Origin of the sequence: Vibrio sp. PID23_8, from assembly GCF_003584965.1 — a bacterium.
Taxonomy (GTDB): Bacteria; Pseudomonadota; Gammaproteobacteria; order Enterobacterales; family Vibrionaceae; genus Vibrio.
Genome location: NZ_LIXE01000002.1, coordinates 1 through 230,686, shown reverse-complemented (window position 1 = coordinate 230,686; position 230,686 = coordinate 1). Strand labels below are relative to the sequence as shown.

The 230,686-nt window shown below is 44.9% G+C and carries 201 protein-coding genes, 5 tRNA genes, 15 pseudogenes, 1 riboswitch and 1 other annotated feature (1 of these 223 cut by a window edge); of the genes and pseudogenes, 134 read left to right on the top strand and 87 right to left on the bottom strand.

What is annotated here, in order from left to right:
• Positions 1-246: the final stretch of a chemotaxis protein gene (locus AK966_RS04925; RefSeq protein ID WP_099079474.1), read on the top strand. 918 nt of this gene lie to the left of the window's left edge; 246 of the gene's 1,164 nt are visible here — the last part of the coding sequence; its start codon lies off the left edge, out of view; its stop codon occupies positions 244-246.
• A gap of 69 nt (positions 247-315) precedes the next feature.
• Here AK966_RS04925 and nhaC read toward each other — a convergent pair whose 3' ends face one another.
• Positions 316-1,749, bottom strand: coding sequence for a Na+/H+ antiporter NhaC (gene nhaC / locus AK966_RS04920; RefSeq protein WP_099079475.1), 1,434 nt, complete (start codon positions 1,747-1,749; stop codon positions 316-318).
• A gap of 435 nt (positions 1,750-2,184) precedes the next feature.
• Between nhaC and asd the strand changes: the two genes are divergently transcribed.
• A complete protein-coding gene (gene asd, locus AK966_RS04915; protein ID WP_119463646.1) occupies positions 2,185-3,306 on the top strand; it encodes an aspartate-semialdehyde dehydrogenase in 1,122 nt (373 codons plus the stop codon).
• Positions 3,307-3,361: 55 nt separating this feature from the next.
• Here the strand turns inward: asd and AK966_RS04910 are convergent, their stop codons facing one another.
• Positions 3,362-4,219: an ion transporter gene (locus tag AK966_RS04910; protein ID WP_099079477.1), complete on the bottom strand. Its 858-nt coding sequence runs from the start codon at positions 4,217-4,219 to the stop codon at positions 3,362-3,364.
• A gap of 63 nt (positions 4,220-4,282) precedes the next feature.
• Positions 4,283-4,921: a YchE family NAAT transporter gene (locus AK966_RS04905; protein ID WP_099079478.1), complete on the bottom strand. Its 639-nt coding sequence runs from the start codon at positions 4,919-4,921 to the stop codon at positions 4,283-4,285.
• Positions 4,922-5,573: 652 nt separating this feature from the next.
• On the opposite strand from AK966_RS04905, the gene adhE reads away from it, so the two are divergent.
• Complete coding sequence (gene adhE / locus AK966_RS04900; protein WP_099079479.1) at positions 5,574-8,276, top strand: bifunctional acetaldehyde-CoA/alcohol dehydrogenase; 2,703 nt, start codon at positions 5,574-5,576, stop codon at positions 8,274-8,276.
• Positions 8,277-8,407: 131 nt separating this feature from the next.
• On the opposite strand, the gene AK966_RS04895 is transcribed toward adhE, so the two are convergent.
• The 3 genes from AK966_RS04895 to sodB form a co-directional block, all read right to left on the bottom strand.
• On the bottom strand, positions 8,408-9,091 hold the full coding sequence (locus tag AK966_RS04895) for an SDR family oxidoreductase (protein WP_119463645.1): 684 nt from the start codon (positions 9,089-9,091) through the stop codon (positions 8,408-8,410).
• 192 nt (positions 9,092-9,283) lie between these two features.
• Positions 9,284-9,787, bottom strand: a complete 504-nt coding sequence (locus AK966_RS04890) for a VC2046/SO_2500 family protein (RefSeq protein WP_119463644.1) — start codon at positions 9,785-9,787, stop codon at positions 9,284-9,286.
• Positions 9,788-9,931: 144 nt separating this feature from the next.
• On the bottom strand, positions 9,932-10,516 hold the full coding sequence (gene sodB, locus AK966_RS04885) for a superoxide dismutase [Fe] (protein ID WP_099079482.1): 585 nt from the start codon (positions 10,514-10,516) through the stop codon (positions 9,932-9,934).
• Between the two features lie 242 nt (positions 10,517-10,758).
• Between sodB and AK966_RS04880 the strand changes: the two genes are divergently transcribed.
• Positions 10,759-11,094 (top strand): Grx4 family monothiol glutaredoxin, encoded by a 336-nt coding sequence (locus tag AK966_RS04880; RefSeq protein ID WP_099079483.1) that lies wholly within the window; start codon positions 10,759-10,761, stop codon positions 11,092-11,094.
• A gap of 75 nt (positions 11,095-11,169) precedes the next feature.
• Entirely contained in the window at positions 11,170-11,799 is a 630-nt protein-coding gene (locus AK966_RS04875; RefSeq protein WP_119463643.1) for a DsbA family protein, read from the top strand.
• Between the two features lie 82 nt (positions 11,800-11,881).
• On the opposite strand, the gene AK966_RS04870 is transcribed toward AK966_RS04875, so the two are convergent.
• Together AK966_RS04870 and rnt are read right to left on the bottom strand one after the other, a co-directional pair.
• Complete coding sequence (locus AK966_RS04870) at positions 11,882-13,207, bottom strand: Na+/H+ antiporter family protein (RefSeq protein WP_099079485.1); 1,326 nt, start codon at positions 13,205-13,207, stop codon at positions 11,882-11,884.
• A 28-nt stretch (positions 13,208-13,235) separates the two neighbouring features.
• Positions 13,236-13,880, bottom strand: a complete 645-nt coding sequence (rnt, locus tag AK966_RS04865) for a ribonuclease T (RefSeq protein ID WP_099079486.1) — start codon at positions 13,878-13,880, stop codon at positions 13,236-13,238.
• Positions 13,881-14,217: 337 nt separating this feature from the next.
• On the opposite strand from rnt, the gene motY reads away from it, so the two are divergent.
• Positions 14,218-15,099, top strand: a complete 882-nt coding sequence (gene motY, locus AK966_RS04855) for a flagellar protein MotY (protein ID WP_099079487.1) — start codon at positions 14,218-14,220, stop codon at positions 15,097-15,099.
• Between the two features lie 83 nt (positions 15,100-15,182).
• Here the strand turns inward: motY and gloA are convergent, their stop codons facing one another.
• The 9 genes from gloA to AK966_RS04810 form a co-directional block, all read right to left on the bottom strand.
• Positions 15,183-15,599: a lactoylglutathione lyase gene (gene gloA, locus AK966_RS04850; protein ID WP_099079488.1), complete on the bottom strand. Its 417-nt coding sequence runs from the start codon at positions 15,597-15,599 to the stop codon at positions 15,183-15,185.
• 31 nt (positions 15,600-15,630) lie between these two features.
• Complete coding sequence (nth, locus tag AK966_RS04845; protein WP_099079489.1) at positions 15,631-16,272, bottom strand: endonuclease III; 642 nt, start codon at positions 16,270-16,272, stop codon at positions 15,631-15,633.
• Positions 16,273-16,351: 79 nt separating this feature from the next.
• Positions 16,352-17,044 (bottom strand): electron transport complex subunit E, encoded by a 693-nt coding sequence (locus tag AK966_RS04840; protein WP_099079490.1) that lies wholly within the window; start codon positions 17,042-17,044, stop codon positions 16,352-16,354.
• Positions 17,037-17,675, bottom strand: coding sequence for an electron transport complex subunit RsxG (gene rsxG / locus AK966_RS04835; protein WP_119463641.1), 639 nt, complete (start codon positions 17,673-17,675; stop codon positions 17,037-17,039). Before rsxG ends, AK966_RS04840 begins: the two co-directional genes overlap by 8 nt.
• A 7-nt stretch (positions 17,676-17,682) precedes the next feature.
• On the bottom strand, positions 17,683-18,729 hold the full coding sequence (rsxD, locus tag AK966_RS04830; protein ID WP_119463640.1) for an electron transport complex subunit RsxD: 1,047 nt from the start codon (positions 18,727-18,729) through the stop codon (positions 17,683-17,685).
• Positions 18,729-21,254 (bottom strand): electron transport complex subunit RsxC, encoded by a 2,526-nt coding sequence (rsxC, locus tag AK966_RS04825; protein WP_119463639.1) that lies wholly within the window; start codon positions 21,252-21,254, stop codon positions 18,729-18,731. The genes rsxD and rsxC overlap by 1 nt, the downstream gene beginning before the upstream one ends.
• A gap of 8 nt (positions 21,255-21,262) precedes the next feature.
• Positions 21,263-21,856, bottom strand: coding sequence for an electron transport complex subunit RsxB (gene rsxB / locus AK966_RS04820; protein WP_099079494.1), 594 nt, complete (start codon positions 21,854-21,856; stop codon positions 21,263-21,265).
• 3 nt (positions 21,857-21,859) lie between these two features.
• Positions 21,860-22,438, bottom strand: coding sequence for an electron transport complex subunit RsxA (gene rsxA / locus AK966_RS04815; RefSeq protein ID WP_099079495.1), 579 nt, complete (start codon positions 22,436-22,438; stop codon positions 21,860-21,862).
• Between the two features lie 347 nt (positions 22,439-22,785).
• Positions 22,786-22,861, bottom strand: a tRNA-Asn gene (locus AK966_RS04810).
• A gap of 555 nt (positions 22,862-23,416) precedes the next feature.
• Between AK966_RS04810 and uvrB the strand changes: the two genes are divergently transcribed.
• The 3 genes from uvrB (at position 23,417) to luxU (ending at position 27,505) form a co-directional block, all read left to right on the top strand.
• On the top strand, positions 23,417-25,447 hold the full coding sequence (gene uvrB, locus AK966_RS04805; RefSeq protein ID WP_099079496.1) for an excinuclease ABC subunit UvrB: 2,031 nt from the start codon (positions 23,417-23,419) through the stop codon (positions 25,445-25,447).
• A gap of 316 nt (positions 25,448-25,763) precedes the next feature.
• The gene (luxO, locus tag AK966_RS04800) at positions 25,764-27,167 is read left to right on the top strand and encodes a quorum-sensing sigma-54 dependent transcriptional regulator LuxO (protein ID WP_182852581.1); all 1,404 of its coding nucleotides are present in this window, start codon (positions 25,764-25,766) and stop codon (positions 27,165-27,167) included.
• Positions 27,164-27,505 carry a quorum-sensing phosphorelay protein LuxU gene (gene luxU / locus AK966_RS04795; protein ID WP_119463638.1) on the top strand — a complete coding sequence of 114 codons (342 nt, stop codon included), beginning with the start codon at positions 27,164-27,166 and terminating at the stop codon, positions 27,503-27,505. The genes luxO and luxU overlap by 4 nt, the downstream gene beginning before the upstream one ends.
• Positions 27,506-27,579: 74 nt before the next feature.
• Here luxU and AK966_RS04790 read toward each other — a convergent pair whose 3' ends face one another.
• A complete protein-coding gene (locus tag AK966_RS04790; protein WP_119463637.1) occupies positions 27,580-28,473 on the bottom strand; it encodes a YvcK family protein in 894 nt (297 codons plus the stop codon).
• Positions 28,474-28,648: 175 nt separating this feature from the next.
• Positions 28,649-28,782, top strand: a riboswitch (molybdenum cofactor riboswitch).
• Between AK966_RS04790 and moaA the strand changes: the two genes are divergently transcribed.
• From moaA to AK966_RS04730, 12 genes are all read left to right on the top strand, one after another.
• Positions 28,771-29,760: a GTP 3',8-cyclase MoaA gene (gene moaA / locus AK966_RS04785; RefSeq protein ID WP_119463636.1), complete on the top strand. Its 990-nt coding sequence runs from the start codon at positions 28,771-28,773 to the stop codon at positions 29,758-29,760. Its footprint overlaps the riboswitch before it by 12 nt.
• Positions 29,761-29,859: 99 nt before the next feature.
• The gene (moaB, locus tag AK966_RS04780) at positions 29,860-30,372 is read left to right on the top strand and encodes a molybdenum cofactor biosynthesis protein B (RefSeq protein ID WP_099079500.1); all 513 of its coding nucleotides are present in this window, start codon (positions 29,860-29,862) and stop codon (positions 30,370-30,372) included.
• 26 nt (positions 30,373-30,398) lie between these two features.
• On the top strand, positions 30,399-30,875 hold the full coding sequence (moaC, locus tag AK966_RS04775) for a cyclic pyranopterin monophosphate synthase MoaC (protein WP_099079501.1): 477 nt from the start codon (positions 30,399-30,401) through the stop codon (positions 30,873-30,875).
• The gene (moaD, locus tag AK966_RS04770; protein ID WP_099079502.1) at positions 30,875-31,132 is read left to right on the top strand and encodes a molybdopterin synthase sulfur carrier subunit; all 258 of its coding nucleotides are present in this window, start codon (positions 30,875-30,877) and stop codon (positions 31,130-31,132) included. The genes moaC and moaD overlap by 1 nt, the downstream gene beginning before the upstream one ends.
• A gap of 1 nt (position 31,133) precedes the next feature.
• Positions 31,134-31,589 (top strand): molybdopterin synthase catalytic subunit MoaE, encoded by a 456-nt coding sequence (moaE, locus tag AK966_RS04765; protein ID WP_099079503.1) that lies wholly within the window; start codon positions 31,134-31,136, stop codon positions 31,587-31,589.
• Between the two features lie 555 nt (positions 31,590-32,144).
• Positions 32,145-33,776: an ABC transporter substrate-binding protein gene (locus AK966_RS04760; protein WP_099079504.1), complete on the top strand. Its 1,632-nt coding sequence runs from the start codon at positions 32,145-32,147 to the stop codon at positions 33,774-33,776.
• Positions 33,777-33,884: 108 nt separating this feature from the next.
• Entirely contained in the window at positions 33,885-34,805 is a 921-nt protein-coding gene (gene oppB, locus AK966_RS04755) for an oligopeptide ABC transporter permease OppB (protein ID WP_010449365.1), read from the top strand.
• 15 nt (positions 34,806-34,820) lie between these two features.
• Positions 34,821-35,723: an oligopeptide ABC transporter permease OppC gene (gene oppC, locus AK966_RS04750; protein ID WP_119463635.1), complete on the top strand. Its 903-nt coding sequence runs from the start codon at positions 34,821-34,823 to the stop codon at positions 35,721-35,723.
• Positions 35,724-35,754: 31 nt separating this feature from the next.
• The gene (locus AK966_RS04745) at positions 35,755-36,726 is read left to right on the top strand and encodes an ABC transporter ATP-binding protein (RefSeq protein WP_172438122.1); all 972 of its coding nucleotides are present in this window, start codon (positions 35,755-35,757) and stop codon (positions 36,724-36,726) included.
• Positions 36,723-37,715: a murein tripeptide/oligopeptide ABC transporter ATP binding protein OppF gene (gene oppF / locus AK966_RS04740; RefSeq protein WP_310648443.1), complete on the top strand. Its 993-nt coding sequence runs from the start codon at positions 36,723-36,725 to the stop codon at positions 37,713-37,715. The genes AK966_RS04745 and oppF overlap by 4 nt, the downstream gene beginning before the upstream one ends.
• Positions 37,716-37,907: 192 nt before the next feature.
• Complete coding sequence (locus AK966_RS04735; protein WP_119463633.1) at positions 37,908-38,849, top strand: glutathione S-transferase family protein; 942 nt, start codon at positions 37,908-37,910, stop codon at positions 38,847-38,849.
• A gap of 133 nt (positions 38,850-38,982) precedes the next feature.
• Positions 38,983-40,257 (top strand): DUF4010 domain-containing protein, encoded by a 1,275-nt coding sequence (locus AK966_RS04730; RefSeq protein ID WP_119463632.1) that lies wholly within the window; start codon positions 38,983-38,985, stop codon positions 40,255-40,257.
• 63 nt (positions 40,258-40,320) lie between these two features.
• Here the strand turns inward: AK966_RS04730 and pta are convergent, their stop codons facing one another.
• A complete protein-coding gene (gene pta, locus AK966_RS04725) occupies positions 40,321-42,486 on the bottom strand; it encodes a phosphate acetyltransferase (protein WP_099079510.1) in 2,166 nt (721 codons plus the stop codon).
• A gap of 133 nt (positions 42,487-42,619) precedes the next feature.
• The gene (locus AK966_RS04720; RefSeq protein WP_099079511.1) at positions 42,620-43,816 is read right to left on the bottom strand and encodes an acetate kinase; all 1,197 of its coding nucleotides are present in this window, start codon (positions 43,814-43,816) and stop codon (positions 42,620-42,622) included.
• 344 nt (positions 43,817-44,160) lie between these two features.
• Between AK966_RS04720 and yfbV the strand changes: the two genes are divergently transcribed.
• The 5 genes and pseudogenes from yfbV to AK966_RS04695 all read left to right on the top strand — a co-directional run.
• Positions 44,161-44,613, top strand: coding sequence for a terminus macrodomain insulation protein YfbV (yfbV, locus tag AK966_RS04715; RefSeq protein ID WP_099079512.1), 453 nt, complete (start codon positions 44,161-44,163; stop codon positions 44,611-44,613).
• 344 nt (positions 44,614-44,957) lie between these two features.
• Positions 44,958-45,923, top strand: coding sequence for an ABC transporter substrate-binding protein (locus tag AK966_RS04710; protein WP_099079513.1), 966 nt, complete (start codon positions 44,958-44,960; stop codon positions 45,921-45,923).
• A gap of 55 nt (positions 45,924-45,978) precedes the next feature.
• Positions 45,979-46,914, top strand: a complete 936-nt coding sequence (locus tag AK966_RS04705; protein ID WP_119463631.1) for an ABC transporter permease — start codon at positions 45,979-45,981, stop codon at positions 46,912-46,914.
• Positions 46,911-47,705 (top strand): ABC transporter ATP-binding protein, encoded by a 795-nt coding sequence (locus tag AK966_RS04700; RefSeq protein WP_099079515.1) that lies wholly within the window; start codon positions 46,911-46,913, stop codon positions 47,703-47,705. Before AK966_RS04705 ends, AK966_RS04700 begins: the two co-directional genes overlap by 4 nt.
• Before the next feature lie 74 nt (positions 47,706-47,779).
• Positions 47,780-48,056 (top strand): annotated as a pseudogene (locus AK966_RS04695) (diguanylate cyclase); the annotation flags it as partial.
• A gap of 52 nt (positions 48,057-48,108) precedes the next feature.
• On the opposite strand, the gene dusC reads toward AK966_RS04695, so the two are convergent.
• Positions 48,109-49,077 carry a tRNA dihydrouridine(16) synthase DusC gene (dusC, locus tag AK966_RS04690; protein WP_119463630.1) on the bottom strand — a complete coding sequence of 323 codons (969 nt, stop codon included), beginning with the start codon at positions 49,075-49,077 and terminating at the stop codon, positions 48,109-48,111.
• Between the two features lie 151 nt (positions 49,078-49,228).
• Between dusC and AK966_RS04685 the strand changes: the two genes are divergently transcribed.
• Positions 49,229-49,837 (top strand): SEC-C metal-binding domain-containing protein, encoded by a 609-nt coding sequence (locus tag AK966_RS04685; protein WP_099079517.1) that lies wholly within the window; start codon positions 49,229-49,231, stop codon positions 49,835-49,837.
• Positions 49,838-49,915: 78 nt separating this feature from the next.
• Here the strand turns inward: AK966_RS04685 and dsbB are convergent, their stop codons facing one another.
• Together dsbB and nhaB are read right to left on the bottom strand one after the other, a co-directional pair.
• Complete coding sequence (gene dsbB, locus AK966_RS04680; RefSeq protein WP_099079518.1) at positions 49,916-50,452, bottom strand: disulfide bond formation protein DsbB; 537 nt, start codon at positions 50,450-50,452, stop codon at positions 49,916-49,918.
• Positions 50,453-50,536: 84 nt separating this feature from the next.
• Positions 50,537-52,123, bottom strand: coding sequence for a Na(+)/H(+) antiporter NhaB (nhaB, locus tag AK966_RS04675; protein WP_119463629.1), 1,587 nt, complete (start codon positions 52,121-52,123; stop codon positions 50,537-50,539).
• A 640-nt stretch (positions 52,124-52,763) separates the two neighbouring features.
• Between nhaB and fadR the strand changes: the two genes are divergently transcribed.
• A complete protein-coding gene (gene fadR / locus AK966_RS04670) occupies positions 52,764-53,603 on the top strand; it encodes a fatty acid metabolism transcriptional regulator FadR (protein ID WP_099079520.1) in 840 nt (279 codons plus the stop codon).
• A gap of 62 nt (positions 53,604-53,665) precedes the next feature.
• Here fadR and AK966_RS04665 read toward each other — a convergent pair whose 3' ends face one another.
• Entirely contained in the window at positions 53,666-54,472 is an 807-nt protein-coding gene (locus tag AK966_RS04665; RefSeq protein ID WP_099079521.1) for a hypothetical protein, read from the bottom strand.
• 206 nt (positions 54,473-54,678) lie between these two features.
• On the bottom strand, positions 54,679-56,730 hold the full coding sequence (gene metG, locus AK966_RS04660) for a methionine--tRNA ligase (RefSeq protein ID WP_119463628.1): 2,052 nt from the start codon (positions 56,728-56,730) through the stop codon (positions 54,679-54,681).
• A gap of 190 nt (positions 56,731-56,920) precedes the next feature.
• Here metG and apbC point away from each other — a divergent pair, with 190 nt between their 5' ends.
• The 3 genes from apbC to AK966_RS04645 all read left to right on the top strand — a co-directional run bounded on the left by apbC (position 56,921) and on the right by AK966_RS04645 (position 61,091).
• Positions 56,921-57,997 carry an iron-sulfur cluster carrier protein ApbC gene (apbC, locus tag AK966_RS04655; protein WP_099079523.1) on the top strand — a complete coding sequence of 359 codons (1,077 nt, stop codon included), beginning with the start codon at positions 56,921-56,923 and terminating at the stop codon, positions 57,995-57,997.
• Positions 57,998-58,178: 181 nt separating this feature from the next.
• Positions 58,179-58,820 (top strand): uridine kinase, encoded by a 642-nt coding sequence (udk, locus tag AK966_RS04650; RefSeq protein WP_099079524.1) that lies wholly within the window; start codon positions 58,179-58,181, stop codon positions 58,818-58,820.
• A gap of 183 nt (positions 58,821-59,003) precedes the next feature.
• Positions 59,004-61,091 (top strand): AsmA family protein, encoded by a 2,088-nt coding sequence (locus AK966_RS04645; RefSeq protein WP_119463627.1) that lies wholly within the window; start codon positions 59,004-59,006, stop codon positions 61,089-61,091.
• A 99-nt stretch (positions 61,092-61,190) separates the two neighbouring features.
• Here AK966_RS04645 and cobO read toward each other — a convergent pair whose 3' ends face one another.
• On the bottom strand, positions 61,191-61,796 hold the full coding sequence (cobO, locus tag AK966_RS04640) for a cob(I)yrinic acid a,c-diamide adenosyltransferase (protein ID WP_099079526.1): 606 nt from the start codon (positions 61,794-61,796) through the stop codon (positions 61,191-61,193).
• A 115-nt stretch (positions 61,797-61,911) separates the two neighbouring features.
• Here cobO and AK966_RS04635 point away from each other — a divergent pair, with 115 nt between their 5' ends.
• Positions 61,912-62,364, top strand: a complete 453-nt coding sequence (locus tag AK966_RS04635) for a low molecular weight protein-tyrosine-phosphatase (RefSeq protein WP_099079527.1) — start codon at positions 61,912-61,914, stop codon at positions 62,362-62,364.
• A gap of 70 nt (positions 62,365-62,434) precedes the next feature.
• Here the strand turns inward: AK966_RS04635 and AK966_RS04630 are convergent, their stop codons facing one another.
• Both AK966_RS04630 and rne read right to left on the bottom strand, forming a co-directional pair.
• Positions 62,435-63,994, bottom strand: coding sequence for a SulP family inorganic anion transporter (locus AK966_RS04630; RefSeq protein ID WP_099079528.1), 1,560 nt, complete (start codon positions 63,992-63,994; stop codon positions 62,435-62,437).
• A gap of 314 nt (positions 63,995-64,308) precedes the next feature.
• Complete coding sequence (gene rne / locus AK966_RS04625; protein ID WP_119463626.1) at positions 64,309-67,350, bottom strand: ribonuclease E; 3,042 nt, start codon at positions 67,348-67,350, stop codon at positions 64,309-64,311.
• A gap of 634 nt (positions 67,351-67,984) precedes the next feature.
• Between rne and rluC the strand changes: the two genes are divergently transcribed.
• On the top strand, positions 67,985-68,929 hold the full coding sequence (gene rluC / locus AK966_RS04620; RefSeq protein ID WP_119463751.1) for a 23S rRNA pseudouridine(955/2504/2580) synthase RluC: 945 nt from the start codon (positions 67,985-67,987) through the stop codon (positions 68,927-68,929).
• Between the two features lie 152 nt (positions 68,930-69,081).
• On the opposite strand, the gene AK966_RS04615 is transcribed toward rluC, so the two are convergent.
• Positions 69,082-69,663, bottom strand: a complete 582-nt coding sequence (locus tag AK966_RS04615) for a nucleoside triphosphate pyrophosphatase (RefSeq protein WP_099079530.1) — start codon at positions 69,661-69,663, stop codon at positions 69,082-69,084.
• A gap of 149 nt (positions 69,664-69,812) precedes the next feature.
• Here AK966_RS04615 and yceD point away from each other — a divergent pair, with 149 nt between their 5' ends.
• From yceD to AK966_RS04535, 15 genes are all read left to right on the top strand, one after another.
• Positions 69,813-70,337 carry a 23S rRNA accumulation protein YceD gene (gene yceD / locus AK966_RS04610; protein ID WP_099079531.1) on the top strand — a complete coding sequence of 175 codons (525 nt, stop codon included), beginning with the start codon at positions 69,813-69,815 and terminating at the stop codon, positions 70,335-70,337.
• A gap of 58 nt (positions 70,338-70,395) precedes the next feature.
• Positions 70,396-70,566: a 50S ribosomal protein L32 gene (gene rpmF, locus AK966_RS04605; RefSeq protein ID WP_004414666.1), complete on the top strand. Its 171-nt coding sequence runs from the start codon at positions 70,396-70,398 to the stop codon at positions 70,564-70,566.
• 9 nt (positions 70,567-70,575) lie between these two features.
• Positions 70,576-71,601 (top strand): phosphate acyltransferase PlsX, encoded by a 1,026-nt coding sequence (gene plsX, locus AK966_RS04600; RefSeq protein ID WP_099079532.1) that lies wholly within the window; start codon positions 70,576-70,578, stop codon positions 71,599-71,601.
• Between the two features lie 5 nt (positions 71,602-71,606).
• The gene (locus AK966_RS04595) at positions 71,607-72,557 is read left to right on the top strand and encodes a beta-ketoacyl-ACP synthase III (protein ID WP_099079533.1); all 951 of its coding nucleotides are present in this window, start codon (positions 71,607-71,609) and stop codon (positions 72,555-72,557) included.
• A 76-nt stretch (positions 72,558-72,633) separates the two neighbouring features.
• The gene (gene fabD / locus AK966_RS04590; protein WP_119463625.1) at positions 72,634-73,557 is read left to right on the top strand and encodes an ACP S-malonyltransferase; all 924 of its coding nucleotides are present in this window, start codon (positions 72,634-72,636) and stop codon (positions 73,555-73,557) included.
• 34 nt (positions 73,558-73,591) lie between these two features.
• Positions 73,592-74,326, top strand: a complete 735-nt coding sequence (gene fabG, locus AK966_RS04585; protein ID WP_172438126.1) for a 3-oxoacyl-ACP reductase FabG — start codon at positions 73,592-73,594, stop codon at positions 74,324-74,326.
• A gap of 244 nt (positions 74,327-74,570) precedes the next feature.
• Positions 74,571-74,804, top strand: a complete 234-nt coding sequence (gene acpP, locus AK966_RS04580; protein ID WP_004406112.1) for an acyl carrier protein — start codon at positions 74,571-74,573, stop codon at positions 74,802-74,804.
• Positions 74,805-74,897: 93 nt separating this feature from the next.
• Entirely contained in the window at positions 74,898-76,145 is a 1,248-nt protein-coding gene (gene fabF / locus AK966_RS04575; protein WP_119463624.1) for a beta-ketoacyl-ACP synthase II, read from the top strand.
• 108 nt (positions 76,146-76,253) lie between these two features.
• Entirely contained in the window at positions 76,254-77,069 is an 816-nt protein-coding gene (gene pabC / locus AK966_RS04570) for an aminodeoxychorismate lyase (protein WP_119463623.1), read from the top strand.
• Positions 77,066-78,082: an endolytic transglycosylase MltG gene (gene mltG, locus AK966_RS04565; RefSeq protein ID WP_119463622.1), complete on the top strand. Its 1,017-nt coding sequence runs from the start codon at positions 77,066-77,068 to the stop codon at positions 78,080-78,082. The genes pabC and mltG overlap by 4 nt, the downstream gene beginning before the upstream one ends.
• Positions 78,079-78,711 (top strand): dTMP kinase, encoded by a 633-nt coding sequence (gene tmk, locus AK966_RS04560; protein ID WP_099079539.1) that lies wholly within the window; start codon positions 78,079-78,081, stop codon positions 78,709-78,711. Before mltG ends, tmk begins: the two co-directional genes overlap by 4 nt.
• A 24-nt stretch (positions 78,712-78,735) precedes the next feature.
• Complete coding sequence (locus AK966_RS04555) at positions 78,736-79,698, top strand: DNA polymerase III subunit delta' (RefSeq protein WP_119463621.1); 963 nt, start codon at positions 78,736-78,738, stop codon at positions 79,696-79,698.
• Positions 79,689-80,456 carry a TatD family hydrolase gene (locus AK966_RS04550; RefSeq protein ID WP_099079541.1) on the top strand — a complete coding sequence of 256 codons (768 nt, stop codon included), beginning with the start codon at positions 79,689-79,691 and terminating at the stop codon, positions 80,454-80,456. The genes AK966_RS04555 and AK966_RS04550 overlap by 10 nt, the downstream gene beginning before the upstream one ends.
• Before the next feature lie 442 nt (positions 80,457-80,898).
• Positions 80,899-82,329, top strand: coding sequence for a PTS glucose transporter subunit IIBC (ptsG, locus tag AK966_RS04540; protein ID WP_119463619.1), 1,431 nt, complete (start codon positions 80,899-80,901; stop codon positions 82,327-82,329).
• Positions 82,330-82,566: 237 nt separating this feature from the next.
• On the top strand, positions 82,567-82,968 hold the full coding sequence (locus AK966_RS04535) for a hypothetical protein (protein WP_099079544.1): 402 nt from the start codon (positions 82,567-82,569) through the stop codon (positions 82,966-82,968).
• Between the two features lie 105 nt (positions 82,969-83,073).
• Here AK966_RS04535 and AK966_RS04530 read toward each other — a convergent pair whose 3' ends face one another.
• A complete protein-coding gene (locus AK966_RS04530; protein WP_099079545.1) occupies positions 83,074-83,664 on the bottom strand; it encodes an outer membrane beta-barrel protein in 591 nt (196 codons plus the stop codon).
• A gap of 126 nt (positions 83,665-83,790) precedes the next feature.
• Between AK966_RS04530 and AK966_RS04525 the strand changes: the two genes are divergently transcribed.
• Together AK966_RS04525 and AK966_RS04520 are read left to right on the top strand one after the other, a co-directional pair.
• Positions 83,791-83,883 (top strand): YnhF family membrane protein, encoded by a 93-nt coding sequence (locus AK966_RS04525; protein ID WP_099079546.1) that lies wholly within the window; start codon positions 83,791-83,793, stop codon positions 83,881-83,883.
• 18 nt (positions 83,884-83,901) lie between these two features.
• Positions 83,902-85,035, top strand: a complete 1,134-nt coding sequence (locus AK966_RS04520; RefSeq protein WP_099079547.1) for a patatin family protein — start codon at positions 83,902-83,904, stop codon at positions 85,033-85,035.
• Between the two features lie 148 nt (positions 85,036-85,183).
• Here the strand turns inward: AK966_RS04520 and pyk are convergent, their stop codons facing one another.
• The gene (pyk, locus tag AK966_RS04515) at positions 85,184-86,626 is read right to left on the bottom strand and encodes a pyruvate kinase (protein WP_119463618.1); all 1,443 of its coding nucleotides are present in this window, start codon (positions 86,624-86,626) and stop codon (positions 85,184-85,186) included.
• Positions 86,627-86,944: 318 nt separating this feature from the next.
• On the opposite strand from pyk, the gene AK966_RS04510 reads away from it, so the two are divergent.
• Both AK966_RS04510 and AK966_RS04505 read left to right on the top strand, forming a co-directional pair.
• Positions 86,945-88,162, top strand: coding sequence for an ROK family protein (locus AK966_RS04510; RefSeq protein WP_099079549.1), 1,218 nt, complete (start codon positions 86,945-86,947; stop codon positions 88,160-88,162).
• Between the two features lie 255 nt (positions 88,163-88,417).
• Positions 88,418-89,359 carry a chemotaxis protein CheV gene (locus AK966_RS04505; RefSeq protein ID WP_119463617.1) on the top strand — a complete coding sequence of 314 codons (942 nt, stop codon included), beginning with the start codon at positions 88,418-88,420 and terminating at the stop codon, positions 89,357-89,359.
• 231 nt (positions 89,360-89,590) lie between these two features.
• On the opposite strand, the pseudogene AK966_RS20065 reads toward AK966_RS04505, so the two are convergent.
• From AK966_RS20065 to AK966_RS04490, 3 genes and pseudogenes are all read right to left on the bottom strand, one after another.
• A pseudogene (locus AK966_RS20065) lies at positions 89,591-89,780 on the bottom strand (OB-fold nucleic acid binding domain-containing protein); the annotation flags it as partial.
• A gap of 141 nt (positions 89,781-89,921) precedes the next feature.
• Positions 89,922-90,089, bottom strand: a pseudogene (locus AK966_RS04495) (recombinase RecA); the annotation flags it as partial.
• Between the two features lie 131 nt (positions 90,090-90,220).
• Entirely contained in the window at positions 90,221-90,961 is a 741-nt protein-coding gene (locus AK966_RS04490) for a YciK family oxidoreductase (protein WP_099079551.1), read from the bottom strand.
• A gap of 312 nt (positions 90,962-91,273) precedes the next feature.
• On the opposite strand from AK966_RS04490, the gene sohB reads away from it, so the two are divergent.
• From sohB to AK966_RS04450, 8 genes are all read left to right on the top strand, one after another.
• Positions 91,274-92,335 (top strand): protease SohB, encoded by a 1,062-nt coding sequence (gene sohB, locus AK966_RS04485; RefSeq protein WP_099079552.1) that lies wholly within the window; start codon positions 91,274-91,276, stop codon positions 92,333-92,335.
• A 211-nt stretch (positions 92,336-92,546) separates the two neighbouring features.
• The gene (gene cmk, locus AK966_RS04480; protein WP_099079553.1) at positions 92,547-93,227 is read left to right on the top strand and encodes a (d)CMP kinase; all 681 of its coding nucleotides are present in this window, start codon (positions 92,547-92,549) and stop codon (positions 93,225-93,227) included.
• A gap of 110 nt (positions 93,228-93,337) precedes the next feature.
• Positions 93,338-95,008 carry a 30S ribosomal protein S1 gene (rpsA, locus tag AK966_RS04475; protein WP_099079554.1) on the top strand — a complete coding sequence of 557 codons (1,671 nt, stop codon included), beginning with the start codon at positions 93,338-93,340 and terminating at the stop codon, positions 95,006-95,008.
• Between the two features lie 213 nt (positions 95,009-95,221).
• Positions 95,222-95,506, top strand: a complete 285-nt coding sequence (gene ihfB, locus AK966_RS04470; protein ID WP_099079555.1) for an integration host factor subunit beta — start codon at positions 95,222-95,224, stop codon at positions 95,504-95,506.
• A gap of 140 nt (positions 95,507-95,646) precedes the next feature.
• Positions 95,647-95,940 carry a LapA family protein gene (locus AK966_RS04465; RefSeq protein ID WP_099079556.1) on the top strand — a complete coding sequence of 98 codons (294 nt, stop codon included), beginning with the start codon at positions 95,647-95,649 and terminating at the stop codon, positions 95,938-95,940.
• 18 nt (positions 95,941-95,958) lie between these two features.
• Complete coding sequence (lapB, locus tag AK966_RS04460; protein WP_119463616.1) at positions 95,959-97,134, top strand: lipopolysaccharide assembly protein LapB; 1,176 nt, start codon at positions 95,959-95,961, stop codon at positions 97,132-97,134.
• A 73-nt stretch (positions 97,135-97,207) separates the two neighbouring features.
• Positions 97,208-97,909 (top strand): orotidine-5'-phosphate decarboxylase, encoded by a 702-nt coding sequence (pyrF, locus tag AK966_RS04455; RefSeq protein WP_099079558.1) that lies wholly within the window; start codon positions 97,208-97,210, stop codon positions 97,907-97,909.
• Between the two features lie 420 nt (positions 97,910-98,329).
• Positions 98,330-100,168 (top strand): extracellular solute-binding protein, encoded by a 1,839-nt coding sequence (locus tag AK966_RS04450; RefSeq protein ID WP_099079559.1) that lies wholly within the window; start codon positions 98,330-98,332, stop codon positions 100,166-100,168.
• Positions 100,169-100,255: 87 nt separating this feature from the next.
• On the opposite strand, the gene AK966_RS04445 is transcribed toward AK966_RS04450, so the two are convergent.
• The 5 genes from AK966_RS04445 to AK966_RS04430 form a co-directional block, all read right to left on the bottom strand.
• Complete coding sequence (locus AK966_RS04445; RefSeq protein ID WP_119463615.1) at positions 100,256-100,825, bottom strand: membrane integrity-associated transporter subunit PqiC; 570 nt, start codon at positions 100,823-100,825, stop codon at positions 100,256-100,258.
• Positions 100,825-102,471 (bottom strand): intermembrane transport protein PqiB, encoded by a 1,647-nt coding sequence (gene pqiB, locus AK966_RS04440; protein ID WP_099079561.1) that lies wholly within the window; start codon positions 102,469-102,471, stop codon positions 100,825-100,827. The genes AK966_RS04445 and pqiB overlap by 1 nt, the downstream gene beginning before the upstream one ends.
• Entirely contained in the window at positions 102,464-103,795 is a 1,332-nt protein-coding gene (locus AK966_RS04435; protein ID WP_119463614.1) for a paraquat-inducible protein A, read from the bottom strand. Before AK966_RS04435 ends, pqiB begins: the two co-directional genes overlap by 8 nt.
• 169 nt (positions 103,796-103,964) lie before the next feature.
• Complete coding sequence (locus AK966_RS19880) at positions 103,965-104,129, bottom strand: hypothetical protein (protein ID WP_182852606.1); 165 nt, start codon at positions 104,127-104,129, stop codon at positions 103,965-103,967.
• A gap of 152 nt (positions 104,130-104,281) precedes the next feature.
• On the bottom strand, positions 104,282-107,374 hold the full coding sequence (locus AK966_RS04430; protein ID WP_119463613.1) for a beta-galactosidase: 3,093 nt from the start codon (positions 107,372-107,374) through the stop codon (positions 104,282-104,284).
• Positions 107,375-108,436: 1,062 nt separating this feature from the next.
• Between AK966_RS04430 and AK966_RS04425 the strand changes: the two genes are divergently transcribed.
• Both AK966_RS04425 and melB read left to right on the top strand, forming a co-directional pair.
• The gene (locus tag AK966_RS04425; RefSeq protein ID WP_119463612.1) at positions 108,437-110,554 is read left to right on the top strand and encodes an alpha-galactosidase; all 2,118 of its coding nucleotides are present in this window, start codon (positions 108,437-108,439) and stop codon (positions 110,552-110,554) included.
• Positions 110,555-110,927: 373 nt separating this feature from the next.
• The gene (melB, locus tag AK966_RS04420) at positions 110,928-112,301 is read left to right on the top strand and encodes a melibiose:sodium transporter MelB (RefSeq protein ID WP_119463611.1); all 1,374 of its coding nucleotides are present in this window, start codon (positions 110,928-110,930) and stop codon (positions 112,299-112,301) included.
• Positions 112,302-112,345: 44 nt separating this feature from the next.
• On the opposite strand, the pseudogene AK966_RS20415 reads toward melB, so the two are convergent.
• A pseudogene (locus AK966_RS20415) lies at positions 112,346-112,497 on the bottom strand (LysR family transcriptional regulator); the annotation flags it as partial.
• Between the two features lie 130 nt (positions 112,498-112,627).
• Between AK966_RS20415 and AK966_RS04410 the strand changes: the two are divergent.
• The 6 genes and pseudogenes from AK966_RS04410 to AK966_RS04385 all read left to right on the top strand — a co-directional run.
• Positions 112,628-114,736, top strand: coding sequence for a protein-disulfide reductase DsbD (locus AK966_RS04410; protein ID WP_119463610.1), 2,109 nt, complete (start codon positions 112,628-112,630; stop codon positions 114,734-114,736).
• A complete protein-coding gene (locus AK966_RS04405) occupies positions 114,733-115,245 on the top strand; it encodes a protein disulfide oxidoreductase (RefSeq protein WP_119463609.1) in 513 nt (170 codons plus the stop codon). The genes AK966_RS04410 and AK966_RS04405 overlap by 4 nt, the downstream gene beginning before the upstream one ends.
• A 105-nt stretch (positions 115,246-115,350) precedes the next feature.
• Positions 115,351-115,980 carry a class I SAM-dependent methyltransferase gene (locus tag AK966_RS04400; protein WP_119463608.1) on the top strand — a complete coding sequence of 210 codons (630 nt, stop codon included), beginning with the start codon at positions 115,351-115,353 and terminating at the stop codon, positions 115,978-115,980.
• Between the two features lie 21 nt (positions 115,981-116,001).
• Positions 116,002-116,427 (top strand): GNAT family N-acetyltransferase, encoded by a 426-nt coding sequence (locus AK966_RS04395; RefSeq protein WP_119463607.1) that lies wholly within the window; start codon positions 116,002-116,004, stop codon positions 116,425-116,427.
• A gap of 158 nt (positions 116,428-116,585) precedes the next feature.
• Positions 116,586-117,356: a phospholipase A gene (locus AK966_RS04390; RefSeq protein WP_119463606.1), complete on the top strand. Its 771-nt coding sequence runs from the start codon at positions 116,586-116,588 to the stop codon at positions 117,354-117,356.
• Between the two features lie 334 nt (positions 117,357-117,690).
• Positions 117,691-117,897, top strand: a pseudogene (locus tag AK966_RS04385) (IS256 family transposase); the annotation flags it as partial.
• 64 nt (positions 117,898-117,961) lie between these two features.
• On the opposite strand, the gene AK966_RS04380 reads toward AK966_RS04385, so the two are convergent.
• The 3 genes and pseudogenes from AK966_RS04380 to AK966_RS19875 all read right to left on the bottom strand — a co-directional run.
• Positions 117,962-118,936 carry a sugar-binding transcriptional regulator gene (locus tag AK966_RS04380; RefSeq protein WP_099079570.1) on the bottom strand — a complete coding sequence of 325 codons (975 nt, stop codon included), beginning with the start codon at positions 118,934-118,936 and terminating at the stop codon, positions 117,962-117,964.
• Positions 118,937-118,975: 39 nt separating this feature from the next.
• Positions 118,976-119,137, bottom strand: a pseudogene (locus tag AK966_RS20410) (fructose-bisphosphatase class II); the annotation flags it as partial.
• Between the two features lie 3 nt (positions 119,138-119,140).
• A pseudogene (locus tag AK966_RS19875) lies at positions 119,141-119,452 on the bottom strand (fructose-bisphosphatase class II); the annotation flags it as partial.
• A 437-nt stretch (positions 119,453-119,889) separates the two neighbouring features.
• On the opposite strand from AK966_RS19875, the gene rpiB reads away from it, so the two are divergent.
• The 15 genes from rpiB to AK966_RS04295 all read left to right on the top strand — a co-directional run bounded on the left by rpiB (position 119,890) and on the right by AK966_RS04295 (position 135,959).
• Complete coding sequence (gene rpiB, locus AK966_RS04370; RefSeq protein WP_099079571.1) at positions 119,890-120,336, top strand: ribose 5-phosphate isomerase B; 447 nt, start codon at positions 119,890-119,892, stop codon at positions 120,334-120,336.
• A 39-nt stretch (positions 120,337-120,375) separates the two neighbouring features.
• Positions 120,376-121,359, top strand: a complete 984-nt coding sequence (locus tag AK966_RS04365) for a TRAP transporter substrate-binding protein (protein ID WP_099079572.1) — start codon at positions 120,376-120,378, stop codon at positions 121,357-121,359.
• 79 nt (positions 121,360-121,438) lie between these two features.
• On the top strand, positions 121,439-122,011 hold the full coding sequence (locus tag AK966_RS04360; protein WP_099079573.1) for a TRAP transporter small permease: 573 nt from the start codon (positions 121,439-121,441) through the stop codon (positions 122,009-122,011).
• On the top strand, positions 122,008-123,291 hold the full coding sequence (locus tag AK966_RS04355) for a TRAP transporter large permease (RefSeq protein ID WP_119463605.1): 1,284 nt from the start codon (positions 122,008-122,010) through the stop codon (positions 123,289-123,291). The genes AK966_RS04360 and AK966_RS04355 overlap by 4 nt, the downstream gene beginning before the upstream one ends.
• 17 nt (positions 123,292-123,308) lie before the next feature.
• Positions 123,309-124,319, top strand: coding sequence for a 4-hydroxythreonine-4-phosphate dehydrogenase PdxA (locus tag AK966_RS04350; protein ID WP_099079575.1), 1,011 nt, complete (start codon positions 123,309-123,311; stop codon positions 124,317-124,319).
• 16 nt (positions 124,320-124,335) lie between these two features.
• On the top strand, positions 124,336-125,337 hold the full coding sequence (locus tag AK966_RS04345; RefSeq protein ID WP_099079576.1) for a dihydroxyacetone kinase subunit DhaK: 1,002 nt from the start codon (positions 124,336-124,338) through the stop codon (positions 125,335-125,337).
• A 2-nt stretch (positions 125,338-125,339) separates the two neighbouring features.
• Positions 125,340-125,972 (top strand): dihydroxyacetone kinase subunit DhaL, encoded by a 633-nt coding sequence (gene dhaL / locus AK966_RS04340; RefSeq protein ID WP_119463604.1) that lies wholly within the window; start codon positions 125,340-125,342, stop codon positions 125,970-125,972.
• The gene (locus AK966_RS04335) at positions 125,969-126,742 is read left to right on the top strand and encodes a triose-phosphate isomerase (RefSeq protein WP_119463603.1); all 774 of its coding nucleotides are present in this window, start codon (positions 125,969-125,971) and stop codon (positions 126,740-126,742) included. The genes dhaL and AK966_RS04335 overlap by 4 nt, the downstream gene beginning before the upstream one ends.
• 26 nt (positions 126,743-126,768) lie before the next feature.
• Positions 126,769-127,665 (top strand): AEC family transporter, encoded by an 897-nt coding sequence (locus AK966_RS04330; RefSeq protein WP_259343736.1) that lies wholly within the window; start codon positions 126,769-126,771, stop codon positions 127,663-127,665.
• 28 nt (positions 127,666-127,693) lie between these two features.
• Positions 127,694-128,533 carry a sugar phosphate isomerase/epimerase gene (locus AK966_RS04325; RefSeq protein WP_119463601.1) on the top strand — a complete coding sequence of 280 codons (840 nt, stop codon included), beginning with the start codon at positions 127,694-127,696 and terminating at the stop codon, positions 128,531-128,533.
• Positions 128,534-128,545: 12 nt separating this feature from the next.
• The gene (gene ribB / locus AK966_RS04320) at positions 128,546-129,655 is read left to right on the top strand and encodes a 3,4-dihydroxy-2-butanone-4-phosphate synthase (RefSeq protein ID WP_099079581.1); all 1,110 of its coding nucleotides are present in this window, start codon (positions 128,546-128,548) and stop codon (positions 129,653-129,655) included.
• Positions 129,656-130,745: 1,090 nt separating this feature from the next.
• A complete protein-coding gene (locus tag AK966_RS04315) occupies positions 130,746-131,012 on the top strand; it encodes a hypothetical protein (protein ID WP_119463600.1) in 267 nt (88 codons plus the stop codon).
• 545 nt (positions 131,013-131,557) lie between these two features.
• A complete protein-coding gene (locus AK966_RS04310; protein WP_119463599.1) occupies positions 131,558-132,310 on the top strand; it encodes a hypothetical protein in 753 nt (250 codons plus the stop codon).
• A 210-nt stretch (positions 132,311-132,520) separates the two neighbouring features.
• Complete coding sequence (locus AK966_RS04305; protein ID WP_119463598.1) at positions 132,521-133,762, top strand: triacylglycerol lipase; 1,242 nt, start codon at positions 132,521-132,523, stop codon at positions 133,760-133,762.
• 775 nt (positions 133,763-134,537) lie between these two features.
• Positions 134,538-135,959: a heme peroxidase family protein gene (locus AK966_RS04295; RefSeq protein WP_220473341.1), complete on the top strand. Its 1,422-nt coding sequence runs from the start codon at positions 134,538-134,540 to the stop codon at positions 135,957-135,959.
• A gap of 18 nt (positions 135,960-135,977) precedes the next feature.
• Here AK966_RS04295 and AK966_RS04290 read toward each other — a convergent pair.
• Positions 135,978-136,220 (bottom strand): annotated as a pseudogene (locus AK966_RS04290) (IS1595 family transposase); the annotation flags it as partial.
• A 112-nt stretch (positions 136,221-136,332) separates the two neighbouring features.
• Here AK966_RS04290 and AK966_RS04285 point away from each other — a divergent pair.
• Positions 136,333-138,813, top strand: a complete 2,481-nt coding sequence (locus AK966_RS04285; RefSeq protein WP_119463595.1) for a penicillin acylase family protein — start codon at positions 136,333-136,335, stop codon at positions 138,811-138,813.
• 76 nt (positions 138,814-138,889) lie between these two features.
• Here AK966_RS04285 and AK966_RS20060 read toward each other — a convergent pair whose 3' ends face one another.
• The gene (locus tag AK966_RS20060; RefSeq protein ID WP_259343735.1) at positions 138,890-139,042 is read right to left on the bottom strand and encodes a hypothetical protein; all 153 of its coding nucleotides are present in this window, start codon (positions 139,040-139,042) and stop codon (positions 138,890-138,892) included.
• A 284-nt stretch (positions 139,043-139,326) separates the two neighbouring features.
• Here AK966_RS20060 and AK966_RS20405 point away from each other — a divergent pair.
• A pseudogene (locus AK966_RS20405) lies at positions 139,327-139,572 on the top strand (DUF4268 domain-containing protein); the annotation flags it as partial.
• A gap of 416 nt (positions 139,573-139,988) precedes the next feature.
• Here the strand turns inward: AK966_RS20405 and AK966_RS04270 are convergent.
• From AK966_RS04270 to AK966_RS04260, 3 genes and pseudogenes are all read right to left on the bottom strand, one after another.
• A complete protein-coding gene (locus AK966_RS04270) occupies positions 139,989-140,744 on the bottom strand; it encodes an alpha/beta hydrolase (protein WP_119463593.1) in 756 nt (251 codons plus the stop codon).
• Positions 140,745-140,749: 5 nt separating this feature from the next.
• Positions 140,750-141,124 carry a DUF2784 domain-containing protein gene (locus tag AK966_RS04265; RefSeq protein ID WP_119463592.1) on the bottom strand — a complete coding sequence of 125 codons (375 nt, stop codon included), beginning with the start codon at positions 141,122-141,124 and terminating at the stop codon, positions 140,750-140,752.
• Between the two features lie 108 nt (positions 141,125-141,232).
• Positions 141,233-141,439: pseudogene (locus tag AK966_RS04260) on the bottom strand (MFS transporter); the annotation flags it as partial.
• A 13-nt stretch (positions 141,440-141,452) separates the two neighbouring features.
• Here AK966_RS04260 and AK966_RS04255 point away from each other — a divergent pair.
• Both AK966_RS04255 and AK966_RS04250 read left to right on the top strand, forming a co-directional pair.
• A pseudogene (locus tag AK966_RS04255) lies at positions 141,453-141,578 on the top strand (LysR family transcriptional regulator); the annotation flags it as partial.
• A gap of 117 nt (positions 141,579-141,695) precedes the next feature.
• Positions 141,696-142,238 carry an isochorismatase family protein gene (locus tag AK966_RS04250; protein WP_182852579.1) on the top strand — a complete coding sequence of 181 codons (543 nt, stop codon included), beginning with the start codon at positions 141,696-141,698 and terminating at the stop codon, positions 142,236-142,238.
• Between the two features lie 25 nt (positions 142,239-142,263).
• On the opposite strand, the gene AK966_RS04245 is transcribed toward AK966_RS04250, so the two are convergent.
• On the bottom strand, positions 142,264-143,160 hold the full coding sequence (locus tag AK966_RS04245; RefSeq protein ID WP_119463590.1) for a pyridoxal-phosphate dependent enzyme: 897 nt from the start codon (positions 143,158-143,160) through the stop codon (positions 142,264-142,266).
• Between the two features lie 243 nt (positions 143,161-143,403).
• Here AK966_RS04245 and AK966_RS04240 point away from each other — a divergent pair, with 243 nt between their 5' ends.
• The gene (locus tag AK966_RS04240) at positions 143,404-144,642 is read left to right on the top strand and encodes a leucine-rich repeat-containing protein kinase family protein (RefSeq protein ID WP_099080973.1); all 1,239 of its coding nucleotides are present in this window, start codon (positions 143,404-143,406) and stop codon (positions 144,640-144,642) included.
• A 26-nt stretch (positions 144,643-144,668) separates the two neighbouring features.
• On the opposite strand, the pseudogene AK966_RS04235 reads toward AK966_RS04240, so the two are convergent.
• Positions 144,669-145,113: pseudogene (locus AK966_RS04235) on the bottom strand (sensor histidine kinase); the annotation flags it as partial.
• Positions 145,114-145,466: 353 nt separating this feature from the next.
• Here AK966_RS04235 and AK966_RS04230 point away from each other — a divergent pair.
• From AK966_RS04230 to AK966_RS04215, 4 genes are all read left to right on the top strand, one after another.
• A complete protein-coding gene (locus AK966_RS04230) occupies positions 145,467-146,129 on the top strand; it encodes a transcriptional regulator (RefSeq protein ID WP_119463589.1) in 663 nt (220 codons plus the stop codon).
• Positions 146,130-146,152: 23 nt separating this feature from the next.
• On the top strand, positions 146,153-146,536 hold the full coding sequence (locus AK966_RS04225) for a RidA family protein (protein ID WP_099080975.1): 384 nt from the start codon (positions 146,153-146,155) through the stop codon (positions 146,534-146,536).
• 39 nt (positions 146,537-146,575) lie between these two features.
• Positions 146,576-147,982, top strand: coding sequence for a cation:dicarboxylate symporter family transporter (locus tag AK966_RS04220; protein WP_119463588.1), 1,407 nt, complete (start codon positions 146,576-146,578; stop codon positions 147,980-147,982).
• A gap of 78 nt (positions 147,983-148,060) precedes the next feature.
• A complete protein-coding gene (locus tag AK966_RS04215; RefSeq protein WP_099080977.1) occupies positions 148,061-149,383 on the top strand; it encodes a CoA-disulfide reductase in 1,323 nt (440 codons plus the stop codon).
• Between the two features lie 96 nt (positions 149,384-149,479).
• On the opposite strand, the gene AK966_RS04210 is transcribed toward AK966_RS04215, so the two are convergent.
• Complete coding sequence (locus AK966_RS04210) at positions 149,480-151,885, bottom strand: YgiQ family radical SAM protein (protein ID WP_119463587.1); 2,406 nt, start codon at positions 151,883-151,885, stop codon at positions 149,480-149,482.
• Between the two features lie 459 nt (positions 151,886-152,344).
• On the opposite strand from AK966_RS04210, the gene AK966_RS04205 reads away from it, so the two are divergent.
• Together AK966_RS04205 and AK966_RS04200 are read left to right on the top strand one after the other, a co-directional pair.
• On the top strand, positions 152,345-153,055 hold the full coding sequence (locus AK966_RS04205) for a hypothetical protein (protein WP_182852577.1): 711 nt from the start codon (positions 152,345-152,347) through the stop codon (positions 153,053-153,055).
• A gap of 159 nt (positions 153,056-153,214) precedes the next feature.
• On the top strand, positions 153,215-153,415 hold the full coding sequence (locus tag AK966_RS04200) for a DUF4250 domain-containing protein (RefSeq protein ID WP_099080979.1): 201 nt from the start codon (positions 153,215-153,217) through the stop codon (positions 153,413-153,415).
• 22 nt (positions 153,416-153,437) lie between these two features.
• Here the strand turns inward: AK966_RS04200 and AK966_RS04195 are convergent.
• The 7 genes and pseudogenes from AK966_RS04195 to AK966_RS04165 form a co-directional block, all read right to left on the bottom strand.
• Positions 153,438-153,689: pseudogene (locus AK966_RS04195) on the bottom strand (LysR substrate-binding domain-containing protein); the annotation flags it as partial.
• 201 nt (positions 153,690-153,890) lie between these two features.
• Positions 153,891-154,292, bottom strand: a complete 402-nt coding sequence (locus AK966_RS04190; protein WP_099080980.1) for a GspS/AspS pilotin family protein — start codon at positions 154,290-154,292, stop codon at positions 153,891-153,893.
• A gap of 3 nt (positions 154,293-154,295) precedes the next feature.
• Complete coding sequence (locus tag AK966_RS04185; protein WP_099080981.1) at positions 154,296-154,592, bottom strand: YciI family protein; 297 nt, start codon at positions 154,590-154,592, stop codon at positions 154,296-154,298.
• A 77-nt stretch (positions 154,593-154,669) separates the two neighbouring features.
• A complete protein-coding gene (gene yciA, locus AK966_RS04180) occupies positions 154,670-155,107 on the bottom strand; it encodes an acyl-CoA thioester hydrolase YciA (RefSeq protein WP_099080982.1) in 438 nt (145 codons plus the stop codon).
• 140 nt (positions 155,108-155,247) lie between these two features.
• Complete coding sequence (locus tag AK966_RS04175) at positions 155,248-155,811, bottom strand: septation protein A (RefSeq protein ID WP_099080983.1); 564 nt, start codon at positions 155,809-155,811, stop codon at positions 155,248-155,250.
• 130 nt (positions 155,812-155,941) lie between these two features.
• Entirely contained in the window at positions 155,942-156,184 is a 243-nt protein-coding gene (locus AK966_RS04170; protein ID WP_099080984.1) for a hypothetical protein, read from the bottom strand.
• Between the two features lie 194 nt (positions 156,185-156,378).
• Positions 156,379-157,638 carry a dicarboxylate/amino acid:cation symporter gene (locus tag AK966_RS04165; RefSeq protein ID WP_099080985.1) on the bottom strand — a complete coding sequence of 420 codons (1,260 nt, stop codon included), beginning with the start codon at positions 157,636-157,638 and terminating at the stop codon, positions 156,379-156,381.
• 422 nt (positions 157,639-158,060) lie between these two features.
• Here AK966_RS04165 and AK966_RS04160 point away from each other — a divergent pair, with 422 nt between their 5' ends.
• Entirely contained in the window at positions 158,061-158,864 is an 804-nt protein-coding gene (locus AK966_RS04160; protein WP_099080986.1) for an SDR family NAD(P)-dependent oxidoreductase, read from the top strand.
• 108 nt (positions 158,865-158,972) lie between these two features.
• Here the strand turns inward: AK966_RS04160 and trpA are convergent, their stop codons facing one another.
• From trpA to AK966_RS04125, 7 genes are all read right to left on the bottom strand, one after another.
• On the bottom strand, positions 158,973-159,779 hold the full coding sequence (gene trpA, locus AK966_RS04155) for a tryptophan synthase subunit alpha (RefSeq protein WP_119463586.1): 807 nt from the start codon (positions 159,777-159,779) through the stop codon (positions 158,973-158,975).
• The gene (gene trpB, locus AK966_RS04150; protein WP_119463585.1) at positions 159,779-160,969 is read right to left on the bottom strand and encodes a tryptophan synthase subunit beta; all 1,191 of its coding nucleotides are present in this window, start codon (positions 160,967-160,969) and stop codon (positions 159,779-159,781) included. Before trpB ends, trpA begins: the two co-directional genes overlap by 1 nt.
• A gap of 71 nt (positions 160,970-161,040) precedes the next feature.
• Positions 161,041-162,480: a bifunctional indole-3-glycerol-phosphate synthase TrpC/phosphoribosylanthranilate isomerase TrpF gene (gene trpCF / locus AK966_RS04145; RefSeq protein ID WP_182852575.1), complete on the bottom strand. Its 1,440-nt coding sequence runs from the start codon at positions 162,478-162,480 to the stop codon at positions 161,041-161,043.
• Between the two features lie 13 nt (positions 162,481-162,493).
• The gene (gene trpD / locus AK966_RS04140) at positions 162,494-163,504 is read right to left on the bottom strand and encodes an anthranilate phosphoribosyltransferase (RefSeq protein WP_099080990.1); all 1,011 of its coding nucleotides are present in this window, start codon (positions 163,502-163,504) and stop codon (positions 162,494-162,496) included.
• A gap of 38 nt (positions 163,505-163,542) precedes the next feature.
• A complete protein-coding gene (locus tag AK966_RS04135; protein WP_099080991.1) occupies positions 163,543-164,151 on the bottom strand; it encodes an aminodeoxychorismate/anthranilate synthase component II in 609 nt (202 codons plus the stop codon).
• Positions 164,152-164,156: 5 nt separating this feature from the next.
• The gene (locus AK966_RS04130; RefSeq protein ID WP_099080992.1) at positions 164,157-165,734 is read right to left on the bottom strand and encodes an anthranilate synthase component 1; all 1,578 of its coding nucleotides are present in this window, start codon (positions 165,732-165,734) and stop codon (positions 164,157-164,159) included.
• Positions 165,735-165,856: 122 nt separating this feature from the next.
• Positions 165,857-165,960 (bottom strand) — a sequence feature (Trp leader region).
• The gene (locus AK966_RS04125) at positions 165,907-166,032 is read right to left on the bottom strand and encodes a Trp operon leader peptide (protein WP_099080993.1); all 126 of its coding nucleotides are present in this window, start codon (positions 166,030-166,032) and stop codon (positions 165,907-165,909) included. Its footprint overlaps the feature before it by 54 nt.
• 97 nt (positions 166,033-166,129) lie before the next feature.
• Between AK966_RS04125 and rnm the strand changes: the two genes are divergently transcribed.
• The 3 genes from rnm to rluB all read left to right on the top strand — a co-directional run bounded on the left by rnm (position 166,130) and on the right by rluB (position 168,946).
• Positions 166,130-167,008: an RNase RNM gene (rnm, locus tag AK966_RS04120; RefSeq protein ID WP_099080994.1), complete on the top strand. Its 879-nt coding sequence runs from the start codon at positions 166,130-166,132 to the stop codon at positions 167,006-167,008.
• Between the two features lie 35 nt (positions 167,009-167,043).
• The gene (locus AK966_RS04115) at positions 167,044-167,664 is read left to right on the top strand and encodes an L-threonylcarbamoyladenylate synthase (RefSeq protein WP_099080995.1); all 621 of its coding nucleotides are present in this window, start codon (positions 167,044-167,046) and stop codon (positions 167,662-167,664) included.
• Between the two features lie 343 nt (positions 167,665-168,007).
• Positions 168,008-168,946 (top strand): 23S rRNA pseudouridine(2605) synthase RluB, encoded by a 939-nt coding sequence (gene rluB, locus AK966_RS04110; protein ID WP_099080996.1) that lies wholly within the window; start codon positions 168,008-168,010, stop codon positions 168,944-168,946.
• A gap of 159 nt (positions 168,947-169,105) precedes the next feature.
• On the opposite strand, the gene AK966_RS04105 is transcribed toward rluB, so the two are convergent.
• Both AK966_RS04105 and yeiP read right to left on the bottom strand, forming a co-directional pair.
• Positions 169,106-169,426 carry an HI1450 family dsDNA-mimic protein gene (locus tag AK966_RS04105; RefSeq protein ID WP_099080997.1) on the bottom strand — a complete coding sequence of 107 codons (321 nt, stop codon included), beginning with the start codon at positions 169,424-169,426 and terminating at the stop codon, positions 169,106-169,108.
• A 2-nt stretch (positions 169,427-169,428) separates the two neighbouring features.
• Positions 169,429-169,995 carry an elongation factor P-like protein YeiP gene (yeiP, locus tag AK966_RS04100; protein WP_099080998.1) on the bottom strand — a complete coding sequence of 189 codons (567 nt, stop codon included), beginning with the start codon at positions 169,993-169,995 and terminating at the stop codon, positions 169,429-169,431.
• 186 nt (positions 169,996-170,181) lie between these two features.
• On the opposite strand from yeiP, the gene AK966_RS04095 reads away from it, so the two are divergent.
• Positions 170,182-170,949, top strand: a complete 768-nt coding sequence (locus tag AK966_RS04095) for a nucleotidyltransferase (protein WP_099080999.1) — start codon at positions 170,182-170,184, stop codon at positions 170,947-170,949.
• A 50-nt stretch (positions 170,950-170,999) separates the two neighbouring features.
• Here AK966_RS04095 and AK966_RS04090 read toward each other — a convergent pair whose 3' ends face one another.
• Positions 171,000-173,363: a DNA polymerase II gene (locus AK966_RS04090; protein WP_119463583.1), complete on the bottom strand. Its 2,364-nt coding sequence runs from the start codon at positions 173,361-173,363 to the stop codon at positions 171,000-171,002.
• A gap of 431 nt (positions 173,364-173,794) precedes the next feature.
• Here AK966_RS04090 and uvrY point away from each other — a divergent pair, with 431 nt between their 5' ends.
• From uvrY to AK966_RS04055, 7 genes are all read left to right on the top strand, one after another.
• Complete coding sequence (uvrY, locus tag AK966_RS04085) at positions 173,795-174,439, top strand: UvrY/SirA/GacA family response regulator transcription factor (protein WP_099081005.1); 645 nt, start codon at positions 173,795-173,797, stop codon at positions 174,437-174,439.
• A 1-nt stretch (position 174,440) separates the two neighbouring features.
• A complete protein-coding gene (uvrC, locus tag AK966_RS04080; RefSeq protein ID WP_099081001.1) occupies positions 174,441-176,273 on the top strand; it encodes an excinuclease ABC subunit UvrC in 1,833 nt (610 codons plus the stop codon).
• A 46-nt stretch (positions 176,274-176,319) separates the two neighbouring features.
• Positions 176,320-176,877 (top strand): CDP-diacylglycerol--glycerol-3-phosphate 3-phosphatidyltransferase, encoded by a 558-nt coding sequence (pgsA, locus tag AK966_RS04075; RefSeq protein ID WP_099081002.1) that lies wholly within the window; start codon positions 176,320-176,322, stop codon positions 176,875-176,877.
• A gap of 494 nt (positions 176,878-177,371) precedes the next feature.
• Positions 177,372-177,445: transfer RNA gene (locus AK966_RS04070), tRNA-Cys, on the top strand.
• A gap of 4 nt (positions 177,446-177,449) precedes the next feature.
• A tRNA-Gly gene (locus AK966_RS04065) sits at positions 177,450-177,525 on the top strand.
• A 78-nt stretch (positions 177,526-177,603) separates the two neighbouring features.
• Positions 177,604-177,690 (top strand) — tRNA-Leu (locus tag AK966_RS04060).
• Positions 177,691-177,701: 11 nt separating this feature from the next.
• Positions 177,702-177,777: transfer RNA gene (locus AK966_RS04055), tRNA-Gly, on the top strand.
• Between the two features lie 226 nt (positions 177,778-178,003).
• Here AK966_RS04055 and AK966_RS04050 read toward each other — a convergent pair.
• Together AK966_RS04050 and AK966_RS04045 are read right to left on the bottom strand one after the other, a co-directional pair.
• Entirely contained in the window at positions 178,004-178,516 is a 513-nt protein-coding gene (locus AK966_RS04050; RefSeq protein WP_099081003.1) for a glycine cleavage system protein R, read from the bottom strand.
• Between the two features lie 210 nt (positions 178,517-178,726).
• The gene (locus tag AK966_RS04045; RefSeq protein ID WP_099080841.1) at positions 178,727-179,629 is read right to left on the bottom strand and encodes a DUF3943 domain-containing protein; all 903 of its coding nucleotides are present in this window, start codon (positions 179,627-179,629) and stop codon (positions 178,727-178,729) included.
• Between the two features lie 198 nt (positions 179,630-179,827).
• On the opposite strand from AK966_RS04045, the gene AK966_RS04040 reads away from it, so the two are divergent.
• On the top strand, positions 179,828-181,060 hold the full coding sequence (locus AK966_RS04040) for a CinA family nicotinamide mononucleotide deamidase-related protein (RefSeq protein WP_119463582.1): 1,233 nt from the start codon (positions 179,828-179,830) through the stop codon (positions 181,058-181,060).
• Positions 181,061-181,132: 72 nt separating this feature from the next.
• On the opposite strand, the gene yfaE is transcribed toward AK966_RS04040, so the two are convergent.
• From yfaE to ubiG, 4 genes are all read right to left on the bottom strand, one after another.
• Positions 181,133-181,411 (bottom strand): class I ribonucleotide reductase maintenance protein YfaE, encoded by a 279-nt coding sequence (yfaE, locus tag AK966_RS04035; RefSeq protein ID WP_099080843.1) that lies wholly within the window; start codon positions 181,409-181,411, stop codon positions 181,133-181,135.
• Positions 181,411-182,544: a class Ia ribonucleoside-diphosphate reductase subunit beta gene (gene nrdB, locus AK966_RS04030; protein WP_099080844.1), complete on the bottom strand. Its 1,134-nt coding sequence runs from the start codon at positions 182,542-182,544 to the stop codon at positions 181,411-181,413. Before nrdB ends, yfaE begins: the two co-directional genes overlap by 1 nt.
• Positions 182,545-182,623: 79 nt before the next feature.
• On the bottom strand, positions 182,624-184,906 hold the full coding sequence (gene nrdA / locus AK966_RS04025) for a class 1a ribonucleoside-diphosphate reductase subunit alpha (protein WP_119463581.1): 2,283 nt from the start codon (positions 184,904-184,906) through the stop codon (positions 182,624-182,626).
• Positions 184,907-185,390: 484 nt separating this feature from the next.
• Positions 185,391-186,098: a bifunctional 2-polyprenyl-6-hydroxyphenol methylase/3-demethylubiquinol 3-O-methyltransferase UbiG gene (gene ubiG / locus AK966_RS04015; protein ID WP_119463580.1), complete on the bottom strand. Its 708-nt coding sequence runs from the start codon at positions 186,096-186,098 to the stop codon at positions 185,391-185,393.
• Between the two features lie 309 nt (positions 186,099-186,407).
• On the opposite strand from ubiG, the gene gyrA reads away from it, so the two are divergent.
• From gyrA to AK966_RS03980, 6 genes are all read left to right on the top strand, one after another.
• Entirely contained in the window at positions 186,408-189,038 is a 2,631-nt protein-coding gene (gene gyrA / locus AK966_RS04010) for a DNA topoisomerase (ATP-hydrolyzing) subunit A (RefSeq protein WP_119463579.1), read from the top strand.
• A gap of 554 nt (positions 189,039-189,592) precedes the next feature.
• Complete coding sequence (locus tag AK966_RS20400) at positions 189,593-189,892, top strand: cytochrome c-type biogenesis protein CcmH (protein ID WP_119463578.1); 300 nt, start codon at positions 189,593-189,595, stop codon at positions 189,890-189,892.
• Positions 189,893-190,469: 577 nt separating this feature from the next.
• On the top strand, positions 190,470-191,117 hold the full coding sequence (gene ribA / locus AK966_RS03995; RefSeq protein WP_172438186.1) for a GTP cyclohydrolase II: 648 nt from the start codon (positions 190,470-190,472) through the stop codon (positions 191,115-191,117).
• A 426-nt stretch (positions 191,118-191,543) separates the two neighbouring features.
• A complete protein-coding gene (locus AK966_RS03990; RefSeq protein WP_182852600.1) occupies positions 191,544-193,088 on the top strand; it encodes a murein L,D-transpeptidase in 1,545 nt (514 codons plus the stop codon).
• 172 nt (positions 193,089-193,260) lie between these two features.
• Entirely contained in the window at positions 193,261-193,809 is a 549-nt protein-coding gene (locus AK966_RS03985) for a YcbK family protein (protein WP_099080850.1), read from the top strand.
• A 96-nt stretch (positions 193,810-193,905) separates the two neighbouring features.
• Positions 193,906-194,562 carry an MBL fold metallo-hydrolase gene (locus AK966_RS03980; RefSeq protein WP_099080851.1) on the top strand — a complete coding sequence of 219 codons (657 nt, stop codon included), beginning with the start codon at positions 193,906-193,908 and terminating at the stop codon, positions 194,560-194,562.
• A 31-nt stretch (positions 194,563-194,593) separates the two neighbouring features.
• Here AK966_RS03980 and AK966_RS03975 read toward each other — a convergent pair whose 3' ends face one another.
• Positions 194,594-195,259 (bottom strand): DUF2982 domain-containing protein, encoded by a 666-nt coding sequence (locus tag AK966_RS03975; RefSeq protein ID WP_099080852.1) that lies wholly within the window; start codon positions 195,257-195,259, stop codon positions 194,594-194,596.
• A gap of 304 nt (positions 195,260-195,563) precedes the next feature.
• On the opposite strand from AK966_RS03975, the gene AK966_RS03970 reads away from it, so the two are divergent.
• The 6 genes from AK966_RS03970 (at position 195,564) to AK966_RS03945 (ending at position 201,654) form a co-directional block, all read left to right on the top strand.
• Complete coding sequence (locus tag AK966_RS03970; RefSeq protein WP_099080853.1) at positions 195,564-195,965, top strand: MarR family transcriptional regulator; 402 nt, start codon at positions 195,564-195,566, stop codon at positions 195,963-195,965.
• 487 nt (positions 195,966-196,452) lie between these two features.
• The gene (locus AK966_RS03965; RefSeq protein ID WP_099080854.1) at positions 196,453-197,544 is read left to right on the top strand and encodes a TRAP transporter substrate-binding protein; all 1,092 of its coding nucleotides are present in this window, start codon (positions 196,453-196,455) and stop codon (positions 197,542-197,544) included.
• A gap of 145 nt (positions 197,545-197,689) precedes the next feature.
• The gene (locus tag AK966_RS03960; RefSeq protein ID WP_099080855.1) at positions 197,690-198,229 is read left to right on the top strand and encodes a TRAP transporter small permease subunit; all 540 of its coding nucleotides are present in this window, start codon (positions 197,690-197,692) and stop codon (positions 198,227-198,229) included.
• Positions 198,230-198,241: 12 nt separating this feature from the next.
• Complete coding sequence (locus AK966_RS03955; protein ID WP_099080856.1) at positions 198,242-199,525, top strand: TRAP transporter large permease subunit; 1,284 nt, start codon at positions 198,242-198,244, stop codon at positions 199,523-199,525.
• Between the two features lie 142 nt (positions 199,526-199,667).
• On the top strand, positions 199,668-201,023 hold the full coding sequence (locus tag AK966_RS03950; RefSeq protein WP_119463576.1) for a cache domain-containing protein: 1,356 nt from the start codon (positions 199,668-199,670) through the stop codon (positions 201,021-201,023).
• Positions 201,016-201,654: a response regulator transcription factor gene (locus AK966_RS03945; RefSeq protein WP_119463575.1), complete on the top strand. Its 639-nt coding sequence runs from the start codon at positions 201,016-201,018 to the stop codon at positions 201,652-201,654. The genes AK966_RS03950 and AK966_RS03945 overlap by 8 nt, the downstream gene beginning before the upstream one ends.
• A 52-nt stretch (positions 201,655-201,706) precedes the next feature.
• Here AK966_RS03945 and AK966_RS03940 read toward each other — a convergent pair whose 3' ends face one another.
• Positions 201,707-202,183 carry a MarR family winged helix-turn-helix transcriptional regulator gene (locus AK966_RS03940; RefSeq protein ID WP_099080883.1) on the bottom strand — a complete coding sequence of 159 codons (477 nt, stop codon included), beginning with the start codon at positions 202,181-202,183 and terminating at the stop codon, positions 201,707-201,709.
• Between the two features lie 390 nt (positions 202,184-202,573).
• Between AK966_RS03940 and AK966_RS03935 the strand changes: the two genes are divergently transcribed.
• Both AK966_RS03935 and AK966_RS03930 read left to right on the top strand, forming a co-directional pair.
• Positions 202,574-204,160 carry a BCCT family transporter gene (locus AK966_RS03935; RefSeq protein WP_119463574.1) on the top strand — a complete coding sequence of 529 codons (1,587 nt, stop codon included), beginning with the start codon at positions 202,574-202,576 and terminating at the stop codon, positions 204,158-204,160.
• 78 nt (positions 204,161-204,238) lie between these two features.
• Positions 204,239-204,484: pseudogene (locus AK966_RS03930) on the top strand (methyl-accepting chemotaxis protein); the annotation flags it as partial.
• Positions 204,485-204,549: 65 nt separating this feature from the next.
• Here AK966_RS03930 and AK966_RS03925 read toward each other — a convergent pair.
• Both AK966_RS03925 and AK966_RS03920 read right to left on the bottom strand, forming a co-directional pair.
• Positions 204,550-205,269 (bottom strand): 3'-5' exonuclease, encoded by a 720-nt coding sequence (locus AK966_RS03925; protein ID WP_172438187.1) that lies wholly within the window; start codon positions 205,267-205,269, stop codon positions 204,550-204,552.
• An 8-nt stretch (positions 205,270-205,277) separates the two neighbouring features.
• Positions 205,278-207,167, bottom strand: a complete 1,890-nt coding sequence (locus tag AK966_RS03920; protein WP_099080861.1) for a putative nucleotidyltransferase substrate binding domain-containing protein — start codon at positions 207,165-207,167, stop codon at positions 205,278-205,280.
• A 208-nt stretch (positions 207,168-207,375) separates the two neighbouring features.
• Here AK966_RS03920 and AK966_RS03915 point away from each other — a divergent pair, with 208 nt between their 5' ends.
• Positions 207,376-208,017, top strand: coding sequence for an outer membrane beta-barrel protein (locus AK966_RS03915; protein ID WP_119463573.1), 642 nt, complete (start codon positions 207,376-207,378; stop codon positions 208,015-208,017).
• Between the two features lie 67 nt (positions 208,018-208,084).
• Here the strand turns inward: AK966_RS03915 and AK966_RS03910 are convergent, their stop codons facing one another.
• The 4 genes and pseudogenes from AK966_RS03910 to AK966_RS03895 form a co-directional block, all read right to left on the bottom strand.
• Positions 208,085-209,275 carry an amino acid aminotransferase gene (locus AK966_RS03910; RefSeq protein ID WP_119463572.1) on the bottom strand — a complete coding sequence of 397 codons (1,191 nt, stop codon included), beginning with the start codon at positions 209,273-209,275 and terminating at the stop codon, positions 208,085-208,087.
• Between the two features lie 423 nt (positions 209,276-209,698).
• Positions 209,699-209,938 carry a hypothetical protein gene (locus tag AK966_RS03905; RefSeq protein WP_099080864.1) on the bottom strand — a complete coding sequence of 80 codons (240 nt, stop codon included), beginning with the start codon at positions 209,936-209,938 and terminating at the stop codon, positions 209,699-209,701.
• A gap of 166 nt (positions 209,939-210,104) precedes the next feature.
• Entirely contained in the window at positions 210,105-211,505 is a 1,401-nt protein-coding gene (asnS, locus tag AK966_RS03900) for an asparagine--tRNA ligase (RefSeq protein ID WP_099080865.1), read from the bottom strand.
• A 187-nt stretch (positions 211,506-211,692) separates the two neighbouring features.
• A pseudogene (locus AK966_RS03895) lies at positions 211,693-211,859 on the bottom strand (methyl-accepting chemotaxis protein); the annotation flags it as partial.
• Between the two features lie 508 nt (positions 211,860-212,367).
• On the opposite strand from AK966_RS03895, the gene queD reads away from it, so the two are divergent.
• Positions 212,368-212,730: a 6-carboxytetrahydropterin synthase QueD gene (gene queD / locus AK966_RS03890; RefSeq protein WP_099080866.1), complete on the top strand. Its 363-nt coding sequence runs from the start codon at positions 212,368-212,370 to the stop codon at positions 212,728-212,730.
• A 128-nt stretch (positions 212,731-212,858) separates the two neighbouring features.
• Here queD and AK966_RS03885 read toward each other — a convergent pair whose 3' ends face one another.
• The 4 genes from AK966_RS03885 to pabB all read right to left on the bottom strand — a co-directional run bounded on the left by AK966_RS03885 (position 212,859) and on the right by pabB (position 218,046).
• Complete coding sequence (locus tag AK966_RS03885; protein ID WP_099080867.1) at positions 212,859-214,220, bottom strand: L-serine ammonia-lyase; 1,362 nt, start codon at positions 214,218-214,220, stop codon at positions 212,859-212,861.
• A 97-nt stretch (positions 214,221-214,317) separates the two neighbouring features.
• On the bottom strand, positions 214,318-215,571 hold the full coding sequence (locus AK966_RS03880; protein ID WP_119463570.1) for an aromatic amino acid transport family protein: 1,254 nt from the start codon (positions 215,569-215,571) through the stop codon (positions 214,318-214,320).
• Between the two features lie 343 nt (positions 215,572-215,914).
• Positions 215,915-216,514: a CoA pyrophosphatase gene (locus AK966_RS03875; protein WP_099080869.1), complete on the bottom strand. Its 600-nt coding sequence runs from the start codon at positions 216,512-216,514 to the stop codon at positions 215,915-215,917.
• Between the two features lie 170 nt (positions 216,515-216,684).
• Positions 216,685-218,046 (bottom strand): aminodeoxychorismate synthase component I, encoded by a 1,362-nt coding sequence (gene pabB / locus AK966_RS03870; protein ID WP_119463569.1) that lies wholly within the window; start codon positions 218,044-218,046, stop codon positions 216,685-216,687.
• Between the two features lie 290 nt (positions 218,047-218,336).
• On the opposite strand from pabB, the gene AK966_RS03865 reads away from it, so the two are divergent.
• The 8 genes from AK966_RS03865 (at position 218,337) to AK966_RS03830 (ending at position 226,125) form a co-directional block, all read left to right on the top strand.
• Complete coding sequence (locus AK966_RS03865) at positions 218,337-219,854, top strand: fumarate hydratase (RefSeq protein WP_099080872.1); 1,518 nt, start codon at positions 218,337-218,339, stop codon at positions 219,852-219,854.
• Between the two features lie 180 nt (positions 219,855-220,034).
• Positions 220,035-220,220 carry a hypothetical protein gene (locus tag AK966_RS03860; RefSeq protein ID WP_099080873.1) on the top strand — a complete coding sequence of 62 codons (186 nt, stop codon included), beginning with the start codon at positions 220,035-220,037 and terminating at the stop codon, positions 220,218-220,220.
• Between the two features lie 150 nt (positions 220,221-220,370).
• Positions 220,371-221,747, top strand: a complete 1,377-nt coding sequence (locus AK966_RS03855; RefSeq protein WP_099080874.1) for a YcjX family protein — start codon at positions 220,371-220,373, stop codon at positions 221,745-221,747.
• A complete protein-coding gene (locus tag AK966_RS03850; protein WP_099080875.1) occupies positions 221,744-222,784 on the top strand; it encodes a YcjF family protein in 1,041 nt (346 codons plus the stop codon). Before AK966_RS03855 ends, AK966_RS03850 begins: the two co-directional genes overlap by 4 nt.
• Before the next feature lie 100 nt (positions 222,785-222,884).
• Complete coding sequence (tyrR, locus tag AK966_RS03845; protein ID WP_119463568.1) at positions 222,885-224,429, top strand: transcriptional regulator TyrR; 1,545 nt, start codon at positions 222,885-222,887, stop codon at positions 224,427-224,429.
• A 36-nt stretch (positions 224,430-224,465) separates the two neighbouring features.
• A complete protein-coding gene (locus tag AK966_RS03840) occupies positions 224,466-225,050 on the top strand; it encodes a GNAT family N-acetyltransferase (protein ID WP_099080877.1) in 585 nt (194 codons plus the stop codon).
• Entirely contained in the window at positions 225,051-225,638 is a 588-nt protein-coding gene (locus tag AK966_RS03835) for an HD domain-containing protein (RefSeq protein ID WP_099080878.1), read from the top strand.
• Between the two features lie 13 nt (positions 225,639-225,651).
• Positions 225,652-226,125, top strand: a complete 474-nt coding sequence (locus AK966_RS03830) for a DUF2947 domain-containing protein (RefSeq protein ID WP_099080879.1) — start codon at positions 225,652-225,654, stop codon at positions 226,123-226,125.
• Positions 226,126-226,173: 48 nt separating this feature from the next.
• Here AK966_RS03830 and AK966_RS03825 read toward each other — a convergent pair whose 3' ends face one another.
• The gene (locus AK966_RS03825) at positions 226,174-227,136 is read right to left on the bottom strand and encodes an integron integrase (protein ID WP_119463567.1); all 963 of its coding nucleotides are present in this window, start codon (positions 227,134-227,136) and stop codon (positions 226,174-226,176) included.
• Between the two features lie 242 nt (positions 227,137-227,378).
• Between AK966_RS03825 and AK966_RS03820 the strand changes: the two genes are divergently transcribed.
• The 3 genes from AK966_RS03820 (at position 227,379) to AK966_RS03805 (ending at position 230,566) form a co-directional block, all read left to right on the top strand.
• Complete coding sequence (locus AK966_RS03820; protein ID WP_119463566.1) at positions 227,379-228,017, top strand: hypothetical protein; 639 nt, start codon at positions 227,379-227,381, stop codon at positions 228,015-228,017.
• 141 nt (positions 228,018-228,158) lie between these two features.
• On the top strand, positions 228,159-229,532 hold the full coding sequence (locus AK966_RS03815; RefSeq protein ID WP_119463565.1) for a hypothetical protein: 1,374 nt from the start codon (positions 228,159-228,161) through the stop codon (positions 229,530-229,532).
• A gap of 143 nt (positions 229,533-229,675) precedes the next feature.
• On the top strand, positions 229,676-230,566 hold the full coding sequence (locus AK966_RS03805; RefSeq protein ID WP_119463563.1) for a hypothetical protein: 891 nt from the start codon (positions 229,676-229,678) through the stop codon (positions 230,564-230,566).
• Positions 230,567-230,686: the final 120 nt, after the last annotated feature.

The window sequence follows — 230,686 nt, the reverse complement described above, 5'->3', positions numbered from 1 at the left end:
ATGGTGGCGAGAGAGCGTCAAGAGATCGCACAAATCATCTCAAGTGAGCGTGCTCAGTTTGCTAAAAACTTGGACCATGTTTCACAGGAAGTGGTGAGTTTGGCGATGGACAAGCTGATTGAACTGGTGAAGAGCACCATTATCTACTTCATTTTATTCATCTTGGTGATCTTCTTTGCGCCTCTAGCATTAGGCTACATGTTAGGTAAACGCTCTGCGGTGAGAGTGAAACCAACGTCAGTCTAAAGAGAAACATTTAAACGTAAGATCAAAAAAGAGCGCACGAAGCGCTCTTTTTTTGTTTGGCTGACGAGATTAAGCGGTTTGCTGTTTTAGTTCGCTTTCTTCTTGTTCTGCCCTGTCCACAGTTGGTTCACATTTATCAACAAACCAACCCATGTAAGAAGTGAAGATAGTTACGATGATACAAACAAAACTCAGCCACATGAATGGTGCGTAAGATAGGGTGGCCACACCAAGAATGCTTGCCATGTAGATACCGTTATCACTCCATGGCACCATACCTGATGTTAGCGTTCCACCGAATTCAGCGTTGCGTGATAGATTCTTACGTTTGTAGCCCAAGCGGTCATAGTTTTTCGCACAGATTTTTGGTGTCAGGATGAGCGATACGTACATTGCAGAGCCAAAAACGTTACCCATGAATGCTGTACCAATGGTGCTGGTAGCGAGTGAGCCCGCACTTTGGACTCGTTTCTCGCACAGTTTCGCAATGGTGTCCAAAACACCGACTTTATCGAGTAAGCCACCAAAACCCAGACCGAATACGATTACCGCAACCGAGCTAAGCATGGAAGACATCCCGCCACGGTTAAGAATCGAGTCAATGAACTCCACACCAGAAGAGATATCAAATGGAGCCCATGCGGTATTAAATGCGGTTAGGAAGTCGACATCCTGAATCATGACTGCCCAAATGATACCCAGCAGTGAGCCAAAGCTGATGACCGGGAAAGAAGGCATACGCATCGCAAGTAGACCTAACACGATGATGACAGGCACAAATGAATAAGGGGTGATATAAAACTGTTGCTCCATCGCCAGAATGACTGACTCCACTTGGCTCATGTCGAGTTTACCTGCGTAGTGGAATCCGAACGCAGTAAACATAATGCCAGTGATGATGTAGCTGATTAGGGCGATCGGCAGCATGCCTTTGATGTGCTCTACCACTTCAACGTTTGACATTGAAGAAGCGAGGATGACCGAGTCAGAGAGTGGCGACATCTTGTCACCAAAGTAACAACCTGAAAGCACCGCACCTGCAGTAATTGACGCGGGTACACCAAGACCTTGTCCAATCCCCATCATTGCGATACCAGCCGTACCAGCCGCGCCCCAAGACGTACCCGTAGCAAGAGCGGTCAAAGAACAAATGATCATGGTTGCGAGTAAAAAGATCGATGGGTGAATCGCATTTAAACCATAGTAAATAATGCTTGGCACAATGCCACCAGAAATCCATGTCCCCACGAGTGCGCCAACAGCCAAAAGAATAAGTACCGCACCTAAGCCATTAGAAATGCCGTTTAGTGCCGCTTTTTCTAGGTCTTTATACTGGTGACCAAGTTTTAGGCCCAATAGCATAATAATGAACCAACCAATATAGAGTGCGAGCTGAATTGGCAGGTTTAATTTGGCAGTAAATGAAAACGCCAAAAAAAGAAACAAACCTAGTGCGATCAATACCTGTATCAGACTAGGAAGGCGTGGTGTAACTTGCTTCATATGTGCCTCTGTCGTTCTTGGAGCAATAGAGGAAGGCGCTCCCTGTTGTAATCGGGCCTAACATACATTAACAAAAATTATATTTCGAACATTTGGTGATTTATCTTGCCTATCGTCCATATAAACGTTTGCTTGTAAAATATATACACTGTAATTATTAATCAAAATGGACTTAAATGTTTTGTAGTGTAAATGTAGCGTGCTTCATATGTTCATTTTCTCATTTAGTGGTAAGACCATAACCAAACACCCCTCGGCTTTTGTTCGTGAATGGCCGTTTTCATAGAGAACAAAAGAAAGGAATGCCTCTTTGGATGACATTTCTAAGCATAAGTGCCGAAAAGTTGTACTTATTTTCAAATTAGTGCTTGAGATTTTGTGTCGAAAATTGAACTATGGAGAAAGTTTCAAAAATATACATGGAGAGTTAATGCGATGAGAGTAGGTTTAGTTGGTTGGCGCGGCATGGTCGGATCGGTTTTGATGCAGCGTATGGTCGAAGAGAATGACTTCGATTTGATCGAGCCAGTTTTCTATAGCACGTCTCAAGTGGGTATTCCTGCACCGCTATTTGTAAACAGCAAAGATGCGGGCCTACTGCAAGATGCTTTCGATATTGACAGCTTAAAGCGGCTTGATGCCGTGATTACGTGTCAAGGTGGTGGTTACACAGAGAAAGTTTACCCGGCGTTACGTAAAGCGGGTTGGAAAGGCTACTGGATTGATGCCGCTTCTACACTGCGTATGGCAGAAGACTCCATCATCACGCTAGATCCGGTAAACTTAGCACAAATTCAGCAAGGCATTCACGGTGGTACCAATACGTTTGTTGGTGGTAACTGTACAGTGAGCTTGATGCTAATGGGCCTTGGTGGTCTGTTCGAGAAAGGCCTAGTTGAGTGGACAAGTGCAATGACGTATCAAGCGGCGTCTGGCGCAGGTGCACAAAATATGCGTGAGCTGATTTCTCAGATGGGTGTGATCAACGACGCGGTGAGTTCCGAGTTGGCGAATCCTTCTAGCTCTATTCTTGATATCGACAAGAAAGTGGCTGACATCATGCGCAGTTCTTCATTCCCTACTGATCAATTCGGCGTGCCGCTAGCGGGCTCTTTGATCCCTTGGATCGATGTGAAGCGTGATAATGGTCAAAGTAAAGAAGAGTGGAAAGCGGGCGTTGAAGCGAACAAAATTCTTGGTTTCCAAGATACGCCAGTGCCAATTGATGGTACTTGTGTTCGTATTGGTGCAATGCGTTGTCATTCTCAAGCATTGACGATCAAGCTGAAGCAAAACGTGCCAATGGATGAAATCGAAGAGATCATTGCGACGCACAATGACTGGGTGAAAGTAATTCCAAATAATCGTGACATTACCGCTCAAGAGCTAACGCCAGCGAAAGTAACAGGCACGCTATCTATTCCGGTAGGGCGCTTACGTAAGATGGCTATGGGCGATGATTTCCTAAATGCCTTTACGGTCGGTGACCAACTACTATGGGGGGCGGCAGAGCCTCTACGCCGAACTCTACGAATTATCCTTGCTGAAAAGGCTTAATCTATCCCAGTTCTAAGATATCTATTTTGAATGCGCCCAATTGGGCGCTTTTTTATCATGACTGATTTTTAGTCTCTTCATTTCTGACAATGCGTTTATCAGGGTCGGCAAGTTCACTACCACAATGCTTACAGTGCATTGCATCTGAATCATGACCTGAGCGATTGCAGTTCGGACATTTTACTAGTTGTTTGTGAGCGTTCATTTCATTACTTAATTCTGCAGTAATAATACCGGTCGGTACGGCGAGAATTGAATAGCCCAGCAGCATGGTCAGTGCAGCTATCGCTTTACCTAAATCTGTTTGTGGCACCATATCCCCGTAACCAACAGTCGTGATGGTTACAATGGCCCAGTAAATACTCTTCGGAATGCTAGTAAAACCGTTGTGAGGACCTTCAATCACGAAGATCAGTGACCCCAAAATAGTAACGAGGATCCCCACGGTACTAAAGAATATGAGGATCTTGCGGCGCGCCATCAGCAGTGAGCGTAACAGGATATTTGAGTCTTGTAGGTAACGAACCAGTTTTAGAATACGGAAGATGCGCATCACGCGCAGTAAACGCACTACCCCCATAAAGGACGCACCAGGGAAGAAGATGGCCAGATAAGTGGGTAAAATCGCGAGCACGTCTACCACACCATAAAAGCTAGTGGCATATGACTTAGGTTTTGGTGAGCAGTAGAGTCTTAGTAGGTATTCAATGGTAAATAGGGCAGTGAACGTATATTCAATGTACCGAAGCTGTTGAGACCACTCTGTCATCACGCTTGGTAATGACTCAAGAATAAGAACCACAAGTGATGTAATGATGGCGATAATCAGCGCGATATCAAAGGCGCGCCCGGCACGGGTATGTGTACCGAAGATAACGACGTATAAATGATGCTTAATAAACTTGCGAGGCATGATGTTGCACTGTCATTTTTGAAAATGAAATCAATCACAACATCATACCAGAAGTTTATGAACTTACGCTAAGCCAGGGAATAGGTTTCTTAAACCGTTAGCAATGAACTCAATGCCCAGCGCACCAAGGATCAGACCCATGATACGTGTAATGACGTTGATGCCTGTTTGGCCAAGGAAGCGAACGATCAAAGGAGCGGAACGGAATAGCAACCAAGAGCATAAACAGAACAGCATAATAGTGATACTAATGCCGACAGTATCCATCATGCTCGGGTAACGCGCACCGTATACGATGGTTGAGCTGATTGCACCAGGACCAGCCATCAGCGGCATAGCCAGTGGCACAACACCAATCTGCTCACGGCTAACGTACTCGGTTTTTTCCTGCTTGTTCTGTTTATCTTCACCTAATTTACCGCTCATCATTGAGAAAGCGATACTTAAAAGCAGCAAACCGCCAGCCACACGAAATGAGTCTAGGGAAATGCTGAACATGTCTAGCAGTAACTGACCAGCAAAGAGTGAAATGATCAAAATAATCGCAACCGCTATGTTTGCTGTCGTTGCGGTTTTGTTCTTTTCTTCAGGTGTCATATGACCGGTTAATGAAACAAAAACAGGCATGATACCGACTGGGTTAACAGCGGCAACTAAGCCTAGGAAAAACTGCAGGAAAATCGCTAGCTCAAAAGTCTGCATATCGCGTACTCATAAAGGATCACAGTAGTGAAAAAGGGAAGGAGTAATTTAGTCGCTAAATGTAAGGCAAAAGTCTAGTAGGAAGAAATGAAAAAAACTAACGTATCTGGCCTACTATTTGTGAGAAAAACTAATTATTGAAGAAAACGTATGTAATCTGTAAGTGATTTGTTACGTAAAAAGATGGTGAGAGAATGAGCTGTTTTATACAAGCGTTAACATTCGCACACTTTTGATAAAAAAATAGAGGGATTGTAGAGAGATAAGGTAAAGCGGATATACTCTCAGTGGCACATAAACTTGGCACTACATGTAATTTTGTTGGCCGAAAATGAAACTTTTTTACACATTATTGTTGTTTCTTATAGTTTCAAATCTGTATGCTGTTTTTTTGTACTGAAGTTAAATTATTTTAATTTTTATATTTATCAGTTATTTAGCTTGCTTTGTTGTGGTTAACCACTACTTTTGAGGTATTTCGAGAGAGAGAAGTGATCCAAGTCAATTTTTTTCACACTCTGAAATATTATACTCAGTCCTGAAAGCAATTTACTAAGACGGTTGTTTGCTAAATAACTGATGAACAGTAAAAACGAAACACAATAGCCTTACTAAAAAGTTTTTAATATTTGTTAATTTTAGGAGATTCCCTATGCCTGTAACTAATTTGGCTGAACTAGATGCTCTAGTAGCTCGTGTTAAAGCGGCTCAAGAAGAATTCGCTACGTTCTCTCAAGAGAAAGTGGATGCAATTTTCCGTGCAGCATCTCTAGCAGCTAACCACGCTCGTATTCCGCTAGCACAACAAGCGGTTGCTGAGTCTGGTATGGGTATTGTTGAAGATAAAGTAATCAAGAACCACTTCGCGTCTGAGTTTATTTACAACAAATACAAAGACGAAAAAACGTGTGGCATCCTTGAAGAAGATGACAACCTAGGCACGATGACTATCGCTGAGCCTGTAGGTATTATTTGTGGTATCGTACCAACAACAAACCCTACTTCTACCGCGATCTTTAAATCTCTAATCTCTCTTAAGACTCGTAACGGTATCATCTTCTCACCACACCCACGCGCTAAAAACTCTACTAACGACGCAGCTAAACTTGTTCTAGATGCAGCAGTAGCAGCGGGTGCTCCAAAAGACATCATCGGTTGGATTGACCAACCATCTGTAGAGCTTTCTAACGCGCTAATGAAGCACGACGGTATTGCTCTTATCCTTGCAACTGGTGGTCCAGGCATGGTTAAAGCCGCTTACTCTTCTGGTAAGCCAGCAATCGGTGTAGGTGCAGGTAACGTTCCTGTCGTTATCGACGAAACCGCTGATATCAAACGAGCTGTTGCTTCTATCCTGATGTCTAAAACATTCGATAACGGTGTAGTATGTGCCTCTGAGCAAGCTGCAATCGTCGTTAGCGAAGTATACGACGAAGTGAAAGAGCGTTTCGCTTCTCACAAGGCTCACGTTCTATCTAAAGCTGACGCTGACAAAGTACGTAAAGTACTTCTTATCGATGGCGCGCTAAACGCGAAAATCGTAGGTCAACCTGCTCCAGCAATCGCTGAAATGGCTGGCGTTAAAGTTCCTGCTGACACGAAAGTGCTTGTAGGTGAAGGTCTAGGTAAAGTATCGATCGATGATGAGTTCGCTCACGAGAAACTATCTCCAACGCTAGGTCTATTCCGTGCTGACAGCTTCGAAGACGCGGTTGCTCAAGCGGTAACAATGGTTGAAATCGGTGGTATCGGTCACACCTCTGGTCTTTACACTAACCAAGACGTAAACGCTGACCGCATCCGTTACTTCGGTGACAAGATGAAGACTGCACGTATCCTTGTAAACATCCCGACTACTCACGGTGGTATCGGTGACCTTTACAACTTCAATGTAGCACCTTCTCTAACTCTAGGTTGTGGTTCATGGGGTGGTAACTCTATCTCTGAAAACGTTGGTCCTAAGCACCTTATCAACAAGAAAACTGTAGCTAAGCGAGCTGAAAACATGTTGTGGCACAAACTACCTAAGTCTATCTACTTCCGTCGTGGTAGCCTACCAATCGCAATGAGCGACCTAGAAGGTAAGAAACGCGCGTTCCTAGTAACTGACCGTTTCCTATTCAACAACGGTTACGCTGATGAAGTAGTTAAACTGCTTAAAGAGCAAGGCATCGAAGTTCAAACGTTCTTTGACGTAGAAGCGGATCCAACACTATCTGTTGTTGAGAAAGGTGCAGAAGCAATGAAGAGCTTCCAACCTGACGTAATCCTAGCTCTAGGTGGTGGTTCTCCAATGGACGCTGCTAAGATCATGTGGGTAATGTACGAGCACCCAGAAACTCACTTCGCGGAACTAGCAATGCGCTTTATGGACATCCGTAAACGTATCTACAAGTTCCCTAAAATGGGTAAGAAAGCTGAGCTTGTATGTATCACTACAACTTCAGGTACGGGTTCAGAAGTTACGCCATTCGCGGTTGTTACAGACGACAAGACTGGTGCTAAGTACCCACTAGCGGACTACGAAATCACGCCAAACATGGCTATCGTTGATGCTAACCTGGTAATGAACATGCCTAAGTCTCTAACAGCGTTTGGTGGTTACGATGCAGTAACTCACGCTCTAGAAGCTTACGTATCTGTTCTTGCGAACGAGTACTCAGATGGTCAAGCTCTACAAGCACTTAAGATGCTTAAAGAGTACCTACCTTCAAGCTACGCGAACGGTGCAAACGACCCAATCGCTCGTGAGAAAGTACACAACGCGGCAACTATCGCTGGTATCGCGTTTGCGAACGCATTCCTAGGTGTTTGTCACTCTATGGCGCACAAGATTGGTGCTGAGTTCCACCTACCACACGGTTTAGCGAATGCACTACTAATCTCGAACGTTGTTCGTTACAACGCGAACGACAACCCAACTAAGCAAACTGCGTTCTCTCAATACGACCGTCCACAAGCACGTCGTCGTTACGCTGAAGTTGCTGACCACCTAGGCCTAAGCCAAGAAGGTGACCGTACTGCTCAGAAGATTGAACGTCTACTAGCATGGTTGGACGAGCTGAAAGGCAACCTAGACATCCCAATGTCTATCCAAGCAGCAGGTGTTTCTGAAGCTGATTTCGTAGCGAAACTAGATGAACTAGCGGTTGAAGCGTTCGATGACCAGTGTACAGGTGCTAACCCACGTTACCCTCTAATCACTGAGCTAAAAGAAGTGTTACTTGCTTCTTACTACGGTAAAGCGTTCGTTGAAGGTGAAACTTTCGAAGGTACAACGGTTATCAAGAAGAAAGCAGACCAAGAAGCAGCGAAAACTGCGCCAAAAGCAAAAAAAGAAAAAGCTGACGCATAATTAAGCGTTGCTTATGAGATAAGGTTTTCGCTAGCACGAAATCTTAATCGGGAAACTTAAAGCCCCAACCTAAAGGTTGGGGCTTTTTTTTGTTCAGCGAGAATGACCTTGCTTAGCAGAAGAATTTCATATCACACTTCTGTCGTGACCACGCGACCACTAAAGTAATCGTTAGTCACGATATAAGCCGTATTCCTCACCAATTCGTCTTGGACCTCTGCCCAGTGACTTTCTTCCACGTTTTCACTGCTATGGCTCACCGAAGGGATGACACCACCGACCCGGATATTGAAAGGGGTGAGCTCTTTTGCCCAACTATAGGTAAACCCTGATACTAAGGCAGCTATGCTTTCTACACCTGACAGATTTACGTGGTTGTCATGTGAGATAACGTTGACGATGACGCCCTTCTTTTTTCTAGAACGAAAACGTTCTGCACTCACTTGGCCATAGGTATACAGGCATCGTGCCGCGGAGGAGAGATGATCAATGTAGGTGCTCATTGGCTCTGGCGCCATTAAACTGGGCAGCGTGGAGCAGGTCCAACAATTCACGACAACGTCCGGTGTCGTGCCTAGTCGCGATTCTATTTTATCAAACAGTAGGTTGACTGACGTTGTGTTAGCACTACAAACATTTATCTCGTATACCTTGTCAGAAAACACGCTAATTTGATGATAGGTTTCATTTAAGGAACTTAAGTCTTCGTCACACAGAACCACGGTCGCGCCAAGATGGGCGAAATGACTAGAGCAGGTTCGGCCAAGAACGGTTCCTGCAGAGGTAATGAGAATGACTGAGTGTTTAATATCCATAGCATCTTCAGTGTATGTGTATTTGTAAACAATACAAGAAAGGGTCGTGCTAACAGCATGGATGAAATTTATTGATTATGTGTGAATACGTTCAAACTACGCTTAGTCAATGGTAGGTAATGTTTAGGAATTAGTAAGCAGTCACATTTCTTACGTCCTTGAAATGCAATTTTTATGATAAACATTGAATCGCTACGCTTGTACTTGGATCTGATACTGGCGTTGTGCCGCAACCAATTGGTTATAGAGGCCTGCTTCAGGAATCAATTGCTTATTACGTTCACCTAAGCTGCGACGTTCATGACCGGATAAGTTGTGGTAGACCTCTTCTGGTAGGTTAAAGGTATCCTGAGGCATGTAGGTTAGCGCATCTGGCTTTAGGTAGTGACTGAGCTTTGCCGATGGCAGCCCAGCGTGATGAAACTGTTTTGTTTGCTCTGCGGCGATCTCATAACTGCTGCTGTCTGAACGCAATGCTTGTGGGTGAGATAAACCAAATTGATGACGAAGAATATCGTCGCTTGTTTTAATTTCTGGTACTTCTTCGACGGGAACGACATCACGCACGTCATTTGAAAACATCGACATTATTAGCGCAAAATCAGCACGACGACCATCATGTACAGCATGGTTAATCCCATTGCCGAACTGAAGCTCGTTGATGATTGCTGCTTTGTCTAAAGTATGAATTTGCATGATGCTCCCCGTTGATGCTTCTATAACGGCACTAAGAGGGAGAACTTTAGGGGGAATTACACGATAAGAGGGGGAATGAAAAATAAAAAAGCCCGCGAAATCGCGAGCTTTTGCATAAAACTAAATTGAACTTGGGAGAAGAGGTTACTTCGCTAGGTTCTCTGCTACGAAATCCCAGTTTACAAGTGCCCAGAAGCCGTTCATGTAATCAGGACGTACGTTGCGGTAATCGATGTAGTACGCGTGTTCCCATAGGTCAACAGTCAGAAGTGGAGTAGAACCTTCTTCTGTTAGTGGCGTCGCTGCGTTAGAAGTATTCACGATTTCTAGAGAACCGTCAGCTTTCTTAACGAGCCAAGTCCATGAAGAACCGAAGTTGTTGATCGCTGAATCAGTGAACTTTGCTTTAAACTCTTCGAAAGAGCCAAAAGCTGCATTGATTGCTTCCGCAACCGCGCCAGTTGGTTCACCGCCAGCGTTTGGCGCTAGACAGTGCCAGTAGAACGTGTGGTTCCAGATTTGTGCAGCGTTATTGAATACACCACCAGTAGAAGTTTTAACGATCTCTTCTAGTGTTTTGCCTTCGAACTCAGTACCAGGGATAAGGCCGTTTAGCTTAACAACGTAAGTGTTGTGGTGCTTACCGTGGTGGAAATCTAGCGTTTCTGCCGAGATGTGTGGTTCTAGCGCGTCTTTCGCGTAAGGAAGAGCTGGTAGTTCAAATGCCATTGATTGATTCTCCATAGATATGAAAGGATTACCTTTCGATTGCTTCCAATGTTCTTATTGATTTGTAGTCATGGCGACTGACTTGGAAAGTATTTTAGCAAGTTTTTACTTTATTAAAACCCCGATGTGAAAATATTTTGAGGTGGTTAAGTAAAAGGCGTATCAATTATGTGGTTTTTATTCTGCATTTATTGAGTAGAATGTGGCAATAATTAAAGTTCACATCCATGAATGAGGAAGCGATGGAAACTATCGACAAAATCAAACAACAGATTTCAGAAAACTCAATCCTGTTGTACATGAAAGGTTCACCGAAACTGCCTAGCTGTGGTTTCTCTTCTCAGGCAGCGCAAGCGTTGATGGCATGTGGTGAGAAGTTCGCTTACGTAGACATTCTACAAAACCCTGATATCCGCGCAGAGCTACCAAAATACGCGCAATGGCCAACATTCCCACAACTATGGGTTGAAGGCGAGTTGATCGGCGGCTGTGACATCATTTTGGAAATGTTCCAGAAAGGTGAGCTTCAGCCTCTAATCAAAGAAGCGGCAGCACGTGTTGAAGGTGACGCTGAGTAATTCGTCAATACTCACATTTAGCGATAGAATATCAAGGAGCCGAACTGGCTCCTTTTTCTTTTTTAGGTTAGTGGAATGAATATAAAGCTTTACTACGTACATGACCCGATGTGCAGCTGGTGTTGGGGATACAAGCCCACAATAGAAAAACTGAAACAACAACTGCCAGGTGTGATTCAGTTTGAGTATGTGGTGGGCGGCCTTGCGCCAGATACTAATCTGCCAATGCCGCCAGAAATGCAGCAAAAAATTGAACAGGTTTGGAAGCAAATCGAGTGTCAGCTTGGCACGAAATTCAATTATGACTTTTGGACATTGTGCACGCCAGTGAGAAGTACGTACCAATCGTGTCGTGCGGTTATCGCAGCGGGTTTTCAAGACTCTTACGAGCAGATGCTGGAAGCCATTCAGCATGCTTACTATCTGCGAGCAATGCCTCCTCATGAAGAAGCAACCCATCTACAGTTAGCAAAAGAGATTGGTTTGAATGTCCAGCAGTTCAAGAACGATATGGATGGCTCTTTGCTAGAAGGCGTATTCCAAGATCAGCTAAGTTTAGCTAAGAGCTTAGGAGTCAGTTCTTACCCTAGTTTGGTATTGCAGATTAACGATGCTTACTTCCCTATCGATGTTGATTACTTGTCGACGGAGTCAACCCTTAAGTTGATCCGTGAACGTATTATCGACAACATGCCAGCACAATAAGCTGTCATCTAAAGTCAGATAACAAAAAGCCGCTGAATTCAGCGGCTTTTTCGTAACTAAGTGCATCAATGTATAGGCAATACTAAAGCACCATTGCGGCAATCCAACCGAAGATGATCAGTGGAATGTTGTAGTGGATAAAGGTTGGCACAACCGTTTCCCAAATATGCTCGTGTTGGCCATCTGCATTTAGGCCTGATGTTGGGCCTAATGTTGAGTCAGAAGCTGGAGAGCCTGCATCACCCAGTGCCGCAGCAGTACCGACTAGCGAAATCGTTGCCATCGGTGAGAAGCCAAACGCCAATGCAAGTGGGACATAGATAGTGGCTAGGATTGGAATGGTTGAGAACGACGAACCGATACCCATTGTGACCAATAGACCAACGACAAGCATAAGCAGTGCAGCAAGCGGTTTATTGTCACCAATACTAGTTGATAGCGATTGAACGAGCGTTTCTACGCCTCCGGTTTGTTTCATTACTGCAGCAAAACCCGCCGCCGCAATCATGATGAAGCCGATCATCGCCATCATGTGAACACCTTTAGTGAACACGTCATGCGTTTCTTTCCACGCAATCACACCACCAAACGTAAACACCATGAACCCAGCAAGCGCACCGATGATCATCGAGCCAGTGTAAAGCTGAACACTAAGAGCCGCGATAATACCGATCGCCGCAACAATAATGTGTTGCTTGTTAATGGCGTGTTCCGTTTCATGTACAACAGTCAATTCATTTTCTTTGTATTCTCTAGGCTTGCGGTAGCTAAAGAAAATTGCCATGAATAAGCCAAATAGCATACCTAAGCCAGGCAATAACATAGCCGTAGGAACTTGGCTCGCGACCACGCTCTCCAAACCATTTTCATGAAGGTTTTTTAGCAAGATATTGTTCAAAAATATACCGCCAAAGCCGACGGGTAGAACCATATACGGTGTGATCAAACCAAACGTCAGTACACAAGCGATCAGACGACGGTCAAGCTTGAGCTTGGCGAAGACACCAAGAAGAGGCGGGATCAAAATGGGAATAAAGGCGATGTGGACAGGAATTACGTTCTGAGAAGACATGGTGACTAATACCAGCGCCACCAATACTGCGTATTTCAAACCAGTGGTCGATGTCGAACTGTCTTTACCATTTATGCGTTTGATAACGTCCTTAGCCAGTAAGTCGGTGATACCAGATTTGGATATCGCAACGGCAAATGCACCGAGCATTGCGTAGCTTAGTGCAATCGTCGCACCACCACCAAGGCCACTTTCAAATGCAGCAACGGTGTCCCCAAGGCTCATTCCAGCAACAAGGCCACCAATAATGGCACTAAACGTGAGGGCGACCACCACGTTTACGCGCATCAATGCTAATACCAACATGACGCACACAGATATAACGACAGGATTCATACTTTTCCCAATATGTTGTGTTTATTTATTATTTTTCGTCAACAAGCGGCCAACCGCCTAGGGCCTTCCATTTATTGACAATGCCACAGAATAACTCTGCTGTCTTTTGTGTATCGTAAAGTGCTGAGTGCGCTTCACGATTATCGAATTCCATCTCAGCGGTTTTACAAGCTTTAGCGAGAACGGTTTGGCCATAAGCTAGTCCACTTAACGTTGCGGTGTCAAAAGTGGCAAATGGATGGAAAGGGATTCTTTTTAGTTTGCAACGCTCGTTTGCGGCATTAACAAAGCTTAAGTCGAACGCGGCATTATGAGCGACCATGATTGCACGAGAGCAATCTGCCGTTTTTTGCTCTTTACGGATCAACTTATAAATTTCTTTCAGTGCTTCTTGTTCAGAAACGGCACCACGAAGTGGGCTGAATGGGTCACGGATGCCATTGAATTCCAGCGCTTCTTTTTCTAAATTCGCGCCTTCGAAAGGTTCGATATGAAAATGAATGGTGGAGGCCGGATGTAGAACACCGTCTTCATCCATGCGAAGTGTTACTGCGCAGATTTCTAAAAGTGCGTCAGTTTGAGCATTGAAACCTGCGGTCTCAACATCAACTACCACTGGGAAATAACCACGAAAACGTTTTTTCAAGGTTAGAGCTTCATTTTCTATTGTCATGTTGGCTTATTTTAGTGTGACGAAGGCTGCATTATTGCAGATTCTGACGATGAGAAAAACTGCAATGTAGGAGAAAAATTGAATTCTGTATTGCTATTTGCCAATTACTGTTATGACCAAAAGAAGGCAATGGTCTCCTGCTATTCCTGTGATGTTATCTACCATTTTACACGCTTGCCATATCTTTATAACCAAGCATTTCGAGGTTACTTGGGTGTATCTAAGGCTATTAATCATGATGAAATCGGTATGTTGGCGGGTTTTTTGCATCTGTTCGCTTGTTTTTAATTGATTCAGAATAGCGGCAATTGACTGCCGTTTGAGAGATAGTACCTAGATGAATAAATGGCTAATAACCAGCGGTGTCATACTGTCATTACTTAGTGCAAGCAGTTTTGCGACAATGAGTAAGCGTTATGTCGCGATGCCGCAGCAGTCACAATGGGAAATGGTGGTAAACACGCCGCTTGAGTGTCAACTTGTACACCCAATCCCAAGTTTTGGTGACGCGGTATTTTTATCTCGTGCAAATAAGAAGATCAATTTGGATTTTGAGTTGAAAATGCGTCGCCCGATGGGAGAGACCCGTGATGTCAGTTTGGTGTCTATGCCACCACCTTGGCGCCCAGGTGATAATGCTGATCGTATTACTAATCTTAAGTTCTTCAAGCAGTTTGATGGCTACGTTGGCGGTCAAACCGCTTGGGGTATTTTATCTGAATTAGAAAAGGGACGTTACCCAACGTTCAGTTATCAAGATTGGCAGAGTCGCGATCAACGAATAGAAGTGGCACTTTCATCGGTACTGTTTCAGAGTAAGTTCAATGCATTTAGTGACTGCATTGCGAATCTACTGAAATACAGCTTTGAAGATATTGCATTTACGATTCTGCATTATGAACGACAAAGTGATCAATTGACAAAAGCGTCAAAGAAGCGCTTATCCCAAATTGCTGATTACGTTCGCCATAATCAAGACATTGATTTGGTGTTAGTGGCGACTTACACCGATTCCACTGACAGTAAGAGTGCAAGTCAAAGTTTGTCAGAGCGAAGAGCGGAGTCGCTTCGAACTTATTTTGAGTCGTTAGGTTTGCCTGAAGATCGTATTCAAGTGCAAGGATATGGCAAGCGCAGACCAATAGCGGATAATGGTTCACCAATTGGCAAAGATAAGAACCGACGAGTGGTGATTTCGCTTGGGCGCTCTCAGGTTTAATCTGAGAGGATTGATTGATAAACAAAAGGCAGGTATCAGACCTGCCTACAATAAAATGGCCTGTTTCAGAGGAGAGGAAGTACCTAGCCTTCTAGGCCCGAAGAAGCTTGCTTGTTCTGAATTAGCTCAATCATGTAACCATCTGGGTCTTTAACAAAGGCGATGTGAGTTGTCCCGCCTTTGACAGGACCTGGTTCACGAGTTACGTTACCACCTGCCGCTTTGATCGTGTCACAAGTCGAGTAGATGTTATCGACGCCAATCGCAATATGACCAAATGCAGAACCTAGGTCATACGCCGTGGTTCCCCAGTTGTACGTGAGTTCGATCACTGAGCCTTGAGACTCGTCACCGTAGCCAAGAAACGCGAGTGTGTATTTGTACTCTTTGTTTTCGTTAGTACGAAGTAGCTGCATGCCCATGACTTCAGTGTAGAACTTGATGGATTTGTCTAGATCACCCACGCGCAGCATGGTGTGAAGAATTCGACCGTTTGACATTTTTTGCTCCTAGCTATTGTTTCAGAAGAGGTTATTCGTCTGGATACACTTTTTCTTTAAATTCACATAGATCTTCAATAATGCAGCTACCGCAGCGTGGTTTTCTTGCCACACAGGTGTAGCGACCATGAAGGATCAGCCAGTGGTGTACATCAAGCTTAAACTCTTTTGGCACCACTTTAAGAAGTTTTTCTTCAACGTCGTCGACGGTTTTACCCATCGCAAACTTTGTACGGTTAGAAACACGGTAGATGTGCGTATCTACCGCGATGGTTGGCCATCCGAATGCGGTATTCAGTACCACGTTTGCGGTTTTACGACCCACACCTGGTAAGGCTTCTAGTGCGGCACGATCTTCTGGTACCTCACCGTTGTGTTTCTCTAGCAAGATTTTACAAGTTTTAATGGTGTTTTCTGCTTTTGAATTAAACAGACCGATGGTTTTGATGTATTCCTTTAAGCCATCCACACCCAAGTCAAGAATGCTTTGTGGCGTATTGGCAACGGGGTAGAGCTTGTCTGTTGCTTTGTTTACGCTGACATCCGTTGCCTGCGCTGAAAGCAGGACGGCTATGAGTAATTCAAACGGTGTGCTCCAGTTAAGCTCCGTCTGAGGATTGGGATTGTTTTCTCGTAGTCGTTCGAGAATTTCAATTCTTTTGACTTTGTTCATTGCTGACTTCCAAACCCGTCTTTGCGGTTTATGAAAAAGGCCCTACGAGTGGTAGAGCCTTGATTTTAGGATTCTTATATTATGCGTTAGTGACGCGAGCGCGCTCAATGGCTGGTTTTTCTTCTTTTGGCTGACGTGCCTGAATTGAGCTGTCGATAACGTTTTTCAACGCAATCAAAAGCCCGACGCCAATGAAAGCACCCGGTGGCAACAATGCCAATAAGAAGCTGCTATCGAAGTGGAAAACTTGAATACGCAGTGCGGCAGCCCAGTCGCCTAAGAGTAGGTCTGCACCATCAAACAGCGTACCGTTACCGACAAGTTCACGCATGGCACCAAGTACAACCAATACGGTTGTCATACCAAGGCCCATCCAGAAACCATCTAGCGCTGCTGGCAGTGGATCATTCTTAGACGCGTAAGCTTCTGCTCGGCCGATGATAATACAGTTGGTCACGATCAGTGGAATGAAGATACCTAATGATAGGTACAAGCCGTACGCGTAAGCGTTCATCAAGAGTTGAACACAAGTTACCAAGGCTGCGATGATCATAACGAAAACCGGAATACGAATTTCTTTAGGTACGTAGTTACGGATCAGTGAAACCGTCACGTTTGAGCCCACGAGAACCAACAAAGTCGCGATACCTAAGCCGAGCGCGTTAGTGATGGTGGAAGAAACCGCAAGTAGAGGACACAAACCCAGAAGTTGCACTAGGGCAGGGTTGTTGCTCCACATACCGTTTTTCATTAGCAGCTTATTGTCACTCATGGTTGCCTCCGGCACAGTCTAGGGGCTGATTCAAAATCTCATCACGAGACTTGTTTACATAGTTTACTGTGTTTTTGACCGCTTTCACTACCGCACGAGGGGTAATGGTTGCGCCAGTGAACTGATCGAAATCGCCGCCGTCTTTGCGTACGCGCCAAGAATTCCAGCTATCTTCGGTGACTTGCTTATCTGTGAAGCTTAAGATCCAGTCTGTCACGCGCAAATCAATCTTATCACCTAAGCCTGGTGTTTCTTGATGGCTTAAGATACGAGTGCCCAGAATTTTCCCTTGGTTGTCGATACCTGTGATGATTTTGATTTCACCGTTGTAGCCATCTGGGGCGATGGACTCAATCGCCATTGCGGTCGGTTGACCATTTTTGGTCGCGATGTAAGTTGGCATTGAGCGAACCGTACCGAGGTCAGGAGCCGTTACCATAGTACACGCCGCAACAAGGTTGTTGTCATGCATTTCTTCAGGAATTACTTGGTTAAGAACCGACAGCAATTGTTTTTGTTCCTGAAGTTTAATTTGATCTTTTGTTAGGTACTGAGTCAGTGCCACAAGACCGGTTGTTGCACAGGCGAAGATCGCCAGTGTCAGACCATTTTTTCTAATAGCGGTTAACATGTTTACCTCAGTGACCGTAAGTTCTTGGTTTGGTGTAGTAGTCGATCAACGGTACACACATATTGGCAAGCAGAACAGCGAACGCAACGCCATCTGGGAATCCACCCCAACTACGAATAATGAATACCAACGCACCAATCACAGCGCCGAAAATCAAGCGACCTTTTACAGTCGTTGACGCTGAAACAGGATCGGTAGCGATAAAGAACGCGCCTAACATCGTTGCACCTGAAAGTAGGTGGAAGATTGGTGATGCGGTTTCTCCCGGCATGATCAAGTTAAATACGGTGCTAAACAGTGCCAAGCTACCTAGGAAACCAACAGGAATGTACCATTGGATGATGCGTTTCTTGATCATCACTAGGCCACCAACCAAGTAAGCTAGGTTTACCCATTGCCAACCGATACCTGCAAGTCCACCAAACATTGGTAACGCCAGCACCTCACTTGGCGTTGCACCGGTATGAATACCGGTTTTGAATGCATCTAATGGGGTTGCCATTGTCACGCCATCCACGCCGGCACGAACTTGTTGCAGCGACAAACCATCAAAATCATAACCAGTGAAGATCAAAGACAACGCGTCTGCAAAAGTAACGTGCTCAGACATCAATGAAACAGGCGCGCTCCAACTTGTCATCTGGACAGGGAAGGAGATGAGCAATACAACGTAAGCGACCATCGCTGGGTTAAATAAGTTTTGACCAATACCACCGTATAAGTGCTTCGCAATAACGATGGCAAAAATTAAACCGATGACCATGATCCACCAAGGGGACCATGGTGGGATCGCAACGGCTAATAGCCATGCGGTCACGATGGCACTGTTATCACGCAGTGCACGCATTGGTGAACGCTTACGCACAAGCATGACTAATGCTTCAAGTGACACTGCGATCGCAATCGCGAATACGAGTTGAATGATGGTGCCCCAACCAAAGAAGTAGGTTTGAGCCACTAAGCCAGGAATAGCACACAGGGCTACCCATTTCATCAAATCAGGCGTGCTGCGACGGCTGTGCGCGTGTGGTGAACTGGCAATAAAAAACGACATTACTCGTTCTCCTCAGTATTGTTCTTATTCGCTTCTTGCTGAGCTTTACGTGCTTTAGCGCGAGCAATGGCTGCGGCAACAGCGGCTTTCTTTGGATCCACTTCTGGTTCTTCAGAGGGTGCTTCCGCTTCTACAGATTCTGTTTGCGCTTCTTGCTGATCTTTGCGTGCTTTGGCGCGAGCAATCGCAGCAGCCACAGCGGCTTTCTTTGGATCCACTTCTGGCTCTTCAGTAGGCGCTTCTTCAACAGATTCTGTTAGTGCTTCTTGCTGAGCTTTACGCGCTTTGGCACGAGCAATGGCAGCGGCAACAGCGGCTTTCTTTGGATCCACTTCTGGCTCTTCAGTAGGCGCTTCTTCAACAGATTCTGTTAGTGCTTCTTGCTGAGCTTTACGCGCTTTGGCACGAGCAATGGCAGCGGCAACAGCGGCTTTCTTTGGATCTTCAGTTTGCTCAGCAGGTGTTTCCGCTTCTACAGGTTCGGATGAGCCTTCTTGCTGAGCTTTACGTGCTTTGGCACGAGCAATGGCAGCGGCAACAGCGGCTTTCTTTGAATCTTCAGTTTGCTCAGCAGGTGTTTCCGCTTCTACAGGTTCAGATGAGTCTTCTTGCTGAGCTTTGCGCGCTTTCGCACGAGCAATCGCAGCAGCGACCGCAGCTTTCTTTGGATCGTCAGCTTGCTGTGTAGACGTTTCTGATTCGATAGACTCGGTTGAATCTTCTTGTTGAGCTTTCTTCGCCTTAGCACGGGCAATCGCTGCTGCCACTGCTGATTTTTTATCATCAGCATTATCCGCAGAACCATCGCCTTGTTCTTTTTGCGTTTTGCGCTCGCGAGCAAGACGTTTACGCTCTTCGCGTAGTTTAGCCATTTCTGAGTTATCAGGCTCGGCTGCACCAGATTGAGCCGCAGCAGCTTGTTTGGCTTTTGCTTTGGCAATCGCGGCCGCAACCGCTGGTTTCACTGTTGGCTCGGTTTTCGCTTCAGCATTCTCTTTTTGTGCTTTCACACGAGCGATCGCTGCGGCAATCGCATCGTCACCGCCAGATGCTTTCATGTCTTTACGACGCTCATCCGCGGCTTTCTTAAAGCGATTCTCACGTTCTGCTTTTTCGCGTTCCATACGCGCTTTCTTCTCTTCAAAGCGCAGCTTAGCTCGTTCAGCTGCTGCCGCTTCTTGAGCGCGAGTACGGATTTCAGCTTTCGCTTGACGGTAGTATTGAACCAGTGGAATTTCGCTTGGACACACAAATGCGCACGCGCCACATTCAATACAGTCTTTTAGGTTCAGCTCTTCTAGCTTTTCGTATTCTTGGCTTTTCGCGTACCACTGAAGTTGCTGCGGCAATAGCGATGCGGGACACGCTTCCGCACATTGGCTACAACGGATACATTCCATTTCGTATTGGTCAGAAGCGATCTCACGACGCTTCGGTGCCAAAATACAGTTTGTCGTTTTAGTGATAGGGACCTGAGCGTGGGGTAGGGTAAAGCCCATCATTGGACCACCCATGATTAGGCGTTGCAGTTTCTTATCTGCTTTGTAGCCAAACTCATCCAAAAGCGCTTGTACAGGCGTACCAAGTAGCGCCCAAACGTTGCGCGGTTGCTTGAAGGTTTTACCCGTCAGAGTCACGATGCGATTCACCATAGGTTCGCCGTCGATCACTGCCCGTTTAATTGAGTAGAGAGAACCAACGTTTTGGACCAAGATGCCAATATCCGCAGGGATAGCGCCGCTTGGAACTTCTTTATTGGTCAAAATCTTGATGAGCTGCTTCTCACCACCTGAAGGGTATTTGGTTGGGATAACGCGGATCACGATGTCTTTGTTCATCGCCGCTTGTTCCAGTGCTTTGATTGCTGCTGGCTTGTTATCTTCAATACCGATGATGGTCAGTTTTGGCTTGAGGATATGCTCAACAATCTCGATCCCTTGGAGCAGTTCGTCCGCATGCTCCTGCATGAGTTTGTCATCGGCGGTGATGTAAGGTTCACATTCTGCCGCGTTAACGATAAGAATTTCGGTGCGCGCAATACCCGATTGGATCTTCTTCGCCGTTGGGAAGCCTGCGCCACCCATGCCGGAAATGCCAGCAAGGCGAATCACATCGATCAATGCATCAGCGGATTCTTGAGTGTAATCGGCAACCGGCGTTTTTTCACACCAAGTATCGTTACCATCAGGCGTAATCACTGCGCACAGTTCGCTTAAACCCGATGGGTGAGCAACGGTTCGTGGTTCAATAGCCGTCACTTGACCAGAAGTTGGTGCATGAACAGGAACGGTGAAACCACTGTCTGAAGCTGTTAGCTGTTGACCTTTCAACACAGTGTCACCAACAGCAATCAATAAATTACCCGCTTTGCCAATGTGTTGTTTCAGAGGTAGGACGATTTCCGACGGAATGGCGGCATGAACCAATTCAGTTTTGTTGGATTGCTTTTTGTTTTCTGCCGGATGCACGCCGCCTGGGAAATCCCATAGCGAACCAGTACGAATTTGTTCAATCAAAGACAACATACGAAACCTTATTTAATTGAATCAGTCACGTTCGCTGCGTTGGCAGCATCCGTAATGTTAACTACTGGAATAGCGTTAAGCTTCCACTTCCAGCTCTCTGTGGTGGTTTCCACAGGAATCATCTCAATACAGTCAGTTGGACAAGGAGCAACACACAAGTCACAACCGGTACACTCGTCTTTGATAACGGTATGAAGTGCTTTGGTACCACCGACAATCGCATCCACCGGACACGCTTGAATACACTTGGTACATCCGATACACATGTCTTCATGGATGAAAGCAACGGTTTTGACTTTGTTATCGAGATCGTGTGCTGATTCTTCCGCTTCAACGCCCATCAGATCCGCCAGTTTTTCAATGGTTGCTTGACCACCAGGAGGACACTTATTGATTTTATCGCCGTTAGCGATCGCTTCAGCGTATGGACGACAGCCTGGGTAGCCACATTGACCACACTGAGTTTGCGGAAGAATAGAGTCAATTTGATCGACAATCGGATCCGCTTCGACTTTGAAGCGAATCGATGCAAAACCAAGGATGGCTCCGAAGACAGCGGCAAGAGCAGCAAGAACGATGATCGCAATTAAAATGGTACTCATCGTTTACTTCACCAAACCTGTAAAGCCCATAAAGGCAAGAGACATAAGGCCTGCGGTGATCATCGCAATCGACGCGCCTTTAAAAGGCACAGGCACATCAGCGGCCGCAATACGTTCGCGCATTGATGCAAATAGGATCAGTACGAAAGAGAAGCCAACGGCAGCGCCAAAGCCGTAAATGATCGATTCGATAAAGTTGTGGTTCTCGTTGATGTTAAGCAGAGCAACACCCAGAACCGCACAGTTTGTGGTGATCAATGGCAGGAAGATACCCAACAGACGGTAAAGTGTCGGGCTGGTTTTGTGCACAACCATTTCGGTGAACTGTACAACAACAGCGATCACCAAAATAAAGCTCATGGTTCGTAAATATTCGATGCCTAGTGGACGCAATACATAGCTTTCCACTAGGTATGCACACACAGACGCGAGCGTTAGTACAAAAGTTGTCGCTAAGCCCATGCCAATGGCTGTTTCCAGTTTTTTAGACACGCCCATAAAAGGACACAAGCCTAAAAACTTTACCAGTACAAAGTTGTTCACCAACACAGTGCCGACTAACAACAAAATATATTCGGTCATAGTTCATACGTTCTTAAAATCCGATCTCAATATTATCGTGTTTTGTGACACCAATAACAACCAGTGAACGATGTGGTTTTATGCACACGATGGAAAATTATACGTGTATGTGATGTGAGCGGATGAATTAATAAGAAATTGAAAAGTCTGATGAATGATTGTTAACAAAGAAAAACGCCATTACCACTGCTGATTTAACACGTAATTGTTTTGGTGTATTTGATAGGAAGAGCTAATGAAGTAAGTAAGACGGTGTGACAATTCGGTCTGCAGTCGTCTCTTGGAAAAGTCAGCCACCGCTAGATACGAAAAAAGCCGTGTCATATGACACGGCTCTATTGGGAATTTGGCTCCTCCTGCTGGGCTCGAACCAGCGACCTGCGGATTAACAGTCCGTCGCTCTACCAACTGAGCTAAGGAGGAATTGCTTTGCTTGAAAGCGGGACGAATCTTACCGAGGTGATACTAGGGTGTCAATACTAAAAAACATAATTTGATGAGAAAAAAATGAATTTCGGTCTTTACTTTTTCGCACTCATTGGCAGTAAAGGGCTAGTGATAGTTATCCACTAAAATTGTGGATAACTATGTTGATGAATTCTGAGTAACCTTGCTTATTATGCAACTTGTTTTATTTTTTCTGATGTTTCAGGTAAATGAATGTGTATAATAACTAGCTAAAACAATGATTTATTTTAATTGTGTCAAATTTATTCGAAGTGAATAAAAAACAGTTTTTTGGGGATAAAGATAGTTTTTGGGTATTTCTGGGGAAAAGGTGTGGACACTATAATGTGATGAGTTTGGGGATTCATCAACTAGGGCGGAGGACTATATCAGAGCCGCATGAAGAAGGCTAGAATAAAGTCAACAAAGTGCAAAATTTCATAACAATTGGCGATAAAACATAGCCTGGGATAGATTTCGCCTACAAAGGTGTATATATACAGACCAAGTGCAGTAGTTTCGAGGAAGGGTATGAGTAAAGTGTATGAACTGGTTTCTGATTATCAGCCATCAGGTGATCAACCAGCTGCCATTAAGCAGTTGCTAGAAGGGATAGATGCGGGCCTCGCTCACCAAACCCTTTTGGGTGTAACGGGGTCGGGCAAAACGTTCACGTTAGCAAATGTGATTGCTGAGTCTCAGCGACCGGTCATCTTGCTTGCCCCCAACAAAACGCTTGCTGCACAGCTGTATGGAGAAATGAAGTCATTCTTTCCTAATAACGCCGTGGAGTACTTCGTCTCTTACTACGACTATTATCAACCAGAAGCTTATGTTCCGACCACCGACACCTTCATTGAGAAAGATGCGTCGGTTAATGCACATATAGAGCAGATGCGCTTGTCGGCAACCAAAGCACTATTAGAACGTAAAGACGCCATTATTGTTGCTTCTGTTTCTGCTATCTATGGTCTGGGTGACCCAGAAGCTTACTTGCAGATGATGCTTCATTTGCGTCGTGGTGATGTGATCGATCAGCGTGATATGTTACGTCGTCTCGCAGAGCTACAATACTCGCGCAATGACGTGGCGTTTGAGCGCGGTCAGTTCCGTGTTCGAGGGGAAGTGATTGATATCTTCCCGGCAGAATCAGATCAAGATGCAGTACGTATTGAGATGTTTGATGATGAGGTGGATTGTATCAGCGTATTCGATCCACTGACTGGCGTGGTCAAACAGCGTGATTTACCGCGTTATACGATTTATCCCAAAACGCATTATGTTACTCCACGAGATCGCGTACTTGAAGCGATCGAAAAAATCAAAGTTGAACTTGAAATGCGTAAAAAGCAATTGTTGGATAACAACAAGCTTTTGGAAGAACAACGGATTAGCCAGCGTACCCAATTTGATATTGAAATGATGAACGAACTCGGCTTTTGTTCGGGCATTGAGAACTACTCTCGTTATTTGAGTGGGCGTGCTGAGGGTGAGCCGCCACCGACACTGTTTGATTATTTACCTCACGATGGCTTACTTATCATTGATGAGTCCCACGTGACCGTACCGCAGATTGGCGCGATGTATAAAGGGGATCGTTCACGTAAAGAGACGCTGGTGGAATTTGGTTTTCGTCTTCCGTCTGCGCTTGATAACCGCCCAATGAAATTTGAAGAATTTGAGTCAATCTCCCCACAGACCATATTCGTTTCTGCGACGCCGGGGAATTATGAACTTGAAAAGTCTGCGGGTGAAATTGCTGATCAGGTGGTTCGTCCGACAGGCCTGTTGGATCCTGAGCTGGAAGTTCGCTCCGTGACTACACAGGTCGATGACTTGTTGTCAGAGATCCGCATTCGTGCCGCGAAAGATGAGCGTGTTCTAGTCACTACATTAACTAAACGCATGGCGGAGGATTTAACTGAATATCTGCATGAGCATGATGTTCGTGTGCGTTACCTCCACTCTGATATTGATACAGTTGAACGTGTAGAAATCATCCGCGATCTACGCTTGGGTGAATTTGATGTGTTGGTGGGTATTAACTTGCTACGAGAAGGTTTGGATATGCCAGAAGTCTCGCTAGTAGCGATTCTTGATGCGGATAAAGAGGGCTTTTTACGTTCTGAACGTTCGCTGATTCAGACCATTGGCCGTGCAGCGCGAAACATTAGTGGTAAGGCAATTCTTTATGCCGATTCGATTACCAAATCAATGAAGAAAGCAATGGAGGAAACTGATCGTCGTCGTGAAAAACAAAAAGCCTATAACGCAGAGATGGGGATTGAGCCACAGGCGCTGAAACGGAATATTAAAGACATCCTGGAGTTGGGTGATATCACTAAGTCCAAGCGTCAGCGCAACAACAAGCAAGTGCCATTGTCAAAAGTGGCAGAGGATGCTCAGAATTACGAGGTCATGTCGCCCCAGCAACTTGAAAAAGAGATCAGTCGTTTGGAAGCCGCCATGTACCAGCATGCTCAGGATCTTGAGTTTGAACTAGCGGCACAAAAACGCGATGAGATAGAGAAGCTTCGCGCGCAGTTTATTGCAAATAGTTAACCCAATAGCTCACTCTTTGCCCAAGCGCTAAGATGTGCTTGGGTATTTTCCACCAATAAAGTAGATAAAAAATAAGCCAATAGGGAGTAAGCTCTATTGGCTTGTTTTGTGAACAGCTTGTTGCGTTCACGAACAACGTCAGTTGGCGAGGTGACCCGAAGGGTCAATATACGCTCAGCATCGACTGTGCCAGTTTATAAACGCTTGATACTTAGATTCTTATGTTGATGTAGCCATATTATGAATTACGTGGATTTGCAAAATGCAATGCGCAATGCGATTATTGTGTGAAACACAACAAAAAGTTAGCTAGCATATGCAACAAAACCAACCTGGTCCGAAGTCACGTTACCTTTTGATGGTTGAAGATACCGCATCCGTTGCGGCACTGTACCGCTCTTACCTAACGCCATTAGGTATAGATATCCACATTGTTGGAACAGGTAGAGACGCAATTGAAAGCCTAAAACACCGGATTCCCGATCTCATTCTGCTTGACCTTCGTTTACCTGACATGACGGGCATGAACGTATTACATGAGGTCAAGGAAAGTCATCCAGACGTCCCGATCATTTTCATGACGGCTCATGGATCTATTGATACAGCAGTAGAGGCGATGCGTCATGGTTCACAAGATTTCCTTATCAAACCTTGTGAAGCGGATCGTCTACGCGTTACTGTAAATAATGCGATTCGTAAAGCAACAAAAATGAAAAATGAATCGGATAATCCGGGCAACCTGAACTATCAAGGCTTCATTGGCAGTAGCCAAACGATGCAACAGGTTTATCGTACTATTGATTCAGCGGCCAGCAGTAAAGCGAGTATTTTTATTACTGGTGAAAGTGGCACTGGTAAAGAGGTGTGTGCAGAAGCGATTCATGCAGCAAGCAAGCGCGGAGATAAACCGTTTATCGCCATTAACTGTGCCGCTATCCCTAAAGATCTGATAGAGAGTGAGTTGTTTGGCCATGTGAAAGGTGCGTTTACGGGCGCCGCGAATGATCGCCAAGGGGCGGCTGAGTTGGCCGACGGCGGCACTCTGTTTCTGGATGAATTATGTGAAATGGATTTGGAACTGCAAACCAAATTGTTACGTTTCATCCAGACTGGTACATTTCAAAAAGTGGGCTCTTCGAAAATGAAGAGTGTGGATGTTCGCTTTGTGTGTGCCACCAATCGTGACCCATGGAAGGAAGTTCAAGAAGGTCGTTTTCGTGAGGACCTATACTATCGCCTGTATGTGATTCCATTACATTTACCACCATTGCGTGAGCGTGGGGAAGACGTGATTGAGATTGCTTATTCGTTATTAGGGTACATGTCTCACGAAGAGGGGAAGAGTTTTGCTCGTTTCTCGCCAGATGTCATCGATAAATTTAATCGTTACGAGTGGCCGGGTAACGTTCGTCAGTTACAAAACGTGTTGCGTAATATTGTGGTGTTGAACAACGGTAAAGAAATTACGCTGGACATGCTGCCACCACCATTGAACCAACCATTTGTAAGTCAATCGATGATAAGTGCTGTTCATCCAAAATCAATGATGGCCTCAGATATTATGCCGTTATGGATGAGTGAAAAAATGGCAATTGAACAAGCGATACAAGCTTGTGATGGAAATATTCCCCGAGCTGCTGGTTATTTGGATGTCAGCCCATCAACCATTTATCGTAAGTTGCAAGCTTGGAATAGCAAGGTGGAAAGACAAAACGCATGAGCATGGGCGTATTAAATCAGCAAAAGATAGACGAACTTGCAGCCGAAATTGGTAGAGATAACGTACCGGTATTGCTTGAAATTTTCCTAGGGGAAATGGATAGCTATATCGTTCATTTATCTCAGAATCACCATACAGAACAGTTGGTGTATTTGAAAGAGATCAGTCATGCGTTGAAAAGCAGCGCTGCGAGTTTTGGTGCGGATCGGTTATGCGCTTTAGCCACTGATATCGATAAGAAAGCGAAAGCTGATGAACTAGGTGAAGACTGTGAAGAGATAGCGATGATGTTAGATTTGTTGCGCGTTACACGTGATGCTTATTGCTTGTGGACGTAACCATTTCGGATCCTCGCGTATAAAATACGAAGCCCTTCACGTTGGTGAAAGGCTTTTGCATGCAAGGAGGGGGCTTATTTTTCAAGTAATTGATTTTCAATCGCCAACTTCAGTTTTTCGCGGTCATGGCGCCAATCGCGATTGGTTGACGCTAGAGATTCAGTGACCACGTTCCACTTATCTAAGACTTGTGGTTCGGCTTCTTCTGCAAGTACGACATCGATTTTTCTTCCTTGGCACGCGCGTTCACACCACTCCAGTTTTTGCTTCATGGTCATACGACCTGCCGGACCGTATTCAGGGCTGAGATTGGCAACAAAAATCACTTTTGCTCTCTGATTTGCGGCAATCGCTTTTCCCAACTCTGGTAATAGTAATGGAGGCATAATGCTGGTTAGAAAGCTACCAGGACCAAGAATAATCGCATCGGCTTCGGCGAGCGCAGTTATTGCTTCTTTCGTAGCGGGCACTTCTGGAGAAAGGTCCAAACGGCGTAAATCGGTATCCATATCATCAATGTTGGTTTCACCGGTGACTAACTGACCGTTAACGGAAAGTGCAGTCAGATCCGATGGGTGCTCAGACATTGGCAGAATATTCACATCAACTTTCAACATATTGCGGATCAGGTTAATGGCGTCGAGTGGGCGGACCGATAGGTTGTCTAGCGCAGTGAGCATCAAGTTACCAAGGTTATGCCCGTCTAGTTCACCTGCTCCCTTAAAGCGATATTCGAACATCATGGAGCTGATCGAAGGGTCAGTAATGAGCTGGTTAATACAGTTACGAGTGTCTCCCCACGCAATACCGCCTTGGCAGTGGCGAATACGCCCAGTAGAGCCACCATTGTCGGTTGTTGCGACAATGCCTGTTGCGTTACCAGAAAAATCTTTGAGGGCCGCCAACATTCGGCCCAAACCGTGACCACCGCCAACGGCGACGAGTTTCTTATCGGTGTAGATATTCATTACGTTCTTCTAATCATTTGCTATAAAACGGCTACAATTTAACTTAATGATGGCGGTAAGGGTACTTAATAAGCGGTAAATTGTGTTTATAAAGCGTTTTTTTATGGCTTAAGTCTGGATTCCATTACGAATATTAAGTATTTTACTCAGCAAAGCTATCAGAGAGGCTTCTCTCTGGTTGCCATAACTCCGAGCTCACTATGCTAAGTCGAAGGATAGGCGTTTTGAGCCAGTGACATACTGTCACAAGGGCATGATTGGAAATGAGCATGCCTCCCGTGTTTGGAAAGGTGTTCCGTGGCGCAACAATTCGAAGACAAATTTCATCGTAAGTTCTATTACTTGCGTCTGTCTGTGACTGATGTATGTAATTTCAAATGTACCTATTGTCTTCCTGATGGTTATAAACCTTCGGGCAGTAAAAACTCGTCTTTTTTATCGCTTCCAGAGATCAAACGCGTCGTGAGAGCGTTTGCCGATTGTGGTACCTCAAAAGTACGTATTACAGGCGGTGAGCCGAGTTTGCGTAAGGACTTTACTGACATTATCCACTCTGTCGCAACCACGCCAGGTATCAAAAAAGTCGCAACAACGACCAATGGTTACCGCATGGCGAAGCAAGTTACTGATTGGCGTGACGCTGGTCTGACACACATTAATGTCAGTGTGGATAGCCTTGACCCTCGCATGTTCCACCAAATCACTGGTGAAAATAAGTTCAAGGAAGTGATGAATGGTATCGAGCGCGCATTTGAAGTGGGTTATGAACAAGTCAAAGTTAACGTGGTACTGATGAAAGATCTCAACCACAACGAGCTGCCTGCTTTTCTTCACTGGATTAAAAATCGTCCAATCCAATTGCGTTTTATCGAATTAATGCAGACGGGAGAAATGGATGAGTTGTTTGCGAAGCACCATGTCTCTGGTGTCGCTATCCGAAATCAATTAATCGCTAACGGTTGGTTACTTAAAGTTCGCTCTCACAACGATGGCCCGGCACAGGTCTTCGTTCATCCGGATTACAAGGGTGAAATTGGCTTGATCATGCCGTATGAAAAAGACTTCTGTGAGAGCTGTAACCGACTTCGTGTATCGGCTATGGGTAAACTGCATTTATGTCTGTTCGGTGAACATGGCGTGGAATTACGTGATCTATTAGAACGTGACGAGCAAGAGAATGAATTGATTGAGCGTATTCAAGCGCAACTGCAAACGAAATCCGTTAGTCACTTCTTGCACGACGGCAATACCGGTATGACGCCTCATCTTGCGTCTATCGGCGGTTAATTCCAATCAGATTTTACACCGGGAGCTGACGTGGCTTCTAGTGATTTTTCCAGAATTGATACCTTGCGTATCAAAGCAAATTAGAGAATAGGTGAACAAATGGGTCACGCTGAAAGCAAATTCCAAGCTGCAAACATTGCCGTTCTTACGGTATCTGACACTCGTACTGAAGAAAACGATACTTCGGGTGGCTATTTAGTTGAGCATGCGAAAGAAGCGGGTCATAACGTAGTAGACAAGCAGATCGTGATTGATGATATGTACAAGATCCGTGCGATTGTTTCTCAGTGGATTGCGGACGAAAACGTACAAGCAATCATGATCACTGGCGGTACGGGTTTTACTTCACGTGACAGCACGCCAGAAGCTCTTAAGCCTCTATTCGACAAAGAAGTGGAAGGTTTTGGTGAACTATTCCGTATGGTTTCTTTTGAGGAGATCGGTACTTCAACGATTCAATCTCGCGCGATTGCCGGTTTTGCTAACCACACGGTTATCTTTGCTATGCCTGGTTCTACAGGTGCATGCCGCACAGGTTGGACGAAAATCATCAAGCAGCAGTTGGATGCAAGCCACCGCCCTTGTAACTTTATGCCACATCTATCTGTATAACCTTTCCTAAAAGCGAAGGAAAAACAATGACCCAATTTACACATATCAATGCGTCTGGCGAAGCAAACATGGTCGACGTATCTGCCAAAGCGGAAACCGTTCGTGAAGCACGTGCCGAAGCATTTGTACACATGGCGCCAGCAACACTGCAACTGATCGTATCTGGTCAACACCACAAAGGTGATGTGTTTGCGACTGCTCGTATCGCGGGTATCCAAGCGGCGAAGAAAACATGGGATTTGATCCCACTTTGCCACCCACTATTGCTTTCTAAAGTTGAAGTACAATTGGAAGCGATCAAAGCGGAAAACAAAATACGTATCGAGTCTGTGTGTAAACTGGCAGGCAAAACCGGAGTTGAGATGGAAGCGCTAACGGCTGCTTCTGTGGCGGCGCTAACGATTTACGATATGTGTAAAGCCGTGCAAAAAGACATGGTTATTGGTCAAGTTCGTCTGCTTGAGAAGACAGGCGGTAAATCGGGTCACTTCAAGGCGGAATAATGATTAAAGTACTTTTCTTTGCCCAAACACGTGAGCTTGTTGGTATTGATGGTCTTGAGCTAGAAGGTCAGTTCAACAGTGTTGAAGCGATTCGTGCTCATCTTGTAGAGAATGGCGCGGCTAAAGAAGGCAAGTGGGACTTAGCGCTTGAGCCAGGCAAGTTACTGGCTGCGGTAAATCAATCTATCGTTCCGCTAGACACTGAAGTGAAAGCGGGTGATGAAGTCGCATTTTTTCCGCCAGTAACGGGAGGCTAAAATGGATCCTCGCGTATCTGTGCAGGCAGAAGATTTCTCTGTTGATCAAGAATACCTACGTCTATCAGAAGGGACGGCTTCGGGGGCAGTGGTGACTTTTATCGGTAAAGTTCGTGACATGAACCTTGGCGATAATGTGATTGGACTGCATCTGGAACATTATCCTGGAATGACAGAGAAAAGCCTGATTGATATCTGCAATGAAGCAGAATCTCGTTGGCCATTACTGGGTATTCGTGTGATTCACCGTGTAGGCGATCTCGATACTGGCGATCAAATTGTTTTCGTTGGTGTCTCTAGTGCACACCGTGGTGCGGCATTTGATGCTTGTGAGTTCATCATGGACTTCCTAAAGACCAAGGCGCCATTCTGGAAAAAAGAACGCACGACCAGTGAAAATCGCTGGATTGAATCACGTGATACCGATCACCAAGCGGCACAGCGTTGGGAAAAGTAGGGCAGTTTTTTATTCTGCTAACCAATCTTCCAAAGCTAGGTGTTAATAGCGCCTGGCTTTTTTTAAGGGCAAAAAATGCCTGTATTTGTTCCATGATTCCCCTTCAAAATCAACATCTTTTCTTTGTTTCTCCTCTCGATGATCTTGTTCACAATAAAAAATATCTAACGGAATATATGCAAGCATTTATTAGATTCAATGTGTCATAAATGTTAACTTTTTTACATGTATCTAGCATAAGATGCTATTGATAGGTTTGAAGTTAGATTTATCGAAAGTTTCACCTGCCAAATAAGAGTTCGAATCCGTATTTCTCTATTTAATGCTTTTATGGTGGTATTTATTACTAGTTTTACGTGCTATTTACAAAATTATTGTTTTTTTTGCTACCTCTTTGTGGCAAATTACTTCAATGGTTGCTAATGTGTGCCGCAGTCTTTGTAAGGCTTTAGAATTTTGTGCTCAAAAAGTGCACTAAAAACTTCTAAAATACTGACCGTACCAGTCCCTTGCAGAGAAGTCATGGATGCTAATGAAAAACTTGGAGTTTTACGCATGTACAAGAATAAAATCACCAAAGCCCTTCTTTTAGGCGCTGGTCTGGCAGTGGCTGCCTCTTCTACTACCGCTTTCGCTGCTGACGTTCCAGCAGGCACTAAACTAGCTGACAAACAAGAAATCGTTCGTGGTAACGGTACTGAAGTTGCAACAATTGACCCGCATAAATCTCAAGGTGTTCCAGAATCACATGTGATTCGTGATCTTCTTGAAGGCTTAGTGAACCAAAATGCAGACGGCGACACTATCCCTGGTGTAGCAGAGAGCTGGGAAACCTCAGACAACAAAACTTTCACTTTCCACCTACGTAAAGACGCTAAATGGTCTAACGGCGATCCTGTAACAGCACAAGACTTCGTATACAGCTGGCAGCGTGCCGTCGATCCTGCAACCGCTTCGCCATACTCTTGGTACATGGAATACACCAAGATGAAAAACGCGAAAGACATCGTTGCAGGTAAGAAAGACAAGAGCGAGCTAGGTGTTAAAGCGACTGACGACCACACATTAGTGGTTGAACTAGACACAGCGGTTCCTTACTTTGTAATGATGGCTGGTCACACAACAATGAAACCAGTACACAAAGCGACAGTTGAGAAGTTTGGTGATCAATGGACGAAACCAGAAAACTTTGTAGGTAACGGCGCTTATGTGGTAAACAACTGGGTTGTGAACGAGCGTCTAGAGCTTGTTCGTAACAACGAATACTGGGATAACGATAAGACAGTTATCAACAAAGTAACGTACCTTCCAATCGAGAACGGCGTTGCTGAAATGAACCGTTTCTTATCTGGTGAAATCGACTTCACGTCTAAACTGCCGACTGAGCACTTTAAGCGTCTGAAGAAAGAATACCCTGAGTCAGTATCGGTTGAAGGCAGCCTATGCACTTACTACTACTCATTCAACACTAATAAAGAGCCGTTCAACGACGTTCGCATTCGTAAAGCGATTTCTTACGCGATTGACCGTAACATCGTAGCAAATGCAATTCTTGGCCAAGGCCAAAAACCAGCTTACTTCCTAACGCCTGAAATCACAGCGCACTTTAACCCTGAGCTTCCAACTTACGGTAAGATGACGCAAAAAGAGCGTAACGAAGAGGCGGCACGCCTATTGGCAGAAGCAGGTTACGGTAAAGACAACCCGCTTAAGTTCTCTCTTCTATACAACACAGATGAGAACCACAAGAAACTAGCGGTAGCGCTGGGTTCTATGTGGAAGAAAACTCTAGGTCTAGACGTAACGCTAGAAAACCAAGAGTGGAAAACTTACCTATCTACTAAAGACCAAGGTGATTTCGAAGTCGCGCGCGCTGGTTGGTGTGGCGACTACAACGAAGCATCTTCATTCCTAACCCTTATGGTTAGCTCGAACACCACTGGTGGCCAGCACTGGGGTAACAAAGAGTACGATGCTCTGATCGACAAAGCGATCAAATCGACTTCAGAAGAAGAGCGTACCAAGATCTACCTAGAAGCTGAGCAACTGATGGCGAAAGATATGCCTATCGCGCCTATTTATCAGTATGTTCGTTCTCGTCTACTAAACCCGCACGTTGGTGGTTTCCCTGCTAACAACGCGGAAGAAAAGATCTACACCAAAGATCTTTACATCAAAGCAGACTAATTAAAGTCGCTTCAAGACTATAAGAATAAGGCCCACACGTCCCATTAAGGGACGTGCGGTGCCTATCATCAATTTTTTTTAACTGTCACAGACTGAAAGAGTGAGTTTATGCTTAAATTCATCGCAAAAAGGATATTTGAGGCGATCCCAACAATGTTGGTTTTGATCACCGTATCTTTCTTTCTTATGCGTTTCGCACCGGGTAACCCATTCTCGAGCGAGCGTCCATTACCGCCAGAAGTTATGGCCAACATTGAAGCTAAATACGGCCTAGATAAGCCAGTGTTTGAGCAGTACACCACGTACTTGACTAACGTTATCCAAGGTGACTTTGGTCCTTCATTTAAATACTTAGATTACACAGTAAACGAGCTAATCTCGGTAGCGCTACCCGTATCGGCGAAGGTGGGTTTCATTGCCTTTATCTTCACGGTAATTCTGGGGGTGACGATCGGGACTATAGCCGCGCTCAAACAAAACTCGTGGCTTGATTACACCATTATGTCGACGGCGATGCTCGGGGTCGTAATGCCATCGTTTGTGTTGGCACCAGCTTTGATTTACTTGTTCTCGCTCCACTGGAATTTATTCCCTGCGGGTGGTTGGCATGATGGCTCATGGCAATATTTGGTGCTTCCTGTGATTGCTATGTCACTGCTTTATGTCGCCACGTTTGCTCGTATCACTCGTGGTTCAATGATTGAGACATTGAACAGTAACTTTATCCGTACAGCTCGTGCGAAAGGTCTAAGTTACCGTTACATCATCCTGAAGCACGCATTAAAACCAGCTCTACTTCCAGTTGTGTCCTACATGGGACCAGCGTTTGTCGGCATTATTACCGGCTCGGTGGTTGTTGAGACCATCTTTGGTCTACCTGGCATCGGTAAGCTGTTCGTAAATGCAGCCTTTAACCGTGACTATTCGTTAGTAATGGGAGTCACCATCCTTATTGGTTTCCTATTCATTCTGTTCAATGCGATCGTTGATATTCTGCTAGCAATGATTGACCCGAAAATTCGCTACTAACAGGGAAGTATGGTTATGTTAACGAAAAAAGAGAATCTTCAAGCGGTCGAGCAATTTGCAGAAAGCCTAGAAGTTGAAGGTCGTAGCTTATGGCAAGATGCCCGCATCCGCTTTATGCGCAACAAAGCGGCAATGGTTAGCTTGTTTATCCTTACATTGATGACCCTTGCGGTTATCTTCTTGCCGATGATGGCTCCTTACGCATTCGATGATACCGATTGGTACGCGATGCACGTTGGTCCAAACGCGGATCACTGGTTTGGTACGGACAGTTTAGGTCGTGATCTTTACGTTCGTACGCTGATTGGCGGCCGTATCTCTCTGATGGTCGGTGTTTTGGGTGCATTGGTTGCGGTTGTGATTGGTACGCTTTACGGTGCAGCTTCTGGCTTCATTGGCGGTAAAGTTGACCGTATCATGATGCGTATTCTTGAAATCCTATACGCCGTTCCGTTCATGTTCCTGGTTATCGTGCTGGTAACATTCTTCGGCCGTAACATCGTTCTTATCTTCGTCGCTATCGGTGCTATCGCATGGCTAGATATGGCTCGTATCGTACGTGGTCAAACGCTAAGCCTACGTAGTAAAGAGTTTATTGAAGCGGCACACGTTTGTGGTGTGAGCAAGTGGAAGATCATCACTCGCCATATCGTGCCAAACGTACTGGGCATCGTAGCGGTTTACTCAACCCTACTTATCCCAAGCATGATTCTGACTGAATCATTCCTTTCATTCCTTGGTCTTGGTGTACAGGAACCAATGACAAGTTGGGGCGCACTTCTACAAGAAGGTTCGCAAACAATGGAAGTGGCAATCTGGCAGCTGGCTTTCCCAGCAGCATTCATGGTTGTGACTCTATTCTGCTTCAACTACGTTGGTGACGGTCTGCGCGATGCGCTGGATCCAAAAGACAGATAATTAAAAAATAGAAAGAATAAAGGAAGCAATGATGAGTTTATTAGATGTCAAAGATCTGCGCGTCGAATTTACCACGCAAGATGGTATCGTAACCGCAGTAAACGATTTGAACTTCGCTCTGAATCAAGGTGAGACACTAGGTATCGTAGGCGAGTCTGGTTCAGGTAAGTCACAAACTGTATTCGCGATCATGGGTCTACTGGCTAAGAACGGTATTATCTCTGGTAGCGCGAAATTTGAAGGTCGAGAAATCCTTAACCTTCCAGAAAAAGAGCTGAACAAGGTTCGTGCTGAACAGATCGCAATGATCTTCCAAGACCCGATGACGTCTCTTAACCCATACATGAAAGTCAGTGATCAGTTGATGGAAGTACTGATGCTGCACAAAGGTATGGGCAAAGCAGAAGCGTTCGAAGAGTCTGTTCGCATGCTTGAAGCGGTAAAAATCCCAGAAGCTCGTAAGCGTATCACCATGTACCCACACGAGTTCTCAGGCGGTATGCGTCAGCGTGTAATGATCGCAATGGCGCTGCTGTGTCGTCCAAAGCTGCTTATTGCGGATGAGCCAACGACGGCATTGGACGTAACGGTTCAAGCGCAGATCATGGACCTGCTGAACGAACTTAAATCTGAGTTCAACACGGCAATCATCATGATCACGCATGATCTTGGTGTCGTAGCGGGTTCTTGTGACAAAGTACTTGTCATGTACGCGGGTCGTACCATGGAGTACGGCACAGTGAACGAAATCTTCTACAACCCAAGTCACCCTTACGCGGAAGGTCTGTTGAAGGCTATCCCTCGTCTGGATACAGAAGGCGAGATTCTGCCAACGATTCCAGGCAATCCACCAAACTTGCTTCGCCTACCACCTGGCTGTCCTTACCAAGATCGCTGCCACCGTGTGATGGATCGTTGTAAACGTGAAGCACCAATTCTGACACCATTTGGTGATGGCCGTCAGCGTGCATGTTTTTCTGAATGGGAGGCTTGGAGCAAATGAGTACAGATAAAAAACTAATTCTGGATGTATCTGATCTGAAAGTTCACTTCAGTATTGCATCAAAATCCGCATGGCCGTGGTCAAAGCCTTCCAGCCTAAAAGCAGTTGATGGCGTAAACGTACGCCTGTACGAAGGTGAAACGCTGGGGGTAGTAGGTGAGTCTGGCTGTGGTAAGTCGACGTTCGCTCGTGCCATTATCGGTCTAGTTGAAGCGACGGATGGCCAAGTAGTTTGGATGGGACAAGATCTCACCAAGATGAAAGAAGTGCAACGCCGTGAAACGCGAAAAGAAATCCAAATGATTTTCCAAGATCCTTTGGCTTCTTTGAACCCGCGTATGACAGTGGGCGACATCATCGCAGAGCCACTAGAAACGTTCTTCCCAGAACTGACTAAGCAAGAAGTGAAAGACCGCGTTAAAGAGATGATGGCGAAGGTAGGTCTACTGCCAAACGTTATCAACCGCTACCCACACGAGTTCTCTGGTGGTCAGTGTCAACGTATTGGTATTGCACGTGCCCTGATTTTAAAGCCTAAGATGATCATCTGTGACGAACCGGTATCAGCACTGGACGTATCGATTCAGGCTCAGGTTGTTAACCTTCTGAAAGAGCTGCAAAAAGAGTTGGGTCTTTCACTGGTATTTATCGCGCACGATTTGTCAGTCGTGAAACACATCTCTGACCGTGTACTGGTTATGTACCTAGGTAACGCGGTTGAACTGGGGGAAGCGGAAGCGCTGTTTGCGGATCCAAAGCACCCATACACACGTGCATTGATGTCTGCTGTTCCGATCCCAGATCCGGAAATTGAACGCAGCAAGAAGATTCAGATGTTAGAAGGTGATCTGCCTTCTCCAATCAGCCCACCATCGGGTTGTGTATTCCGTACTCGCTGTCCTCAAGCAACGGATGAGTGTGCAAAGACAAAACCAAATATCCAAGGTTCTGATATTCATGCAGTCTCTTGTTTGCACGTAGCGGTGTAATTAAATTCGGCCTGTGACGGGCTTAAGCGCGGCTCCTTTTATAGGGTTGCGCTTTTTTTATGCCTGCGATTTCTGTTTGCTTTGGTTCATTCAAAATTCTTGAACAAGATGGACTAAATGCTCGGATTCTAAGCTGTGCATGAATCTCTAATATACTTATATAGTTGAAAACAGAATATCAGGGGAGCAGCCATGGGTAAGTTAGTTGAAGGTGTTTGGCACGATGTATGGTACGAAACAAAATCAAGCGGTGGTAAGTTCGTTCGTGAAAACGCAGGTTTTCGTAACTGGATAAAGAACAAACCCGATGCGACGTTCCAGCCTGAGTCGGGTCGCTACCATTTATATGTTTCACTCGCTTGTCCGTGGGCGCATCGCACACTGATCTTCCGTAAACTCAAAGGCCTAGAAAAACACATCGATGTTACCGTGGTATGCCCAGATATGCTAAGTGAAGGCTGGCAGATGTTACCAGAACCACTATTCGGCCACACCCGCATGCACCAAATCTACACTCAAGCCAAGTCCGATTACACAGGTCGCGTTACCGTTCCTGTTCTATGGGATAAGAAGACCAATACGATTGTGTCGAATGAGTCCTCAGAGATCATCCGCATGTTCAACTCTGAGTTTAACGACCTAACGGGCAATCATGACGATTACTACCCAGGGAAACTTCAGAGCGTGATAGATGAATGGAACGACTACATTTATCCGAACATCAATAATGGTGTGTACCGTTGTGGTTTTGCAACCACGCAAGATGCGTACGAGGAAGCGTTTGACTCTCTCTTTGCTGCGTTAGATAAAGTCGACGTACATTTGGCTACGCATCGCTACTTGGCAGGTAATCAAATCACTGAGGCAGATTGGCGTTTGTTTACGACGCTTGTGCGTTTTGATGCCGTGTACGTAGGCCATTTCAAGTGTAATAAACAGCGTATTGCCGATTACCCAAACATACAGGGCTATTTGAAAGAGTTGTACCAAGTAGAAGGGGTGGCAGAGACAACCGACTTCTATCATATAAAGCGTCATTATTACTTTAGCCACACTGGTATTAATCCAACTCAGATTGTGCCCAAAGGTCCAGATTTGGATTTAGAGTCGCCGCATGGTCGAGAATCTATCTAAGTTTGAAACCTCTGAGAAGCGCCAATTGATGTGGCGCTTTTCTTTTTTCTCAATATCTTCTCACCATCACAGCTTCTTCCTACCGATAACATAAACTAATGATATAACAACCGATCTTGAACTGAGGTGGGGTATGGATATCAATGAGTTCGTCAGTGGTGAGCACCTTATTTGGAATCTGCTCATTGCTTTGTTACTCGGTGCGATCGTAGGTACTCAGCGTGGTTGGGTGATGCGCAATAGTGTGGAAGGGAGCCGTGTTGCGGGGATTCGGACTTTTTCACTGGTAGGTTTACTTGGTGGATTGGTTGGGATACTCGCGGAGCGCTATTCTCCCTTATTGCTTGGGTTTGCTCTGATTGCGCTTGTGGTGCTGGCCTGTATTGCTTTTGTCATCCAACAGAAGAAGAGTGAAGACATCAGTATTACTGGTGTTGTAAGCCTTCTCATCACTTTTGTTTTAGGTAGCCTCGCTGTCTTCGGTGATATAGTACTTGCGGCAGCAGCAGCAGTGATCACCGCGATTGTGTTGGATAATAAAAAAGAACTTCACCAAGCCCTGCAGCGGTTGCAAGAGTATGAATTGGATGCCGCTTTGCGTTTGCTACTGATTTCAATTGTTCTACTGCCATTGCTTCCAAACCAAGCCTATGGCCCTTGGAAAGCCCTCAACCCCTATGAGATTTGGTGGATGGTGGTATTGATTGTCAGTATCTCTTTTGTCGGCTATTTCGCGATTAAAATTGGTGGTGCGAAGCGAGGTATTTTGTTTACCTCGGTTTTTGCAGGCTTGAGCTCTTCTACTGCGTTAACCCTGCAGTTTTCTCACCTCTCTCGTGAGCAAGCCAATATAAGCCCGCTATTGGCGAGTGGAATTTTACTTAGCTGTGGCACGATGTTTCCACGTTTACTAATTGTCTTATCGGTGATTAATCCTCAATTAGTGGCACTGCTTTGGCCGATTGTGATTGCGATGATGGTTGCACTGTACTTACCCGCATGGTGGATTTGGCGTAAGAGTGACGTCGAGAAAGTGGAACAGTCCAATAAGCAGACCAACCCATTAGCGCTCCAATCTGCGTTATTATTTGGTGTCGTACTCGCCGTGATCATGTTGCTCTCCCATGCGCTTTCAGGTTGGTTAGGTAATACGGGGGTATTAATTTTGTCCGCCTTGTCGGGGATCACTGATGTTGATGCCATCTCATTGGCGCTCGGGCGTCAAAGCACGCAGACGTTAAGTGTTACTACTGCCGCTCTGGGAATTTTGATTGCCGCTTCCGTTAATACCATTGTGAAGATGGGGATGGTGGTGGCGATTGGAGATAAAGCGTTGTGGTCTAAAGTTGCGCCTGTTATGACTGGGTGTGTGCTGTTAGGTGCCAGTTTGTTCTTTGCTTTTTACTGATTCGAAAATAAAAAAAAACCCTCGCAATCGCAAGGGTTTTGAATTTATTGGGAAGCGAGGTTATTAGTTAACCACTTTCTCACGAGCTTGATCAGCTTGATCCGCCTGGATCGCAGTTAGAGCAACGGTGTACACGATATCGTCTACTAGTGCACCACGAGATAGGTCGTTTACAGGCTTACGCATGCCCTGAAGCATTGGACCGATAGATACTAGATCTGCAGAACGCTGTACCGCTTTGTAAGTCGTGTTACCCGTGTTTAGGTCTGGGAATACGAATACTGTCGCTTTACCTGCAACTGGAGAGTTTGGCGCTTTAGAAGCCGCAACGTTTTCCATGATAGCCGCATCGTACTGCAGAGGACCGTCGATGATGAGATCTGGACGTTTCTCTTGAGCAATCTTAGTGGCTTCACGTACTTTATCTACGTCTGCACCCTTACCAGATTCACCAGTAGAGTAAGAGATCATCGCTACACGTGGTTCAATACCGAATGCTGCAGCAGAATCTGCAGATTGGATAGCGATTTCAGCGAGCTGTTCTGCCGTTGGATCTGGGTTGATCGCACAGTCACCGTAAACCAGTACTTGGTCAGGTAATAGCATGAAGAATACAGATGATACGATAGACGCATCAGGTGCAGTCTTGATGATTTGGAACGGAGGAACGATGGTGTTTGCTGTTGTGTGAACCGCACCAGAAACGAGACCGTCAACTTCGTCGTTCTCAAGCATCATTGTGCCTAGGAATACTGAATCTTGTAGCTTCTCACGAGCAACAACTTCAGTCATGCCTTTCGCGCCACGTAGCTCAACTAGACGAGCAACGTAGTTTTCTCGAACTTCATCAGAGTTGATGATCGTTACACCAGCACCTAACTCAACGCCTTGTTGTGCTGCAACGCGACGGATTTCTTCAGGGTTACCTAGAAGCACACATTCCGCGATGCCACGCTCAGCACAGATAGCCGCCGCTTTCACTGTACGTGGCTCATCGCCTTCAGGAAGAACGATACGCTTAGCCGCTTTACGAGCAAACTCAGTTAGTTGGTAACGGAATGCTGGTGGGCTTAGACGACGAGATTTCTCAGTACCTTCTGTCATTGACTCGATCCAGTTACCGTCGATGTGACCCGCAACATGCTCGTTGATGAACTCGATACGCTCTTTATCGTCAGCTGGCACTTCTAGGCTGAAGCTTTGCAGGTTCAGAGAAGTCTGCCAAGTGTTTCCTTGCGCTTTGAAGATTGGTAAACCAGTATCAAATGCTGGCTTACATAGGCCTTCAATCTCTTTAGGGATATCGTAACCGCCAGTCAGAAGAACTGCGCCGATTTCAACACCGTTCATTGCCGCAAGTGCCGCTGCAACGATAACGTCTGGGCGATCTGCTGAAGTAACAAGTAGAGAACCTGGTTTGAAGTGCTCAATCATGTTTGGCAGAGAACGTGCACAGAACGTGATGCTCTTAATACGACGAGTCGCGATGTCACCTTCATTGATGATGGCAGCGTTTAGGTGCTGAGCCATGTCAACAGCACGAGTAGCGATTAGATCGATGCTCCATGGCACACAACCTAGTACACGAATTGGAGAAGTGTTGAAGATTTCCATCACTTTCATTTCGTTTTGCTTCGCGCTATCTGCATCATCAAAGATTTCAGATAGGTCAGGACGAGTACGACCAGCTTCATCAACAGGTGCGTTTAGCTTGTTGATGATAACGCCAGAGATGTTCTTGTTCTTAGTACCACCGAAGTTAGAACATGCTACTTCGATGCGTTCTTTAAGCTGGGCAGGGTTATCGGTGCCAGGCGTCGCAACAAGAACGATTTCCGCACCGAGTGTTGCTGCGATTTCTGCGTTCACTTGGTTAGCGAATGGGTGCTTACGAGTCGGTACTAGACCTTCGATAAGTGTTACGTCAGCATCTTTGTTGATTTGGTTGTAACGCTCAACAATAGTTTCTAGCAGTTCGTCCATGTTGTCGTTACCGATTAGGCTTTCAGCAACAGACATCGCTAATGGATGACCGATCTTCATATCGCTGTTGTAGCCAACGATAGTTGAAGTTAGATCAGGTTGATCACCGCCAGAACGTGGCTGTGCAATTGGTTTGTAGAAAGAAACCTTAACGCCTTTGCGCTCCATTGCGCGAAGAACACCCATGCTTACGCTAGTTAGACCAACACCAGCACTTGCAGGGATAAGCATAATAGTACGAGACATTCGTAGAGTACCTTTAGCTATTGGGGGATAAAAGCTCAATTCTTATTCCATGAGGTTCAGAGAATAGGAGTTGAGCCCTAATGAATTCTTTGGAAGAAAAACTGGCTAGCCGATCGGCTAGCCAGTTTAATCATTAAAGACCTGCTAGACGTGCAGTGTCTTCAGCGATAACTAGCTCTTCGTTAGTAGAGATAACCATTGCTGGGATACGGCTGTTTGCAGTAGTGATAGTACCTTCACCACCGAAACGCGCTTTAAGGTTAGCTTCACCATCAACTTCGATGCCGAAGATAGCTAGACGGTTAAGAACCATTTCACGGATAGGGCCAGAGTTCTCACCGATACCGCCAGTGAAAGTGATTGCGTCTAGACGACCTTCCATAGAAGCTGTGTAACCTGCTACGTATTTAGCTAGACGGTGACAGAACACATCCATTGCACGCGTTGCTTCTTCTTTCTCACCGTAGTGGTCTTCAACGAAACGACAGTCAGAAGTCACTTCAGTTAGACCAGCAAGACCAGACTCTTTAGTTAGCATGTTGTTGATTTGCTCAACAGAGTAACCTAGAGCGTCGTGCAGGTGGAAGATGATAGCAGGGTCGATATCGCCACAACGAGTACCCATTACTAGGCCTTCAAGAGGAGTTAGACCCATAGAAGTGTCTACAGATTTACCGTTCTTGATTGCACATACAGAAGCGCCGTTACCTAGGTGACAGTTGATGATGTTTACTTCTTCAACAGGCTTGTCTAGTAGGTTAGCAACTTCACGAGTGATGAATAGGTGTGAAGTACCGTGCATGCCGTAGCGACGGATGCCGTGCTCTTTGTATAGGTTGTATGGAAGAGCGTATAGGTAAGACTCTTCTGGCATTGTTTGGTGGAATGCCGTGTCAAATACTGCAACGTTCTTAAGCTCTGGGAAGTTGTGCTTAGCAGCTTCGATACCGATTAGGTGAGCTGGGTTGTGAAGCGGTGCGAAAGTCGCAGCGTCTTTGATACCTTTAAGAACTTCATCACAGATAAGAGCTGATTGAGTGAAGTGCTCGCCACCGTGTACGATACGATGACCGATAGCGCCAAGGTTAGCTTTAAGCTCTGGCTTAGAAGCAAGAATAGTTTCAACCATGAACGCTAGAGCTTCTTCGTGAGCTGCGCCTGCGCCTAGTTGAGCTTCGTGCTTGCCATCCAATTTCCATTTGATGCGAGCTTCTGGAAGGTGAAGACACTCAGCAAGACCGGTTAGATGCTCTGCACCTGTTTCCGCATCAACAATAGCGAACTTAAGAGAAGAACTACCACAGTTTAAAACTAAAACTAGCTTAGACATGTATGACTACCTGTTATTCGTCTGATAAAAATCAGTTAAGGATGAAAATTAATCACAAGAATAGACGATAGCAGCGAGGCTGCGTACTATTCCTGGTCAAAAATTGTTCTAAATCCATATAAAGAAATAGTGATGAACCCATTCATCACTAAGCAGCGATCCGTGCAGATAGGTCATCTCGGAGTTGCTTAAATTGTAAATAACGGCAACAATGAGATTGAGGGTCTGCAAAGGATAGCGATAATGGGCAATGATAACAAAAATATTTTGAAAGAATATTAACTTTCATCAATTTTTTGCGCCTTCAGTTGATATGTTCAACTATTTTTTAGTGAGAGAGTGGTATGAGTAATAAAGTCGGATTGTTCCATAGCCTGAAAGATGGTCAAATTTACATGGAGATCTGGCCGGTTCGCAAAGAGCTGAACGCCATTTTTCCCGAACAACGCATTATCAAGGCTACGCGTTTTGGCATTAAGGTGATGCCAGCGGTGGCGGCGATCAGCGTACTTACTCAAATGGCTTTTAATAATTACGATGCGCTACCTCAAGCCATTGTGGTTGCACTGTTTGCGGTCAGTATGCCGCTACAAGGTATGTGGTGGTTAGGAAGCCGTTCTAATACCAAGCTTCCACCAACATTAGCGTCTTGGTATCGTGAGTTGCATCAGAAGATCGTTGAAACTGGCTTCGCACTGGAGCCTGCAAAAGCGAAACCGAGATATAAAGAACTGGCTGTGATTTTGAACCGCGCGTTCCGTCAGTTAGACAAAAGCGCATTGGAGCGTTGGCTCTAATTCGTCAATTTTTAAATGTAACCCTTGTGAGAATGGAGTGAGTGTTAAGCCACTCCATTTTTTATCAAGCTATTTGGCTTTAACGGCTTATCTTGCTCGTTCCAACACTTTTCTTTTCCTCTTCTACTTCATACGTTGTGCGCAAAAAATAGCGACTGCGCGATCACAAATGTTGCCTTGATGTTAAATCTGCCTTTTCTTTTCTAAAAAATCACGGTAATAATGACAAAGAGATGCACAAAAAATGCACAAATAATCAAGCTGTTCTCTTATGGTTCTGGAGGGTGTTTCGGCACTTTTAAGGCGCTCGGGCAGCAAGGATGAAGACACATCAAGGAGTCATGATGAATACTAAACGTTTACTCGCTACTGCCGTATTAACCGCTACTACTGCTTTTTTACCTACCACTGTTCTCGCTAGCACGGCAACGGTTGCGGTTTCTCAAATCGTTGAGCACCCAGCACTCGATGCGGCAAGGCAAGGCCTACTAGATGGTTTGAAAGCCAAGGGCTACGAAGAGGGCAAGAACCTAGAGTTTGATTATAAGACCGCGCAAGGGAACCCCGCTATTGCGGTGCAAATCGCACGCCAGTACGTGGGTGAAAACCCTGATGTGTTGGTAGGAATAGCGACGCCATCAGCCCAGGCTTTGGTCTCTGCGACTCGTTCCATTCCCGTGGTGTTTACAGCGGTAACGGATCCCGTGGGTGCAAAATTGATTCAATCCATGGAACAGCCTGGTAAAAACGTGACGGGCTTGTCTGATTTATCGCCTGTCGCGCAACACGTCGATTTAATTAAAGAAATTCTGCCAGCGGCTAAAACGATTGGTGTTGTTTATAACCCTGGTGAAGCAAACGCTGTAACGTTAGTTCAGTTGCTTAAAGAGAGTGCTCAAGCAAAAGGGCTGCAAGTGGTAGAAGCAACGGCGCTTAAAAGTGCGGATGTTCAATCTGCAACGCAAGCTATTTCAGAAAAATCGGATGTCATTTATGCGCCGACAGACAATACAGTAGCAAGTGCGATTGAAGGTATGATCGTCGCCGCTAATCAAGCTAAGAAGCCTGTATTTGGTGGTGCGACGTCGTACGTTGAAAAAGGTGCAATTGCAGGTTTAGGTTTTGATTATTATCAAGTGGGTGTGCAGACGGCTGACTATGTAGCGGCGATTTTAGAAGGGCAAGACCCGGGTAAGTTAGACGCTAAAGTCGCGACTGGGTCTGACTTAGTGGTAAACGAAAAGGCGGCAAGCAAGCTTGGTATTGCATTACCAAGCTCTGTAGTGAAACGTGCGACGAGCATGCAGTAAGAGTGGTTTTTAGGTCGGCATAATGTCGACCTAATTTGTGCAGAAAGGAGCAGTTATGTCTGCATTTGCATTTTTTGGTGCGCTCGAGATAGGCCTTATCTATGGTTTGGTTGCCTTGGGCGTTTACCTTACGTTTCGTGTTCTCGATTTCCCTGACTTAAGTGTCGATGGCAGTTTCCCTATGGGGGCTGCGGTCGCGGCTACGGCCATTATCGCGGGCATCAATCCTTGGCTTGCAACCGGTATGGCGATTATTGCTGGTGGCATGACAGGGTGGGTAACGGCTTTCCTTGCCGTCCGTTGTGGCATTTTACATCTACTGGCATCCATTCTTACTATGATTGCGGCGTTCTCCATCAACATTCGCATCATGGGGAAACCCAACGTGGCGCTTTTGGGCGAAGAGACGATCCTAACACCATTTGAAGCTATAGGAGATCCTATCTACATCCGACCTCTGGTCGTGGGGGTGTTGATTTTACTTTCCGCACTGTTTGTTGTACGTCTTCTAAACAGCGACTTCGGCTTGGGTTTAAGAGCGACCGGGGTGAACGCTCGAATGGTGGCAGCGCAAGGTGCGAGTACAGGCTTTTATACCTACTTTGGTTTGGCGCTATCCAACGGTTTTGTTGGTTTTGCTGGTGCTTTGTTTGCTCAAACCAACAGTTTTGCTGATGTGACCTCCGGCGTTGGCACCATTGTCGTTGGTCTTGCTGCGGTTATTTTAGGGCAGACTTTAATTCCTGGCAGAAAGATTTGGGTTGCGGTATGCGCCGTAATTATCGGCTCGATCTTATACCGACTCGCTGTCGCATTTGCGTTGAGTTCGGGTATGTTTGGCTTGCAAGCATCCGACCTTAATCTAGTGACTGCTGTGTTGGTTGCGGTGGCGTTGATTGTCCCCAAACTTAAACAGAGTATGAAAGCCAGACAACGAGTGTCGGATGCGAAACAATCGGCATCTAAAAACGAGTCCGGGGAGGCACTATGATCGAGCTTAACAATATTCAAGTGACTTTCAATCCAGGCACCATTTTGGAAAATCGTGCATTAAAAGGCGTATCATTGGTAGTGCCTGAGCATCAGTTTTTGACCGTGATTGGTTCAAATGGTGCGGGTAAATCTACCTTGCTAGGCGCGGTCACAGGTGAAACGCCGATGATTGGCGGGCAGGTGATCATTGATGGTCAAGATGTGACGCGAAGAACCGTGTTTCAACGAGCCACCCAATGCGCTCGTGTTTTTCAAGACCCACTTGCAGGAACCTGTGGTGATTTATCCATCGAAGAGAACATGGCGCTGGCTTATATGCGAGGTAAACATCGTGGCTGGGGGATGGCATTGTCGGCTAAACGACGCAAAGTGTTCCAAGAACGAATTAGCATTCTTGGGCTTGGTTTAGAAGATCGATTAGGCGACAGTATTGGTTTACTTTCTGGTGGTCAACGACAAGCGGTAAGCCTAGTCATGGCGACCTTATCAGATAGTAAACTTTTACTGCTTGATGAGCACACAGCGGCACTCGATCCTCGTATGGCAGCATTTGTTATCGATCTAACCAAGCGCATAGTGAATGAGTTCGACCTGACGGTGATGATGGTGACGCACTCGATGAAAGACGCGTTAGCATGTGGAGACCGAACCGTGATGCTCCACCAAGGCGAAATTGTGCTCGATGTGGCGGGAGAGTCACGAGCCAATATGGAAGTCTCGGACTTGTTGGAAATGTTCTCTAAAGTCCGAGGGGAAGAGCTCGCTGACGACAGTCTGTTGTTAAACTAGGCCGAGTCAAAACACGAACGACGCCTACCAAGTGATCCTCCTTAAGAAAAGTTCTGATACGGTAATTTCGTAAGGAGGATTTATCGGCAAAAGATCCCATGACAGGGTTGCTTAACCGACGAGGAATGCAAACCGTCTGGCGCAACAAAATAACCAAGAAAAATATTGCTCTGGCTGTCTCAATCGATTGTATTGAGTTCAACAAAGGTTATCGAGCTAGGTTTTACGGTTTCTGGTGGTGTTGCCTTTAAGTCATCTAGCAAGCTTGAGCATTTTGATGAACTGTTCAAAATTGCGGACAAAAAACTTTATCAAGCCAAAACGACGGGTAAGAATAAAATTTGTTTCTAAGTAAAACTGTTCAGTAAAAGGGCGATTCAATCGCCCTTTTTTATGTATTCAATTACGCCGTGCAGTTTACGCTAGCATGGAGACGATCACGGTAATGTTGGATGTGTTCTACAATAGGTGCGGCTTTGTTGAAAATGCGAATTTCACGGAACAGTTCATTGGCTTCTGGGTACGCTTGACGTAAGTAAGAGAACCACTGTTTTACGCGATTCGGATAATACAAGCCTTTGTCGCCTTTCATTTCAAACTGAGAGTAGTAAATCAGCAAATCAACGACTTCTGACCAAGGCATTGGCTGGTGGTTGTATTTCACTATATTGCCAAGGTTAGGAATGTTGAATGCACCACGGCATACCATCAAAGAATCGACACCTGTGGTTTCAATACAGCGTTGACCATCTTCGTAGCTCCAAATCTCGCCATTCGCAATCAGTGGGATACTGAAGCGTTCGCGGATCTGCGTAATGTATTCCCACTTGATTTCAGATGCTTTATACCCACCTTGCTTAGTACGAGCATGGACAGTTAGCTCATTCGCACCAGCGGATTGAATGGCATCGACAATCTCAAAACAGTCGTCAGGATTTTCCCAACCTAAGCGGATTTTAGCCGTAACTGGGATATCACTTGGCACCGCATCACGGCACGCTTTTACGATGTTATGAATGAGTGCTGGATGTTGCAATAGCGCAGCACCCCCCTTGCTTTTATTTACCAAGCGGGCTGGGCAACCAAAGTTCAGGTCAACACCACGAGCACCAAGTTCGGCTGCTTTGATGGCGTTCTCTGCCATCCAGTTCGGGTCTTGACCAAGCAGTTGAACATGCACGGGAACACCTGGTACAGTTTGCGAGCCTTGCAGGAGTTCTGGGCATAAACGATGAAATACGTGATCAGGCAGAAGTTGGTCAACTACTCGAACAAATTCTGTCACACACAGGTCATAGTCGTTTATTTCGGTCAGGATTTGGCGCATCAAATGATCCAAAACGCCTTCCATCGGGCCTAATACAACTCGCATAGCTTGCCTAATACCGTTTGATAATTAAAGAGGGGGGCGATTGTAGCGATGTCCACTAAGTTTGTCATTAACTACAGGTGACGCCTTCAGAATCTGGTATCTGAAATCGACTGAGGTATAATGCCGCCAAATTCAGGGGAAACCAGACGTCATGCAATACACATTGATTGAGAAAAGAGAAGTTCAACTAGAGGTATCTTCACTGTTTATGGAAGGTGCAGTACTTGCTGCTAATCTGACAACGAAGCCTTTGACACCGGAAACTTGGTTAGAGCCACTGTTAGGTGACCGTTTTAAAGCGATTCAGCCTGCGGTGGAAGCGCAGATTCACAAACAGCATAACTATATTTTATGCAATGAATACTCGATTCTTGCTTTGACGGAAAGCCGTACGGACCAATTGGCAGACTTTGCTGAAGGCTTTATGTCGGTTTGGTCAATGATTGAAGAACAGTGGCAAGGCGTCGAGCTTAATGATGGATTGCAACGCATGCTGCAAGCGCTGTTGACGACCATGATGCTGGCTATCGATGAAGACCAGACTCAACAGCAGATGCGAGATGCAGGCATTGAAATACCGCCAACGCTAGCTGATTTGGTTGACCAGCTGGATTTGATGATTAATGAAGTTGCACTCGGTGCCGATGAGTTGATGGTAGGCAAAAAATCAAAGAGCTTGAATCCATTTAAAGAGGTCGGTCGCAACGACCTTTGTCCTTGCGAAAGTGGCAAGAAGTTCAAGCAGTGTTGCGGTAAGTGACCGAATACAAAATAAAAAGCCGACCTAGTGGTCGGCTTTTGCTATTCTTTGGTTGGCGTTTTATCGTCAACGGCTGATTTACTGAATTGGATTTTTACGTTTGTTACTAAAGAACTGAGCAATCAAAATAAACGCAAGAGCAACCAAGTTACCAGCAAAGATCACAACTAACCATTGAGGCATCGAAAGACCTAAGAATTGCCAAACGATCTTCGAACAGTCACCGTAGGCTTCAAACATCCAAGGAACCCATTGGTTGAGAGGAGCCCAGCTTGGGAAAGTTACGAACAGGTCACAAGTCGCGAACGGGGATGGGTTAAACTGATAGTCCACATGCTGTAATGCTAGCTGTAGGCCTTTGTATGCGCTTGCTCCCCATGCCGCTAATCCCAACCAACGGATTATTGGATTGTTAGGTGCGATAAGACCAATCAGCGCTGCTGCGCTAATTCCCATCATTGCCACGCGCTCATAAATACACATCACGCATGGTGATAACATCATCACATGTTGGAAAAACAGGGCGCAGACTTCGAAAAATAAGATAGCGAGAAGAAGGAGCAACCAAGATAAGCGTCTCTTTGAAAACTGATTCAGTGCTGTAAAAATCGTCACGGTTTTATTCCTGTTTGAAATAGAAAAAAGCTCTGATTACTCAGAGCTTTTTATCGTGGATAAGTTTCCTTATCAACTTATATTTTAGTGACCGCCTGACAAAGCGGGCGTTAGATCACCTGTGCTCGGCATAATCCAACCTGCTTCGTAGAAGAAAGCAGTGGCAGGTTCAAGGAAGAAAATGATGCCCATCATGCCAACGAGTGCCAGTACGATCGTATATGGTAGCGCCATGATGACCATGCGTCCGTAAGATAGACGAACCAGAGGAGCCAACGTTGACGTTAGTAGGAATAGGAATGCCGCTTGACCGTTTGGCGTTGCAACCGATGGTAGGTTTGTTCCTGTATTGATTGCTACTGCCAGCAAGTTAAACTGATCACGTGTAATTTGACCTTCAATTAGCGCCGTTTTCACTTCGTTGATGTAAACCGTACCAACGAATACGTTGTCAGATACCATTGAAAGTAAGCCGTTAGCCACATAGAACATCGCTAACTGAGTACCTTTGTCCTCTACGGCAAGTACCGCATCGATAACCGGTTTAAACAGTTCCTGGTCGATGATCACTGCAACGATAGCAAAGAATACGGCAAGAAGTGCGGTAAATGGCAGAGCTTCTTCAAATGCTTTGCCCATTGAATGCTCTTCGATGATTCCAGTAAAGGCTGTCGCCAGTACGATAACCGATAGACCGATCAACCCAACGGCAGCCAGGTGAAGTGCTAATGCCGTAATCAACCAAACAGCGATGATGCCTTGTACCCACAGTTTAGCGACGTCTTGGTTAGTACGCGTCGTGCGTTCTTCAAGGTCAAAGTCCATTAGGATCTTGCGTACGTTATCAGGCAATTTTGCACCGTAACCAAATACATTAAGTTTCTCAACGAAAGCACAAGTAAGTAGGCCACAGAAGAATACAGGCAGTGTTACTGGTGACATTCGAATTAGGAACTCACCAAAGTTCCAACCTGCTTGGCTAGCGATGATCAAGTTTTGTGGTTCACCAACCATGGTGGTTACCCCACCTAGAGCAGTACCTACACCCGCATGCATAAGCAATGAACGTAGAAACGCACGGTAGTTTTCTAAATCGTCGCGAGTCAGTTCAGTGATGGTGTCATCTTTAGTGTGGTCGTGATCGCCTATAGGGTTACCAGAAGCAACCTTGTGGTAAATTGCATAAAAGCCTACCGCTACGCTGATCACAACGGCAATCACTGTCAACGCATCTAAAAAGGCGGACAAAAATGCAGCAGCAAAACAGAATGCAAGTGAAAGCAGAGTTTTTGAACGAATGCCAAGCAGAATTTTTGTGAAGATAAATAGCAAGAGGTTCTTCATGAAGTAGATGCCGGCTACCATGAATACCAACAATAGTAAGACTTCAATGTTGGCAACAAGCTCGTGCTTTACCTGCTCCGCACTTGTCATACCAATTGCTACGGCTTCAATCGCCAGCAGGCCACCTGGCTGAAGTGGATAACATTTCAGCGCCATTGCCAGTGTGAAGATGAATTCAGCAACAAGCAACCAACCCGCCAAAAATGGGTCAATTAGGAAGAAAACAATCGGGTTAACAATAAGAAAGGCGATAATGGCAACTTTGTACCAATCAGGCGCTTTACCAAGGAAATTCTTGATAAAGGCATTTCCGAGCGATATCGGCATGATAATTCTCTTTATAACAAAATTATGAATAGACACTAAAAAATAGTGCTCAAGCATCTGTTTATTAGACTTATTGGTTAGTCCTTTAAAACAATAACTTAGAAAAACAACAATTCATTGAATTTTTGTAGTCTTGCCAAGTTACTTCCCCTGAACCTGAGCACCGCTCATTTTTGACCGCAACTCTACACTCGGACGCTTATTAGTCAATAACAAACCTTAATGCAACAGACTAAACTGGTTTTTCATTGTAATAACGCGATCAAAACGGCGTTACTATACCATGAAAAGGTGGGAAATAAGCACTTTGAATTGCAAACGCAACCCAATTGCGAAAAATGATAAATTAAAAAATAATATTAATCGTTTTACACAATTTTATTTTGCAAATGGTGAGTATTAAAATGTGACAGAGTAAACTCTATTTTTCTTGAGATTGTAGCTTGTGTTGAGTTGGTAAAATATAGATTTTGCCAACTTGGTTCCAAATAGGCGGAATTTCAATTCGAACTAATATATAGAGCATTAACTCTATATTGGCAAAGCGTTTCATTAATGGATCGTTAATTTTCTCAAATCGTTAAGTAGTGGTATGATGAGTCGTATCGACCCTTAGAAATCAATACTGGATAAATATAGAATGGTCATTAAGGCTAAGAGCCCTGCAGGATTCGCAGAAAAATACATAATCGAGAGCATTTGGAACGGCCGTTTTCCTCCTGGCTCAATTTTACCCGCTGAACGTGAGCTGTCTGAACTTATTGGTGTTACACGTACGACTCTACGTGAAGTATTACAGCGTCTAGCACGTGATGGATGGCTGACAATCCAACACGGAAAACCAACAAAAGTGAATCAATTTATGGAGACCTCTGGTCTGCACATTTTGGATACACTGATGACTTTGGATGTCGACAACGCAACCAACATTGTAGAGGACCTACTTGCTGCGCGTACTAACATCAGTCCTATTTTTATGCGCTATGCGTTTAAAGCAAACAAAGAGAGCTCAGAGCGTACCATTAAGAACGTTATCGAGTCTTGTGAAGCTTTGGTTAATGCTTCGTCTTGGGAAGCGTTTATCGCGAGCTCACCTTATGCAGACAAAATTCTGCAAACAGTGAAAGAAGACAACGAAAAGGACGAAGCAAAGCGCGAAGAAATTCTGATTGCTAAAACGTTTAACTACTACGATTATATGTTGTTTCAACGCTTAGCGTTTCATTCTGGAAACCAGATCTACGGTTTGATCTTTAATGGATTGAGAAAACTGTACGATCGTGTCGGTAGTTACTACTTCTCAAACCCGATATCTCGTGAACTCGCGTTGAAGTTTTATCGTCAATTACTGGAGACGTGCGAAACCGGTGAGCGTGATCAGCTACCAATCGTCATTCGCCACTACGGAATGGAAAGTGCGCAAATCTGGAATGAGATGAAAATGCAACTGCCAACCAACTTTACAGAAGACGACTGTTAAGTTTCTCTTATTTAGTTTTCAGAAACCGCAGGTGTGAAAGCCTGCGGTTTTTTATTTCGTGTTTATGCTAAGGACAGCTTGGGTAACGGTAGATATAGGGTTTCGATGATATCTGAAAGCATCTGTTCGTAAGCATTAAATATAACCAAGGATAGTTCGGACGTTATGTCGTATAACGCTTCTTCATTGAGTGATACTTCTTCGCTGTTCAGATGATCAGTGAGTACTTGTATGGATTTTGTCGATTTAGGTGAACCGATGATTAACGGACTAATGACTGCAAGCTGATTGAGCCTTCTGACCATTATTGACGCATCGTTTTTTATTCTCATTGCGCCCCCTGGAGTATGAATATCTTGAATGCTGATACGCATCTGGGTGAGCGTCTCTAAACTGTCCATGACCGTTTGCCAATTCATCTGATATTCGTCGTAGAGGTCATCTCTTTGCAAGACAGCAAGCCAGGCTATAGTGACCTCATCCATCAAAAATAAGGTGTGGCGAATGAGTTTTCCATGCTCTAATTGATTGCGAGCTAACGAGTATCCTTGCCATTGTTTCAGCAACTGCTCAATTTTTATCTGAAGCATTCGATAGATAGGTTTATTTTCAAAACGAGCAGTCTCTATTAATTGATGCAGCTTGCTATTTAATTCTTGATTGATCGCAGCGATCTCATTGTGATGATTTTGCTGACCTTGGAAAGAGTAGTGGGTCACCGCTCGGTGGCGACGAAGTAGACAAGTGACATCCCGTAATAGAATGAGTAATCGGTACTTGCGAACCTGCTGCTTTTCTCGCTTATTAGCTAAGTGGTAGATTCCCGCCAGAATAGCAACGGAGATCAAAGTAGAAATCAAAACAAACATAACCAACTCCTTGTTAGTGCTTTTGACCTAGCAATTAAGTAAGAGCAGCTTTAATGCCAGAAATAGAAGCCATAAAAAACAGTAGGTTATGTTATTTTCCTTGGGTTAAGCGTACAAATTTGGTGCGGGGTTTCCCCAAAAGTGTGAACGTAAAAAAATCCCCGCCATATTTGGCAGGGATTTTTTGGAAAGCGTAAAATAACGAATTACATTACACGCATGCCAGGTTGAGCACCTTCGTGTGGTTCAAGAATCCAAAGGTCTTTCCCGCCAGGGCCTGCAGCTAGGATCATGCCTTCAGACATGCCGAATTTCATCTTGCGTGGTTTCAAGTTTGCTACTACAACAGTGTATTTACCGACAAGATCTTCAGGCTGGTACGCTGCTTTGATACCAGAGAATACTTGGCGCATTTCACCACCGATATCCAGTTGGAATTTCAGCAGTTTGTCTGCTTTTGGCACTGATTCGCAAGACACGATCTTAGCGATACGTAGATCCACTTTTGCGAAATCATCGAATTCGATCTCGTCAGCGATTGGATCTTTGCTTAGCTCGGTTTCGTTCGATATGGCTTCAGCTTTCTCTTTTGCTGCCATTTCTGCTGCAGCATCTTCTTTCGATGCTTCGATCATAGCTTCGATGTTCTTAGGATCGATACGGTTGAACAGCGCCTTGAACTTAGTGATCTCGTGACCAGTAAGTGGTGCAGCGATGCTTTCCCAAGTTAGCTCTCCGTTAAGGAACGCTTCAGTACGCGCAGCTAATGCAGGCATCACTGGTTTCAGGTAAGTCATCAGAACGCGGAACAGGTTAATACCGACAGAACAGATTTCTTGCAGTTCCTGATCTTTGCCTTCTTCTTTTGCTACGACCCACGGTGCTTTTTCGTCAACGTATTGGTTTGCTTTGTCTGCGAGTGCCGTGATTTCACGGATAGCACGACCAAACTCGCGAGTTTCGTAAAGCTCTGCAATACGCTCAGCTGCTGCAACGAATTCGTTGTATAGCTCAGGTTCTGCAAAGTTTTCAGCGAGCTTGCCGTCAAAACGCTTAGAGATGAAGCCTGCGTTACGAGACGCTAGGTTAACGATCTTGTTCACTACATCGGCGTTGACACGTTGCGTGAAGTCCTCAAGATTTAGGTCTAGGTCGTCGATACGGCTATTTAGCTTAGCGGCATAGTAGTAACGAAGACATTCAGGATCTAGGTGGTCTAGGTAAGTGCTTGCTTTAACAAACGTACCTTTAGATTTAGACATCTTCGCGCCGTTTACCGTTACGTAACCGTGTACGAATACGTTGTTTGGCTTACGGAAGCCAGAGCCTTCTAACATTGCAGGCCAGAATAGAGAGTGGAAGTAAACGATGTCTTTACCGATGAAGTGGTAAAGCTCTGTCGAGCTGTCTTTCTTCCAGTACTCTTCGAAGTCTAGACCTTCAGTTTTGTCACATAGGTTCTTGAACGAAGCCATGTAGCCAACGGGTGCGTCTAGCCAAACGTAGAAGAATTTGTTCTTCTCGCCAGGGATCTCGAAACCGAAGTAAGGCGCATCACGTGAGATATCCCATTGCTGCAGACCAGACTCGAACCACTCTTGCATTTTGTTCGCTGTCTCAGATTGAAGAGAACCAGAACGTGTCCACTCTTTTAGCATGCTTTCGAACTGAGGTAGGTCGAAGAAGAAGTGCTCAGAGTCTTTCATGATTGGCGTTGCGCCAGAAACCGCTGATTTCGGATTGATCAGTTCGGTTGGGCTGTACGTTTCACCACAGTTATCACAGTTGTCACCGTATTGGTCTTCTGACTTACACTTAGGACAAGTACCTTTTACGAAACGGTCTGGTAGGAACATTTCTTTCTCAGGATCGAACAGCTGAGAAATTGTGCGGCTAGAGATAAAGCCGTTCTTCTTCAGCTCAAGATAGATGTGAGAAGCTAGCTCACGGTTCTCATCTGAGTGTGTGCTGTGGTAGTTATCAAAGCTAATATCAAAGCCAGCGAAGTCTTTTTGATGCTCTTCACTAACTGCAGCGATCATCTCTTCTGGTGTAATACCCATCTGTTGTGCTTTTAGCATGATTGGTGTGCCGTGAGCATCGTCAGCACAGATGAAGTTTACAGTGTTGCCACGTAGGCGTTGGTAGCGAACCCAGATGTCAGCTTGAATGTGCTCAAGCATGTGACCTAAGTGAATCGAACCATTAGCGTACGGAAGGGCACAAGTTACCAGCAGTTTTCTTGGATCGTTTGCCATACTTAATAATCGCTTTTTGATAGGTATAAAAAATAGAGAGTAATACTACCCCATGAGCCTTCTAACGCCAAGGTATCAAACCATGGATTGCCTTAGTTTTTTTGGGGTTCTGAATCTTGCTTCTGGGTGCTACGATTAGAGGCACTGTACCCAAGCGCATTTAGGTGACTTGAGTATATAAGGAGACCTTATGCATCAGTTCACTTCAAAACAAGATTTTTGTCATTGGCTTAACCAATTCCAGCATCCACAGTTGGTGGAAAACTGGGCAGATATTCACGGCATTGTCGCGATTCCAGCGCAAGGTGGCATTCAAATTACGTTGCCATTTGCGAGTAATGAACTCCAAGCAGTACTCAGTGATTGGATTAAGGAACAGCAAGCGTCAGGCACGGTTCCTGAGTTTGCGTTCCATATCGAACTTGGTGTGAAAGCACTGGAAACTCAAGTCGAAAACGCAGTTAAGGGAGTGAAAAACATCATCGCAGTTAGCTCAGCGAAAGGTGGAGTAGGAAAATCAACCACGGCGGTCAATCTCGCTCTTGCAATCGCGCAGTCTGGCGCGAAAGTCGGTCTGTTGGATGCAGACATCTATGGGCCGTCTGTACCGATGATGCTTGGACAAGAAGATACGAAGCCAGAAGTTCGTGATGCTAAGTGGATGAAACCTATTTTTGCCCATGGCATCTATACTCATTCTATTGGCTATTTGGTGGATAAATCCGAAGCGGCGATTTGGCGTGGTCCAATGGCATCAAAGGCGTTGGCCCAATTATTAACCGAAACAGAATGGCCAGATTTGGATTATTTGGTTATTGATATGCCGCCAGGTACAGGGGATATTCAACTGACCTTGTCACAACAGATTCCGGTGACAGGCACGGTATTAGTGACAACGCCACAAGATCTAGCACTCGCCGATGCTCGTAAAGGGGCGGCGATGTTCCATAAAGTTAATGTGCCAGTGGTGGGCGTCGTTGAGAACATGAGCTATCACATTTGTAGCCAATGTGGTGCCGTAGAGCACATTTTTGGTACGGGTGGTGCAGAGAAAATATCGCAAGAATTTGGGTTAGCGTTACTTGGACAGATCCCACTTCATATCGCCATGCGAGAAGATATCGACGCCGGAATACCAACAGTGGCGAGACGTCCAGATAGTGAGCATGCAGGTTACTACAAACAGATCGCCGATCGCGTTTGTGGCACGATGTATTGGCAAGGCAAAGCCAAATCAGACACAATCAGTTTCACAATGGTGAACTGAGTGCATACCCTGGTTTGGTTAAAAATCATACACGCCAACGTTTGCTTTAGGGTTCATTCTCTACGCAGAAAGAAACTTATAACTAAACCCTAATTCCAGCTAGTATCTAAGGGGTGAACTCCCTATAATCAGGCAGTTTATCTATTTATGTGACTAGAAAATCATCATCGGGTGCAAACTAATGTCTGATAATAATCAATGCGTCATCGTAGGTATTGCTGGCGCTTCTGCTTCTGGAAAAAGTCTGATCGCGAGCACGATTTACAATGAGCTTCGCGAGAAAGTGGGCGATCATCAAATCGGTGTTATCACGGAAGATTGCTACTACAACGACCAAAGCCACCTAAGCATGGAAGATCGAGTAAAGACTAACTACGACCACCCGAGCGCGTTAGACCACGACCTACTTTGTGAACACTTAGAGAAATTGGTACGTGGCGAAGCGGTAGAAGTACCAGAGTACAGCTACACTGAGCATACTCGTACAAGCAATACCACAGCAATGACACCTAAAAAGGTCATCATTCTTGAAGGTATTTTGCTTTTAACGGACCCACGTTTACGTGATCTAATGCACGCGACAGTATTTATGGATACGCCTTTGGATATCTGTCTGCTTCGCCGTGTTAAGCGTGATGTTGAAGAGCGTGGTCGAACAATGGAATCAGTTCTTAAGCAATACCAACAGACTGTTCGTCCGATGTTCATGCAATTTATTGAACCTTCTAAGCAATACGCGGATATTATTGTTCCTCGTGGTGGAAAAAACCGTATCGCGATTGACGTTTTGAAAGCTCACATTGCAAGACTTTTGAAAGCTTAAGCCTTTAGATGGCTATATTGCTTTATTTTTGTGAAAAGAAGTGGCACTTTAAGTGCCACTTCTTTTTTTTGTTTTTAAATTAGCCAGTTGCAAAGTAAAGCCGGACAATTTTCATGCTGTTGTGAAATGATCAGTGCGAGCTTAGGTATATAATTTAAAAACTCACGAGCAAGGAAAAAGCACATGAAGAATCTGCTCTTAGTTATAGCCATGCCTGTTGTAGTTATTTTAGCTGCGGTGCTAGCGCTAACCGTCTTCGTTAATCCGAATCAATTTAAGCCGTTAATTGTGGAACAAGTACAGAAGCAAACGGGTTTAGAGTTGGTGATTGAAGGGGACATCAGTTGGCAGTTCTTTCCATCGATTGGCTTCGAACTGGGTCGCACTGAACTGAGAAACCCGCAAGGCTTTAGTCAACCAAATCTATTCAAAGTTGACACGGTCGGTGTTGATGTCTCGGTCATGCCTCTGCTTAGCAAGCAACTCGAAATTGGCAACGTCACATTAGATGGTGCTGAGTTCTACCTTGAAACGCTGAAAGATGGTAGCAAGAACATTGATGCGCTGACCAAAGCACAATCTCAACAAGCTGAACAATTTACTGAGCCAACTTCAGTACAAACGGAAGGTACGCAAAGCTCAGCTTCTGATTGGACGATCAACCTTGCAGGAGTGACTATTTCTAACGGTTATGTTGAAATCCAAGATAAGCAAACCGGCAGCGACACCAAGCTTTCTGATATCTCCTTAAACCTATCACAGTTTGCTTTTGATCACTGGACGACAGCTGACTTCGGTGTGAAAGGTGAAATGAACGATCAAACGTTCACCGCGCAAGGCAAAGCGGACTTTAAATTGGCAAAAGGTCTTGCAAGCTACGCGTTGAAAAACATCAACTTTGATGCAACCTACGCTGACGAAGCAAACAAAATTGAATCTGCGACCATCGGTTTAGACACGTTTGAGTTTGATAAAGTAAACCGCCTAAGCTATGCGTTGAAAGGCGACGCGGGCGGCATGAAGCTAGACATGCAAGGCGTTGGTGAACTGATTGTTGATAAAGCGATCAGCAAGGTTCAATTGAACAAACTGACGTTAAAATCGACTTTTGAAGGTGCTGCACTTCCACAATCACCAATGAAAGTGGATATGGCCTCTGACCTATCGTTCGACTTAACGAAGAGTCACTTGAGTTTTGTGCTGGAAAATCTCACCGCAAATGCGATTGTGTTAGACGGGAAAGCGGATGTGACATTAGGTGATATCCCTAAAATTCGTTTCGCACTGCACAGCCCTAACATCGATGCAGATGAATTTTTGGGCTTGAATAAGCAAGCGCCTTCAAGTGATAAGTCAGCATCAGGTGGCGAAAGTGCGCCAGTTGGCCAAGAGGGTGAGCCAGACTTATCAGCTTTAAAAGTACTGGATGTGAAAGGTGATATCAAGATCGATAAGTTCAAAGCCGCGAATGCGAAGATGGAAGCAGTCAAAGCAGACTTCTCCATCAATCGTGGTGTGTTTGACCTAACGTCATTCAGTTCTAAACTTTATCAGGGCACAATCACCGCAACGGCGAAGTTAGATGCTCGTAAGTCGCCAGTAACTTATAGCGCGAAGCAGTCGATTAAAGGTGTCCATGTTCAGCCACTGCTAATTGATGTCGCTAACAGTGATAAGTTGGAAGGGACCGGTAATATCGATGTGAACGTTAGCGGTAAGAGCTTAACGCCAACAGGCATGAAGAAGAACCTAGTGGGTACGGTCGCGATTAACTTTACAGACGGTGCAGTTAATGGCATCAATGTCGCTCAATTGATTCGTGAAAACTATGCGCGATTTAAAGGCCAAAGCTTAGAAGGCACAGATGAAGTCAAGAAAACTGACTTTAGCGCAATGACGGCAACAATGAGATTAAACAAAGGCGTTGTTTATACGGATAATCTTCAAGCTCAATCCCCATTATTGCGTTTGCGTGGTAAAGGCAGTGCAAACTACCTCAATGAAACGGTCGATTTTACTATCAGTACGTCTATTGTAGGTTCACTGGAAGGGCAGGGCGGAAAAAATATCGATGAGCTGAAAGATATTACGATTCCAATCAATGTTTCCGGCAAGTGGGCGGAGCCAAAATTCAAGCTAGTATTTGATGATGTTCTGAAACAGAAAGCACAGAAAGAAATAGACCGAGGCGTTGAAAAGCTAACGGACAAAATTAAAGATGAGAAAACGAAAGAAGCGGTAGACAGTTTGTTGAAGAACTTGTTTAACTAATTTTAGAGTTCGCTTTATATTTACAAAGCAAAGGGTTGGCACTGAGCCAACCCTTTTTTATACCCAAGTAACCTAGGGATGCTTGGTTCAGTGAGAAGATTACCAATCCACCCCTTTCAGCGCTTTTACGCCGGATTCAAAGGCGTGCTTTACATTCTTCACTTCCGAGACGGTGTCTGCCATTTCAATCAATGAACGATGAGCAGCACGACCGGTGATCACGACTGATTGCATTTTCGGGCGGTTATTCAGTGCTTCAACGACTTCCTCTAAGTCGATGTACCCATAGCTCACCATATACGTCAGCTCATCAAACAGAATCACATCAATCGATTCGTCTTTCAGCATGCGCTTACATTCTTGCCACACAAGTTGAGCGGCTTCTGTATCGGCGGTTTTATTTTGCGTTTCCCAAGTAAAACCCGTTGCCATGACTTGGAATTCCACGCCGAGGTTTTCTAGCAGGTTACGCTCTCCATTATCCCACGTGCCCTTGATGAACTGAGCAACAGAACATTTTAAGCCATGACCAAGTGCACGAGCGATGGTGCCAAAACCGGAGGTCGATTTACCTTTACCGTTGCCAGTAATGATGAGTAATAAACCCTTTTCTTCTTGAGCGGCGGCGATCTTTGCGTCTACTTGTTCTTTTACTTTTTGCTGGCGAGCCTTATGGCGTGCCTCTTTGTTCTCTTCGATAGACATTCTCTTTCCTTAATTCTATCTACAAGCCAGTGTGCTGACTTGGGTAAAGCAAATTATCTCGCTATGATAGTTCAACAGCAGGTAAAGAAAAACCATCGAGAATACAGGGAATAAAATGAAGAAAGTACTCGTTGTTTGTATGGGAAACATTTGTCGCTCACCTACGGGAGAGGCCGTATTAAAATCGAAAGCACAGGCGCTAGGAGTGCCACTACAGGTAGAATCTGCAGGTACCATTGGTTATCACGTAGGAAGCCGTCCGGATGCGCGTGCCATGCAAGCAGGTCAGTTACGTGGTTATTCATTCAAAGGTATGAAAGCACGTAAGGTGGTTGTTGGGGACTTTTCCGCGTTTGATATGGTGTTGGCGGCGGATAAAGCCAATTTAGCGGATTTATTGGATCTCTGTCCGGATGAGTATCGACATAAAGTGTCTTTGTTTCTGAGTCATGGAGATTCTCGCTACGACGAAATCCCTGATCCATACTACGGGGGGGAGAACGGTTTCGAACTGGTATTGGACCTTATTGAAGAGGCATCAGACGCCATTCTAAAAAAGCTGATATAAAACAGCGAGTCGTTTTCACGACACAATTGAAGAACAAAAGGGATGAGCTTAGCTCATCCCTTTTGGTGTGTTAGCCAGCTAGGATGTCGGTGGCAACTTTATAGCTTGGGTCTTCTTTCACATTAATTTCTACCAAGCTACCCGCTTTATCGAGAAGCTTACGGCAGTCAGGGCTTAGGTGACGTAGGTGAAGTGTTTTGTCTAACGTTGCGTAGCGTTCTGCAAGCGTTTCTATCGCTTCAATAGCAGAGTGGTCGGTTACGCGTGAATCAGCGAAGTCAACAATGATATCTTTAGGATCATCTTGCGCATTGAACAACTCAAGGAAGTTCGCTGCCGAGCCGAAGAAAATAGGGCCGTGAATCTTGTACTCTTTTGAGCCTTCTTCGTTTAGGCGGGTATCCGCATAGATGTGCTTAGCATGCTGCCATGCAAACATTAGAGCAGAGGCAATGACACCAACCGCTACGGCTACGGCAAGGTCAGTCAGAACCGTCACTACTGTAACGAGAACGATAACAAAGAAATCTTGCTTTGGTACACGGCGCGCCAATTTAAACGTTGCCCATTCAAATGTTCCGATTACTACCATGAACATCACACCAACAAGCGCTGCAAGCGGGATCATTTCAATAAGTGATGATGCGAACAGGATGAAGATCAGTAGTGCGCTTGCGGCAACAATACCAGACAGACGGCCACGACCACCTGAGTTTACGTTGATCATAGATTGGCCAATCATCGCACAACCACCCATGGCACCGAATACCGAGCAGGTCATGTTTGCCATACCTTGACCGATACATTCACGGTTAGATTGACCACGAGTGTTGGTCATCTCATCAAGTACCGTTAGCGTCAGTAGCGATTCGATCAGACCGATGGCTGCAAGGATTATCGCGTAGGGCAGGATGATTTGAATGGTTTCCAGCGTAAATGGTACTACCGGAATTGAGAAAGTCGGCAGAGAACCAGCCAATGTCGCAGCCTCATCACCAGACATTGTGCGTAGGAAATCTACAACCGTACGTGTTTCAAGATCTAAGCCCACTACAAGTGCTGTTACGGTTACGATGGCAACAAGTGATGAAGGCACTGCGGTGGTTAGCTTTGGTAAGAAGTGGATGATTGCCATTGTTAGCGCAACGAGACCTAGCATAAGCAGCATTTGGTCTTGTGGTAGCCAAGTAAGCATACCGTTGACATCAGGTGCCTTAAATTGACCAAGCTGAGCTAAGAAGATAACAATTGCTAGGCCGTTCACGAAACCAATCATTACCGGATGTGGAACGATTCGAATGAACTTGCCTAGCTTGAATAGACCAGCTGCGATTTGCAGGATACCGGCTAGCATGATGGCAGCGAATAGGTACTGAACCCCATGAGTCGCCACCAGTGAGACCATAACGACGGCCATCGCACCAGTCGCGCCTGAAATCATACCAGGACGGCCACCGAAGATAGAAGTGATTAGGCCTACGATGAACGCAGCATACAGACCAACCATAGGGTCAACACCAGCAACGAATGCAAATGCTACGGCTTCAGGAACCAATGCTAGCGCAACGGTTAAACCTGATAGCACATCGTTTTTTACTGAGTGCTTAGAAAATTGAGGAAATTCGAACATGTGTAATATAGGGCTCTTTTGGCAATGAAATATCTCCCGACATATATTCGTGTTTGCATAAGCGCTAATAGGTGAAGTTATGTTCACGCCTATCAGTTCAAACTGTAGTGAAAAAGAGCTGCATCAGAATGGTGTCGAAAACTTGAGTCGGCGAATGCTACCGAAAAGTGTGATTAAGTTCAAGAATGATAAGGAGAATGAGCCACAAATGTGATCAGTCATTGATATTAATGTGAACAATAATATTCAACATTGCGTTAAACAAAAAAGGCTGCCAAATGGCAGCCTTTCAATTACTTATAGTGACGACAAACTTAGTTGAAGTTTGGTTTTGTCATTCCTGCAGATGCACGGTTTATTGCTACTTGGCTGCCTGCGCCTTTCGGTGCGTAGCGCTCGGCTTTAAACGGTGCTGCTGAAATCGTAATTTCACGAAGCTCTTGAGGACCCGGTGCTTTCGTCATCGGTGCGCTAGCGCGTGGCTTAGTGGCAACGTTGATAACTTCAACTTCAGATACTGGTGCTGCTGCCGGTGATTTAACTGTAATTTCTTCTACAGTTTCTTCTACCGCTTCAGCCACTGGCTCTGGAGTAAGTGTAGTTTCTACAACTGTTTCAGTCACTTCAGCTACAGGTGCATCAACGATAAGCTCTACTGGTGCTGTTTCAACAACTGTAGACTCAGTTTTCTCAGCAACTGGTGCTTTAACGAATGGAGCTTCCATTTTCGCCTCTACAGGTTCTTGAACTTTTGATTCAACAACTGGCGCGTCAACGACGGCATGGTGCTCACGACGGATGATAATTTTACCCATCGCCATTTCTGGACAAGCAAAACCACCTTGGATTGCAGATACTGCCGTCGCTGCTGCTTCTTCTTGAACTCGCTCTTCCTTCTTCGGCGCTGGTTTTTGAATGTAGCGTGGCATCACTTTACCCATTGCCATCTCAGGAGAAGCTACGCCACCCTTACGTAGACGGAATGGGTTAGGGCGACGATCGCGACCACGACGACGGCGTTGACCACTTGCACGTAGATGACGTGGAGAACGACGATTGCGACGCTGTTTAGATTCTGCTTGAAGGTTGTCTTGTGGTGCTTCTGCGATTGCCTCAACTGGCTTTTCAACAGGAGCTTCAACTGGCAACTCAACGAGTTGTTCAGCCGCTTGCTGGTCCTTAACGCGCACAGATTTGTTTAGTTTGCGACGTTGACGGCGCTCTTTCACTTTCTCTGCTTTGGCGTTTGTCTTCGCTTTGATTTCTTCTGGTTTAGCTTCAGAACGCGCTTCTGCGGCGAGCTGCAGACCTTTTTCCGCTACTTTTACGTTTGCTTTTTGCTCTTGTGATTTCTCAGCTTGTTGAGGTTTTGGCTTACGCTTTTGATTACGGTTTTGTGGTTTGCTTAACTGCTGAACATCGCTTTGTTCAGTCGCTTGTTCATCACGAGGCTTGCGACGGCGCTTGTTATCGCGGTTATCACGGTTATCGCGAGTCTCACGATTATCGCGTTGGTTACCACGACGACGGTCGTTACGATCACGTCGGTTGCGTTTGTTATCGCGGTTCGGTTTCTTTTCTTCTTGTTTCGGCGCTTCTTTTGCTTCTTCAGAACCACCAAATAGGAAGCTACCTAAGGCTTTGAACAGACGGCTAAATAGCCCAGGTTTTTCTTCTTGTACGACTTCTTTCTTCTTCGCTGCTGGAGCAGGCTTAGATGCAGGAGTTGGCGCTGGTGCAGTTTGAGTCGGCGCAGCAAAACCTTTAAGAACAGGCTCTTCAATTCGCTTAGACTTAATTTCAACTTCTGTTGTTTCTTTGCCTTCCGCTTCTTTCATTGCTTCCAGTTTCTTAGGAAGTAAGTAAGAAAGTAGATCAAATTCTTCGCCTTCACGCACGCGGATTACTTCGAAGTGTGGTGTTTCCATATCTGAGTTTGGAACAACCGTGATTTTCACTTCTTGATTGCGTTCGATGTGGTTTACTGAGCGACGCTTTTCGTTCAATAGATAAGAAGCAATTGGAACAGGGACAACCGCCAAAACTTGAGCGGTGTTGTCTTTCAATGCTTCCTCTTCAATTAGACGAAGAACAGACAGTGCTAGAGATTCGTTGTCACGAACAACACCCGTGCCCGTACAACGAGGACAGATGTGGTGGCTTGCTTCTGCAAGAGAAGGGCTCAAGCGTTGACGAGACATCTCTAGTAGACCAAAGCGAGAAATACGGCCGATTTGGACGCGAGCACGATCTAAACGAACAGCTTCACGCAGACGGTTTTCTACTTCGCGTTGGTGGCGTACAGGTGTCATATCAATGAAGTCAATAACAACCAGACCACCTAGGTCACGTAGACGCAATTGACGAGCGATCTCATCAGCGGCTTCTAGGTTTGTGTTCAGTGCCGTTTCTTCGATATCGCCACCCTTTGTTGCACGAGCTGAGTTGATATCGATAGAGGTTAGCGCTTCTGTTGGGTCGATAACGATAGAACCGCCAGAAGGTAAGCGCACTTCACGTTGGAACGCTGATTCAATTTGGCTTTCGATTTGGTAGTGGCTAAATAGCGGAACTTCGCCTTCGTATTTCTTAACACGGTTAATGAAATCAGGGCGAACCAAGCTGATGTGCTCTTTAGCACGTTCATAAATGGTGTTGCTATCAATTAGGATTTCACCAATGTCGCGACGTAGGTAATCACGGATTGCACGAACGATAACGTTACTTTCTTGGTGGATCAAGAATGGGGCAAGGTTAGAGTCTGCCGCGTCCTTAATCGCACTCCAGTGGTTAAGTAGTACGTTCAAATCCCATTCAAGCTCTTCAGCACTCTTTCCAACCCCAGCGGTACGAACGATTAACCCCATGCCTTGTGGCAGTTCTAAAGTGCTTAGCGCTGCTTTTAGCTGAGTGCGCTCGTCACCTTCGATACGGCGTGAAATACCGCCAGCACGTGGGTTGTTAGGCATCAGGACTAGATAGCTACCTGCAAGAGAAATGAAAGTAGTCAGAGCTGCGCCCTTGCTACCACGTTCCTCTTTTTCCACTTGTACGATTACTTCTTGCCCTTCGCTTAGCACTTCTTTAATGCTTGGACGACCTTGGTAAGTGTAACCTTCAGGGAAGTATTCGCGGGCAATTTCTTTGAGAGGGAGGAAACCGTGACGCTCAGCACCGTAATCAACAAATGCGGCTTCTAGGCTTGGTTCGACACGTGTAATACGGCCTTTGTAGATATTCGCCTTCTTAGATTCATGTCCTGGACTCTCGATATCAAGATCGAAAAGTCGCTGGCCATCAACCAGAGCGACACGCAACTCTTCTTTTTGAGTTGCGTTAATTAACATTCTTTTCATTGAAAATTCTCGTTGTCTTCTCTTTTATCTTTCTCGTTTTCTTACCACTTTTTTTCGCTCTTTCACGGTGCCTGATCCCATGGCTTATATATTGCAGCCTCCCGGCTGGAAGGGGATGCTCTTGGGCACGTCAGTTATCACAAATCTCTTAGGGTTTCGGTTAGAAACGAAAAACTTGTGACCCGCTATTCGGGCGGTAGATACTCAACGTGAATATGCGAGGAGTAGAGTGGTAAGTGTTTTGAATTCAAAGAGTCTTACGCCAATGCTGCACCTGATCTTCATTAGTCTACTCACATTGCTTGGGATAGATGATTGGTAATGAACAAAATGTAACCAAACCTTCCTTAGCAGCTGTGAACTATAGCAGCGCGAGTGGATATCAGCAATCGGCTTTCACGCAAACGATAGAAAAATCGGCGCTAATTCAATTTTTCAAATTCATAACTGCCTGTTTAATAAGCACTTGGCTGTTGAAAATAACAAAGATGTAAAACAAACCGCCAACTTGGTGGTGGGTTTTAATAATTTAAACAAAAGCTTGGCGCATTTTGGCTCAATTTATGCCAACAAGTATTTCTTTCGTCGCAAGAATAATGTGAAGTCATACAGATTTGCGTTTACAATAGCGCACATGAGCGAAATAAGAACACAAGTCCAGTTTGTCGATATAGACGAAGATATGGCGGGTCAGCGTATTGATAATTTCTTACGCAACCAATTAAAAGATGTCCCAAAAAGCATGATTTATCGAATCGTGCGTAAGGGCGAAGTGCGCGTAAATAAAAAGCGAGTTAAGGCTGAGTATAAACTGAAAGCGGGTGACCTCGTTCGTATTCCACCAGTAACGGTAGAGAAGAAAGAAGACGACGTAGCGCCAAGCACTAAGTTGAATAAAGTCGCTGAGCTTGAAGATATGATCATTTTTGAAGATGATCATATGTTGATTCTTAATAAACCGTCCGGCACAGCGGTGCATGGTGGTAGTGGTTTGAAGTTTGGCGCTATCGAAGCACTACGTGCGTTACGACCACAAGCTCGTTTCCTTGAACTTGTACATCGTATTGACCGAGATACCTCAGGCATTTTATTGGTCGCAAAAAAACGTTCAGCGCTTCGTCATTTGCAAGCACAGTTCCGTGAAAAAACAGTGAAAAAGTTTTACTTCGCATTGGTGATGGGACAGTGGAAGAGCAGCTGTAAAGTGGTTAATGCACCATTACTGAAAAATGAAGTGAACAGCATCGTGCGCGTTAACCCGAATGGTAAGCCTTCTGAAACACGTTTTAAAATTCTGGAAAAGTTTGAGCAAGCGACGTTGATTCAAGCGAGCCCAATTACTGGCCGTACTCACCAAATTCGAGTGCATACTCAATACACCGGCCATCCTATTGCGTGGGATGACCGCTATGGTGACCGACGCTTTGATGCTTACACCGGACAGGTTGGCCTTGACCGTTTGTTTCTCCATGCGGCAAATATAAAGTTCCAACATCCATCAAACGATGAATGGATGGAAATTAATGCGCCGATGGGACCTAAACTAGAAAAAGTGTTAGTGGGTTTGAGAAAAAGCTAATCCAGCACATGAGTTTAAAGGTATCACCAAGGGAGCATAGCGCTCCCTTTTTAATGTTACCAATTCAACTATCCCTTAGACTGACAAAGAGAGGGGGAAGGAATCTTTACCGTAAAGGCTCATTTTGTCTTTACGATATATGCCATAGAACATTACAAAACGTCAAAACCTTGCGTTTGTAACATATCAATCAAGTCGATAAGTGGCAGCCCTACTAAGGTATTCGGGTCTTTGCCTACTAACTTATTAAACAGACAAATACCCATTCCTTCACTCTTAAAACTGCCCGCGCAGTAAAAGGGTTCTTCTCTATCGACGTAGCGTTCAATCTGCTCACGACTCAACACCCTGAAGTGAACTTCAAAAGTATCGAAGCCAACTTCAGTATGGTTTGTTGCGGTGTTGTGCACGGCGAGTCCAGTATAAAAAGTGATGACTTTGCCGCTTTGGGCAAGTAGTTGAGCAATGGCATTGTTACGGTCAAGTGGTTTACCAACAATTTTGCCATCAATGACACACACTTGGTCACTACCTATGACTAAACTAGGCTGCTCTGTATCGCAGGATGTCGCTTTATCGATGGCGAGCCTCTGTACTAAGTCCAACGGACGCTCATCAGGCTGTGGTGTTTCGTCGCAATCTGGCGACACGCAAATAAACGGTGTTGAAAGTTTTTCCAGCAATTGTTTACGAAAAGGGGAAGTTGAGGCTAAAACAAGTTGGTAATTTTTCATTTTGAATTACAATTCACAAAAGCATTTTAGATAGCATAATCGATCAAAATTGATTCTGGCTAATGCTCTGTATGTTAAGCGTAAAAAAGTACAACTTTTTTTCCTTTTTCTTTGACTAATTTTGATTTGGAAGATAATATTCGCGCCCTATGCAAAAGGTAAAATTACCGCGAACGGTTGATCCGGCTAAAGCGGCACAGAAACGACTAGATTTCGATGGCATCATCCAAGCTAGTCTTTTTAAGCGCTTAGCGGAAATGACTGATGGCGTAAAACGCGACGCAGAAGTCTCATTGTCATTTGAGATAGATGAACAGCGACTTGTTGTTATCTCTGGTAAAGCTAACATCGAAGTCGAATTAGAGTGTCAGCGTTGTAACGAGGTATTCACACATCTGTGTGAAGTTGAATTCCTTTACACTCCTTACTACGGTGAGAAGACGGAAGAGGAAGCACCAGAAATTTATGATTTGGTAGATCTAAATGAGTATGGTGAATTAGACCTTATACAACTGGTTGAAGACGAGTTCATCTTAGCATTACCTCAAATTGCGATGCATGATGAAGCGGATTGTAGCGTTGATTCAAATAACATGGTTTTTGGTGAGATTCCTGAAGAAATTGAGGAAAAGAAACCGAATCCATTCGACGTTTTGAAAAGTTTGAAAAAGTAATCAGTGTGGTAATTGATGCTTTCTCATCTTTGAACCCAATAGTATAGGAGTAGGGTCAATGGCCGTACAAAAGAGCAAGAAGTCACGTTCAATGCGTGGTATGCGTCGTTCACACGATGCACTAACTACAGCAGCACTTTCTGTAGATGCAACTTCAGGTGAAACTCACCTACGTCACAACGTAACTGCTGAAGGTTACTACCGTGGCAAAAAGGTTATCAACAAGTAAGGTTGACCTTTGCAAAATATTACCGTTGCACTTGATGCAATGGGCGGGGATTTCGGTCCACGCGTAACAGTGCCTGCCGCCGTGCAGGCACTGTCTCATTTCCCAGAGCTAAAAGTGATTCTTATAGGTGATCAATCTCTGATCACGTCTCAATTATCTCAACTAGGTACCTCAACCAGTTCTCGTTTGAGCATTGTTCATAGTGAGAAAGTGATTTCAAATTCAGAAAAACCTTCTTTAGCGCTGCGTAATAGTCAAAACAGTTCTATGCGTATGGCGCTCGATCTCGTTTCTGAAAGTGAGGCCGATGCTTGCGTGAGTGGTGGTAACACCGGCGCGCTAATGGCGCTGTCACGCTTTATTCTTAAGCTGCTTCCTGGTATTGAACGTCCTGCATTAGTTTCAGCTTTACCTACCATCAGTGGAAAACGTACTTGGATGTTAGATCTTGGGGCGAATGTGTCGTGTGATGCCGACAGCCTTTTCCAATTTGCTGTAATGGGTAGTGCACTAGCAGAAGAACATTTAGGTCGTCCCCCTCGTGTCGCTGTATTGAATATTGGTGCAGAAGAAATCAAAGGGAACGATTTAGTTAAACGCTGTGCAGAAATGCTTTCTCAAACCGACACGATTAACTTTGTTGGTTATATTGAAGGTAATCAAATTTTGCATGATGTTGCCGATGTTATTGTCTGTGATGGCTTTGTCGGCAATGTATGCTTAAAAGCCAGTGAGGGAACAGCGCATCTCTTTATCGAAAAGCTCAAAACGAGCATGATGGCATCAACGATAAAGGGGTGGATTGCTAGAAAGTTGTTTTCTCGGCTATTTAATGAACTAAAAACACTGAACCCCGACCAGTATAACGGCGCAAGTTTGCTAGGATTGCGCGGCATTGTCATAAAAAGCCATGGAAGTGCGGATGTATCTGCGATTGTCAATGCACTTGGCGAGGCAGTACACGAGGTCAAACGACAAGTACCAAGCCGTATTAGCGATCGTTTGGAAGCGGTTTTACTCGAGAGGCATTATTAGTCTTCATGTATAGCAAAATTTTAGGTACTGGCAGCTACCTGCCATCTCAAGTGCGTACGAACGCTGACTTAGAAAAAATGGTAGATACAAGTGATGAGTGGATCGTCGCTCGCACAGGTATTAAAGAGCGTCGAATTGCAGCAGAAGATGAAACTGTTGCGGACATGGCATTCTACGCAGCTGAAAATGCAATCGATATGGCCGGCATCGATAAAAATGATATCGACCTCATTATCGTTGCGACCACAAGCAGTAGCCATACTTTCCCTTCATCTGCGTGTCAGGTGCAGGCAAAGCTTGGTATTAAAGGTTGTCCTGCTTTTGACTTAGCCGCTGCTTGTTCCGGCTTTGTATACGCATTGTCTGTCGCTGACCAACACATTAAAACGGGTATGTGCAAAAACGTACTTGTGATTGGTGCAGACGCATTGTCAAAAACATGTGACCCGACTGACCGTTCAACCATCATTCTATTTGGTGACGCTGCGGGCGCTGTGGTTGTGGGTGCTAGCGAAGAGCCTGGTATCATCTCTACACACGTGTATTCAGATGGTCAATTTGGCGATCTACTGAGTCTTCCGGTGCCACAACGTGGCAAAGATGCCGACCAGTGGCTGCACATGGCGGGCAACGAAGTTTTTAAAGTGGCCGTAACTCAGCTCTCTAAGCTAGTAAAAGATACGCTTGAAGCGAACGATATGCACAAGTCTGAATTAGACTGGTTAGTGCCGCACCAAGCGAACTATCGTATTATTTCAGCGACAGCGAAGAAACTTTCGATGTCACTAGACCAAGTCGTGATTACATTAGATAAACACGGCAACACGTCTGCTGCAACAGTGCCAACTGCACTGGATGAAGCGGTTCGTGATGGTCGTATTAAACGTGGTCAAACCCTGCTTCTTGAAGCGTTTGGCGGGGGATTCACTTGGGGCTCTGCCCTAGTGAAATTCTAAGTTTCATAAGAATTAAAAATTTAAGATGCGCTAAGGTGCATCTTATTTCTTTTTACTTTGCTTAAAGGAAGACAACATGAGCAAGTTTGCTATCGTATTTCCAGGCCAAGGCTCACAAGCTGTAGGTATGCTTGCTGATCTAGGCGAACAATATGACGTAGTAAAACAAACATTTGCAGAAGCATCTGACGCACTAGGTTACGACCTATGGGCGCTTGTTCAAAATGGACCTGCAGAAGATCTAAACCAAACTTTCCGTACTCAACCTGCTTTGCTAGCGTCATCTGTTGCTATCTGGCGTGTATGGCAAGAGCTTGGTCTTGAGCAACCAGCAAACCTAGCGGGTCACAGCCTAGGTGAATACTCAGCACTGGTATGTGCTGGCGTGATTGACTTTAAAGAAGCAATCAAACTGGTTGAACTACGTGGTCAACTTATGCAAGAAGCAGTACCTGCTGGTACAGGTGCAATGTACGCGATCATCGGTCTAGATGATGAAGCGATTGCAAAAGCGTGTGAAGAAGCAGCGCAAGGTGAAGTGGTTTCTCCAGTAAACTTCAACTCGCCTGGTCAAGTTGTTATCGCAGGTAGTAAAGACGCAGTAGAGCGTGCGGGCGCACTATGTAAAGAAGCAGGTGCAAAACGTGCACTTCCTCTTCCTGTTTCAGTGCCTTCACACTGTGCACTAATGAAACCTGCAGCAGTGAAGCTAGCTGTCGCGCTAGAGTCTATCGAATTCAATGCACCACAACTTCCTGTAATCAACAACGTTGATGTGGCGGCGGAAACGGATCCTGCAAAAATAAAAGATGCACTTGTTCGTCAGCTACACAGCCCAGTACGTTGGACTGAAAGCGTACAGCTAATGAGCGAGCAAGGTGTAGAAAACCTACTTGAGTTTGGCCCTGGCAAAGTACTGACAGGTCTAACGAAACGTATCGTGAAGACACTAAGCGCAGCAGCCGTTAATGACGTTGCTTCGCTAGAAGCTGCTAAGTAATTCGTTCACGATAAGAAAAGGAAAACACAACATGATGAATCTAGAAGGTAAGATCGCTCTTGTGACAGGCGCAAGCCGTGGCATTGGTCGTGCGATTGCGGAGCTTCTTGTTGAGCGCGGTGCGACAGTAATCGGTACGGCGACTTCTGAAGGCGGCGCAGCGGCGATCAGCGAATACCTAGGTGAAAATGGCAAAGGTCTAGCACTTAACGTGACGGACGTTGACTCTATCGAAGCAACACTAAAAACCATCAACGATGAATTTGGCGCGATCGATATTCTAGTCAACAACGCCGGTATTACTCGTGACAATCTACTAATGCGTATGAAAGACGATGAGTGGAACGACATCATCAATACGAACCTTACGCCAATCTACCGCATGTCTAAAGCCGTTCTACGTGGCATGATGAAAAAGCGTTCTGGCCGTATCATCAACGTAGGCTCAGTTGTAGGTACTATGGGTAATGCTGGTCAAACGAACTACGCAGCAGCAAAAGCTGGTGTGATCGGTTTTACTAAGTCGATGGCGCGTGAAGTCGCTTCTCGCGGCGTAACGGTTAACACGGTAGCGCCAGGGTTCATCGAAACTGACATGACTAAGGCGCTAAATGACGACCAACGTGCAGCAACGTTGTCGAACGTGCCAGCAGGCCGTCTAGGTGATCCTCGTGAAATTGCTTCTGCAGTTGTGTTCCTAGCTTCACCTGAAGCGGCTTACATTACTGGTGAAACGTTGCATGTAAATGGTGGTATGTATATGGTTTAACGCACAGTTCGTGCAAAATGAGTTATTTTACTTTGTGAAAAATAGCCTATAGTTGCTGTTAACTGTCGTAAACTTGTCATGGTTATGCACAACATTTGTGCATGATATAAGTCAAAAATGTATTGAAATTCGGTTAATTTCGCTAAATTTGTGGTTTGACCAGCAAGGACCCCCTTGCAACTTTCAATAGTTCGAATAAACTACGGAATCATCGCATTAGGCGAAATCTGTAAAGGAAAAAAAAATGAGCAACATCGAAGAACGCGTAAAGAAAATCATTGTTGAACAGCTAGGTGTGGACGAAGCAGAAGTTAAAAATGAAGCTTCTTTTGTTGACGATCTAGGTGCTGATTCTCTAGATACTGTAGAGCTAGTTATGGCTCTAGAAGAGGAATTTGACACTGAGATTCCTGATGAAGAAGCAGAGAAAATCACTACTGTTCAAGCTGCAATCGACTACGTAAACAGCGCTCAGTAATTATCTCTCCCAGGCGGTCTCCTAGACCGCCTGTGTTCTTTCTAACTTCTTCTATCCTCTCATAGAAATATTCAATTCCCGGAGAATTATATCGTGTCCAAGCGTCGTGTAGTTGTCACTGGCATGGGTATGTTGTCACCGGTAGGCAACACAGTAGAATCATCTTGGAAAGCCCTGCTAGAAGGTCAAAGTGGTATTGTTAACATCGAACATTTCGATACGACAAACTTCTCAACTCGTTTTGCAGGTCTTATTAAAGATTTCGATTGCACAGAGTACATGTCTAAAAAAGATGCTCGTAAAATGGATCTCTTTATCCAGTACGGCATCGCCGCGGGTATCCAAGCGTTAGATGACTCTGGCTTACAAATTACCGAAGAAAACGCGGCTCGAGTTGGTGTAGCAATCGGCTCAGGCATTGGCGGTCTAGATCTAATCGAAACAGGCCATACAGCGCTTGTTGAAAAAGGCCCTCGCAAAGTAAGCCCATTTTTTGTGCCTTCGACCATCGTTAATATGGTGGCAGGTAATCTATCTATCATGCGTGGTCTTCGTGGTCCAAATATCGCGATCTCTACAGCATGTACGACAGGTCTTCACAACATCGGCCACGCTGCACGTATGATCGCATACGGTGATGCCGAGGCAATGGTTGCAGGTGGCTCAGAGAAGGCATCTACACCACTGGGTATGGCTGGCTTTGGGGCGGCTAAAGCACTTTCAACTCGTAATGATGAACCTCAAAAAGCATCTCGTCCATGGGACAAAGGCCGTGACGGCTTCGTTCTTGGTGACGGTGCAGGTATGATGGTTCTGGAAGAATACGAGCACGCGAAAGCACGTGGCGCTAAGATTTACGCAGAGCTAGTGGGCTTTGGTATGTCTGGTGACGCTTACCATATGACTTCTCCAAGTGAAGATGGTTCAGGTGGCGCACTAGCGATGGAAGCGGCAATGCGTGATGCGAAGATCACGGGTACACAAGTGGGTTACGTTAACGCTCATGGTACTTCTACTCCTGCCGGTGACGTAGCTGAAATCAAGGGTGTGAAACGTGCTCTTGGTGAAGAAGGCTCAAAACAAGTACTTGTCTCTTCAACGAAATCTATGACAGGTCACCTTTTAGGTGCGGCGGGTTCAGTTGAAGCGATCATCACGGTGATGTCTCTGGTTGACCAAATCGTGCCACCAACGATCAATCTAGATGACCCAGAAGAAGGCCTCGATATTGACCTTGTACCGCACACTGCGCGTAAAGTTGATATGGAATACGCGATCTGTAACTCGTTCGGTTTCGGCGGAACAAACGGCTCACTTGTATTCAAAAAGTTTGCAGAGTAAAACTCTTTAACACAGTTTTAGAGTAGTGAAACTTGTATTCTAACGGCTCGATGCTTAGCATTGAGCCGTTTTGTTTTATTTGTCGATCAGAAATCAAAGGGTATCTGAATGTTCTGGGTAAATGGACTTCCACAAACGCATGTTTCGCTCGGTGATCGCTCGTTTCAATATGGTGATGGCTGTTTTACCACCATCAAGACTAAGCATAGTCAGTTGGAGCACTGGCAAGCACATATTGAGCGTATGGAGGCGTGTCTAAAAACATTGCACATACCTTTTCCTGATTGGAATACGGTTTTTGATTGGGCGATGCTTGCGGTCTTAAAAGACGAGTCGGCAGGAATCAAAATTCACATCAGTCGTGGCACTGGTGGACGTGGATACAGTCCCGTCGGTATAGATGGTCCGGTTGTAACCATTTCGAACTTCGCATTTCCTTCTCATTATACTTTGTGGCAAGAAAATGGCGTGCAGTTAGGCGTTTGCAAAACCCGCCTAGGCATTCAACCGCTCCTAGCTGGCCATAAGCACAACAACCGAATAGAGCAGGTTCTCGCAAAGGCAGAAATTGAAGGTTCTGAATTTGCCGACGCTGTGACGTTAAATGTGCAAAATCATGTCATTGAAACTACAATGGCAAACCTTTTTTGGGTTAATGGTAAACGGGTATACACACCGCGGTTGAGTTTGTCTGGTGTGGCTGGCGTGATGCGCCGTAAGGTATTGGAATTTCTCCAAACTGAAGGTTACCCAGTGCAAGTAGCCGAATTCACACTGACGGATCTGCTTGATGCAGAAGAGGTGTGGATGTGTAACTCACTACTGGGTGTTGCGCCGATTTCCGGTATTTCAACACCAGATAACAAGATTGAATTTCCAATTGGAAAATTGACACGACGACTTCAAGGGAATCTAAATACGTGATTAAAAAATTGTTTGCGTTTGTTGTACTGATTGCCGCTATTAGTGCAGCAGGTGTTTTTTACGTTGTTTCACAAACTAAGCAATACGTTAACTCGCCTATTCTTATTGAGCAGCCGCAGCTGTTTACAGTAGAAAATGGCACTAGCTTTCACCGAGTAATGCGCGACTTGGTGAAAGATAACATTATCGAAGCTTCTGACTACACTCGCTTGATGCCTCATCTTTATCCAGAGCTTCTTCAGGTGAGAGCGGGCACTTATCAACTAGAGCCAAAGCTTTCTCTCTATCAAACGTTAGAACAGCTCAATACGGGTAAAGAACATCAGTTTGCTATCACGTTTGTGGAAGGCAGCCGCTTTTCTGAGTGGGTCGACCAACTCAGCACCGCGCCTTATGTAAAACATGATTTGACAGGTCTGTCTGAAAAAGAGATGGCTGAAAAATTGGGGATTGATCGTGAAAAGCTTGAAGGCTTATTTCTTGCTGAAACCTACCATTACACCGCTGGCACAAGCGAAAGTCAGATCTTAGATCGTGCACATAGCAAGTTAAATAAAATTCTTGATGCACAATGGGAACAGCGTCAAGAAAAACTGCCACTGAAAGACAAATATGAAGCGCTGATTCTGGCTTCTATTATCGAAAAAGAGACCGCGATTGATTCAGAGCGTGAGCGCGTGGCTTCTGTATTTGTAAACCGTCTAAATAAACGTATGCGCCTGCAAACGGACCCGACCGTTATCTACGGCATGGGTGATGCCTACGATGGTAATATTCGTAAGAAAGATTTGCGTACTCCAACGCCATACAACACATACACTATCAATGGATTGCCGCCAACGCCGATTGCCATGGCGGGGGAGGCATCGATTGAAGCTGCTTTACACCCAGAAAACAGTAATTATCTATATTTCGTAGCAAGTGGAAAGGGCGGACATGTGTTTTCGAAGTCCCTTGCAGAGCACAATCGTGCTGTACGTGCCTATTTAAGAGAACTAAGAAAGAACAAATGATGAAAGCAAACTTTATTGTCGTTGAGGGCCTCGAAGGCGCGGGTAAAAGCACGGCGATTAAAACCGTTTTAGACACGCTAAATGCTGCGGGCATCGAAGATATCGTCAATACTCGAGAGCCAGGTGGCACACCGCTAGCCGAAAAAATGCGCGCTTTGGTTAAAGAAGGGCACGAAGGCGAAGACCTGAAAGACATGACAGAGCTGCTTTTACTCTACGCAGCACGTGTTCAATTGGTTGAGAACGTGATCAAGCCAGCGCTAGCAAATGGTCAATGGGTAGTTGGCGACCGTCATGATTTGTCTTCTCAAGCTTATCAAGGTGGTGGTCGCCAAATCGACGAGTCGTTGATGAAAAATCTTCGTGACACCACCTTAGGTGAATTTAAGCCGGCTTTCACGTTATACATGGATCTTGACCCTCGTGTTGGCCTCGAGCGAGCACGTGGTCGCGGTGAACTCGATCGTATTGAAAAGATGGACATTAGCTTCTTTGAGCGAACGCGTGAGCGTTACTTGGAGCTCGCAAATGCAGATGATTCCATTGTAGTGATCAACGCTGAGCAGTCGATTGAAGAAGTGGCGCAAGACATTAAAGCCGCTTTGAACGAATGGCTAGCATCATTGTAAGCAAAACGTGGATTGAGGTAGCTCATGTTAAATGACTTTCCATGGTTACAGCCCGTTTGGGATAACCTCAAAGTAAGCTTGGACTCAGACCGTATTCCTGGGGCGTTGCTGCTGCAGAGTCAGAGAGGGCTAGCAGTAGATAAGCTAGTCGGCTTGTTCAGTCGAGTACTGCTTTGTCAAAATTATAGTAGTGAAGCGTGTGGCTTTTGCCATAGTTGCCAGTTGAGCCAGGCTAATAATCATCCTGATTTACATTGGATCAAACCCGAAAAAGAGGGGAAATCGATTACAGTCGATCAAATTCGAGCATGTAACCGCTTAGCACATGAGTCTTCTCAGCTTAATGGCTACCGAGTGTTCATTATTGAACCTGCTGATGCAATGAATGAGTCAGCCTCTAACGCTCTGCTGAAAACCTTGGAAGAGCCTGGACAAAAGTGTTTGTTTTTGTTGGTTACGCATAACCAAGAACGATTGTTGCCAACGATTCAGAGTCGCTGTCAGCAGTGGGTGGTGACCCCACCTTCTACGGACCAAGCAATGAGCTGGATGAACGAGCAGGGCGCTTCACAAGTACCAGCTTATGCACTTAAGCTGAACATGGGCTCTCCGATTAATACGCTAGATGCTGTTAAGAGCGGTGAGCTTGATGAATACCAAGCGTTTGAGCGTTGCTTTATTGAGACGTTGTCTTCACCGGTCTCCGATGTATATCAGTGTGCATCACTGATGGCTAAGAACCCTAATAAAACGTTAGATTGGGCGTGGTATTTACTCACAGACGCACAAAAAGCCCAGTTTGGCGTCATGGAACCCGATCAGTTACCCGGAGCAACTAAGTTCCAGCCCAATAATTATAATGGACTTTACTTTTCAGCACAGAAACTGCTGGCGTTGAAAGCCCAATTACAGAGCTCGCCTGGTTTAAACCTTGAGCTACTATCAATGAACTGGTTAATTGAGTCACGAGAGGCATTATGTTCGTAGATTCGCACTGTCATTTAGACAAATTGAATTACGATGATCTCCATATTAATGTGGAAGACGTTATTAACAAAGCAAAGCAAGCTAACGTAAAAGAGCTATTGTCTGTAGGAGTGACGTTGGACTCTTTCCCTAAAATGCTGGAAATGATCACGCCATATAACAACGTTTATGCGTCTTGTGGTGTACATCCATTAGATGTAGAAAGCGCGTTCTCTATGGAAACATTACGCCAGCATGCCTCTCACGATAAAGTGGTGGCTATTGGTGAAACGGGTTTGGATTACCATTACAAACCCGATACAGCTTCGCTGCAAAAAACGCGTTTTGAGCAGCAAGTCGAACTTGCGGTAGAGCTCAATAAACCCTTGATCATTCATACTCGCCATGCGCGCGCCGACACGTTAGATATCCTACGTAACGGTGGGGCAGATAAATGTGGTGGTGTGATCCATTGCTTTACTGAAGATTTACCTTTTGCAGAAGCTGCGTTGGATTTGGGCTTCTACATCTCAATTTCCGGTATTGTCACTTTCCGCCAGGCGACAGAACTGAAAGAGGTAGTGAAAGCGCTGCCGTTAGAAAAGTTGTTAATTGAGACAGATTCCCCCTACCTTGCGCCTGTTCCACACCGTGGAAAAGAGAATCAGCCAGCCTATGTCGTCGAAGTCGCTGCTTATATTGCGCAACTAAAAGGGTGTTCACTGGGTGAGGTAGGGCAAAAAACCACCGAAAACTTCCGAAATCTTTTTTTGCGATGAAAAATCAATATGTGTATCAAAAAGGGGCTATTGCCTCTTTTTTGTTTATAAATACATCAAAAGCATTGTTTAGTTTAATGTATACTGAATTTGTTGATTTAGTAGCATTCAAAAACTGCAAATGTAATTTTGTTACTAAAAATAACATCGTGCCTTATTTTCTTCACGCCTTAAAATTAATTATCAACATGAAAAGTGTCTTTAAAAACAGATAATTAGAATTGATATAATCCTTCTTGTTGCTGGTTTTTCATGTGATCCAAGACTTGTTTTGAAATTAAATTTCGTAACTATGTGGAAAGTTTGAGGGTCATCAATATATATTTAGCCTCGAAAAATATAATGCAACGTGTGGTTACATTTTCATGGGTGCTAACATTTAGGCTACGGGGGTGATCCGTTAGTGCCCAAATAAAACTTATAATTTATCAGGAGCATAAACATGTTTAAGAACCTTTTTGCCAACCTGCAAAAAGTTGGTAAAGCTCTGATGCTACCAGTATCAGTGTTACCAGTCGCAGGTATCCTATTAGGTGTTGGTGCTGCCCACCTAAGTTTCATTCCAGACATCGTTTCTAACCTAATGGAACAAGCTGGTGGCTCAGTATTTGGCCAAATGGCACTTCTATTTGCTGTTGGTGTAGCACTAGGCTTCACAAACAACGATGGTGTAGCAGGTCTTGCTGCAATCGTTGGTTACGGCATCATGACAGCAACGCTAGGTGTTATGGCTGGCATCATGGGTGTTGAGAAAATCGATACCGGCGTACTAGGTGGTATCCTTGTCGGTGGTGTTGCTGCTTGGGCATTTAACCGTTTCTTCAAAATCCAACTTCCAGAATACCTTGGCTTCTTCGCGGGTAAACGTGCTGTACCAATCATCACGGGTTTCGCTGCGATTCTTCTAGCGGTTATTCTTTCTGTTGTATGGCCACCAATCGGCGGTGCTATCTCAGCATTCTCTGACTGGGCTGCACACCAGAACCCACAACTAGCGTTCGGTATCTACGGCGTTGTTGAACGTACACTTATCCCATTCGGTCTACACCACGTATGGAACGTACCGTTCTTCTTTGAAGCTGGTACTTGTGTGAACGCTGCTGGCGACACTCAAAACGGCGTACTTACTTGTTACCTAGTTGCAGACGAAGCAACTCGCGCTGCTGGTAATGGCTTCGGTCAGCTAGCAGGTGGTTACATGTTCAAGATGTTTGGTCTACCAGCTGCAGCAATCGCTATTGCGCACTGTGCTAAACCAGAAAACCGCGCGAAAGTAATGGGCATCATGGCGTCAGCGGCTCTGACTTCATTCCTAACGGGTATTACAGAGCCTATCGAATTTTCATTCCTATTCGTTGCTCCTGTACTATACGGTATCCACGCTCTACTAGCGGGTTCTGCATACGTTGTTGCTAACACTCTAGGTTTTGTGCACGGTACTTCATTCTCACACGGTCTGATCGACTTCCTAGTTCTATCTGGTAACTCTCAGAAGATGGGTCTGATGGTTGCTGTTGGTCTAGTTTACGCTGCAATCTACTACGTAGTATTCCGTGCAGTGATTACGGCTCTTGACCTAAAAACTCCTGGTCGTGAAGACGAGTCAGCTGAATCTGTAGAGACTGCTGCTTCAGAAATGGGTGGAGAACTTGTTGCGGCATTCGGTGGTAAAGCAAACATCACTGGTCTAGACGCATGTATCACGCGTCTACGCGTGGCGGTAGCGGATACGGCTGCAGTTGACCAAGACAAACTGAAACAACTTGGGGCTGCTGGTGTTGTTGTTGTAGCAGGTGGTGTTCAGGCTATCTTCGGTACCAAGTCTGACAATCTAAAAACTGAAATGGATGAGTGGATTCGTAGTCACGGCTAATCTCAATCATTGATAAAAAGGAGGCTTCGGCCTCCTTTTTTATACTTACCATTCCTCGATTTCTTTTCTGGTTTCTGTCTCTATGGTGTCACTGCCATAGTGTTGATGTTTGCTGTGATCTTGCTCTCATTCTTACGTGTGTCGCTTTTTTCGTACGCTACTCTTACCTGCTGCTGACACAACAAACCTCCACCATGTTTGAATTATGTACGCTGTTTTTTAAGAGTGATGACGAGTATGAAAAAGCAATTGATGCTAGTGATAGCAATGCTGCCAAGTGTCGTATTAGCGGCAAGTCAATCAAAAGACTTATCAGTAGGAATGGCGGTAGACCAACAACTCAGTGTTGTTGTGGAAATCGATAAGCAGTACCGAGGCATTATTGGCAACGATGGAATGGCATTTGATTACATCGCCAAACGTGGTTCATTTGACCAGAATATGCCAGTCAGTTGGTATGTCGGCGTTGGTGGCTGGTATGAATGGAATGATGAGTTTGGTCTTCGTGTCCCGTTGGGTTTGAACTGGGATCTATCTAAAGGGTGGGATTTGTACGCACAAATTCAACCGGAGCTAGAATTGTATCAAGGCCCAGACCTTCAGATTGGTGGTGCGATTGGTATGAAATACAATTTTTAAGCAACTGGAATTCTGACTCATGAGCCTCGATTTGAAGCAAGGCGTTAACCGTGATTGCAACATGCCGGTAACTTACCGGCACTTATTGTTGTCATTCGCCGTTAATTAAAAACGGAAGCTTAAACCAATATTAGACTGGAGTTGGTTCATCCAATCCGTTTCGAATCTGATGACACAATTTGAACCGTCGGTCGGCAGCACGCACGCTCCTGAAGTATCATTATCGACCACCGTGCCAAGCCAACGAACTTGTGCGGTGAGGGCAACGTTCTGTGAAAACTCATATTCAAGTCCAGAAAATGCACTTGCAGAAAAACCGTATTTATCATCGACCCAATCCGCGTCGATGTAAGCTCCTCCTAGGCCTAAACCAATATAGGCTTGCCATCTTGGGGAGACCGGGTAGTAAATACTGCTTTGAAACTGAAGATAGTGAATATTTGAAGCGTTGTTGACATCTTTCAGCTCTGAAGATTGGTTTGAGTAAAACAGCCCAATTTTACCCAACTCTAACGGTGTTTCGATTGCTAAAGCATAATTAATTGTAGGATCAATGTCATAGTCGCGTTCATTTTCATCTTCAGCTGCGCCACCTACAGTAAAACCGATAAATGGAGTGATAGTCACGTTTGCTTGAGCGCCCATAGAACAGCCTAATAATATACTTCCAACTAGCCAGTTAAGTTTATTATTCATTTCTTATCTCCTTATTACGACTAAGTTAATTGTGATGCCTTCGCCAAAATTGTGCGACTAAATCAGACAAATCTTGAACATACCCCACACCAATGTTATTACTTTGTTAAAGTGAAGGAGGTGTTTATGGAACACGATCTAAAATCAGCGTTACTTATTGTCGTCGTAGTATTCGCCGTTTTATTATCATTTGGCATTATTGCAATCACGACAGCTTAATCCTAAGGCCCTACGGCTATGATGCGTAACAGCGGTATCATCACGAATAGCTATGTCGAGCTCAATGTTGACGTTTACGAGCATTTTCGACGAGGCAAAACTGCCCTAGTCACTCAAGGTGGTGGGCAGAGAGGGATTTTTACCGCTGGTGTTTTAGATGCATTTTTGCTTTCGAATTTTGACCCTTTCGATGAGTTTTATGGCACGTCTGCTGGCGCATTAAACCTATGCTCATACTTATGTCGTCAACATGGTTTGGGTAAAGCCTTTATCACAGAACTTACGACCTCCCCCGAATTTTTTAATCTCATCCGCTACATACGAAATAAGCAATATTTGGGCTTAGAATGGGCACTAGAGCGTATTCAAGATTACCCTTATAAATTAGACGTCGATCTTGGTCGAAAGGCATTACGAGGGCGGGGAGCGTTTGCAGCAGTGACTAATGCACAGACACTCGCTGATCATTATTTACCAATTTTGGGGAATGAGTGGCGAGACACGATGGTCGCTACATGTGCCATACCAAAATTGTATCAAGGCCCAGTTGCGATTGAAGATCAAATGTTTGTCGATGGTGGAGTCTCGGCATCTATCCCTGTTCAGGAAGCTTGGCGTCAAAATGCCCGTAATATTATTGTGATCCGGACCGAGCCATTTTCGGCATCAGAAGCCAAATCACAAAGTGAAATTGGGGATACAGAAGTTGAGTGGTATCGAGAGTCGATAAACTCAGTACAAGAGTCTTGGCAGCAGCGTGTGAACCAGTGGAAAGACGATTGGAGTAACTTTTTTCAACAGAAAATTAATATCGCTCATCACTCCAAACTTTCAGGTAGACAGTTGCTCAACGGAGGGCGATGGCTGTTTGGGGCAGATAACTTGTATCGCTTGAGTCATCTCATTGGCGAGAACTTCGACTCGGGTTTAGCTGATATGCTGATGATACATTATCAGACGTTTGAACTTACCCAGGCTTTTTTATCTACTCCGCCCGATGACACTTTTATTCTACAACTCGCTCCGCAACAGGAACTGCGCTCTTCTTCTTTACTTAGTGATCCTGAAGCGCTTGAGCATGATTACCAACTTGGCTTACAAACAGGTTTAAATCTTATTCAGCTCTATGATCAATTGAACATGGATAGTTAATACTAATCGTTGTAAATAATGGTTCATTCTAGCGGGTTGAAAAGACGCGATAACGGCGTCAAAAAATGATTGGAATAATACTACACGAGCAAAGGGGCTCTGATGCGAGCCCCGGCAAGAATCTTGTTTTATTAACTCGATAACGTATTTAAGCGGAAAGAATACGCAAACAATTGGTTGAGCCGACCACATCCATCACATCTCCTTGAGTGATGATCACGAGGTCTCCTTTATCGAGCAACCCATGCTCTTTTAGTGTGTCAATAGCATCTTGCGCTGCCGTCAACCCAGTTTCCCCTTTTGGATCAAAGAAAACCGGAGTGACCCCACGATATAGAGCTGCACGGTTTAGTGTGGATTCATTTCGAGAGAGTGCAAAAATCGGCAAGCCAGAACTGAGGCGTGACATCATCAATGCTGTTCGCCCTGATTCGGTGAGAGCGATCATGGCTTTAATTCCCTCCATGTGATTGGCGGAATACATGGTTGCCATTGCGATGGTTTCTTCAGCGGAGGCAAAGGTTCGGTCCATACGATAAGTCGATAGGCTCGCTTCCGACATCCTTTCTGCTCCCATACACACTTCAGCCATGGATTTCACGGTTTCAATAGGGTATAGGCCTGCTGCAGTTTCACCAGAGAGCATCACCGCATCGGTACCATCGAGCACGGCGTTTGCCACATCCATGACTTCTGCCCGCGTAGGCATGGGGGCAGTGATCATCGATTCCATCATTTGAGTTGCGGTGATAACAAGGCGGTTTAAGCTGCGCGCACGACAAATCAGTTTTTTCTGTACGGCAACAAGTTCCGGATCGCCAATTTCTACGCCTAAGTCACCGCGTGCTACCATCACAACATCTGACGCGAGGATGATGTCATCGATAGACTCATTATTAGCAACGGTTTCTGCGCGTTCGACTTTGGCAACTAACTTAGCTTCTAGGCCAGCATCGCGTGCTAAACGACGAGCGTAATGCATGTCTTCGCCGTTACGCGGAAAAGAAATTGCTAAATAATCGACTTTAATTTCTGCTGCCGTCAGTATGTCAGCTTTGTCTTTTTCAGTAAGCGCATCAGCGGAGAGCCCGCCCCCTTTTTTGTTGATGCCTTTGTTATTGGAAAGTGGCCCCCCAACGGTGACGCGGGTATGAACCTTATTACCTTTAACGCTAGTAACTTGCAGTTGCACGCGGCCATCGTCAAGAAGCAGGATATCGTTAGGTGTAACATCTTTCGGTAGATCTTTGTAATCAAGGCCAACCGATTCTTGGTTACCTTCACCTTTTAGTAAATCGCTGTCTAATGTGAATTTATCCCCGACGCTAAGCGTGATCTTGCCGTCTTTGAAGGTGGACACTCGGATCTTAGGGCCTTGTAAATCACCCAGTATTGCGACTTGGCGGCCAAGTTTTGCAGCAATAGCACGGACTTTTTGTGCGCGCTGGATGTGGTCTTCACTGGTGCCGTGAGAGAAGTTCATACGAACGACGTTGGCACCAGCTTTGATTATCTCCTCAAGGTTATTGCCTTTATCGGTTGACGGACCGAGTGTGGTGACAATTTTTGTTCTTCTTAATATGGAAGTCATAGATTCTCCGAAGAATGCAGGTGTAGGATAAGAGCACTCAAATTCTATTCTTGCTAAGTATATGCACGGCACATGCAGATAGTTTGTATTTGGGGCAAAGTGCTGAAAAAGACTATGACACAGGCTTTGCTAACTAATTTGAAGAATAAAATAAGTTGTTTTTCAGATAATTTAACAGGAGTAGAATTCTTGTTATTTGATTGAATACACAAACGAACATGTTTATACGTGATGCTTGTCACGGGGATTTATCAATTCACTTCACAATTACTTCGCAAAGTAAAAAAATTACTCCGTTATAGAATTTCGGAGCGAAAAATGTACATGGCTCAACCGGGCCATATTGATCATATCAAACAGGTCAATGCTGGTCGTGTATATAAACTAATTGACCTCAAGGGTCCAATTTCTCGAATTGATTTGTCCAAGCAAAGCGAGCTTGCGCCTGCGAGTATCACCAAGATCACTCGAGAATTGATTGAAGCCCATTTGATTCATGAAACAACCGTACAGGAAGCGACCAGTCGTGGTCGCCCTGCGGTGGGTTTACAGGTCAATAATGAAGGTTGGCAATTTCTGTCGATGCGTTTGGGGCGAGGGTACTTGACCATCGCGTTGCATGAATTGGGGGGCGATGTACTTATCGACACCAAAATCGAAATTCATGAACTCGACCAAGATGATGTATTGGAACGTTTACTTTATGAAATTGATGAGTTCTTCCAAACTTACGCGGATCAACTCGATCGTGTTACCAGTATTGCGATCACTCTACCAGGTCTAGTGAATTCAGAGCAGGGTATTGTGCTGCAAATGCCTCACTACAATGTCGAGAACTTAGCTCTCGGCCCTGAGATCTACAAAGCGACTGGCTTGCCAGTTTTTATTGCCAACGATACGCGTGCTTGGGCATTAGCAGAAAAGCTGTTTGGTCACTCTCAAGATAACGACAACTCAGTACTGATTTCTATTCACCATGGCTTGGGTGCCGGCATCATTCTTGATGGTCGAGTATTACAAGGTCGCCACGGTAACATTGGTGAATTGGGCCATATTCAAATCGACCCAAATGGCAAGCGTTGCCATTGTGGCAATATTGGCTGTTTAGAAACGGTTGCCAGTTCGCAGGCTATAAGAGAAGAAGTTGTCACTCGTATTGCGAATGGCGAAGCGTCAGCTCTTGCTGAACAAGAGGAGATGAGCATCGAGAGCATTTGTGAAGCAGCAGCAAATGGTGATCCACTGGCTGTTGATGTGATTGAAAAACTTGGCCGTTATTTAGGTTCTGCGATTGCGATAGTGATTAACCTGTTTAACCCTGAAAAAATACTGATTGGTGGCGTGATAAATCAGGCTAAAGAAGTGTTATATCCAGCGGTTCGTCGTTGCATTGAAGAACAAAGCTTGCCAGTTTACCACCAAGATCTGCAGTTGGTGGAATCCCGTTTTTACAAGCAAGCCACCATGCCGGGAGCCGCGCTTATCAAGCAGGCTCTGTACGATGGTCAGTTATTGATGAAGGTAATTGAGGGTTAACCTCATTTTCGTTTTCATAAAATGTTTATGAGGGTGAGCGAGATAGTTCGCCCTTTTTTAATTGCTCGGAGGTTGACAAGTTGTCATTCTGAGCGACGTTTCATTGCTATATCAATAGCATTAATGTTAGTTTCATAAGTAGTTAGGGCACACTCATCTTTCAGCCCTTAGTGCTCATATTAAAGTATTACTTTGTTATTTCAACACGGTTTTCTATAACGAGTGAAAGATAGTCTTGCAACGTTAGGTAGTAATATGTCCGGAGTGTTAAATACGGTTGATCAGCGCACAAATTTAGTGGGTGAAAATCGACTTGAGCTTTTGTTGTTCACGTTAAATAGTCGCCAGTTGTTTGCGATTAACGTCTTTAAAGTGAAAGAGGTGATAAAGCTCCCATCGTTGACCAAGCTACCTGGTTCTCACCATAACATTCGAGGTGTTGCTTCATTACGTGGTGAGGCTGTGCCTGTGATTGATTTACGTGGTTCGATCGGTTTCCCACCGCTACGTGGTGAGGCGGAAGAAGAGAACTTAATCATCACGGAATATAATCGTTCGGTACAAGGCTTTTTGGTTGGTTCTGTACGAAATATCATCAATACAGCGTGGACAGAGATTCAACCGCCGCCATTGACTTCTGGTCGTTCTAATTATTTAACAGCAATCACGCAAGTGAAAGACAGCGATACTTCTCAAATTGTAGAAATCATTGATGTAGAAAAGGTGCTAGCAGAAATCGTTCACTACGATGTGATTATCTCTGATGGCATTGTAGACCAAGAACTTGCCCATGCGTTGGTTGGCCGTAATGTTCTGATCGTCGATGATTCTTCTACTGCACGTAATCAGGTGCGAGATACTTTGTCTCAGCTTGGATTGAACATCATCGAATGTCGTGATGGTTTAGAAGCTCTGACTTTGCTTAATCGTTGGTGTGATGAAGGCAAAGACATTGAGAAAGAACTGTTGATGATGATAACAGACGCGGAAATGCCAGAAATGGACGGTTATAGGCTGACGCATGAAGTTCGTTCTGATCCCCGTATGTCGCAGTTGTTTATTACGCTAAATACGTCATTAAGCGGTAGCTTTAATGACGCCATGGTGCAAAAGGTTGGGTGTGACCGTTTTATCTCGAAATTCCAACCTGACCTTTTGGTCCAAGTAGCACAAGAGCGGATGCGTCAAATCGTATAAACGAATATTTCTTATCTTGTGACTAAGTTACCCATAAGTACTGGTGTTGTATGTATTGCAATTCGCTCTGCTTTTTTACCTATTTCCAACAATGAAATAGGTAGGTATATCACGTCACTTTTCACTTATGAGTCTATCTTGACTTATCAATATAGGGTATTTCCGTTTAATGATATGGCTAAAATCTAAACTTATCATGACTTTGCTTTTGTTACTGTATAGGAAATACTCAGCAAGGTTGTGTGTGCAATCAATAAGCTTACCAGCAATCACGTGTGTGACTTCTCCCTCATGCATCTAAGATGCCCTTGACCATCAGTACTTTTGAAGTGAGATAAGCTTGCTTTTGAGCGCGTGCTGTTGCTCTCCATACAACCACATTGATGCTGCCAGTATCGTCTTATAGTGTGAAAAATGTAACGCTCATGGTGCGCTCTAGTACGCGTTTTACTTCCTCTGATGGGGAGTTGACTGGCTCATCACCATTACGTTTTTTAAGAAAAGGGTGCACTTGCAAGTCTCGGCACAACGGCGCAGCATTCCCTAAGTTTATATTTTGCTAAATGCTTTGCTGCTCGGCAACCACGCCATTAGGAGGGAAGTCGCCACCAAGGAGTGAGTCCAGTTCAGGAAAGCCGGCGCTGCTTAGGAACTGATTGTTGTCCGCTTTGGGTAAATTTGCTTGCCAAACAAGAGGTTGGTTTTTTAAGTGTTGGATGATGTCTCGCATAAATAAATGCCTGTATGTGCAGTATGTTTATGTAATAGAAAGGCGGAAGATTTTTGTGGCGAATAAAACGGAAAAAAGGCAGCGTTTGCTGCCTTTATAATCGATTTAGTGAGGTTGCGTGAGTCTGTTACTTACTTTGGTTGAGCATCGATACATTGGCCGTTCACGTCCGTGACCGCTGGATCCATCAAGTGAAGGTAAAGCGGCATGATATCCAATGGCGTTTTTAGTGTGTTCGCATCTTCACCTGGGTACGCTTTTTCACGCATACGAGTACGAGTTGCACCAGGGTTAATGGCATTAACGCGCATTGGTGTATCGCTAAGTTCGTCTGCCAATACTTGCATCATGCCTTCTACCGCAAATTTAGAAATCGCATATGGTCCCCAGAAAGCGCGGCCAGAGTGACCCACCGTTGAAGAGGTAAAGATGATACGACCCGCCTCTGATTTACGCATGATAGGCAGTAGTGTCTGGGTCATCAGAACTTCGGCTTTTACGTTGATCTGCATGATGTCGTCGAAATCTTCTTCATTGATTTGCTCAAACGGACACAGCGTGCTGAGTACGCCAGCGTTGTGCAGTAGGCCATCTAAACGACCAAACTGACCTTCAATGGTTTCGGCCATATCGATGTAGTGTTGCTTGGTTGCACCTTTTAGATCGAGAGGGATAATAGCTGGTTGTGGGTAGCCTGCTGATTCAATCTGATCATAGATAGACTCAAGGTTGTTAACGTTTCTGCCAAGTAGAATGACCGTTGCACCGTGTTCGGCGTATGAAAGAGCGGCTTGGCGGCCAATGCCATTGCCTGCGCCAGTAACAAGAATGACTTTACCTTTTAAGGCATCTGCTGAAACGGAGTAGTTCACAGTGTTTAATCCTTATTATTGTATATAGTTCCGATATATAGGTGCTGTACCCAAGTTATTCACGTTGAGATTAGCATCTTGAGGTGACTTGGGTATTAATGCGCCCGTTTCTCGATGGAAAATCTTGGTAATCGTGACAAGATGGTTACAATACACCAATTCATGTGTTATACCAATTCCAGAACGGTTGTCCGGAATGTTATGCGAACCCTATCAATCAGAACAAGAGGTTACACATTTCCCTACCTTTTTATTGATTTTTCTACGTAACATATCGATGCCTATTACTGGTATGAGATAAAGGAGCTCTCATTGGAATTTTTATTAGATTACGGTCTGTTTTTGGCTAAGATTGTCACTGTAGTTGCAGCGGTCATTGTGCTGTTAGTTATTGCTAAATCAGCGGGTGGTAAATCCGGTGCAGCGAAAGGTGAGTTGGAGGTAACGAATCTTTCAGAACGTCACAAAGACGCGATAGAACAGCTAGAGCATCATCTACATGATGAAGCATTCATCAAGGCACGTGACAAAGCGGTAAAAAAAGAAGAAAAAGAAAAGAACAAAGCTCGCGAGAAAGAAATCAAACAAGCGAACAAAGAAGGAGCGCTAGATAGTAAACGCGAACCGCACCTGTTTGTTCTTGATTTCAACGGCAGCATCGATGCAAAAGAAGTGGCATCACTGCGTGAAGAGATCACGGCAGTATTAGCGGTGGCTCGCGAAGGCGATGAAGTATTGCTTCGCCTAGAGTCAGGCGGCGGCATGGTTCATGGCTACGGTTTGGCATCTTCTCAACTTGACCGCATTAAAGCTGCGGGTCTACCACTGACCATTTCTGTCGACAAAGTGGCGGCAAGCGGCGGCTACATGATGGCGTGTGTGGCAGATAAGATTGTGTCTGCGCCATTTGCGATTGTGGGTTCTATCGGCGTTATCGCACAGATCCCTAACTTCAACAAACTGCTGAAAAAGCATGATATTGAGTACGAGCAGTTAACGGCAGGCGAGTACAAACGCACATTGACGATGTTTGGTGAGAACACCGACAAAGCGCGTGATAAATTTAAGCAAGAGTTGGAAGAGACCCATGTCTTGTTCAAAGACTTTATTCGTGAGCGCCGTCCTGAGCTAGAACTTGATAAAGTCGCGACCGGTGAGCACTGGTTTGGTACGCAGGCGAAAGAATTAGGTCTCGTGGACGAAATCAGCACATCTGACGATCTCGTGGTTGCGGCATGCAAAGAGAAGACCGTTCTGTCTATTCACTACGTACAGAAGAAGAAGCTAGCAGACAAGTTGGCGGGTGTTGCCGGTAAAGTGGCTGACAGTGTGGTACTGAAGTTGGCTGAGCGCGGACAAAAGCCGATAGTTTAATCGTTTGGAGTGCATTTAAGTTTTAAAACGGCGAGGGTGAAAATTTTCGCCTTTTTATTGGAACTTTCCTCAATAGCGTGAACCCAACGGCGCATGGGGTGTAATGCTTTACACGACATTTTTCCTCGCTCCAGAGGACTAATGCCCGTATAATATGCGCCTCGAAAATCGAGCAAAATGCTGAAAAAAGAAATTATAGGTGGAGAAGAACATGTCCTCTCAAACTCCGGTTGTTACCGTAGATGGACCTAGTGGTGCAGGTAAAGGCACTTTATGTATGTTGCTAGCGAAGAAGTTGGGTTTTCACCTTCTTGATTCTGGTGCAATTTATCGTGTACTTGCACTCGCAGCGATTCACCACGGTGTAGACACTGAGTCAGAAGACGCGCTTGTCCCGCTTGCTACTCACCTAGACGTTCAGTTTGTTGCTGAAGGTGATCTAGTAAAAGTGATTTTAGAAGGCGAAGATGTCTCTGGCGAGCTTCGTAAAGAAGAAACTGGTATGGCGGCGTCTAAAGTGGCAGCACTACCACGCGTTCGTGAGGCGTTGTTACGTCGTCAGCGTGCATTTGAAGCTGCTCCAGGGCTTGTTGCTGATGGTCGTGATATGGGGACCGTTGTATTTACGAAGGCACAAGCGAAAATTTTCCTTGATGCGAGCGCAGAAGAGCGTGCTAATCGTCGCCTTAAACAGTTGCAAGATAAAGGGTTAGATGTTAAATTTGATGACCTTTTAAGCGAGATCCAAGAGCGTGACGATCGAGATCGTAACCGCCCAGTGGCGCCACTACGCCCTGCAGAGGATGCGCTTGTGCTAGATTCTACGTCGATGACTATCGACGAAGTGGTAGAAAAAGCACTACAATATATCGAATCGAAGCTAGCTGAGTAATTACGCTCGGCTAGACTAAGAGCGTTGGTCGCAAGGATGATGACTGGCGAATTTAATAACCCCATGCGGTAGGATACCCGTGGACGTTTAATTTATTGAAGATTAAATAAATGACTGAATCTTTTGCTCAACTCTTTGAAGAGTTTCTAAACGAAACAGAATTCCAACAAGGCAGCATCGTTAAAGGTACTGTAGTAGCTATCGAGAACGGTTACGTTCTTGTTGACGCTGGTCTTAAGTCTGAATCTGCTATCCCTGCTGAACAGTTCAAGAACGCTGCTGGCGAACTTGAAGTTGAAGTTGGTGCTGAAGTAGACGTAGCTCTAGACGCTGTTGAAGATGGTTTCGGTGAAACTCAACTTTCTCGTGAGAAAGCTAAGCGTCACGAAGCTTGGATCGTTCTTGAGAAAGCTTACGAAGAAGCTGAAACTGTTGTTGGTATCATCAACGGTAAAGTTAAAGGCGGTTTCACTGTTGAACTAAACGGTATCCGTGCTTTCCTTCCTGGCTCTCTAGTAGACGTACGTCCAATCCGTGACACTGCTCACCTAGAAAACAAAGAGCTAGAGTTCAAAGTTATCAAACTTGACCAAAAGCGTAACAACGTAGTGGTTTCACGTCGTGCAGTTATCGAATCTGAGAACAGCGTTGAGCGTGACGAGCTTCTAGAAACTCTACAAGAAGGTTCTGAAGTTAAAGGTATCGTTAAGAACCTTACTGACTACGGTGCGTTCGTTGACCTAGGTGGCGTTGACGGTCTTCTACATATCACAGATATGGCTTGGAAGCGCGTTAAGCACCCATCTGAAATCGTTAACGTTGGTGACGAGATCCAAGTTAAAGTTCTTAAGTTTGACCGTGAGCGTACTCGCGTATCACTAGGTCTTAAGCAACTAGGCGAAGATCCATGGGTAGCAATTGCTAAGCGTTACCCAGAAGGTCACAAACTAACTGGTCGCGTAACTAACCTAACTGACTACGGCTGCTTCGTTGAAATCGAAGAAGGCGTTGAAGGTCTAGTTCACGTTTCAGAAATGGATTGGACTAACAAGAACATCCACCCATCTAAAGTTGTTAATGTTGGCGACGAAGTTGAGGTTATGGTTCTTGAAATCGACGAAGAACGTCGTCGTATCTCTCTAGGTCTGAAACAGTGTAAAGCTAACCCATGGCAGTCATTCGCTGAAGCACAAGCTAAAGGCGACAAAGTTACTGGTAAGATCAAGTCTATCACTGACTTCGGTATCTTCATCGGTCTAGAAGGCGGCATCGACGGTCTAGTTCACCTATCTGACATTTCTTGGAATGTTACTGGTGAAGAAGCGGTACGTGAGTACAAGAAAGGCGACGAGATCTCTGCAGTTGTTCTAGCAGTAGACGCTGAGCGTGAGCGTATCTCTCTAGGCGTTAAGCAAATGGAAAACGACCCATTCAATGCTTACGTTGCTGATACTAAGAAAGGTGTTCTAGTTAACGCTACTGTAACTGCTGTTGACGCTAAAGGCGCTACAGTTGAAATCGCAGAAGGCGTTGAAGGCTACATCCGTGTTTCTGAAGTATCTCGCGATCGCGTAGAAGATGCTTCTCTAATCCTAAGCGCTGGTGATGTTGTTGAAGCGAAGTTCACAGGTGTTGACCGTAAGAACCGCGTAATCAACCTATCTATCAAAGCTAAAGATGAAGCGGACGAGCAAGAAGCAATGGCATCTATCAACAAGCAAGACGAAGCTGCTTTTGGTAATGCAATGGCTGACGCTTTCAAAGCTGCTAAAGGCGAATAATTTACTCGCTTAAGCTAAAAAGGAGCCGCAAGGCTCCTTTTTTATGCTTGCGATAACAGAAGTGGTAATACTAATGTCGATAATCTATTTTAAAAAAAGACATTTTTTGATTGCGCACTTTGCATGATTTTTGACTAGAATTGGTAGCAAGTGTTTGTTGGAATTAGTATTACTTACTATAATGAGTGATAAAGATACTCAAAGAGGGCAACTATGACTAAGTCTGAACTGATTGAAAGACTCTGCGCTGAACAAACACATTTATCAGCGAAAGAGGTAGAGGATGCTGTAAAAGATATTTTGGAGCACATGGCCTCTACACTAGAGAGTGGTGATCGCATTGAGATCCGCGGCTTTGGTAGTTTTTCTCTTCATTACCGTGAACCTCGCGTAGGTCGTAATCCAAAAACGGGTGACAAAGTGGAGCTAGAAGGTAAGTTCGTACCTCACTTTAAACCAGGAAAAGAGCTTCGTGAGCGAGTGAATATGGGTGGCTAAAGCTCTCTTATTAGATTAAAAAAGCGGCATACTCTCGTGTATGCCGCTTTTTTATAACTAGATTATTGGTAATATACATGGTCTGAAGAAACATTTTCCTGCATAATCTTACCTACTTACTCCTCAAAGGGTGATGTAATATGAAAATTATAAAAATCATTGCTGTTTTAGCGCTCTTTTTAATTGCACTGGCTTTAGGTTCTCAAAACCAAGAGATCGTGACCTTCAACTACCTGTTAGCACAAGGTGAGTTCCACTTATCAACCCTTTTGGGCGTGGTGTTTGTGGTTGGCTTTGCTTTGGCATGGGTTATCTTCGCTAGCATCCAGTTCAAGACTCAGCTTCAAGTTCGCCGTCTGAAAAAGAAACTTAAAAAGTATGAGCCCGCTGAAGCAGAAAAACCTGCGAAACCAGCAATAGAAAAACAGGCATAAGGATAAGGCTTAACTTTAATGCTTGAACTACTCTTCTTGTTATTGCCGATAGCGGCCGCCTATGGTTGGTACATGGGGCATCGAAGCGTTCAGCAAGACAAGCAGAAGCAATCTCATCAGATATCCCGTCAATACATGACGGGTCTAAATCTGCTCCTATCTGATCAATCAGATAAGGCGGTTGACCATTTTATTGAATTGCTCCAAGTCGATAACGAAACGATAGACACTCACCTAGCGTTAGGTAACCTTTTCCGTTCTCGTGGCGAGGTTGATCGCGCAATTCGAATTCACCAAAATCTTATTTCTCGTTCTGGTTTGACTCTAGATCAGAAAAATCTAGCACTTCAGCAGCTTGCGAAAGACTACATGGCTTCCGGTTTTTTAGATCGAGCAGAAAAAATCTTTGAGCAATTAGTTGAAGAACCCGACCATCGCGAAAGTGCACTTCAACAGCTTGTCACTATCTACCAACAAACGCGTGAGTGGGATAAAGCGATTCACTACGCCAATCAACTGGCCAAAATGGGCAAGAAGCGTACTCGAATCCGTGCCAACATTGCGCATTTCTGGTGTGAACTGGCGATGCTTGACCAAGCGGATGGCAACACCAGTAAAGCGATTCAACACTTCAAGAGAGCACTATCTGAAGATCCAAAATGTGTGCGTGCTAACATCTCTTTAGGAAGGATTTACCTAGAGTCAGAGGACTACAAGCAGACGATTAAGTACCTCTCCGGTGTCTTAGATCAGGATAAAGATTTCATTAGTGATGTATTACCTACTATCGCAGAGTGTTATCACCACTTAGGGCAAGAAGATGAGCTGGTGGAATTCTTGCGTGCATGTATCGACAAAAAAGCCGGTGTGTCTTCCGAGTTAATGTTAGCGCAAATGGTCGCTCATCATGAGAGTGTCGCGGCTGCGCAAGAACTACTGACTAAACAGTTACTGAAAAACCCAACCATGAAAGGTTTTTACCGCTTGATTGATTATCACATTGCTGAAGCAGAAGATGGTCGAGCGAAGGACAGTTTGTCGACGCTACAAGCGATGGTTGGTGAACAATTAAAAGTAAAACCGCATTACCGATGCCGGAAGTGTGGCTTCTCGACTCATTCCCTTTACTGGCATTGCCCATCTTGTAAAGGGTGGGGGACGATCAAGCCAATCCGCGGATTGGACGGCGAATAGTATTAATGCAGCAGGCAGAATTTTTTGTCTGCTGCATTTTTTTAGAACAAAAAGAAAATAGTTAGGAGATGAAATGATCGACCAAAAAGTTATTGTCGCACTGGATTATGATAACCAAGCTGATGCGCTTGCCTTCGTAGATAGAATTGATCCTGCGTCATGTCGCCTAAAAGTAGGCAAGGAAATGTTTACGCTATTTGGTCCTGATTTCGTACGTGAGCTTCATAAACGGGGTTTCTCTGTATTCCTAGACCTTAAGTTTCACGATATCCCGAATACGTGTTCAAAAGCAGTTCGCGCTGCGGCTGAACTGGGTGTATGGATGGTGAACGTGCACGCGAGTGGTGGTGAGCGCATGATGACAGCATCACGTGAAATTCTTGAACCTTACGGCAAAGACCGCCCACTGCTGATTGGTGTGACAGTGCTTACTAGCATGGAGCAGAGTGATCTCGCAGGTGTCGGCTTAAATATTGCGCCTCAAGAGCAAGTCATTCGTCTTGCGACGCTGACTAAAAACTCTGGCCTTGATGGTGTGGTATGTTCAGCGCAAGAGTCTTCTCTACTTAAAAACGAACTAGGCAAAGAGTTCAAATTGGTGACGCCTGGTATCCGTCCAGCAGGCTCAGAGCAAGGTGACCAACGCCGTATCATGACGCCGGTTGATGCAATCCAAGCGGGGTCAGACTACTTGGTTATTGGTCGTCCTATTACGCAGGCTACGGATCCAGCCGCTGTGCTTAAGTCAATCAACGACAGCCTTGCGAACATGTAAAATTCATCAGAGTTAGCTACGAAAGGTGGAGTGGGAACGCTTCACCTTTTTTGTTTTACAGCTGAAAAAAGGACTGAAAATCCTGCGATTGATATTGTATGAGGACACGATGTGGCTGTTGCCACTACTGGGATCACATTTTACTCACATAAATTGTTGTGATACTCGGAAAGTGCAACCATGTGTTATTGATGGGTTGCGTTACAAATGTGTAACGAATACTATGGTGTGGATGCATTCACTGCGTTGTAAGGTCAGGATGACCTAGTGAAACTCTCTGATATTAATACAGAAGCGAATAGGGACTTGCTTTGTATTAGCGCTTATCATTTCCTTTACTGTGCCTTTGCGCAGTCTCTCTGAGATTCACTTGTTGTTGTTCTATTCGCCTTACTACGTAAACACAACAAGGAAGATACAATGATAAAGACTCTGCCATTTGCAGCACTGGCGACATTGGCTGCGACGAGCTTTCAGCTAAATGCGGCTGAGCTGCCTGCAGATATAGAATGGATTTCGAATAATAACGAACCACTATTTGCTTCAGAAGATGCGGTACGAGGTGGGACTTATCGAACGTATATACAGAGCTTTCCCCAAACATTACGTAGTGTCGGGCCTGATGCAAACTCAGGGCTGCGTCAGTATTTAATGGATGGAACGCCAAAGCTTGCTCAACGCCACCCAAATACAGGTAAATGGATCCCTCAGCTTGCAAAAGAATGGGCGTTCGGTGATGACTATAAAACCGTTTACTTTAAGTTAGATGATACCGCTAAATGGTCGGATGGTGAAAAAATCACCGCTGATGATTACGTGTTTATGATGAAGTACTACACCTCTGACGACATTATCGATCCGTGGTACAACGACTTCTTTGAAAACAGCATAGTGAGCGTTGAGAAAATCGACGACTACACTATCAAAGTAAGCTTAGCCGTTGCGCAAAGTAATGACTCGTTGATGGTGATGATCAATATGCCAAGTAATGGTTTTCAACCTCGTCCAGAGCACTTTTTTGAAGGGGAAAAAGACGAAAACAAAGATGGCATGCCTGACAATTTTGTCCGTAAATTTAACTTCAAAGCGGAACCTACGGCAGCGCCTTACTACATAGATAACGTGAAAAAAGGCAAGAGTGTTACCTTTAAGCATGTCGGTGACGATTGGTGGGGATATAACAACCGTTACTATAAAAATCGTTATAATGTAGACAAAGTACGTATTACTGTTATTCGTGACTTAGACATCGCGATGAAGCACTTTGAAAAAGGTAACCTCGATTACTTTGATATGGTATTACCAAACTTTTGGCATGATAAGACCAATAGTGATGTTTACAAAAATGGCTATGTGCAAAAGTATTGGGGGTTTAATCAGTCTCCACAAGGAGCGGGTGGTTTGTGGATGAATACCGCTCAGCCAATGCTGGATAACCTAGAAGTACGTAAGGGCGTGATGCTCGCAACAGACTATGACGGTATGATTGAAAACATCATGCGCGGTGACTACTCACGTAAGCCACATGGTTTAGGCTTTGGTCATGGTGGTTATGATGACCCAAGTAATACGCCGCCTAAGTTTGATGCCGCAACAGCGATTAAGCACTTTGAAAACGCTGGTTTTGATAAAGTAGGTTCGGATGGCATTCGAGTTAACGATAAGGGCGAACGATTAAGCTTTGCAATTACTTACGGTTACAACTCTCATACCCCACGTATTGCCTACCTAAAAGAGCAGGCAAAACTTGCGGGGCTTGAGTTTACGCTTAACCTTGTTGATGGTTCTTCTGCGTTTAAATTCATTCTGGAGAAAAAGCACCAGTTAGCATTCCTCAATATGGGGTCAGGTGAAATCCCTGCTTATTGGGAGTACTTCCATTCTGCTAATGCGAATAAGCCGCAGACAAACGCACATACTAACTACAGCAGCCCTGAGCTGGATAAGCTGATTGAAGCGTACGACAACGAGTTTGAGCTGCAAAAGCGCTACGACTTATCACGTAAGATTCAAAAATACGTAGGCGATGCGAATGTTATTGTCCCAGGTTACATGGTTCCATACACACGTGATGCACACTGGCGTTGGGTGAAAGTGCCAAAAGAGGGTATGACCAAAAATACGGTAAGCATGTTCCATCCAATGGACATCGGTAACTTCTGGATAGATAAAACGGTGAAGAAAGAGACGCAAAAAGCGATGAAGAGTGGCAAAGCCTTCCCTGAAGTGACCGTGGTTGATGAGCGCTACAAGCTTTAGTCACTAAACGCTAAACGTTAAATAATCCAAAGCCCTGACTCATGAGCATGAGTCAGGGCTTTTTCGTTTCTGTCAGGCAATGTGTCGCTATATATTCTTAGCCATTTGGTCAGTTAGCTGATGTATACCCGTTGACAAAGCATCGACTAAGGCATCGTAGCCCTCATCTTGCAAAGGCACTGAGATACTTACAGGGGCTCTCGTTGTTACTTTGCCATCGGCATTGATCACTCGCCATTCACCTTCAAGTTCAGCATTGCCTTGGTAGCTTCCGTTGAATTTGTTGAGTGTCAGTTGTAGCTTACTCTCGTTGCTTTGAGCGAGCAGGTTATCCACTTCAACGGGCCAATATTGGCTTTGTTTAGCACGCAGTTCATCGATCACGCGTTGAGTAATTTGCTCTGAAATACTGTGCGCCCATAAATTGTGTTTTGCTTGAATGATTTGCATTTCTGAAGTGCGATACACGATGCCACTGTCTGCCAGATAGCTCGCAAGTTCGACGGGATACACAACGAGTTGAGGTCGCTGTGCGATCACGCTATTACTTATCATTACTACATTGGCTTCCGGTAATACATACAAGGCTCCGGTTTCTTCCGGTGCACTGCTACAACCGGCTAGCAGGGCGGAAATCAATAAAAGTCCACGTTTCATTATTTTTGCCCTCTAACTGGGATCGGATCTTTGACGTCATCCTCGCCAAATACCAAAGAGTTTGGCTTTTCATTAAGCTGCTTCAACACTGGTTTGAATTCAGACATGACTTGCTCAAGTTCTTTCAGCGTAGATTCCATTTCACTGTACATGGTTGAGTTGGGGCCGTAGCCATCTAGCGTTTTTTGCAGTTGTTGGAGGCTTTGGCGAATATCTTTCGGAATCTGTTGAGTGTCATTCAAGGTCAGCAATTGGTTTACATTGGCTACCGTTTGCTGGATTGAAGCCAAGGTTTTATCGGTTGTATTCAATGTTGTACTGAGTGAGGAAAGTGCATCTTCTAAAGGTAAGTTGTTTATTTTTTTAAGAAAATCATTGATCTGAATCTGAACCTGAGCAAAGCTGCCGCGTTTAGTCGGAAATACATCAATACCTGAGTATTCACTTGCAGTGTAACTAGATTCATCAGAGTAATAGTCAGCTTCAATGTATAATGCACCAGTCAGCAAGCTGCCAGTTTTTAGCGTGCCGCGCAAGCCCTTGGAAAACTCAGACATTATTTCGCGTTTAAAGTCTTGTAATAAACTTGGATTGAAGTTTTCGTAGATACGTCCTGGCTCAATTCTTACAAGAACGGGAATATTTTTTACGGAAAACTCGTTGTTACTATGTGATAAATCCATCGGGACTTTCATCACCGTACCAATTCTTAAACCACGATATTCTACGGGGGCCTCTGTTTTCAAACCGCGAACGGATTCATCAAACAGCATAACGAAGTCAACGTAATTGCTGTACATGTCTGCACGTACCTGCTTAATATCGTCGTAAAGACGAAAATGCACTAATTCTTTGGTTAAGGGTTTACTGATACTATTTTCAGGAATAATGCTAAAAGTAACCCCCCCTGTTAATATGCTTTCTAAGGAGCCAAATTTTAAGTCGAAACCATTAGCATTAAGCTGTAAATCGACACCGGAATTTAACCAAAACTTTGTCTTAGTTCGAACCAGGTTGTCGTATGGCTGGAGAATAAATAACTGATAATGCGCAAGTTTATCTTTCACGTCGAAGCTGGTTTTTTCTACGCGTCCTACGGTAAAGCCTTTATAAATGACCGGGTCGCCCACGCCGAGTTTTCCCGCCTCGGGATGAGTCAATACCACTCTTAGGCCTTTCGCATCAGGCGGAGCAACAGGAGGCGTATCTAAAATAGTAAATTTTCGTTTCTCTTTGCCGGATTTTCCAGGTTGCAGTTGTATGTAAGCGCCTGAGAGTAGTGTTTCTAATCCGGAAACGCCTTCACGGCCAACCCTTGGTTTAACGACCCAAAATAATGTATCGTCACGTAACATTCGAACTGCGTCACGATCCATCTGCGCCGTGGCAATAATGTGGTCATAATCTTTGCTCAACGTTACTTTGGTAATGGTGCCAACTTTAACGTTCAGCGCTTTAATGTCCGTTTTGCCAACCTCAATCCCTTCAGCGGTTGGAAGCTCTAAGGTAATTTCAGGGCCAGTACTGGTTATATATTGGAATAACATCCACGCCCCCATTGCGAGTGCTAGGATAGGAATAATCCATATCGCAGAAACTTGCTTCTTAGGCTTTATTTGAGCGGTTGCCTGATTATCATCACTCATATTTAGCTTTCTCAGTTAAGTTATTCGTTCGTGGTTTCTGCGTATTATGTTGAGGTAGTTGCCAAAGCAAACGTGAATCAAAAGTCATGGCAGAAAGCATGGTTAAAATGACTACTGCAGCAAATGATAACGCCGCAGGGCCTGGGTAAATCGCCATTAAGTTATGCAGTTGAACTAGCGCAACTAAGATAGCGACAACAAAAATATCGATCATTGACCAACGGCCAATAAACTCGGTCATGCGATAAACTTTAAGGCGCGATATGCTTTCCTCTGGCGGTAAATACTGCGCTTTTTGGGCATTGTAATAGAGCCAAGCTAGCGCCAGCATTTTCGCCATTGGAATAAAAATACTCGCAAAGAAAATCACCATTGCGATGGGATAAGAACCCAGATGCCACAGTAATATTACTCCTTCCATGATGGTTGAACCTACTGACTTGCCCAAGCTGACGGTGTACATCATGGGATACAAATTGGCAGGAATATAGAAAATCACCGAGGCAAACAGCAGCGCCCATGCTTTTTGAAGATTATCACTTGGGTTGTATCTGTGAATCGGGCTTTGGCAACGAATGCACTTTTGGTGCTTTTTATTTTCAATAGGGTTTATTTGGTGGCAAGTATGGCACCCGATGTGGTTGTGGCTGTGGTGAGTGTCCCCTTCTTTGACATTGGCTAATTCAATGACAGGGATGAAGTGCCCCCATAACCAACTCCGGTCTACCATTGAGATGCATTTCACTACGAGTATCGCGTACAAACAGAACGCCCAGAAGGAGTTCCCCATGCCGACTTCGGCCAAGGCAGCGATTTTTACCAAGCTCACTAATACACCAATCAAGAATACATCCACCATCAGCCAAGGCTCGATACGGAAGATAATTCTGCATAGCACTTTCGCCGTACGTTGGCGCTTTCGAGATAATGTGCGTTGGTGTGTTTTCAGTGCTTCTAGATGAAGAAACAGAATAAGGCTGATATAGATGCCGGGCAGGACTAAAACCGTGGCGAGCAAAAGTGCACCGAGTAAAGCATAGTGAAATTCTGCGAGCATTTCTGCTGCATGCATTAAGGTAATCTGTTGCGATAATCCCTGCACGCTAAAAGACATGAATTGGAAAGAAACGCTTAAAACCAGCATAATCAGGCAGGCGATAGATACCGCGATAATGCTCTGATAAGGTTTGGCATTGATCTTGGTTAGCGAGTGCTCGCAGCGAGGGCATTGTGCCTTTTGGCCTTGCTCAATGTCCGGGATACGAACGACTAAGCCGCACTCTTCGCAGGCAATTAATTGACGTGAATTGGGTTGAATGCTCATTCAGTAACTATTTCGGACTTTTATATCTAAGAATACTCCTTTTTTTAAATATGCGCTTGTTTTACATAGCGAGTCTTACAAGCATCTTACTTCTGATGCTTAGAGAGTCGCGTTACATACCAAGGTATCGTGAGGCAGCTTGGGAATATCTTGGCATTTTTTGCTGCTATTAGGCCGTGATACTACCAACAGAAGAACGTCTGACGAGAATCGGCATGAAAAGCTTATGCTCAGGGTGTTTTGGTGCTTGATGATTGGCTAGCAAATTGACCATGGCTTGTTCGCCGCCAGTTTCGTCTGGTTCGCCGTATTCAATATATTCTTCATTTAACAATGCAAGGCGAATGAACTCAAATACCCAAGTTTGAATAGTGGCGATGTATCAAGCTTTTAAAGCAAATAGAACCTAGCTTGAACAAAAAATCCCCAAGCCGAAACTTGGGGATTAAGCACACTGACGTGTTTTGTGTTTATCTCATCAATCGACTATTGAGCTGGTTTGAACGTCACTTTGTAAGCGTATTGATTGTCCGTTAACTGGAATTCCTTGTGTACGCTTGGGCTCCATGAGTCATCACCGCCAACACCCATGTGTTTATGATCTAGGCGTACGTAAATCTTCTCTTCTGCGACCAAATCATTGGTGTGCTTCGCTGCTGCTAAGTGCTGCTGAGCGTACTGGCTCACACTGAACTGGAAGTCGCCTGAGATTTCTAACTCATTCACCTTCAACCATTGCGTGCCACAACGCAAACCGCTGTCGGTTGGGAAAATGTACGGTGTGTGCATTTGCTCAAGCGTTTGTGTGTGCAGGCCAAAACGTGCCGCTGCCAAACGGTCTGGGTAGTTTTCAAATGGGCCTAAACCTCGCCAAGTGATTGGTGCGTTTTGATCATTCAATGGCAGTTCGAATTCCAAACCAATGCGTGGCATTGGTGGCAGGTCATCAGCCAGTTTCACGTCGACAGCCAACGCCATTTCACCGTTATTGCTTAGCGTGTGCGTCCAAGTCGTGATCGCTCGTACTTCACCATTAAAATGGTAAGCGAAGGTCGAGGTCACCTTTACTGCATGCGCCAGGGTTTCACTGTAGCAAGCGACACATTGACGTTCCCACTGGCCGATACCCGCCATGTCCCAACGACACATCCAAGCGTTTGGATCGACGTTGTCGATTTCGCTGACGCCGATGTCGTTATCCAATGGTGCGCGGAAGAAGTTATCTTGTGGTGCAGCAAGTATTTGTGCTTCGCCATTGACATGCCACTCGGTCATCAAGCCAGTTTGGCTATCCCAACGCCATTGATGTTTTTCATCCAAGCTAGAAACCAAAATTGTGCTGTCTTGTTGCGTTAGCATTGGTGCTGGTTGCGCTTCCAACGCTGGCATAGCAAGGCCTGCTGTATTGCGTAGCGCCATTTGCTCAGAAGCGACTACGTGTTCTGCGTCTGCCCAAGGCGTTGCCGCAATCAGAGTAACGTCGGTATTTAAGTGATATTGCGCCTGCGCTTTTGGCGTGAAGTTAAGGGCAATCTCAATACTTGCTTGGCTATCGGCTTCCACGTTAAGTGCGAACGACCCTGTTTGGATGACTTTGCCATCTTCCAATAGTGACCAGTTCAATTGCTCATTATCAGTAACGCGGAACAAGTTTTCGTTCGTCACCAACAGAGTACAAGCGTCTTTGGTTTGCTCTTGCAGTGACACGGTGATCATGCGCTGGCAGTATTTTGCTTCTTCCAACGTTGGATGAACCGTGCGATCTGGGAAGATCAAACCGTTGATGCAGAACTGACGGTCATTGATTTCATCGCCAAAATCGCCGCCGTAAGCCCAGAAGTGTTGGCCGTTTTCATCCCATTGGCTCAAGCCTTGGTCCACCCAATCCCAAATAAAGCCACCTTGTAGGCGAGGGTAATCACGGAACGCTTCCCAGTAGTCATTAAAACTACCCAGACTGTTGCCCATCGCGTGTGCATATTCACACAAAATCAAAGGACGAGTTTCGTTTGGTAGTGACACCCATTTCTTGATTGCCCATTTAGGCACGGCTTCGTCTTCGATGTCGGTATTCACACGTGCGTACATTGGCGCAATGATGTCGGTCGCTGTGGTGTTTGAACCGCCGCCTTCATACTGCACTGGGCGAGAAGGATCGTAGTTTTTAGACCAAGCGTACATGGCATTGTGATTACTGCCGTGACCAGACTCGTTACCTAAAGACCAGATGATGATCGAAGGGTGGTTTTTATCGCGCATCACCATTTGGGTGTAGCGGCTCATGTAAGCGTGCGCCCATTGTGGATCGCTCGATAGGCGGTTCATTGGCTGCATACCGTGAGTTTCGATGTTCGCTTCATCACACACGTACAAACCGTATTGGTCACATAGCTCGTACCAACGAGGGTGGTTCGGGTAGTGCGCGGTACGTACCGCGTTGAAGTTGTATTGCTTCATCAAACAGATGTCACGGATCATGTCTTCTTCCGTCATGACATGACCAAGCTCAGGGTGATGTTCGTGACGGTTAACGCCGCGGATCAGCAAAGGTTTACCATTAAGCTTCAATTGACCATCGGTGATTTCCACTTTACGGAAACCGACTTGATACGCTTCGCTTTCTAAGTGCGTGCCGTTTTCATCCAACAGTGAAACAACTAAGCGGTAAAGGTTCGGTGTTTCCGCCGTCCATTTGTTTGGCTCACGTACGTGCAGAGTTTGGAATACCACGTCATCCCAAGTACCACGTTCGTCAATGCGGCGGTTGTGTGGACGGTCGATGCGTGGCTCTGTCACAGCTTGTTCGCCATCAAATAGCTGAACTTGAACTTGGAAGTTATCTGGCGCAGAAATAGAGGTCACAATCGACAGTGAACCATCGCGGTAGCATGCGTCTAAATCGGGTGTGATGAATACATCTTCAATGCAGTGTTGTGGTTTAGACAACAAAGTCACATCGCGGAAGATACCACTTAGCCACCACATATCTTGGTCTTCTAGGTAACTGCCATCACTCCAACGGATCACCATGACGGCTAAGTTGTTCTCTCCTGCAACAAGGTAAGGCGTTAGGTCGAATTCAGAAGGCAGACGGCTGTCTTGGCTGTAGCCAACCCAAGTACCGTTACACCAGAGGTGGAAAGCCGAGTTCACGCCATCAAAGATGATGCGCTGCGTGTTCGACAAGTCTGCTTCAGAAAGTGACACCGTAGTGCGGTAGCAACCGGTTGGGTTATCGCTAGGGACAAACGGGGGATTCACCTCAAACGGGTACTTCACGTTGGCGTAGATCGGTTTGTCGTAACCTTGCATCTGCCAGTTTGAAGGGACAGTAATCTCGTCCCAGTCTTTGTCATTGAATTGTGACTCGATGAATTCGCCGTCAACTTGCTCTGGCGCATCAAACAGTTTGAATTTCCATTGTCCGTTCAGCGATTGACGCTGGGCTTGAATACCGTCGCGGGCATGGTCAATATAGCTGAAACTGGAAAGAGGGCTGTGAGCCTTAAGACAGTGAATGTTCACTGATTGCGGGTTTTCCCAGTCGCGTCTTTGGATAATTTCTGAAAATGCCTTCATGGTTTTCCTACTTAACTTTTTGTTTCTAATTTTGTTTCGTTACCGTAATAGGTGCAGAAGCGAGCGAGTTTGCATTTCTGTCGTGAAGCGTTCAGGTGTTGTTCTCTGAATTTTTGGCAGCAAAATAAAGGATAATTAAAGGGTTAAAACTCTGCAGTGAGCGGTAGATATTGACGACCGGTGATCACGAATTTCGCACCAAGAGGTGAAAGGGTTTTTATCAACGTCTTTTGTTTCATGAAGTGTCTCCATTTTATTTTTATTTATGGATTTATGCTTTATATGAGTCCTAACTCGCTATGCAGTGTAAATAAACTTTGGAAACGTTTACATGACAAGGTTGGCATTTTTGTCGTAATGAGGGGGGTATTACCATTTTGTGTGATTTGGGTCACATAAATGGAGGTTTTGAAGGTGGTTTGAGGTTGCTTTTTGTTCTTGCTAGTTGAAATCGTTATCTTTAAATGTAGGAGATTTAAAAATAAAACAAAGATTAATCTGTATTATGTTTCTGATTTATAATGTTTTTATTGTGAGTAAGGACAGAGAAGGAAAGAGAGCCCAATTGAAATCAACTGGGCATGTGAGACAAGGAAGTATATACAACAAATGGTTCGCGGGCGCACTGCACACGAGCATTTGCCGCATCGTCAAACTGGGATTTTGAGTTAGGACCCAAGGGAGACACTTCATAAAGAATCTCTAAGCCACAAGAATACGGCGGTCGGTTAACCACTTCAAGAGGTGAGGCTTTCAACTGAGTGATTTGTAGCCTTATTTATTCTTTTGTTGCGGTGAGGTAGTGAGTTGAATAATGGAAAATTCTTAATAAATCAGGTTTTTAATTTTTTACGTGCAGGTGTTAAAGGAGTCAGTAACCAAAGAAAATTAGATTTTATCAACTGATTGGTGCGTAATATAAGCGGGAGTAAGGGTTGGCGATGAGGCATACAATTTAAAAAAATAATTTGTAAACGTTCCCATGATTTTGGCGTTGCTCACAGATTCTTTTGTTTTTTCCATTATGATGCTGCGTAATTTCCAGTTCCAAGGTAAGACAAGATGATGGATAAAGCACTGATTGAGCTAGCAGGTCAGCAGACGCAATTGATTGTAGAGTTAGGTGAGTACGCCGAGATCCTACATTGGGGACAAAAAGTCAGTGGTGATCTTGAACGTTACCGTCTAGCTCTGCATCGCCCTGTGCCATACGGACGTCTAGATGCTGACGTATCAATGACTTTGCACCCTGAACTAGGTCGCGGTGTGTTTAGTAGTCCTGGCGTAGAGGGGCACCGAAACGGGCAAGATTGGGCTCCTGTGTTTGTTATCACGGATGTCCAACAGACGAAAGATAGTTTAGTGATCGCAAGCGAAGACATCATTGCAGGTTTACATTTAACGACAGAGCTCAAGCTAGATGCACACGATGTTGTGAAAACTCGCCATACATTGACTAACGTTAAATCGGGCGTTTACCAAGTCAACCGTCTTGCCAATACCTTACCTTTACCCGCTCGTGCAAATGAGTTGATGACCTACTACGGCCGTTGGGTGCACGAGTTCCAAACGGTTCGCCAGCCTTTATTGCAAGGCGGTTACCAACAAGAAAACCGCCGTGGACGTACTTCACATGAACATTACCCAGCGCTTGTTGCGGGTACCGCGCACTTTGATGAAATGAGTGGTGATGTGTGGGGCTTTCATTTTGCATGGAGTGGCAACCACAGATTGCGTGTGGATGTAAAAGCGGATGGCCGTCGATACATGCAAGCGGAAGTTATATATTTACCAGGGGAAGTTGCGCTGAACGAGGGGGAAAGTGTAACCACTCCATGGTTGTATGCGAGTCACAGTCATACTGGCCTCAATGGCATGAGCCATCATTTCCATTCGCATGTTCGCGAAACTATTTTACCAAGCGATTTTAAAGACAAGGCTCGCCCGGTCCACCTCAATACGTGGGAAGGCATCTACTTCGACCACGATCCAGAATACATCATGTCGATGGCAACCCAGTCGGCGGAGATGGGTGTTGAACGTTTTATCATTGATGATGGTTGGTTCAAAGGGCGCAATGGTGATAAAGCTGGATTGGGAGATTGGTTTCTATGTGAAACTAAGTATCCACATGGTTTACAGCCGATTGTTGAACACGTGAATAAGCTCGGCATGGAATTCGGTCTGTGGTTCGAGCCAGAGATGATCAACAAAGATTCGGATTTATATCGTGCTCATCCAGAATGGTTGTTGGCAGTTGACGGCTACGAGCAGCCAACAGGTCGCAATCAATATGTGATTAACCTACAAAATGATGATGCGTTTAACTTCCTGTTTGAGCGATTGGATCACTTCTTATCGACTTACAATATCGCCTACATTAAGTGGGATATGAACCGTGAAGTCGTTCAGCCTGCGCATCTAGGTCAGGCGTCTGCGCACAATCAAACCCAACGTTACTATGACTTAGTGGATAAAGTTCGTGATAAACACCCAAATGTCGAGATCGAATCTTGTGCGGCAGGCGGTGGTCGTATTGACTTTGAAGTGCTGAAACGGACTCATCGATTCTGGGCTTCAGATAACAACGACGCACTTGAGCGTCAAACCATTCAACGCGGTATGAGCTACTTCTTCCCGCCAGAAGTGATGGGTAGCCATATTGGTGCGAGTCATTGTCATAGTACACGCCGTCGTCACAGTATCGAGTTCCGAGGGCTTACGGCACTGTTCGGTCATATGGGGATTGAGCTTGACCCAGTGAAAGAAGAACAAGTGGAAAAAGAAGGCTTTGAACGCTACATCAAGCTGCACAAAATGCTGCGTCCATTGCTACACAGCGGCAGAACTTGGCGAATCCCAACCGACGATAAAGCACATCAAATTCATGCGGTGGTTTCTCATGACCAATCGGAAGCGGTGGTGATGATTGCTCAGCTCGCGATGCCAACCAACTCATTGAGTGGTCACTTACGAGTACCGGGGTTAGAGCCAAAGGCGACATACCGAGTGTCTGTGTTAGATAAACCATCGAATTACGGTGACATTGTTAACTACCAACCGCCTTGGACTGAATCAGGCTGTGAACTCTCAGGAGCTTGGTGTGAAGAGATCGGATTAACCATGCCAATTCTTGATGCAGAAAGCGCAATGTTGGTGAAGTTTGAGCGTATCAGTTAACAATTTTCCCTAAACCTCGCGATATTCGAGACCTATCGCTTATCAACCGTAAACGTATGCCGTACAACCTATAAGGTTGTACGGCTTTTTGCGTTGGTTTTAATTGGATATTTGAAATCGTTCTCATGCTTAATGAACGTAAAGTGTTGATAAAAATGCCCAAATAACACGATATTCTCCCATTAATAGGTCTAAATATTGTTCGATGTCTCATTTTGAAAACTTGCCTGTAAACGTTCCCATAAAGCGGTTTTTGATCACAGTAAGGCATTCAGTGTGTGAGTAGCATTAGTATCGAAATATAAATAAAAGACGTCGACGTTATGAATTCTAGTTAGGGGAATGAATAGCAGTACGACACTAAGGAACGATTATGTCTGATAAAATTACGCTACAAACCAAGCTGTCCTACGGTCTTGGCGCACTCGGTAAAGACTTTGCATGTGCACCTATCTACATCTTCTTAATGTTCTACTTCACTGACGTAGCCGGCTTGTCTGCTGCTTTCGTTGGCACCATCTTCTTAGCCGCTCGTGTTATCGATGCCATCACTGACCCAATGATGGGAGTGATCGTTGACAACACGCGCTCAAAATTCGGTAAATTCCGTCCTTGGATTGTGATTGGTACGCTCTTAAACGCAGTAGTGCTGGTTGGCCTTTTCAGTACACACATGTTTGAAGGCACTACGCTTTACATCTACGCAGCGGCGGCATACATCCTTTGGGGTCTAACGTACACCATTATGGATATCCCATACTGGTCAATGATTCCTGCGCTATCAAGCTCTCGCCAAGAACGTGAAAAACTTGTGGTATGGCCACGTCTGTTCGCAAGCCTTGCATGGTTCATTACTGGTACTTACGGTCTGCACATTGTGGGCGAGCTAGGTAACGGCAACCAAGGCGACGGTTTCTTCAATGTTGCGATGCTGATTGCGGTTCTGTTTGTGATGAGCGCATTCTTGATTGCTCGTAACGTAAAAGAGAAAGCAGCACCGGCGAATGCGAAACCAGCAGAGAAATTCAACTTCAAAGACGTACTGACTATCATCGGTAAAAATGACCAGCTTAAAGCACTGATCGGTACCGTTTTGTCTTTCCAAATTGCGAATCTATTAGTTGGTGGCTTTGCGATTTACTACTTCTCTTACGCACTCGGCAACGCAGAACTATTCCCAGTTTACATGGCAGTAGCTGGCGCAGCGGAAGTGGCGGGTGTGTTCTTGTTCCCACGTATTGCTTCATTGCTGCCGCGTAAGCTTCTATGGCCTATCGCTTGTGGTTTCCCAATTTTATCTTGCGTACTTCTGTTATTGATGGGCTTTATCGCTCCTGCAAACGCGCTAATGATTGGTATGGCGGGTGCGGCAATTAAGTTTGGCGTAGGTATCGCGAACGCACTTCAAACAGTAATGCTAGCTGACGTTGTAGACTACGGTGAGCACAAAACAGGCCGCCGCAGTGAGAGTGTTATCTTCTCAGTACAAACGATGCTAGTGAAATTTGCAGGTGCAGCGGGCGGCTTCATCGTGGGTGTGGGTCTATCTGTTGTGGGCTACGTACCAAACGTTGAGCAATCAGCAAGCACCATCATGGGTCTAGAATTTATGATGATTGGTCTACCAGCAATCATGATGGCTATCAGTGGCGTGATTTACCAACGTTACTACCATCTTCATGAAGGCTTCAATAAAGAGGAAGCTGAACAAGAAACTCAAGCAGAGAGAGTTCCAGTGCAAGCTTAGGTATGACGCATTTTACTTAAGTAGTCCCTACCAATTTAGTCACTAAGATAAACGCCTCCAGAGATGGAGGCGTTTTTTATAAGGATAATATTATGAGAACGTGACACCGAAAGAGCTTCAGCGGCTTTAGTGAAATTACCCAGTTGCGCGATCAAAACGAACGAGCGAATGTCAGCAAGGTTATTTTATTGAGCATGTTGAATGACTTGAAGAAAGAGTAACCTTAAGATTATCACTCTTATTTAGTGTTCCTTAAAACAAGAACTCTTGAGCTTTAGTGACGCTCACGTATGATTTCCCATGTTTCCACTGTTATAGAGTTCACAATGCGTCTATCGATCTTAAGCCATGCTTCGTTTCGCTGTTTCCTGACGTTAGCACTCACTTTGTTTTCGTTATTCGTGCACGCGAAAACGACGGATACCGGATGGCTTACGAATCCGCAACACCCGCCAGTACAAACGCGTCTGGTGCTTACCGGGCAGCAAGATCGTCTAGCAAAAACCGTAACGGGATACCTTGATGTCAAACTCAGTGGCGATTGGAAAACCTATTGGCGTTCGCCGGGTGAGGGAGGCGTTGCGCCCTCAATTAAGTGGAACAACTCTCAGAACCTGACGAACGTAGATTGGCAGTGGCCTTATCCGAAAAAGTACGAGCTACTTGGTGTCGAGACGTTAGGTTACAAAGGTGATACCGTTTTCCCGATGACGTTCCATGTTGAAGACATGAGCAAACCAGTGGTGATTGATGCGACCCTGACGTTGTCTTCGTGTACAACGATCTGTGTATTGACGGATTACCACATTCAGCTGTCTTTCTTGCCTTCCGACTTACAAGTTGATGAAGGTGTGATGTTCACCTACGCGCAAGCGGTCAGCAGTGTGCCTCAAGCGTCGCCATTTGTTGAAGTGACAGAAGCAAACTGGGATGCAAACCAATCTAAGCTGCAAATTAAACTGACCAACTCACAAGGTTGGCAAAAACCAGAAGTGTTGGTTGATGGCGTCGATGAAGCAACCAGCGATTACAGCTTCAAATTAGAAGGGCAGCATCAAAAGGGCAATACGCTTACCGTAAACTACCTAGTGAATACTTGGTTGGGTGATGTAGAGCTGGATAACCAATCGATTTACGTCTCAATCAAAGACAACAACTTGCTGGCACAAGAAACCGCGCAAGCAAAAACAGGAGTGATTACTGAAGCTTTGCCAAGTACCTCACTGGTGAACATATTCTTGTTCGCGCTATTAGGCGGTTTGATTTTGAATATCATGCCTTGCGTATTGCCAGTTCTGGGCATGAAGCTAAGCAGTATTGTGGCGGCGCAGGGGGTGGAACGTCGTCAAATTCGCACGCAATTCATTGCTTCTTCGTTAGGTATTCTGACCTCGTTCTGGTTATTGGCTGGCTTTATCTTAGTGCTGAAACTGACAGGTAACGCTATCGGATGGGGTATGCAATTTCAAAGCCCATGGTTCTTAGGCTTAATGCTGTTGGTAACCGGACTGTTTGGTGCCAACATGCTTGGCTTGTTTGAAATTCGCCTGTCTTCAGGTACGAATACTTGGTTAGCTTCGAAAGGCGATAACTCGCTATTTGGACATTACGTGCAAGGTATGTTCGCGACTCTGCTAGCAACGCCTTGTTCAGCACCTTTCCTTGGAACTGCTGTTGCGTTTGCGCTGGGTGCAGACGTGGTGACTCTGTTTGCTATCTTCACTGCATTGGCGTTAGGCATGGCGCTACCTTGGATCTTAGTCGCTATTTTCCCTGGCATTGCGTTGAAACTGCCAAAACCAGGTCAATGGATGAATGTCGTGAAAATCGTATTCGGCATCATGATGCTGGCAACCAGTGCTTGGTTGTTGTCACTGATGGCGAATCACTTGCCTGTGTTTTGGGTCATCCTGATCGGCTTGGTTGCGTTCATCGTCATCATGGCCCGTGTTAAACGTATTTATGGCAATAAAGCGCTAGCAATTTCCGGCACGGTTTCGTTGATTCTGATTGCTGGTGGTCTGGTACTCGGCAGCGTGACAGCCAATCACTGGGCAACGCCATTACCACAAGATTTGGCTTGGGAAAAACTGTCCAACGAAGCGATTGCTGAACATGTTAAGAATGGCCGCGTGGTGTTCGTCGATGTGACCGCAGATTGGTGTGTGACCTGTAAAGCCAACAAGATCGGCGTGATCTGGCAAGATCCGGTTTACTCACTGTTGCAAAGTCCGAATGTAGCGACACTGAAAGGCGATTGGACACATCCGAACGGCTCAGTGACCGACTTCTTACGTGCGCACGGTCGCTTTGGCGTGCCATTTAACATCGTGTATGGTCCAGCAGCACCAGAGGGGATTCCTCTGCCAGTGATTCTGACTGACGATGTGGTGGTGAAAGCCATCGAACAAGCAAGCGGAGGCGCGATTAAGTGAACACAGTAAAAAAGCGCAAGTCGCTCAAATACTGGCTCAGTCAAGCGTTGCAAATGGTGCTCATGGTGACCGTGATTTCGGTCGCCATGGATTGGTACCGCACCAAAGACATCCCTAAAGAGCAAGCGCCGCCTCTGAGTGCGATCATGGCCGATGGCGAATTTGTCGATGTGATTGCCAAAAGTCATGAAGAACCAGTGGTTGTGTACTTTTGGGCAACTTGGTGTCCGGCGTGTAAGTTTGTTAGCCCAAGCGTGAGTTGGTTAAGCGATTACTATGAAGTGGTTGCAGTATCCGGCGCATCCGGACCGGAAGCGCGCGTACAAAAGTTCATGCAGGCGAAAGACTACCAGTTCGACAACATCAACGATCCGAAAAGCAGCATTATGCAAGAATGGAGCATCAGCGTGACGCCGACTCTCTATGTATTAAAAGATGGAAAGGTAAGCTCAATCACCACAGGTGTTACGACACCAATAGGCATTTTAGCAAGGATCTGGATGGCCTAAATCAATGTGTAGCATGTCGACTTTTTTCACGCTTTTACAATAACATAGGTGTTTAAGTGAATATGGCGTGCTACATTGGCAACGTTCAATGATAAAGGAGGGAACATGGACGTTGCCAAAATGTATGATGAAGTATCTGAGCGCTATCAGAAGCTAATTAAAGACAGCCAATACGTTGGCCCACATTGGGTAGATGAAAAGTTAAAAACACTCGATCTTAAACAAGTCTCTGCTCTCGATTTGGCTTGTGCCACAGGCAGTATCGGGGAGGTCATCAAAACGCATTACCCAGAAGCTACTCTTCACGGCTTGGATATTTCATCCAAAATGGTCGATAAAGCACGCGAGACAAACTTCTATCAAAGCGTCAGCGTCCATAACCTAGACCAACCTTTCTCTCCGATTTTCAATCAAACCTTCGATATCATTACTGCACTCGGTTTCACGGAATTCCTTACCAATCCTCAGTCGCTACTGCAATGCATCGCTAATAAGCTAAATGCCGACGGACGCTGTTTTATCAGTTTCCAATGTCACGACCCAGATGGAAAAGACCTGCCGAGAAACACTTATAGTGGTACGGTTGTACATACGGCTTACACCGAGAGTGAAGTCTGCGAATTCAGCCAAAATGCAGGGCTTGAAGTCGTATCACTAGAAAACCTTGTTGGCTACACATCAGGTGCTGGATATGTATGCCGTTACTTGCTCTTGGAGCTAAGAAAGCCAAGTTAATCAACTTTCTGGAAGGACACCATGCAAGGATATCGCATTAGCACAGCCTTTGCAGAGATGGATCTGGATTGCATCCATCAGTTCATTTCACAGAGCTATTGGGCAAAAGGACTGCCAAGAGACACGCTAGATAAAGCGGTGCGAAACTCCTTTTGTTTCGGCGTGTTTACCGAGTCGAATCAACAAGTCGCGTTTGCTCGCCTTATTACTGACAAAGCCACCTTCGCTTATCTCGCCGATGTTTTCGTGCTCCCAGATTACCGTGGGCAAGGCATAAGTAAGTGGTTAATTTCTGAAATTGTGGCCCATCCAGAGCTTCAAGGTTTACGCAGAATGATGCTTGCGACGCGTGACGCACATGGGTTGTATGCGCAATATGGTTTTAAACCAATAGAACCAGTTGAGAACTTTATGCAGATATGGCAACCAGACGTGTATCAAAAATGATTTTGAATGGCACAAAATGAATGATCATTTGGTTCACAAACGGTGCTTTGCGTGGGTGGGGAATACGCAGGGCCCAATTCGGTGAAAAAATGAAATAGTGATAAATTTAGTTTCTTCTATACTCATATCAATGGATTACGTTCCTTAAAAGGATAGAAATGTTTACGTTTAAACAACTGGCGGGTGTAGCGGCTCTTCCCTTAATAATAGTGCCTCAAATCTTGGCCAGTGAGAGCCGTTTTTCCGCACATAGCGACAATTATTTACTCCCGTTTTATACCGAGTCGAAAGTCAACCAGAAGCGCTTTGCACCGCTAAACCCTAATGGTCATGCCGCAAAGGACGTATTTATCCAATTTCAAATAAGTATGAAATACAAGCTATTGTCTTTTGGCGATCATGGCTTGTTTGCTGCTTACACACAGCGTTCGAACTGGGAAGCGTATGACGACTCTGCCTACTTTCGGGATGACCAATACAACCCTGACCTTTTTTACCGTTGGAACGTTAACCCATGGCAACTTTCATTCGGTTTTGAACATCAGTCTAATGGCGCTGGCGGCACGGACGAAGTAAGCTGGAACCGCGCTTATCTCGACACCAAATGGGATTTCGATACAGGCTTTGTGCGCGTTAAGCCGTGGATAGATGTGGGTAATAAAGACTACAACCCAGGCATTGTCGACTATCTTGGTTACGGTGAGTTGGATCTAGGCTGGCTTCCAGTCAATGACAATGAAGTAAAGCTCACCGTCGCGAACTTGTTTACTAAAGATTGGCAATACGGTTTCTACCGACTCTCTTGGGACTTCCCTGTTTATCAGGGCTTGCGGGGTTACATGAAAGCGGAGACTGGTTATGGCCTGACGATATCAAATTATGATTTTGATGAAAGTGCCTTTGGAGCGGGGTTTGCGTTTGATTTCTAGTCGCGGAGAAAAGAGAAGTATGAGTCGACGATGAAAGAGCTCGCGGTGCTGACTCAAGAAACAAGCGCCACTTTTTTTATATTGTACGTTGATAAATGCTTGGATGAAAATCCAGCAGCCTGTTTTGGTAAGGGTTATCCCAACGCAGTGAGCGAGCGGAAGCAATAAAGCATTTTTCTGCGAAAGTAGGGGAGCCTTGGATAACTTTTTACACGGCGAGAGAAACGGAAGGCTTGCTTTATCGATATGGTTTTTCGTTAAAAGAGAATAAAACATTAGCAGAGTTAAACTTATCGCCTGCGTAGATGGGCTTACAGGCTTCCCAGAGGCGATTGCTATCGAAGCCGTCCATCGTCACTTCCGTAAACTGACCAAAACTAAGGGTGGGTTCCCAAATGAAAATAGCTTGCTCAAGCCGCTTTATGCTAGGATATTAAACGCATCTAAGAAATGGACAATGCCAATCCAGAACTGAAATATGACATTGTCTCAACTGGCGATTCACTTTGAGGGGCGCTTGGATGAAGTCTTAGATATCTAACTAAAATTAGCAGACACAGAAGCCTGAATACCCTCGTTTATAAACCTCGACTGAGTTGGCACTTCTATTTTTGCGCGTCCAAATTTAAGATGGTAATCGCGTTGGCAACGCTCGTTGCTAGAATATCAATTGCTCCGGTACGAAGAGCTCCAACAATCGATAATGGCTTACTGCTTTCTGCGGCTATGGCGATAACCTGAGGGATCTTCTGGTAATCGGAAATGGTTAAGCCAATGACACGATTACTCATTTTTGTGTCCTGAACTTCCCCTTTGATGTCGTAGAAATCATAACCGCCAACTTCCCCTACAACGCCTTGCTGAATACGGGCCTCAACCATTTCTTGTACTGAGAACCATCCTAGGTTGACCATATAGCTACTTTCGTTCAAATCACCGATACCAACCAATGCGACATCAGCTTTACGAGCAATGTCCATGGTTTGCTGTACCGTTTCATCCTCTAGTAGTGCGCTACGTAACTGAGGGTTACGGATATACGCTGGCGCATACAGTGTCTCACTAACCCCGCCAAAGGTCTTAGCGAAGCGACGCGAAATATGGTCGGCATTGAGGATACCGCCTCGTGGGTGAATCCCGCCGATACTTGACACAAAGGTACACTTTTTAGGGTTCACAATACCGGTATGTTCCGATACCGCAGACACATTTCGTCCTTGGCCAACCGACACGACCATGCCGTCTTTGAGAGTCGCGGATAGGTATGTCGATACCACTCCGGCGAGTAGTGACCGCTGTTCGTCTTCGGTTGGTTGGTCCAGAGCGATCAGTGCACGCTTAAGGCCAAAACGCTCTTTAAGCTGTTCTTCCAGCTTGGCACCAAATACAGGGTGGTACTTGACCTTAATTTCGACAATACCTTGGTCTCTTGCGCGTTTTAATAAGCGGCCAATTTTGACGCGAGATAAACCAAATCGTTTTGAAATCTCTTCCTGAGTGGCACCGTCTTGGTAATACGCAACCGAGATTTCGGTGAGTAGGTTAGTCTCTTCGGCCTGTTCAATATTATTCAGTTCCATGTTGTTCCTTGTGAAATGGCTGCTTAATGCGGCTCTTGTTTATATCGCGGCTGACTCAAGTTCATTATCTAGCAGGCGTGAATCATGAGTGGATTTGAACATTCTAATCTTTTTTGACTTGCCTTGTACAAGTAGAGTCTCGGTAGTTAGTGATAGGCCCTGCTTATGAACACCGTTAAGTACGTCGCCCCTAGTGATTCCGGTTGCCGCGAGTACGGCAAGCGCATTGGATTGTCCCATGGCTGTCATGCGCGTACCTTCAATAGGGTCTACTGCGATATCAATCTCAACACCACCTAGCCCGAGTTGCTCACCTATATATAGCATTGGCGCTTCATCGATTTCTCTCTCGCCAATCACAATGGTTGCGTCGACCTGAGTTCAATTCAGTTGTAAGCGCATTGCTTCTACAGCAGCGGCGTCTGCTTTTTCTTTGTCTCCTCTACCAAGCCATTGGTAGCCAGCTAAAGCGGCATGCTCGGCTACTTGTGCGAGAGCGAAGCCTAGTTCATCCATGGTACAGGTCCTTATCAAAGTATTCATGGTTGTTCATTTGTTCAGATTACTAAACATGTGCTCATTATGCAAAACAAACGAACACGATATAGCCAGTTCAAAGGTTAATTGTTATGTGCGCATTGGTTTAGTGAATGCTTGCTGAGTGTTTCATAGTTAAAATTAGATTTTAGGCTCTACTTATGGTGCTGTTTAGATAGAACTTATTAGATTATGTTGTTGTTTTTATTGGGTTAATTGTTTTTATATAAAATTAGCTATTACGGTTCACATAATTATAAATTTAAATATCCAGCGCTATGGCGATCACGCAGTTGTTATCAAAACGTAACTAATTAGTGATCAAAATCCCACTTGGTAAATGTTGATATGTTATTTGTCTGTGTAATGGTCCAATATCATTTGTAACTTTCGTGGTCATATGAACAGGAGGAAACATGATAGCGATAGGTTGTGATGATGCGGCGATTGAGTTGAAAGAGTGCCTGAAATCGCACTTGGCTTCGAAAGGTATTGAATTTGTTGATTATGGAATCGATCCACAAAATGCAGAGCTTTACCCAGACATAGCAAAGACAGTCAGTGTTGCTGTCAGAGAAGGTAAACATCAACGCGGAATTATTCTCTGTGGTACGGGGATTGGTGTCTCAATAGTTGCGAACAAAGTACCGGGCATTCGAGCTGCTCTTTGCCACGATACTTTTTCAGCAGAGCGAGCGCGTAAAAGTAACGATGCTCAAATTATCACAATGGGAGCGCGAGTCATCGGTCATGAGTTAGCTAAGTCGATTTTGGATACTTGGTTGGATTCTGAGTTTTCTGATGGCCCATCTACTGAAAAGTTAAATAGAATCAAGGAGATCGAGAGAGAGTTTATTAGTTAATTTAGATTCAATGTTTAATGGAATAACGTGGAAATAAAAATGAAAAATACCAAACTAACGCTTACTGCACTTGCAATCACAACCCTACTATCGACTAACGCATTTGCAGAAGACCTGAAAGTGGCAACCAGTGCTCAAGTCGGCTCACTCCAGTACAACACAACTCAATACTTCACCGAAGTTGCGAACGAAGAGTTTAAGAAACAAGGCATCGATTACAACCTGAAGTTCTTCGGTGCAGCTCAATTAGGTAAAGACAAAGATGTTCAACAAAAACTGAAATTGGGCACAGTGGATTTGGCGCTACTAACGTCAACACTGCCAACTCACGTATCAGAAATGGCACTGTTTGAACTGCCATTCCTCGTGTCTGACCGTGAACACGTTGCCAAAATTGAGCAAGACGTATTCTGGCCATACATTGCGCCTGCAGCTGAGAAGAAAGGCTACAAAGTCATTGGCTTTTGGGAAAATGGCTTCCGCAACATTACTAACGCGAAACGCCCAATCAATACACCAGAAGATTTGCAAGGCTTGAAAGTTCGTACGCCAAACAGCTCATGGCGCGTGAAAATGTTCAAAAACTGGGGGGCTAACCCAACGCCAATGAGTTTTAGTGAAGTATTCATTGGTCTACAAACTGGTGTTATCGATGGGCAAGAAAACCCATACACCAACATTTACGCGGCAAAATTGCATGAAGTACAGGATTACCTAAGTGTGACAAACCACGTGTACACGCCAGCGTACCTCACTGCGGGAGCACGCCACTATGGTAAGTTCCCTGATGATGTTCGTGCAATCTTAGAAAGCTCTGCGAAGCAAGCGCAGCAATGGGGCTATCAACAAGCAACAAAACTTGAGAACGAGCTAAAAGATAAGCTGGTTGCGGGTGGTATGAAGCTTAACGTTGCAAACCGCGATGCCTTTGTTAGCGCAAGTCAGCCAATCTACGACGACTTCGTGAAAAACGTAAACAACGGCAAGGTGATGTTAGACAAGGTTCTGGCGGCAAGTAACTAAGGTAAAACGCCCTAACGTTTATCTCTAAGTACTGCGCTGGAAAGCGCAGTCTAGCTGTCACTTGTTACGAGGGCTTACGATGTCTTTTTTAGCTAGCATAAATACAATTTCAAATATTCTAGAAAAAGTGCTGATCACGATTTCGATGACGATTCTCATCGCATTAAGCACCATTATTATTGTCGCTGTTTTTTCACGGTTTAGCGGCGCTTCTCTTCATTGGTACGACGAAGTGTCGGCCATTCTTTTAGCTTGGTTGACCTTCTATGGCTCGGCTTTGTGTGCGTTAAAGCGCACGCATATGGGCTTTGGTGGGTTGGTGGCTAATATGCCGCTGGGTATGCGCAAAGCCATTTTCCTATTGAGTGAATTCATCGTCATTGCGTTCTTTGCAGTGATTGCTTGGGCCAGCTACTACATCTTACAAATCTTCGGTGACGAGACGCTAACCAGTCTAGATTTTATCCCTTTAGCCTTTGCGCAATCAGCACTACCAATTGGTGCGGTGCTGTTCATTGTGGCGCAATTGTGTTCTTTCCCTAAAGCATGGGCATGGGTTCGCCTAGGTTCAAACCAAGAAAACGAAGAGATCAGAGAAGCCATTAAGGATGCGAAAAAAGATATGGCTAAAGCCATGGAGGCTGTGAAATGAGCGCGCTAGTTGTACTATTTTGTTTAATTGGCTTGGTAATGATCAACGTTCCAATTGGTATAGCGATTGGCGCTGTAGCTCTGATTGGTATGGTAGCGACATCGGGCATCGATGCGATCTATAACGCGGCATTGGCGATGTTTGAAGGTGGCTCTAAATTTACCCTGCTGTCTATTCCATTGTTTGTTTTTGCTGGCGCATTGATGAATACCGGTGGTATCTCGCTGCGTTTGATTAATTTTGTTAACGCGATTGTGGGTTTTGTCCGCGGTGGCCTTTCAATGGTTAACGTTGGGGTATCGATGATCTTCGCTGAGATCTCGGGTTCCGCGGTAGCCGACGTTGCAGCGCTAGGCTCGATCTTGATTCCTGCAATGAAAAAACGAGGTTACTCGGGTAGTTTCTCTGCGGCAGTCACGTCTTCTTCAGCCTCACTCGCGGTTATCATCCCACCTTCTCTACCTATGATTATTTACGGCGCGATGGCGGACGTATCGATCTCGCAGCTATTCGTCGCTGGCATAATTTCTGGCCTACTGGGTGCGGCGGGTATGTTTGCGGTATGTTACTACTACGCAGTGAAATACGATTTACCTCGTGAAGAGTCGTTCAGCTTACGTAAGTTGTGGGTGGCATTTAAAGATGCGTTTTGGGCACTGACTCTGCCGTTCGCCATTCTAGGCGGGATTCTTTCTGGCTTTATGACCGCCACAGAAGCTGCGGGCATTGCAGTACTACTTGCGATTGTTATCAGTGTTTTCATCTACCGTGAAATGAACCTAAAGCTGTTTTACAAAGCGATGATGGAAGGCGTTACGGGTACCTCAGTAGTGATGCTATTGGTGGCGACTTCAGCGGTGCTTGGTTTGTTCCTAACTGAGCAAGAAGTACCACAAGCAATGGCTGCAGGCATTCTTAGCATCTCCGAAAACAAATACGTTGTGCTGATGATGCTGAACCTAATGCTACTGGTTGTTGGCGTGTTCCTACATGGTGCGGCAGCGATCATCTTAACGGTGCCAATTGTATTACCGCTGATTCATGAGTTGGGGATCGACCCAATCCACTTCGGCATAATGCTTGCGCTTAATATCTCGATTGGTCAGCAGACGCCTCCGGTTGCGAGTGTGCTGATCACCGCGTGTTCGATAGCGAAGCGTGACATTTGGCAAGTAACTAAAGTGAACATTCTATTTATTGGTGTTCTGTTCGCAGTGTTAATGCTTGCGACCTACGTTCCAGCACTGTCTGTTGGCTTTGTAGACTACATGTATAAATAACTTCAAGGATTTGAAAAATGACTAAACCTACTATTGCTCTTGTACTTGGCGACCCTTCAGGTATCGGTCCTGAAGTGGCAGTAAAAGTATTGGCTGAGGAAGCAAACCGCCAACAAGCAAACATTCTGATCATTGCCGATGAGTATGAACTGCGCAAAGGCATGGACATCGCGCAAGTGTCATTTGATTACGATGTGGTCGACAACTTTGAACAAGCAGATTTCCAGTCGGGTAAGCCTGTATTGCTGAGCTTCTCAAGCTCTCACGCGGATGCAATTGAATACGGCCAAGCCACGCCGCAAGGTGGTACCTATGTACTGGAAACACTGAAAATTGCTGTTGACCTAACGTTAGCGCACAAAACACATGGTATCTGCTTCGCACCATTGAACAAGCAAGCGATGAACATGGCAGGGCTAGCACATCGTGATGAACTGTCATGGTTTGCAGAACTGACGGACTTCCACGGTTTTGGCTGTGAAGTGAATGTGGTCGATGACATTTGGGCTGGACGCGTGACTTCGCATATTCCATTCAAGAATGTGGTGGAAAATCTCACGGTAGATTCTGTGCTAGAAACCATCGAGTTGATGAACACAACCTTGAAGTCTGCTGGTTTTGAGCAGCCTCGTATTGCGGTGCAAGCACTTAACCCGCACGGCGGTGAAGGTGGCCTGTTTGGTGATGAAGAAATCACGGTAATCACACCAGCGATTGAGAAAGCTAAGCAGAAGGGCATCCAAGCGTTCGGACCTTTCCCAGGTGATACCACGATGTGGGTGGTGGAGAAAGAGAGCATGAACTCAATCGTATCCATGTATCACGATCAAGGTGCAACCGCACTGAAGATGATGGGCTTCGATCGTGGTGTGACCGTTCAAGGAGGGATCCCAATTCCGATTGCAACGGCAAACCATGGCAGCGCATTTGATATCTACGGCAAGAATGTCGCGTCGACACCAGCGATGGAAAATGCACTCAAGCTGACGGTCCGTATGGCATCTAGCTACCAAGTTAACAATCAGTAGTAGGGCAGGGAAGAATATGAGAAAGCCAAAAAAATTAATTAATGACCCTATGAATGTTGCTCAGGAGCAGTTCGATGGTTTGCTCTCGGCAATGAATGGAAAATTGGAAGCATTACCGGGGATTACCGCGGCGATGCGCACAGATTTTCCATCAGACAAAGTGGCGATTGTCACTGGTGGTGGTGCAGGGCACGAGCCTTTATTTGCGGGTTATGTTGGCCGAGGCTTAGCGGATGCAGCGGCACTCGGCGATATCTTTGCAGCGCCTGCGCCTAACGTGATTTTACAAACTACTGAAGCGGTCAATAACGGTAAAGGTGTGATTTACATTTATGGTAATTACGCTGGCGATAATATGAATTTCGATATCGCGGCCGAGCTTGCGGATGATGATGACATCAAAACTCACACCATTCGTGTTTGGGATGATGTGGCTTCAGCACCGTTAGACAAAATTCAAGAGCGCCGTGGCACCGCAGGAGATTTGTATGTGCTGAAGATCGCAGGCGCGGCTTCTGAGCAATACAATGACTTCGACAAGATTGTAGCGGTGACAGAGCGTGCTCGTGATAACACTCGCTCCATTGGTGTTGCGCTATCGGCAGGTTCGATTCCACAAACCAATACCTTCAACTTTGAACTGCCACACGACGAGTTAGAAATCGGCATGGGCTTGCATGGTGAACCGGGTGTATCACGCGAAAAAATGACGTCGGCAGATGAAGTGGTGGATCGCTTGATAGACCAACTGTGTGATGATCTGCCTTACCAATCAGGTGACGAGGTCTGTTTGCTAGTAAATAACCTTGGCGCTTCGACTTATATGGAGCTGCTGATTGCTAACCGTCGTGCCCACGTCAAGTTGACCGAGCGCGGCATCAAAGTACATAACACCTTGGTCGGTAACTACTGTACCTCACAAGAGATGTCAGGTTACTCGATCACTCTTATGAAGCTCGATGACGAACTAAAAACATTATTTGACCTACCTTGTGAATCATTTGCGTTGAGGAAATAAAGATGGATGCATTAACAGCGAAAAACATGATGGCTTATGTTGCGCAAAAGATGGTTGCAAGTGAGCCAGTATTAACCAAATACGACCAAGCGATTGGTGATGGTGACCACGGCATTGGTATGGAGCGTGGCTTCAAAGCGGTTGCAGAGCTTTTAGACAGTGATTATCAGCCGGAAGATGTCAGCAAATTACTGTTGAAAATCGGCTCGACGATGATGGCGACCATGGGCGGTGCTTCCGGTGCGATTTTCGGTACTCTATTTCGCAGCGGTGCGAAGTCAATTAAAGGTGCAACAGAGCTGGATACGGCTACGTTATCTACGTTCCTAGCAGGCGGCTTACAAGGGGTTTATGATCGCGGTGGTGCTAATCCGGGTGATAAAACCATGATCGATGCATTAGTGGCTGCGGTCGAGAAATCAGAACAACTTTCTGGTCCATTAACCGACACGCTGCCGGCTATTGCTCAAGCAGCGGAGCAAGGTGTGGAAGCAACCAAAGACATGATTGCAACTACAGGTAAAGCAAAAACACTGGGCGAGCGTTCGCTAGGCCATCCAGATCCCGGTGCGATGTCGATGGCGTTTATTCTGCAGTACATGAATGAATATGCGACTGAGCAGGTTACCGCATGAAGAAGATTTGGATCGGCACTAGCTGGAAAATGAACAAAAATACGCAAACAGCCGAAGCTTGGGCTTCTGCTGTCTTGCCTTCATTGAAGCATTGTTCGAGTCGCATTCAACCTTTCGTTATCCCACCTTTCCCTTACCTACAAATGGTGTCCAATTTGTTCAGCGAACAGCCAATTCGAGTCGGTGTGCAGAACATTTGTTGGCAGGATGACGGCGCATACACGGGGGAAGTGTCTCCTCTGATGGCGAAAGACTGCGGTGCCACGATTGTCGAGATTGGTCACTCTGAGCGTCGTGCCATGTTTGGTGAAACCGACGAAACGGTCAATTTGAAAGTGCATGCTGCATTGCGTCATGGCTTAACACCATTGGTGTGCGTTGGTGATACCGCGCAAGAGAAACAGTGGGACGTATCGGCTGAAACTGTCATTCGACAAGTGAAAATTGCATTGTATGACGTTCCCGTTGAGTCGTTAACGCAGGTCGTGATTGCCTATGAACCCGTTTGGGCGATAGGTGAACATGGCGTGCCGGCAACTAAAGAAGAAGCGCAAACCATCCACCAAGCGATTCGCTCAGCGCTGGCAGAGCTATATGGTGAAGACGTCTCTCAAAGCATGCTTCTGCTGTATGGCGGTAGCGTGAATTTGTCCAATGCTGGTGGCTTAATCGAACAGCCGGATATCGATGGTGTGTTTGTTGGCCGAACTGCATGGGAAGCAGACGGTTACTCAGAGTTACTGAGTATCGCTGAACGCAGCTGCGGTTAGGGTCGGGCATGGAGCAAGCTACGTTAATGACCTGGATCATTCTTGGCCTTGGGTGTGCCAAGTTGATTGCTGGGATTTCCAAACCCAGAGTGGATTGGGTTAGAAGCTTTGCCTTTACTTATCTTGCGCCGTGCTTGTTTTTTTCATCGGTATATCGAACGGATCTACAAAATCTTCCATCATTGTCGGTATTTGCCACTTACATTTTGTGTTTTGGCGCTGTTTTCTGGGGAGTGAAAACTTGGCTCATCACGCAGGGCAATCACACGGTGGCTTCGTCCAATATCAAAGCTGTCGCGGCTTTATACCCTAACGCTGTTGGGGTGGGGGGGCCGCTAGTGCTTGCGCTTTATGGCCCTAAAGCCACTTTAGTGTTGATGGGTGTGATCGTGACGAACCTGCTATTGGTTTTGCCACTGGTTAATATCTTAATGATTCGCTCGGGGGAGCAGGGGTTTTATAGCTACCGTAAGGTGGCAACTGATCCGATCCTATTGGCCATCGTGCTTGGGCTATTACTTAACGAGTGGGATGTTGAGCTTCCGGCCCTTTTCATTGATGGTTTATCCAAGATTGGTGCTGCCGCTATACCGATTATTTTATTCATCTTAGGCGCGAGCTTGAGCTTTTATTCTCTTCGCTCGTTGATTAAAGAAAAAATAGGCCTATTGCTGGCAATCAAGATTCTTCTATTTCCACTGTTTATCTTGTTATGCGCACAGTATGTGTTTTATCTCTCGGTTATCGAAATTCAAGTGTTGGTTATTTTGGCCAGTCTGCCGACGGGATTGAATGTCTACTTGCTATCCGAGCGCTACCAAGTCGCCAAAGAAGCCACCGCGGGAGTGATCCTATTTACCACCGGTTTTTCGCTTATCTCTTTGTTGGGTTGGGAAGTCTTGTTGCAGCAGTGGGTGGTTTAAATAATGAATTGCTAAAAGGTTGGACACTATGAATGTATTAGAAAGACTAGCCATCAATACGGCTATTTTTGACGGGCATGACCTTAAAACATCGTTAAAAACGATTGAAAGCTTGGGTGTAAACCAAGTTGAGTTCGCATTCAATCAGGGCTACGTCGGTAGTTTAGACAGCGATATGTTCTCTGAAAACCATGCCCAATATTTGTTGTCTCTGCTAGAGAAAGAACAATTGACCACACAAGCTTTAGGCTGCACGATGAACTTAGCGTCTCCGTCAGCGATTGAAGACTTTATGATGCGTATCGATTTCGCCCATGCGCTGGGTGTTACCTATTTAAATACCTGTACTGGTCCCATTGCCGATCGCCACATCATTGTCGAAAATCTCAAAATATTGGCTGGATATGCCAAGGATAAAGGCTGTGTCATCTGTATCGAAAATGGCGGCGACCATAACTTCAACGCGTTTGCGAGCGCGCATGATGGAGTAAGAATTCTGTCTGAAGTAGACAATTCGGCGCTAGCTCTGAATTTTGATCCCGGTAACTCAGTGTCATTAGTACCGAATTTAAGTCCGAGTGAAGAAGCACAGATCGCACTGCCGTTTTGCCGTCATTTCCATGTTAAAGACGTCCAAGTGCATGACGACAAGTTCACCTTTCCAGTGCTGGGCGAAGGAGTGATTAACTATCAGCCGATTATGCAGTCTTTGGCGTCACGACAAATCCCTTTTAGCATTGAAAAACCTTTACGTATGTATCGTCGCAAGGACTCCTTTCCTATCCGAGGGCGCTCACCAGAAAGTATGGAGACCATTACCTCGGTACTGAGGCAATGCATTAAACACATTAACACTATCACTGACTAAGCGAGCGGTCCTATGCCAATTAGTACAATTGAAGAAATTATTGAAGATTACCGCCAAGGTAAAATGGTCATCCTAATGGATGATGAAGATCGTGAAAACGAAGGCGACATCATGATGGCGGCGCAGCATGTGACCGCACAAGATATCAACTTTATGGCTACTCATGGTCGAGGTTTGATTTGTTTAACTTTGACTAAGCAACGTTGTGAATCGCTCAACCTGTTCCCGATGGTATCTAACCCAACGGAACCCTGGGCCACAGCCTTTACCATTTCTATCGAAGCGGCTCAAGGAGTGACAACGGGCATTTCAGCAGAAGACCGAGCTATTACTGTCCAAGCTGCAGTCGCACAAGGAGCTAAGCATACTGATTTGGTAACCCCTGGTCACATCTTCCCACTAGCGGCGAAAGAGGGCGGAGTACTCGTTCGTGCTGGCCATACTGAAGCAGGCTGTGATTTAGCGAAGCTTGCCGGGGTTGAACCAGCATCGGTGATCGTAGAGATCCTTAATGAAGATGGCACGATGGCAAGGCGCCCTCAACTGGAGGTATTTGCGGAAAATCATGGCATTAAACTCGGCACTATTGCGGATTTGATTGAATACCGCAATGCAACAGAAACCACCATTGAGCGTATTGCTGAGTGCAAACTACCCACTGAGTTTGGTGAGTTCTCTATGACCACGTATCGCGACACAGTAGATAACCAAGTGCATTATGCATTGAGTAAAGGCGACGTAAATGGCGAACCGACCAATGTACGAGTGCATTTGCAAGATACCTTCAATGATGTGCTGTTTTCGACTCGTGACAGTAAGCAAAGTTGGCCATTGAACAAATCAATGCAAAAGATTGGTGCTGATGGCGGTGTATTGGTGATATTAGGCCAACAAGAATCGTGTGAATCGACTATTGCACGTGTAAAGCATTATCAAGCGCTCGACACTGGAGTGAGCGTTAAGCCGAATAAGAAAGATCGAACGTCACGCCAAGTCGGTGTCGGTTCGCAGATATTGGCTGATCTTGGGGTCAGTAAGATGAACTTACTTTCTTCGTGCGATAAGAAGTATCATGCTTTGTCTGGATTTGGCCTAGAAGTGGTAAGTTATATCGAGCCATAAGGTATATGATTCATAGTGTAGTGGCTGACAAAACTTGACCACTCGATTAGTGGTATGTGCCATACGTCAGTTAATTCATGATTGGCTAATTTAGAAATGTATTTAACAAGCTTTTGTCCAGTTGTGTGCTGGCGGGGCATGTAACACAAAAATGCCCCATTATTGGTTTCGTCAAAAAAAAAACATGCCCGTGCTTGGTTGAATTTCAACCAAGCATAACTAATCTGACACCTAAGATTCACAAAGCACAAAAAATGGGCATCATTGTGCGGTTCTTGTTTCAAACGCACGCGCTGATTTTTACCTTGTAAACCACTCTCAAGCCGTCACAAACTTTCAAGGCGCTATGGATGCATATTGCCTTGATTAAGTGCCCTAAATTGGTGCTAGGCTCGTCTGATGAGCTGTGATGGCTGCTTTTGATAACAAGCTTGGCTATTTAACGTAAAAGGAATAATGACTACCTAAAGTCATAGGGTTGGTTTTATGAGTGGGTTCATTTTTACGTACATTTCGTACGGTTTTTCTCCATTGAAAAAAAACCACGTTAAGCTTTTAATTTTAAAGGTAATAGAGCCGAAAAAATCACGGTGATTTCTCCTCAATAAAATGGCTCCAATTCGGAGCCTTTCTTCGTTACTGAATCACGTAAATGATTTAAATGACGCGCTTGTTTTTTGTTAGCGAACATTTTCGTTCCGTTGGGCTTCATACCCTACTACAGATAGGAGAGGCAGTAGTTTTAGGGGAGGAGAACTCCCTAATAATTATTAGGGAGTTTAGGCTTTGTGTTAAGTGTGATTCAAGCAATATATAACTTAATTTCAGCATTAATTTAAATTTATTTTAAAATAAAAATTATTTATGGTCGTGTATTTTTTGAATGAGATGTGAATTTGAATTATCTATAATAATGACCTAGAATAATATTAATTCACGACTTCACGACTTCACTTTCAATTGTTTTTTTGTTTTAAGGAACAGTTTGAACCTTTCGTTATGTTTGTAAGTCCATCATTTCTGCATTTTAAATTATACCCCACGAAGTAATGAATAAATAACTAGCATTAATTAGAAGAAGGATCTTTCTATGCCTAATATTAAAAGTGTCACAAAGAGTAAGAGACTTAGGTTGTTGATTTCTTGGTCATTGTTGAGGGTTCCGAATGCCAAGTTAGTGACTGGTGGTAAGCATAGCGCTTTGAAAATTGGAGCACACAAAATCCCCATTGCTTCTACGCCAAGCGGAAATGAAAAGAGAATGGTGTGTAATTTTAAAACCCAATTAAAAAATCTACTTATCAAGTTGGGGTTATTTACTTCAGAAGATTTAAAGGTATGTATGCCAAGAATTTAAAATAATTAGGTTTGTTGTTGGTGTTGATTCAAATTAAATAGTTTTAAATTCCTATAATAGTTTCACAACACCGCCTTAGCAATATTTTAGTATCATGAAAATACATCGGATTCCCGGTCGAGACTCAAATCCTTATACCTGAAGAAAAAAGATTATGCATACAGGGGATTATGTTTGGTAGTGAATATTTTCCATATACCTCGTTGTGTGAATAGCCACCGACTTGATAGACACCTTTTAGTTAGACAAACCACAGTGAGGGGGGTGTCATACTTTTGTTTATATCTCAATTTTGATGAAAATCACCGCTTCTCGCTCCTAATTTTCTGACTATTGGTGCTATATACATAACTTAGTGAGAAATATGGTTCACTTTGGTGGGCAGGTAGATTGATAATCCGCGCCAGCACGTTTTTTCGGCAGGGGTGAGTATTTTTAATTTTTCTATTATTTAGGCAGTTACATGATTTTTGAACGGTTGTGTGCTTCCATAAAAATGTGCCCACCTTCGAATAAAATGTTAACCAATACTAAGGAAGGTACAAATGGTAGATAGTAAATTTCTTAATTGCACACAATGTAAGTCCTTATTCAAAGGGGAATGTTCTAAGTTGGGTGTGGACGTATGGGGGGAAGGTTCGGCACTCAGGGCTGAAAATAATCCGGCTGTATGGGGTGCTCAGAATCCTAAAATATATTTGCTAGGCTTTTCTAAAGGCAAAAATCAAAACAAAGAGTTAATAAAAGTAAAAAGTGGAGAGTCCAAGTTTGAAGATATTCCATTCAAAAATATGCGACATCGACTCAAATGGTTGTTGAGTGCTTTAACAATTTCAAACGACGTTGATTTCTCACACTTATTCTCAAACAATGAAGAGGTCATTCAGTCAGCATCATTAATTAGATGCTCGTTGAGTTCAAATAATAGGGATGAAGCGTATTCCTATAAAATGAAAGGAATTTTAAAGGCAAATCCCCATTTGCTAGAAGAGATAGCAACTAATTGTGCTCAAAAGCACTTAAAAGGTGCTACTCCTGGAAGCTTATTTATTCTTCTAGGCTTAGATCCGGACTACATTAAGCTTTGTAAAAAAGTAATGAGAATAGTCTTTGGCCCAATACGAAAAATAAAAGACACTACATATATTGCCGGTGATATGTACTTTGTTCATGTAGCTCACCCATCAAGCAATCAAACAGACCCGCAATACAAGGCTTGGGTTGCTGGTGAAACAAAAGTTCCCAAAGTAGCTTGGGCTCGCGAAATGGTACTTAAGTCAGGTGTATTAAATGGCTAACCAAAAAATCTAGGAGAAAAAACATGCCACGCTGCGCGCACACAACCTTGTTATACCTCTGATTTAAGACGTTGCTTTTCCATACGTGAGCTAATCCGTTACATTCTAATTTAGTAATATAATTGGCAAGCTTTTGTCCAGTTGTGATTGAGATGACACTGCAACTAGCGTGTTAAGTGTTAGACTTAAACGATTCTTGGAGGGACGTTTATGTCTAGATATGCTGCAATTAAGGGGATTACGAAACTACGTGGATCTGACTTACGAGGTCTGAGTAAACTTGTCCATCAGCTCACCCTTGATATTACTGAGGTGACAGAAGGTGTTCACCAAGCGGTTTATACTACCTTGGGCATGCCTCATGGCACCTCGTCACGTAAGTGTTGTGGGCTAACGGGCAGCATATACAGACTGATCTATGGTACAACGAATGTAGTCGGTAGCGGGGTTGATAAGCTTTTTGCTTATAACGAAACACGGATTAAATCTATTGATAGTCGTGACGCATACGATCCCCAACGATTGGCAACCTTATCTTTTTTAAATGGGATCATAGGTGATCGCTTTGTCGCTGATGGTAATCCTCTGGCATTGCCGATGACCATTTTTTACGGCAAACAGCCACTAGATGCCACCAACGTTTCTGCTGTGGATCTCCCCACTAATAAAGTGCTACTCATGGTTCACGGTCTGTGCTCTAGTCCACTTCACTGGGAAGGACTGGCTCAACAGCAGAGTCATAGTGAAGCACTTGTATCCGCTCATGGCTATACCCCCCTCCACCTGCACTACAACAGTGGCTTGCATGTCTCACAAAATGGTCAGGCACTGGCCGTGCAGTTAGAACAAGTTGTACATCAATGGCCAGTGACAATAGAAGATTTAACCTTTATCGGGCATAGCATGGGTGGTTTAGTGATACGCAGTGCATTGTATTATGCCGAAAAGCTCGGCTTGAGTTGGCACAAGAGCGTTAAGCACGCATTCTTTTTGGGTACCCCCCATAAGGGAGCGCCACTAGAGCGTGCAGGCAACACACTTGCTGCTATGCTGGAACGTGTTCCTTACACCGTTGCATTCTCAAAGCTCACTCGGTTACGCAGTGCTGGTGTGACCGATCTTCGCTATGGTTATATCCGTGATGATGATTGGCAGTCGAGCTGTCGTTTTACTGCGCCAGTTGAGCGACCGCAAGTTATCGCATTACCGACGTATATACGAACCTATGCGGTGGGTTCAATAATTCAAAAAGCACATAACTATATCGCTGATCATTTAGTCGGAGATGGACTCGTACCTTTGACAAGTGCGTTAGGGGAGAATACCAATTCATCGCGAGCCTTACGATTTACGCAGACCGAAACTTTTCAAAATATCCACCACATGGAACTGCTTAATCATCCCCTTGTTACCAGGCAATTATTGTCTTGGCTTGATACATCGTTTGCGTGAGTTAGATTGTGTGGATCAAGAAATGAAACGAGTGAAGGTTTTATCAACCGCCCACCGATTTGGTTGACTTACCTTTATTCAATAACGAGTTTCGATGGCTTGGTGATAATTGTGAGCACCAAGGGATTCTGTCTTACTCTAACTACTAACTACCAAGCGACTTTGTCATTACGCTAACTAACGAGCTGAACGATAATTCACATTTGATCAAACTATAAAAGCGCAGAGCTTACGATAAACATATCCGCTATTAAGTCGATCAAAAATTTTTGTTCTCCGATATCTATTGTGGGAGAGTAATAAAGTCTGATACTAAAAAGGCAGCGAAGATTCGATCTCGCTGCCTTTTTGTTGTTTGCTCTTAGCGCATTTATGCTCAGAAACGAGTCAGCACCGTTCTTTACTCCGATTTGAATACACGATTTCCCAATACTTGGATTAATGGCAGGAAAAAAGAAATCCCCACGAAGGCATCCATTCACATAACCTTTCCGTATTTTCCTTCTCTACGATTCGATCACTTGAAGGACGTCTGAACTTCTCACACAGTGTGAATAGTGTTTCATCATAGATCCGCTGGTTACATGGCATATATCCAGATAGAAGCATAACTTGTATATGCTTTTTTGAGTACTATGCTTAATGGCAGCAAAGATGTAAGTGATAGGAAATAGGCGATGGTTTTGGTGTTGAAGTGTAATGCTGAAGCTTGGAAATAGATTTATGCATATCTTAACAGGGCATTAGCAAACCAAAAAACAATAGGGATTTGATTATGTCACAACACCATGGAATAAAAAGTTTGTCTGGCATAAACGCATTTTGTCACTTAAATCACCAGGGAAATGCTGGAGACCGATTTAAGCGTATGTTTAATTTGCCACCACTTTATCTGCCAGTTGATACACTTAAAGCGTTGGGGAAACAAGGAGGCCCGATGGATGGCGGTACTAATTCAAATCGTACCGCTACTGTACCAGTTGGAATGGTATTCTTTGGCCAGTTCATCGATCATGATATTACATTAGATGTAGAGACTAGCTTTGAACAAGTTGTAAACGTTGGCGAGTTGTCCAATGCTCGGACACCTACGTTAGACCTAGATTGTATTTATGGGAACGGGCCAGAGGCTAGCCCTTTCCTTTATCATGCAACAGGTGATTTTTCGGGAGTAAAACTTTTAACCGGTGCAGATGGTACTGCTTATTCTGGACAGGTTCAGGTCTTAGCTGCGGAAGATTTGCAGCGTACTTCTCATGGAACTGCAATTATTGGTGATCCACGAAATGATGAAAATCGGATTGTGTCGCAACTTCAACTCGGTATGATTCGCTTTCACAATAAAATCGTAGATGCGTTACATACGGCGCATAGTGAATGGGAAGGCTCGGAATTGTTCGAGAAGGCTCGACAGACAACAACTTGGCACTACCAGTGGAGCATTCTAAACGACTTTTTGCCTACTATGTGTGGTAACGCCGTGGTGTCGGATATACTGGGTAGGGGCAGACAGTTTTATTGTGTAGATAACGACACACCATTTATCCCTGTGGAGTTTTCAGTGGCGGCATACCGCTTTGGACACTCGATGGTTCCTCAGAAAATCCAAATTCAAAAAAATGGCTCGTCATTTGAGCTATTTGGTAAAAAGTTAGGCAGAGGTTTTAGTCCGCTAAGTGATCTTGATGCTGTGGTTGACTGGAATGAGCTTGTCAATGCTAATCCAGGACATCAGGTACAAATGGCTGAAAAGTTAGACAGTAAGTTGGCATCGGATCTTCTAAATTTGCCATTTATCACTACAGGTGAGTCGTCATTAGCCACTCGAAATTTACTACGCGGGCAAGGATTTCAGCTTCCATCCGGCGAAGTAATTGCTGCAGCTATGGGGCGAGGTAAATCTGAAATTAACCAAGTTTCTCAAAAAGCAGCGAATATTGCGGGGGGTATTGATCTTTCCAACGGTACTCCACTGTGGTTTTACTTGCTAACTGAAGCCGAATGTATTGGAAGAGAAACTTCAACGGGTAATTTTGACGGTGGGGAAGGTCTCGGGCCTGTTGGTGCTCGCATAGTTGCCGAAACAATAATTGGTCTTATGGAATTGGATTCACGTTCTTTTTTAGCCAGCAACCGAAATTGGGATCCTGAAGAGGGTGTAGGAGTAAAAACACTGGGTGAAATCCTTACTTACTAAACTACATATAGCCTTAAGGTGCTTCTCATCATTCATCTGCAGTGCAGCAACGAATGGTGTTTTCTTCTCAGAGCCACGACCACGCTTACCTCCTTTGCCTTTACCCCCCCAATAGGCATCATCAAGTTGAACAATGTTCTCAAGTGGTTGTTTATCGTCGCTTTCCTTCATTACTTGCATCAGCTTATGTTTCAGCCGCCAAGTGGCGTTGTAGGAAATGCCTAAATGGCGGGATAGCTGAAAGTCAGGGGTAATCAGGTAAGTTTATTAAATATGTTGTGTTCTATCATGAATACTTCTAAATGGCATTGACAGATCGTGGTACATTTCAGACATTACCGGAATGTTAACTAAATGTATCTGCGGAGCGTCGATGAGTAATAATCTCAATATAGTAAAAACCACATTCAGTATTTTAAGTCTCGCCGTTTTATCTGCATGTAGCGACGATGATTCTTCGGTATATCAGGCAACCATCACTTATACAGAACATGGTGTACCCCATATAGAGGCAGATAGCTATTCTGGCTTGGGGTATGGTATTGGCTACGCTCAGGCCGAAGAGAATCTGTGTACCCTTTCTGAACAATTGATGAAACTAAAATCTCAAAAGTCGCGTTATTTTGGAGTCGGTGAAAATAGCGCAAACTTTTTATCTGATGTCGGCTACCTAGCTCTTGGATTTCTAGAGCAAGCGAACTCTCTCTTTGACAAAATGGGCGCTCGAGAAAAAGCATTGCTCGAAGGCTATGCCAAAGGTTTTAACCAGTCTCTTGGCGAAAGATTCGGTCCTAGCGACTACCCTTCACCCTGTCGAAATGCAGAGTGGGTAACAACGATTACCGCTCAGGACTTACTGGCATATCAGCTTGATATAGCAGCGTTGGCCAGTTCCCGAAACTTTCTCTCTGCCATCGCGGCTGCAGCTCCACCAACAACACCTTTAATCAACAAACAACGTAATATGAGCGTTGAGTTAGACCCTAAGAAAGTATTTACTTCAGAGGGGATTGGAAGTAACGGCTGGGCGCTCGGGGAAGACAGAGTTGAAGGTGCTAACTCCGCTTTGTTGGGTAACCCACATTTTCCCTGGGATGGGGAGTTACGCTTTTACGAGCAGCATTTGACAATCCCAGAAGAAATTGATGTCACAGGTGTCGGTATGATTGGCCTACCCGCGGTAGTTATCGGGTTTAACCAACACCTAGGATGGACGCATACCGTTTCACAGTCTAAACGATTTACGCTATACCAATTACAGCTTGATCCACAAAACCCACTCCGTTATAGCTATGACGGTGAGTACAAAGACATAAAGAGTAAAACCGTCTCAGTGACCGTGAAGCAGCCTGATGGCTCTATGGTAAAAGTCCCTCACAAGGTGTATTACAGCCACTATGGACCCATTGTTAATCTTGGTTCTATCTCTCCGACATTGGGCTGGAACACTTCTAGTGCCATAACGTTTCGTGATGCCAACGCAGGCAACATCCGCATGTTGTCACAATGGTTAGAAATGGGAAAAGCGAAAAACAAAGAAGAGTTCTTTGAGGCCTTTGCTAACCATCAGGGGATTCCTTGGGTAAATACAATAATGATAACGGACGAAGGCACTGCATCCTATATCGATGGCACTCAAGTTCCTCAACTCAGCCCGACAGCTGAAGGCTATTGGGCGCAAGCGTCACAAAGCTCTCAGTTATCCCCTATTTGGCAAGATGGTTCTGGCAGTATTCTTCTACCAGGTAACAGTTCTGCCTATGAGTGGATAGATAGTGGTGATGCAGGTGCCCCTGGACTCGTTCCTTTTTCTAAAGCCCCTCAACAAACCAGAACAGACTATGAGTTTAACGCCAACAGTAGTTACTGGTTAAGTAACTTGGACTCACCATTACAAGGGTACAGCTTAATCTATGGACCGGATCAAACAATTCGCAGCCCGCGCACTCGTTATAACGCCATGCTAATCAGTGATGATTCTGGCAATGGTTTAGCCGGTTCGGATAACCGCTTCTCGTTTGACGAGCTCAAGTCTGTACTCAGTCATAATGGTTCGCTATTTGCCAGCGAGTTCCGCGATGCGTTGATAGAAAGGTGTACAGTCTATTCAAACATTCAATTCGATGGACAAGCATTTGATCTCTCACCTGCCTGTAACGCTCTAAGTGCCTGGGATGGCGCATACAACTTGCAAAGCACTGGAGCACACGTGATGCGTGAGTTTTTGTCGAGTTTCAGAGTCTCAGGACATAGAACGCTGAGTGACGAGTTATTCGACGTGCCTTTTGATCCAGCTAATCCAGCAACCACTCCTTCTGGTTTGAAACCCATAGATCCGAGTGATGTCGATAATGATCCAATTCTACAAGCGTTAGCTACAGCAGCCAAACGCCTGACCGATGCTAGAATTGCATTGGATGCGCAATTAGGCTCAATTCAGTACGTGCTTAAAGCAGAAGGTAAAACCGCGATCCCGATTACAGGAGCGAACAGCTATGAAGGCGTGTTCAATATGGCGGAGAGCAGTGTGCCTTCTCGCTCCACGTCAGAACTTGCGACTGTAGTAGTCGGTTCACGCCGTAGTGACTCGCCATTAACAGACTTGAACGAAGATGGAAATGGCACCACAGCGAGGTATCGAATCAACTATGGGGCGAGCTTTGTTATAGCGCTTGAGTTTAATGAAAGTGGGCCAAACGCCCAAATGTTCTTGAGCTATGGCCAGTCACACGATCCTGAGTCAGACTTCTTTGAAGACCAAACTCAGCTGTACAGTGCGTTAGAGTGGCGAGATGTGCTCTTCACTAAAGAAGATATTGAAGCCAATACACTTCGCAAAGTTGAGTTAAATTAATCAGTGTCATTCCACTCATAAATACAAACGCCTTTGATTCGAAATCAAAGGCGTTTTTGTTTATATATACTAGTCGTTAACTCAAGCGTATGACGGTATCACAGCGCTTTTCAATCAAGTTTGGATCATGACTTACCAGCAATAACGCAAATCCCTGTTCTTTGGCTAAATCAACCAGTAAATCTGTCACCTCTTTTGCGATAATAGGGTCGAGTCGTGATGTTTTCATCCGCAAACAAGAACACAGGATCCAATAACAAAGCTCTCAAAATGGCAAATCGCTGCAGTTCACCTCCAGAGACTCCGGTACTTTTTCGTTCAAGCAGTTAAGGCGCTAGCTTCAGTTTTTTCATCAGAGGCGAATTTCGCTCTCGATTCAACTTGTGTAGTTTCACTAAGTCTGTTCAAAAGGTAAGTGCTAAATGCGAAAAGTATCGAGAGTATTTCCAAGGACTAATTGATGATCTAAGAATTGAGCATCAATTTACGTAAGCTAAGGCTGGACAACCTCAGAATTGGTACTCATTTGCTTCAGGGATTACAGGTATAAACTATGGAGCAAACTTTTGCCAAGGCAATAAAGTGCGTACTGAGCTTTATATTGACTTTGGCAATGCTGAACAAAATGAGTCTTGCTTAAACTATTTACTAGACAGCAAAACGGAAATTGAAAATGAATTTGGTAACGAGTTATCTTGGGAGCCACTAGATGGTAAAAGAGCGACTAGAGTTGCAGTTTACTGTGATGGTTCCATTTAAGATGGCAGTGGTGCTCTTTCTGAAATAAAATCATGGCACATAAATAATTTATTAAAATTCAAGGCTTATTTTAAAAACGGCTTCGGCAACACTTGAAGTAGGAATATCTCAATATAAGAGTGGTTCGCAACGCTTGCCGTTTTCGCTTCGCTCAAAAGTATAGGCAAGCGCTGCTCACCTTAATGCGGCGATACTATCCCATACTTCAATTAATCCGTTACACCCTAATTTAAGTGATTACTCTAAGAAGGTTTTGTCTAAAAACGAGCTAGCCAACGTCAGTTCCGTGTTGTGATCACCAAGCGATTCTGTCGTACCTTAATTACCAAGCGACTTTGTCGTTCGCTTAATTACCGAGGGAATTTGGGCCTGATGAGCGTGGTACGATATTGTTCTTCACTAGAAGACACCATGAGTTAATCCAATACACGTTTCAGCCCTGATGCATAGGCTGGGAAATTTGAAATTGTATTGTGGCCTGCACCGGTAATGACAAACACCTCCGCTAGCTGATTGCCAAATTCAGCGATAAGCTGTTCGGTTCTCGCTCTCGTGATCACTCGATCCTCTTCTGCAATGAAGATATAGGTTTGAGCCGTAATATCTTTTGCCCTATCCAAAGAACGGTATTTGTCTTTGAGCATCCAAGAAACGGGGAGCATCCAATAAATATCTTTTGCGACATTTTCAATGCTATCAAATGGTGTTACCAAGATGAGCTTGTCCACTTGATGATTAGCCGCTACGTATGTGGCAACACCTGAGCCAAGGCTCCGACCTAGCAACGATATCGAATCATGTTGAGTTTTAACTGACTCAAATATCTGTACCGCATCGCTATATAAAGCCTTCTCAGTCGGTGTGCCTAAATTATTACCATAACCGCGGTAAGGGATAAGATAGATAGTATAGTCTGGGGCCAACGCCTTAAAAAATGGGATATTGGCTTCGATACTTTCTGCGTTTCCGCCGTAATAGATTAGCGCCTTAGGTTGCCCTTCATTTAGCGTCCAGCCAAAAAGTTGTATGCCATCCACAGCGAAGCTGGTATTCATTTCGCCGTAAAAATTACTGGCAAGCTGGGGAAAGTAGAGAAACTGACGCTGTAGGGCATAAAAAGCAAGAGCGAAAAGGGCGTAGAACACCACTAGAGTAACCAATATACTTTTCATTCTCGTCACCTGCCTTGGTTGAGTTTATACCTATAATAGACGAGAGCATAAATAACGATATTGATTCCCAAGGCGGCAATACCGAGTAAAACCTGCACGTCAAAGCGCAACTCAACTGGGTAAATAATCGGAATGATATAGTGCTCGACAAAGCCTCCCGGATAACCTTCATCACCCGCCGCTTGCCTTAATTGGTTTTCCAATGGCGTTAAAGGGCAGATCCAGCCTTTAAAACTGATCACCGTAACCCATAGGGCTGCGGGAATATGGATAAACAGCAAATAGCTACGCCATAGTACCAATACGCCTCCGATCAACGCGAAGATGATAAATAAAAGGTGAAGCATGACGACAAGATCTGCCAGCATTCGATAAATCATAAGTTATGCCTCCCTCCCAAGTTAAACATAGCCTACTTGAAGCAATAACTTTTATACGAAGGGGTCTTTGTCCGGCAGACTCATCAGTCGTTGAGACTCACTTATCCGTCACAGCCTGAATCTCAGATGCTTCAACAATATGATGCGAATCCAGTGGTGGACTATCCACATCACCATCGCAGTAAGCAGTACCGCGACAAAGATGGAACTGAAGCGGTACAAGATGGAGAAGAATGCATCTTTTTGTTCTGGTACTAATGACGTCGTCAGTGGCACGGATAGGGCAGACATCGCCGAGAACGCGATGGCCGATTTGGAAGATAGTTAGCTGGTGGAAGTGCTGCCAGAGTTCACGCACCCTAAGCAGCATCTGACGTGGATTTATCCTTCCAATCTGTTTTTGCCTAACAAGGTAAAGGCGCTGATTGATCTATTCAGAGAGCAGCTCCAATAGAGTGAGTGGGTTGTAACTTTGCAGAATTCGCGGATTTGATTGCGCTAGACTTCTGGTACATTCTTGTTATTCAAGAACTTAAATATTCGCGCCTCAAGTCGCTCATAGGAGATGAGAATGTTATCGAAAAATACCACCGGTCTGATTGTTGTCGACGTGCAAGGCAAACTGGCGAGCCTGATGCATGAGAGCGAAGCGCTGATAGAAAACACCACGAAGTTAGTTAAAGGAGCGAAGGCGCTTAGCCTACCGATGGTTTGGTTAGAGCAAAACCCAGATCGCTTAGGACCGACGGTTGAGCCGGTGCGTGAAGAATTGTCGCAAAATCATCTTGCTATCGCTAAATACACCTTCGATGGCTGTAAAGCACCGACATTCAAACTCGCTATCGAGAATGCCAACGTGGATACTTGGTTGATTTGTGGTATTGAAGCGCACATCTGTGTGTATCAAACCGCCTTATCGCTACGCCAAATGGGTTACCGAGTGGAGTTGGTGACGGATTGTGTTTCTTCGCGCACCGCGGCAAACAAAGCCTTAGCCTTGGCGAAACTGACCGCCAATGGGATCGGCCTGACCGGTGTAGAAATGTGTTTGTATGAAATGGTCGAAGATTGCCGAGCGCCAGAATTTAAAGACATTCTGACGCTAATTAAGTAACTCGAACGCAGATGACATTGCCGCTTTAATCAAACTCTCGCTGATACCTTGGCAACATCGACTCGTTGCCAAGTAATCCACCTTGATGAATATAGATAAGCGCCTTGTCTTGGTTCTCAGTCAGCCATGGCAGTAAACATTGCCACATGTACGGATCGTATAGCAGATCAAATTCAATATCGGTTTGTCTCTGCAGTGCTTTCCAGGTATCGTAATCACTTTGGTACAAACGCCCAAAGTGATGCTTATCGCGTACTGACAGAATCGTTGGGTGGTTGTCGGTTTCCAGCGTATTGAACTGCTCAGTGAGGTAATCGGCATCACCCACGCAAGCACACGTGACGACTTCTATCCCGTGCGGTTTTAGGTGCTTGCTCAAATACAGGGCGGTGGTGCCAGTTCCTGATGGCAATGCCACGACAAATGGTTTCTTCCCTTCAAAACGTGTCCACTCAAGAATTTCCATTGCCAATTGTTTTACACCGAGTTCAGCTATTGATGCACGACCACCCTCTGGCACAACAAGTGTTGTCTCGTCTAAGCGGCGAACTTGTTCAATGTAATCACGTGGATGAAGCTCAGAGCCGATGGCTTGCATTGAGGTTATGGTCATGCCGAGATCAAGTGCGCCACGGTAATTACCGATGGGCGTGTTTTTTAGCCAAGTCGGGATGTGCTGAACGTAGAATTCGAAGTTCCAACCTTTGATTTGTGCTAGTGCCGCCAGAGAATACATGGCATTCGATTGAGCAGACCCATAGCTAATCAAAGTTTTGATTTCACTGTTCTTCGCTTCCATTAACGCCATCAACTTACGCGCTTTGTTCCCAGAAAAGTGGGAATGCAACATGTCATCACGTTTAAGGAAAAAGGTGTGACCGTTATAGCTGTGCTGCGTTATCGGGCTTTCAGAAAGTTTCATACTGCTATTGGCGGAATCAACCACGCCACCTTGCCATTCAAGAGGGGGCGTAGTTTACCGCCATTAAATCGAGATAAAAAGTCTGTGTTTAGAGCTTGGCTTCGTTCGAGGGTTAAGCACTATCAATTAAGGTCGTTGATGATTCGATGATTTACCGTCAACGACATTCTTCGTGTTACTCGCCTTTCGAGTCTAAGCCACGTACACTACGCGCCTTATTTTATACAAGCAGAAGGCTTAGGTTTGCAGACTCTAGAACAACTAAAATCAGGGCAATTATTAGGAATTAAACAACTCAAGTTGGCCGAGGGGCTAACGGATTTTCCTATGGAGATTATAGAGCTTGCAGACACGCTGGAAGTACTAGACCTATCGGGCAATGCGCTTTCTGAACTTCCTAAAGAACTGGGTAAACTGACGAAGCTAAAAATCATCTTTGCTTCTAACAACCAATTCACACATTTGCCAGACGTGTTGGGCAAACTGCCAAATCTTGAGATGGTTGGGTTTAAAACCAATAAAATAAAAGAAGTAAGTGAAACGTCGCTGCCTGCTCAGTTGCGTTGGCTCATTTTAACTGACAACGAGATTGAAACCCTGCCGAATAGTTTGGGGGAAAGACCTCGATTACAAAAGCTGGCACTTGCGGGCAACCGCATTAAACGTTTGCCGAGTAGTATGGAAAACTTGGTGAACTTGGAGCTGATCCGTCTCTCTGCTAACCAGCTTGAATTTTTTCCTGACGTATTGACTCAGTTACCTAAGCTAGCTTGGTGTGCTTTCGCGGGGAATCCATTTTGTCAGCATCCCTCTTCGTTAGACAGTGTGCCTAAAGTCTCGACGAGCAGTTATTCACTCAATCGCGTGCTAGGGCAAGGGGCGAGTGGGGTGATCTCTCATGCCAATTGGCTAGATTCGGATTACGATTTCCCAAATGAAGTCGCCGTGAAAGTGTTCAAAGGCGAAGTGACCAGTGATGGCTTCCCTCATGATGAACTCGAAGCGTGTTTACAAGCAGGGCATCACAACAACTTGGTGAAGTCGATCGCGCAAGTAGATGATAGGAATGATCTTGCGTTGGTGATGGAGTTGATTCCTGACAGTTATTACAACTTAGGTTTGCCCCCAACGCTTGCAACCTGCACTAGGGATACGTTTCCAGAAGGCTTCTCTCTGACGATCAAGCAAATTGCATGTATCGTTGAACAGATGGTGGATGTGTTTAACCACCTGCACAACAACAAAGTGTGCCATGGCGACTTGTATGCTCACAATACATTGATCAATGAACAAGGGCAGATGATATTTGGCGATTTTGGTGCGGCGAGTATTTACGGCTACCTTTCAGAGGAGCAACAAACGGCAATCAGAACGATCGAAACTCGCGCGTTACGATTGTTCATCGATGATTTACTGTCTGTTTGTGAGAAATCGGAAGTAGGGTGTGATGAATATCAACGCCTAACTGAACTGGATATTTAGAGCGACCTCATGTAGTTATGGCAAGATCACTTCGGCAATTCTTGATGTTCCGAAGCGATTTTGCTCACGGCTTCACAGCCACCTTTGGGTGCGTCCCGATACTAAATTGCCAACCGTATCGTTGGCATCAGTCATCGACAATCATTAACCCTAAGCCATGACTATTGGAGTGGGGAATATCGGAAAGCACCTCTCCTTCATCTCGAACTGAAATTTGCTTGTCGTTCATGTGAATGTGAATCACACCGGTTGGTGTTGCCGCGATAACATTACGGACAAGGTTTCCTAAAATAATAGTCAGCACAGCATTGGTAACACGCATAGTCAGATGGCATCTATTTGTATATCGAAACCAAGATTTTTTTCATCGGCTTGAGCTTGGTTTTGCGCAATGATTTGTTTTATTTCTTGCTCAGTAATACTTCTTGTTGGTGAATCATCGGTGTTGCGCTCATAACGAACTAACCCAAGTGATGATTTATTCAACATTACGTTAGATAAATTGACCGCAGAGGTTGGATTATACGCAAGTATTACCGTATGCAGTTTGTACTGCGTTTTAAAATTTGTTTTAGATCATTGAAATGTGCAAAAATGCAAAATGTGATTTTAAATTATTAAACTTTGACAGGGTTTAAAAAATTAAACTCAGCTCAATGCTTTTTAGTGATCTTGTTCAAAACGCATGCGTGATTTCGATCAAAATTTCGGTTTTCGTTGCTGTTTTAGGCAGTTGTTGATGGTTTACATAAGTTTACTATCTATTGCTGAAACAGCTCGAAAGGAGTAGTTTTTAGCCATTGAGTTAAGAAATGTAAACCGAAATGATGAGCGTAAAACAGGTTCGATTCACCGAAGCAGACAGAGAGTGTTTAAGTCACTATTTTCGTGTGGCTGACACGATTGCCGATCTCATTGGTCCTCACTGTGAGGTGGTGATTCATTCATTTGAAAGCTTAGACAATTCAGTGGTGAAAATCGTTAATGGGCATCATACCGGGCGTGAAATCGGTTCTCCAATCACCGATTTAGGTTTGCGTATGTGGCGAGCATTCGAGAAGACGGGTGAAGTATCACCAAAGAGCTACTTCACCAACGCATCAAATGGTTCATTGTTGAAATCGACCACTTGTATTTTGGCGGGGCCAAAGCAAAAGCCGATCGGTATGCTTTGCATCAATATGAACTTGTCATTTCCTTTTCCAGAAATCGTCAAAACGCTGATGCCGCAATGCAATGTATCGCAGGTCAATGAAACGTTCAGTAATAACGCGAACGATGTGATCCAACAAGCGTTGAGCGCAGCAATCACTGAGGTGGACCAAGACGAAACGATTTCAGCCAAGGGGCGCAATAAAGCCATCATTCGCTGTTTATTTGATAATGGTGTATTCGAGCTGAAAGAGACGACCACACAAGTATCCGAGCAACTTGGGATCAGCCGTCAGGCGGTTTACAAGTTCATCCGAGAATTTAAATCAGAATAATATAATCATTTAGGAGTTATATCGTGAAACAGATCATTGCCACGCAGCAAGCACCGGCAGCTATCGGCCCTTACTCTCAAGGTACCGCTTACGGCGATATGGTGTATACCTCAGGCCAATTACCTCTTGTTCCAGAAACCATGCAATTTATTGAAGGCGGCATTAAAGAGCAGGCTCGTCAATCGCTAGAAAACTTGAAAGCGGTACTTGAAGCGAGTGGTGCGGGTCTAGACACCGTACTGAAGACCACGTGCTTCCTATCCGATATGGAGAACTTCGCCGCATTCAATGAAGTGTATACCGACGTATTCGGTACAGAGAATGCACCAGCTCGCTCTTGCGTTGAAGCTGCAAGACTACCAAAAGATGCATTGGTTGAAGTTGAAGCCATCGCCTACAAAAAATAACCGTTCTTCGGACATAATGGGTATCAATAGGAGATTCTCATGAGTATTTCATTTATTGGATTGAGCGTCCTGTTCTTTGGATTTTACGCGTTACTTGCGAACTTCAAAAAACAAAAGAAAAGCTTTAACTTCCGAGTACTAAGTGCGTTGGCTGCGGGTTTGTTGTTCGGTGGCGCTATTCAGCTTGTGTTTGGCGTTGGCAACGTTGCTACCGCAGGTTTTGCTGAACTGATTTCTGTTTTCGGTAAAGGCTACATTAAGCTTCTACAAATGATCGTTATCCCGCTTGTGTTTGTGGCGATGATCTCTTCGATCATGAACGTAGAAGGCGGCGGTGCATTATCTCGAATTGCACCAAAAATCATCGGTATTTTACTTTTCACTTGTGCTATTTCAGCTGGCGTTGGTATCGCAAGTATCTACCTATTCGGTATCGATGCCAACGCATTAGTAAGCACCATCGGATCTAACGGTGCAATAGAAGCTCGTGGTGATGCTCTGGTTGCAACGCAAGATGCAATGACCAACAGCGGTCTGTCTGGCATGGCGCTGTCTATCATCCCGACTAACATCTTCGACATGCTAACAGGCTCAGAGCGTACTTCTACGCTGTCAACAGTACTGTTCGGTATGTTCCTTGGCTACTGTATTCTACAAGTGAAAAACCGTAAGCCGGAGAAAGTACAAAGCTTCGTTGATTTCATTAATGCAGCAAAAGAAGTGGTACTTTCAATGGTACGTGAAATTCTGAAGCTAACGCCTTATGGTGTATTCGCTCTGATGACCACGTTCATGATGACTAACGATTTGTTCGCACTAGCTGAAATGGGCCGCTTCCTACTAGCAAGCTACGTCGCAATCGGTGTTATGTTCGCGATTCACTTTGTGATGGTATCGATGTTCGGTCTATCTCCAGCGAAGTTCATGAAGAAAACCTGGCCAGTGCTTGTGTTCGGTTTTGGTTCTCGCTCAAGTATGGCGGCGATTCCATTAAACGTTGAAACGCAAACTCAACGCCTAGGTGTCGACGAAGAAACGGCAAACATGTCAGCAACCTTCGGTACCAGTATCGGTCAGAACGGCTGTGCGGGTATCTACCCAGCAATGCTAGCCATCATGGCGGCACAAGTAATGGGTATGCCTGTTGACCTAGGTTTCATCCTACAACTGATTGCCGTTATCGCGATTGCTTCATTCGGTATCGCAGGTGTTGGTGGTGGCGCTACGTTCGCAGCAGTCGCGGTTCTGACCATCATGGGTCTAGACATCACCGTTGTGGCGATTCTGGTTTCTATCGAAGCATTGATCGACATGGCTCGTACGGCACTGAACATCTCTGGTTCAATGTTGTCAGGTGTTGTCACCGCTAAGAAAAATGGCTCTTTGAATACAGAGCAATACAACGCAGATGTCGCTGTAACAACAGCGAAAGAAGCGGCAGTATAATTTACAAAACTTAATTAAGAGCACCCAAGGCGGGTGCTCTTCAGTTTTTCCTGAGTTCAGGTTATTTAGGTAATAGATATGAAAGTTGTTGTCGTAGGCGGTAGCGCTGCTGGAATGAGTTTCGCGGCGAAATACAAACGGAATCAGCCATCAGATGAAGTGATTGTGCTAGACAAGCGTGATTACATTTCCTTTGGTGCATGTGGTTTGCCTTACTTTGCTGGTGGCATGTTTGATGACACTGAGCGCATGATCTCTCGCACGCCAGAGCAAGCCATTCAATCAGGTTTAGATGTACGTGTTGAAACTGAAATGGTGGCATTTAACCGCGCTGAAAAGCAGATCACGGTACGTCATCAAGGTGAAGAGGGCGTACTCGATTACGATATGCTGATCATCGCAACCGGTGCACGCCCAATCGTACCGCCGTTTGGTGAGTTCAACCCAGAGCACGTATACACGCTAACCAGCATGGAAGATGGCTTGGCAGTGAAAGCAGTGCTTAAGGACAGCAACAAACAACGTGTTTGCGTTATCGGCGGTGGCTTTATCGGGCTTGAAGTGTTTGATGCAGCGCATTTGCTTGGTAAGCACGTCACCATCATTGAACGTGAGCAGCACGTGATGAGCCGTCAATTCAGCCCTGAAATGATCGAAGTAGTAGAAGGCGCGATTCGTGAATCGGGTGCAGAGCTTAAAACCGGTTGCAGCGTATCCGCCATTCGCGACGCCGAGCAGGGTGGTTACATCGTCGAAACCGACAATGGCAATGTGGAAGCAGATGTGGTGATCATGTCACTTGGCTTTAAACCAAACACAGAAGCGTTTGAGCTACCAAAGGCAGCTAATGGCGCACTGCTCGTGGACGAGTTTGGTGCAACAGAAGACGCGAACGTTCATGCCGTGGGCGACTGTGCTGTCGTTCACCACATGGCGTTAGGCAAATCGGTATACGTTCCGCTTGCAACAACGGCAAACAAACAAGCGCGTATGATGGCAGACAAGCTATCAGGCAAAGATACTTACATGACAGGCTTCTTAGGTTCATCATGCCTGAAGGTACTGGACTACGAGCTAGCGTGCACGGGCGTATCGGAACTTCTTGCTAAAGAGCACGGCTTGGAAGTGAAGGTTTCGACCATTTCAGATAAGAACCAAACCGATTACTACCCAGGCCAAGAAGACATCAAAGTGAAGCTGGTTTACCATCCAGAAACCAATGTTCTGCTAGGTGGTGAAGTTGTTGGTAAGAAAGGCGCGGTAGGACGCATCAATGCATTAGCGGTAGCAATTACAGCGAAGATGACCACACAACAGCTCGGCTACATGGACTTTTGCTATGCACCACCATTTTCTCGCACGTGGGATGCGCTAAACGTTGCTGGTAACGTCGCGAAATAAGCCTTATTAGAAAGTTACAGACCAAACAAAAGGGCTCCAGAGGTATCTCGGGAGCCCTTTTTAGTATTCAAATTCTATTGAATTAACGGCGCGTGCTTAACGATGTTTAGGTTTACGTTGTCCGGTTGGTTTGCCTTGTCCTTGTGGACGTCCTTGACCTTGAGAATGACTTTTACCTTGAGAGCTAGCACCATTTGAACGGTTTGGGTTGTTGCCGCCAGTTCGTGAGCCAGTATTAGGACGCTGACTATTGCTTGGACGTTGACCGTTAGTGCCGCCGTTGCCGCGATTTTGGCCCGCTTGACCGCCTTGTGCTTTTCCTGAACCGTTGCGGTTGCCGGATGGTTTACCATCATGTGAGCCACCCTCAGAACGTTTGTTCAAGTGACCACCGAAGCCCGGTTGGTTCTTAGTGTGCTTGGTTGCAAAGCGGTTTGCGCCATGGCGGCCAGATTTACGACGTTGTGCAGGTGTTTGTGCATCAATGTCTTCTGCCGGAACCAGACAGTTTGGCTTGTCACCAATCAGGTGTTTTTTACCCATGTTGTTCAACGCTTCACGGATCATTGGCCAGTTCGCTGGATCGTGGTAACGAAGTAGCGCTTTGTGTAGGCGACGCTGGCGTTCACCTTTCGCAACAGGCACATCTTCACGCTGTTTGTACTTCACACGCTTCAGAGGGTTCGTCTCTGAGTAGTACATCGACGTGGCGTTACACATTGGCGACGGGTAGAAGTTTTGTACTTGGTCACACTCGAAGTTATTTTTCTTCAACCATAGCGCAAGGTTCAGCATGTCTTCATCTTCTGTACCTGGGTGCGCAGAGATGAAGTAAGGGATCAGATATTGTTTCTTACCGGCTTCCGCGCTGTACTTCTCGAACATCTCTTTAAAGCGATCGTAAGTGCCCATGCCCGGTTTCATCATCAGATCCAGCGGGCCTTTTTCAGTGTGCTCAGGAGCAATCTTCAGGTAACCGCCGACGTGATGCGTCACCAACTCTTTGACGTATTCTGGTGACTCAATCGCAAGGTCGTAACGTACGCCAGATGCGATCATGACTTTCTTCACGCCTTTGACTTTACGTGCCGCGCGGTAAAGATCGATGGTGTGTTTATGATCTGTGTTTAGCTTGTTACAGATACCAGGGAACACACACGATGGACGACGGCAGTTTGCTTCTGCTTTCGGATCGCTACAACCCAGTCGATACATGTTGGCTGTAGGGCCACCCAAGTCAGAGATCGTACCGGTAAAGCCAGGAACCTTATCGCGGATCTCTTCCAACTCGTTAATGATCGAATCTTGAGAGCGGTTTTGAATGATGCGACCTTCGTGCTCTGTGATAGAACAGAAAGAACAGCCACCAAAACAACCACGCATGATGTTAACCGAGGTTTTGATCATGTCGTAAGCAGGGATCTTTGCCTTGCCATACATAGGATGAGGGACACGCGCGAACGGCAGACCGAATACGTAGTCCATTTCTTCTGTCGTCAACGGAATTGGCGCTTGGTTTACCCAAAGTTCACGGTCACCGTGACGCTGAATTAAAGCACGGCCAGAGTATGGGTTGGTTTCTAAATGCATCACACGACTTGAATGGGCATAAAGAATGCGGTCGTTGTTGAGCTTTTCGAAAGGCGGTAGGCGCACAGCAGTGGTCGCCGCATCGTGACGGGAAGGACGAATCGTAATTGGCTGAGCAACGGGCTCATCCTTTTTCGTCGCACATTCCGTTTCCACTTCGTAAGGGTTCTTGGGTACGAACGCTTCTTTACGTGGCTTCTCAATACGAGAGGAATCAATAATCGTGTAGCCCTCTGGCTCCGCAGACAAGTTAACCGCAGTACCGCGGATGTTAGTCAGAACTGAAATATCGTCACCATCAGCTAGGCGGTGTGCTACTTCAACCAGCGCACGTTCTGCGTTACCAAACAATAGGATGTCGGCTTTAGCATCAAGTAGAACAGAGCGACGAACTTTATCTGACCAGTAATCGTAGTGCGCTACGCGACGTAAGCTGGCTTCGATACCACCAAGAACGATAGGTGTGCCTTTGTAGGCTTCACGACAACGTTGTGAGTATACCAAAGTTGCACGATCTGGGCGTTTTCCGCCTTCGTTGTTTGGCGTGTACGCATCATCGTGACGAAGTTTTTTGTCCGCCGTGTAACGGTTGATCATGGAGTCCATGTTACCCGCGGTGATCCCGAAGAACAGATTTGGCTTACCAAGTTGCATGAACGCATCTTTGTTTTGCCATTCTGGTTGAGCAATGATACCCACACGGAAGCCTTGTGCTTCCAAAAGACGACCAATGATTGCCATACCAAAGCTTGGGTGGTCTACATATGCGTCACCCGTGACGATGATAATGTCACAACTATCCCATCCTAGGGCATCCATTTCTTTGCGACTGGTCGGCAAGAAAGGTGCCGTACCAAAACACTCGGCCCAGTATTTTTTGTACTCATGAATAGGAGTAATGTCGTTGGTCATATTTTGCTCTCTGTTCTAGGGAGCGCGAATTATAGCGATTTGGTGATCAGGTATCTATACCTAACCCCCATAATAAAGTGTAGTTGAGCCACTTTTATTCCTAGATGAAAATAACTCGCAATACGTTTTTAGGTTTTGATGCGTAATGCCCTTTAAGCCCTTATTGTAATTGAGGTTAAGGCATTCAATTTTTAGTCGGCCGCTTATTAAACCTCAACTCGGGATAAGAAAGTTTACATAGCTAAATTTATGAGTCACTTGAGTTGATATTGGCGTCAGTACAGCTCTTTTAGATGGATAACGAGGCAGAATTACAAGTCAATAGCGAGTCTATTGCGGTCATTTTAACGACGTTAGGCGCTAAAAGCGCGGTGCTGAATGGCTTAGATTATCCCGAGCTGAGGTTATTTAGTTTAGGTGGTTTGCGGTTAGGCGATTTGTTATTATCGCCACCCTAAAATGACTTTTGAGTTTGTATTCAACATGATTCAACAACTGCTGTTAACTTTTCCTCCAATGTTATTTGGCGCGCAAGCGCTGTTGACATTGCTTTTGATTAAAGGTGATATTTGCCCGGGTCAGCGTGGTCGTCTGCATAAGATGTTGCCATCAATTGCGCTACTTTGGTTGGCAGTAGCCTCACTTCGTATTGAAGCGTTCATGATCGTGTTTGCGATTTTCTATTTCTACTCTCAAGTTCAAACTAAGAAGACGCGCGAAAAAGGCCCGCTATGGGCACTGCATTTAGCGAACGGTCTGGCGTTTGCGTATGTGAGTATTCAAGTATTTGAGCAGCCACATTGGGCAGCGTCTGCTTCAATGGCACTGATGGTTTTCTTCCTAGGTGGCGCATTTGCGCAGCTACTTTTGGTTATTGCGCGTAGTCGTCTTCAAGCGTTTCATCGCATCTTGCCAGTGACAGGTGTGGTATCAGGTATGTTGCTTGTGGTGATGACGGTGTTCTCCGCTTACCAATTGGATGAAGCGACGCTTCACTCAGTGACGTCGCATATTTTAGCGTCACTGGCTTTGCTGATCATCGCAATTGTTGTCTGGTCTTGGCACATTTTTACTCATAAAGCACCAACTAAAGTTCAGCTAGCGGCAGCGCTGATGCTTGCTTTGGCCTCAATGACCAGCTTACAAGGCCTGTTCTTGCTAGGCGCATAATCGTCTTTTTCAATATCACGTTGATGAGCTCGATATTTAGAGCGAGTTCACTTTCAAAACATTAGATTAAGTCTACGCTTACTTAATAACCTCATATCAATGCAATATCGACGTTGAACAGAATAGAGGTTAAACACCTTGTTTTAGAGGAGTGTCGCGATGGACTTAAGCAATGTTACAAACTGGGATAGCATTATTTTGCTAGGTATAGTGAATGAAAAGCTGCGCTTAGAGTGTGACAGCTTTGAAGAACTTGTAACTATGTATGAAATGGATGTGGAATCAGTAGTGGGTAAACTTGATGTGCTCGGCTACCAATATGACCCACTGACCAATCAATTCAAATCGTACGAACGTTAGTTTCGTTTCATTTCCCTGAATGTTAAGCCATCTTGATGCCGTCAAGGTGGCTTTTGCATTGCTGACGCGCTGTTGTGAAGAACGCCTGTAGATAGCGTTTATTTTTCTCTGAGTTTCGTGTCGCTGCAAACAGACAACGTCATAACCCTTCCCCAAAAGGCATACTGGTAATCAGACCTTGCCGTGCAAACTCGGAAATCGCCCAGTTTGGTAATGCTGAGACCCCTAATCTTGCCGAGACCATCTGCACCAACATTAGCGTATTATCGGCTTGGAAGGGGTTCTTTGAGAAAGTTCTTGATGCTCAACCCTAACATCGGACAATGAATAAGGAATACGGACATGGCAACGACAACACTCATTCTTGGTTACATTCGTTAAATAAATGAGTCGTTAAAACGAAAAAAGCGAGGATAGTTGTCCTCGCTTTGCTATTTCTGTTTATCGCAGACTGCTAAAGAGACGCTCGACGTAATTACTGTGGTTGTTGAGTCGCAGTACAAGTTTGTTCCGATACTAACTCGTCAGCGATTAACTGACCGCGAGAGTTACGGATCTGAATTCGATACATCAAACCCATGTCGATTTGTTCACGTACTGCAGGAGTATGGCAGTAGGTGTAAATACTGGTATTTAGTACTTGGTTTAACGGTTTCGCGCCAAGTGCGCCGTCGTTATAAATCATCGTCATTTCAATCACATTTTTGTTAGAAGAAATGCGCATGATCTTAAGAGGGCCGTATTCAAGTGGTAAGCCCACAGAAAGTACGCCCGCACGGTTCGATGCCATCAGTTCAAGTTGACGTTGCTTATCATCATTGGATGAACAGCCCGATAGTGCACCAAGTACTAGAAAGAGACACAGTAAGTTTTTCATAACTTAGAATACTTTTTTGAACGGTTTTACGATGACGTTTTCGTAAACACCCGCGGTGATGTATGGGTCAGCATCTGCCCATGCTTGAGCATCTTCTAGCGAATCAAATTCTGCGATCACTGTTGAGCCAGTGAAGCCTGCTTCTCCTGGATTATCAGAGTCAATCGCTGGCATAGGACCTGCTGTCAGTAGGCGGCCTTCATCTTGAAGCAGTTGTAGGCGCTCAAGGTGTTGAGGGCGAACGCTCAAACGTTTTTCTAACGAATTTTCTACATCTTGAGAAAAGATGACGTACCACATAGCATGTTTCCTTAGTTAATGGGCTAAAGCCCTAATTTAACGCCTTTTTTATGTCACTCACAAGTCGACAATGGAAATTATGAGTGTATTCGAGCATTTAATGTATCGAGTTTCGTTCGTTGCTTCTGAATTGGACGTGGTTTGCCTTGGCTATCAATGGCGACATAGTTGAACGTTGCGTCACAGACCATAAAACGATCTTCGACGCCGTCAACTTTGACGGGTTTGACCCAAACCTCAAGATCGATGCTCATGGAGGTACGGCCAATTTTAGTACACACACCGTAACAACATACAACATCCCCAACGCTGACTGGCTTTTTAAACGTGATACTTGAAACAGAGACTGTAACCACGCGTCCTAAAGAAATTTCTTTTGCTAAAATTGCGCCAGCTAAATCAAGCTGAGACATGATCCAACCACCAAAGATATCGCCATTGGCGTTCGTGTCAGCCGGCATAGCGAGAGTTCGCAGCAACAGTTGACCAGTTGGAGAGTTAACTTCTTGACTCATGATGACATCCTACAATCTTTAACGGTGCTCATAGAAAGAGCAAAAACGTGCACCAATATTATTTGGAGCGACGAACAAAACAGCGACCCGTAGGTCGCTGTAAATAATCAAATTGACTGGATTATAGCAAAAATGTTTGTCTAATCATCAATTGACACATCGGAGGTGCTGTCTTTCTGTTCTTTTGGCATGTGTTTGTAGATATAGAAACCAGTTGCGATCATGTAAGCGAATGTAGCAATCAACAAGCCGAATACTTTGAAGTTAACCCAAACATCGAGTGGCAATTCGAAAGCGACATAAACGTTCAGACCCGCACAGAAGGAGAAGAACCCCACCCACGCCCAGTTGATCTTAGTCCAGATTGCTTCTGGGAGCGTGATTTCTTTACCTAGCATTCCTTTGATCGCGGATTTTCCCATCGCATGACTCACTGCCAAGCCAATCGCAAATACAGCGTAGACAATGGTGACTTTCCACTTAATAAAGTTGTCATCGTGAAGGAAAATCGTCATGCCCCCAAAGATCGCGACCATAGCAAAAGTGATCAACTGCATTTTTTCTACTTTTTTGTATAGCGCAAAAGTCAACACGATTTGAATCGCTGTTGCAATCATCAGCGCAGCTGTCGCTACGTAGATGTCGTACATCTTGTAGAGGACAAAAAAGACAATGAGTGGAATAAAGTCAATGACTTGCTTCATGTTACAATAACTACCTAGTTGCTGAGTTTATAACCAGTCTAACGTAATTTTAGTCAATGTGAATACATCCAGACAGCACGAGATGCGATTTACTTAATGATCACGCTCAGTAAGTCTCATCCCGCTTTTACTAGGCGACGTGTTGGTATTGCTCGATAACGTCAGAAACATCGTCTAAATACCCCGATGATATAAGTGCTTCTACCGTTGACTCCAGTTCTTCAAGTGACAGAGTGAAACAGCTTGATTTGCCAGTCGTCATAAGAAGGTATTGGTGATATCGCTCTTCAGTGAAATGGCCTACGCGGTCTAAAAGTAGCGCTTTAATTCCGTGATGAATCAAGCGGTAGTAAGTGTGGCGATGAAGCAGCATAGGAGCCTCCTTATTCAAACCTTTTACTGTAACTTAGTTCATAGCATTTTGTACGTTCACTTTGCCATTTTGTTCATACTGAAGGGGTATCAATAAAGAAAAGTGAGGTCGGTTTGCAACAGAGCAATCGTGACAAGTATTGAAGATACAAAAAAGCCACCCAGCTGAGCGGCTTATTTCACTGACACGCGTGATTATGCTTGTTGTTTTTGAAGTTCAGCTTGCGCTTCTTCCTCTTCCACAAGCGCATCAACAATCACCGCACACGCCGCATCACCGGTGATGTTTAGCGCGGTACGAATCATGTCGAAGATACGGTCAAGTGCAAACAGCAGTGGTAGACCTTCAATTGGAATACCTGCCGCGATCAAAACAGCAACAACGAGGAAAGAAGGGCCAGGTACACCAGCTTGACCTACGGCACCTAGCGTTGAAGTAACGATAATCGCGATGTATGCGCCCATACTTAGGTCAATATTGAACAGTTGTGCAAAGAAGATAGCGACTAAACCGTAGTAGATTGCGTTACCAGACATGTTGATGGTCGCACCTAGCGGCAGAACGAAAGAAGCGGTTGAATTTTTAACCCCTAGCTCTTTTTCACACGTGTCCATAGTGACAGGCAGTGTCGCCATTGAAGATGCGGTTGATAGTGCGACTGCTTGCGGCTTCTTCATTGTAGAAATGAATTTCTTCGCTGAAGTCTTAGTAAAGACATGGACCATTGCAGGGTAGACGATAAAACCGAATACTAGGATCGCTGCAACGTAAACAACGAACAGTTTGAATACCACCATTAGGGCACCAAAACCGAAGGTACCAACGGCTTCGGCCATCAGGCCAAATACACCAATAGGTGCGATGATCATCACTTTATTGATCATCCAAACCATTGCGTCAACAATGCAGTTTACGCCGTTGATGATTGGGTCACGACGTTCTTTTGCTTGCTTAGAAATCGCAATACCAAAGAATAGGCAGAAGACCAAAATTTGCAGGATGTTTGCTTCGTTGAGGGATTGGAAAACGTTGGTTGGGATCATACCAGTGATGGTTGCCCAGAAAGTAGGTAGTTCACCTTTCGAAGCGTATTCTGTTGAGAACATGCCTTCTACGCCTGAAACGTCGATGCCCATGCCAGGTTTGAATACTTCACCCATGAATAGCGCAAGCGCCACTGCTAGGGCGGATGTCAGACCAAAGAAACCTAGGGTGACCAAGCCAACTTTGCCTGCAGACTGGCTATTGCCCAAACCAGCAGCACCTGAAATCAAAGCGACAGCAACCAATGGGATTACTAACATTTTGATTAGATTTATAAAAATGGTACCTAGTGGCGCAAACACAGTCGCACTTTGCCCCATGAAGGCACCAACGGCAGTACCAACGATCATCGCAATGACGACTTGCATGCCGATGTTGTTTAGTAAACTCTTTTCTTTTAACACTTCCATAACCTCTGTGCTAGTAACATTTAGAATCCTAAGATTAACCACTAATTTATATTCGTATGGCGGATGATTATCTCGCTTGTTCTTTTACACTTATCATTCACAAATGGCAATACAAGTTCAGTACAAACTTAGCGATTCATCGGAACTTTCTTGATTAATGGTTGTTTTTTTAATCAAAAGCAAACGTTTGCTATGGCTTTTGATCGTTATTTGATTGGCGGAGTCTGTGATTCTGGAGCTGAACCTGACTCGGAAATGTTGCGATAATGTTTTTTTGATCGATGCTAAAACAATGGTTTTTTTTATGGAAACTCGAATTTTTAGGTATGCGTTATACTAGCAATAGTTTGTGACTTGGTAGGAACGCATTGATCAATCAATGACGCTTCTGACAATAGAACTATCATCCAATAGGAGTCGATATGCCTCTGTTTGAAAACAAAGTCGCCTTAGTTTTGGCTGGCGCACATGGTATTGGCAAAGCGTGCAGTTTACTTTTGGCCTCTCAGGGGGCGATAGTCTATGTTGCTGATTGGGATGTGGAACAAGCAAAAGTGACTGCTGATGAATGCAATACCAACAGCGGGAATGCTAAGGCGAAAGAGATGTTCTTTAACGCCTTTGATAATGAGTCGTATGTGCCTTTGATTGACTCTATTTTGCAAGAGCATGGCAGGGTAGATGTGTTGGTGAACAACTTTGGTGGTGTTGACCTAAAACTCGATCGAGATCTTGCGCATACGGATGTTGAGGATTGGGAGAAGAGCATGTTGGTCAATATCAACAGTGTATTTATTCCAGCCAAAGCCGTTATTCCTGCCATGGTAAAAAATGGCGGTGGTAGTATCGTTAACATTTCATCGCTTTCCTCTTTGAGTGCAGAGATGTCGAGTATTTCCTATGGAACTGCCAAAAATGCCATTAATCATATGACACGACAAATAGCGATCCAATACGCCAGTTATGGGATACGCTGCAACGCCGTTTTACCGGGTATGATCGCAACGGATGCGGTGAAGAAAAACTTGAATCAAGAGTTTATCGACAACTTTTTATCGACCCAGCCTATAAAACGAATGGGAGAGCCTAAAGATATTGCTCATGCGGTTAGTTTTTTAGCGAGTGATCTTGCGAGCTTTATTACTGGGGTGTGTTTACCTGTCACTGGCGGCATGAACATCGCCACGGCACGCTACTATTTTGATGCCGATAAAGTGACGTTTTAAGGTAAAGACAATAGCGGATCGAAACATGAGCGAGCCTGGTATCCGGTTTGAATGGAAGGAAGAGCAATGTGCCGCTCAATCAGAGAGAGCGGCAACGTAGATTGGGGATTATTGTTGCGTAGCAGTTTTCATTGATGATATGAACTCACCTAATTTATCAAGCATCAGTTGCGGTTGATTGAGGTACGTTTCGATGATCTTAACCACCGCTGAGCCAGATATCACTCCTGCCGCACCAGATTCCAATGCCGCTTTCACCTGAGATGGCTCAGAAATACCAAAGCCAAGTAGCGACGGTGGCGCGTCAAATTGATTGAGCCTATCTAGCATATGGCTAACAGGCATATTTGCTTTGGTCTCAGCTCCTGTTACCCCAGCGCGTGACAGTAGGTAGGTGTAACCACCGCCTAGTTCAGAAACTTGTTTTAGGGTGTCATCACTTGCCGTTGGCGGTGCGATGAAGATTGGGTGAATGCCAAACTTCTCAGCTGCAGAGACAAATTCTGCACTTTCGTTGGTTGGTACGTCTGCAATCAAAACAGAATCAATGCCCGCTTTAGCGCAGCGCTCATAAAAGTTTTCGATACCGCGTGAGTAGACAAGGTTTGCGTACATCAGAAGACCGATAGGTAGCTCTGGATACTTCGCACGGATCTGACTAATTTTCTCAAAACAGATATCGGGTGTCGCTCCTGACTCTAACGCACGAATGTTCGCACCTTGAATGGTTGGACCATCGGCAAGTGGATCAGAAAATGGAATACCAAGCTCAAGGGCATCAGCACCTGACTCAACCAAAGTTTCCATGATTTGGTAAGATTGTTCGGCGTTCGGATCGCAAACCGTCACGAACGGTACAAATGCGCCTTGTTTTTTTTCGTTTAGACGCGCAAACATCTTCTCATAACGGCTCATTAGAACACTCCTTTTTCTTCTAGGATATCGTGTACGGTGAAGATGTCTTTATCACCACGACCTGATAGGTTAACGACCAAAAGCTGCTCTTTTTCTGGGTTTTGACGAGCCATACGCAGTGCATGCGCTAAGGCGTGAGCTGACTCAAGTGCTGGGATGATACCTTCGCTGCGAGCAAGCTCTTGAAAGGCTTCTAACGCTTCATCATCGGTGACGTTGTCGTACTCCGCACGACCAATCGCGTTTAGATGCGCGTGCTGTGGGCCAACCGAAGGGAAATCTAGGCCTGCAGACACAGAGTAAGACTCTTCCACCTGACCATTTGGATCTTGCATCAGTGGTGCTTTCATACCAAAGAAGATGCCCGTTTTGCCGTGTTTAAGCGGTGCGCCGTGTTGATCTGTATCAATGCCTTTACCTGCTGGTTCAACACCAATAAGGCGAACGCTTTCTTCTTCAATGAAATCAGCAAACATACCGATAGCGTTTGAGCCACCACCCACACAGGCGATCACCGCATCTGGAAGGCGACCTTCGCGAGCCAAAATTTGGTTTTTGGTCTCTTCGCCGATCATGCGTTGGAAATCACGAACGATAGTCGGGAATGGATGAGGGCCTGCGGCTGTGCCAAGAAGGTAGTGCGCGTCTTCATACGTTGCAGACCAGTCGCGTAGCGCTTCGTTACACGCGTCTTTTAGCGTTGCAGAACCCGAATGGACAGGGATGACCTCTGCGCCCATGAGTTTCATACGGAACACGTTCGGGCTTTGACGCTCAACATCTTTTGCCCCCATGTAAACACGGCACTTAAGCCCAAGCAGTGCGCACGCGAGAGCGGTTGCTACGCCGTGCTGACCTGCGCCAGTTTCTGCGATGATTTCGTTTTTACCCATGCGATTTGCAAGCAGCGCTTGACCCAACACTTGGTTAGTCTTGTGCGCGCCACCGTGAAGCAGGTCTTCACGCTTTAGGTACAGTTTGGTTTTCGTACCTTTGGTTAGGTTACGCGTAAGAGTTAGTGCCGTTGGGCGGCCTGCGTATTCTTGAAGAAGCATCATGAATTCACTGCGAAACTCAGGGTCTTCTTGCGCGTCGATAAACGCTTGCTCTAGTTGATCCAGTGCTGGCACTAGAATTTGCGGAACGTACTGGCCGCCGTATTCGCCAAAGTAGGCATTCAGTTTTGCCATCGTGATCTTCCTTCTCGTATTTTTTTGCTGCGAATCGCTTTATTGCTTTCATTATTTAGCTACAAATAGCTTTAATAGTCGCGAATGGCATTAAACGCAGCCAGCAACTTTTGTGAATCTTTTCTGCCCGGTGTGCTTTCGACACCAGAGTTTAAATCTAATCCCAAGCAACCCAATTTTGCTGCTTGTTGTGCATTTTCAGGAGATAGCCCGCCAGCCAACATGATCTGACCTGGGTCGCCAATCAATGACCAATCGAACACTTGCCCCGTTCCACCTGTTTGATTACCAATTTGTGCATCTAATAGGTGACGATCAATGTTTTCACCAAGTAGTATAGGTTGGGCGTCAGCCACACCGTAGGCTTTCCAAATCTCTGTGCTAGAAGGCAACTCAGCTCTCAACTGGTTTACATAGTTTTGGTCTTCTTCGCCATGTAACTGAACCGCCTTTAAACCTAATGACGTCACGATAGATGCAACAAAATCGATATCGTGATTTTGGAATACACCCACATAATGAAGTGGAGCACCACTCATAGTGAGGCGAGCTTTTTCTAGGTCAACGGCACGTTTCGATTTCTCAACAAAAATCAGACCACCAAAGACCGCGCCAGCTTGATAAACTTTGGCTGAGTCATCTGGATGAGTAAGACCACACACCTTGTTTTCACCTAGTGTGATTTTACGCACCGCAAGCTCCAAGTTGTTTTCCGCCATTAGTGAGCTACCAATCAAGAAGCCATCCGCGTATTGTGCTAAATCACGAACTTGTTGGTGTGTGTAAATACCAGACTCTGAAATTATCGTCGCATTTGGCGCAAGTTTGCGAATGGTTGGTGCGAGCGCTTTCGTGCGGTTTAAATCGGTGCTTAAGTCACGTAGGTTCCGGTTATTAATGCCAATAACGCGAGCGCCTAGCTCAACCGCGCGGTGGAGTTCTTTTTCGTTACTGACTTCGGTTAGAATCCCCATATTTAGGCTGTGCGCGGCTTCTTCTAGCGCTTTGTATTCTGCGTCATTTAGAACAGACAGCATCAGTAGTACCGCATCGGCACCGTAATGACGGGCGAGATAAACTTGATACGTGTCCACCATAAAGTCTTTACACAGAACAGGCTGTTTTACTTGATTGCGAACACGCGGAAGAAAGTCGAAGTTACCTTGGAAGTATTTTTCGTCAGTAAGGACTGAAATCGCGTCAGCGTGGTGGTTATAAACCGATGCGATGTAATCCAAATCGAAGTCGTCACGGATCAAGCCTTTTGACGGTGAGGCTTTTTTGCATTCGGTGATGAAAACGGTTTTGTTGCCGCTCAAAGCATCATAAAAACTGCGGTCAGAAGGCATCAAATCTGATTGAAAAGTGCTGAGATGCTGCGATGCTTTGCGTTCCGCTACCCATCGGTATTTATCACGAACGATCTTAGCGAGAACTTCTGCCATTTCTGCTTCTTTCTTAGAAACGTGTTCCGACAAGTTACCAGGTTGCTCCGTGTTAAAGTCAGTCATCTTCATCAATTCCTTAAGCGTGAGCGGCAAGTTGCTGTACCAATTGGTAAGCCTTACCTGAATTCATAGCTTCAATGGCTTGTTGCGTGTTGGCTTTCAAATCTTCGTGACCGAATAGACGCATTAGTAGAGCCACATTGACGGCTACCGCACCTAGTTGAGCGTCCGTGCCTTTGCCGGTCAGAATGTTGGTAATGATCGCTTTGTTTTCTTCTGGATCGCCACCTTTAATCGCTTCTAATGGATGAGCGTCTAGGCCAAAATCTTCTGGTGTTAGCGTATATTCGATAATCTCATCGTCTTTGATTTCAGCGACAGTGGTTGAGCCGTGAATCGCCACTTCATCTAAGCCGCTGCCATGGACAACCGCTGCGCGTTTCATGCCCATTTGTAGCATGGTTTCAGCAATAGGGCGAACCAGTTCTTCACGGTAAACGCCCATCAATTCGATGTTTGGACGAGCGGGGTTTATCAGTGGACCAAGAATGTTAAAGATGGTGCGGGTTTTCATGGTTTGACGCACTGGCATCGCGTGACGTACACCACCGTGGTATTGAGGGGCGAATAGGAAAGCCACACCGATATCATCGACCGCTTTGCGTGTATCTTCGGCGGTCATCATGAGATTGATACCAAACGAGTCGAGAAGGTCAGAAGAGCCTGATTTGCTGGAGACGCTGCGGTTGCCGTGTTTGGCAACTTTTAGACCACAAGCTGCTGCGACAAAGGCAGCGGTTGTTGAAATGTTGATGGTGTTGTGACCGTCACCGCCCGTACCCACGATGTCAGCGAAATCGTAATCTGGGCGAGGGAATGCGCTGGCGTTCGCTAAAAGTGCTTTTGCTGCTCCTGCGATTTCATCCGGTGTTTCGCCTTTGATCTTTAGCGCAGTCAGTGCTGATGCCATTAAGATTGGGTCTAGCTCGCCACGAATGATGATGTTAAACAACTGTTGGCTTTCTTCCTGAGTCAGTGACGCTTGTTGGTATAATTTGGTCATAATAGGGTTGATAATTGCTTCCATAAATTTCTCTCCTAAATTTCTTATGCGCCAAGCGCTTTTTAATCAGTGTGGGGCTGAGTTGGAATTTTATCGTTGAGTGCCCATTCAATGGCATTGGCCAGCAGTGTTGCTCCGTAGATCGTCATAATCGATTCCGGGTGGAACTGGAATCCGCAAACTTTATCTTCCTCTTGAACGACAGACATTACCAAATTATCCACTTCTGCTGTGATGGTTAGGCTCTCAGGAACCTGAGTTGCAACCAGCGAGTGGTAACGTGCAATCGCCAGTGGTGATGGTAGGTTTTGGTAAATCGCATGGTTTTGGTGCGCCATCATAGAGACCTTACCGTGAATGATTTCGCCTGCGCCAGCAACGATGCCGCCGTACGCTTCAACAATCGCTTGGTGACCAAGACAAATTCCGATCATCGGAACTTTGCCCTTTATGCGCTGGATAAGCTCTGGCATTGAACCGGCTTCTGACGGTGCACCAGGACCTGGCGATAACAGAACCACAGGGTTTTCAAGCTCGCTCACTGCTTGTTCGATGGTTTCTGCGGGGATGATGTTTCGGTAAATTTTGACTGAGTGACCTAGCGAGCGGAACTGATCTACAAGGTTGTAGGTGAACGAGTCAAAGTTATCGATAAATACGATGTCAGCCATGTCCGCTACTCCTTATATGCTGATGGCTGATGAGCCGATTGAATAGCAGAGATGACCGCTTGTGCTTTGCCACGTGTTTCATCCGCTTCTGCCTGAGGATCAGAATCGAACACCACACCTGCACCCGCTTGAACTTGAGCAATGCCGTTTTCCACGTACGCGGAGCGGATCACGATACAAGTATCTAAGGTGCCTTCACCGGTTAGGTAACCCACCGCACCGCCATAACTGCCGCGACGAGCACCTTCTACATCACGAATCAATTGCATTGCGCGAATTTTCGGTGCACCTGTTAGGGTTCCCATGTTCATACATGCTTGGTACGCGTGCAGTGCGTCTAGGTCTTCACGTAGTTGGCCAACCACGCGTGAGACTAAGTGCATCACATGGCTGTAGCGATCCACTTTAAGTAGGTCTGCCACGTGGCGAGTGCCTGCTTGTGCGATGCGTGCAACGTCGTTGCGCGCGAGATCAACCAGCATCATGTGTTCTGCGTTTTCTTTCATGTCAGTACGCAGTTCAAGTTCGATGCGGCTATCTAGGTCGAAATCGATTTCACCATTCGCCCGTTTTCCACGCCGACGAGTGCCAGCAATTGGATAGATTTCAACTTGGTTGGTGTAGGTTTCGTACTTAAGTGCACTTTCTGGTGATGCTCCAAACAAAGTGAATAACTCATCTTGCATGTAGAACATGTAAGGGCTTGGGTTGCTTTGCTTAAGCTCTTTGTATGCTGCTAGTGGAGAAGGGCAAGGCAGAGTGAATCGACGCGAAGGTACGACTTGGAAAACATCACCTTTCACCACGTACTCTTTTAGGTCACGTACGATTTGACAGAAGTCTAGATCCGCAATATTAGGCTGAGCTTGAACATTCTCAAGTTGCGTCGCACTTGGTAGCAGTTTCGGAGCAATGCATAGCGTACTGATTTCTTCAATCCTCGCTTCGAGTGCTGATTTTTGAGAATTGTCCACAAACAAGGTTGCTTGTAAGTGACAAGATTCCGTTTGATGGTCAACGACTAACAGAGTTTCAGCAACGTAGAAAACGTAATCTGGGCATTGGTTTGTTGCTTCTGCATGACCAAGTGGTTCAAAGTTGGCGACTAAGTCGTAGGCAAACAAACCGCCAAGGAAAATCGCGTTTTTGTCTTGTTCAGAGATATCGAAGCTGTGTTGCACCAAACGAAGTGCATCGAATGACGACGCTTCACGAAGGCGAGAGTCTTCATCAAGCGTGTCACACGGTTGAGTGAATTTGAGTGTTAGTATCTTGCCATCGAATTCACTGGTCACGTCACCACGCACGTTGTGGCTTAGATGCGTAAGTAGGTTTTTGCCGTTACCTGTCAGGGCTTGCATGTTCACTGTGTGACCGTAGCAAACGATGCGCACTGCTGAGTCGACAATCAAAAGCGATTTAAGATCCTGCTTTGAGTCAATTTCAGCTGATTCCAGCAATAAGCTGTCCGTTTTGTTCTCGCATAAGGTGTGGAACAAGCGAGTCGGATCTTGAGTATAAGGGACGGAAGCCGATAGTACATTAAGCTGTCCAAGCTTTTGAATTTCAATGGTCTTATTCACAAGACCTCCTTATAACTGTTTACATCATCCTTTTACACATACTCACATAAAGCTGACTGACACCCAATCAAATCTTGTGCGGATTGAAAGGATAAAGTGACGAATGTGAGATAGACGACAAAATAAAAAAGCCCGCTGAAGTAGCGGGCTTTGTGACATGCGTTTTTCTACACTAGAAGTACACGTTGGCCCACCAAGAACTTGTCCAAGTGCGCCACCAAGCAAGATCAGTCGGATTCATCTGATTAGGATGTTCCAAAACTTTCGCTTTCTGCTTGTGGTTAAATTCTTGTAACATAGTGAGCCTTACATTAGGTACTTAGTATTTGCGTACTAGTTAACTAGTACATGGTTGGAAAGTCAACCCCAAAACAGGATTAAAACGACAAAAAAAGATGAGAATTGATTTACATAGCCACACTACTGCATCCGATGGTCGATTTGAACCGCAAGATCTGGTGGATAGGGCCCTGAGTTTTGATATCGAGGTTTTGGCGATCACGGATCATGATACGGTTGATGGCTTAGCTCCGGCCAAGCAATACGTTGAAGATAACCATCTCCCGATCACCATTATTAATGGTATCGAGATTTCGACCGTTTGGCAGAACAAAGATATCCATATCGTTGGTTTGAATATTGATCCTGAAAACGCGGCTTTGAATGCTCTTATCCAGCAGCAGAAACAGCATCGCGTTAGCCGTTCACAATTGATCGCAGATCGTTTACAAAAAGCTACGCGTGAAGGGGTGCTGGAAGAAGTTCAGCAAATTGCAGGAGATGCGCCAATCACACGTGCGCACTTTGCTAAGTGGCTGGTTGAGAATGGTTACGCCAAAAATATGCAAATGGTGTTTAAAAAATTTCTAACGCGTAATAACCCGGGGTATGTTCCACCAAATTGGTGTTCGATGAAAGACGCCGTTGATGCGATTCATGCTGCTGGGGGACAAGCCGTGCTCGCTCATCCTGGGCGTTATCAGCTAACGGCTAAATGGGTGAAACGAGTGTTAACGGCGTTTGTTGAAGCGGGCGGCGATGCGATGGAAGTGGCGCAACCTCAACAAGCGCAACAAGAAAGGCGCAACTTGGCTGATTATGCTATACAATACAAACTATTAGCTTCTCAAGGCAGCGACTTTCACTATCCGTCACCGTGGATGGAATTGGGAAGAAACCTCTGGTTACCCGCGGGCGTAGAACCAGTTTGGAAAGATTGGGGAATTGACCCTTCGTTCGATGTCAACCAAGACGACGAAGTCGAGACTCCATAATATAGAGCCGAGAGGCTCGATAATGAGGAATTACAATGAGCCAGTTTTTTTACGTTCATCCAGAAAACCCACAGGCTCGCTTGATCAATCAAGCAGTAGCAATCATTCGTAGCGGCGGTGTGGTCGTTTACCCAACGGATTCGGGTTACGCGTTAGGTTGTCAATTGGAGAACAAACAGGCGTTAGAACGTATCTGTCAAATCCGTCGATTAGATGACAAGCACAATTTTACTTTACTGTGCCGTGATTTGTCGGAAATTTCTCTGTATGCACGTGTCGACAACTCTGCATTCCGACTACTAAAAAATAATACGCCAGGGCCTTACACCTTTATCTTCAAAGGTACAAAAGAAGTACCGCGTCGTTTGATGAATGCAAAACGTAAGACGATCGGTATTCGTGTTCCAGATAACCGAATTGCATTGGACCTGCTTGAAGCCTTAGGTGAGCCAATGATGTCGACATCGCTAATCCTTCCTGGTAGCGATGTGACAGAGTCGGATCCAGAAGAGATCCGCGATAAACTTGAGCATGCCGTAGACGTTATTCTCAATGGTGGCTACCTTGGCGAGCAGCCGACTACCGTTATCGATTTCAGTGATGATGAACCAGTGGTAGTTCGTGTTGGCTCTGGTGATCCAGCGGCGTTTGAATAAAGTCGAAATGCCCATCAATAGCAAAGGAGGCCACGGAGCCTCCTTTTTGTTTTTTGCTTTTAGGGCGATTGGTTAGCTTAAGATGCATGCTCCGCACTAAATGAGCTTTGCTACGCAACTATTCATGTTAAGAGTGATTGGCGAGCATTATAAAGAAAACGATTAACGTATTATGATGCTTTATACGAGGAAAGGAGGGCGAGATTTGAGACGATTTTGTTTACTTTAAATTGGAGAATCTCGTATAATGACCGACCGAAAAAATCCCACTAACGTGGGTATATTGCATAGTGAAGGCCAATTTTGGTCTCGACGTCTGTGAAGACGACACATAGGTAGATAAATGAGCGAAAAGTTACAAAAAGTATTAGCACGTGCAGGCCACGGTTCTCGTCGTGAGATTGAATCGTTGATCAAATCTGGCCGCGTTAGCGTGAACGGCATGGTAGCTAAACTTGGTGAAAGACTAGAGGATGAGAACAGCGTAGTTCGTATCGATGGTCACGTTGTGTCTGCGAAGGCGCAAGAAGAAGTGATCTGTCGCGTATTGGCATACTACAAGCCAGAAGGTGAACTATGTACTCGTCACGACCCTGAAGGTCGTCGCACAGTTTTCGATCGTCTGCCAAAAATTCGTGGCTCTCGTTGGATCTCTGTAGGTCGTCTTGATGCAAACACATCAGGCCTGCTGCTGTTCACGACAGATGGTGAGTTGGCAAACCGCCTAATGCACCCAAGCCGTCAGGTTGAGCGTGAATACCTTGTTCGTGTTTTCGGCGAAGTGACAGAACAGAAAGTAAAGAATCTTGTTCGAGGCGTTGAGCTAGAAGATGGTATGGCTCGATTCGAAGATGTTGTATATGCGGGTGGTGAAGGTATGAACCACACGTTTTATGTCGCTATCAATGAAGGTCGTAACCGTGAAGTTCGTCGTCTATGGGAATCGCAAGATACGACAGTAAGCCGCCTTAAGCGTGTACGTTACGGTGATATTTATCTGGATAAGAAACTGCCTCGCGGTGGTTGGATGGAACTTGATCTTAAAGAAGTTAACTACCTACGTGAATTGGTAGAACTCCGTCCAGAGAAAGAAACGATGATTGATCTTGACAAAGACAACACATCACGTAAGCGCGAACGTGCGCGTAGCCAGAAAATTCGTCGTGCGGTTAAGCGTCACGAAGAGCGCGTTAATACACCTAAAGGTCGCAGCAACAACCCTTCTCGTCGTAAGCCGAAGAAGAACGCAGGTGACCAAGGCGCACGTAATAAACATCGTTAATCGATAGCAAAAAATCAGAAAGGCTTGCCCCATTGGCAAGCCTTTTTCTTAGCTGTCGTTCAGAGCTCTCGGGTTATCGTGTTTTCCATCACGCGTAACTTGCAGGCATAAAAAAACACCAGCGCGAGGCTGGTATTTTTAATTATGATGAGGAAAACGTTAGTCACGTTTCCAAAGCATATGGCAGAACTTATGTTCTGGGTCTCGACTGATTAGCATACGAGCAAAAACGTCATCAAGTACGTCATTTTCCTCGTTTACTAGGCCGATTCGAACTTCTGCATACACTTCTTTGTCGACTTCGAAGCCAACATGTTCAACCCAGTCATCACCAGTTTCAACAAGTTCTGCGGCACCGCGATCATCAAATTGAGCAGTAAACAGAATGACATCAGCAGGCTCAAGATTGTCTGGAGCCATCTCAAGGAAGATGTCGTACGCAGCGTCGATAACGTCGTCGTAAGAAATCAATTCTGACATGCTTATGCTCGGCTCATGTATTTACGTTCAGCCGTGTTGATAATCACACGGTCACCTGTCGCGATGTATTCTGGAACTTGGATAACAAGGCCAGATGCAAAACGAGCTGGTTTACTACGCGCAGATGCAGAGGCACCTTTGATTGACGGGTCAGTTTCTTCAATCACTAGCTCAACAGAAGATGGCAGTTCGATACCAACAGCAGAGCCGTTGATTAAGATAAGGTGAATACCTTGAGTATCTTCATTGATGAACAGAAGCTCATCTTCAATTTCGTTGTGCTTGAATGTGTATTGTGAGTAGTCTTCGTTATCCATGAAGATGTGCTCATCGCCGTCTGCGTATGAGTACACAACTGCACGTTTGTTCATTTCTACCGTTTCAACCACATCATCAGACTTGTAACGCTCTTCTACGCGAGCACCAGTGTTTAGATCTGTACAACGCATTTTGTAGATTTTAGCGCCGCCACGACCACCAGGAGTCGTTACTTCGATGTCTTTAACTAGAAGAGTTTTACCATTAGACTCGATTGCGAAGCCTTTTTTGATTTCACTTGCCTTTGGCATTGTATTTTCCTATTTACACTTATTAAGCAAAACTTTGTGATTATAGCGCCAAGTTGCTTTTCTGGCATCAAAATTCATCGTTGTTGTTTTGTCATGATAAAACACCTTAATAGGCTTGAATCGAAACCATGGCTGATGGATTATATTGACCATTGTCCGCTTAAATTTAGAGCTGCGTTTCTATCAATGTCTCTCCTTGTAATCGACCCAACACAACCTTTTCAACCTGAATTTGAACCGTTGATCCGAGATGTCCTGATGTGCCTTAAAGGTGGCTTAGGGGCTAACCTTCATAGCGTTTACATCTATGGCAGTGTGGCGCGAAAAAGCGCCATCGTAGGAAAGTCGAACCTTGATATGGTGCTGGTCACGAAGTCGACATTTGAAAGCAATCGCGCCACGTTATTAAATACCATCAAATGGCGTGCACAACAGGGACACCCTCAAGTGAAAGGGGTGTCGATTCGTACTGCTTTGGTGAATGAAGTTGCTAACCTTGACAGTATCTTTACTTGGGGCTTTATGCTGAAACATTGTTGCGTGTGTGTGTACGGTGATGACTTGGCGGACTGCTTTGGTGACTATGTCCCTAGTTGGGAGATCGCTAAGCACTGGAATATGGATGTAGAAGATTGGTTATCGGTATACCGAATCAAGATCGTTCAAGCACCAAGCATAGAAGAGCTAGTCAGTACCCAAATCGTGATTGCGAAGAAGCTGCTCAGAGCTTCTTATTCTCTGGTGATGTACCGTGACAAACGTTGGTTTGATGACCCAATGGAGTGCGGTGAAGTGTTTTTGAAATACCACCCAGAAAAACAACTCGAGATAGATCGTCTCGGCATTTTGCTTTCCGGACGCGCAATCCCAAAGCGCTCGGTGATTGGTTTGCTAGATAGCTTCGGTAACTGGTTAGTGCAGCAGTATCAGAAAACGGAATTTCGCATTGGTTAGCCGACAAGTTATTTGAGCCGCTTCTCTACTTTTATCAGCAAGAAGGTAAACTAGAACAATCCCATCTGAGGCGCTGATAACTGTTCAAAATCAGTACCAATGAACGGCAAAATCGCATCCGCCACAGGTTTCAACTGCTTATCTATGTAGTGTTGGTAATCGAGTGGGCTTCGGCAGTATTCATACGGCTCTGGTCCATTGACCGTAATGACATATTCGACTCTCCCCCGGTTTTGATACTGCAAAGGTCGACCTAGCTTGGCATTGATCTCATCTGCCAAGCGTGCGGCTCGGACTTGAGGGGGGATATTCTTTTGGTACTCATGCAGTTTGCGACGAAGCCGTTTTTGATACACCAACTGCGCGTTGAATTCGCCATTACTGGTTTTCTCGACCATTGTACGTACATAGTCACTGGGATCTTCGCCATGGAAGATCATTTTATATAAGGTGTTTTGGAAATTCTGTGCTAGTGGTGTCCAGTCGGTACGTGCACTTTCAAGACCCTTAAAGACGATACGCTCTTGTTCACCTTCACCAATTAATCCAGCATAGCGTTTTTTCGAACCGGTTTCGGCCCCTCGAATAGTAGGCATCAAGAATTTTCGATAATGGGTTTCGTATTCGATTTCGAGAATCGAGTTGAGATTGTATTCGCGGCGCAGGTATTCGTTCCACCAATGGTTGATGTGCTCGACCAACTCATTGCCGATTTTGTCGGCTTCGGCTTGGCTGTAGGTGCCATTAAGAGAGACAAAAGTCGAGTCTGTATCACCATAGATAACTTGGTAACCTTGTGCTTCAATTAGCACTTTGGTTTGCTTCATGATCTCATGTCCGCGCATGGTGATACTGGAAGCCAATCGAGTATCAAAAAAGCGACAACCAGAAGACCCTAACACGCCATAGAACGAGTTCATGATGATTTTTATGGCTTGTGAGAAGGCTTTTTCATTGTTCTTTTTTGCTACATCACGTGCCGCCCAGAGATTTTCGATCATCTTGGGTAAGAAGTGTTTAGTTCGATGAAACTGACCGCCTCGAAAGCCGGGAACAGATTGATTATCGAGCTTGCCAATTTCTTGTTGTAAGCCTTCAATTAACCCCAGAGGGTCGATTAAAAAAGAGCGGATAATCGAAGGGTATAGGCTCTTAAAGTCCAACACTAATACTGAGTCGTACAGATTTGGGATGGAGTCCATCACGTAACCACCAGGGCTGGCAATCCAGTTTTCTGGATGCAAGTTTGGTGCGACGTAACCTGCACGATGGATCTGTGGTAGATACAGGTTGGTAAATGCTGCCACAGAGCCCCCGACGCGATCCATTTCCACCCCCGTCAGTCGTGAGCGTTCAATCGCAAAGTCAAGTAGGTGAGTGTGGGCGAAGATTTTGTTAACCAATACACAATCTTGTAGGTTGTACTTGGCAAGAGAAGGCTTATCGCAGCGGTACATGCGATTGATTTCGTCCATGCGGTCATGGACGTTGTGGATTTCTTTTCCTTCTCCTAATAGCTCTTGAGAAACCGACTCTAATGACCAAGACCGAAAGTGATAGGTTGCTGTCTTTAAAGTATCGATGCCGTCGAGAACGACACGCCCGGGAATAGAAATGAAACCTTGTTGGTTTTGCGCTGAGCTACGGAAAAAGCTTGCTTGATCGGCTCGGCCTAATACCAATTTCATACTGTGCCATTCGGCGCGCCTATGCAGTAAGCGAAAGTCAAAGTCGATCACGTTCCAACCTACAATCACATCTGGGTCGAACTGTTTGAACCAAGAAATTAATGTTTCGAGTAACGCTTTTTCATCTTTTACCCACTGAATTGGTGTGTCAGCGGGTTCCGGTTCGCCAATCATGATCACGCGCGAGTCAATTGGACTGTCTAAACCAATCGAGTACAGAATGCCTTTTTCTGAGCATTCTAGATCGAGAGAGACCACATGCAGGTTCGGTTCGTACTCGCCACTGCGGCATTTGGCATTTTGAATGCGTTGAAAGCCATTGAGCGATCGTTGGTTACCTGTAAATTCGATACTTCCTTTGATGAAGCGCTCCATCAAGTATCGGTCTGCTAAGCGCACATCACCTTCAAAATGCACAATATCATTTTGGTTAAGTAAGTCTTGCAGCGCAAAGGCGTCTTTACTGGTCGGGGTATAACAAGCGGCAAGCGGTGTGAGTTCAAAGTTTTTGAGCGCTAGCGGGCGAACTTCAGCCATGATTGAGTTTGCCAGTGCGAGTCTTTTGGTGTGCTCGATGTGTTCTTGTGCGACAAAGAAAACCGGTTTTTCTCCTTGAATCAGTAGTTGAGTCGGCCCACTCTCCGTTGAAAGCCACAGTTCAATCTGAGTTTGGCCTTTGATGTCTCGAGCTTGTCGAGTGAGGAGGAACCCTTGTTGGATGTTCAAAGAGAGAAACCTTATAAATCGCAGCGGGCGTCTATTTTACCACTATGTACAGTAAAGGGCATCGGTAATGCGCGTGTACCTCGGCTTAAGCTAAACTTTAGTACCATTAGGATTTTGTTGTTTTTATTGTGCTCATGAAGTAGCCATTTAAACCGAGGATTGTGTTTTGCTGGGCAATCTGAAGCTTAGTTTCTTGATTTATAGCCGTTTATGTTGTTAATTAAGGCGATAATTAAAGTTGGTTCTGCATACCGCTCCTTCAGGTAATTGAGTGGTCTATGAATAAGTTCTTGCTAAAGTTTGCGTTTCAGCACATATTCAGAGAAAGCAATTTTTTGTCTAATACGTTAGTATATAGATACTCATACTGATATCCACATTTAACCATTGTTATGTGGGTGCAGAGCCAATACAAGTGTGGAGATACAAGTTTGATTAATGTTTTCCTTGTAGATGATCACGAGCTGGTTCGCACAGGGATACGACGTATTATTGAAGACGTCCGTGGAATGAACGTAGCAGGAGAAGCTGACAGCGGTGAAGAAGCAGTAAAATGGTGTCGAAGCAATCATGCCGATGTCGTTTTGATGGATATGAACATGCCAGGCATTGGCGGTTTAGAAGCCACAAAGAAAGTTCTTCGCGTGAATCCTGATGTAAAAATCATCGTTTTAACTGTTCATACGGAAAATCCGTTTCCAACGAAAGTGATGCAGGCAGGGGCTTCTGGTTATCTTACCAAAGGTGCAGGTCCTGACGAAATGGTGAATGCAATTCGTGTGGTTAATAGTGGGCAGCGTTACATCTCCCCAGAGATTGCGCAGCAGATGGCGCTGAGTCAATTCTCACCAGCCTCAGAAAACCCATTTAAAGACCTTTCTGAACGTGAACTGCAGATCATGATGATGATCACCAAAGGCCAGAAAGTAACGGATATTTCTGAACAACTGAATTTAAGTCCAAAAACAGTTAACAGCTACCGCTACCGCCTGTTTAGTAAGTTGGACATTAATGGCGATGTTGAGTTAACACACTTAGCGATTCGCCACGGAATGTTGGACGCCGAGACTCTTTAGTGTGAATCTTTCTTTCGATTCGGCTTCCTTTCTCAAAACAGTAACTCATCAGCCCGGCGTTTATCGAATGTATAACGCCGAGGCGGTGGTTATTTATGTTGGCAAAGCCAAAGATCTTCAAAAGCGCCTCTCGAGCTACTTCCGCAAAAAAGTGGACAGTGAGAAAACGCGCGCCCTCGTCAGTAATATTGCTAAAATTGATGTCACGGTGACCCACACCGAAACGGAAGCGCTCATTTTAGAGCACAACTACATTAAGCAATATCTCCCCAAATACAACGTACTTTTACGTGACGACAAATCCTATCCATATATTTTTATTAGTGGTCATAAACATCCGCGATTGTCTATGCATCGTGGGGCAAAAAAGCGTAAAGGGGAATATTTTGGACCGTATCCAGACTCGGGCGCAGTGCGTGAAACGTTACACCTTTTGCAAAAGATTTTTCCGGTCCGTCAGTGTGAGGATACGGTGTATTCAAATCGAACTCGACCATGTTTGATGTATCAAATTGGCCGTTGTTCCGGACCGTGTGTCAGCACCATTATTTCGGATCAAGAGTATGCCGAGTTGGTGGGTTTTGTTCGTTTGTTTCTGCAAGGAAAAGATAAGCAAGTTCTCGAACAACTGATTAAAAAGATGGAAAACGCAAGCCAGCAACTTCGATTTGAGGATGCCGCTAAGTTTCGAGATCAGATTCAAGCGATCCGACGCGTGCAAGAGCAGCAGTACGTATCGGAAGACAGTATGGATGATATGGATGTCTTAGGCTTTGCCCAAGAGAAGGGCGTGGCTTGTATTCATATTTTGATGATTCGCCAGGGCAAAGTGCTTGGTAGCCGTAGCCATTTTCCTAAGATTCCACACAATACCAGCCAGCAAGAAGTGTTCGATAGTTTCCTAACTCAATACTATTTGAGCCACAATGAAATGCGTACCATTCCTACTCGTATCATTTTGAATCAAGACTTAGGTGAAAATATCGCGCCAATACAACAGGCGCTGAGCGATGTAGCAGGGCGCAAGGTGCATTTCCATACATCACCTTCAGGTTCTCGTGGTCGTTACCTTAAACTCTCTAATACTAACGCTCTGACAGCAATCACGACTAAGATTAATCACAAGATGACGATTAACCAGCGCTTTAAAGCGTTACGGGAAGTGCTGGGTGTGGAATCTATCAGTCGTATGGAATGTTTCGATATCTCGCACACCATGGGTGAAAGTACCATCGCCTCTTGTGTGGTTTTCAACAGCGAAGGCCCGGTTAAACAGGAGTACCGTCGTTATAATATCACCGGCATTACCGGCGGTGACGATTATGCGGCTATGGGACAAGCACTGGAGCGTCGATACTCCAAGCAACTGGATGTGGAAAAAATTCCAGACATTATTTTCATTGATGGTGGTAAAGGGCAGTTGAACCGAGCACATGAGATCATCGCTAGACATTGGGGTGATTGGCCTAAGCGCCCAATTATGATTGGTATCGCCAAAGGTGTGACACGAAAGCCCGGTCTTGAAACCTTAATAACCGTAGATGGTGATGAGTTTAACTTGCCAAGCGATGCACCAGCACTACACCTCATTCAACACATCCGAGATGAGAGCCATAACCACGCCATTGCAGGCCACAGAGCCAAGCGAGGAAAAACGCGAAGAACCAGTGCGTTAGAAGAAATTGAAGGCGTAGGACCCAAACGTCGCCAAGCTTTGCTTAAATATATGGGGGGATTACAGGAGTTGAAGCGTGCAAGTGTCGAAGAAATCGCCAAAGTACCGGGAATTAGCCATTCTTTGGCAGAAATTATTTTTCAAGCATTGAAACAATAAGAAAAATCCCGCAACATTAACACGCAATGTGTAAGAGAATAATAAAATGCCTTTGAATATCCCGAACATTCTGTCTCTACTTAGACTGCTCTTAATCCCAGTTTTCGTGGTTGTCTTCTATCTACCTTACTCTTGGGCCCCGTTTACGGCAGCAATGGTCTTTTGGGTTGCGGGCTTTACCGATTGGTTAGATGGTATGTTAGCGCGCAAGTTAGGCCAAACCTCTCGCTTTGGTGCGTTTATTGATCCAGTTGCGGATAAGGTGCTTGTTGCGACGGCATTGATTCTAATCACCGAACATTATCATTCTATTTGGGTAACGATCCCCGCTGTGACCATGATTGCGCGTGAAATCATTATCTCCGCATTGCGTGAATGGATGGCTGAAATCGGTAAGCGTGCTAGTGTCGCGGTTTCTTGGGTCGGAAAAGTCAAAACCGTTTCACAAATGTTTGCACTTTGGGTTCTGATTTGGAGATACGATGATTGGATGGTTTGGCTAGGCTTTGGTGCACTGTACATCGCTACCTTCCTGACTTATTGGTCAATGGTTCAATACTTAGCGGCGGCAAAAGACGATCTACTCAATGAAGAAAATCATTAATCAGAATTTTCAATAAACACTTATAGAAAGCAGGCTCATCACCTGCTTTTTTATTTTTTGACTCATTATCTGAGCTAGGGGTAAGCAAAGCCTATCAGGGTGACAATAGAGTAAACATCAGCGCATAACAGCTAGAGGATTGTAGGGGTACTTATCTCGAGTGGAGGTTAAGTAACAAATGTGAACTAAATCTAGTTTTAGGCAATTACAACGTTTATGCATGACCAAACTAGGGGTTGTGTATCGTTGGGCTGGCGGTGAATGCTATAGTTCAGGATGTTCGGTAGTTCAAAATTCATGATAAACAAGTGTATTTTGGATTTTAACAGTATTAAAACTAAGCAATTTACCGTCTTTCGCATAATTTATAGTCAAACGATTCAAAAAATTAAAAATAGTGTTGACTCGTTCGTGTGAATCCGTAGAATGCACTCCGTACCCCAGAGAGCTTAGCTTGAAAGGGTGGTGAGTTAAGTTAACTTACTCACTACGAAGGCGCCTTGGCAGAGTGGCCATGCAGCGGATTGCAAATCCGTGGACCTCGGTTCGACTCCGGGAGGCGCCTCCATTTTGCGACACTAGCTCAGTTGGTAGAGCGCAACCTTGCCAAGGTTGAGGTCACGAGTTCGAACCTCGTGTGTCGCTCCAAATTAAAATGATATGGCATTAAGCGGTATCAGATGGTGTTTTACTTTTCTGTAAAGGCATCACAAAGAATATTTGTGTGCCCTGGTGGTGGAATTGGTAGACACAAGGGATTTAAAATCCCTCGACGTTCGCGTTGTGCCGGTTCAAGTCCGGCCCGGGGCACCATCTCAAAATCTGCGACACTAGCTCAGTTGGTAGAGCGCAACCTTGCCAAGGTTGAGGTCACGAGTTCGAACCTCGTGTGTCGCTCCAGATTTAAAGCCCAGCATTTATGTTGGGCTTTTTCATACCTGCAGTTCCTGAATTTCAATTTAAATGAGTATTTGATCGATCTTGATGGTTACAATCGCGGATAGCTTCGTTACAGACTTCAAACGTTCACTTTCTCAATGGACATTGAAGTAATCATCAGTTTACTTGGCTTGAATAGACAAAGAGCAGCGTAAAGCTGCTCTTTTTTATGTGTGAATGCCACCAATTAACTTTCTATGATGACTCGGGTGTCTTCACTGAGTGATTCAAGCTCATTCACCACATCATCAAGTTCAAGTTCACTTGGCAGTCTGATGGCCAGTTTTGCGCTGAATAAACTTGAGCTTATACCACCGCCGCCAGCGATGAATACGCGCTGACAGTCCATATCGAGGATAGAGATCCCTTGGCTATCAAGCACATGAGTGATCTCATTGACGATACCCGCCCGGTCATTGGCATCTAAGCGTAGCTGGAATATCGTTTCTTCACAGTGAGAGTGAGCGCCAGAGTCGACGAACTTCACTACTAGGGTTTGGCAAGCAGAAAACGCGTCTTTTACGGTGTCGACGTTTTCTTCAGGAAGCTCAATTTTGATCACGCCGGCGACTTGATCTTCAATGAAATTAACTTTACTTATCAACCATTTGCCACCATTTTCGTGTGTTACAGCTGCGAGCTGTTTGATGGTTGCAGGCGACGCCTGACCGACGAAATTTACGATAAATACAGTGTTCATAATGTCCCCTCATGGAGTAAGGTTTGGACGCGGCACGCATCTACGCAGCGCTTAAGCTATTGGAATAAGTCCTTTATTTCAGTGTAGGTGTTAGGAAGGGGTTATGTTTGATGAAGGTCAATTTTTCACAGTAATTCGTGAAGCAAATGATGAAAACAGTGTTCTGGGCACAAAAAAAGCAGCCAATTGGCTGCTTCTTTACATCACTTTCTAGAACGTGACCTTCATTTCAACACCGTAGAATTGGCGATCGAAACTTGCACCGGCATCCAGCGCGAATTTCGCAGCATCTTGATTACCAAACCAAGGTGATGAACTAAATTGCAGTTCTGCACTTCCGCCCCAAGCGTCAGTTACCCAGTGATGAATGTGGCCAACAGGGTTAAGGAAGAACAGTGATACATCTCCCATTGTCTCCGAACCCATAACTTCACCACCATCGGCGATGATTGCTTGCTCAGTGCTTAGCATCATTTCACCCACAACAGCACCAAAGAACGGCGTGATGAAGATGTCCTGCCAAGAAGGGACTTCTGCAAAAGCTTCTACGCCGTATTCCCAGAAGAACGTGGACATGGTTGCTGAATATAAGAATGACTCAAATTCGTTGTAGCCAGCATGGCGAGCCGCGGTGTAGTAAACCCCGCCAAAATATGGGTGCATAATGTAGTTAAGGAAGTGCTCGTCTCGATCCCAAACCGGACCCGCAGAAACGTTATCTTTCCACTTGCTGCCTAACTTGCTCATGTCGCGATCTTCTTCGTCCCACTTCGTGATGCTTTCTGGCAGAAAGGTCATCAAACCGACAGTGGCAACACTCAATCCTAGAATCGTGTAGGTTTGCCCCATTAAGTAATCCCAATCTTTGTCCTGCGGAACAATGAGATGTTTTGGTTGCATACCCGCATCAAGATTAAGAGAATCATCATTATTTTGTTCAAAAGCGACACGACGATTTTGAGATTCGAAGGTGTACAGCGTGGTCGTTTCGCAGTAACCTGACAGACAATCAGGCGTGTAAGAAAACTCGATGTGATTGCTCAGGTCGTACTGATTTGCGTTTGCCGCAGCGGACGCTGTTAGAACAAGACCACAGAGCGTTTTCTTGAACATGGATGATTTTGACACAGAGGTCTCCGAGTTGTTAGTTTGATGATCGAACTCTCAATTATCTCCTAAAAGAACAGCCATTTAAATACTTGTCCTTGATTTAATCTCAACAAATTCGCATGAGAAATGAGTTGAATAATAAGAAAGTGATATAGGCCCCTCTTTATTGAAAGACGTTGTGCTTATTTTTTGGAGTCAGTGGTGAAAATAGCAATGCTTAGTACCGGTGAAGAGATTCTTCACGGTGATATTGTTGATACAAATGCAGCTTGGCTATCGAGCGTGTTTTATCAACATGGATTTGGCTTAACCAAACGCTCGACGGTTGGTGATAAGTTATCGAGTTTGATTGAAGAGCTCTTAATGCTCAGCTTTAACAATGACGTTGTGATTGTTAACGGCGGTTTAGGGCCAACTACCGATGACATGAGCGCTGCCGCAGCAGCAAAAGCGGCAGAGTGTAAGTTGGTATTATTCAAACAGTGGCTTGAGCAATTGGAAGCCATCTACGCTCGACGTGGCATCCCAATGCCAGACAGCAATTTGAAGCAAGCCATGTTACCGGAAACGGCCGTGATTTTAGATAACCCGATCGGTACGGCTTGTGGCTTTAAGATGTTGATTAATGATGCACTGTTTTACTTCACGCCAGGTGTTCCTAGTGAGTTTAAGCTCATGGCAGAAACACAAATTCTGCCAGACTTGAAAAAACACTATCCAGAAGTGGAAAGTGCGACATGCAGCCGTTTTTACACTTTTGGTCTTTCTGAGTCGGGTATTTCAGATAAGTTGGATCAAATGAAGCTGCCGCAAGGTTATGAATTTGGCTACCGCTCTTATTTGCCATTTATTGAAGTAAAGCTGTTTGGGCCTTCGAATCAAATAGAACAACGCACGAAGTTGATGCAGATCATCCATAAGCACCTTGATGGTAATACCGTGAGTATCGATGTTCCGATGGTAGAGCATATTGGTCAGTTGCTGGTGGACAAGGCGCTTACGTTATCCGTGTCAGAGAAGAGCAGCGCAGGGTATTTAACCTACTGGCTCAATGGTAATGAAAATGCTGAAAGACAATTCGGCCACGGATGGGTGTTGTCTGGCCACAACCAGATGCTGATGGATGACGGCGATCCTCTTGCCGCTACGTTTGCTCTTGCAGGGGCAACGCGCGAGAAATGCGGAACAGACTTAGCGTTGGTTACCGGAAAAATTGAAGACGGCGTGTTTTCCGTTGCGCTTTCCACTTCAACTGGAGAGTGGAGCGTGTTGTACAAGTTATCGAGAAAGTACTCACGCGATGATCAGGTAAAGGTGATCAGTGCCGCAGCGCTTGATATGTTGCGACGCTATTTAGAGCGAAAACCAATGTTTGGTCACTATGCGTTTTTGGAAAAAATGAAAGAGATGTTCATCCCAAGCAGTGTACTTTGAGCCACTTGCCAATTGCAGATAATAAAAAGCCAAGGCAATTGTCTTGGCTTTTTTGTATTCTTCAGGTTGAATTTATGCGCGTTTTTCTTTCATCGCGTAGTTCACACCCCTTAGCGAAATATTGGATTTCGCTTTGCAAATACAAGGCAGAATTTCGTCTGGCTGAGTATAAGCCATGGCAAAACCAACATACTCCACTTCGCCCGATTCCAGCGAACAACGACAAGCACCGCAGTGACCATCACGACAGTTGTATTCAGGCAATAAGCCCGCTTGTTCCATTGTCTCCAAAATCGTATTGGAAGGATTGGACTCAATACTGACGAGTTTGTTGATTTTGATGGTTGGCATTACAGCTCAAATCCTTCGAAGTCGTTTGCGCTTACTTCGTTGTCAATCTGACCAACTAAGTAAGAAGAAATCTCCGCTTCTTGTGGTGCTACCTGAACGTTATCCGATGATAACCAAGCGTTGATCCATGGGATTGGGTTGCTTGTTGCACCAGGGTATGCGATAGGTAGACCAACGGCTTGCATACGAATGTTGGTGATGTATTCAACGTACTGGCTCAGGATGTCTTTGTTCAGACCGATCATTGAACCGTCTTTGAATAGGTACTCTGCCCACTCTTTCTCTTGCTCTGCCGCTTGTTTGAATAGGTCAAAACACTCTTGTTTTGCTTCTTCTGCGATTTGCATAAACGAGAAGTCATCTTGGCCGTTACGTAGCAAGTTGATCATGTGCTGTGTGCCGCTCAAGTGAAGGGCTTCGTCACGTGCAATTAGCTTGATGATTTTCGCGTTACCTTCCATTAACTCACGCTCAGCGAAAGCAAAAGAACAAGCAAAGCTCACGTAGAAGCGGATAGCTTCTAGCGCGTTAACAGACATCAGACACACGTACAGTTTCTTTTTCAGATCGTACAGGCTGACTTTGACCGTTTCACCGTTGATAACGTGGTTACCTTCGCCGTAACGGTGGTAATCGTTTGTCGCTTGGATCAAGTCATCGTAATAGTGAGCGATGTCTTTCGCGCGCTTAAGGATGTGTTCGTTCTCAACGATGTCGTCAAATACTATGCTTGGATCATTCACGATGTTACGAATGATGTGCGTGTATGAACGAGAGTGAATTGTTTCAGAGAAAGACCAAGTTTCAATCCACGTTTCTAGCTCAGGTAGAGATACCAGAGGAAGCAGTGCTACGTTCGGGCTGCGACCTTGGATTGAATCTAGAAGCGTTTGGTACTTCAAGTTTGAGATGAAGATGTGCTTCTCATGATCTGGCAACTTGTTGTAATCGATACGGTCACTCGATACGTCTACTTCTTCTGGACGCCAGAAGAAAGATAGTTGTTTTTCAATCAGTTTTTCGAAAATTTCAAATTTTTGCTGGTCGTAGCGAGCAACGTTTACAGATTGACCTAGGAACATTGGTTCCTTTAGTTGGTCGTTTTTATTCTGATTAAAAGTACTGTAAGCCATAATGCCTCAATTCCTTTTAGACCTCCCCAAAGAGGGGAGGGTCGATAGTCTGTTTTATGGATTGTTAGGGTGGGGAAGATTAGATCTTACAACCGCCGCCTGCACAATCGTCATCTTGTGGTTGAACTGCGTCTTTCTGGTCATCTTTCGCACCATCACGAGTGTTATGGTAGTAAAGCGTTTTCACACCGTACTTGTACGCCGTCAGCAGGTCTTGAAGCAGTTTCTTCATTGGAACCTTGCCACTCTCGTAACCTGATGGGTCGTAGTTTGTGTTAGCAGAAATCGCTTGGTCAATAAATTTCTGCATGATGCCTACAAGATGCAGGTAACCGTTGTTCGAACCAATATTCCAAAGCAGTTCATAGTTGTCTTTCAGTGCTGTGAACTCTGGTACAACTTGTTTAAGGATACCGTCTTTCGATGCTTTTACTGACACGTAACCACGTGGTGGCTCAATACCGTTTGTTGCGTTAGAGATCTGAGAAGATGTCTCAGATGGCATAAGCGCGGTGAGTGTTGAGTTACGCAGGCCGTGCTCAACGATTTCTTTGCGTAGGCTGTCCCAGTCGTAGTGCAGCGGTTCGTCACAAATCAGGTCAACATCTTTCTTATAAGTGTCGATTGGTAATAGGCCTTTGGCGTAGTTTGTCTCATGAAATGATGGACACTTACCTTGTTCTTTGGCTAGTGCTACCGATGCTTTCAATAGGTAGTATTGAATCGCTTCGAATGTTCGGTGCGTCAGGCCATTTGCACTGCCGTCAGAGTACTTCACGCCGTTCTTCGCTAGATAGTAAGCGTAGTTGATCACGCCAACACCAAGAGTTCGACGGTTCATTGTCGATTTGTACGCCGCTGGTAGTGGGTAATCTTGGTAATCAAGCAGGGCGTCAAGTGCGCGGACAACCAGTTCAGAAAGCTCTTCTAAATCATCCAGTGACTTAATTGCACCAAGGTTGAACGCAGAAAGCGTACATAGCGCAATTTCACCTGAATCGTCTTCAACGTTCGTCAGTGGCTTAGTTGGCAGTGCAATTTCTAAACATAGGTTAGATTGGCGAACCGGCGCGACTTCAGAGTCAAACGGGCTGTGAGTGTTACAGTGGTCCACGTTCTGAATGTAGATACGACCAGTTGATGCACGCTCTTGCATTAGCAGCGTGAACATTTCGATTGCTTTAACCGTTTCTTTCTTGATTGAAGGATCGTTCTCATACTGAACGTATAGACGCTCAAATCGCTCTTGGTTCTCGAAGAATGCGTCGTATAGACCTGGTACGTCGGATGGTGAAAATAGCGTAATGTTGCCACCTTCTACCAAGCGTTGGTACATTAATTTGTTCAACTGAACGCCGTAGTCCATGTGACGAACGCGGTTCTCTTCAACACCACGGTTGTTCTTAAGCACCATCAGTGAGCGAGCTTCACCGTGCCATAATGGGTAGAACACCGTCGCTGCACCGCCACGAACACCACCTTGAGAACAACATTTTACTGCAGTCTGGAAGTATTTGTAGAACGGAATACAACCCGTGTGGAATGCTTCACCACCGCGGATTTCAGAACCTAGTGCACGGATACGACCGGCGTTGATACCGATACCCGCGCGTTGAGATACGTAGCGAACGATCGAGCTTGCTGTCGCATTGATTGAATCAAGGCTGTCACCACACTCGATCAGTACGCATGAGCTGAACTGACGAGTAGGCGTACGTACACCAGACATAATTGGTGTAGGTAGAGAAATCTTAAATGTTGATGTCGCGTCATAGAATCGCTTGATGTACTCAAGACGTGACTCTTTAGGGTATTTTGCGAACAGGCAAGCAGCCACAAGAATGTAAAGGAACTGAGCGCTCTCGTAGATTGCCCCAGAAACACGGTTCTGAACGAAGTACTTACCTTCTAGCTGTTTTACTGCCGCATAAGAGAAATCAAGGTCGCGCTTGTGGTCAATGTACGCATCAAGCTCGTCTAATTCTTCTTTGGTAAAATCTTCCAGAATGTGGCTATCGTACTTACCCATTTCAACAAGACGAGACACGTGATCATACAGCGCTGGTGGCTCATATTGGCCGTACGCTTTTTTACGTAGGTGGAACACCGCTAGGCGTGCAGCTAGGTACTGGTAGTCTGGTGTATCTTCAGAGATCAAATCCGCAGCAGACTTAATCATTGTCTCGTGGATGTCGGACGTGGTGATGCCTTCGTAAAACTGGATGTGCGCACGCAGTTCAACCTGAGAGACAGAAACGTTGTTCAAACCTTCGGCTGCCCATGTGATGACGCGGTGAATTTTTTCCAGATCGATACTTTCTTTGCGGCCATCACGCTTAGTGACGGTAAGTTTTTGGTTCATTCTGCTTTATTTCCCTAAGAAAACTGATAAAAGCCGTATTTTTGTTGGTTTATGTGCAAAACTTGTAAAATTTGCGGCGGCTTTGTGATCAAAGTCTATCTACATATTGTAGCTGAAACACAAGATGTAGGGGTTAAATTGTTTTCGGGTTACAAGATAGTGCTATTAACCTAAATTATCAAGGAACAGGTTTGGGATGACTTGTGGATAACTAGCGAAAAGAAAAAAATCAGTAAGTGTGCACTAACCGATGAGGAAAGGTCGGACTTGAATGGGAAAAAAAACGGTTTTGAGATCGGTTTATAAATAACCGCACGTAAAAATATTTTCCTTGATCTTTGATAATTTTTATTAGCGAAAAAAGTGAAAATGAAATGCGAATTTAAAGGATGGCTCACTGTAAATAAACGTTAAAAAGCGGTGGCCTTTAACCACCGCTTTTTCATTTTGTGTCGATATTGTTATCTACTGCAAGCCATTCCGTTTAGTACTTTGTCGTATGCACAATGTAGTTTACACCCACATTGTGCCCGAGCTTGTAGCTGTCATTAAGTGGGTTGTAATGCAACCCAGTAATGCCTATCTCTGTCAGGTCGGTTTGGTCAATCATTTTCATCATTTCAGCGGGTCTGATGAACTTTTCATGATCGTGTGTCCCTTCAGGGACAATCTTGAGCAGTTTTTCTGCACCGACAATCGCGAATAGGTAAGATTTCACGTTGCGGTTCAAAGTAGAAAAGAAGACGTGACCGCCAGGTTTGACTAATGCGGCACAAGATAGAATCACAGAGAGTGGGTCAGGGACGTGTTCTAACATTTCCATACACGTGACCACATCATAAGTCCCCGCGTTTTCTGCCGCATGGTCTTCAATGGTGCTGCGAATATAAGTAAGTTTTGTACCTGTCTCTAGGGCATGCAAACGAGCGACTTCTAGTGGTTCTTTACCCATATCTAAACCAGTAACGATAGCGCCTTCTTTCGCCATGCTCTCCGCCAAGATGCCGCCGCCACAGCCGACATCAAGAACTGTTTTGCCAAATAGACCATTGGCTTTATCTAGGACGTAGTTCAAGCGAAGCGGATTGATTTGATGAAGTGGTTTGAACTCGCCTTCTAAATCCCACCAACGAGAAGCCATCTCTTCGAATTTCTTAATTTCACTAGGGTCGACGTTTTGTGCTTTAGTCATGATAGTTATATCGCTTCGCTAATAGTCCTTTGGAATGCGGGATTATACTCCAATGGTACGATACGTTAAAACAGCTTCTTTTCTTACCATTACAGTAAGCAGCATTTTTGCCGCAGATTGGTGGAAATGTAGTCAGTTATCAGAAAGATATGGGATGAGTGTGCAAATTCTCTTCATTTGATGCTTAACCGAGCTCACAACCTGATAAAAGGAGAGGGAAAGTGATGCCCCACTGATGAATTGTGTGTTATATTTTTGCACCTTACACGTATCGTAATTACGATCAGATAATAGAGGGATAATGGCTCTATGAGCGATTTAGCTAAAGAGATCACGCCCGTAAACATTGAAGATGAGCTTAGAGGTTCATATCTAGACTACGCGATGTCTGTAATCGTGGGTCGTGCTCTTCCAGATGTGCGTGATGGCCTAAAACCAGTACACCGCCGCGTATTATTCGCGATGAACGTACTAGGCAACGATTGGAACAAACCATATAAAAAATCAGCCCGTGTTGTCGGCGACGTAATCGGTAAATATCACCCACACGGTGATAGCGCTGTGTACGACACAATCGTACGTATGGCTCAGCCGTTCTCACTGCGTTACATGTTGGTCGATGGCCAAGGTAACTTTGGCTCGATCGATGGCGACTCTGCTGCGGCAATGCGTTATACCGAAGTACGTATGGCGAAAATCGCCCACGAACTTCTGGCTGACCTAGATAAAGAAACCGTAGACTATGTACCTAACTATGATGGTACTGAGCAGATCCCGGCGGTTCTTCCTACTAAAATTCCTAACCTACTGGTAAACGGCTCTTCTGGTATCGCGGTAGGTATGGCAACCAACATCCCGCCACATAACCTTGGCGAAGTGATCGATGGCTGTCTTGCATACATCAATAATGAAGCAATCACTATTGATGAGCTGATGGATTACATTCCTGGTCCTGATTTCCCAACAGCGGCGCTTATCAGCGGTCGTAAAGGCATTGTAGACGCGTACAAAACGGGTCGCGGCAAAATCTACATGCGTTCTAAAGCGGAAATTGAAGTGGAGAAAAATGGTAAAGAAACCATCATCGTCACTGAAATCCCATACCAGGTGAACAAAGCTCGCTTGATTGAGAAGATCGCTGAGCTTGTTAAAGATAAGAAAGTAGAAGGCATCAGTGCGCTACGTGACGAGTCTGATAAAGACGGTATGCGTATCGTGATTGAATGTAAGCGCGATGCAGTGGGCGAAGTGGTTTTAAACAACCTTTACGCACAAACTCAGCTGCAAACGACTTTCGGTATCAACATGGTTGCGCTAGACAATGGCCAACCTAAGCTATTCAACCTGAAAGAGATGTTGAAGTGCTTCGTTGACCACCGTCGTGAAGTGGTGACTCGTCGTACTATCTTCGAACTACGTAAAGCACGTGAGCGGGCGCACATCCTTGAAGCACTGTCGCTTGCGCTTGCAAACATTGATGAAGTTATTGAGCTAATCAAAAACGCACCAACACCAGCAGAAGCAAAAGTTGGCTTGGTATCGCGTGGTTGGGATCTTGGTAACGTTGCATCAATGCTTGAGCGTGCAGGTACTGATGCCGCTCGTCCTGAATGGCTAGAAGATCAATACGGTATCCGTGATGGTCAGTACTACCTAACCGAAACTCAAGCACAAGCGATTCTAGAACTTCGCCTACACCGTTTAACGGGTCTAGAGCATGAGAAGATTCTTGATGAATACAAAGCACTTCTCGATGAAATCGCTGAGCTAATGCACATTCTTGCAAGTACTGAGCGTTTGATGGAAGTCATTCGCGAAGAGCTAGAAACGGTGCGTGATGCGTTTGGTGACGTTCGTCGTACTGAAATTACAGCGGCTAGCCATGACATCGACCTCGAAGAACTGATTGCTCGTGAAGATGTTGTTGTAACGCTGTCTCACGAAGGTTACGTTAAGTACCAACTACTAAGCGACTACGAAGCTCAGCGTCGTGGTGGTAAAGGTAAGAGTGCAACTAAGATGAAAGAAGAGGATTACATCGAGCGTCTGCTTGTTGCCAATACTCACGATAACATCTTGTGTTTCTCTACTCGTGGTAAGACGTACCGCTTGAAAGTTTATCAATTGCCACAGGCGAGTCGCACTGCTCGTGGTAAGCCAATTGTAAACATCTTACCTCTTGAAGACGGCGAGCGCATCACTGCTATTCTGCCGGTTTCTGAGTTTAGCGCGGATAAGTTCATCTTTATGGCAACTGGCGATGGTACCGTTAAGAAGACTTCGCTTGATCAGTTTGCGAACGTACGTTCAAACGGCCTAATAGCAGTGAACCTACGTGATGATGACTCCCTAATCGGTGTTGATATCACAACGGGTAACAGCGATATTATGTTGTTCTCTAAAGCTGGTAAAGTCGTTCGCTTTAGCGAAGACAAAGTCCGTGCAATGGGCCGTACCGCATCTGGTGTTCGCGGTATGAAACTAGCAGATGACGACCAAGTAGTGTCTCTGATCGTTCCTTCAAACGAAGGCGATATTCTGACTGTTACACAGAACGGCTATGGTAAACGTACCGAGCTGGCTGAGTACCCAATTAAAGGTCGTGCAACTCAAGGCGTTGTGTCTATCAAAGTTTCTGAGCGTAACGGTCCGGTAGTGGGCGCGGTTCAAGTAGAAGAAGGCGACGAGATGATGATGATCACCGACGCTGGTACTCTAGTCCGTACACGTGTTGCGGAAGTGAGCCAAGTCGGTCGTAATACCCAAGGTGTGACGCTAATCCGCACCGCCACTGACGAGTCTGTCGTTGGTCTACAACGTATCGATGAAGTTGAAGAAGTCGAATTGTCAGAAGGCGAGGAAGCTGAAGTGAATGCAGAGGGGCAAGCACCTGAAGCGCCTTCAGCAGACGACGCACCGAAAGGTACTGAAGAAGAGTAATTAATTCTTCTTTTTAATCAATAAATTAAGAAGCCGAGCAATATGCTCGGCTTCTTTGTATCGTTACTCGTCCGGATGGGAAAATTCTCAAAACACGACCACATGTAAGGCAACATCTAGAGTGCGCAGTCACTAGTTATTAACTCGATCATAAACAAAGGGTGTGCATTGCGTCCTTAGTTGCAAGTAGATAACGGAATTTCATTCGCGCTTAGGCTGTGCGGTCAGCGGCAGCCTCCAATTCTCAATAATACCGTTCCGTTCATGTTGTTTTAGTTCGCTAGCCTTTTCTTTAGTACGGCAGATAATCGGTTTGAATTATCGCGATTAAAATCTCGCGACATGAAATTATCTGAGCTCTAAAGAGAACCGATAGCAAGAGGTGAGTAGTATCCAAAAAAAAAGGACTTATCATAGAATTGGAAGTAATAGTAACACTAGAACTTTCTTGATTGATCAGAATAGAATGGCGTTGATCAAATACCGGGGTGAGATAACCGAAGATAACCGATTTAATGATATATTTTTAGGGTACTTAGACGTATCGATTTAATATTACATTTTGCTTTTTTATCCCATTTTCAAATTTTAAAAATTCGAGTGATATTGGGCATAAATTCGACCTTTTCGAATTCCATTCGGTTGAATTTCAACAGAAGATCACTATGTTATTCAAGGCATTGTGCTGCCTACAGTGTCAAAACCAGAACGCAGTTGAATCAAACGCGAACCGAGCTAAGCTGGATAAATTGAGGAGCCGCTGCCGGAATAATATCGAAATATTGTTCTGTATCGTCCGCTTTTTCAATTATCTCAAAGACATCCTGTGGATCTTTTTGATCTTTATGTACTAAATTAGCTCAGAATGATTAAGTTTGATTAATGTGATTATAATTCCAGTATTAGAAATAAATTGTGCGAATAACGAACAGAATGTTATCATTTGCCAAAAGTTTAGAAAGCTCCAGTGATATAAAACTCGATAAATTGAGCTAGAGATGTAATAAAGAGTTAGGTAGGTGTACGCAGTGGATCCAGTTATATCGCAATTAAAAAAGGATTTTTATTCGCAGATTCGTGCATTGCAGGCACCGACACTGCCACAAGTCACTTCGTCTCTCGCTGTATTGACTGACGAGGAAATACAAGAACTTGAAGCCGTTTGGATTGAGTTAGTTGTCTGGAAACGCAACCAGAAGCACTGATTTGGTTTCAATTAAGCGCATTGCAAACCCTGGGCATTTTTGTCTGGGGTTTTTTTATTGTAGTTCATCGTAAATGTTATATTATAACAATTATTAAGTCGGCCATTAGTCATGTTTCAGTTGAAGATTGACCAAAATGCCAAATAAGAATAACTCTCATAGTGGTCCCAATATTGAAAAATGAGGTATCAATCCCCATGTTTGAAAGGCAGATGAGAGCAATCCCATGAATGCAATAACGAAAATGCATCAAGCAATAAATCGAGTGAGTGTAGATATGGCGGAAGTTCGTGCCAGAGTAGAATTTAAAGTCGGGGCTAAAAGTAATATCGATGCTGAAATCCTGTCTTTTAATGGCCTAAAAACAGACAAAGAGCATGTAGCAGTTATCTTCAAACAGGCTGATCAAATGCAAGATATCCCTCTAGTGCGCATGCATTCTGAGTGTCTGACTGGTGACGTGTTTCACTCTTCACGCTGCGATTGTGGCGAGCAACTAGAAGAAACCATTAAGCGTATGGGGAAATCTGGTGGCATTATTCTGTACCTACGCCAAGAAGGGCGCGGCATTGGTCTATACAACAAGATTGACGCATATCGTCTTCAAAGCCAGGGTATGAATACCTACGAAGCTAATAACCACCTAGGTTTTGATGATGACTTACGTGACTTTACTGAAGCGGCTCAAATGTTAAAAGCGTTAGGGGTAAGCAAAATTCGTCTTGTAACTAACAACCCTAAAAAGATCAGAGAGCTGTCACAATACGGTATTGAGATTGAAGAAGTAATTAATACTTCGGCACATATTAAAGATGGCAATGAAAACTATCTAAAAGCAAAAGTTTCTCACGGTAAGCACCATCTTAAGGTCTGACGCTGTGGCTATATTTAACCATTTTTATTATAAACCTCACTTATGTGAGGTTTTTTTGTGTTTGTACAGCGAGGCTAACAACCCCATCAGGTTGAAACAAATCTGAATCATCTTGTGAGGGGAAGATAATTCGAATAGCAAGCTCGTTACTGATTTACGTCAGGGCCTGCAGGAAATGATAGGAAGATAAGAGTTCACCATGAATGTGAACCCGTTTCGGCAGTTTAAGTGTGTAAGTGGCGTACAACGGGATAATCATTGGACGAAAATGACTCATATAGATAATTGATTAAGCGTCAATTGAGCACGTAGGTGCCGATATCGTTTTAAGGTTCTTACTATTAACGCAGCAAGCCGTGAGATATTTGCCATACTTTTTTTATGGCAGGTAGGGTAAGGATCATTCCAGTGTTTGCTAGATCTCTAATGGTGATGGCACTTATGGTGTCGTTTTACAGCGATTCAACGGTGGTTTCCCACGGTGCTTCCGCACAGACCGAACAAGCGGGGGTCGTTCAGAAGTTGTCTATTGAAAAGATGATCCACTATCCGGATGTTATCGAACAGTTGTACCAAATGACTAACTATCGTCTGAACTGGGAAAGCAGAGATGATGTAGAGCGGCTTATTTTTCAAATCAGGTTGGCCTCGTTAGCCGATGTGACCAAGGAATTTGACGATCAACTGCTTCGCATTGAAAGTGTGCGAGAGCAAGGAGATAAGCTTGATTTTGATTTGGTCATGACCGATTCATTGCTTATGTACTTAAGCTATCTCGAACAGTTACCAGAAGAAGGGCTTAATTGGCTGTTTGCAGGCAAAGCACATGTAAACCTTCCAGCACCGAGTTTAGAAACGTTGTCAAAACTCAGCAATGAGATCACCGTTGGCAAACTCAATCAATTTTTAGAAGGGCTTCGTTCACCCCTCCAAATGGACGAGGCTTTTAATACGGCTTTTTACGCCTTATCTGAACATGCAAAGGCTGCGTATCCCCTTTATACACAACAAGGTCTCATTCGTTTAGGAGATCCGATCAATGATAAGGTCGCGTTACTCGATCGGTTGGCTATCGCTGGGGTGGATGTTAGTTATCTCAATCCTGACACGCTACAGTATGATGAGAACTTGGAGCTTGCGGTGATAGAGTTCCAACGTATTCATGGCTTGAAGCAAGATGGTGTGATCGGCCCTAACACTAGGCGTTGGATCAACTTTTCACCAAGGCAGCGTTTGCATTCACTTGCATTAAACGCTGAACGTTCAAGGATTTGGGCGAAAGAGCGTGATAACGTGGTGTTTGTGAATGTGCCTGGGTATGAGGTGACGTATTGGCATGATGGTCAACCTTTGTTTGAGTCGAAAGTGGTTGTAGGTCGTACAACAAGGAAAACCCCAATCATGACCAGTACCTTGGATTCGGTGATTCTTAATCCAACCTGGAATGTACCATGGAAAATTATGGTGAAGGACATCATTCCTAAGGTGAAAAGAAACCCTATGTACCTAGTGCAGAATAATATCCAGATCATCCGCTCGTGGACCTCTCGAGAAATTATCGATCCAACCACTATCAATTGGGCGGCTGTCAATCCAAGAAGCTTCCCTTATCGAATGAGACAGTCTTCTGGAGCGAATAATGCGTTAGGTTTGTACAAGTTCAATATGCCTAATCCAAAAGCCATCTACCTACATGACACTCCAAGTAAAAACCTATTTGAGAAAGATCGTCGAGCATTTAGTTCTGGTTGCGTGAGAGTTGAAAATGCAGATCAATTGGCTGAACTCTTGTTTAAGACCCAAGGTCTGGAAGAGCGACTTGCTAAGAAGCGTGAAAGTAAACGGCGCTCGAACACGTCGGTGCCATTGGGCGAGCGCATCCAAGTACATATCATTTACCAGACAGCATGGTTAGAAGAGGGAACCCTTTACTACCGCGATGATATATATCAATACGACGATCAGGGGTAATCAACTTACACTAGTAATTATTGTTACAATTTTGAAAATTCATTTATTGTTCAAGAACTAAACAAATAATCCAGCCAAAATGTGACAACTGAGCCCCATTTATGCGTTTGACGTGGCAAATGGGTTTCGGTAATGTCCGCTGTTCGTGCATTGATTGAGCAGTATTTTTAAAATGGTAAGTCGTAATTTTTCCCGTCGTGATTTTCTTAAGATGACCGTTGGTGGTATCGTTGTTGCCTCTGCAATGCCAACCCTTTCATGGGCTTCACTTCCAGATGCACCTCGAGTGCTTGCAATGAACAATTTGAACACGGGTGAATTGCTTGAGTCTTGCTACTTCGATGGCAACGGCTATGTTGATGCAGAGCTTAAGCGTTTGGATCGATTCTGTCGTGATCACCGTCGGAATGAAGTCCATCCAATAGACCGACGCTTATTCGATCAAATTACCCAAATTCAGAAGGCGATTGGTACACAATCAGAAGTAATTATTATTTCAGGCTATCGATCTCCAACAACGAACGCATCTCTACGTAATCGTTCTTCGGGTGTGGCAAAGAAAAGCATGCACATGGAAGGCAAAGCGATCGATTTCCGTTTAGATGGCGTCAAACTCTCAACAGTTCGCGATGCCGCGTTGAGTTTGAAAGCGGGTGGTGTGGGGTACTATCCTGGCAGTAACTTCGTGCATATCGATACGGGTGCAGTCCGTTCTTGGTAGGCGGTCGGCAAGGTATTGTTCAAAGCTTGAAGTCCCAAAAGGTTAGTGTCATAGTTGCAGCAGTTTTTATGCAAATTTACTCGATATAGGTTATCTATGGCTCTGAAGTACCAAGTTGTTCCTGTGACATCTTTCTCTCAAAACTGTTCTATCGTCTGGTGTGATGAAACCATGAAAGGTATCGTGGTTGATCCTGGTGGTGATGAAAAGCAACTCGCGGCGCTGATCAAAGAGCTGGGTGTTGATGTCGTGAACTTAGTACTAACTCATGGGCACTTAGACCATGTTGGAGGTACAGAGCCTCTATCTGCATTGCTTGGCGGTACTGAAATTGTTGGCCCTCATAAAGCGGATAACTTCTGGCTTCAGGGCTTGGAAGGTCAAAGCCAAATGTTTGGCTTCCCACTAACAGAAGCATTTGAGCCGAATGAATGGCTGAATGATGGTGACACTGTCACTTTTGGTAATCAAACATTGAATGTGATCCATACACCAGGTCACACGCCTGGCCACGTTGTGCTATACAGTGAAGAATCACGTTTAGCCTTTGTTGGTGATGTTTTGTTTAATGGCAGCATTGGGCGCACTGATTTCCCTCAAGGTGATTTCAATACGCTGATCAGCTCCATTAAAGAAAAGTTGTGGCCGCTGGGTAATGACGTGACGTTTGTTCCTGGCCACGGACCACAGTCTACGTTTGGACATGAACGAAAGACCAACCCGTTTGTTGCTGATGAGATGCCTATCTACTGAGACACTTACATTAACGTAATATAATCTCGCACTATTCCGGCTCGGCGGCCGCTAAATAACGTCGAGCCAATCCAATAAACGCTTCCGCATCTCTGTCTAAATCACCAGCCGAAATAAACACATCGTAACCATGAAACTTCCTTTGGTACTTCATTCGGTTAGCTAGCATCGCGAGTAGTCCATTATATTGCCTCCCATCTTTGCTGATGTAAGGCGCTGGATCTAACACCATGTCTTCAAATTGAGTTTCACAGTGGTTCTGCTTTGCACCGAGGTATAATAAGGCTCTTTGGCTCAACAGTATTTCTGTTGCTATACGTGGACAAATGGCATCGAGGTAGGGTGAGTAGTGTTTGAGTCGAATGCCAACCCATGGCAGCGGTTGATGCCAGCCATCCTGTTGATAGGTGCAAATACCAATTGAGTCAATGTTTCTCCAACGCACCACCCAACCGCCTTTGAATAAGTGTTGCTGAAAATGGGAAGCGGTGAGCGTAAAGGAAACTTGGCTCTTTTTAATCATCATTACGGCAAAGCCAACAATAAGCGCCATCAGAGTAACGGATAGCATCGCTTGTTTCCATCCAGGGGCAATGAAGACGAGAAATAGCGTAATGATGACGACCAAGAGCATGATCAGTTTGTTTATGGGGGCGTCAAATTGGAATTGCGAGTTGGTGATATGCTGTGTTTTCATACTTTGAACCTCGATGGACGGTGGCGTTAGGTTCGTGACTCAAAGCGTTTCACATTGAGTTCAAAGGCGTGTTGTCTTTCGCAGTTCAATTTTGTCAACACGACATAAATACCTCTGTTTTTATACCCAGTATTTAATAAAACGGTTCACAAGTTATTTGCTTAAATAGTAGACGTTCTATACATGGAGCGCATTTTTCATTGCGTTTCGCTGCGAAAACCTACAAATCGCTCGGGAATTTTGGTATAAAACGCGCTTCAAATTTTCATCCCTGCTGAGATGCAGTGAACTGGAGAAATATTCAATGAGACTTGCTCATAAGCGTAAAGTGCAGATGAAACTGCAAAAACGCATTAAAGCGACAGTAACCAACCTAGCTGCAGCACCAAAAGCAGCGAAGCCAGTCGTTGAAAAAGCAGAAAAGCCTGTTGCTGAACAAGCTGTTGTTGAGAAAGCAGTAGCTGAGAAGAAAGTAGCAGCAGTAAAAACGGTTGAGGTAGCACTCACTCCTAAACAACAACAAGTATTTGACATCGTTGCGGCAAACGCTGAAGGCATCAACCCTAAGGGTATCGGCCTAGCAGCAGGTCAAGAAGACACTAAAGCGGCATCATGGGCTACTGGCGCGCTGAAGAAGCTTCTTGAAGAAAACCTAGTTCAAAAAGAGCAGTTGGCAGGTAACAAAGTTATCTATAAAGCAGTTTAATTACCGCTGTAATCCTGTTTTTAATACCTCGACCTCGGTCGGGGTTTTTTTTTCTCGAAATCCCACGAATTCTAGATTGTCGCAGTTTAGCGATATCAATCTGTCATTTGTCACATTTTCTTAAATACTGTGTAAATTCTTTCCCAGAAAACTACGTACGTATAGACCTATATTGCTTCATCTTGTCCTGCTACTAACTCGTTGATATTGATTGGTTATAGAAATTATTTTTAGTATCTCCTACGTACTATTACGTAATACTAACGGCGAGTGTATTGTTTTTACTTGGTACGGCTTGCGTGTTCATGCCCATTTCGAATTAGCGCTCAATGTTTAATCCTTATAGCCAAGTAACCTTGAGATATAGGGCTCTGTAAGAAAGACAGCGCTGTGAATCCTGCATCTTGAAGTCATGGGGGGGCTATACTGCCCCCAACCCTTACGAAATGGATGACAACAATAACCTTGGTGACAAAGGACGTAAACGATGAGTCTTATCCAAAAATCTTTCAAACGAGTGCTTAAAGCAACCGCAGTGGTTGCTGCAATGACATTTGTGACCACTTCTGCGACTGCTGCGGATAAAGTGTATCGCCTAAAATTGGCGGAAACTTGGGGACCCAATTTCCCAATCTTTGGGGAGGCGACCAAAAACATGGCGAAAATGGCTGAGGAAATGTCAAATGGACGCCTTCAGATTCGCATTGATTCTGCAAACAAACATAAAGCGCCGCTAGGGGTCTTTGACATGGTGAAATCCGGTCAATACGATATGGGCCACTCGGCGTCTTATTATTGGAAAGGTAAAGTTCCTAACACGCTTTACTTTACCTCTATGCCTTTTGGTATGCTGCCGACTGAACAATATGCATGGTTCTACTACGGTGGCGGTATGGCGTTGATGGAGAAGGTTTACTCACCTCATAACCTACTTTCCTTCCCAGGTGGTAACACCGATACTCAGATGGGGGGCTGGTTCCAGAAAGAAATCAAGTCTGTGGATGATCTTCAAGGTCTGAAAATGCGAATTCCAGGCTTTGCGGGTGAAATCCTTGCTGAGCTAGGCGCGAAACCAACCAATATTGCCCCGGGAGAGTTATACACCTCATTAGAGCGTCGTACGATTGATGCGTTGGAGTGGGTAGGACCATCTTTAGATTTACGTATGGGCTTCCACAAGATTGCACCATATTACTACACCGGTTGGCATGAACCAGGTACGGAACTGCAATTCCTAGTGAATAAGCGGACTTGGGAGCGTCTGCCTGATGATCTGAAAGCCATTCTACAAGTGGCGATGAAAGCGGCGGCTTATGACATGTATACTCAATCTAAGCATGAAAGCGGTAAGAACTGGGCGTCAATTCAATCGGAATACCCAGATGTTCAAGTGAAGGACTTCCCGCCAGAAGTCATCTCTGCACTTCGTGAAGCGAATGAGCGTCTGTTAAAAGATCATGCAGCGAAAGATGCGCTAGCAAAAGAGATTCAGGAGTCTCAAGCGAACTACATTGGGCAAGTACGCCCTTGGTCTGACATCTCTCATCGAGCTTACCTAAACAGCCAAGCTCAACAATAACTTCATCAGACTGGTTAAACCCACACGGTTTAGCCCGCTAGCGAAGCCCAAGAAAAACTTATCCTCTTAGGGAAGATAATAAGAAATGAAAGTGCTCCACAAGCTCAAGCTGTGGAGCCTTTCTACACGTTCCATGGAGTCAGGAATGAGAAGCCTTATTTATATTGAGCGAATCTTTAACCGCTTTGGAGATTTTCTAGGGTGGTTATCCAGTATCTTGTTCATTTTGTTATTAGCGAACGTGGTGTATGACGTTGTGATGCGTTACGTGTTTAATGATGTCTCCATCGCTTTTCAAGAGATGGAATGGCACTTATTCTCCGCTGTATTTTTGTTGGGTGTGCCATACGCAATTAAGTCTGGCGGTCATGTTCGCGTCGATATTTTCTATGAGCGTCTATCACACAAAGCGCAATCTATTATCGATATTTTGGGCACGTTACTTTTTCTATTTCCTTTCTGTTTGCTGGTGGCGTGGTATGGAATTGATTTTGCCAAAGAGAGTTATGCACTAGGGGAAACGTCGGGTGACCCTGGAGGCTTACCATATCGCTGGATCATTAAGGCGATGATCCCACTGTCATTCCTGTTTATGGCGATCAGTGGCGTGGGATTGCTGCTGCACTCTATCAACAAAATTGTTAACCCTCATCTTATCTATGCCGGTAATAACGGTAAGTCGTAAAAGGAAGTCAGCATGATCGGTATAGTGATGTTTTTTGTAGCCTTATTTGCGCTACTGCTTGGTTTTCCTGTCGCCTTTACCTTTGGCGGTATTGCATTGATCTTTGGTGTATGGGCGGAAGGGATGGAGATGTTCGCTTTCATGCCATATCGTATTCAATCCATCATGGAAAATACCGTTTTGATGGCAGTGCCTCTGTTTGTTTTCATGGGACTAGTATTACAAAAAACCAAACTAGCAGAGCAGCTTCTTGAATCGATGGGGCGTTTATTTGGTGGCGTGCGTGGCGGTATCGCGATTTCTACTGTATTGGTTGGTGCCTTGCTTGCCGCTTCTACAGGTGTCGTGGGGGCATCGGTTGTGGCGATGGGATTGATTTCTCTACCCGTGATGCTTAAGTACAATTATGACAAGGGCCTAGCGTGCGGCACGATTTGTGCCTCTGGTACGCTCGGACAAATTATCCCGCCTTCCATCGTACTAATTCTGCTGGGTGATGTATTAGGTGTGCCAGTAGGTGATTTGTTTCAGGCGGCGATTTGGCCGGGATTAATGCTAGTGGGCGCATATGTAATCTATATTCTTATTTACGCCAAATTGAACCCGGAAGCCGCTCAACCCATCGAGCGTGATGAATCTATCAGCCGAAGAGATGAAGTAATCACAGCATTGAAAGCGGTGATACCGCCACTTGCACTTATCGTTGTTGTTCTGGGCTCTATCTTTGCTGGCATCGCGACACCAACAGAATCGGCTGCGCTTGGTGGTGCTGGCGCGATAGTGTTGTCGCTGATGTACAAACAGTTCAGCTGGTCAATGGTTTACGATGCATCGAAAGAAACCGTAAAAGTGACCGCAATGGTGTTTGCGATTCTTTTGGGGGCAACCGCATTCTCAATGGCCTTTACTTACACTGGTGGCGATTATTTAGTTGAAGAATGGATGCTACAAATTCCAGGAGAGAAGTGGGGATTCTTGATCATTACCATGCTCGTCATTCTTATTCTTGGCTTTTTCATCGACTTTGTTGAGATCTGTTTCATTATCGTGCCAATCATTGCTCCTGTTGCTGAGCTGATGGGGATTAATATGACTTGGTTTGCCATACTGATAGCGATGAACTTACAAACTTCGTTCCTCACACCGCCATTTGGTTTTAGTCTGTTCTATTTGAAAGGTGTCGCACCTGCAGGGGTCACCACTCGTGATATTTACAAAGGGGTGATGCCATTCATTGCCATTCAGATTGCGGTCCTCGCTTCGATATTGGTTTTCCCGGGTTTTTATGGCATGTAGTGGTCGATACCAATCGTAGCAACTTACTGTGATTGGTATGAGAGATAAATTAGGAAACTGTGAGCTGTAAGTTTCCACCTTGTTGTACAAGTTGTTAAGCTGCCTAATCGTATGAATAGGCAGTTTTTTCATGGAGGATGAAATGCCTCTTAAAGCGAAACTCATCTTGCTTGCTTTAATTCCAGTGGTATTGGTGACCGCGAGCATCAGTTGGATTTCTATCTATCAGGCTAAAACGCTTGGTCAACGAGAAGTGGAAATCTTTCATCAAAGTCTCATCCAATCGAAAGAAGCTGCGCTTAAAGATACGGTCGACCTCGCTTTTGATGCCATATCGCATATTTACAACGATGCCCATCTTGATGAAAGTGTTGCTAAAGCCCAAGTCAAAGCCATTCTTAATCGTCTACGCTATGGCTCAGATGGGTACTTTTTTGCGTATGACCAATACGGCACTAATCTTGTTCACCCCATTCAACCTGATTTGATGGGACAAAACTTACTCCATATCCAAGACCAAAATGGAGACCGCTTGATTGAGGCTCTATTGCATCAAGCTCAGCGAGGTGGTGGTTTCCATCAATATTTGTGGCAAAAGCCGTCCACGGGAGAAACCGTACCAAAACTCAGTTATGCTGCATGGCTTGATAAGTGGCAATGGATGATCGGAACCGGGCTATATATTGAAGATGTCAGCCGAGAGGTTTCCAATATGCGATCCGCTGTTAACCGGAATATTGAAACGACATTTTTCTCAGTCGTGGTAATTTTGGTTGTCACAGTCGCGGTGATTATCGTCTTTACGTTGGCGATTAACCTGCATGAACATCGACTTGCCGATAAAAACCTCAAAGAACTTGCCCACAAAACAGTGATGTTTCAAGAAGATGAGAAAAAGCACTTAGCGCGAGAACTGCATGATGGTATTAACCAATTATTGGTTTCGAGTAAATGCCACTTAGAATTGATGGAGCATCGCATACAAGATGAGCAAGTCAAATCTCACCTCGATAAGTCACAGCGTTCATTGTTGACCGCAATCAGCGAAGTGCGTCATATCTCTCATCAGCTTCGCCCTAGTGCGTTGGATGACATCGGCTTTGAGGCGGCACTGACGACATTATTACAAGATTTTCACTCTCATTCGGGTATTGGGATTGAAAGTCATTTTGATACCGCCCAATCCAAGTTGAAATCTGAGGTGTCGACGACATTGTATCGAGTTGCCCAGGAGTCGTTGAACAACATTGAGAAACATGCTCGCGCTAAAAAGGTGACGATTACGTTGCATCAAATGGGCAATATACTTCAATTGTTGATCCGAGATGACGGGATTGGCTTTGTTGTCAATTCTTCCCTTCACCGACAAGGCATCGGCTTACGTAACATGCGCGAGCGCGTGGAGTTCATCGGTGGCGACTTCGAACTGATGAGCGAGCCGGGGTTAGGAACAGAAATCACCGTATTGTTAGATTTGGATGGATTAGTTTATGGATAAACCAATTAGTGTGGTGATAGTGGACGATCACCAAGTGGTGTTGGACGGTTTTATCGCACGTTTAGAACGCGAGTCTGGTATCGATGTTATTGGCACGGCGAGCAATGGCCTAGAGGCGATCGAAGTTTCCAAACTTCTCCACCCAGATGTGATTCTGATGGATATCAGCATGCCCATCATGAACGGCATTGAGGCGACGGGAGTGATTAAGGAAGCGCGCCCTGAGAGCAAAATCTTGATGCTTACTATGCATGATAACCGTGAGTACATAATGAAGGTGATGCAAGCGGGGGCGGTAGGCTACATGCTTAAAGAGATTTCTGCGGAGAAGATGGTACAAGCGATCAAAACGGTCAATCAAGGTTCGACGTATTTTTGTGAATCTGTTACACAAACCTTGTTCACTCAGGATGTGATACCTGCGGCACAAAGAGTGAATCCCCTGAGTCGCCGAGAAGAAGCCGTACTTAAGCTTGTTGCACAAGGAAACAGTAGTAAGAAAATTGCAGCGCTGCTAGATATCAGTTATAGGACTGTCGAAACGCATCGCCACAATATTAAACATAAGCTGGATTTACACTCAACGGCAGAGTTGGCCAAATACGCTTTTGAAACTGGACTGGTTGAGTAAATGTGGCGCACATATTCGGTGTATTCCAACTCATGAGCGCACACAAAGACACTTATTCTGGTTTAGTGATGCTGCCTAATTCTAGCATTGGTGCGACATCAATATCTTCGGCATTCATCATGGCAGAGATGCGTTGAACGGAAGATAAAAGCAAACTTTGCTCCCATTCCTCAAGTTTTTGATAACGGCTGATAAAGTGCTCTTGAAGCGGTGTCGGTGCTTGATCTAGTACGGATTGGCCTTGTTCTGTCAAAACTGCATGTACCTTGCGCTTATCTTCAACACTGCGGCGGCGTTCCACATACTGATTACGTTCTAGTCGGTCTAAGATGGTCGTCGCGGTTGCCTGACTCATATTGGTATGGCTCGACAGCTGCTTAATAGTGACATTATCCAATTCACTAATGGCACGCATGAGGATCAACTGGGGTGCAGTCAAACCAGACTCTTTGCTCAACTTTTTTGAATGTAAATCAATAGCTCGGATGATCTGACGAATCGAGACCAAGACTTCTTCGTACTTTTCCAATTTTTTCATCCAGTCATAAGGGGATCTTGTTACGAGATGACACTAACTCAAAAGCGTTGCTATTAAAAGCGCTTAGTGCTGAATGAGGGCATCATTTTTAACGAATTGTATTCTCTATTCACAATCTTTACACGGATTGATGCAAGTAAGTCAGGATTACCTAAAGTGATTATAGTAATAAATATTTGAAGTCTAAAAATGCATACGGGGTTATTTACTATTTTTGGTTGATCTTACTGGCTGATAAATGGGATATTGGATTTTATATCAGCAAATTCTAGACAAAAAAGCCTCAAATGGTAGGATCTCCGACTTTCTGGAAAACAAAATGTATCGTGTTCAAAGTATTCTTGGTTTCTTGCTAAAAATTGAACACAAAAGAGAGGAACAATGACAAAAGGTATAGATAAGTACAGCATTGATAGTACCGACTATACGGTTGGGCAAGACAACGTCCAAAAATGGGGGTTTGATGTCCATAATCCGGTTTTTGGTATTAGCGCTGGTTTCATTGCACTATTTCTTATTGCAGCGCTCGTTCTTGATGCACACACGGCCAAAACCGCACTAGATGGTCTGAAATGGAAAATCATCGGCTCCTTCGATTGGCTGTTCATCATTTCTAGCAACATTTTCGTTATATTCTGTTTAGCACTTATTGTGTCGCCAATGGGTAAGATTCGCCTTGGCGGTAAAGATGCGGTTGCGGATTACTCTTTCATGTCATGTCATGTCATGTCATGGCTTGCGATGCTATTCGCAGCGGGTATGGGGATCGGACTGATGTTCTGGAGTGTGGCAGAGCCAGTGGCATACTTTACAGGTTGGTACGAAACGCCACTAGGTGTAGAAGCTAATACGCCTGAAGCCGCAAAGCTTGCGTTGGGTGCGACGATGTTCCACTGGGGTTTGCACCCTTGGGCAATTTACGGTGTTGTCGCACTTTCTCTAGCTTTCTTTACATACAATAAGGGCCTACCTTTGTCTATGCGTTCGATTTTTTACCCACTGTTGGGCGATCGCGCATGGGGTTGGGCGGGGCACATTGTTGATATTCTCGCCGTACTGGCAACACTGTTTGGTCTTGCGACTTCTCTAGGTCTTGGGGCGCAGCAAGCGGCAAGTGGTATTCACCACGTGTTTGGCGTTGAGCCGGGCTTAGGCCTTCAAATTGTTGTTATCACCGTGGTTACCTTGCTAGCGGTTGTATCAGTAATCCGCGGTATTGATGGCGGTGTTAAGGTTATCAGTAACATCAACATGATTGTTGCATTCTTACTGCTTATTCTTGTTGGGTTGATTGGTTGGGCTGTAAGCCTAGGCTCTATTCCGACAACGCTGATGGCATATGTAGAAAACATCATTCCACTGAGTAATCCATTTGGTCGCTCAGATGAAGCATGGTTCCAAGGTTGGACGGTATTCTACTGGGCATGGTGGATCTCATGGTCACCATTTGTTGGTATGTTTATCGCTCGAGTATCTCGTGGTCGTACAGTTCGTGAATTTATTACCGCGGTTTTGATTGTGCCAACGTTTGTAACCATTGTTTGGATGTCAGTATTTGGTGGCTTAGCGATCGACCAAGTCATCAATAAAGTGGGTGAGTTGGGTGCCAATGGCCTAACAGACGTTTCATTGGCGATGTTCCAAATGTTTGATGTATTACCATTCGGTAACATGCTATCTATTATTGCTGTTGTTTTGGTTTTGGTATTTTTCATTACCTCTTCAGACTCCGGGTCGCTCGTTATTGATAGCATCACCGCAGGTGGTAAAGTTGATGCCCCAGTTCTGCAACGCGTGTTTTGGGCGTTTATGGAAGGTGCGATTGCAGTTGCACTACTGTGGGTAGGTGGCTCTGAAGCCGTTCAGGCCCTTCAAGCTGGTGCAATTTCCACGGCATTACCCTTTACTTTTGTTCTGCTTGCAATGTGTGTCAGCTTAGTGATGGGATTGAGAACAGAGCGTCAATAAGTAATAGATTGAAGCGCAAGTGTTGCATGATTAAAGAGCCAGCAAATTTCGTGTCAACAAGACGAAATTAATATGGTGGCGACGGCAGTGAGTCTGACTCAAATTCATACCGCAGTAGAACGTATGAGTGATATGGCAACTCAAATTGCCTCTGCGGCGGAAGAACAGGCTTCGGTATCAACTGAAATCACACGTAATGCAGAAGGGCTTCGTGATGCTTCCAGTGAGCTTTCTGTTGAAGCGTAGCAGGCCGCACAGCAAGCCGCGCATCTGTCAGAGCTATCTTATGAGTTAGCGCAAGAGACCAACCGCTTTAAACTGTGAGAACATTGAAAGTAATAACAAGGAGCCAAAAGGCTCCTTTTTTATTTGCTCTTTAAGGATAGGGGCTATAACCAAAAATCACGGATAGGTTGCTCAGGGCGATAGTGGTGGGCAATTTGAGCTTGCAACAATTCCGCCGTTGCTATCGCATCCGTTAGTGCGTGATGGGGGGTGTAATCAGGAAGACCGTACCGGCGACGCGATTGCGCTAGGCGTAGAGATTCTGGCTGTTTGCCTTTCAGCTTATTCCACAGGCCGCCAAACAGTTTCTGTTGTATGTTAGCTTCGATTTCTAGGGTGTCGAGAACCGGAAACTCGATACCTTCACCTATACGTGTGCGCAGGGCTTGGTCTAGAAACTCTCTCTCGATCCTACGATAGTGCACGACCACAACCTTGCCGGCTAAACAGTGTAAAAAATCACCGAGAATGTCATTCAAATCGGGGGCATCTATCAAGTCACTGTGTGTAATGCCGTGAATGATGACGGAATTCGCATCCAGTTTTTCCTGCGGTCTTACCTTCCAATGTTTGGACTGGCGCAAAAAAATGCGATTGAGGTTAAATGGTACTAATCCAATGGTGATAATGCCATCTTTTTGCGGGTTCAAACCCGTTGTCTCAAAGTCCAAAGCTACGAACTCAATGTCCGAAATTGGCGTATCCGACGATGGGAGGACATGGCCATAGAAGGCGATGAGACGCTCGTCGCTTGCTTGCTCTTGCTTATGGTGGAACTTTGTTGGCCATTGGATAGCCGGCTTTTGAAATAGCTTTTTGATCATGACAAACCTCATTTGAAGCTATTGCTGGCTTGATAGCGGAATTTGAGGAAGTTTTGACCATTACTCAGTATCTGGAATGCATCTTTCAGGTTGCGTCGCTCAAAGTCCGATAGGTTTTCTGGTTCGATATTATTATCTGGCTCGATCCCCAGTTCTACGTCAATGGCTTGGTGGCGAATGCGTACCATAGAGATGAACTCCATCGCATCTTTTAGATTTTGTGCTCGCCCCTTTGGCAGAATGCCTGCGTCCATAATATCGTCGAGTCGTTCAAATGAGTTTTGTGCGCGTGAGCCAACGGCAAGTGAGTGGACACGAATCAGATCGACGAGTGGTGCAGTGCCGCGACGTTTGAGGTTGATAGAATTCTTATGTTGACCATCCTTTTCCATCACAAAGTCTTTGAAAAAGCCTAAAGGTGGCGTACGGTTCAGAGCATTTCTTGCTAAACAGGCTAAGAAGCGATTGTTCTTACGAGCACGACGAACAATAAAACTGGTCAACTGCTCAGCCCACTTTAAGCGTCCATAAACGCCATCTAAATCGAAGAAAATCGAAGCGTTGAGTAGGGCTTTAGGATTTGGGTCATCAATCCAATCGGCAAAGCAGGCTTCCCATTGTGTGCGGGTCATGCGCCACATCGGATTGGTCGCCATAATGTCGCCGGTACAGTATTTGTAGCCGCACACGTTCAACCCATCGCTGACAAACTGCGCTAGCGCTTCAAAATATTTGCCGTGCTGCTCTTCTTGATAGCTATCATCAAGAATAATCGCGTTATCCTGGTCGGTTACCAGTAATTGCTCGTCTCGACCCATGGAGCCCAAAGCTAGGAAGCAATACGGTATCGGTGCAGGGCCTAATGCCTCTTCAGCCATTTCAAGTAGGCGTTGTTTGAAGCTTCGTCCTATCACTGACATCGCACTGCCTACCATGTGGGAGTTAGCGTCTTCGTTGACTAGGCGTACAAAACTGCTTTTTACTTCATCGGCAACAATCGCCAGATCTTCGATGGTTTGTTGTTGAAAGATACTGCTGACGAGTAATAGCGAGTTCTGCGATTCGTAACGAACAATGTCGGTTGCTTCGATGATGCCAATTGGCAGCTGATCTTTAACCACTGGCAGATGATGAACGTTGTAGCGCAGCATGGTAAGCATCGCTTCGTATACGTAGGCGTTGTGATCAAGAGAGATCACTTCTGTCGTCATCACCGTCGACACATCGTCTTGCGGTGACAGGCCTTCAGCCAAAACGCGAGTACACAGATCACGATCAGTGATGATGCCCACTACTGGTGATTGCGGGTCATCTTCATCCAGAACAAAATCAGGATCAACAATGAGCAGTGAAGAGACATTGTCCTGAGCCATTAACTTTGCTGCTTCCTGGATGGTTTGGTCGCGATCAATGGTTGGCGCATCACGAGTGAGTAGGGTTTTCACTTTAGAGGTTGTCAGATCGTTGGCGTCGCTGTTTTCAGACACTGTTTGACGCAACCGTGCGCTATTTTCCACTTCAACAAAGTCAGCAAACGTCTCGAAGTTATCGTACAGTTCTTGGAAAACGTCTTCAGGAATGCAGTACAGCAGGGAATCTTCAATCGCTTTTACAGGAAAGCGAACCTTATTATTGGTAAGTAGACCCATTTGGCCAAAAAGGTCACCTTCGTCGAGTCGGTTATACAACTCACCCTTGCGACGATACACTTCAACTACACCACTTCTTACCATGTAAAGATCGTGGATGTGATCGCCTAAGTGAATGATTGGCGTATCCTGTCGGCAGTAAGAGATTTCAATACTTTCAGTGACTTTAGTGAGAGTTGCTTCTGGTAGCTCGTTAAATGGGGGATACTTGGCGAGAAAGTTATATATCTCGAGAAGTTCTGCATCCATTAAGGTGCCTTTTGATTTGGAAGTGATAGGTTAATCTTAACCTAGTTTTAAATCAGAATCTTATCGGGTTACTCTTTTTGGGTGCGGGTGGTAAGATCAAGACTGAGCGCACAGCACGTACTTTTTGATTCGGTTACCCTGTCATTAATTTACCGAATTAGAGCGCTCAGTGAGAACAATTTAGAGACCCCTCATGGAAGGAAATAGAATGGTAAGATGGTTATTAGCTACACCTCTTGTAGCACTACCTATAATGAGTATTGCCTCAGAGGCGGAACAGGTTCAAAAGTTTGGTTATGAGCACATACAACTTGATGTTGGGGCTGGTACAACTAATGAAGAATGGTTAGACAATTCTAACGCGACCACGGTAGGTATAGGCGGCAATTACCTTTTGACGGATAATTGGCTACTTAATTTAGATTACACCGCGCAGTTCTTTCACCCAGACACATTCACTTTGCGAATTGACCGTTTAATGTTTGGTGGTGGTTACCGCTACGGTATCAACGGACAATTCGATATTTATGGCGTTTATGGCTTAGGCTCGATTAAAGCTAAAGCGACCAACGATGAAACGGGTAAGGCACTTTCTTCGGAAACAGAATTCATTCACGGAGTGACACTCGGTGTGAATTACCTCTTCAGCGAAAAGTGGATGGCAATCGCTGAAGTGCATTTGAACCGCAGTGATATTGTGGATGAGAACAATTATAAGATTGCGTTCAATTACCAATGGCATGAAGTGATAGGGGCAGGGCTTTACTATCAGTACCGCGACACGGATTATCAAAATGAAGCGTCGGAAGAGATCAACGAAGTTGGGTTCAGCCTTAAATTTGTTTACTAAATTGAACAATCAGCCGATAAATAAAAAGGTCAGCAATTGCTGACCTTTTTATTTTATTTGGCTGGCATTATAGTACCGCTGCGATGCCTTTACAGAGTGGACCCATGTTTGACTTGGTCATGCCTGCAACACTAATTCGTCCAGAGCCAACAATGTAAATAGCAAATTCATCTTTCAGTCGGTTCACTTGCTCTTTAGACAGACCAGAGAACGAAAACATGCCGTTTTGGCGTTCGATAAAGCTAAAGTCTGCATCTACGCCTTCCGCTTTGAGTGTGGCGACAAATAGCTCACGCATCTCTTGGATGCGGTCACGCATCTCTGCCACTTCAGATTCCCATTCTGCGCGCAGTTCAGCGTCGTTCAGAATGTGAGTGACGACAGCACTACCGTGCGCCGGAGGGTTAGAATAGATAGAACGGATGATTGCTTTTACTTGCGAGAATGCCGTTGCAGCCACGTCTTCTGATTCAGCAACTAGAGTAAACGCGCCCACGCGCTCGTTGTATAGGCCAAAGTTCTTAGAGAATGAGCTCGCGACAAGGATTTCTTTGTTGTACTTAGCAAAAGTACGTAGACCTGCGGCATCTTCGTCTACACCTTTTGCAAAGCCTTGGTAGGCAAAATCAAATAGCGGTAGAAGTTTCTTTTCTGCCATTAATTTCGCCAAGGTTTCCCACTCTTCTGCTGTTGGATCGATACCCGTTGGGTTATGGCAGCATCCGTGCAGAAGAACGATGTCGCCTTCAGATGCCGTTTGAAGATCAGTCAACATGGCGTCAAAGTCTTTGTCTTTCGTTTCCGCGTTGTAGTAGCTGTACTGCGCCGTTTCAATACCAGCGGCGGTAAAGACACCGTTGTGATTTGCCCATGTAGGGTTACTGATCCAGATCTTGGCATCACCAAGTTGACGCTTGATGAATTCACCAGCAACACGCAGAGCGCCAGTGCCACCTGGTGCTTGTGCGGTTTTCGCGCGTTTTTCTGCGACGATGTCAGCATCCGCACCGAATAGCAGTTTTTGCACGGCTAAAGCGTATTCTGCTGTCCCTTCGATCGTTAGGTAAGATTTGGTTTTTTCAGTTTCAACGAGTATTGCTTCGGCTTTCTTTACGGTAGCAAGAACAGGGGTTTCACCTTGCTCGTTTTTGTAAATACCAACACCAAGGTTAATTTTTTCAGCGCGAGTATCTTTTTTAAACTCTTCAGTGAGTCCAAGAATAGGGTCAGCCGGAGCGGCAACGACTTTTTCAAACATAATCTTCATCCATGTTAATCGAAGGGGTCTGCTGATATTTATACCTTTCAGTAATTTCGGTTACAACCGTTGTTGAAAAGAAAACTTAAAATAATTTTGATTTGAAACAGAAATCCAACTAAATGGAAGGTTTTATTAGGTAATGTTCTCTAATTGTTGCGTGTTATTGAGGAGTTAACTGGGGTGTTGGTGATATTTTGTTCACCTTAAAGGGAGAAGCAAAGTGGGGGGGGATTACGGGTGAATTTAAAAGTGGAATCGAGGGTTTTGGAGCGACGTGATGAGGTGGCGAGGTGTGTATAGTGATAGGCTATCCCCACACCCAGCAAGGATGGGCGTGGTTGGATTCATTGCGGCTTAACTGCCATTCGAGTAAATTTTCTGTATATATAACTTACTGATTTTCAGGAAATGAGCGAATTTCTAACCGTTATTATTTTCATTAAGGTGTTTGATGATTGCTACTTTTGCATGCTCTTCTGTAGCGGTTTCTCCCTCAGGTACATCAATATCGGCTTTAGGGTGGATCCCTAACGCATCTTCAGCAATGTGGAGCCAATCAGGGTGCCAATAATAAGGGGTATCACTGTCAGGATGATCCCAACTATGAACGCCTTGATGTGTGCCACGATATGAAAGATCGTCCATTGTAAATAGTTTCATCATGTTCTCCTAAAAGCGTTTTTATATCCTTGAAAGTATGGAACATAATTTCACATTTAGGAGAGAAAATTGCGACAGAGAAGAATAAGAAATCATGTTGCGTAAATGACAGATAAAAAAAGACCTCCACGAGGGAGGTCTTTTTAATTCTGTTGCATTAACGCGATTAGAAGTTCGCAGAGCGAGGTGTACGTGGGAATGGGATCACATCGCGAACATTGCCCATGCCGGTTACGTAAGAAACGAGGCGCTCGAAGCCTAGACCGAAGCCTGCGTGTGGCACTGTGCCGTAACGACGTAGGTCGCGGTACCAGCTCATGTGCTCAGGGTCGATGCCCATTTCGCGCATACGTGAATCTAGGATGTCTAGGCGCTCTTCACGTTGAGAACCACCGATGATTTCACCGATGCCTGGTGCTAGAACGTCCATTGCCGCTACGGTTTTGCCATCGTCGTTCATACGCATGTAGAACGCTTTGATGTCTTTCGGGTAGTTCTTAACGATTACTGGTGCTTTGAAGTGCTCTTCTGCTAGGAAGCGCTCGTGCTCAGAAGACATGTCGATACCCCATTCAACTGGGAATTCGAACTCACGACCAGAATCTAGAAGGATTTGGATCGCGTCCGTGTAGTCTACTTGTGCGAAGTCAGAAGAAACGAATTGCTCTAGACGGGTGATCGCTTGTTTGTCGATGCGCTGCGCGAAGAATTCAAGATCATCACGACGCTCTTCAAGTACCGCTTTGAACACGTATTTAAGCATGTCTTCAGCCAGTTTCGCTACGTCGTCTAATTCTGCAAACGCAACTTCAGGCTCAACCATCCAGAATTCCGCTAGGTGGCGGCTAGTGTTTGAGTTTTCAGCACGGAAAGTCGGGCCGAACGTGTAAACTTTGCTTAGTGCACACGCGTAAGCTTCTGCGTTTAGCTGACCAGATACGGTTAGGAACGTCTCTTTACCGAAGAAGTCTTCGTTGTAGTCCACTTTGCCAGCGTCAGTGCGAGGTAGGTTTTCCATGTCTAGCGTAGAAACGCGGAACATTTCACCTGCGCCTTCTGCGTCAGAAGCGGTGATCAGTGGTGCAGATACCCAGAAGTAACCTTGCTCGTGGTAGAAGCGGTGGATTGCTTGAGACAGGCAATTACGAACACGTGCTACCGCACCGATTACGTTTGTACGCGGACGTAGGTGCGCAACTTCACGTAGGTACTCGATAGAGTGACGAGTTTTAGCCATTGGGTAAGTTTCAGCGTCTTCAACCCAACCAACTACTTTAACGTCAGTTGCCGCAAGCTCGAAAGCCTGACCAGCAGCAGGAGACTCAACAATCTTACCTGTTACTTCAACAGAGCAGCCAGTAGTTAGCTTAAGTACTTCGTTGTCGTAATTATTAAGATTATTTGGGACCACGGCCTGAATCGGGTCGAAACAAGAGCCGTCATAAATGGCAAGGAAAGAGATTCCAGCTTTGGAATCACGACGTGAACGGATCCAACCACGAACAGTTACTTCACTGTCTACCGCTAGTTGACCTTTCAAAACGTCTGATACAGGCGCGTAAGTCATGTTTTCAATATTCTCCGTTAAGGCATAAAAGCAACACAACACAGATTAAATGGCTGTCTTATTACGTGTTTGATTAAAAAACAGGCGTCGTGTTGTGCTGAATAGAATTTTTTAGATTCATCGGAACATATTACCTGTCAAATCGACAGCTTCAACCTTTATATTCACTTTAAACACGAGAAATTTCTTATTTGTGCCCGCTTTTCTCTCTTGATAGCGTAAATTGGTTAAGTAATCGCTCAAGTCGCTCTGATTGATGTTCTAAATCGACGCAAATATCACGAGTATGAGAGGCCGATTGGGATGTGTCGTTAGCGTGATGGTGTCGACTTTCGACTGAATATGCTGGCTCACTACCTTGTTGGAAATGATGAATGATGGTTTCGATGTTGCTCTGTACTTCATTGGTCACTAAGCACATCATTGTTCAGAGATTTTTGTTGGTAGTATTGATAGCTGGTAGTGTCATTAAGTCCGCAACTGAACACGAGAACAGTGCAAGAAGAAGTTTTAAGCTGATGGTTGAGCGCCTATTCTTATTAATGTTATTGGAACGAACGTAACAACATTAATGATGGATTTTCATGAGAGCGATAGACAAGAGGAATCCTTGTGACTCTAAACAGTATATGGTTATGTCAATCCGGCGTGAGTTCGATGTAATCAAGGTGTTGACACTGCGCCGCAAGATTGCCAAATGAGAGAGCCGTTACCGATGATTGTGAGGATTTGCTGAAAAGGGAGGCTAGGATTGGTGGGAGAATCGTTTGCCTTCATGGCCTTGAACTCAGAAGGTGTTAAGGCTTGTCATCGACAGGTGAATTCCTTAGTATTGCGTGTTTTTTAAAGCCTGAGAATCAAGATGAAAACCGAATTATACAAAGAGTTCATGTTCGAAGCGGCGCACCACTTGCCGCACGTACCAGAAGGACACCAATGTGGTCGTTTGCACGGACACTCTTTCCTTGTTCGTCTTTATGTAGAAGGCGAGGTGGACCCACATACAGGCTGGGTTGTGGACTTTGCTGAAATTAAAGCCGCTTTCAAACCGATCTACAACCGTTTAGACCACTACTACCTGAACGATATTGAAGGTTTAGAAAACCCAACGAGCGAAGTCTTAGCAAAGTGGATTTGGGAGCAACTTAAGCCAAACCTACCTCTACTTAGCAAAGTTGAGATCAAAGAGACTTGTACAGCAGGTTGTATCTACAAAGGCGAATAAGGCCAGAATTTCAATAAGAAGGCAAGCGGATTAGCTTGCCTTTTTTGTATTCCCACTCATGACGTTTTGAAAAGTTAATGAAAAAAAAGCCTGAGCGTCGGCTCAGGCTTGATGTCGTGCTCTTGGGATTAGCAAATGACTTTGATTGCTAGACCGCCTTGAGACGTCTCACGGTATTTCGCGTTCATGTCTTTACCCGTTTCTAGCATGGTTTCGATAACTTTATCTAGAGATACCGTTGGAGCAGAAGAACGACGCAGTGCCATACGAGTAGAGTTGATCGCTTTCACTGCCGCAATACCATTACGTTCGATACATGGAACTTGTACCTGACCAGCAACAGGGTCACAAGTTAGCCCTAGGTTGTGTTCCATACCGATCTCTGCCGCCATACATACTTGCTCTGGGCTACCACCCATAAGTTCAGCAAGGCCAGCCGCCGCCATAGAACACGCTACGCCAACTTCACCTTGACAGCCAACTTCCGCACCGGAGATAGAAGCGTTACGCTTGTAAAGACCGCCGATCGCACCAGAAGCAGCGAAGTAACGGATGTAGTCTTTTTCTGTTACGGTTTGGATAAACTTGTCGTAGTACGCCAGTACCGCAGGGATGATGCCACATGCACCATTCGTTGGCGCAGTTACAACACGGCCACCGGCAGCGTTTTCTTCGTTTACTGCGAAAGCAAACATGTTTACCCAGTCAACCACTGCCATTGGGTCATTTGACGTCTTTTCAGAAGTCAGTAGTTGCTGGCGAAGTGCTGCAGCACGACGAGGTACGCGTAGTGGCCCAGGTAGAATACCTTCCGTATTCATACCGCGTTCCATACCTTCACGCATGGTTTTCCAGATGTTGGCAAAGTAAGTGCGAGACTCTTCATCTGAGTGAAGAGCCGCTTGGTTTTTCATAACCAATGCGCTGATAGAAAGACCGTGTTCTTTACATTGGTTCACAAGCTCTTCAGCGGTTGTGAATGTGTAAGGAACCTTGATAGGGTTTTCTTCTTCTTTGCCGAAGTTTTCTTCATCGACGATGAAACCACCACCGATAGAGTAATACGTTTTCGAGTACGCGACTTCGTCATCGATCCAAGCGTGGATCTGCATGCCGTTTTCGTGCAGCGATAAATTAGAGGTATGGAAGTTCATACCACCATCTTTAGGGAACGATACTGTGTGACAGTGCATGCCAACAGGAAGGCGCTCAGTTTCTTCTACGCGAGCGATAAAGCCCGGGATAGAGTCGATGTCTACTTTCTCAGGGGTATTGCCAGCAAGACCCATGATGATAGCGATATCGGTGTGGTGACCTTTCCCTGTCAGTGATAGTGATCCATAAACGTCAACGGTGATTTTAGTGATGTCGCGTAATTTTCCCATTGAACGAAGATCATCAATAAATTCTTTACCCGCTTTCATCGGCCCTACTGTGTGTGAGCTTGAAGGACCAACGCCGATTTTATAGATATCAAAAACACTAATCATATCGATTACCTCAGAACAAAAGCCTCCCAAGGGGAGTTGGGAGGCTTGTTTTTATCGTTATATTCTTGAATTAATCACGCTAAAAAATGAGCGATGATTAAAGAGCGCCGTAGATTACAGAAGTAATCGCTGCAAGACCACAGATAACTGTGAAAAGCTGTACAGGTGCTGATGTTTTGTATTTCGCCATTGCTGGTACTTTATGCATCGCGAATACAGGCAGTAGGAATAGGATACCTGCAATCATTGGAGCGCCCATCGTCTCAATCATGCCTAGGATGCTTGGGTTAACGATAGCCACAATCCAAGTCGTGATAACGATGAAGATTAGAGAAGCTTTCTCGATCTTGCTTACTGGTGTTTGAGAGCGTGATTTGATTAGACCAACTAGACCTTCGTGTGCACCTAGGAAGTGACCGAAGTAGCTAGAAGTAATCGCTGCGAATGCCACTAGTGGACCCATGTAAGAGATCAGTGGAGATTCGTGAACGTTAGCAAGGTAAGAAAGAACAGAGATGTTTTGCTCTTGTGCTGTTGCTAGTGCTTCTGGAGATAGAGAAAGAACAACAGAGAATACGAAGAACATTACAAAACCCATCAGCATCATTGCTGCGCCGCCAGTGATAGCATCAGTTTTCTTAACTGCGTCATCACCAAACTGTTGGCGTTGCTCTTTAGAGAACTGAGAAATGATTGGGCTGTGGTTGAATGAAAATACGATGATTGGAATTGCTAGCCAAACGATAGTCGGTACTTCACCCCAGTTTGGTGCAACTTCCATCATTGATGTATTCCAATCAGGAATTAGGTAAACAGAAAGTGCCAGTAGGATAACAACTAGTGGGTAAACCATTGCTGATGTTGCTTTCAGCATCAGTTCTTTACCAAATACGACACCGGCTGTCATTGCCGCAATCAGTGCACCAGATAGCAACCAACGAGGGATCGATTCCATACCCATTTGGTTAACTAGAAAAGAATCAACTGTGTTTGTAATACCAACACCGTAAATAAGTACGATTGGGTAGATAGCAAAGAAGTAAGCAAAAGTAATAAGGTTTGCGCCAGTCTTACCGAAGTGCTCTTCTACTGTGTCAGTGATGTCTGCGTCTGGGTTTTTCGCAGATAGGACGAAACGTGCTAGAGATTTGTGCGCGAACCAAGTCATTGGTGCCGCGATAAGCGCTAGGATAACTAATGGCCAAAAGCCGCCAGCCCCCGCTTTGATAGGAAGGAATAGTACACCAGCACCTACAGCGGTGCCGAATAGAGATAGACACCAGGTGAAATCTTTGTAAGTAAACTTACTAGACGATGGTACGGCAGTCGCCGTCGAATTTGTTGTGTTCATTTTGGGTTACTCATTTTTGGGAACAGGAAATAAGTCGGGTGCATTTTGCAATATTTTACATTGCAAAATTTAGATCTAAATCATGTATTGCTCTCAGCCATTGCATGATATGCCAAAAACCTGCTTCTTATCACGAAAATAATGTGCTACATGTGATTATTGCTAATGAATGGGGTTAAAAAACTAATGCGAAGTTTGGGTTATATGAGCCTATCTCAACGCAAGCGTTTGCTTTATAAAGGCAAATAAAACTAATGTGAAAGAATGTTTGAAAAAGAACTTTTAATTAATATAGATGCATATGATGTTTGCTCTTATTGTCTCTTTATCATTGATAGAGAAGTCAATTATGAGTGATATGTTTTTGCATCGATTCGATGATTTGTGCTGTCATACCCCAAATGAAATGTTGCTCAAATGGAATAGCAAACACTCGGTGACTGGTGTTTTTTAGACGGAACTTCGCGCTATAGAGTTTTTCTGGATTCAAAATATGGTTGGCTGGTACTTCGAATACCGCTTCCACTTCGTTTGGATCGATACAAGTGACGTAATCCGGTGAAACGAAAGCTAAGAAAGGCGTTACATTAAATTGGCTAATCGTTGGTAGCTTTGGCAGTTGCCCAAATATATCGATATGTCGTGGGGATATACCGATTTCTTCTTCTGCTTCGCGTAAAGCGGTATTCACCAAACGCTCGTCTGAGTGCTCAAACTTGCCTCCAGGGAATGATATTTGCCCAGGATGGTGGCGTAAATGCATTGCACGCTTGGTGAAAATAACCTGAAACCCGTCAGCCCTTTCGACAAAACCAATCAGTACCGCAGCTTCACGTAATGTCTCTTGCCTTACGTTTGCAAGGCGTTTTAAAGACTCATCATGATAGCCAGTTGGTAAATTCAACTGAAAATTTTGAAGTAAGGTCGTTTTGTCGATAACCAAAGCACTGTCCTTTTTAATCGGGCCAATACCTAAGCATATTAAAGTCGCTTGGGTATGTTCAACTTATATTGAATTGAGTGCAATAGCCACTCTGGATAGGAGAGAAGGCAAACCAGAAGACGGGTTTGCCCCTTGTCGTGATGGATGGGGACTCAGGTATTAGAAGACTGTTACTTCAGGGCCGGTAGGATCTTAGATAATTTATCTAATGTTTCTTGATACTCTGCAGCACAATCACTGTCGGCAACAACGCCACCACCTGCCCATGCGTAAAGCTGGTTATCTTCGGCAACTAGGGTGCGAATGGTGATGCTGGTGTCCATGCGGCCATGACGAGAGATATAGCCAATGCTGCCACAATATGCACTGCGACGGTGAGGCTCTAACTCTTCAATGATCTGCATCGCGCGAACTTTTGGTGCGCCAGTGATAGAACCTCCAGGAAAGCAGGCTCGCAGTAAATCGGCAGCACTGTATTTCACATCCAACTGTGCTCGAATGGTGCTTACTAGATGATGCACCGCAGGGAAGCTTTCAATATCGAACAGCTTAGGCACATGCACACTCCCCGGCGTTGCGACGCGGCCAATGTCATTGCGCAGCAGATCCACAATCATCAGGTTTTCAGCTTGATCTTTCTCTGCGGTTTGCAAGTCATGCGCATTGGCTTGGTCTTGTTTTTCATCGAGAGTACGAGGGCGCGTTCCTTTGATAGGCTTGGTTTCAATAACTCGCTCTTTTAACTCTAAGAATCGCTCTGGTGAGATACTCAAAATGACGGATCCTGGCATGCGAATAAAAGCAGAAAAAGGCGCTTGGTTTGCCGATTCCAATTTCAGGTATGCCTGCCATTCACTGCCTAGGTAAGGGGCATTGAAACGCTGGGCTAAATTGATTTGGTAGCAATCGCCACTCAGTAGGTATTCTTGTACGTGATTAAAACGAGCGGCGTACGATGTTTGCGTCATGTTCGATTGCCAATCGCCGGTGAGTTTGAACGCTTCAGTAAGCGTTGCTGCTTGCTCAGTCAACCACTGCCATGCCTGTTCGATATTTTGCCCAACCACACACGCCTTCTTGAGTTTGTGGTCGACGACTAATGCCCATTCATAGATGCCTGCTGCCATATCGGGTGTTTGCAGATCTTTGCTGGCCAGTTCTGGTATCGATTCTACGCGGCGACCTAAATCGTAGCTAAAGTAACCTAGCGCGCCACCAACAAACGGCAAGTCCCATTCAGGCCCAAGTTCAAGATTAGGAAGAAGCTGTTGTTGTAGTTCATCCAGCAGCGAAAACGGATCATTTTGAGAAACGTAGTCTTGCCACGTCGTTTTGATATGAGTGTCGTTGGCAATGGTTTCTAACGTTGCGATTGGGTTCGCAACCAATACATCGAAACGACTGTCAATGTGCGTATCAGACGCAGAACGCAGCAGCATTGCCCAAGGCAGTTGTTCAATACGAGAAAAGAGAGAAATAGCGAGGTCGTTGGCGTAATCCAATGCCTTAAAATCAAGCAATTGCGTATCCATGTTATTCATTTGTTTAAATTGTGACAAAGAGTTCATTCACTGCATGGCATGTCATGAGCTGCAAGAGTATCATAAACCCAAACTACTTCTATACAAAGGCTTTGAGGTGGTTTTACACTATGACAAGGCGTCTTCAATCACTCGTGTGTCGATATCAGCCGTTCGACGAATTGTTTATAAAAACGAACGTTTAAAGAAAACGAAGCTCATTTTAAGAGCAATAAGCTCAACAAACACGACAGAAGCCAAGCCACTAATGGAAGCAAAGCATAACAATAATGAGGCATGCAATGACGGTAATACGCAAGCAGGACGTCATCAGCAGTGTTGCTGATGCGCTACAGTATATTTCTTACTACCACCCGCTAGACTTTGTTCAAGCCCTTGAAAAAGCCTACCACCGCGAAGAGAGTCAGGCTGCGAAAGACGCGATAGCTCAAATCTTAATTAATTCCCGTATGTCGGCAGAAGGCCATCGACCAATTTGTCAGGACACCGGCATTGTAACGTGTTTCGTTAATATCGGTATGGGTGTGCAGTGGGATTCTACCGACATGACGGTTCAACAAATGGTGGATGAAGGTGTTCGACAAGCTTATACAAATCCGGATAACCCATTGCGTGCCTCGGTTCTGATGGATCCTGCAGGTAAACGAATTAACACCAAAGACAACACACCAGCGGTTGTACACATTAACATGGTGCCAGGCGATAACGTTGAAATTCAAATTGCAGCAAAAGGTGGTGGCAGTGAAAATAAAACCAAGATGGTGATGTTAAACCCATCGGATGATATTGCTGAATGGGTAGAAAAAACGCTACCGACAATGGGGGCGGGTTGGTGTCCACCAGGTATGCTAGGCATTGGTATCGGTGGTACGGCAGAGAAAGCCGCGGTACTGGCAAAAGAATCGTTGATGGAGCATATCGACATTCAGGAATTGATTGATCGTGGCCCGCAAAACGCAGAAGAAGAACTTCGACTTGATATCTTCAAGCGTGTAAATAAGCTTGGTATTGGTGCACAAGGTCTTGGTGGCCTGACCACCGTCGTTGATGTGAAAATCAAAACTGCACCAACGCACGCAGCTTCTAAGCCGGTTTGCTTGATCCCGAACTGTGCGGCAACGCGCCACGTTCACTTCACTCTAGATGGCAGTGGCCCGGCAGAGCTAACGCCACCTAAGCTTGAAGAATGGCCTGATATCACTTGGGAAGCGGGTGAGAATACACGCCGCGTGAACCTCGATACGGTAACCAAAGAAGAAGTTCAGGAGTGGAAGACGGGTGAAACCGTTTTGCTGTCAGGAAAAATTCTAACCGGTCGTGATGCCGCGCATAAGCGAATTCAAGGTATGTTAGAAGCCGGTGAAGGCCTGCCAGAAGGCGTGGATCTGAAAGGTAAATTCATCTATTACGTTGGCCCCGTTGATGCGGTAGGCGATGAGGTTGTCGGTCCGGCTGGCCCAACGACGTCAACACGCATGGATAAGTTCACCGACATGATGTTAGAAGAGACGGGTATTATGGGCATGATCGGTAAAGCAGAGCGTGGTCCTGCTACTGTTGAGTCTATCAAGAACCATAAAGCGGTGTATCTCATGGCTGTTGGCGGTGCAGCATACCTTGTCGCGAAAGCGATCAAAAAAGCGCGCGTGGTGGCGTTTGAAGACTTAGGTATGGAAGCCATCTACGAGTTTGAAGTCGAAGATATGCCAGTTACTGTCGCGGTGGACTCTCGCGGAGCCAATGCTCATCAAATTGGTCCAGATACGTGGAAAGTGAAAATCCAAGAGATGGAAGTATAAGCTAAGCAATGTGTCTATTCTTTCATCTCTCAGTCGGTAGAATGTGACAAGGTGCTGATTTAACAGGTAAACAATTGAAAAAAGTGCAGCGAAAGCGGCACTTTTTGTCTATATAATGACTATATTTACTTATAGGCATAGCAAATCTCACTGTTATGCTGACCATGATTAGGAGACGGCATGCCTCGTTTTATTCAAATTTTACAAATAGTTCTTGCTGTTGTGATAGGTGGCTTTGTAGGCTACGACTTGGTTCTTAACGGTATTAGTATCTTCGATGAGAAATACGTCACTATTACTTGTGTATTGTGGCTGATTCTAGAAATCGCTTTGTTTGTGATCTACAAGTTGATTGAAGACGATTAGACAGTGCGTCAGCAATGAAACCCTATAAGCCTCTGAAATCTTCAGGGGCTTTTGCTTTTTTGAAGGGATAATTTTCAGTGAATATTTTGTTCATCGTGGATTAAGGTTGGTAAAATTACACTGCGTAGTATGAATTGATGAGATAAAAGAATGAAAAGAATAACGCAAGAAGTGAACGACTTTATCAGTCGTGGGATGGATTCTAACGTAAGGATCGCTGTGACCGGGTTGTCTCGTGCAGGCAAAACGGCTTTTATTACTTCTCTAGTCAATCAACTGCTGCATACCGCGACGCATGATAATTTACCACTATTAAATGCGGCGCGAGATAAGCGCTTGATCGGCGCGAAGCGTGAGCCGCAAACTAATATGATGGTGCCGCGATTTGCTTATGATGATGCGATGACCCAAATTCATGCCACGCCACCACAATGGCCCGTCCCAACCCGTGACGTGAGCGAAATTCGATTAGCATTGAAATACAAACCCAATAAGACCAGTAAAAAGTGGCTGAGTAAAACCGCCGTGTTGAATGTGGATATCATCGACTATCCGGGCGAGTGGCTACTTGATTTGCCTTTGCTTGAGATGGACTTTGCTACTTGGTCCCATTCTCAGTTTGAAGCGCTAAAAGGGCAGCGAAGCGATCTCGCCAGTGAGTGGCTTGATGCGCTTGAGCAGGTAGATTTACACGCTGATGTGAATGAAAAGCAGCTTGAAAAAGTGTCGCAATCGTATACCGATTATTTGCATGCGTGTAAAGATGCGGGATTGCATTGGGTGCAGCCTGGGCGTTTTGTTCTGCCGGGAGAACTGGCTGGAGCACCGGTACTGCAGTTTTTCCCATGCCGATTTAATGCAGAATCTAAACCGAAAAAAGGCAGTAATCTTGCCGTATTAGAAGCGCGTTATCACGAGTATCAACAGAAAGTTGTAAAGTCGTTTTATAAACATCACTTTGCTACGTTTGATCGTCAGATCGTGCTGGTGGATTGCTTGCAGCCACTAAACGCAGGTGATGAAGCGTTTCACGACATGCGTCAAGCGCTCGAACAGATCATGCACAGCTTCCGTTATGGACGAAGTAGCTTTTTACGCCGGCTGTTTTCACCAAAGATCGACAAAGTGCTGTTTGCTGCGACCAAAGCGGATCATGTGACGCCGGACCAACATCCACATTTGGTGTCTCTATTACAACAAATGGTGCACCCGGCTTGGCAAGCCGCAGCTTATGAGAATATTGAAATGAGTTGTATGAGCATCGCCTCCATTCAGGCAACGACATCGGGCTTCATTTCGTCGGGTGATAAAACAATCTCTGCGTTGCAAGGCACCACGCTAGAAGGTGAGCCGATGACCATGTTCCCGGGTGAAGTTCCGAAGAAGCTGCCGAATTCTGCGTATTGGCAAAATAGTGGTTTCGATTTTACTTCTTTCCGCCCTATGTCTTTACAGGCGGATGAACCAATGAAGCATATTCGGTTAGACAAGGCGTTGGAATTCTTAATTGGAGACAAATTGAAATGAGCGAATTCAAACAAAAACAAGTCTTCTCAGAAAAAGTAATACACAAGCAAGAAGAGAGTGCATCGCCAGAATTGACCGCGCAAAAGACGTTCAGTAAACAAGAACATTTTGTCCCGTCGACGAACGAAGAAAATGATCTCGATACGGAACAAGAGCTGCAACTGGAGCAAGTGATCAGGCCGAAACTTGGGCGTAAATGGCTAACGACAGGGCTGTTTGTCACTTTTACCGGGTTGGTTGGCTGGCAAGTGGTTGATTCCGTAGTGACGGCAGTTCAAACCGCAGATTGGTTAGCGCTCGGATGGGTAGGCTTTATTGCTACTATCGCCTCTTTTGGTTTAGGCGCGCTGGGTAAAGAGCTGTGGAAATTGCGTAAACTACGTAATCACTTTAGCGCTCAAGAAGAGAGTGAAGCGCTTATCGATAGCCAAAGTGTTGGTAAAGGCAAAGCATTTTGTGACAAATTGGCTGAACAAAGTGGCGTACTGCCAGAAAATCCAGGTTTCGATCGCTGGAAGAATAGCGTTAATCCCGCACACAGTGATGCGGAAATTCTGGATATGTACGATGCCATGGTGGTGAGCCAACAAGATAAACTCGCGACTAAGGTGGTCTCTCAGCATGCAACCGAATCTGCCGCGTTAGTTGCCGTGAGCCCATTGGCCGCCGCTGACATGTTGCTAGTGGCTTGGCGCAATTTCAAGATGATCGACAACCTTTCGAAAGTGTATGGGGTTGAGCTTGGCTATGCGTCACGCATTAAGTTACTACGCTCGGTATTCGTCAACATGGCGGCGGCGGGTGCGAGTGAACTGGTTATCGACGCAGGTATGGATTTAATGTCGATGGATCTTGCGGGTAAAGTTTCGGCCAGAGCAGGGCAAGGTTTGGGGGTTGGGATTCTTACCGCGCGTCTAGGTTTAAAAGCAATGACACTATTGCGTCCATTACCTTGGTACCCAGAGCGACAAGTGAAACTCAGCGCAATTCGTAAAGAGATCGTGGCGAAAGTTGCATCAATTACAATGAAACCGTAACGAATGTCATCTTTGACCGTCAGGATTGCTTGACGGCATTCCAAGCTTGGTAGAAACTACTGTCAACTTTTCCTGACAGTTGTGAATTGGGATATTTTCAGTGCGTCTTGAAGTCCTTTGTGAAGATAGACTCGGCTTAACCCGAGAATTGCTCGATATTTTAGCGTCTAAAAGTATCGATTTGCGTGGTATCGAAATTGATATCAGTGGCATCATTTACTTAAATTGCCCAGATATTGATTTTGATACCTTTAGTGAATTGATGGCTGAAATCCGCCGTATTCCGGGGGTAAAAGACGTACGTAAAATCCAATTTATGCCAATGGAGCGCCACAATACGGAGCTGTTGTCGTTGGTGGATAACTTGCCAGATCCCGTGTTTGCCATTGACCTAAAAGGTGCGGTAGACATGGCGAATATGGCCGCCCTTTCTCTTCTTGGTCAACATAAGCAAGATGTCATTGGTATGCAAATTGGTACGCTGCTGCCAAGCGTGCGTTTTTCTCGTTGGACTGAAGGCGTTAATGCGCGCACGCGCGAAAGCTTGGTTATTGATGGTTTGGATTACGTGATTGAGTTAATGCCAGTGTACATCAAAGACGAGGCACAAAACTCAACGCTCGCCAGTACGCTAATGACTATTCGTTCTAGCCAACAAGGTGCGCAAATTGAAGAAACACTGCCACTGCAAAATCAACTTGGCTTTGAACATTTTGTTGGTTTGTCTAATCGTCATAAAGCGTTGATGAATCAAGCGAAAAAACTCTCTGTTCTTGACCAACCACTGTTGATTGAAGGGGAGACTGGGACGGGTAAAGAGATGTTAGCCAAAGCCTGTCACAGCCGCTCAGGCCGTGCTAATAAGCCATTTTTAGTGTTGAGCTGTGCGTCGATGCCGGATGATGTTGCCGAAACGGAACTGTTCGGACATGCACCTGGTTCGTTTAATCATGAGCAAGGCCACAAAGGTATTTTCGAGCAAGCTAATGGCGGCACTGTTTTCTTAGATGAAATTGGTGAAATGAGCTCGCATCTGCAAATTAAGCTACTGCGCTTTTTACAAGATGGTAATTTCCGCCGTGTAGGCGCAGAAGATGAGATGCATGTAGACGTTCGTATTATTGCGTCAACTAAGCACAACCTCGCCGAGCTCGCAGAGGCAGGCAAGTTCCGTGAAGATTTGTATTATCGCCTTAATGTTCTGACGTTAACGATTCCACCTCTGCGTAAGCGTTCTAACGATGTTGCGCCATTACTGGATCTGTTCGTGACGAAACATGCGCAACAACTTGGGATCGATAAGCCAGATTTAGATGAAGAATTAGTGGATGCCCTAGCAAGCTACCAATGGCCAGGGAACATGCGCCAGCTCGATAACATGGTACTTCGTGCATTGACGGAGATGGAAGGCCATCTACTAAAAACAGAACACTTTAACTTACCTCAGCCACAGGCGGTTGGTGGCGGTAGTGCGACATTAAATTTGGATGGTTCGCTGGATGAGATCATGCGTGATTATGAATCTCAGATACTTGAACGTTTGTATCAGTCATTCCCGTCAAGCCGAAAGTTAGCGAAACGTCTCAACGTTTCACACACTTCAATCGCAAACAAATTGCGCGATTACGGTATTCGTAAGAATTAAGCGGTATCGAATTTAAAACGGAAGTTGTCATTTAAAATGGAAGACAAAAGCTCATCTATCGCCGTTCATAAGCTGGACGGCGACTTGCTTCTACGTACTGCCGAAATCGGTGATGCCGATATGATTGCAGCTTATTTCCAAGTGAACAGAAAATACCTTGAACCGTTTGAGCCTAAACGCGAAGAAGCGTTCTTTTCGGTCAATAGTTGGTTGCAAAAGTTGATAAAACTTAATGAGCTTCATCGCTTAGGACTTGGTTACTATTGCTTACTCGTTGAGGCGAAATCTGGAAAAATGCTGGGTACGCTCTCTTTCAGTAACCTGACACGATTCCCACTTTATGCCTGTAATGTTGGCTATTCTCTTGCTGAAGATGCACAAGGTCATGGTTATATGCGCCGTGCACTTAAAATGGCTTGTGATTATATGTTTGAGGTGCAAAAGCTGCATCGTATTCAGGCAGGATATATGCCGCACAACAAACGTAGTGAAGCGGTCTTACAGCATGCTGGATTTGTGAAAGAGGGCTATGCAAAGGACTATCTCTTGATTAACGGTGAGTGGCAAGATCATGTACTGACATCGTTGACCAATCCTAATTGGAAAGAGGAGGCTCGATAAATGGAAAGGCTTGAAAAGCAATTAGCGCTGATAATTGAACTCGACCAACTGAAAAATGTGTTGCGTAGAACCCGTGTAAAAAGCGCAAACGGGCGGTTAGAAAATAGCGCAGAACACAGTTGGCATGTTGCGCTGATGGCAGTATTAATGCAAGAACACGCCAATGCACCAGTTGACATTGCTCGAGTAATGAAAATGCTGCTTATTCATGACGTGGTAGAGATCGACGCGGGCGACACCTTTGTTTATGATACTGCTGCATCACAAGAGCAAGAAGAGAAAGAGCGCCAAGCGGCTCAACGTTTATTTGGTATGCTACCAAGCGAGCAAGGTGATGAGCTACTTGCGTTGTGGAATGAATTTGAAGCAGCTCAAACAGATGACGCCAAGTATGCCAAAGCACTGGATCGTCTGATCCCAATGTTGCTTAACTACCACAATGATGGTCAAAGTTGGATTGAGAATGGGGTAACGCGCGAGCAAGCGTTGACGATTAACAAAAGAATTGAACTTGGTTCTGTCACCTTGTGGGACAAAGCCAAACAGCTGATTGAAGGAGCCACCGAAAAAGGTTGGCTGAAGTCGTAAAAAAGGAGACTGAATGTCTTATTTGCCTTTGGACGAATACCAAAGAAAATGGATTTTTACTCACCAGTCGATGCCGGTGCCAGAAGAAGATCTCGCTTTTATTAAGCCGATGAGCTTGGCGCGTGCCGCTCAGTTCTGGAAAGAGAATATTAGTGCACAAAGTCCAGATATGGATCGTTTGAGCTCTTCAGACTGGCCAATGAAAGAATCGAATTGGCCAGAGGAAGTCGATTGGATGGCCGCTTGGGAAGCAGACGAGCCTGGTCTACCAGAAGAAGTTGATGCGTTTATTGATTGGCAAGACGATGTGACCGTGTACTTTTGCTATGAGAAGTACAATGTGATCGAGACCAAGTGGTCAATCTTTAAAAAGCACTGGAAGAACTTCTTGTTTTACGATGACGGCCCGATGCTACTTGGTCGTCGCCGTTCACAAGCGCTCTGGTTTGACTCAAAAGGTCACGTTAAGCTAGGTGAACGAAATTAACTGAACTCTCGTATCTCTAAAAGCCACTGCAAAGTGGCTTTTGTATTTCTACAAGCTGGAAAGAGGGCTCAGTACGCCTCCGGCACCACGTTCAATAACATGAGTATAAATTTGAGTGGTTTTCACATCGCTATGACCAAGCTGTTCCTGGACCGTTCGGATGTCTGCTCCGGACTCCAATAAGTGCGTAGCAAAGCTATGCCTAAGCGTATGGCAGGTGACGATTTTATCTATTCTAGCTTCCTTGGCTGTACGTTTTACAGCACGCTGAATGGCTGTTTCGTTAATATGATGACGTCTTAGCTCTCCTGTTTCTTGATCAATACTTAGCTTGGTAGAGGGAAATAGAAAGTGCCAATTGAAATCCAACTCTGCGCCTGGGTATTTTCTTCGCAATCCTTCGGATATATACACACCAGAATAACCCGCGGCATGGCGATCTTTTAAATAGTAATCTCGAGCTAAGTTCATTTGAGCTTTGAGAGGTTCATGTAGCTCTTTGGCTAATGTTACCGTACGATTTTTACCGCCTTTACCTTGCCAAACTCGAATCGCACCGTAATCATAATCGATGTCCTGGATCCTGAGTCGTAAACATTCCATTATCCGTAGGCCGGAACCGTATAACAGCTGAATTTGAAGCTTATATCTTGGGTCAATGTGCTGCACAAAACGTCGAATTTCTTCTCTCGTTAAAACAACCGGCAGCTTCTTTTCTGTCAAGGATTTCTGGAATCGCATATCAAGTGATAGCGGCATTTGAAAGTACTCTCGGTATAAAAATGAAATCGCGTTAAGCGCGAGTGCTTGTGTTTTTACTGCTACTTTTTGATCAACCGCTAAATGGCTAAGAAAGCGCTCAACGTCGCCTTCAGACAACGTTGATGGGTGCGCAAGCTGGTGGAAGATAATGAAACGTTTTATCCAAAACAGGTAACTTTTGATGGTTTTATTGGCGTAGTGACGAGTGATCATGTGTTCTTTGACACTAAGCAAAAATTGACTTTTCATGAATATTTTACCTGGATGTTTGTACAGTTTTATAAACATAACCCTATTATGAAAATTAGACGTTATTGCGCCGTCTAATTGCGTGTTTGAGCACACATATTCATACTGCTTTTCTGTTTATTTCATTAAGATAAGTGCTAGTATTCATACTTTCTTTTGTCATGAAAGAAGGCGGTAGTGTGCCTAAAAGGCGGCAATTGGCCGTATAGAAAGCGTTAGTTGCCAATCAGATAGAGGTTATTTTGAAGGTAAAAATAGAACACTTGTTACTAGGTTTGATATTTACTTTGGCTATAGTTGTTACGCTTGGTATAGGCGTGGCACTCGGTGGGGGAGACTCCCCTGAACTGGGCCACTACATAAACTCTATAATTGCTTTTTTCACAGCCGTCTCAGCTATGACTACTCTTGGTACTCTTGTCTTGCTGATTATATTTCGCCACGACTGGAAAACACCAAAAGAGCACGACAGTAAGCTAGAGACGATTGTATCGAGTAAAAAGTGGGAGCGTTCGCTTAGAGCTGTACATTCTAAAGTCTCCATAAAATCGAGCCTGATTTCATCTCCTCGGATTACTAGCGGATACAAAGATATAGAGTATGAACTGCTTAATGAAAAAGAGTCTTGGTCAAATCTAGAGCATGCGTTTGATATTTACGAACACTATTCTGAACATGACCCCGAGTTATCTAAACAGTTTGAAACGTTAAGCTCCTTGCGGTTCATCATTCTTAGAGAAATCCATAATGCACCACAGTTGCCTTCTGCATCAGGTCAGTCATATCTGAAAACGATTAATTACAAGAAGCTTGACGGTCTAGTGAGTCAATTAGGAAAAAGTATTGAAAGGTTTATTGGGAAGCTTAACCAAGGCAACTAACAATAAATTTAAGAGTGATTCACAACGCTTGGCGCTTTCACTTCAAGCCAGTTTAGTGTTTATGGCACAATGCTTTAGGTCAGGTGTTTGCGTTGTTCACACCTTAATTTGGCGTTATGTGTAATTGATTTGGTAGTAATAATGGCTAGATGTATATCTCGGTACTTTATTGAGTTAGAGCAAGAAATAAATCTTTCGTTTTCATTAGACAACTGTATTGTTGAAACTGTCCAATCGATCGATGAAGAGGAAACCAATGAATTTGGTTACTTGATGATAACGATCGAATTTGAGTGTGAAGACTATGAATCACTGTCTGATGCTCCTATTTTTGTGAGGGCAAAGTATCTAAGTATATTAGGGGTTGTTTCCTATTTGATAGATGAGCCTTTCGATGTTTTTGGATCTTCGTCAGAGTGTAAGCGTATCGAGGATAATTGGGATTTATCAGTAAGCAACATGTTCATTCTTGATAATGTTGATAAAACCGACAAACTGGAAGAAGTATTAGGGTGGATTCAACATGCAAGACCACATGAGAAAGCGCTAATATTTTCTTTACTAGACCGTTGGCGTAAAGCTAGGTATATGGAAAAAGATACGGAAGTAAGCTTCTTGTACAATGATGAAGCGACATTATCATATTTTCATGTTTTAGAACTCTTGGGTGATTTATGTGCTAAAGAGTTGGCTAAAAAGTCTAAAGTTATGTTGGAAAAATTCTGCTTACATTATAATCAAGATATATTGTCTCTTTCGCAAGTTGCATCAGAAAGTGAAGCTGTTGCAAAAGCCAAATTACTGTCCAGCGTATTGGAAAAAGATATATCAGTATATGCAAAGATCTGCTTTTACTTGAAAAAATATGAATTATATGAAGAGCGTACCGCATACTGGATAAAAAACTTAATTGAGGCTAGAAATAGTGTGGCTCACGGTAGAAAAGTTTTTTATGAAAAAGCAATATTTCCAGTTCAGCCTTTTTTCCCGCTATCAACTACAGAATTGTATCCTTTAGTTTTTTTAAGAATACTTACAGCAAAAGTTATCGCTGCATATATTGGAGTTTCTTGCTACGCGGAGGAGTGGGAAGATGTCTTACAACATCTTAATCGTGGCGAGCAAGCAACGAAAGCCTATTTGAACGAAGCAAATTTTCAACCACCTGCATCGCTATTGCAAGAATATCGCTCGATTGTTCTTGGTGGCATTAACGACCTTATTCTATCAAAAAAAATAAAATCAACTACATGTGTAGACTTCTATCGGTATTATCTTCAATTAAGTGATGGGCGTGAAGAATTTCTGCAGGAGAATACCCATGGGCTGATAATTATGCTTGAAGAGACAAATGATGCTGCATTTTCAGCATTGCTAGTAGAGGCAATCATTGAACTCCATTCTACTGAGAGCATATCTTCAATTAAATTTAGAGACTTGATTTATTATTTGGACTTTCATGGGTTTAAAACAGAGAAATTAAAAAACTTAATCGCTTCAGGGCGTGTGAGATAATTACACATAACAATCTGTTTAAGAGTGATTCGCAACGCTTGGCATTTTTGCTATGCGTTGCGTTTTGTGTTTATGGTGGTATGCGGTAGCTTCGATATTGCGTTGCTCACACCTTAACAGGGCGTTAGTTTCATGGAGGCAGTATGACAAATCAGGAATTATTAGCACAAGCTCTGCACAGTGGAGCTATTATTCATCAACCTCATGCTCTCAAAGCGTATTTATCAGCAAAGTTCCTTTCTGAGAAGCTACCTGAAAATACTGATATTTTCAGACATACGTCAAAGCTCATGAGAAATGACTCAGTTGAGGTTTTACCTAGTTATGTTGAATCTATAAATACACTTCAAATGTCAGAATTTCGCATTCACAGAATGCTTAAAAATGGTGTGTATCCAGGTGCGTACCTAGCAATTCAACAATGGCAACAAGATAAAGGTTTTCAAGACATATTCAGACACTTTTCGGATGTGGCATCAGAAAATAGCGAGTATTTATCACACAATGTAACAATCTTACTTGCTATGAATTGTGTGTTTAAAGAGCTAAATGAAGCCCAAATACCAACGTTTTTAAATCGATTTACCGAGTTTGTTACTTCAACATTCAATAACTCGAATGTAGTGAGTTTTACTCAAGAAAAGATTACGGCAGTTGATGTTCTATCTGCTTGTATTAAGCAGTTTGGTTTCTTTGGACATAACCTTATTACGTTAGCATGGCTGTTGCGTAACAAAGACGAATTATCTGCGTTGCAGTACGGTAAAATGATGTCCAATCTATATATTCAAGCGAACAGCCCAGTAGAAGACCCTGATGATGAAATTGAATTGTCAATCTTGAGTCGATGTAAATTAGGTGCGACTAAAGACGAATTTGAGCAAATGCTGAGTCGTTTAGTTTTCGATTACACCTCAAATTTACATCAAGTCACGTTAGCCGACGCTTTGTGTTTACTGCAGTCAGAATACCCAGAATATACAGCTGAGTTTTGTAAAATCGCTGAATATCAATGTCTTGTGCTTGAAAAATGAAACTAACAAACGACTATGGCGTCAATAGCTAATTTTTCGCTATGTTCTCATCCCACATGACGCCATCTCTTAACATAGAATTTAGTATCACAACCATCTTGCGAACGCAGGCTATGATGG

What these genes read in the sequence shown, in the direction of transcription:
- nhaC (WP_099079475.1), bottom strand. Translation starts at nt 1,749, where the DNA reads ATGAAGCAAGTTACACCACGCCTTCCTAGTCTGATACAGGTATTGATC.
- asd (WP_119463646.1), top strand. Translation starts at nt 2,185, where the DNA reads ATGAGAGTAGGTTTAGTTGGTTGGCGCGGCATGGTCGGATCGGTTTTG.
- AK966_RS04910 (WP_099079477.1), bottom strand. Translation starts at nt 4,219, where the DNA reads ATGCCTCGCAAGTTTATTAAGCATCATTTATACGTCGTTATCTTCGGT.
- AK966_RS04905 (WP_099079478.1), bottom strand. Translation starts at nt 4,921, where the DNA reads ATGCAGACTTTTGAGCTAGCGATTTTCCTGCAGTTTTTCCTAGGCTTA.
- adhE (WP_099079479.1), top strand. Translation starts at nt 5,574, where the DNA reads ATGCCTGTAACTAATTTGGCTGAACTAGATGCTCTAGTAGCTCGTGTT.
- AK966_RS04895 (WP_119463645.1), bottom strand. Translation starts at nt 9,091, where the DNA reads ATGGATATTAAACACTCAGTCATTCTCATTACCTCTGCAGGAACCGTT.
- AK966_RS04890 (WP_119463644.1), bottom strand. Translation starts at nt 9,787, where the DNA reads ATGCAAATTCATACTTTAGACAAAGCAGCAATCATCAACGAGCTTCAG.
- sodB (WP_099079482.1), bottom strand. Translation starts at nt 10,516, where the DNA reads ATGGCATTTGAACTACCAGCTCTTCCTTACGCGAAAGACGCGCTAGAA.
- AK966_RS04880 (WP_099079483.1), top strand. Translation starts at nt 10,759, where the DNA reads ATGGAAACTATCGACAAAATCAAACAACAGATTTCAGAAAACTCAATC.
- AK966_RS04875 (WP_119463643.1), top strand. Translation starts at nt 11,170, where the DNA reads ATGAATATAAAGCTTTACTACGTACATGACCCGATGTGCAGCTGGTGT.
- AK966_RS04870 (WP_099079485.1), bottom strand. Translation starts at nt 13,207, where the DNA reads ATGAATCCTGTCGTTATATCTGTGTGCGTCATGTTGGTATTAGCATTG.
- rnt (WP_099079486.1), bottom strand. Translation starts at nt 13,880, where the DNA reads ATGACAATAGAAAATGAAGCTCTAACCTTGAAAAAACGTTTTCGTGGT.
- motY (WP_099079487.1), top strand. Translation starts at nt 14,218, where the DNA reads ATGAATAAATGGCTAATAACCAGCGGTGTCATACTGTCATTACTTAGT.
- gloA (WP_099079488.1), bottom strand. Translation starts at nt 15,599, where the DNA reads ATGTCAAACGGTCGAATTCTTCACACCATGCTGCGCGTGGGTGATCTA.
- nth (WP_099079489.1), bottom strand. Translation starts at nt 16,272, where the DNA reads ATGAACAAAGTCAAAAGAATTGAAATTCTCGAACGACTACGAGAAAAC.
- AK966_RS04840 (WP_099079490.1), bottom strand. Translation starts at nt 17,044, where the DNA reads ATGAGTGACAATAAGCTGCTAATGAAAAACGGTATGTGGAGCAACAAC.
- rsxG (WP_119463641.1), bottom strand. Translation starts at nt 17,675, where the DNA reads ATGTTAACCGCTATTAGAAAAAATGGTCTGACACTGGCGATCTTCGCC.
- rsxD (WP_119463640.1), bottom strand. Translation starts at nt 18,729, where the DNA reads ATGTCGTTTTTTATTGCCAGTTCACCACACGCGCACAGCCGTCGCAGC.
- rsxC (WP_119463639.1), bottom strand. Translation starts at nt 21,254, where the DNA reads ATGTTGTCTTTGATTGAACAAATTCGTACTGGTTCGCTATGGGATTTC.
- rsxB (WP_099079494.1), bottom strand. Translation starts at nt 21,856, where the DNA reads ATGAGTACCATTTTAATTGCGATCATCGTTCTTGCTGCTCTTGCCGCT.
- rsxA (WP_099079495.1), bottom strand. Translation starts at nt 22,438, where the DNA reads ATGACCGAATATATTTTGTTGTTAGTCGGCACTGTGTTGGTGAACAAC.
- uvrB (WP_099079496.1), top strand. Translation starts at nt 23,417, where the DNA reads ATGAGTAAAGTGTATGAACTGGTTTCTGATTATCAGCCATCAGGTGAT.
- luxO (WP_182852581.1), top strand. Translation starts at nt 25,764, where the DNA reads ATGCAACAAAACCAACCTGGTCCGAAGTCACGTTACCTTTTGATGGTT.
- luxU (WP_119463638.1), top strand. Translation starts at nt 27,164, where the DNA reads ATGAGCATGGGCGTATTAAATCAGCAAAAGATAGACGAACTTGCAGCC.
- AK966_RS04790 (WP_119463637.1), bottom strand. Translation starts at nt 28,473, where the DNA reads ATGAATATCTACACCGATAAGAAACTCGTCGCCGTTGGCGGTGGTCAC.
- moaB (WP_099079500.1), top strand. Translation starts at nt 29,860, where the DNA reads ATGGGTCACGCTGAAAGCAAATTCCAAGCTGCAAACATTGCCGTTCTT.
- moaC (WP_099079501.1), top strand. Translation starts at nt 30,399, where the DNA reads ATGACCCAATTTACACATATCAATGCGTCTGGCGAAGCAAACATGGTC.
- moaD (WP_099079502.1), top strand. Translation starts at nt 30,875, where the DNA reads ATGATTAAAGTACTTTTCTTTGCCCAAACACGTGAGCTTGTTGGTATT.
- moaE (WP_099079503.1), top strand. Translation starts at nt 31,134, where the DNA reads ATGGATCCTCGCGTATCTGTGCAGGCAGAAGATTTCTCTGTTGATCAA.
- AK966_RS04760 (WP_099079504.1), top strand. Translation starts at nt 32,145, where the DNA reads ATGTACAAGAATAAAATCACCAAAGCCCTTCTTTTAGGCGCTGGTCTG.
- oppB (WP_010449365.1), top strand. Translation starts at nt 33,885, where the DNA reads ATGCTTAAATTCATCGCAAAAAGGATATTTGAGGCGATCCCAACAATG.
- oppC (WP_119463635.1), top strand. Translation starts at nt 34,821, where the DNA reads ATGTTAACGAAAAAAGAGAATCTTCAAGCGGTCGAGCAATTTGCAGAA.
- AK966_RS04745 (WP_172438122.1), top strand. Translation starts at nt 35,755, where the DNA reads ATGAGTTTATTAGATGTCAAAGATCTGCGCGTCGAATTTACCACGCAA.
- oppF (WP_310648443.1), top strand. Translation starts at nt 36,723, where the DNA reads ATGAGTACAGATAAAAAACTAATTCTGGATGTATCTGATCTGAAAGTT.
- AK966_RS04735 (WP_119463633.1), top strand. Translation starts at nt 37,908, where the DNA reads ATGGGTAAGTTAGTTGAAGGTGTTTGGCACGATGTATGGTACGAAACA.
- AK966_RS04730 (WP_119463632.1), top strand. Translation starts at nt 38,983, where the DNA reads ATGGATATCAATGAGTTCGTCAGTGGTGAGCACCTTATTTGGAATCTG.
- pta (WP_099079510.1), bottom strand. Translation starts at nt 42,486, where the DNA reads ATGTCTCGTACTATTATGCTTATCCCTGCAAGTGCTGGTGTTGGTCTA.
- AK966_RS04720 (WP_099079511.1), bottom strand. Translation starts at nt 43,816, where the DNA reads ATGTCTAAGCTAGTTTTAGTTTTAAACTGTGGTAGTTCTTCTCTTAAG.
- yfbV (WP_099079512.1), top strand. Translation starts at nt 44,161, where the DNA reads ATGAGTAATAAAGTCGGATTGTTCCATAGCCTGAAAGATGGTCAAATT.
- AK966_RS04710 (WP_099079513.1), top strand. Translation starts at nt 44,958, where the DNA reads ATGAATACTAAACGTTTACTCGCTACTGCCGTATTAACCGCTACTACT.
- AK966_RS04705 (WP_119463631.1), top strand. Translation starts at nt 45,979, where the DNA reads ATGTCTGCATTTGCATTTTTTGGTGCGCTCGAGATAGGCCTTATCTAT.
- AK966_RS04700 (WP_099079515.1), top strand. Translation starts at nt 46,911, where the DNA reads ATGATCGAGCTTAACAATATTCAAGTGACTTTCAATCCAGGCACCATT.
- dusC (WP_119463630.1), bottom strand. Translation starts at nt 49,077, where the DNA reads ATGCGAGTTGTATTAGGCCCGATGGAAGGCGTTTTGGATCATTTGATG.
- AK966_RS04685 (WP_099079517.1), top strand. Translation starts at nt 49,229, where the DNA reads ATGCAATACACATTGATTGAGAAAAGAGAAGTTCAACTAGAGGTATCT.
- nhaB (WP_119463629.1), bottom strand. Translation starts at nt 52,123, where the DNA reads ATGCCGATATCGCTCGGAAATGCCTTTATCAAGAATTTCCTTGGTAAA.
- fadR (WP_099079520.1), top strand. Translation starts at nt 52,764, where the DNA reads ATGGTCATTAAGGCTAAGAGCCCTGCAGGATTCGCAGAAAAATACATA.
- AK966_RS04665 (WP_099079521.1), bottom strand. Translation starts at nt 54,472, where the DNA reads ATGTTTGTTTTGATTTCTACTTTGATCTCCGTTGCTATTCTGGCGGGA.
- metG (WP_119463628.1), bottom strand. Translation starts at nt 56,730, where the DNA reads ATGGCAAACGATCCAAGAAAACTGCTGGTAACTTGTGCCCTTCCGTAC.
- apbC (WP_099079523.1), top strand. Translation starts at nt 56,921, where the DNA reads ATGCATCAGTTCACTTCAAAACAAGATTTTTGTCATTGGCTTAACCAA.
- udk (WP_099079524.1), top strand. Translation starts at nt 58,179, where the DNA reads ATGTCTGATAATAATCAATGCGTCATCGTAGGTATTGCTGGCGCTTCT.
- AK966_RS04645 (WP_119463627.1), top strand. Translation starts at nt 59,004, where the DNA reads ATGAAGAATCTGCTCTTAGTTATAGCCATGCCTGTTGTAGTTATTTTA.
- cobO (WP_099079526.1), bottom strand. Translation starts at nt 61,796, where the DNA reads ATGTCTATCGAAGAGAACAAAGAGGCACGCCATAAGGCTCGCCAGCAA.
- AK966_RS04635 (WP_099079527.1), top strand. Translation starts at nt 61,912, where the DNA reads ATGAAGAAAGTACTCGTTGTTTGTATGGGAAACATTTGTCGCTCACCT.
- AK966_RS04630 (WP_099079528.1), bottom strand. Translation starts at nt 63,994, where the DNA reads ATGTTCGAATTTCCTCAATTTTCTAAGCACTCAGTAAAAAACGATGTG.
- rne (WP_119463626.1), bottom strand. Translation starts at nt 67,350, where the DNA reads ATGAAAAGAATGTTAATTAACGCAACTCAAAAAGAAGAGTTGCGTGTC.
- rluC (WP_119463751.1), top strand. Translation starts at nt 67,985, where the DNA reads ATGAGCGAAATAAGAACACAAGTCCAGTTTGTCGATATAGACGAAGAT.
- AK966_RS04615 (WP_099079530.1), bottom strand. Translation starts at nt 69,663, where the DNA reads ATGAAAAATTACCAACTTGTTTTAGCCTCAACTTCCCCTTTTCGTAAA.
- yceD (WP_099079531.1), top strand. Translation starts at nt 69,813, where the DNA reads ATGCAAAAGGTAAAATTACCGCGAACGGTTGATCCGGCTAAAGCGGCA.
- rpmF (WP_004414666.1), top strand. Translation starts at nt 70,396, where the DNA reads ATGGCCGTACAAAAGAGCAAGAAGTCACGTTCAATGCGTGGTATGCGT.
- AK966_RS04595 (WP_099079533.1), top strand. Translation starts at nt 71,607, where the DNA reads ATGTATAGCAAAATTTTAGGTACTGGCAGCTACCTGCCATCTCAAGTG.
- fabD (WP_119463625.1), top strand. Translation starts at nt 72,634, where the DNA reads ATGAGCAAGTTTGCTATCGTATTTCCAGGCCAAGGCTCACAAGCTGTA.
- fabG (WP_172438126.1), top strand. Translation starts at nt 73,592, where the DNA reads ATGAATCTAGAAGGTAAGATCGCTCTTGTGACAGGCGCAAGCCGTGGC.
- acpP (WP_004406112.1), top strand. Translation starts at nt 74,571, where the DNA reads ATGAGCAACATCGAAGAACGCGTAAAGAAAATCATTGTTGAACAGCTA.
- pabC (WP_119463623.1), top strand. Translation starts at nt 76,254, where the DNA reads ATGTTCTGGGTAAATGGACTTCCACAAACGCATGTTTCGCTCGGTGAT.
- tmk (WP_099079539.1), top strand. Translation starts at nt 78,079, where the DNA reads ATGATGAAAGCAAACTTTATTGTCGTTGAGGGCCTCGAAGGCGCGGGT.
- AK966_RS04555 (WP_119463621.1), top strand. Translation starts at nt 78,736, where the DNA reads ATGTTAAATGACTTTCCATGGTTACAGCCCGTTTGGGATAACCTCAAA.
- AK966_RS04550 (WP_099079541.1), top strand. Translation starts at nt 79,689, where the DNA reads ATGTTCGTAGATTCGCACTGTCATTTAGACAAATTGAATTACGATGAT.
- ptsG (WP_119463619.1), top strand. Translation starts at nt 80,899, where the DNA reads ATGTTTAAGAACCTTTTTGCCAACCTGCAAAAAGTTGGTAAAGCTCTG.
- AK966_RS04535 (WP_099079544.1), top strand. Translation starts at nt 82,567, where the DNA reads ATGAAAAAGCAATTGATGCTAGTGATAGCAATGCTGCCAAGTGTCGTA.
- AK966_RS04530 (WP_099079545.1), bottom strand. Translation starts at nt 83,664, where the DNA reads ATGAATAATAAACTTAACTGGCTAGTTGGAAGTATATTATTAGGCTGT.
- AK966_RS04525 (WP_099079546.1), top strand. Translation starts at nt 83,791, where the DNA reads ATGGAACACGATCTAAAATCAGCGTTACTTATTGTCGTCGTAGTATTC.
- AK966_RS04520 (WP_099079547.1), top strand. Translation starts at nt 83,902, where the DNA reads ATGATGCGTAACAGCGGTATCATCACGAATAGCTATGTCGAGCTCAAT.
- pyk (WP_119463618.1), bottom strand. Translation starts at nt 86,626, where the DNA reads ATGACTTCCATATTAAGAAGAACAAAAATTGTCACCACACTCGGTCCG.
- AK966_RS04510 (WP_099079549.1), top strand. Translation starts at nt 86,945, where the DNA reads ATGTACATGGCTCAACCGGGCCATATTGATCATATCAAACAGGTCAAT.
- AK966_RS04505 (WP_119463617.1), top strand. Translation starts at nt 88,418, where the DNA reads ATGTCCGGAGTGTTAAATACGGTTGATCAGCGCACAAATTTAGTGGGT.
- cmk (WP_099079553.1), top strand. Translation starts at nt 92,547, where the DNA reads ATGTCCTCTCAAACTCCGGTTGTTACCGTAGATGGACCTAGTGGTGCA.
- rpsA (WP_099079554.1), top strand. Translation starts at nt 93,338, where the DNA reads ATGACTGAATCTTTTGCTCAACTCTTTGAAGAGTTTCTAAACGAAACA.
- ihfB (WP_099079555.1), top strand. Translation starts at nt 95,222, where the DNA reads ATGACTAAGTCTGAACTGATTGAAAGACTCTGCGCTGAACAAACACAT.
- AK966_RS04465 (WP_099079556.1), top strand. Translation starts at nt 95,647, where the DNA reads ATGAAAATTATAAAAATCATTGCTGTTTTAGCGCTCTTTTTAATTGCA.
- lapB (WP_119463616.1), top strand. Translation starts at nt 95,959, where the DNA reads ATGCTTGAACTACTCTTCTTGTTATTGCCGATAGCGGCCGCCTATGGT.
- pyrF (WP_099079558.1), top strand. Translation starts at nt 97,208, where the DNA reads ATGATCGACCAAAAAGTTATTGTCGCACTGGATTATGATAACCAAGCT.
- AK966_RS04450 (WP_099079559.1), top strand. Translation starts at nt 98,330, where the DNA reads ATGATAAAGACTCTGCCATTTGCAGCACTGGCGACATTGGCTGCGACG.
- AK966_RS04445 (WP_119463615.1), bottom strand. Translation starts at nt 100,825, where the DNA reads ATGAAACGTGGACTTTTATTGATTTCCGCCCTGCTAGCCGGTTGTAGC.
- pqiB (WP_099079561.1), bottom strand. Translation starts at nt 102,471, where the DNA reads ATGAGTGATGATAATCAGGCAACCGCTCAAATAAAGCCTAAGAAGCAA.
- AK966_RS04435 (WP_119463614.1), bottom strand. Translation starts at nt 103,795, where the DNA reads ATGAGCATTCAACCCAATTCACGTCAATTAATTGCCTGCGAAGAGTGC.
- AK966_RS04430 (WP_119463613.1), bottom strand. Translation starts at nt 107,374, where the DNA reads ATGAAGGCATTTTCAGAAATTATCCAAAGACGCGACTGGGAAAACCCG.
- AK966_RS04425 (WP_119463612.1), top strand. Translation starts at nt 108,437, where the DNA reads ATGATGGATAAAGCACTGATTGAGCTAGCAGGTCAGCAGACGCAATTG.
- melB (WP_119463611.1), top strand. Translation starts at nt 110,928, where the DNA reads ATGTCTGATAAAATTACGCTACAAACCAAGCTGTCCTACGGTCTTGGC.
- AK966_RS04410 (WP_119463610.1), top strand. Translation starts at nt 112,628, where the DNA reads ATGCGTCTATCGATCTTAAGCCATGCTTCGTTTCGCTGTTTCCTGACG.
- AK966_RS04400 (WP_119463608.1), top strand. Translation starts at nt 115,351, where the DNA reads ATGGACGTTGCCAAAATGTATGATGAAGTATCTGAGCGCTATCAGAAG.
- AK966_RS04395 (WP_119463607.1), top strand. Translation starts at nt 116,002, where the DNA reads ATGCAAGGATATCGCATTAGCACAGCCTTTGCAGAGATGGATCTGGAT.
- AK966_RS04390 (WP_119463606.1), top strand. Translation starts at nt 116,586, where the DNA reads ATGTTTACGTTTAAACAACTGGCGGGTGTAGCGGCTCTTCCCTTAATA.
- AK966_RS04380 (WP_099079570.1), bottom strand. Translation starts at nt 118,936, where the DNA reads ATGGAACTGAATAATATTGAACAGGCCGAAGAGACTAACCTACTCACC.
- rpiB (WP_099079571.1), top strand. Translation starts at nt 119,890, where the DNA reads ATGATAGCGATAGGTTGTGATGATGCGGCGATTGAGTTGAAAGAGTGC.
- AK966_RS04365 (WP_099079572.1), top strand. Translation starts at nt 120,376, where the DNA reads ATGAAAAATACCAAACTAACGCTTACTGCACTTGCAATCACAACCCTA.
- AK966_RS04360 (WP_099079573.1), top strand. Translation starts at nt 121,439, where the DNA reads ATGTCTTTTTTAGCTAGCATAAATACAATTTCAAATATTCTAGAAAAA.
- AK966_RS04355 (WP_119463605.1), top strand. Translation starts at nt 122,008, where the DNA reads ATGAGCGCGCTAGTTGTACTATTTTGTTTAATTGGCTTGGTAATGATC.
- AK966_RS04350 (WP_099079575.1), top strand. Translation starts at nt 123,309, where the DNA reads ATGACTAAACCTACTATTGCTCTTGTACTTGGCGACCCTTCAGGTATC.
- AK966_RS04345 (WP_099079576.1), top strand. Translation starts at nt 124,336, where the DNA reads ATGAGAAAGCCAAAAAAATTAATTAATGACCCTATGAATGTTGCTCAG.
- dhaL (WP_119463604.1), top strand. Translation starts at nt 125,340, where the DNA reads ATGGATGCATTAACAGCGAAAAACATGATGGCTTATGTTGCGCAAAAG.
- AK966_RS04335 (WP_119463603.1), top strand. Translation starts at nt 125,969, where the DNA reads ATGAAGAAGATTTGGATCGGCACTAGCTGGAAAATGAACAAAAATACG.
- AK966_RS04330 (WP_259343736.1), top strand. Translation starts at nt 126,769, where the DNA reads ATGACCTGGATCATTCTTGGCCTTGGGTGTGCCAAGTTGATTGCTGGG.
- AK966_RS04325 (WP_119463601.1), top strand. Translation starts at nt 127,694, where the DNA reads ATGAATGTATTAGAAAGACTAGCCATCAATACGGCTATTTTTGACGGG.
- ribB (WP_099079581.1), top strand. Translation starts at nt 128,546, where the DNA reads ATGCCAATTAGTACAATTGAAGAAATTATTGAAGATTACCGCCAAGGT.
- AK966_RS04315 (WP_119463600.1), top strand. Translation starts at nt 130,746, where the DNA reads ATGCCTAATATTAAAAGTGTCACAAAGAGTAAGAGACTTAGGTTGTTG.
- AK966_RS04310 (WP_119463599.1), top strand. Translation starts at nt 131,558, where the DNA reads ATGGTAGATAGTAAATTTCTTAATTGCACACAATGTAAGTCCTTATTC.
- AK966_RS04305 (WP_119463598.1), top strand. Translation starts at nt 132,521, where the DNA reads ATGTCTAGATATGCTGCAATTAAGGGGATTACGAAACTACGTGGATCT.
- AK966_RS04295 (WP_220473341.1), top strand. Translation starts at nt 134,538, where the DNA reads ATGTCACAACACCATGGAATAAAAAGTTTGTCTGGCATAAACGCATTT.
- AK966_RS04285 (WP_119463595.1), top strand. Translation starts at nt 136,333, where the DNA reads ATGAGTAATAATCTCAATATAGTAAAAACCACATTCAGTATTTTAAGT.
- AK966_RS20060 (WP_259343735.1), bottom strand. Translation starts at nt 139,042, where the DNA reads ATGAAAACATCACGACTCGACCCTATTATCGCAAAAGAGGTGACAGAT.
- AK966_RS04270 (WP_119463593.1), bottom strand. Translation starts at nt 140,744, where the DNA reads ATGAAAAGTATATTGGTTACTCTAGTGGTGTTCTACGCCCTTTTCGCT.
- AK966_RS04265 (WP_119463592.1), bottom strand. Translation starts at nt 141,124, where the DNA reads ATGATTTATCGAATGCTGGCAGATCTTGTCGTCATGCTTCACCTTTTA.
- AK966_RS04250 (WP_182852579.1), top strand. Translation starts at nt 141,696, where the DNA reads ATGTTATCGAAAAATACCACCGGTCTGATTGTTGTCGACGTGCAAGGC.
- AK966_RS04245 (WP_119463590.1), bottom strand. Translation starts at nt 143,160, where the DNA reads ATGAAACTTTCTGAAAGCCCGATAACGCAGCACAGCTATAACGGTCAC.
- AK966_RS04230 (WP_119463589.1), top strand. Translation starts at nt 145,467, where the DNA reads ATGATGAGCGTAAAACAGGTTCGATTCACCGAAGCAGACAGAGAGTGT.
- AK966_RS04220 (WP_119463588.1), top strand. Translation starts at nt 146,576, where the DNA reads ATGAGTATTTCATTTATTGGATTGAGCGTCCTGTTCTTTGGATTTTAC.
- AK966_RS04215 (WP_099080977.1), top strand. Translation starts at nt 148,061, where the DNA reads ATGAAAGTTGTTGTCGTAGGCGGTAGCGCTGCTGGAATGAGTTTCGCG.
- AK966_RS04210 (WP_119463587.1), bottom strand. Translation starts at nt 151,885, where the DNA reads ATGACCAACGACATTACTCCTATTCATGAGTACAAAAAATACTGGGCC.
- AK966_RS04205 (WP_182852577.1), top strand. Translation starts at nt 152,345, where the DNA reads ATGACTTTTGAGTTTGTATTCAACATGATTCAACAACTGCTGTTAACT.
- AK966_RS04200 (WP_099080979.1), top strand. Translation starts at nt 153,215, where the DNA reads ATGGACTTAAGCAATGTTACAAACTGGGATAGCATTATTTTGCTAGGT.
- AK966_RS04190 (WP_099080980.1), bottom strand. Translation starts at nt 154,292, where the DNA reads ATGAAAAACTTACTGTGTCTCTTTCTAGTACTTGGTGCACTATCGGGC.
- AK966_RS04185 (WP_099080981.1), bottom strand. Translation starts at nt 154,592, where the DNA reads ATGTGGTACGTCATCTTTTCTCAAGATGTAGAAAATTCGTTAGAAAAA.
- yciA (WP_099080982.1), bottom strand. Translation starts at nt 155,107, where the DNA reads ATGAGTCAAGAAGTTAACTCTCCAACTGGTCAACTGTTGCTGCGAACT.
- AK966_RS04175 (WP_099080983.1), bottom strand. Translation starts at nt 155,811, where the DNA reads ATGAAGCAAGTCATTGACTTTATTCCACTCATTGTCTTTTTTGTCCTC.
- AK966_RS04170 (WP_099080984.1), bottom strand. Translation starts at nt 156,184, where the DNA reads ATGCTGCTTCATCGCCACACTTACTACCGCTTGATTCATCACGGAATT.
- AK966_RS04165 (WP_099080985.1), bottom strand. Translation starts at nt 157,638, where the DNA reads ATGGAAGTGTTAAAAGAAAAGAGTTTACTAAACAACATCGGCATGCAA.
- AK966_RS04160 (WP_099080986.1), top strand. Translation starts at nt 158,061, where the DNA reads ATGCCTCTGTTTGAAAACAAAGTCGCCTTAGTTTTGGCTGGCGCACAT.
- trpA (WP_119463586.1), bottom strand. Translation starts at nt 159,779, where the DNA reads ATGAGCCGTTATGAGAAGATGTTTGCGCGTCTAAACGAAAAAAAACAA.
- trpB (WP_119463585.1), bottom strand. Translation starts at nt 160,969, where the DNA reads ATGGCAAAACTGAATGCCTACTTTGGCGAATACGGCGGCCAGTACGTT.
- trpCF (WP_182852575.1), bottom strand. Translation starts at nt 162,480, where the DNA reads ATGACTGACTTTAACACGGAGCAACCTGGTAACTTGTCGGAACACGTT.
- trpD (WP_099080990.1), bottom strand. Translation starts at nt 163,504, where the DNA reads ATGGAAGCAATTATCAACCCTATTATGACCAAATTATACCAACAAGCG.
- AK966_RS04135 (WP_099080991.1), bottom strand. Translation starts at nt 164,151, where the DNA reads ATGGCTGACATCGTATTTATCGATAACTTTGACTCGTTCACCTACAAC.
- AK966_RS04125 (WP_099080993.1), bottom strand. Translation starts at nt 166,032, where the DNA reads ATGTTACAAGAATTTAACCACAAGCAGAAAGCGAAAGTTTTGGAACAT.
- rnm (WP_099080994.1), top strand. Translation starts at nt 166,130, where the DNA reads ATGAGAATTGATTTACATAGCCACACTACTGCATCCGATGGTCGATTT.
- AK966_RS04115 (WP_099080995.1), top strand. Translation starts at nt 167,044, where the DNA reads ATGAGCCAGTTTTTTTACGTTCATCCAGAAAACCCACAGGCTCGCTTG.
- rluB (WP_099080996.1), top strand. Translation starts at nt 168,008, where the DNA reads ATGAGCGAAAAGTTACAAAAAGTATTAGCACGTGCAGGCCACGGTTCT.
- AK966_RS04105 (WP_099080997.1), bottom strand. Translation starts at nt 169,426, where the DNA reads ATGTCAGAATTGATTTCTTACGACGACGTTATCGACGCTGCGTACGAC.
- yeiP (WP_099080998.1), bottom strand. Translation starts at nt 169,995, where the DNA reads ATGCCAAAGGCAAGTGAAATCAAAAAAGGCTTCGCAATCGAGTCTAAT.
- AK966_RS04095 (WP_099080999.1), top strand. Translation starts at nt 170,182, where the DNA reads ATGTCTCTCCTTGTAATCGACCCAACACAACCTTTTCAACCTGAATTT.
- pgsA (WP_099081002.1), top strand. Translation starts at nt 176,320, where the DNA reads ATGCCTTTGAATATCCCGAACATTCTGTCTCTACTTAGACTGCTCTTA.
- AK966_RS04050 (WP_099081003.1), bottom strand. Translation starts at nt 178,516, where the DNA reads ATGAACACTGTATTTATCGTAAATTTCGTCGGTCAGGCGTCGCCTGCA.
- AK966_RS04045 (WP_099080841.1), bottom strand. Translation starts at nt 179,629, where the DNA reads ATGTTCAAGAAAACGCTCTGTGGTCTTGTTCTAACAGCGTCCGCTGCG.
- yfaE (WP_099080843.1), bottom strand. Translation starts at nt 181,411, where the DNA reads ATGCCAACCATCAAAATCAACAAACTCGTCAGTATTGAGTCCAATCCT.
- nrdB (WP_099080844.1), bottom strand. Translation starts at nt 182,544, where the DNA reads ATGGCTTACAGTACTTTTAATCAGAATAAAAACGACCAACTAAAGGAA.
- nrdA (WP_119463581.1), bottom strand. Translation starts at nt 184,906, where the DNA reads ATGAACCAAAAACTTACCGTCACTAAGCGTGATGGCCGCAAAGAAAGT.
- ubiG (WP_119463580.1), bottom strand. Translation starts at nt 186,098, where the DNA reads ATGACTAAAGCACAAAACGTCGACCCTAGTGAAATTAAGAAATTCGAA.
- gyrA (WP_119463579.1), top strand. Translation starts at nt 186,408, where the DNA reads ATGAGCGATTTAGCTAAAGAGATCACGCCCGTAAACATTGAAGATGAG.
- ribA (WP_172438186.1), top strand. Translation starts at nt 190,470, where the DNA reads ATGAATGCAATAACGAAAATGCATCAAGCAATAAATCGAGTGAGTGTA.
- AK966_RS03990 (WP_182852600.1), top strand. Translation starts at nt 191,544, where the DNA reads ATGGTGATGGCACTTATGGTGTCGTTTTACAGCGATTCAACGGTGGTT.
- AK966_RS03985 (WP_099080850.1), top strand. Translation starts at nt 193,261, where the DNA reads ATGGTAAGTCGTAATTTTTCCCGTCGTGATTTTCTTAAGATGACCGTT.
- AK966_RS03980 (WP_099080851.1), top strand. Translation starts at nt 193,906, where the DNA reads ATGGCTCTGAAGTACCAAGTTGTTCCTGTGACATCTTTCTCTCAAAAC.
- AK966_RS03975 (WP_099080852.1), bottom strand. Translation starts at nt 195,259, where the DNA reads ATGAAAACACAGCATATCACCAACTCGCAATTCCAATTTGACGCCCCC.
- AK966_RS03970 (WP_099080853.1), top strand. Translation starts at nt 195,564, where the DNA reads ATGAGACTTGCTCATAAGCGTAAAGTGCAGATGAAACTGCAAAAACGC.
- AK966_RS03965 (WP_099080854.1), top strand. Translation starts at nt 196,453, where the DNA reads ATGAGTCTTATCCAAAAATCTTTCAAACGAGTGCTTAAAGCAACCGCA.
- AK966_RS03960 (WP_099080855.1), top strand. Translation starts at nt 197,690, where the DNA reads ATGAGAAGCCTTATTTATATTGAGCGAATCTTTAACCGCTTTGGAGAT.
- AK966_RS03955 (WP_099080856.1), top strand. Translation starts at nt 198,242, where the DNA reads ATGATCGGTATAGTGATGTTTTTTGTAGCCTTATTTGCGCTACTGCTT.
- AK966_RS03950 (WP_119463576.1), top strand. Translation starts at nt 199,668, where the DNA reads ATGCCTCTTAAAGCGAAACTCATCTTGCTTGCTTTAATTCCAGTGGTA.
- AK966_RS03945 (WP_119463575.1), top strand. Translation starts at nt 201,016, where the DNA reads ATGGATAAACCAATTAGTGTGGTGATAGTGGACGATCACCAAGTGGTG.
- AK966_RS03935 (WP_119463574.1), top strand. Translation starts at nt 202,574, where the DNA reads ATGACAAAAGGTATAGATAAGTACAGCATTGATAGTACCGACTATACG.
- AK966_RS03925 (WP_172438187.1), bottom strand. Translation starts at nt 205,269, where the DNA reads ATGATCAAAAAGCTATTTCAAAAGCCGGCTATCCAATGGCCAACAAAG.
- AK966_RS03920 (WP_099080861.1), bottom strand. Translation starts at nt 207,167, where the DNA reads ATGGATGCAGAACTTCTCGAGATATATAACTTTCTCGCCAAGTATCCC.
- AK966_RS03915 (WP_119463573.1), top strand. Translation starts at nt 207,376, where the DNA reads ATGGTAAGATGGTTATTAGCTACACCTCTTGTAGCACTACCTATAATG.
- AK966_RS03910 (WP_119463572.1), bottom strand. Translation starts at nt 209,275, where the DNA reads ATGTTTGAAAAAGTCGTTGCCGCTCCGGCTGACCCTATTCTTGGACTC.
- AK966_RS03905 (WP_099080864.1), bottom strand. Translation starts at nt 209,938, where the DNA reads ATGAAACTATTTACAATGGACGATCTTTCATATCGTGGCACACATCAA.
- asnS (WP_099080865.1), bottom strand. Translation starts at nt 211,505, where the DNA reads ATGACTTACGCGCCTGTATCAGACGTTTTGAAAGGTCAACTAGCGGTA.
- queD (WP_099080866.1), top strand. Translation starts at nt 212,368, where the DNA reads ATGAAAACCGAATTATACAAAGAGTTCATGTTCGAAGCGGCGCACCAC.
- AK966_RS03885 (WP_099080867.1), bottom strand. Translation starts at nt 214,220, where the DNA reads ATGATTAGTGTTTTTGATATCTATAAAATCGGCGTTGGTCCTTCAAGC.
- AK966_RS03880 (WP_119463570.1), bottom strand. Translation starts at nt 215,571, where the DNA reads ATGAACACAACAAATTCGACGGCGACTGCCGTACCATCGTCTAGTAAG.
- pabB (WP_119463569.1), bottom strand. Translation starts at nt 218,046, where the DNA reads ATGGATACGCAATTGCTTGATTTTAAGGCATTGGATTACGCCAACGAC.
- AK966_RS03865 (WP_099080872.1), top strand. Translation starts at nt 218,337, where the DNA reads ATGACGGTAATACGCAAGCAGGACGTCATCAGCAGTGTTGCTGATGCG.
- AK966_RS03860 (WP_099080873.1), top strand. Translation starts at nt 220,035, where the DNA reads ATGCCTCGTTTTATTCAAATTTTACAAATAGTTCTTGCTGTTGTGATA.
- AK966_RS03855 (WP_099080874.1), top strand. Translation starts at nt 220,371, where the DNA reads ATGAAAAGAATAACGCAAGAAGTGAACGACTTTATCAGTCGTGGGATG.
- AK966_RS03850 (WP_099080875.1), top strand. Translation starts at nt 221,744, where the DNA reads ATGAGCGAATTCAAACAAAAACAAGTCTTCTCAGAAAAAGTAATACAC.
- AK966_RS03840 (WP_099080877.1), top strand. Translation starts at nt 224,466, where the DNA reads ATGGAAGACAAAAGCTCATCTATCGCCGTTCATAAGCTGGACGGCGAC.
- AK966_RS03835 (WP_099080878.1), top strand. Translation starts at nt 225,051, where the DNA reads ATGGAAAGGCTTGAAAAGCAATTAGCGCTGATAATTGAACTCGACCAA.
- AK966_RS03830 (WP_099080879.1), top strand. Translation starts at nt 225,652, where the DNA reads ATGTCTTATTTGCCTTTGGACGAATACCAAAGAAAATGGATTTTTACT.
- AK966_RS03825 (WP_119463567.1), bottom strand. Translation starts at nt 227,136, where the DNA reads ATGAAAAGTCAATTTTTGCTTAGTGTCAAAGAACACATGATCACTCGT.
- AK966_RS03815 (WP_119463565.1), top strand. Translation starts at nt 228,159, where the DNA reads ATGGCTAGATGTATATCTCGGTACTTTATTGAGTTAGAGCAAGAAATA.
- AK966_RS03805 (WP_119463563.1), top strand. Translation starts at nt 229,676, where the DNA reads ATGACAAATCAGGAATTATTAGCACAAGCTCTGCACAGTGGAGCTATT.